Genomic DNA, 226,382 nt, shown 5'->3' with positions numbered 1-226,382 from the left:
CCAGAAGCCCAAGTATGTGCTCGATGCGGACATTGCGCACTGTTTTGACCAGATTGATCAATCAGCTCTCCTTGCCAAACTCCACACCTTTCCACTCCTGCGGCGCGTCATCAAAACATGGCTCAAAGCCGGAGTCATGGAAAATGGAGCCTGGTTCCCAACAGAGAAAGGAACCCCACAAGGAGGCGTGTGTTCCCCGCTGCTGGCAAACATTGCCCTCCACGGGTTAGAAGAAGCACTCACAGCCGCATTTCCCTCGACCCATCACGGAGAACGCTGGAAACCGACTGTGGTTCGCTACGCTGACGACTTTGTGGTACTCCATCCTGAGAAAACAGCGATAGAGCAGATACAACAGCTTGCTCAAAACTGGCTCACAGGGATGGGATTGACCTTGAAGGCGAGCAAAACACATATCACGCATACGTTGTCTCCCGATGAAGGTCAAGTGGGTTTCGACTTCCTTGGCTTTCATATTCAACAATTTCCTGTAAGCAAAATGCATGCAGGAAAAACGCATGATGGAAAGCTCCTCGGCTTCAAGACCATCATTACCCCCAGCGCCACCACCGTAAAACGACATCAACAGGCCATCAAAGAGCGGATCAAACGGGATCAAGCCCTGCCACAAGCAGTGCTGATTACCCATCTCAATCTCCTCATTAGAGGATGGGCAAGATATTACGCTCCGGTCTGTGCCAAACGCTGTTACGGGCAGATGGATACCTATCTGTTCCAACAACTGTGGCATTGGAGTAAACGGCGTCATCCCAACAAATCAGGGAAGTGGAGGGCCAAGGCATACTGGCATCCCGAGAAGGGAAGATGGCAATTTGCGACGGAACAGGGAGCATTGACACTGCACCGCATGACGCCGATCAAACGACATGTAAAGGTCCAAGCCAAGAAAAGTCCATTCGATGGCGATTGGATCTATTGGACGAAACGGCAAGGCACGCATCCCGAAACGCCCCCAAAGATGGCTTACCTTCTGAAGAGGCAGCAAGGGAAGTGCGCCTGGTGCAACCTCTACTTGAAAGACGGAGATCAGTTGGAAATTGATCATCGCCTCCCTCGCGTTCATGGAGGGACAGATGGGTATGCGAATCTCCAACTCATGCATCGCCACTGTCACGATCAGAAAACAGCCACCGACGGTTTTTCGACGAAAGGTACTTTTGACAAAAGCCAAATCATTGAGGAGCCGGATGACGCTAACGGGTCACGTCCGGTTCTGAAGCCGAGCGGCGGGGGCAACCCCGTCGCTTAGGTTAACCGCCTGCTTCATCATGTAGAGGTGATTGCGGTCAGCGGGAAGTCTTTCAGGATAAAAGATTGTACCGTGAAAAGCGAAAAGCGAAAAGCGAAAGCAGCAGCAGCAAAACCCTGAGTAGAAGGGGTGGGTCAATCTGAAAACGCTACAAATGGGTCAAATGTTCGGCGCTATTGGCAATAGCCCCGACTTGGAAGGGAGAAGCGGCATTGTTGATCCCGGTGAAGGCGAGCAGGTCACAACCTTTCGCGAGTGAGTGTGCTTGCACACTCACTGGAGCGAAGAGGCTGTCCGGTACGAGAATCAGATCTAGGCGTCGGTAATGGTGCTTTTTCCCGAGTTCGCCCAGGTATTTGCAGATCCGTGCTGACAGGCGGCCCTTATAGAGCTGAAAACAGTTCCCTGAATCCTGGCGAGATTCGTCCTCATATAGGCATGATTTGCCCCTGGTAAGGATAGAAGAAGCTGATTATACTATGTCCATGTTTCCCTTGAAGGAGTTACAACAAGGGGCAGGGCTACATGTCGTCCTGATGTACTAGCAAACAGAAGACGACAACGTGATCTACCGCTACAATAAAATGGTGTTGACACCTTTGCAAGGGGTTCTGTGGTCATCACTCTTTATCGGCGTTGCCCCTGACCAGATGTCCAATAGCTGAAATAAGGAGCACCTGTATTGCAGAGTGTTTCCGAATTACATAAGGAGTCTTATACGATGCCGAAAAATATTGCTGGTATTGCCATTCCTGATAGTTCCCTGGCCAACGAAGCCGCAGAACTCCTGCGCGAACATGGAACCCCACTGCTTTGGAACCATTCACATCGCGTCTACCTCTTCGGAGCCCTGCAGGGGCACCAGGCAGGGTTGCGCTATGATCCTGAATTGCTCTACATTAGCGCGCTCTTCCATGATCTCGGGCTGACAGAGAAGTACCGCAGCCAGGACAAACGCTTCGAGGTAGATGGGGCCAATGCCGCCCGTGATTTTCTTACCAGTCATGGCATTCCTCACGCCTCAATTCAACTGGTATGGGATGCGATTGCATTCCATACAACGATTGGCATTGCGCAATATAAAGAACCTGTTGTGGCTCTGGTTAATGCTGGCGTTGGCCTCGATGTCATAGGAGAAGGCTATGAGGATCTTGCCGAAGAGGTTCGTGGGCAGGTCGTAGCAGCTTTCCCACGCGATGGCTTTAAACACAAGATCCTGCATGCCTTCCTTGAGGGCTTCGCACATAAACCAGAGACGACCTTTGGCAACATCAAGTCGGATGTGTGCGAACGCTTCCTTCCAGGCTACAAGCGACCAAACTTCTGTGACTACGTCCTCCAGTCACCATGGAATGAATAGGGCCAGAGAGAGAAGACTTCTGAAGCAGAACGCGTGGCTTCTGCCTCTATCTTGTAGAGGCAGAAGCTCAGGTTGCCTCGAATCCAATGGATGTCAACTGACTCATAAATCGAAGATAAAAAACATCCAAGGTTAAAAGGGAGAGGCGAATGAAAGCTATCAGCAGTCATGAAGAGATCGCCCTCTCGGCGCTCACCGCCTGGCAGGCACTCTCAGAATAGAAGGAAAGGACTACGATACACTATGGCAAATGTTCTTGTTACGGGAGGAACCGGCGAACTGGGTCGTCTGGTCGTCGCTCAATTATTGGCCCATCAACATACGCCTCGGGTTTTGAGTCGTCAGACGCATCTCGATCTTCCGGAGGGGGCCGAGTCCGTCTATGGCGAGCTCACATCGGGAACCGGGCTACGCGAGGCAGTTGAAGGCGTAGATGCCATCATTCACTGTGCCAGTTCGCCTCAAGGAGCGCTGGCGACTGATATTGGTGGAACGCGTATGCTCGTTCATGCCGCCCGCGAGGCCGGATCGCCTCATTTCATCTATGTCTCCATCGTCGGTATTGATCGTGCACAATCTGGTTACTACCAGGCGAAGTATGAAGCTGAACGCATTGTGATGCAATCGCAGCTTCCCTGGTCTATCGTGCGTGCAACCCAGTTTCATAGCTTCGCTCTGCACCTCATCCAGTCGCTTGGCATTGAGAAGCTGAACGTGATCCCTGTTCCGCCCAATGTGCGTTTGCAGACCATCGCAACTGGCGAAGTTGCAGAGCGCCTGCTTGCTCTGGCCGAAGGAGGCGAGACGGGGCAGGTCGAGGATATGGGAGGCCCACAGGTTCTCACCCTCGAAGAGATGATCCAGACCTATCTCCACGTGCAAGGCAGGGAGGTACGCATGCGCGCTGTAGACCTGCCCAATTCCCTGTTTGCAACTTTTAGCTCCAGCGAGCGTCAGCATTCTGCCCCCGCTGTGGGTAAACAGACCTGGGAGGAGTTCATGCGTTACTGGTGTCATGAGAGGGATGGCTACCCTGTCCCGAAGACACAAAATCCAGTGCTGCTAGAGAAGACGGTGCAGGCCCACGATCCAGTACAGGTAAGTGTAATCGAGGTGTCGATGGAGCCCGGCGCATACACTACCCCACCTCATCGTCATCCAGGGCCTATCTTTGGCTACGTTGTAGAAGGCAGTGTCCTCTTTGAGATGCGTGGGCACACGCCCACGGTCTATCGGCAGGGGGATACCTTCTATGAGCCGGATGGATGCATTCATCTGCTCGCCAACAATCCCAGCCCGTCTGACAAGGCTGTACTTGTCGCGGTTCTACTCGGTGAGCCCGGTCAGCCTATCCTGACGCCCGTACAGCTGCAGGCAGGTACCAATGACCCTGTAGACGGTCGTCACGGCTCCTGCTCCTGAATTTACACTGGCATCGTGCGTTACCACCTCCCCGAGGCAGGCGACGCACGAACGCAGGTACTGCCAACTTGTTCGCAGTGCGCCCTTTAACGAATGAACGTGTTGCCTGAAAAGGCCCATTTGGATACCAATGCGAGGGGGAAGCGGCATGCGTCGGAAGATGGCATCTTCCGGGGTGTGAAGCCCGCTGATAATGTACCTACCTCTTTGAGCCGAACAAAGAGAAGGGCTACCCCTGTGATCTATGCTGACGAGAGGAACCTGTGTTTGAAGCGTCGTAAAGTTGAACAAGTGAAATGGCTGATACACTTGGCCCAAAAGGGAAGGTGCCTTTGCCTCGTTGCTTACGAATCAACGAGGGGTATCTCATGCGTGTACCCGGCGTACAGCAGGCAGCTACGGATCGCTGGAACATGTTCACACGGAACTGGGGAACTCTGATACCGCTTTTTGTCGCCACAATGGGGGCGACGGCGACGAAGTTCATTCGCGTGTGTCTGCCCAAACTTCAAGCACCATTGTCGCACGGTTTCATAGCTCACGACCACTCCTCGTTGTGCCAGAAGCTCTTCCACATCGCGAAAACTGAGCGAGAAGCGAAAATACAGCTAGACAGCATGGCTGATGATTGCAGGCGGAAAGCGGTAGCCTTTATAGTTGGGGGAGTGGTGTGTGTTTTCATACAGCTCTTCTAACATATTGTTCAGCTTTGGGTACAGCCACAGGACATGGTGGAGAATTCTAGAAGCCTATGCTAATCCCCTCTGGGCTGGATTTTTGTCATTGAACGGTCCAGACAGGCCATCGCTTCCCGAGGCGAGGCTTTATCCGAGTGCTTTTGCTGGCACCTTCACTGACTTTCTCACAACATGACACTGCACCCGCAACTGGCTTCGGTGGCTCTCAAGAGGAAACCGGCGACAATGGGTAAGAGAGCACCTCACGCGCCGTCCATCGTCGGTTGGTTCTGTTGGCTGCCATGGCTGGCGTCTGTTGCCGATAGCGTTGCGCTAACAGTTGGCCACCTCGCTGTCGTGGCTGCTCGAGCGCCACCCGCAGGGATTGATGAGGACGCACAAAATGGTAGTACGCTCGCCACCATTCCAGATGGGCCAGCAACTGTGGGGCCTGTTGGGAAGTGGCCCAGGTACAGCGAGCGAGCGCGGCTATTCCATGTCGGACGGTCAGATTCACCCGTTCAATGAAAGCCGTATTCAGTCGTCCTGAGAAACCCAGTCCCTGCAAGGTGCTTGTGAGAGCGGCCTGTGTCCCAAGGCGCATCACAGGCGTGACTTGTGCCAGCTTGCGTCGTCGGTAGCTTTTCTTCACTTGACCATACAGCAACTTCGCTGCCACTTGCCATCGGAGGACTTTCCGGCCTCGGCGATTCACCTGGAGCCAGTGCCAAAATGGGCTGTGAGAGCATAGAAGTACAAGTTCAAGCCATCACTGGTGAACAGCGGAATGCACCCAGGCGCCAAGAACTGCCGCAGGGAATGGATGACCGTATGGGCCATGTGCTGCGTGCGGGGACCCAGATGGAGTACGGGAAGGATCTTGGTGAGAGGATCGATGGCCAGCCAGAGCCAGAGCACCTGTGTGGAGCAGCGCAGCCGGGTGCGCAGTTCGTCCAACTGGAGGTGCGGGAGGTGGAGATGGAAGAAGAAGTGCTCATGCAAGGTCTGTGCGTGCCCACCTGCACGAGTGAGCCACGTCGTGATGGTGGCCTGGCGATAGCCGAAGACCCGTTCGGCGGCCGAAGCGTCCAGCCCTTCGGCCAGCGCAGAGAGCACCATGCCGATCTGGGGCGAGGGGGTTTTCAGACGATACAAGGGAGTGTGGCGTCTGGCAGTGAATGTGGTGTGGCAGGCCTGACAACGAAACGTCTGGATCCGCTCAGCCTGGCCATGTCTGCCATCACCGACCAAGGCGTGGACGTGAGCGTCTGTGATCCCGGCGTACGGGCACTGCGGGTTGGGACAAGCGAAGCCCTCAGTATTGACCCGCTTGGGGGCTCCCCGGCGGCTTTTCACTTCGCTCCAGGGTCGCACAGGCGTAGGCAGTGGCTCTCCCCTCGGCGAGGCGGAGGCAAGACGACAGGAGGAACAATCGTGTGGGGAACGGGGCTTGAGGAGACGATGGAGCTTGGGACATAGCTTGCCAACTGCTCTCGACTGGGCAGGACCATGATGGGTCCAGCAGAGAGACCAAAGCCCGAACAGGCAGAGCGTGAGGAAGGACACGAGCAGGAACAAAAACACATAAGTGGTCATCAGGATCCTCTCTGCTTGAAATGAGGTGAATGGGAAGAGTACTCAGGAAGGATAACCAGGGTCACGGAGGATTGTCAATCCAGTAGGAGAGACGGCTGATTTATCCACCATCGTAAGAGGCTGTACCCACGGGATGCGCAACGAGATTCTAGCAAGCTAGCAGCAGAAAGAGAAAGAGATCTCTCATGAGAAGGAACAAAATCTTCTCTCAGAAGGAGGTCTCTCTACCTATGATACCCAACGCTTGCATTCAAGTTCACACATCTCCTGTAGATCGTCCCTCGGTACCAGTCTGGTTCGCTGAAGTGGTCATCATTGTTCAGCACCTCGCAGCGAGTGGTCTGCTTGATGGGTTTGCTCATGAGGTGCGTTTGGTGCGCGGACGTTTTGGCAGCTATGAACCCATCGATTTTCTTGCCTTGCTGATAGGTTATGCAATCAGCGGCGAGCGGACGTTAGCAGACTTCTTTGAGCGCATAGAGCCTTTCGAGACGGAGTTCATGGCATTGTTTGGGCGCAGATGTCTTCCTCATCGTTCTAGCTTGAGTCGCTTCTTAGCCGATGTAGATCGTCCTTGCTTGGAGGCCTTCCGCGCACTCTTCCAGCACCATGCTTTCACTGATGGCTGGACCTTGGAGAGTATCGGCGGATTGTGGGATCGCCAGGGCCACCGCTGCATTGTTTTTGATGTAGATGCCACGCGTCAGGCCGCACGGCAACGAGCGTTACCTTGTGGTCCTGAGCTTCCCGCTACGCGACGCCGACTTGATGCGGTCTGTGCGCCAGGCTACACGGGGCGAAAACGAGGGGAGGTGGTCCGCACACGCACCGTCGCGCTTCAGATGCATACTCGTCAATGGATCGGCATCTATGCAGGACGAGGAAATGGTGACTATCAAGGAGAGCTCGCTTTGGCGCTTCGAGCCATCACAACCTACTTAGGGCTCTTTGCCTTCACTCCAGAGGTCGCTCTCGTTCGCCTCGATGGGCAATATGGTGATACGGTAGCTATTGCTCAACTGATTGGAGCAGGCGTGCATCTGGTGACACGAGCGAGAGGATATCGAGTCCTGGAGCATCCTCAGGTCCAACATGTGCTGGCTCACTCACCAACCGCGCGTGTGAGCAGAGTCAACAGTGATGAGATGGTCGAGTTGTTTGACGGAGGCTGGCTCCAATTGGATGGAGAAGTGCCTCAGACCCGCGTCATTGTGGCTCGACACCATGCTCCCGAACCGGGCAAGAGAATTTCAGTAGGCAAGCGCATTGGTGAGTGGGTGTATGAGGTTTTCATCACGACCCTGCCCGTCGATGGATACCTCGTCGAAGATGTACTCGATCTCCATCATGGGCGGGGAGCCTTTGAGGCCGTGCTTGCGGATGAAGATGTCGAAGAGGATCCAGACCGCTGGTGTTCGTACACGCAGTGCGGACAGGAGCTCTGGCAGATTGCGTGTCAATGGGTGTGGAACCTCCGGCTCTCACTCGGGCAGGCTCTGCAAAAAGCTGAGCTACGCGAGATCGAGTGGGCGTCCCCGGCAAAGACACCTCCGGTGCTTCTCACCATTGAAGAACCAGTTGAGGAATATAGGCCGTGGGAGTGGGCCACAGCATTCGAACGAGCCACTGGGCGCTTCGGGGCGGATGCCTTTATATTACAAGAGGATGGCAAGCTTCGCTGTCCAGCGGGAGCAAGCTTGTGGCTGAGCGAAGTGCGTCAAGAAAATGCATTCACGCAGCGCGCCGTCTACCTCGCATATCAGACCGACTGTCAGTGCCGTTCTCTGCGAGAACGCTGTCTGGCGAAAGGTGCCAAAGGCAATCGTGCTCGACGGGTCAGCGCTGTTCGTCGTCTCTTGCCCCCACGTGCCTCAGTTGCGTATGAACAAAAGCCCATCCTTCTCGGCCCAATACGATGGGTAGATGTCGCAGGTCGAGCGCTTCGCCGTAATTGGACGACCCATTGGCATCGTCAACACGTTGAGATCATCCCGCTTGTCGACTGCTCGAAGAAGGTTTCTCCACCACCACGTCCCGCTCGTGCTGTTCGTTCTCATTACCGCTGGAGTTGATCCGACCGGCTCGGCCGTAATGCCTGGTGGGGACCTCCACAACTGCGTGTGACCGTCGCAGGCGTCCCCGCCTTTCTCGCCATCAAGTAATACAGGAGGAATGAGCTTACAAACAGGGAATTTGAGCAAGATGCCATCTTCCCTCTGAGTTGATCATGAGGGGCAAGAGTCCCTGTCTGCTTCCAACAACCTCTTCTATTATTTCGTTGCTTGCTTGTTGTCAGCTCGTTGCGTATCCCGTGGGATACTTGACACTATCGGTGGAATGACGGTTGGTTGCTAGTGACTTTCATCTCTGTTATACTTGAGCCCCCTGAAGATGTTGGGGATGTTGGGGATAACAATGAGACAAGAAAGAGACTATGCCTAAACCATCCTTGCGTGTCCTTGCCTGGTCACAGGCAAACCAGATCTACGAGTATCGTATTGAAAACACTCCACAAGGTTCCATTTCTCCTGAGGATGAGCCATCATGGCAACAATGGCTGCTGACACAATCATCTTTCACCTTTCAAGGGAAACAGGGGCATCTCAATGTGATGAAAGAAGCTCGCATACGTGGGGCTGGCTATTGGTATGCCTATGCCTATACCCCGCAACGGCGTATTAAGCGTTATCTTGGAAAGACAGAGTCTATCACACTCGCACGGTTGGAGAGTATCGCGCATGAACTCACGCCAGAGCACAATACTCTCCTGACTCAAAGGATGTTACTTCTCCCTAAACTCCTTCCCCCACGACTCTCCAATAACGAGATTATTCGCGACCGTTTGCTCACGCGTCTGAACCAGAGCCTGACGCGCCCCCTTACTGTCATTGTGGCCCCAGCTGGCTTTGGCAAGACTATCCTTTTGAGTTCCTGGGTAGCTCATTGCCCGCATGCCATTGCTTGGGTCTCACTTGAAGAGTCAGATGACGAACCTGTGCGCTTCTGGCATTATGTAATTGCGGCGTTGCAACATGCTAGTGGGAGCCAGATCGGAGCGATGGCGCTAGCACTCTTGCAGTCGCCGCAGGCACCAGCATTTCCGATCGTATTGACCTCCTTCATCAATGACCTTACTGGCCTGGCAAAAGATTTGATCCTTGTCCTCGATGACTACCATGTGCTGACTGATGGGATCATTCACGATGGCGTTCGCTTTCTGCTCACACACCTCCCTCCCCAGCTCCATCTGGTAATCGCGAGTCGCACAAACCCACCTTTCCCCCTCTCACGTCTTCGAGTACGCGGGCAGCTTGTAGAGCTTGGTGAGCAAGATCTTCGTTTCGTGAGAGCAGAGATGGAAGCGTTTCTCCTTCAGAAAATGCGGCTACACCTGGACGCAGATGTTATTACGACATTAGAGCAGCGCACTGAGGGCTGGATCGCAGGTCTGCAATTAGCGACACTCGCCTTGCAGACCTGCGAGGATGCTTCATCCTTCCTTCAGCAATTGAGCGGTAGCCAGCGCCTAATCCTGGACTATATTCAGGAGGAAATCCTTGCGCATCAACCGCTTCAACTCCAGCGCTTCCTGCTCTCGACCTCCATCCTCAGCAATTTGCATCCTGACCTCTGCCAGGCAGTCAGTGAGGAAGCAGAGAGCCAACGGCTCTTGACGGAAATGGAGCGGCGTCATCTTTTCCTTGTTCCCCTAGAAGGCAAGCAACACTGGTATCGCCTGCATAGCCTCTTTCGAGATGCCTTGCTTGCTCATCTCCAAGCGACTGCTCCAGCACAGCTTCCGCTTTTGCATCAGAGAGCCTCACACTGGTATGAGCAGCATGGATATAGTGTTAAGGCCATTCACCATGCTTTTGCGGCGGCTGATTATGAATATGCCGTCCAACTGATAGAACATGTGGCGACACACATGTGGACGGGCAGTGAGGCCAATCAAGTACAGGATTGGATGAGTCAACTTCCAATGCCTGTGCTGCGCAGGCATGCGCATCTGGCTCTGACGACCGCACTCCATTCTCTGCACCAGACTCAGATTGCTTCGCAAGCCCGGCGAACTAGTGTACAGGCCCAGGTAGAGCAGACTATAGCGCAAATAGAGGAGATCATTGAGCAACAGGATACGACGGCACTACCAGAGGACGAGAGACGAGTTCTGCATAACCGTATTGGTTTACTTCGCGCCTGGATCGAAACGCGTGGCACTTTGTTTCAAGGGAATGAAAAGGAACAGCGGCGGCTTGCACACATCATGCAAGAGCTTGCCCAGGATGAAGAGGTCATTTGGAAGATGCTTCCGGCTTTCAATTTTTATGACAGTGGTTGGGCATATGGCGATTTCGTCTCCCAGCTTCCCACGCTCTGGGAATTGAAGCAGCAGGCAGAGCGCGAACAGCAGCCATATGAAGTCATCTGGATCATGGTCTGGTTGGCCACTATCTATCTTGATACAGGGCAACTCCATTATTCGTATCAAATCACACAAGAATCGCTCGCTCGTAGCGAGCGACTTGGGGTTATGAGAGCGATGTTTGCCTCGCTTCGCCATCGGCTGGCAACCATTTATGTCAAGTGGAACCGCCTGGAAGAGGCAGAGAGCTATCTGAAGGTGGTTATTCGTTACAGCCAGACATGGCAACATGTCAGCTTGTTCCTCCAGGGAAACTATCTTGCCATCTCGATCTTCCTGGCCCAGGGGAGGCATGAAGAGGCCATACAGGCTTTGCAAGAGATAAATTTGTTGAGAAAACAGTCCTTTCACAGCGCGGTCCACGCGCTTGGAGACCTGGGGCAGATTCAGATCTGGTTGGCTCAGGGGAATTCGCGAGCCGCAGAGAAGTGGGCCGAGCAGATAGTCGTGAACTCACAACGAATACAACATCTCGATGAGATAACATACATGAAATATTTGTGGTCGCGGCGAGTGTATCTGGCACTGGGACGCCATACAGAGGTGCTCGATTTTTGCGCTCAGTTTCTTCCCGTGCTGGAGCATGAGCAGAGAGGAGATGGGGTGCTTGATGTACTGGCGCTTCAGGTGGTGGCCTATGAATGTGCTGGTTATCTGCATGAAGCCTGTGAGGTTGCGGAACGGCTGCTTCGTTTGAGCGAGCCAGAAGGCTATATCCGTGTCTACCTGGATGCGGGAGAACCGATGCGACGTGTCCTCCAAAGCCTCCTCGACACGCACACATCCTTTGAAGCGACCCTTCTTCCCTACCTCAGGACACTGCTTACTGCCTTTGAACAGCAAGGGGCCAGCAGCAAATCTGTCGCGTCCACGCCCTTGCCAACCCTTCAGATTACACCTCCAGCACTGCGCGAACCGCTTACGGCACGTGAAAACGAGGTGCTTCACCTGCTTGCTCAAGGAGCGAGTAATCGGGAGATTGCGCAGGAGCTTGTGGTATCGCCAGCGACTGCCAAAAAGCATGTGTACAATATCCTTGGTAAGTTGGGTGTCCAGAGCCGGGTCCAGGCTCTGGTCCGTGCTCAGGAATATGCCTTGCTTTAGTCCACCTCTTCATTCCCCATCTTCGTCCCCAACATACCTCTTCGAGTCGCCCTCTACCACTGCACAAAGGTATCATTTTGGTCACTGCTTACCTATGGGCGCAACGGGTATGCTTCACCTGTCAGAACGATATCTGATGAGGAAAAATGTCAGGGCTAGAGAGCATAAGTGCCTAGGCCTCTACCCCAACGCCCTGAGAAGGAAAGAGAATGACTATCTCAGAAATACAAACCAACCAGGATGTGCCAGCGTTTCAGATGTTGAGCGAAGACTTGCGAAGACAGGCAAAGGCGATTGGCCTTGGTCAACTCGTTATTAATGGCATATGGCGATCGGTTCAGGATGACAAAACACGCGCGGATATCAATCCCGCCACAGGTGAGGTGATTCCCAATGTAGCTGAGGGCAGTGTTGCTGATCTTGACGATGTAGTGAAGGCCATGCGGCCTTCGAGCAAGGCTCCTGTGGACGCATGAGCGTTTCAATTCCTTTAGTGGCTTATGGGACGCGAACTTGCCCCCGAAGGCATTGAAGCGTATCTGCAAGACAAGACCATCTATGTCGATCTGATGTTAGCTCAGATCCCTCCTTAAAAGCCTCTTCTTAGACCATATGATTTCTGGAGTATAGAAGCAGGGAAAGTGTGAAGATTCATGCCAGAACATACCAATAGCTGCGTGTGGTTGATTACAGGTTGCTCCACGGGCTTCGACCGCGCCTTCGCTGAAGCAGTTCTCCAGCATGGGGACTCTTTGCTGGGAAGCGCCCGGTCCGCGGAAGCGCTGCAAGGACTAGAAGAGCAATTCCCAACGCAAGTCCGTATCATCTCACTTGATGTTACGAAGACTGACGATGCCTATCGAGCCGTTCAAATGGCTCTCTCCACCTTTGGGCAGATCGATGTACCGGTGAATGATACTGGCTATGGGATGTTGGGAGCTATTGAGGAAACATCGGACAGCGAGATGCGCCGCATGTTCGAGACCAGTTTTTTTGGCTCCCTGACGATGATCCAGGCGGCTCTAGCCCATATATGCAAACAAGGACACGGACATATCAGTAATATGTCTTCTATCACGAGCTTCGTAGGGAATGCTGGTTTGAGTGCCTATTGCGGGTCAATGTTCGCTTTGGAAGGTCTCTTAGAGGCGCTGGTTGCCGAGGTCGCGCCTCTGGGTATCCAGGCGACCATTGTGGAACCCGGCAACTTCCGCACAGACTGGGCCGGCGGATCCATGACCCACATCGAGCAAAAAATCGGTGCCTACTCAGCTATTTGTGATGGAACAGCTGCGTTCCTGACGGGAATGCATGAGCAACATCCTAGTGACCCTGCTTGCGCGGCTCAGTCCCTGTTCAAGATAGTTGAAATTCGCAGCCTCCTCTGCACCTGATGCTTGGCAGCGATTGCTTTGAGTGGATGCAAGGCAAGATAGCCAGCGTGGTACGCGACATGGCTGCCTGGGAAGAGCTACCCGCTTCACCGATTTCCTCTTCGTTCAAGCCTAGTCTCAAATCAATGGATACGTCAGGCGTTACGTACGTTCAATGGTGAAGTCGTCTGGCGTTTCTGACACTGGTTTCCATTTGTCTCTCATGAAAAGGATATTGTATTATGGCTACCATCCAAACTCCCTCTTCATCGACTTTGCCAGCTCGCCTGGACAAGCGCATTCTCTTGCTTGCCCTGGGTATGTTCGCGCTGGGAACCGATGCTTTTGTGGTCGCGGGCGTTTTGCCAGCGATTTCACATGATCTCACTATTAGCGAAGGAGCGGCAGGACAACTGGTGACTATCTTCTCGTTGACCTATGGCCTGGGTGCTCCAGTCTTCGCTGCGATCTCTGGGCGCTGGTCACGCAATAAGGTGCTGCTGGTGGCGCTGGGTGCCTTCTGTCTGGTCAACGTTGGTTCGGCACTGGCTCCCAACTATCTTCTTTTACTGCTGACACGGCTGCTTGCCGGCTGTACTGCTGCCACGTTCGCCCCTCTTGCCTATACTACGGGCACATCTCTTGCTCCTCCCCAGAAGCAGGGGAAGGCACTTTCCCTGGTAGCGTTAGGGTTGACTGTAGCGACGGTTTTTGGTTCTCCGCTAGGAACGTGGATAGGAGAGCACATGGGATGGCGTCTCTCCTTTGGGCTGGTCGCCTTGCTGGCTGGCATCGCTTTTCTGGCGCTGCTGCTCTGTGGCTTGCCCCAGGTGAAACGTGGGTTGGCACTCTCACTGAAGGACCGCCTGGTACCAATCAAAGAGCCCCATCTTCTGCTGGCGCTACTCCCGGCTCTCTTGTGGAACCTGGGTGTCTATGTCACTTATACCTATCTCGCGCCACTGCTTCACAGCATGCTCTCGCTCACTGATATCAGTGTGCTCCTACTCGCCTTTGGCGTCGGCGTGATAATCGGCAATGTGAGTGGTGGAACGATCTCCGACCGCCTGGGTGAGAAACGCCCCTTGCTCATCGGTCTGTTTCTGCTGACTCTGACCTTTGCGCTCCTACCACTGGCATGCACAAGTATTCTGGGCGCGAGCATCGCGCTCTTCCTCTGGGGTCTAATAAGCTCGGCCATTTTTACCCCACAACAACATCGTCTGCTGGCTCTGGCCCCCCAGCATGCCAATGTGATCCTGGCCCTCAACAACTCAACCCTGTACCTGGGGATCGCATTCGGCTCGGCAGTTGGAGGCATAGCTCTACAGATTGTTTCTGTGCAGATTCTTCCCTGGATTGGGGCGACGATCATAGCTCTTGCGTTGCTTGTGCTTTTCCTAAGTTTTCGTGTAGGTACAGAAAATCCGGCTAGCTCAGAGGAGTGAGGCGCAGCAATGAAAATAAATAATGTGTGATAGAGAAATATTGTTCTATCTAAGCATAGGAAGTATTCTCATTTTCAATACAATAATGGGTGATGTGCTAGAAACGTTTTTACGATGCGGCCAGCTTGTTCACGAAATTCGATCAGATACCCATGCTGCGCTCCTTCGATCCATTTGTGGGCGTTGGCTTCTCAACCAACGCCCCAGTTTGAATACGCTTCTCTTTGAGGCGGCTCTTCTTCCTTCCTCACGGGGTGAGAAATGTCTAAGTGTTGAAGAAAGTTCTGCACTGAGCAGAAGCGCCGATGTGGTTCGGGGGACTATACGCGCTTGATGGCCCTTTGGGTTGCTGACGAGACAGAGGGACAGGTTCGATAGTCAATGAACAATTCACATGCCAACCCGTGAGAGCGAGAAAGAGGAGATACTGAAACAGATTTGACATAAGCACTCAATTGTGTTAAAATGTGTTTATGCAGAACACATATGATATTCAAGCGTTTGGAAAACTTATTGGGAAGTCTACCAAAACGCTGCAAAAATGGGATCGTGAAGGCAAGCTCGTCGCCCATCGTTCTCCACAATCAAATAGGCGCTATTATACTCACGACCAGTATCTTGAGTATCGTGGGCTAAAAGCACCGGAGCAGGGACTTACCATTGCCTACTCACGCGTCTCTGGAATTGCTCAAAAGCCTGATTTAGTCAACCAAACAAAAGCGTTAGAAGCCTATTGTCATCAGCATTCGCTCAAGGTCGATGAATGGATGTCGGATATTGGCAGTGGGCTAAACTACAAACGCAAACAATTCAATCGGCTTATGGAGATGGTTGAACTTGGTCAGGTACGGCGTATCATTCTTGCTCATCGAGATCGGTTGGTTCGTTTTGGATATGAATACTTTGAAGCCTTTTGTGAGCGACATCATACCCAACTTCTCGTCATCAATGGCGAAAATCTTTCTCCTGAACAAGAATTGGTACGTGACCTCATTGCTATCGTGACAGTCTTCTCTGCCAGATTACATGGACTGCGTTCCTACAAGAAAGCGATTAAGGATGCTGCTTTGCAAAAAGATCAGAATTAACGTTTCTGAGCAAGACGCGGCAACCCTTGAATTTATGCAAGGCAAGTGCAGGGGACTATACAACTGGTGGGTGCTCAAGCTCAGGAATGGTGAGAAATGGGATCTCTACGATGCTAAGAAAAACCTACAAGAGAGCAAACAACATGATCCCGAGCTTGTTCAGGTGTATGGAAAGCTTTTACAAGAGGTCTACTATCGCCTCGATGGAGCCATGAAAGCTTTCTTTCGCAGAGTCAAAGCCGGAGAAGCACCGGGATTCCCACGGGTACGCCCACGGCATTACTTTTTTACGCTTTGCTATCCCGCTATGTACCTCAAAATTGAAGGCGACAAGCTCATTTTGCCCACCGGAGGCAAGGGCAAAAACAAGCAATACTCCAACATCGTTGCGCGCTTGACTGAGATACCGCCTGAACAGTTTAAAGAAGTGGCGATCAGTCGAGATGGTAAGGGAAACTACTTCGCGTCATTTGTGAGAGAGCGCCAAGAGAAACAGTATGAGATAGATGGAATCGTTGCCTTTGATCTTGGCATCAAAACACTGGCAACTGGCGTAAATGAGCAAGGCAGAGTCTACACGGTTGGCGGCTTTAAAGGATCACGCTGGTACAACAAACAACTCGACAAGATTCGATCCAAGCGTGATAAGTGTAAGAAAAAATCACGTCGGTATATCCATCTCAGTAAGGTTTACAAGCGCGTTTCCCAGAAGAAACGCAACAAACAACAGGATAGCTTGCATAAAGCATCCCATCTTATCAGCCACAATTTGGTTGAAAGAACTATTGTGGTTGGTGACCTTTCACAGAGGCAAATGGTTACTAAACAGCATGTAGAGCGCAATAAACATCTGAATCGAGCGGTCTATAACGAGTGGGGCTTGTACGCCTTTCTCGAAATGCTGAAGTACAAATGTGTCCTCTATGGGAAAGAGTTGCATTTCTTAGATGAGCGCAACACGTCCAAGCAGTGTAGTGGCTGTGGCAATCTACAAGCCATGCCATTGTGGAAGAGAACGTATTGTTGCGTCGAATGTGGACTCGTCATGGATCGAGATGAGAACAGTGCACACAATATCCTGACGAGGTTCTTTGCGCGGCGAGCGCCACACACCGAAAGGTGCGGTGTGCTGCATACGCCCCAAAGCGGCGTAGATGTCACGATGGCATCCTGTGAGGGGCAAGTGCAGCAATTGAATTTGTTTGAGAGTGCGTAAGCACTTTTGAGGAGATTTAGAAAGGCAGGTTCATGTATTGTGAGTGAGGTCAAAGAAAACGCCGCTCCTCATCCAGGGGCTGAGCCTGCACAAGCGACAGCGCAGCCCCCTGGTGTGATCGCAAAAGTGATCGCGGATCAGCTTGAGGAGACAGAAATTGGTCCGCGCAGGCTCATTCTTCGTCTTGTGAAATATCTCGGGATTGATATGCGCTCACCTTCCTCAAACAGACATTGGGGGTGGAAGAGCAAGGAGGACTGATGTTGCTCGATGGGTCACGGCGGACCCCTGGAGATGTCTGGTTGTTTGTGGTGCGTCAGCGTTTACCCTCGCGGGACACCTATTATCTCTTTCCCCACTCTCGGTCTTGGTATGTTCAGGAAGGTACCTAGAAAGCGGATACAAAGACGAATACTGCAATAAGTTCACCTCAACCAGCCCCAGTGGTGCCAACGGTCTTTCGTTGGGCCGACCGATATGCTGCCCTCACCGAGATGGGCACCAAGAGTGGAGTTGTACGAATGGTAAAAATGATGGTTGTTGGACGCCTAGTACTAGTATCCCCTGCAAAATGGATAAACAGGCTTGAGGAGCCGATGTAAGCGCAACAATTGATAGGGGAATGGTTGTGCTTATCTCTGGTTGTGCTTTAAGCGACCATGGATTGAGCGGTATGGCGCAGATTACTGGCGATGACGCCCAGGCCCAACCACCGCTCCATCCCTTCTTCCCCGTGGTAGGCACTTTTGCGCCATCCATAATCGCGTCTCAGGCTAGCAATTCTGCCCTCGATGCCCGCACGCCAGCGATACCCCCGCTTCCAAGCCTGATTCTTACCCACATCTACAAATGGAGGTGAAGAGCGAGATGCGCGCCCTCAAGAAGCGTTTGCAAGGAGAGCCAGCCTTTCCAGATGGTTCGCCATCCAGGAGGACCATCACGACGACGCGCCAGATAACCACCGAGCCGTGCCACTTCCGTCCAGAAGGTGCCCAGTGTCATGGTGGCAGGCGAGTGACCAGAGCGCTGGGCCAACACCGCAAGCATTAGAGGCTCAATCACCTCAGAAGCTGGGCGTTGTGGCGCTTCACGAGCGTAGGCACGCACCTGCAACAAGCGCACGGCAAGTGGAGACAACACCCCCAACAAGCGCATCAGAGCGTCAACCGTTTGCAATTGTCGTTCCTCGATGCGATACCCGCTTTTGAGGCATTGGTGATACTCCTCGACCAGCCAGCGTTGCCGATACCAGTCCACACGCTCCCGTGCTTGTTCGAGCGTCATGGTGGGAACCGAGGTCAACAAGATCCATTCCAACGGTTTTTCACCTTCCGGAGCCAGTTCTTCCCAGACGCGGATGACCCAGACGGTCAAGGGTTCGTTGCTCGCTTGCGGCTCATGGCGTGGGGGCAAGAGGGTCATGTGTCCGAAGGCAAGCTGAACCTGGGTCGAACGCGCTTTGTGTCCATGCCGAGCTGGCACCTCCAGCGGACGGCTCTGCTGACTTGGAAAGGCGCGGGCGCGATCCAGAGAATACGTGATCTCTTCCTCGTCCGCTTCCGTGCGCCGATTCTGAGCCGCTCGCACCAGAAAGTGCGTCTGGTTCGCTTGGCATGCGAGGAAAAACGGGAACATATCCGCGCCTCGATCCCCAACATGGACCCAAGTGCTTCCTGGCTTAGGCTTCCCAATGGCACCTACCTGGCGCATCCAGACATCGGTTTCACGCTCTTTGCGTTTGAGCCGTTGATGGCGTTGTTCCCCTTTGGGTGCTGCAATGCGCACAAAGGGTTCTTGAGCCATACAGCCAAGCACTTCCTTGGTAGGGGGACGCACAGCAAGCACTGTTTGCACGCGCGAAACCACGCCCACGTTCATTGCCAATTTGCCCCGTCCCACTGATCTTGTGGCGATGCGACAGATCGATATCGGTGGTATCTTGTACCAGCAACATCACTGCAGAGGATGCAGCTTGTTCCCTCGTCTGTTGAACATGCGGCTGCATCAAGGCAGCAAAGGTCACGTCTGGCTCGTTGAGCAAACGATACAAGGCTTTTGCCCCTTTCCAGTCGTGCATTTGAGCCGGCAGCGAACCCAGAGGGTTCTCCGCCAGGTTGCTGGCTGCCTGGATGGTGCGTCTCGTTCGGCGGCTATCGTGCAATTGGACGTTCCCAAAGGTGTGCTCGGCCCAACTCTTGGCGTCTCATACTTCTTGCGTCTTCATCCTTGATTCTATCACTTCCTAAATGTGGGTAAGAATCAGGCTTCCAAGCGGGGGTATGCTCCAGCACCTGGCGTTCCTCAGACACTTTGCCGGCTGCCGGGATCGCCACCAGCTTGACCCCTGCTGCCTGCAGCGTGCTCGACGTCTGGGCCGAATGCACTCCCCGATCGCCTGCCACCAGATGAGGGGGATGGCCCAAGACCTGCTGGTGATGCGCTACCGCCTCGATCGCCTGCCCATGCTCATGAGGATGCTCCAAGATCTCATAGCCGGTCACAATCCCTCCCTCCACTTCATCCAGCATCACCTGTCGACCGAACTCGACCAGTGCTCCTCCTTTGTGGCGAGGGATGGCTCGCGTGTGCGGCTCAAAGAGGCTGAGCACCTTCTGCTCTGAGGGGACCTTCTTGCCTTCGAGCACCCGGCTACGCGTTTGCGCAATGACGCGCTCCACCAGGGGGAGGAAGTGCTGGGCTTGCTGCACAAGCCGCTTGGCCTCAGACTCGCTCTGCTGGCTGAGCGCCTTGACCACGCGGGTGGTCTGTCGCGCCATCTGTTCCGTCGTCTCGATCAATTTTTGGTACAGCTGCTTTTGCTCGGCCTCTTTGGCTTCGCCCTTGCGCCTCAACTGTCGATGGAGCCGTTGTGCTGCCTGCTTGGCCGAGCGCAGTCGTGAGCGGCAGATCTCTTTGAGCGAGCCCACCTCATCCGTGATCACCCCTTTGGCCCGCTTCACGATGCGAGAGAGGACCCGCACGCTGTCCACCAGCAGTCCGCTGTCCGTCGGATGATGAATCTCGGTCTGCACACAGGTGGCATCCAGTCGCAGTTTGCGCCCTCTGGTCGCTTTGGCTTGCACAGCCAACTCCACCACGCGATCGTTCAAGGTATGCAGCGTTTGGGGCCGCAAGGTCTGCAACCAGCGAAGCAGGGTCGTTTCATCGGGCACCTGCTGAAAATAGACGCGGCAGAACCAGCGCAGGACCAGGCTGTCTGCAACCCGCTCTTCGGTTTCTCGGTAGCTCCACTGATAGAGATGTTTACAGATGAGCATGCGCAGGATCACTTCCACTGGCGTCGAGTGCCGCCCATGCACCAGCGTCCAGCGATGCCGCTTTCCCAGATCGGCACGCACCTGCTGGTACAATGCATCATCCTCCAGCAGCCGATCCAGTTCCTTAAGCACGGGGTCGGTCTGTGCGGCCACTTTGGGCACTCGCGCAAACACGTCTTCTGGCTGATAGCGGTCCACAAGCATACGCTCTTCCTCCTCTTTTCTGCTCCTTTCTCTCTTTCTCCCACGAAAGCGCCCCCCTCCTCCGCTTCACATGCTGTTTGAGGAGGCCCATTTTGCAGGGGATACTAGTACTAGTTTGCACTGCGAAATGCAATCCGCTCCACAGGCCGCTCTAGTGGCCTCCCATCCCTGAGATTGAGACGATTTGCGGGAGAAGCAGCGTATTTGAGAGGCAAGCTGATCCTGTAAACTCGCTTCCCAGGCCGCTTGCATTTCGCAGTGCAAACTAGTACTAGTATCCGGTGCAAAACCACAATTATCTTGAAAAGCTGCTTAGTAGCAACCTATCGGTTTTTGAAGTGATAGGTTGCTTTTGTGTCTCATTGAGAGATCAGCTCTCCTTGAAGCCGCCTGCTTCTTCGCAGCTTTGGTGGCTTGCGCTTGGGCGATATGGCGCAGGTTACTGGCAATGATTCCGAAGCCAATCCACCATTGCATCCCTTCCTGCCCGTGATAGGCACATTTACGCAATCCATAATCGCATCGCAAGCTGGCAATTCTGCCCTCGATGCCTGCACGCCATCGATAGGCCCGCTTCCATCGTCGCGTCCGTTCTACCGCTTGCCGCAGAGGTGAAACCTTCCCTACTGCTGGGATTGCCACCACCTCGACTCCTGCCGTGAGAGCTTGTATCTCGGTGTTCGCGGAATGAACCCCACGATCTCCAGTGAGCATCCTTGGGGGATGATCAAAGAGGCGATGATGATGATCCAACGCCTGGAGCCCTTGTCCATGCTCATGCGGTGACTCCAGGATCTGGAACCGGGTCACGATTCCTCCCTCCACCTCGTCGAGCACGACCTATCGGCCAAACTCGACAGGTGCAGCGCCTTTGTGGCGCGGAATGAGACGCGTGTGAGGTTCGAACAGGCTGAGCACTTTGTCGCTAGCCGCCACCTGCTTGCCTTCCAAGACCCTGGTGCGTGCCTGGATGATGACACGTTCGACCAGAGGGAGAAGAGGCTGAACCTCAGCCAGCAGGTGCTCTGCCTGCTTCTCAGCCTGGTGGATCAAGTGCGTTCTCACCTGCTTGGCTTGCCGCACCATCTGCTCCGTTGTGGTGATCAACTGCTGATAGAGGGTTCTCAGTTGGTCAGCTTGCCGTTCCTGCTGCTGTTCCCCCCTCTGCTCTTCGCACGAGTCGATGGAGCTTTTGGGCCACCTGACGCGCACTTCGTACTCGCGAGCGGCAGGCCTCTGCCGTTTTCGCGGGTGTGCCTTTCACCAGGGGTTTAGCTCGCGCGACGAAGCCAGCAAGTCTGGTCTGGAAGTGCTCCCCTTCTGGTCATATTCGCCATGCAAAAGGGGTCGATTTTGAATATTTGCCCTATACGTTCATGAATTGCCTGGACAGATGAAGATGGTGAGGAGGCACAAGCTTGCAGGCATATCTGGCTTCTGCTATACTCACCCATGTTGGGGACTTGGGGAGAAGCATATTGGGTATCTGTTGTGTACAAGGAGTCTATGCCAAAACCACCTGCGCATGCACTGATCTGGTCTGCCGAGAACCACTTCTATCTGCTCCATACCCCTGGTCATCCACCCCAGGCGATCATGTCGGAAAACGAGGATATGTGGCACACCTGGTTGACCACGCATTCCTCCTTTGCCTTCCAGGGACAACATGGTCATCTCAACGTGCTCAAAGAGGCTCGATCACGTGGGACTGGCTACTGGTACGCCTATCACAAGCGCGCAGGCCAGACCCGCAAGCGTTATCTCGGACACAGTGCAATAGTCACACTCGCGCACTTGGAAGCGGTCGCGCAGACCTTCCAGGAACGCACTTTGGCCCATCCGTAGACGTCTCCCTCCCCAGTCTACCAGCAAGGCAGTGAACTTGGGGAGATGATACTTGTGACCAAATTCTCTCTCCCCAGTCCACCTACTCTGCTCGTGTCCCGGGAACGCTTGCTCTCCATGTTGGATGCCGCCTTCTCTCGTCCTCTCACCTTGCTCTCTGCCTCGGCGGGTTGTGGCAAGACCACCCTGCTCTCAACATGGGCGCACAGACACCGAGAGGCTGTGGCCTGGCTCTCACTGGAGGTGCTGGACAATGACCCGAGGCGCTTCTGGCTCTCGCTGATCAGGGCCCTACGTTGCGCTCGACCAGAAATGGGAGCGCATGCGCTCGCCCTGCTGCAAGCGCCCGTGCCTGAGCCGCTTAAGCAGAGCCTGACGGCTCTGCTCAACGAATTGGTGGACAGTAACGCAGCAGCCTTGCCCCTCCTGTTGATCCTGGATGACTATCATGTGATCGAGGAGCCAACCGTTCACGCCTCCCTGACCTTCTGGTTGGAACATCTGCTGCCCCATGTCCACTTGGTGCTGGCGAGCCGTGTGGACCCAGATCTTCCCCTTGCACGTTTCCGAGTGCGTGGGCAAATGACCGAGCTTCGAGACGCGGAGCTGCGCTTTACCCGGGAAGAGGCTCAGGATTTTCTCACTGCGTGCATGGGCCTCTCCCTTGAAGAACGTGATGTTGACCTTCTGGAAGCGCGTACAGAGGGCTGGATTGCCAGCTTGCAACTGGCTGCTCTCTTCCTCCAGAAACAGGCTGATCCTTCGGCTTCGGTGCACAGACTCAGAGGTAACCAGCGCTTCCTCCTTGACTATTTGCGCGAAGAGATCCTCGCCAGCCAGCCGCCCGACATACAGAACTTTTTGTTACACACAAGCTGGCTCAGCCCTTTAAGCGCCTCCCTGTGCAATGCCATTTTGGGTAGAGACGACAGTGCTCGCCTGCTTGAACAAGTGGAACGGGCCAATCTCTTTCTCCACCCCCTTGATGAGCACAGGCAGTGGTATCGCTATCATACCTTGTGGGCACAGGCTATGCAGCATGAAGCACAGTTCCGCCTGGGTGCAGCCACGCTCCGTTCCCTTAGGAGCAAAGCTAGTGAGTGGTATGAGCGACAGCGGATGTTCCCAGAAGCCATTGAAGCGGCATTGGCGTGCGAGGATTTTTCCCGAACTGTTGTGCTTATTGGGCAATTTCTGGACCCCAACAGCTTTCGCAATGAATATTATCTGGTACGCTCCTGGTTGAGACGCTTGCCAGAGGAGATGCTGCAAGCCCAACCAGATCTCTGTTTTCAGTATGCGCTTACGCTGATGTTTACCTCAGATCGACGTTCGTCAATCTTGTGGACACGTATCGAGTCATTGGTGCAGTGGGCAGAGCAGGGCTTTGAGGCACAAGGGCAACGGGAAAAGCTGGGCGAAACTCTGCAATTGCACGCTGACCTTGCGTTCTTTCAAGAAGATCTCACGCGTCTGTTCGCACTGACCCACCAGGCTCAATCACTTCTGATAGAGCACAGTGTGATGTATCCCGATAACCTTTTGATGAGGGGATTTGAGGCCTTTCTTGAGGGTGAGGTGCATGTGGCGTGGCGGTACTTCCTTGAAGGGTCTAGGAGATCAAAAAACCTCAACAATCATTCTTCTGCATTCGCTGCATTCCTCTGGTTGGGTGAGGTCTGCCTGGAACAAGGCGAGTTGCGCAGGGCCTTACACTACTACCATCAGGCCCTTACCTACATTGATGAAGATCAGGAGATGGCTCGGCAGCAATTGCTGCTGGAAACAGGAAGCAGTGAACCGTTCTTCTTTTCCTGGGCATCTCGTTGTCTTGCGCAACTTTTCTATGAGCGTAATGAGCTCTCCGACGCTCAGCGCCATCTCTCTGAGGTGCTGACGCTGCCAGCAAAGCCGGAGAACGGGATTCACGTTTTGGCAGCAGCCACTCTGGCCCAGGCTCGCCTGCTGCATGCGTGTGGAAAAACGCAACAGGCTCTGGATCAGCTCTTGTACGAGGAGATGCATGTGCACTTCCCGTGGTCGGTAAGAGCAATTCGCATCTGCCTAGCGCAATTGCAATTGGCACAGGGCGATCTGTTGGCAGCCGAACAATGGGTGCAAGAAAAGGATCAGACTGATCCGTCCCAATCTCCCGAACAAGAGGAAGTGCTCCCACTCTTGTTCCAGCAGGAGGAAGCGCTGCTCCGTGCTCGTGTGTGTATTGCACAAAAGAGGGGGGGGCCGCATTGGAAGCATTGGCCTTCTGGAAAGAGAAAGCGCAGGCTCAGGGTCGCAAGCGGAGCATTCTGGAAATTCAGATTCTGGAGGCCCTGGCCCGTGTGGTCTCTCAAGAATTTGTCCAGGCCAGATCCGCTCTGCGAGAGGCATTACTACTCGCGCATACGGAAGGCTATCAGCGCCTCTTTCTGGATGAAGGGCCGGCGATGGAGCGTCTGCTGAAAATGCTGTTGCCAGAGCTACACGAGACCTCGCTAAACTCCTATGTGCGAACGCTTTTGTATGCATTTGCGCAAGAAGCAGGAAGGCAGCCTGTGAAGGAGACACCAGATGCAGAGGGGAGGCCGGTTCTCATAGAACCGCTGAGTGCACAGGAGAGACGGGTTTTGCGTCTGCTCGTCGCCGGACAGTCCAATCCAGAGATTGCCCGTGAATTGATCATCTCGGTCAATACCGTGAGAACCCACGTGCAAAGCGTCTATCGTAAACTGGGCGTCCACCGTCGCATCGAGGCCAGCGAGGTGGCGCGATGCTTGTCGTTGCTCTAACCACCGCCCCTATTCCTCATCTACTTACAATCATCCATCTGGACGATGTCAGCTCATCCACTGCCGCCGTATACTTCCAACAGCTTCAGCAAAAGGAGGAAGACGCTGCCTATACAATGTCGCATCTGGATCAAAGAGCACCTGGACCCTTCCTGGCAAGAGTGGTTTGAGGATCTTCTGATTTACCACGACGCATCTGGCAGAACGATGCTGTACGGATCACTGATCGATCAAGCGGCACTCTATCGGGTTCTACTCAAAATTCGAAGCCTTGGTCTTGTCCTGGTCGCCCTTGAAACAGATGAGCCTCCATCGGTGCAGGAGGAGCAGTGATACTGCGCCTATTGTCCGTTCTGCCTACATTCCGTCAGCGCAGGGAAGGAGCAAACCGCAACCGATGGTCGGGAGGAGAAGAATGTCATCTCTACGACAAAAAGAGCGAACTACTAGACGAGATAAAGAGTACGAAAGTAATCGCAGCATTTGCTCACTGCGAGAGCGAAATGTTTATTGTTGGACTTTTCTCATGGTACGTTTTTGTGACGCTATCATATTTTTCACTACTTGTCTCTTGCGCGCCCAACGCATTACTTTTGTGAGCGCTAGCAAGAAGTATCCAATTTCAGAAGAAAGGACACTCAGAAAATGAACGATCTCTTTTGCTTTACGGCTGGTGATGGGTGCCGAATTGCCTATCGCTTCGATGGACCAGAAGATAAACCCGTCCTAGTTCTCTCAAACTCGATTGGGACTACCTTGCACATGTGGGATGGGCAAATTGAGCAATTGCCGAAACATTTCCGTATCCTGCGTTATGACACGCGGGGTCATGGTGCTTCAGACGCCCCGGCGGGGGCGTATTCGGTGGATCGGATGGGACGGGATGTGATCGAGTTGCTCGACGCGTTGAAGATCAGTCGCGTGCATTTCTTAGGGCTCTCGTTTGGAGGCGCTATCGGACAATGGTTGGGTATACATGCCCCCGAGAGAATCGATCGACTGATTCTCTCCAATACTTCCTCCTACCTGGGGCCGGCAGAGTCCTGGGATAGCATGATCGCCTCTGTGCTGCAAACCGAGGACATGTCAGACATCGCGAACATGTTTCTCCACAATTGGTTTCCTGCACAGATGCTGGAGGAGGAAAACGCCGTCGTCTCATCGTTTCGAGCCATGTTGCTTGCTATGCGCCCACAAGGCTTTGCTGGATGCTTCGCGGCGATCCGGGACTTGGATATGCGCCGAACGGTGGCGCTTATCAACAGCCCAACCCTAGTGATTGCTGGTCAGTACGACACGGTCACGCATCCTAGCCACGGAGAATTGATCGCCGCGATAGTGCCTGGCTCAAAACTGGTGATGTTACCCGCTGTTCACTTGTCGAATATTCAGTATCCAGCCGACTTCCTGAGCATAGTGCTCGCATTCTTGCTCTCGAAGTGAAGCAAGAACTGAAATGATTCATATTCATAGAGTATGACAAAATATACTTTTTACACGTAAGAAGAAGAAAGGTATCCATTCAACCATGTCAAACATTCCTGAATCCCATCTCGATATCCTACAATCTCCGGCTCTCGCCTCTATGGCGAGGCTTGGATCAAAGGGAGAGCCACAGGTGAGCGCTGTCTGGCTCCTGTGGGATGGAACCCATCTGCTTTTCGCTTTTAACAAGAAGCGGCAGAAGTATCGCAATCTCCTGCGTGATCCACGTGTCGCTCTTGCTGTCACCGATCTTGCCAACCCCTACCGCGCGCTTGAGATTCGAGGTACGGTGGTACGCATGGACGAAGACTCCAATTTCCGTTTTATTAATGCGGCCTCACGGAAGTACCTCCACCGAGATGCTACCCCGAAGAGCGAGGGACAGCGGAGGAGCGAGTGGTGATTGTCGTCAAGCCAGAACGTGTAATCATTTTTCCACCAGAAGACAAAAGATAATCAAACGATGTGCTTTCCTGCACATGTTCGTGAAGACCCTGGCCCTCTCTCAGAAAACAGAGTCAGAGAAAGGGTGATACGCATATTCTCTCATCATGAGAACTTCTTGTTTAGACTACAAGTAAGCTCAGGTAATCCTCTCTTGGTCGTATCCCGCTTTGGAAGAACGTCCAAAGAGAAAGGCGAGATCAGACGATGTTCAAACTACCATGGACTCAGGTATCCAAGCGTTGAGTGCCGTCGTACCCGGATGTAATACCCCTCGATGTACTCGAAGATGACTTGTCGGATTTTGTCAGAATTCAGAGCAAAGCTTGTCCTATCTATCATTTGCAAGGTATGCTGAGAATAACGACCCATCGAAGAAGGAGTGATTCATGAATTGCCCATATGGTGCCTCAGCTACCACGAGAGAGCAACCCCAGAAGACTACGCTCGGCTATCGAAGGTTCCGTTGCTCAGCTTGCAAGCACCGCTTCAACGAACGCACAGGAACGCCGTTCAATTTCCTGGAATCTCCTACAGATAGTGTTCTTCTGGTCGTCCTGTGGCGGCTCCGATACAAGTTGAGCTTGCGAGATCTCGCGGAAATGTTTCTGGAACGCGGCTGGGAGTTCACCCACGAGGCAGTTCGTGAGTGGGAAACGCGCTTTGCCCCACTCATGGCAGAACAGTTGCGGGCTAAACGACGCGGGCAAGCTGGGAGATCATGGTATGTCGATGAAACCTATCTCAAGGTCCATGGGAAGTGGTGCTACCTCTATCGATCTCTTGATGAGGATGGCAATCTCGTTGATTCGCGCCTCAGCAAGAAACGAGATATGGAGGCTGCCCAGCGATTTTTCAAGCAGGCTCTCACCATTGTTGGCCATGCTCCAGAGCGCGTAACAACAGACGGGAATACTTCCTACCCACGAGCAGTACGTGAGATCCTTGGGAGCAGTGTGCAGCATCGTCCCAATACATATCTCAATAATCTGCTGGAGCAAGATCATCGGGGAGTGAAACAGTGCTACTATCCAATGCGTGGCTTTGGTAATTTCAAATCAGCAGCTTGTTTTTGCTGTGCTTTTGACGAATTGCGTAACTATTTTCGCCTACGTCACGCCACGGGAAAAACAATGTCACTGGCAGAACAACGACAATTGTTCCGTGAAAGACTTGCTGCCTTGCAACTTCTAATGCGGATGGCTTTATAAACCCAATGGATGATGAATTGAGGAGCTTTCACCTCTTTCTATGACTTTTGTGCTCTCAGTTCTGACAGAACCTTGGAGTGGCTGATGGTGTGCCCGATGGGAGAAAGGCCTCCTGTTCCATGATCAAGATACAATCCTTCTTCTTAGAAATTGGCGCGAGGGGATGCCATAACTGTCCAGATGTAACGTGCCGGAAGGTGGGTTTGCGCTGGTTTTGGAGCACAAGAAACGCGCGAGCAAGCCTCAACCTGCCCGCGCGTTTCTTCTTGTGTATGGAAAGCATTCTCTCCTGGCTAGCTGGCGGTCACGCTAAATGGGCGGGCCCACGCGAGTCCGCCATGCGTGCAGTTCGCATCCTGGCACCAGAAAACTTCTACCGTTCCTTGAAAAGTGACGTCATAGGGAGAAAGACTCTCCGAGAAATATCCATACCCATTGGCATATTCATTGATATACTTGGACATGACTTCATCTTTCATTTCGCCATTGACATACCAGCGAGTTTGGACATAGCCAGTGTTGCCTTGTGCCCATTTGTAGGACAGATAGATCGTCTGGCCGCTCTGGAACTTCGATTGCAGCGTGATTGGTCGTTGCTGACTATCAATCTCATTTGCCAGTTGCGCGGTAGGAATCACCTGCTGCGCGGCCTCGGAGAAGGTCGCCCCCGAAGGTGATTCGCTTTCGGTATAGGGTGGATATGGGGTAGGAGTGAGTTGTACTGCGTATGCTGTTGCTGTGGCATTGCCTGCTGTTGCTGTGGCATCGTCTGCTGTCGCCGTGGCGTCCTTATTCATAGTTGCCGTTTTGTTGTTCTGGACAGCAATATAGATTCCGCTAAAGCCACATGTGAGAACGAGCAGCACGGCGAGTATGATAATTGCCGCGATGGCGCTTCCCGATTGTTTCCGCGGCTGCGCCACGACTGGTGCCATCATTGGCTGTCCATATGGAACCTGCGGAGGCGGAGCGTACGGCGGCTGGCCGTATGCGTTTGATGATGGGGGTGGTGTGCCTGCATTTCCATAGGGATTATAGGCTGCACCGCTATGATACGGGTTGCTCACGGGTGTGGGCGGTGGTGGCGTTAACGAGGCATTCGGAGCAGAAGCCTGTACGGTCGGTGGAAGCGCGTTGTGCTGCGGCGACGAGCCTGTGGCAAGCACCGTCGGGGGGACACTATTTGTTGCATGCGCAGCACCACAGCGCACACAGTGGGACTGACCCGGAGGATTAGCGGCCTGGCAATGAGGGCAGATGTTCGTGGATTCTTGTGACACTTTTGATCCCCTCTAAATTGAAAAAACATAAATACAATGCTACATCGAACAATCAAACGAGCAGATAAGAGTCTATCCCTTGCGGGCATCCGCGAAAAATGAACTACTTCATAATTTGAAAAGTGGTCAGTCATCGACTACTGTCAAAACTGGTTCTTCACTAAGAGACGAGAAGAGGGGTCAGTGAGCCTCGAAAGAGGGGTCACGTATGAAAATGTCCCAAAATGTTACATGCTCTCTTGATGTCTATGGACCCACGGATTGCGCAACGAGACGGTGGAAGGTAGGTCAGCCAAGGCCAGACAGACATCATTTTCTTTCAGAAGGCTTCTGGTAATCATGGCTGAGGTGTTTTCTCTCGTCTTCTTGATGGGTTTGTCTCGGACTGTTCGCAAGTTGAGTAAGCTTGCTGGCCGTCTCTGCTTCGGGAAGCGACGTATAGAGAAACAGTTTGAGATTCGGGTCGTCTGCTACAAGCAAGGACATGGGTTGCACGACCAGTAAGCCGACGTCCGGGTGAATCAGTTCCTTACGCTTGAGATGTTCCTCACCCACATCATGTCGCAACCACCAGGTACGAAACTCCTTGCTGGTTTGCATCAATCGATCTCTGCGCTCAATAAACCAACCCTCATCTGCGTGCTGACCACCACTCGCGCGAAAAAGGCCGAGGATGCGTCGGGCCGTTTCTTCCCATTGAACGTAGATCTTTCGTTGCTCTGGATCAGTGAAAATAAGCCAGACCAGATTGCGTTCCCAGGCTGGCAAAGAGTCATAATCCGCAAAAAACCGCGAGGCAGTCCGGTTCCAGCCAATAATATCGAGCCGCTCGTTCGTCACAAACGCGGGGTTTGGAAGAAGCGCATCCAGGACGTTTTGGAGTTCTGTACTAATGTTCGGAAGAGGGGTATGTATAGGCAGGGGAAGCTGCTCACGTGCCAACAGAAAAAGATAGTTTCGCTCATCAGGCGTAAGTTGGAGCGTGCGGGCAAGACTCTCCAATACCTGAGCCGAAACCTGAATATCCTGGCCTTGTTCCAGTTTGACATACCAGGTCAGCCCAATCCCAGCAAGGTGAGCCAATTCCTCCCGTCGCAACCCTGGTGTCCGCCGCCTCCTTCCTTCATCTGGGAGGTGAAACTGCGCTGGCAAAAGGCGCTCGCGCCGTGTTCGCAGAAAGTGTGCTAGCTCCACTCTGCGTTGTTCCTCATTCATCTGCTCATCTTCTTTCAAAGGTAGTAGTTTTTATACTAGCCTATCTTCGGTTATTGTTCAACTCTTCTCGATCCAGCATACTGGTGACACGGATGCGACCAGACCCAACAATGAGCATAGCTCGCCGTCGTTGACAAGTAACAAGCGTGTAAATATGAGCAGAGAAAGATGGATATTCTCTATGACAACTCCCCGACTTCAACATGTTTCCCTTCTTGTTCCTCCTGAAACCCAGGAGGCCGTGCGCGCATTTTACGGGCGCCTGATCGGCCTAGTACAGGTGGGCAGAAATATCTTTGTGATAGAATGAGGAGAACAAGCGAGAAAGAACGAGAGACGAAACCAAAAGGAGGAGTTGCATGGAAGATGATCTCTTGAGGATATATAAAAAGGCCTTTACCATGAATGAGGGGATGCCTGGGGACGAGGCACGTAGCATTTTGGTTCTTGAAGCAGATGAACAGGATTGGCACATCTTTTTCCCCTTTCTCCACGCGAGTCCCTATGCGATTGAGTTTCTCGTTGGTGGAGAACAAAGGCCACTCCCGGAGCGTATTGAAGACTTTTTTGCGCTCATCCAAGAGTACGAGAACTCCCCACTCTTCCACATTGTGGACTCCCCAGTCATCCTGATTGACAAGGAGCACCTGGCCGTTGGTTGCTATTGCTCCACAGGCAGGGATAGGGCAATAGAGTTTGACATCTCAGTCAAAGGTTTTCAGGACGAGACAACGCTCAGAGAGCAGGTCGCCCGGTTCCTCGATTTCATCCGTACCATCGGGCGAGTCCTGAACAAAGTGATGATCCTTGCGCCAGAGTCATCCCCCTTTTTTCACTTGTTTCGCTTTGATCCTGGCACAGAGGAAGAACACTGGTTTCTGGAGCATATCGAAGCATTTAATCCCGACTGAGGAAGAGCACTCATCTCTGGGACATATCGAAGTAATGGAAGGAAGAGAACAACGAGAAAGGCAGGAATGCGCATGCCAAAGCAAGCGATCCCTGTGGTGTTGACGCAAGAAGAACGAGCGGCATTGGTGCGTCTCACCAAGCGGCATAGCAGTGCGCAGCAAGTGGTGTTGCGAGCACGGGTAGTGCTGGAAGCATCGGAAGGCAAAAGCAATGCGACTATTGCACATGAGTTGTCCACCAGTGTGGAAACGGTGCGCTTGTGGCGAGGTCGTTGGGTCGCTCAGCAAGCCATCAAGATCACCGATCGAACTGTTGAGGAGCGCTTAGCTGATGCTCCCCGTCCAGGCGTTCCTGCGCGCATCAGCGCTGCGCAACGCTGTCAGATGGAGGCGCTCGCCTGCGAAGCGCCAGGCCAGTCAGGGCGCCCGATCAGTCAGTGGACTGGGCGAGAAATTGCGGACGAACTGGTTCGGCGAGGGATTGTGGAGCAGATCTCGCGACGGCATGCAGCTCGCCTCCTCAAAAAGGGGGCTTTCAACCGCACCGGTTCCGCTATTGGCTGACGGAAGTCGCCGATCCGCAACGCGAGGAGAAGATTTGTGAGGGATGTCACCTCTATCTGACGGCGCAAGAACGGGCAAAGCAGGGAGAGCGGACCATCAGCATGGATGAGTTGACAGGAGTGCAAGCGTTGGAGCGGTTGCACCCCGATTTACCAATGACCGCTGGGCATGTGCTTCGGCGTGAATTCGAGTATCTCCGGCATGGAACGCTTTCCTGGTTTTTCAATTTCGATGTGGTGACCGGACAAGTAATTGAACCCTCGTGGGGACCTACTCGCAATGAGGAAGACTGCCTTGCCCACCTTCAACGCCTCATTACAAGTGATCCTGCGGCAACCAAATGGCATATCCTGGTCGATAACCTCAATACGCATCAGTCCGAGTCGTTGGTGCGTTGGATTGCCGAACGGGAAGGCATCGAGCAGGAAACCTTAGGCACCAAAGGCAAGAGTGGCATCCTCCTGTCCATGGCCACCCGCGCGGCCTTCCTGCACAATCCCACACACACGATAGTTTTCTCTTACACTCCTAAGCATGCTTCCTGGATGAATCAGGTGGAAATCTGGCTCAGCATCCTGGTGCGCAAATTGCTCAAGCGAGGAAATTTCCGTACGCTGGATGATCTCAAACAACAGATTCTGGCTTTCGTTGCTTACTACAATCGGACTATGGCTCATCCATTCAAGTGGATATATCAAGGTCTTACTGTTGATGTTTGATCTCAAAGATATTTCTGCCCACCTGTACTAGAGGAAAAACAGCCGCCACCATCCCTGGCGCAGTTCAAACTCGTCTGGTTTGCTGTTGGCGAAGGTGAAATGGAGTTACATTTCCTTCCCGCCACAGACCGTCCCGCTGAAAATGACCAGCACATCTGCCTGATGGTCGATGATGTAGACGCGTATCGGCACCGACTGAGTGTAGCGGGTGTACCTATCATTGAGGCCGAGCCGATCCCCTTGCGCCCGCGTTTCTTCTGCCGCGATCCATTTGGCAACCTGGTCGAATTTACGACCCTTCTAAGCGAATATCACCCCGCCCAATAGAGCAAAGAGGAGAGAAATGCCCCTTCAATCTGACATTGTGTATGGAACAGGGAGTGGTCGAGATCTGCGGCTCGATCTGTTTCTTCCCGATCCACAAAGGAGCTTGCGTACAGCCGTACTCCAATTCCACGGTGGTGGATGGCGCATGGGAAATCGCCAGATGGTACATGAACATGCGGAAAAACTGAGCAGCCTCGGCTTCACATGTTGTGCAGTCGAGTACCGGCTCGTTCAGGAAGCGCCCTGGCCGGCCCAATTGCATGATGTGAAAGCTGCTATTCGCTGGACGCGTGCTCATGCTGAAGCATTGGGTATTGATGCTCATCGCATCGTTCTCCAGGGATACAGCGCTGGTGCTCACCTATTGAGCTCGTGAGAGAGAGCTAAAGTTTGGAAGCAACCCGCCGAGAGAAAAAGGTATGGGAGCACCAAAGAAAGCCGATTGGCGAGAAGAACGGCGCAAACGCGCCTGGGAACTGAAACAAAGAGGATGGAAACAAAAAGACATCGCAGTGGCGCTGGGGGTGACAGAAGGAGCAATCAGCCAATGGATGAAAAGCGGACGAGAGAAAGGAGAAGAGGGTCTCAAAGCCCATCCAGCCAAAGGAGCCACACCCCGTCTGACAGCAGAGCAACAAGCGCGCCTCCCAGAGGTGCTGGCGAAAGGAGCAGTAGCCTATGGATTTCCGGGAGACGTGTGGACGAGCCGGAGGCTGGCAGTGGCCATCAAGCGAGAGTTCGGGGTCAGCTACCATCCCGATCACTGTGGGTACCTGGTCCGTAAGATGGGTCTGAGCTTGCAGAAGCCAGTGGTGCGAGCCAGCCAGCGCAATGAGCAAGCCATTGCCCACTGGAAAAACCAGCAGTGGCCTCAGCTCAAAAAAAAGCCGAACAAGAAAAGCGCACAATAGTCTTTGTCGATGAAGCGGGCTTTTACCTGTTACCGATGGTGGTACGGACGTATGCCCCGCGCGGCCAACCCCCGGTACTACGAGTCCCACTGACCCGCGATCACATCTCTGCCATTGGAGGCATCACCCCCAACGGGCGGATCTTCATGCAAACGCAAGAGCGAGCGTACAAAGCAGTGGATGTGGTCCGGTTTTTGCAGGTGCTCCTGCGCAAGATTCCTGGTCGCTTGCTCGTCATTTGGGATGGCTCACCCATTCATCGAGCGAACGTGATCAAGCAGTTTCTTGCCAGTCCGATGGGGAAACGAGTGCATTTGGAACGCTTACCCGGCTATGCGCCGGAGCTCAATCCACAAGAAGGGGTATGGAACTTACTCAAACGTCGTGAACTCAAAAACCTCTGTTGCCGGGACCTTGCTCACCTGCGCCAGGAACTAGTCCACGCCAAAGAGCGCCTGCGCCATCGGCGGACCATCCTGCAGCATTGTTTCTCCCATGCTCTTGCTGAGGTTTAGTTGCCAGTCACGAAATCAATAATTAGGGGATCCATTATATTGTCCAGAAAGAGTTGCAGCGGGATACCGTAGCAACTCCATTCCTGCTCAAGACCCAGGTCCAGGTGTGACCTTTTTTCCCAGATCGCGTGCTTGAGGGCCTGCTGAATGGACTCAATGCAGGGGCCTTCGTAAAGCAGCGCCATGCCTAAGATGCTACGTGAATACGCATCGATGAGCAGCGTGAGCCAGAGTCGCGTAGGCTTTTGTAGTATCGCTTCATCAACGATGAAGACATTCAGGAGCCAGTGATCGGCAAAAACATACTGGAGGGGAAATTGCGCGTGATGCACGAAGGTGTCAAAGACCAGGTGAAATTGTTCCCACATCCCCTTTCCAAGCCGCCCGGTGATGATGGCCTCACCCCGATCGGGTTGTGCCTCAACATACTTCGCGTAGGCGTAAAACCAGGCGGGAGAGGGCATCTGAGTGGGGGTTAACAGAGCCGCTTTTCTCCTGATTGTCCAGAATGGCCTGCATGGGAATTTTGAGATCCAGCAGTTCGGTCACCAGATCTTCGGGGATGGTGGCTCCACACCGCTCTGGATCGACCCAATACCCCTGGGTACGCTTGTCGAGAATATCTTGCGCCAGCTTGTAGACACGTGTCTTCGTGACCCTCATGTTGCCGTAGTAGAGAAGCAAACGCAGATCGATAAAATGAAATTGTGCCGCACTCATGCGAGGAAGACGAAAAGTAGCCCGGCGAAAGGAAGCAGCAATTTGGGCTTCGTCCCCGTGAAAGGCCTCATACAAACGCTCATATTTGTAGTAGGTCGTCAGCCCTGCCTGAAGCTTGATATTCTGGCTTGTTTTCTTGACCTGCATCTGGATGGTCGTTTTGTTGACCGAGATCAGCGCGCGACGGATCGCCTGTTGATGTGAGCTGGCTTCGCCACGCGTTTTCGCTCGTCTTTCGTCCGACGCAACGAGCCTTCTGGTCATTTCGACGACGCTGGTCACAAGACGTGCTTTGATCACATAACTCATCGGTAAATCATCGGTAATGGTGCCAGAGATCCTCCCGTGACGCTCTTCTATTTGCTGGTGTAATGCTTCCAACGTCGGCGCAAAGAGGGGAGCTGATGGGTTCGTTCTGGGAACCGCAAGCAGATCGAGTAAGCTCAAGGTGGCCTTGGTTCCCCTGCGAGGGGTTGGACGTGCAGGAGGAGTGCATTGCCAGAATCGAGGGCAGTGACCTGGTAACTCCACTGTTGCCAGAAATGTAGTGACCCGGCTGTACAGTGTTTGGGGAAGGGTGTGAACGCGCACGGCTCATGGACGCTTCTCCTTGGCCCATTTCCAACATTCGCCCTCTCTATGGGGCAACACAGCTATATAGCTGTGTTGCCCCATAGAGAGGAAGATGGTTTGTCTCCTCTCAGCAAATGTGTCACTCCTAAGCCTCATCTAAGAGGAGACCCTCCACCTCTTCTCTTTCTATTTTTCTTCCATACTTCTTAGACAAGGCATCTAATAAGCGATCGACTGCTTGCTTACCTAAAGTTCTCCCAGCTTTTGCCATCCTTACCGTGGCCATACTTAGACCTGACGCTTCTGCTAATTTTCTGTCACTCAATTCTAATGCATCCATATGTCCTTTTAAATCCATTTTACATGTTCCTCCTATCTTAGGTATGGGGATGACCGGCATCAAGCCGGTGTCCATCTAGAAGATTGGGGGGCTAAAATGACGTTTACCACCCCTATTCAGTGCAAAAATGGTTCTCCTTTGTGACCTTGACGCCTCCTGAAAAAGTATCCAGCTATATATAACCATGTTGCCCCTGAAAGGGCAAATGTTGGAAATGGGCCTCCTTCTCATGCAGTCTGACGCACCGCGCGCATATTCTCGAATTTCTTGGCGAGTCGTTCCGCTTTCGCCAGCAGCTCCGGCAAAGCGAGCAGCGGAAAGATCAGGAGGTGCCAGTCCAAACAGATTGAACTGGAAGTGCTGGTCTGTATCTCGCCTTTCCAGACGAGATACAGACCAGCAAAGATGTCAGGTGCGGAAGCTCCCGACACCTCTTTGAAAGAGGCCAGCCAGGTCTCGAAGGTGTGCGTATCCCACTGACTCCTCCAAACTTCATTGGAATAGATGATTATGACCAAGCCATCGGCAGATCTTGCATGATACCGATCAGATTATCATCGGCGGCTTTGAGTACCGCCAGGCGACGGCCTGGCACGTCCACAATGCCGGTGCTTGGGTCACCGTTGGCAACCTCGGCAGTCCCTAGTTCGGCCAGCGAGCCATCAGCAACTTCTACCATCGCCCTAGCACCTGTGGCAACCAGCACGCGATGGGCTTCCTCGATATCCGTCACCTTCCAAAAAACGAGCGGGTGATTAACCCATGGCAACCGCGAGAGTCCGATCTCGACGCCATCATCGAAGAAGGCCGCAAAGTCAGGGAACTGATATCCTGGAGCCTTTTCCAGCATATTCGTCCAGGCCGAGATGGATGCCTCCATGTCCCTCGCCGGGAAGATCACGGCGCGACGTTTAGCAGACTTTCTCAGCCATGCATCTGAGCATGAAACCATCCGACAGCAGCGCATTCGTGATCTTGAGGCCAAAGCCATTCTGGAGGTGATTGCGGGCAGCGTCAGACAAGATCTGCGCGAAACAGCGAACGCCCCTGAGCCAACTGCGCTCGCGCCATTGGCCCCAACCAAACCTGTCGATTTTGCAACGCTCACTGCTTTTGAGGAGTTTCAGTAATGGAGATGCAGCCCACCCCCCATATTCTCCCAGGATCGCCAGAGGCGACCGCCGCCCTGCAACGCTTCAAGGCATATGCCATGTCTCATACCCTGTTGGCTGTAGGTTGACAGGCAGATCTCGCGTGCGATTCACGAACCTGCGGGCTTTTCCTTTGTCCTGCTCTATGGCCCCAGCGGAGTTGGCAAGACGACGCTCATTCGTCAGTTGGAACATCGCGCGGGGGTGGTGAGAGAGCCTACGTTTCCTGGATTTATCGGGGGACCACGACATCCCCACCCGTTTGCCCCTGTCCCGCTCTTGCTGTTGGAAACCCGGCCACCAGATGGTGCAACCTTCAATCGCGCCGAATATTACCAGATCGCCCTCAAGCAGTTGGGAGAATATCCCTATGATCCCTCCTGGGAGCAGAAAAAAGGGCGAGGAAAAGACGGCAAATTCAATGACTCGGCAGAACTGCGCCAGATCTACGAGGCGGCTCTCCAGCGTCGAGGAGTGCGAACGATTATCTTGGATGAAGCGCAGCATCTTCTCAAGCTGGCGAGTGGCGTCAAGATGATCGACCAGCTTGATTGGCTCAAAAGTATGACCAATACCACGGGTGCCCTCCATATTTTAACGGGTACCTACGAATTATTGCCCTTGCGCAATCTCAATGGGCAAGCCGCCAGACGAGGGCTAGAAATCCACTTCCCGCGCTATCAATTTCAGCATGAACCCGACCAACAAACGTTCCAGCGCACGCTGTTGACCTTGCTGCAACAGATCCCTCTCAAGGTCGAGATCAAGCCGCTGGTCGATCAGTGGTCGTATTTCTACGAGCGAAGTATCGGTTGTATTGGCATCTTGAAAGACTGGCTCGTGCGCGCGCTGGCTGCAAGTCTTGCTACTGGACAGAGTGAACTGCTCCTGGAGCGCATCCAGGAATGCTCGCTTCCGATTGCCCAATGCGAGAGTATGGCACTAGAGGCGGCGGCAGGGGAGCAAGAACTGCATTACACGGCAAGCCGCCAACAGCATTTGTGGGCACTGCTAGGGATGAAGCTAGATCAGGATGTGATCCGTGAGCCTGTTCAACCCATCCCAGTAGAAGCCGTGCAACCACAGCCCGTCGAACCGACTCCTCATCAGCAGAAGTCTCGTGTTGGCGAGCAACAGCCTGTCCGTCTTGAGGTGGGAGAACTCCAAGAAAAAAGGAGCACGGAGAATTGTCCTTTTTCTGGGACCATTGTGGACCTTCAGTCAGCCCAGATCCGTGCGACAGGAGTGGAGAAACTCCAGTGTCCGGCGTGCGGAGCAGCCAGAAAGGCGACAATTCGGGGCGATAGCGTCATCTATCCCCCTCACCCGCCGCTACGCATATCACGAGCGAACAAAGGTCCTCTGTGGATCAGGCAAGGGACAACCTGGACCAAGAGGTAGCGAGGAGTGTACACTCCTCGCTCCTTTGGGATGCAAGAACGAACCAGTGCCCAACCACCCCATTAGGGCACAAACCGTTTCCAATGGCCCTCGGAGACCACTTCAACAGCACCATCGATCACTTTGATGGCGGTCTGATCATCAATCGCATACGCTGGCACACCCAACCCAGCGGCCCATCTTTCTGCGTCGGCCATGGTATTTTCCGGCAGATCCTCGTGATCCAGGTGCGGAAACATCGAAAAGCCGACCACCCCTAGCGTTTCATCGCCACCGGTTGGCGGCTTCCACCCGACGAAGTCCTCCCCGATCTTAGGGGCCATCACCATGCTCCCGGCGCTCAGCCCCACCCAGACCGTCTCGGGAAGCTGGGGCAAGAGGTCCGCCAGCCCGGACTGCCGCATCCAGTGGCACAGATACAGCGCATCACCGCCGTTCACCAGCAGGGCATCTGCCTCTCGGACCCAGGGGATCCAGCGCTCTTCCCCGATGCTGGGCAGCGCGGTGAGCTCCAGCACTCCCAAGGACTTCCAACCCAGCTCGCACATGGGTGTGGAGGACTGACCGGTGATGAAACGCCATGCCCCACCAGGACTGCCCATGGGGTGCCCGTACCCCGCAGTGGGGATGCAGAGGGCGCTGGACTCGGCAATGGGTTTGCCCAGCAGATCAACCAGAGCGTGACGAATGCTGTCGTTTTTGATGCCAGCAGAGGTGAGAAGCAATTTCATAATGGTTTCCTTTCCAATCCATGAAGAGCGCGACGCGTCTTTTCCGCTCATGCTCTTTGAGACTGAAGCAGAACGACCCCAGAACGTCACGACTCCGTTTCTCCTAGGTTGAGTCGTCTGCTCGCGCGCTCGCAGTCTTGCGCGACATCCGGTCTTCCGCTCCCCAATTGCATGCAAGACATTCTCCCATCAAACCTGCGCAAAAACTTCTCCGATCTTGCTCTTTTGGTCATGCAGCATGACCGCCGCGCATTCCAAAACACGGTCTTAGAGTAATTTAGAGGGGAAAAAACGTAGCTACCCCAAATAGTCAAACAGGTATTGCACTGAGGCAGCTATCCTCGCACACATTGGATCCTCCTTCTCATGAGCCGCTACGGTTGTCGCTCGTTTCCTGATATATTTGCTATTGCTGGTCGCCCCTTTGCTCCAGACATTGCTGGATCACTCCTGTTTCCACCGGGCGTATGAGGTCAAGGCGTCTGCACATCGTGTGTGTCGTGCTCAGGAGTTCATCAGTGGAAAGATCGAGGATGGGCATGAGCGTCTTCCTTTCTTTTTTCATTTAGGAGTATGGCTGGCAGAGGATGTGCGCAAACACCTGCTCAAGCTGCTGTACGGGATTGGTCGGCAAGATGCTGCTGCGCCAGGCCACAAAACCATCAGGCCGCACCAGCACCACGCCCTCAACTGAGACTCCCATTTTTGTTTGCCAGCTATTCTCTCCATCCAGCAGCCCACCATCCGAGCCGATACGGTAGGCTACTAGTTCGATCCCAAGTGACGCTGCCACCTCTGGTGCTGCCGCATCCCAGGCTGTACCACCAGGACCGGCGAGCAGAACGAAACGACCATCAAGCAGGTCCAGCGTGGAGAGGCGTTGCCCCTCTCGTTCGACCCATAGATGTGGCACCCGTGTCCCAGGCAGTCCGTTCAACTCCAGAGGCTTGAGCAACTCGATCCCATCCCGCGCTGGCGTGGCCGCATCTTCTGAAAGGATCGCCTCTGAGCGATAGCGATAGCCGACGATGGGATGCATGATGGAAAGCTGTTCCTGAAGATCAGGGAGGGCACTTCCCCTGGCTTCACTGATTTCTTTCCCAAACAAGATCGCTCCCGATCCCACCATCGACTGCTGAGCCGCCAACAAGCCGACGGGGCGCCGCTCCGTCTGATAGGTCGCCAATAGCTCTAGTGTCGCCTGCCCCTTGAGGACCGCAGCCAGTTTCCAGCCCAGGTTTTGCGCGCTTTGAATAGCTGTATTGACGCCCAGTCCCAGGTAGGGCGGCATGGTATGGGCCGCATCTCCCACCAGGAAGATCCGCCCTTGCTGGAACCGATCAGCCACCCGTTGAATGGGCTTCCAGTCGGCAATATCGACGACCGAGACGTCCAGATCTGCTTTCCCCAATGCCAGGCGAATCATCTCCTGACAGCGCTCGGCGGGATACTCCTGCGCCGCTTCCCCTCGGGCAGGGGAATAGCTGATCATAAATAAGCCACGCTGCTGATCGGTGATCATAAACATGCCGCGCACGTCCTTGTTCACGATCTGGAATACGTCATTTTCATAGCCTGCGACCAAAGCGCCCCAGTCTGCACGAAAGTACGCAAAGATCTGGCTCTCTGGAAGCTCGCCGAGTCCTTGTGTGGGGATGGCGAGAGTCTCGCGAATTCGACTATGCGCACCATCAGCCGCAATCAGGTAATCTGCCCGCACCCCGCTTTCTTTTCCGGTAGTGCGATCCTTGATAGCAGCCGTCACGCCTGTCTCATCTTGCGTGAAGGAGACAAGTTCGGTGCCATATCGGACATCCACGCTGCGTCTCCGCGCTTCAGCTAGCAGGAGTGGTTCGAGCTTACTCTGGGGATAATACCATGCGAGGGGCTCCTGGGTGATGTCTTCCAGATGCTCAACCATCGCGATGGGATTGAGGATTTCCTCTTGTTCGCTGGTGGCCAGACTGTGTTTGCGGAACATCCGCGAGAGCTTGGCTCCTCCAGCAAGGACCTCCGCTTCCAGTCCCAACCCTCGCAGCACTTCGATGGTGCGGAAATTGAGGGAACGCGCGCGCGGATACCATGAGGTGTCGATCCGTCGCTCGATCAACAACGAGGAAATACCCTGCTGGTGCAACAAGAGGGACAGGGACAGACCCGCACCACCTGCTCCCACAATCAAAACGGGCACGTGTTCTTGAGTCATCACCAAATTCCTTTCTTTTTCACTTATTTACGTGTTTCAATGGTCTTTCTCTGAGAGAACGCTTTCGCCTGGTCATTTCTCGATGTGCAGATAGATTGCTCGTTGACAAGAAGAGCAGCCATCCTCATGCATACAGCATGCGAAGCAGGTCGCTGTCGCATACAACAGGCTCGCGCCCTCGCTTACCGCATCGCTGTTGATCGAGATCATCACTTGCTGGTTAGAGCAGAGCCAGCCAGAGGCCCCCAAAGAAATAGCGCAGCGCTCTTCATTGCTCGCCCTCTTCACTGCTGAAGGAAGTAAGTACCTGGGCCTAACAACTGAGATCACGTTTTTGTTGTCTCCTCTCCTCATTGCGAAAGTCTCTCTGCCTCAAGGGACTGGTTCCCGCTCTTATTGTTCAGCTAAATGCATGCAATCTCGTTGTGCATCTCGTGGGTCGCTCGTCTCCAAGAGCGGAGCCATGCTCATTCACACCAGGGGCATGAATCAACGTGTTGGAGCATCCCAGACCAGCACCTTATGAGCATCAGCAGAAGCGATCGTTGCTCCATCAGGCGACCATCCGACATACACAATAGGTTCTTGATACGAAACGGATTCTTGATGCCCGCGAAAGGTGAACACGACATTCCCCGTCTGCGCATGCCAGACCTGAACGGTTGCATCTAACGTTCCCCCGCTGGCCACATACTGCCCATCCGGCGACCAGGCCACCGCATTTGCTCCGCCAAGATGCCTTGTGTAGGAGAACACTTCTCGCTGCGCAACCACGTCCCAGATGATGACCGGGTACATCGTCACGGGATCTTCTTGAAAGGTCAACGGAAGCGCGAGATACCGGCTATCAGGGGACCAGGCGAGTGAGGCGATATGCACCCCCTCCCCGTCGAGCGTTTGGTAATGGGGCTCAACGGTCTGAGTCCATACCAGCCTGCCAGTCTGCACCTCGTACAGGCGTACAGTCGTGACATTCGGAAATTCCTGGACGACGATCCACTGCCCATTGGGCGACCAAGCAACCCGCCTTGGTATCCCATCGCCTTCCGGCACCTGGTAGAGGGCGAGCTGACGATTGTGGGCCACATCCCAGATCACCAGGCCTCTGAGCGTGTTCTGATCTTGCCCGACCAGGCGGGAACTATCGGGAGACCAACTGATCATTGGTGACTGGAAGGCGGCGGGAATAGAAGCGCCTGTCTGCAGATCCCAGATGAAGGAGGTTAAGTCATACGACGCGCTGGAGCACGCTACCACAAGCCAGCGGCCATTGGGCGCAAAAGCCGCACCGTCGTAACTAAATTCAGGCCCGGCGGTTCCGAGGTGGCGCGTGGTTGGAGCAATCTCCCAGATATCCAGGGGAGTGTTTTGGGCAGGGTCAGCTTGATACTGCGCTATGACAAAGGTATTCTGAGGGGTCCAGGCAAAGGCAGCATACGAGTAAAGGGAGTCATCGTTTATCGTACCAGGAAGGGTGTAGGCAATACGGCTGGTACGTCCACGCTGTAATTGGCCAACCAGCCACGTCTCGACCCCCCCGCTGATCGCTACCAGTCCCGCCATGCCAGCCAGATGGGAAAGCAGGCTGCGACGGGAGATGCGGGGCTGGATCACCACGATCTCGCTCCATTCGTCAGGGTGCCTGGCGAAGAGTCCCAGGCCAGCCACGACCAGACTCACGCCCATTACCAGGAATGGGAAGAACTGGAAACGTCCCTGACTGGCGACCGCGACTGTCACGAGGACGACCAGACTCAGGCCAATACAGAACCAGGACCAGATCCTCGCCCAGAAAATGGGTCTGCCTCCCCTGCTGACAATATTCATTCCCAGCAGCAAAACAGTGGTCAGCAGCACCAACCAGAGCGTCAGGAACAGAACTGGAGGGAAACCAGGAAAATGGAGAGCGTCATAGCTCCACGGCCCCAGGGTGACCACCCAACCGGAAGAGCCATTGAGCGAACTCACCCAGGTCAACGAGAATCCCTGCAGAACTCCGCACACACCCAGTGGTGTCCACCAGAAGCGGACAAGCCTGCTTGATGCTCGGACGTTTGCGAAGAAAGCATGTCGGGGTTGGGGGTGATCCTGAAGATTGGGGGACTGCGAAAGTTGGTGTGTGGGCTGGTGGGACATTGATACGATACCTCCATTCACTTTTCATGCGAACAGTCTATTTCCCCGTTTGGCCCAACTTGTGAGGGCGAAACGTACAACGCCGGTACATCCCAGACCAGGAGCTTCCCGGAACGATCTCTCGAAGCAAGTAACTTGCCGTCAGGCGACCAGACCAGGTCGAGGTCGGCAGGCAACTGCCGGGCAAGTCCGGCCAGGTGGACGGCGACCTGCTCAACCTCGTTGGCGGTGAACGGCTTGGAGTCCCCCGCTCCAGGATCAGATCGCGACCCTCGATCCGCCAGCCGACCAGCTCGAACTCCATCGTAGCTGAGCGGACCTGCGGCGTCAGCGGTCGCCGCGTGCAAATCGTCGGGCGGAAGGAGGCTTCACGAACGCGGAGTGCAGGTCGTCCCCCTCGCAGTCTGTTCTCCTTGAGCGCGGAGAACAGGCCGTCCGGCAACCTCGCGCGCACTTGGACACGCGGGTAAGCGACCGGTAAGTGGATGGCCCAGTACGTCCGGCGCATCTTCGCGCCTCCTGGCTCACTATCAAATGCCGTGAATGGCAGCCCATTCACCTCGCCCGCCAGCACCCCGAATGGACTCATCATATAGGCTTCCTTCTTGCCGAACAAGTCCTGCTAGCGCAGCCCCAGTTGACTGTTCTTGTCCCCGTAGAGCCAACCATGTTCCGCAGCAAACTCCTTGCGGTCGGCAACACAGCGCAATTGCCACCGCGGGCCAATCATGATTGAGCCTATCAGTGCTACTACTAGCACGCCGCCAAAGAGCAGCCATCCATACAACGGAGAGGTCAACTGGCCGAGCGCGACCGCTCCGATGGTCAGCGCTAACGCCAGTTGGGGAACGAACCCGTACTGCACCTGCCCACTGATGATGGAATAGTTACCTGTTCTATGCTACGATAGCAGCATCACAGTGCGGCTGTGATTCACTATGATTTTGTGTGGCTGTTCTTGCGAGGAGAGAAAGAGGACACCGTTTATGCTCATCTCACCATTCGGAGATATGCTCAAGGCGTTTCGCAAGCGCAAACGTCTCAGTCAAAGGGCGTTGGCTGAGCTGTTAGGCGTGCATCACAATACCATCTGGTCCTGGGAACAGGGCAACTACCCCCCTGAGAGGAAAAGTATCGTCCTGGAACTGGGGCGTTTGCTTGGACTGAGCGAAGCAGAAGCACGACAGCTTCTCGAAGCCAGTCTAACCGCGCTTTCGCCTCACTGGTCTGTGCCCTATCAACGCAATGTGTTCTTTACCGGACGAGGTGTCTTGCTTGACCAGTTGCATCAGCTCCTGCATACGGACCAGGCGGTGGCTCTCACCCAATCCTATGCATTATATGGGCTTGGTGGGATTGGTAAAACCCAGATTGCCCTGGAGTATGCGTATCGTTACGCCCTGGAGTATAGCGCGATCTTCTGGATTGAGGGGGAAACGGTTGAGAGCATTCTGGCGAGTCTGGGTCGCATTGCCGGACACCTCCAGCTCCCGGAGCGTGGAGACAGCGATCGGCAACGGATGGTGGCGGCAGTGCAGCACTGGCTAACCACGAATGGTACGTGGCTGTTGATCTGGGATAACGTTGAGGACCCGGAGCTACTCCAACACTTTCTCCCTCCGGCCCGTCAGGGAGCCACTCTCATCACCACATGCCGCTCCTCCCTGGGAACCCTGGCTCATAGCCTTGAGTTGTCACCCATGACGCTCGATGAGGGGGCAGCGTTTGTTTTGCGGCGTGCTCATCTCAACAAAGAAATGAGGTCTGACGAGAGCAAACCACACCCTTCTGAGTGGGGGACTGCCCAGGAACTTGTCAAGGTGATGGGAGGATTACCCCTGGCCCTCGACCAGGCTGGTGCCTATATCGAAGAAGCGGGATGCGGTCTGAGCGACTACTTGCAACGGTATCAGCAACAACGGGCCCCGCTGCTGGGACGGCGAGGAACCTTGGGGCGCGATCATCCTCACCCCGTCACCACCACCTTTCGTTTAGCCTACGAGCAGGTGAGGCAACAACATTCCCTCGCGGCTGATCTGCTGTGTTTGTGCGCTTTTCTTGCACCGGAAGGTATTCCTGAGGAAATCTTTCTTGATGGAACCGCCGCTTCCGAAGGAACTGCTGATCCCTTTGTCACAGATCTCTACCAATTCGATCAGGCAATCGTTGCGTTGCGGAACTTCTCGCTGGTGCAACGGCAGTCCGAGACGCAAACGCTCTCGCTGCACCGCCTGGTCCAGGTGATCCTGCAGGATCAGATGAGCGAACGGGACCACACGCAGTGGCAGCAGCGCGTGGTCCACCTGCTCAATGCGGCCTTTCCGCCAATCACGAGTGACAGCGGGACAGAAATATGGCAACCATGTGAGCGACTGCTTCCCCATGTGATGACCTGCGCCGCAGCTCTTCCGGCTTGCCTCCAGAACCAGGAATTCGCTCATCTGCTCCTGAAAGCGGCGGACTATTTGGATCAAAGGTCCCAGTACGAACGAGCGAAATCGCTGTATCAACAAGCGCTTCAGATCCAGATCCAGCTGTTCGGTTTGGAACATCCCAACGTTGCCTCTTTGCAGAGCAAACTTGCCTATCTCTATCGACTCTTGGGCGACTATGAACAGGCAGAACCGCTTTTCCAGTCTGCTGAGCGCGTGCTGGAACAGGCGTTGGGGCCGGAGCATCCTGAAGTCGCGTACCCCCTCGAAGGGCTCGCGATGGTCTATTATGAGCAGGGCCAATACAAGCTGGCTGAGTCACTGCAGCAACGAGCGCTGCAGATCCGGGAGCAGGCAAGGGGTTTAGAGCATCCTGAGGTCGCGTTATCGCTCATCCGCCTGGGAAATGTCTACTTTGAGCAAGGCAAGTACGATCTGGCCGAGGGAGTGTATCAACGATCGCTGCAGATCCGCGAACGGGTATGGGGACAGGAGCATTTTCGGTTGGCGGGTCCACTCAGCAATCTGGGCGACCTCTATCGGAAGCAGGGCCAGTATGAACTGGCGGAATCGCTTTTCCAGCGTGCAGCGCGCATCGAGGAACAGGCCTTAGGCCCGGACCATCTGGATGTGGCTTTTACGCTTGTGAGCCTGGCTGACCTCTACCGCGAGTGGGGCAGATGCAAGGAAGCTGATCAATTGTATCGGAGAGCCTTTGCTATTTTTGAGCAGGCGCTTGGCTCTGAGCACCATATCATAGCGTATCCCCTTCAGGGTCTGGCTCTTCTCTTCCGAGAACAGGGCCATTATGAACAAGCCGAGGCACTGTTCCAGCGCGCATTGCAGATCCGCGAACGGCGTCTGGGCCAGGATCATCCGGAGACAGCCCAGACGCTCCACGACCTGGCTGTGCTCTACCAGCTTCAGGGGACAATGAGCAAGGCATATCCTCGGGTCAAACGTGCCCTCCAGATCTGTTTGCGGTCTTTGGGAGACTCACACCCCAAAACGATTGCCTCACGCGAACTTGCTGCTCAGTTAGAAGAAGCACGAGGCATTATGCAGGATTGAGGGTCTTTTCCTCACGATAGAGAAGAATTTCCCAGGGCCACGAACTGGGTAATAGCTCTGGGTGCGCTTCTTGAACATCCCATCCTTGAAGCTGCGCGCGGATCTTGTGCTGATCTCGACGCAGAAAGAGGACATCGGTATCTTCATGCTCTCGTGTTTGAACTCCAAGAAAGAGGTCGAGTGCCCATCCGCCAGCAATCCACCAGGGAACTGTGAGTGGGGAAAAGAACGTGGCAACTTTCTCTGGTTGCCACGGTTGCCATGACCCAAATTGGTTGGTTGTGTTGCAAGAAATAGAAAGAAGACAAGATGCGTATGGAGCGGCTCTGCTTGTTCCGTTTAAGCAACTACTCCGAATAGCTTAGCAACCAATGCAACCTGGCTTCTCATATCTCCTTTGCCCACCCCTTGCAACTGCCCTTTTCTCATGATGTTCATCATCTCGAATCCTTGAAGTGTTCGCCATGCCGTCTCGAAAGAAAAAAAGCCCATCCCTGGCTTTGTCAACCGTTTGATGAAGCGGTGATCTTGTTCAACGAGATTATTGAGGTATGTGACTTGCCTGAGTTCACAGCTTTCAGAAAGGCTTCCCGCCGCTTTCAGTTCATTGAACGCTTTGGGAGAGGCAGCGTTTTTGTCTACGTTGATCACTCGTGGTTCGCTGCTATGAGAGGCGTCGAGCGTTTTCAGAAAGAAGCATTTGGCTGCTTGCGCATCTCTGGTTGAGCTGAAAAAGAAATCGAGCGTGTGTCCTTGCGAGTCAACTGCACGGTAGAGATACAGCCATTGCTTTTTCACTTTGATGTACGTCTCATCAACCCGCCAGGAGTCAGACGTCATCTTCAACTGAGGACGGCACCGCTGTTCAAGTGCAGGCGCAGAGTGCTGAACCCAACGATAGATCGTGGTATGATCGACACGCAATCCTCGCTCCGCCATCATTTCTTCCAGGTCACGATAGCTCAAAGCAGAGCGGAGATACCACCTCACGCATAAGAGAAGAATGTCGGGCTGGAAATGGCGCCATTTCAAAGGATTCTGTTCGGTCATCACGTCTCTCTTTCGCTCGTTTTCCTGTCCTGTACCAGATCAGCTTTCTTCTTTGCAACACTACCCTCTGGACTACTTCAACCACCACAGACGCCGAGCGCAAAGAGATCATCCGCCAAGTCGTTGAACGGGTCATTGTGGATGTACAGGGCAGTAATGAGCGCGTGAGGGTACGCATTGAGTGGGTTGGCGGAGGCCACATTGAGGGCGTTGTGCTTCGACCGATTGGCAGGCTGAGCGAGCTGAGTACGTATCCGCAGATTTGCCAACAGATCCAGGTGTTAACGGAAGCAGGCTGGACCGCCGCCGCTATTGCCCAGGCGTTGAACGACGCTGGCTATTGCTCTGCCCGTTCCACCACTGGCTTTCGCGCAGAAACCATCACGCAGTTGCAGCGCCAGTTAGGGGTGAAAGCGCCACGCCCGCGCGTTCGGTCCCATGGTGGGTTCCTGCCTGATGAATGGTAGCCAACCGAACTGGCTCACCGACTTCACATCCCACGTGGGACGTTCTCTCACTGGATCCGTCATGGCCTGGTGCAGGCTTGTCAGCTCGATGAACCCTTGCATCGCTGGGTCGTATGGGCTGACGAGGCAGAGCAGGAACGCCTTTGGCAGTACCACCAGCGCACAATTGGGGATGATCTTCGCCACCGCTGGAGCGGTGCGCCACTTGTCGAACGGCTCTAATGGGGATATCATACCAGCACATTACGAAAGGAAAGAACCATGGCAGCCAGTCAGAGACAGAAAACAACATTGGAGGGTCGTGTGACTGGGTTATCAAACGAACCTTTGCCTGGATCACCCCATGTCGTCGGCTCAGTAAGGATTATGAAACTCTGCCAGAGAGCAGCGAGGCTATGATCTTCATTGCGATGACTCGCTTGATGATCCGACGCTTGAGCAAAAGGTAACCTTTTCAAACCAGCTCTAAGCTCGACTTTGTACATTTTTTGCAAGGGCTACCGAGGTCAGCTTCCGACAGTGAACGTATCAGCAGGCCTCTCGAGACGCCTGAGTATGATACGAAATACAGGGTGCTTCTCCGCTCGCCGACTTTTTCAACATCAGGCTGGTGCAGGTGACGTTGAAAAAGGGCAGCTGGTCCAGCGTTTTTCCTTGCTGCTGGCTTCCCAGGGCTCTTCAGAAGCTCTTTTCGATGGAGGAGAGACTCAGAGCACTTGTTAGCCAAAGAAAAAATTGTACAAAGTCGAGCTAAGAACTTTGATCAAGAATGAATTGACGAGGCCGATACGACGCCCTTAGTCGAAGTGCTTCGACTAAGGGCCTTGACAGAACATGAACACATGTGTAGGATAGACCTGTATGCTACGAGAGGAGGCGTGAGACGTGCCCAAATCGAAGACAATCTATGACGTCGCCACCCTGGCTGGGGTCAGCATCTCTACCGTATCGCTCGCGCTTAACGCTCCAGCGCGTGTCAGCGCGGAGACGAGACGCAAGGTGTTGGAGGCCGTAGATGCGCTCGGCTTTGTCCCCAAGCCAGAAGCGGTTGCCAAGGCACGCCGAGGGGTGGGACGAGTCGGAGTCATAGCACCCTATACCTCGTACCCGTCCGTGGCCCGACGCCTGAACGGGATCCTCCACGTTGCCAGTCAGCATCTGCTGGAAATCGTCTTGTTCGACCAGGAGTCAGCTGCACAACGTTCCTCCCCATTGCTCTCCAGCTTGCCTATCACCGGACGACTGGATGGACTCATCGTCGTGAGCTTGCCGTTGGACGAGGCGGCAGCCAAACGCCTCACCGACCTGCGGCTTCCCACGGTGCTGATCGATGTCCACCATCCCGGATTCGACTCCGTCTTCACGTCCGACTCCACTGGCGGTCGGCTCGCGGCTTCGCATCTGGTGGCTCGCGGCCATCGCCACTTTGGCTTCCTTGGTGAGGCACAGCAATCGCTCCTATATGTCTCACCAGCACAACGGCGGCTCGCAGGCTACCGTGCAGCACTGGCGGAAGCTGGCTATCCTCTCACAGACACCGATGTACGTTTCATGGCACATGGAGTCGAGCCAGCCTTTGAGGCAGCAAAGGACCTGTTGTCGATGGAGCATCGCCCAACCGCCGTTTTCGCGAGCTCCGACACGCTTGCAGCGGGGGCGCTGAGAGCCGCACACGACCTGGAACTCGCCGTTCCAGGTGACGTGGCTATTGTTGGCTTCGACGATGGAGAACTGGCTGAAGCCCTGGGTCTTACGACCGTGCACCAGCCTCTGGAAGAATCCGGTCGGGCTGCCATGGAGCGGCTGCTCCAACAACTTGATAGGCCCGGCACGGTTCGCGAGGTGGCCCTGGGACTGGAGTTGGTCCTACGTGGGACGAGCTAACGGACATGCAAGCGTCGTTCGGGCTGGCCCCAAACGGTTGCCCAACTCACGACAGAGATTGATAGACATGTGACTGCTTACTACTCCTTGCACTGCAACCAGATCGCCGTGTCAGGAGGAAGCATATGACCATCCAGCCGTCCACTTGCAAGGAGTACTTTGTCGTAGGCAGGCAGAGGAGTGGGATCAGTGGCAAAGTTGACCAGACACATGACATCCTTCCCACGCTTGAAGGCCATCACGCGCGAAGGCGCCTCTACCCAGCGCAGGTGGCCGTCCAGGAAGGCTGAATACGTACGACGAAGTCTCAACGCTTCTCGGTAGAGCGTCAACATCGAGCCGAGGTTGTGCGTCTGAGACTCCACGCTGAGGGTGCTCCACTGCGGCGGTTGTGGCAGCCAGGGCTTCCTCGTGCTGAAGCCCAACGCAGGCAGAGTGTCGGACCACGGGAGCGGAACACGGCATCCATCTCGGCCACGAATTTGGTGGCCTGAGCGTTCCCAGATGGGATCTTGCAAGATATCGGTTGGCAGGTCGTCAACCTCTGGCAGACCGAGCTCCTCTCCCTGATACAGGTAGGCTGCACCAGGCAGAGCCAGCATCAGCAGAGCCGCCGCTCGTGCCCGCCTGGAGCCCAGCTCGATATCTACCAGCCCTGCATCAAGGCCCACCCGTAGCTGAGTCCAGTCGCCGGACAGTCCGTAGCGCGTGACGGGGCGAGTGACATCATGACTGGAAAGTACCCAGGTTGCCGGCGCGCCAACCTGGGCCAGCATGGCGAGGTGGGTATCGATGGTTGTACGGAGTTTGTCGGCATCCCAGGGGCACTTGAGAAAGTCGAAATTGAATGCGCTGTGTAACTCATCCATACGAAGGTACTGAGCTAATCCGCCAGTCCTGATGCGCCAGGCTTCAGCCACGAACATGCGTGCTCCCTGAGGCGTTGCAGCATACGAATCAGCCATCCATCGCCACTGACGAAATATCTCGTGAATGTCCTCGCGGTCCCAGTGTGGATGCTGGGCAACCGCTTCACCTCTCATTTCCGCTGCTTCGACCAATCCAGGAGGGAACTGTGCACTCCTCACATTGATATCTGGGAGAAGCGGATGCTTTGCCAGCCCATGCGCTACATCAATGCGGAATCCATCGATGCCACGATCAAACCAGAACCGCAGAATCGCCTCGAACTCCGCCCGTACCTCCGGATTCGTCCAGTTGAGATCAGGCTGCTGGGGAGCAAATAAGTGGAGGTACCACTCTCCTGGTCGCCCATTGTCCTCGTGGAGGCGGGTCCAGGCGGGACCGCCGAATACCGAGAGCCAGTTGTTAGGAGGTTCTTCTCCTGCTGGTCCGCGACCGGGGCGGAACCAGTATCGCGCACGCTGAGGTGAGCCAGGCTCTGCGGCCAGTGCATTCAGAAACCATCTGTGCTGGTCAGACGTGTGGTTGGGAACGATGTCGAGAATGATGCGCAACCCATGTTTGTGGGTCTCTTCGATCAGACGTTCAGCTTCGGAGAGCGTGCCAAACTCAGGTGCGATTTCACGGAAGTCTGCTACATCATACCCTCCATCAGCCATCGGTGAGCGGTACCAGGGCGTGATCCAGATCGCATCGACCCCAAGGTCTGCCAGATACGGCAGGCGCGACCGAATGCCAGCGATATCTCCCAGCCCGTCGCCGTTGCCATCGGCGAAGCTACGAATATAAATCTGGTAGATTACAGCATGACGCCACCAGGGGGCAACGTCTGTTTTAGAGGGCATAATAGGCATCAGAATACTCCAAACTTTCCAGATACAACAGCAGACGTTGGGAGCTATCAGCGTGTTTCATGAGAGCCTTCCGCCGCATTGCTCCACGCCGCACGAGATGTTGTCTCTTTTGATCACTATGGACGATGTCTGCTCAGCAGTTAAAGGTCTCGTTTCACCCAATGGTCGAAGGTCGTCACCGGAGCAAAGCGGTTGTTACTGACGACCACATCCAACACCGCTGGTTTTCGCCGCGAAAGCGCCTCGTCGAGTGCCTGACGGAAACCTTCAATGGTATCAACCCTGGCTCCAAAGCAGCCAAAGTCTCTGGTGATCTGGCTATAGTCGGTATCGATAAAATCGCAGACCTCTCCAACCACGTCGCCATCGAACTGATACTTGAAAGCGATAGCCTCGTAGGCGAGCGAGGCATTGTTCAGAACGATACAGATGGCGGGAAGTTTGAGTCGGACGGCAGTTTCCAGGTCGCCGATGTGATATCCGAAGCCTCCGTCGCCGATCAGCGCAATGGCACGCCGCTCCGGGGTTGTGGTAAGCGCTAGTTGAGCGCCAAGTACGGAGGGAAATGCCCATCCCAGGGTGCCAGCAGCACGCAGGAAGGTACGGCCAGTTGCTCGCACTGGATAGAGAGCTCCCCCCATGCTCCCATGAAGCCCGTATCGACAACCACGATATCATCTGGGTGAGCCAGTTCGCTGAGGGTCTGGATGAGCGCTTCTTGACGAACATAGCCTGACGAGGGCCTTCGAGCCTGCGCAATGAAATCAGCATGCCACTGCGCCACCTTCTCTCGGACGGACGTACTCCATATGACGTGCTGTTGCAGAGGCTTCGTGTCGTGTAGACGATGGATCAATGCTGACGCTGCTTCGTGTGCGTCAGCAATCACTGCGACATCGACCGATCTGCTGATACTCATACGTTCAGCATGCATATCAATCTGGATAACGGTGGTATCCTGCCCTGGGATGCTATAGGTGTCGGTTGCCAGGGCATCAAGGTCGGTGCCAAAAGCAATCACCAGATCTGCTTCGGCGGCAATCTGATTGCAGACTCGGCGGGAGTAGCGTCCGACGACTCCCATCGCGAGCGGGTGATCCTCTCGTATCGATCCCTTGCCGCCCATCGTGGTCATAACGGGAATGCTCGTCAACTCGGCCAGCATCTTCAGTTCTTCGGTACCCTGTGCGATTAAGAGCCCATTTCCGCTCAGGATGAGTGGGCGTTGTGCTTCGCCGAGCCGAGCCACAATCGCCTCAACAGCTGTCCTGGATGGTGCAGACGAGAGTGCAGGTGAACGAAGTCGATAGCTTTGGGCAAGTTCCACTTCCTCAGTGAAGAGGTCGGTCGGGATATCGAGGTGAACAGGTCCTGGACATCCTGCTGTTGCGATGTAAAGAGCCATTGAGACCAGCTCAGCAGCTCGATCCGCTCTGGTGACGTGGGCCTGCCATTTCGTCACAGGTTCGAACATCGGTACCTGGTGAAGCTCCTGATACTCTAAGCGGTTCTCTCCTTTCGTTGAGACGGCACTGGTAAGCGCAAGAACAGGACTGCGCGCCCACCATGCATCGGCGAGAGCACCTGCAACATTTGCCGCCCCCGGTCCCCACTGACCATAAACGACTGCCGGGCGTCCAGTAACACGAGCATAGGCATCGGCCATGACAACGGCCCCAGCTTCACTCCGAGCTAGATGCATGCTGATGCCAACATCACGCAAGGCTCGCCACAGCCAGAGATCTCCCCCAGTGACCAGAAACATGTGTTCGATGCCGTTGTCTTTGAGCGCCTGAGCAACTGCATACGCTGCACGAGCGCGATGCGATCCTGCTAGTCGGGAAACACGTCCTCTGTGATCTGTCACAATGTCCTCCTAGTGGGCTTGCGCACCGATGAACGCCTGGGATGACTCTGGATCGAGTGCGAGCACCGATCTTCCACCATCGACAGGCACCGTCGCGCCGTTGATAAAGCTTGCATCATCTGAGAGCAAATACACGATGGCGGCTGCGATCTCCTGGGAGCAGGCGACCCGGCCAAGCGGATGGAACAGGCGCATCTGCTGTTCGATCCGTGCGACGGCCTCAGGCTCCTTCTGACGAAGAAACTCCTTGTAGCGCTCGGTCTCTACTGAGCCTGGCGCAATGGCATTGACGCGGATGCCATGTAGACCGTACTCGACAGCAAGCGCACGCGTCAGTCCTTCGATAGCGGCCTTGGCAGTCACGTATGGGGTGCAGCCGGGAACGGCTTGCCGCGCCTGGTGCGAGGAGAGGTTCACAATGGCCCCGTGTGTTCCTCCTGCAAGGAAGCGACGAATCGCAGTCCGGCACCCGACAATGACAGGGGAAAGATTTATCGAGATCAGGTCCAGGATCGTGTGCGCGGAGGCGGAGTGGAGCGAAGTGTCCCGGAACACAGCGGCATTGTTGACCCAACCAGTGAAGGAGCCTGCAGCCTGCGCGAGATCCGCAGCGCGCTCCACAACGTTCTCGTCGGAGGCATCACCAACCACGGCGATCACTCGCGGACCAGCCGGATGCTTGTCCACCCAGGTCAGCGCGTCAGGATCACGTTCAATGGCGACCACACTGTTGGCTTCGCCGAGGAGCCGCTCGGCGACCGCCCGGCCGATGCCACGGCCTCCTCCCGTTACCACATAGGAACGGCTCATGCCTGTCCCCAGTTGATTCATGCTCGTTTGTTGATTCTCCATACGTTGCCCTTTCTGCAGAGGAGGGAGAACCGACGGTCACCCTCCAAGAGTCACAATGGTGAAGAAGACCACGCACAGCAGGAAGTTGCGCCAGCCTTTCCTCTTCTGAGAGCATACACAAACGTTCGTAGGATGTCAAGTGCTTTTGTCAAAGCACTTCGATTCATTTGTAGCCATATCCATTGATGAATGTTGTGAAAAAGAAAAAAGCGGATCACCAGGAGAGACCGACCTCACCATCATTCTCGCACGACGAGGGCTTGGATTGATGGCCTATCGGTGTATTTTTAACGAAAAAGTACGACGTACCAGATAACTGAGGCTGATTTTGCTCTTATTGTATTATTCTACACTAAAAAATATGATGTTCTTCCTCTGAGCAAGTCCGTTTCAAGAGCACGGTCTCAAACCACGCTCTGGTCTATGATCGGATGTGTCAGAACTGAGAAGACAGTAGGCGACATGGCGTGCTGATTCCAGCGTTGCTCTGTTTTAGGCTGCCAGAACCATGGCTTTCAAGGCATCCAATTGATGGCAGAACAGATGACGTTGGTTGGCAAGAGAAACCTGCTGTTTCATGGTTGTCCGAAACCGGAAGAATTGGCGTATCTCGTCAAATGCCCTGCAGAAGCGTGATGCCGACGCGAAGCTTCCAAAGCCACGCATGGGAGAGTACCGCTGTTTGATGCTACGATGATCTTGTTCCAGGCGGTTATTCAGGTAGGGGTTACAGCGATGGAGAACCTCACAGCCAAGCGTCTCACGGATCGCTCGTGGATAGGAGTCATGCCCGTCGGTTGTCACGCGCTCTGGCACATGACCAACTGTCTCAAGCGCCTGCTTGAAAAATCGTTTGGCGGCATGCATATCCCGTTTCTCGCTCAGCATGGAGTCAACGAGATTGCCATCTCGATCGATGGCGCGAGAGAGGTAACACCACTTCCCGTGGACTTTGACGTAGGTTTCGTCGATGTACCACGATGTTCCCGCTTGCCCGCGCCTCCTCACACGGAGCCGATCCGCCAACACTGGTGCAAAACGAGCTTCCCAATCGCGAACCGCCTCATGGGTACACACCAAACCACGTTCGAGAAATAGCTCAGCGACATCACGAAAACTGAGCGAGAAACGGAAATACAACCACACCGCATGGCTGATAATTTCCGGCGGAAAGCGGTAACCGTTGTAATCGGGAGCAAGGCTGTTTGTTTTCATACAGCTATTCTCGCATCGTGTTCAGTTCTATTGCCAAGTTGACAATACCTCGTGAGTTGCTTGTGCAACCCGAGGTAGAGGGGGATCAAACCTTCAATATCCGAAGATGTTGCCTGCCGGATGAGAATCTTCTCCATGTGCTTTTTCCTCTGCGAATTGTATGCTCTCGACCCGTAGGTATATCAGAAAGGACGCTCGCGCTTCTAGCTATTACCACGTGCGTTTTCAAATTTTCACCCATTTCCCAGGAGGTCCTGAGATTTTATCCATTCAAATGGCTCCTGGTAAATGACTTACCAAGTGAGCAGGTCTGGCATTCAAACGTGAGAAATTGCCCCCAATGTTGAGCACGGGTATCCACGTTTCCTGGAAAACCGCTTCTTATCTGGCTTCATTCACTGCCATTTTGTAAATTGGTGAGAAAAAGAAAGGCCATGCGCATGACTATGGCTTGAGATCCAGCACCGCGCGGCCTGTCTGCAAATCGACCGGCACCGAGATCTGATCATGCACGAGCAGCCACTTGTCTCCGATCTTGCGCCAGCAAGCGGTCCAACGCACCCAGACACCGATCTTCTGCCCAGTGGGCAGGGTTGCGCTCGCCCGGTTGAAGCTGTGGGTGAAGGCCATATCCTCGCCCACCGTAATGGACAGGTCGGCAATTTCATAGCCAATCGGACCCGGCAACGACGAGAACGCCTCTTCCCAACGTTTCCTCATTGCATCTGCTCCCACGTATTGTAGCGGGGGCACGACGTCGAACGTCACGATCTCCGGCGCGTACATGGACATTATCCCATCGATGTCCTTCGCGCGAAACGCCTTGGCATACCCCTCTATCAACCTTTTGATTTCAATTTCATCGTTTTTCTTGTTCTCTTCGCTTGTCATAGTTTCCTCCTTACTCTCGCCTGTTTATGAACCGCACGTTCTTGTGGTGATTGGCCCTCCAATCCCGTGGGGGGACAGGGGTGAACCCACAAGACGTTGAACGTTTATCTGAGAACGATAAACAGGCGTCTCCGACATCGGCTCAATTCTCACGCCCAGAACGACCTGGGTTTGGTGATCATCCTGAGATACATCGTATTATAGGCGGATTGCATCAGGAGAGCCAACGCGAACCTCTCTTTCTCCCCTTCAATTTACAAGATATCGATGAAACAAGCCAGATGAGAAGCGGTTTTCCAGGAAACGTGGATACCCGTGCTCAACATTGGGGGCAATTTCTCACGTTTGAGGGCCAGACCTGCTCACTTGGTGGCTCATCCCACGAGATACGCAACGAGCTACAAGCAAGCTAGCAGCATAACACAAAAAGAGGTCTCTACTTGAGAGAGAAGCTGTTGTTTCGTCTCAAGATGGGAGGTCTCTGTTGTCCATGATAGCGAACCCGTGTATTGAAATCCAGACCTCTGAAGAGCCTCGGCCAGCAGTACCACCCTGGTTTGGGGAAGTGACTATCATTGTGCAGTATCTCGTCACCAAGAGACTGCTCGACGCTTTTGCCCAGAAGGTGCGTCTGATCCGCGGTCGCTTTGGTCGTTATGAGCCCATCGATTTTCTGGCACTCTTGTTAGGCTATGCCATCAGTGGGGAACGCACTTTAGAAGCTTTTTTTGGGCGGCTAGCTCCCTTTGGATCAGCATTCATGGCCCTCTTTGGACGCCGGTATTGTCCGCATCGGGCCAGCTTGAGTCGCTTTCTAGCCGCTGTGGACCGTCCTTGTCTCGAAGCCTTCCGCCCCCTTTTCCAGCAGAGTTTCACCGATGGGTGGACCGGAGATTCCATCGGGGGGATCTTCGACCGACAAGGTCATCGTTTTATCGTCTTTGATGTGGATGCTACTCGTCAGGCAGCCCGGCAGCGTGCCCTGCCAACGGCTCCAGAACTGCCTTCTCCCCGTCGTCGCCTTGATGGAGTATGTGCCCCTGGCTACATGGGACGCAAACGCGGCGAGGTTGTTCGGACGCGTACGACAGCGTTGCAAATGCACACGCGCCAATGGGTCGGGACGTACTCTGGCAAGGGCAATGGGAACTATCGGGGCGAACTGGCAAGCGCTCTTCAGGCGGTCATGACCTACCTGGAACAGTTCACTCTCCCTCCTGAGATAGCCTTGATCCGCTTGGATGGGCAATATGGCGATGCCGCAGTCATCGCTCAAATCATGCGCACAGGTGCCCATCTGGTCACCCGAGGCAAAGGCTATCAGCTTTTGGAGCGCCCACAGATCCTGCAAGTGCTCGTTCATCCGCCAACCGCCAGCGTCACCAGGAAAAACACTGGCGAGGTTGTCGAGATGTTTGAGGGAGGCTGGCTCGCCTTAGGAGAAGGGATGCCTTCCGTTCGAATCATTGTAACTCGATATCTGGCTCCTTCTTCAGATTGCACCGTGAAAGTTGGCAAACGCGTGGGAGAATGGATCTATGAGCTCTTCATCACCACGCTTGCTGTCGAGAGCTTCCTGGTCCAGGATGTGGTGGAGTTCTATCACGGACGGGGTGCTTTTGAAACGATCTTCGCCGAGGAAGATCTGGAAGATGATCCGGATCGGTGGTGTTCGTATACCAAGTGCGGACAGGAACTCTGGCAGATCGCGTGCCAATGGATGTGGAATATCCGGCTGTCGCTCGGGCATACCATGCAAGGAAAGGAACTGCGCGAGATGGAGTGGTCTCCGGCCAAGGAATGTCCCCCACAGGTTTCTTCGACCGATCAGCTCCCAGACGCCTACGGTCCCTGGCAATGGGCCAGAGACAGTGGTCGGAGCCAGATCCCAGTCAGTGCTTTCACACTGCACGATGAGGTCTCGCTCCGCTGCCCGACTGGGGCGACCCTTTGGTTGAGTGAAGTGCGTCAAGAACATGCGTACACCCAACGGGCAGTGTATGTGGCTCAGTTGGATGATTGTCGGCTCTGTCCCCTGCGCGAGCAGTGTTTGGCGCGAGGAGTGAAAGGAAACCGGGCGCGTCGTGTCAGTGCTGTGCGTCACCTGCTCCCAGCACCTTCCTTGGTGGAACCTCAGACAGGCATCCTGGCTGCAACCCGTTGGGTTGATGTTGCAGGTCGCGCACTTCGACGAACCTGGACGGCTCACTGGCGCGGTCAATACGTTGAAATCCTCCCACTTGTTGAGACCCCACAGCACATTCCTCCACCACCTCGCTCACCTCGTGCGGTCCGCTCGCATGATCGGTGGAGTTGGTCAGATCGGCTCGCGCGCAATGCCTGGTTCGGTCCACCGCACGTGCGCATTACCGTGGCTGGGGTTCCTGCTTTCCTGACCACATGCCACTGAGGAGGAACAAGCTTCAGCAGAACAACTGACCGCGCTCTCCTTTCCCTCTGAATACCTCAGCAGGGCGAAGAAGCTCTGTGCCTTTTTCCGTTCTTCACCACGCGTTCTTTTCTCTCTCTCTTGCTTGATTGCTTACATCTCGTTGCGTATCACGTGGGCTCATGGCCACCTTTGGTGATAGATGAGCTTATCCAGGAGACAAAATGACAAAGGCCAGCTCAAGCAGTCTCTCCTAAAAACTCATTCGTATCTCGATTCACCAAAGGTGGCCAAGAGGCACTTGGTAAGTCATTTACCAGCTCCGTGAGCGATATTGTGGCAGCAGATCTGCCTTCCTAAGCAACGGAGACATCTAGACGAGGCATGCCACTATCCAAGACTGGGTTTTCATCTGATACGCATTCAAGCCAGGCCAGCATTGCTCTTGCGCAACAGTCACACTCAAAAATGGCCTGTGAACCATAATGTGCCGGCACGCTTGTGAAGCATATCATAGACCGGGATTGCCAATATATGGATAAATCTTCACCCTGGATCATAACCTCCTTTGCGCTGAAATTGAAACACGATAGAGCATTGGATATACTTGGCTAAGAAGGTGGACTGAAAGCTCTGGCAAATCGTTGAGGCTTTCGGTTTTTCTCACATCATGAAAGGATACGATACTCTATGGCTGATACAGATACCAAGAACTCTTCCTCGCTTCCCGCACTGGATGATATGCTGCATACTCTCTTACTGAGAGAAGAGGACAAGAACAAGCGAACACGCCAAGATGAAGACGTGAAAGAATTACGTCACCTCCTTTTCCCAGTGACGCGTCACACCATCTATCTGAAGCATTCTTCTCTCGGGCCTCTTTCCAGCCCGGTAGCGCGCATACTGCACGACTATGCAAACGACACAAGTCATTTTGGGGACATTTATGATACACGCTGGAAGGAGCATATACATACGGCCCATAGTCGCCTCGCCAACCTGATCAGTGCCAGGCCTGACCAGGTTGCATTTACCGCTAGCACCGCCGATGGGCTTATGTTGATTGCTCACTGCCTGGACTGGCAAGCAGGCGATACGATAATTATCGCGGAGGACGAGTTTCCCAGCAATGTCCACCCGTGGTTGAATCTGCAAGAATTGGGTGTACAGGTCCACACCGTACCTGCTCGCAACCACCGCATTGTCGCCGAAGATATTTTTGCCAGTATTACTTCACGCACACGCCTCGTCAGCCTGAGCCTTGTAGAGTTCTCAACAGGATTCCGCAACGATATTGCTCCTATCGCTGCCTATTGCCATGAGCGCGGCATTCTGTGCGGTATTGATGCGATACAAGCTCTGGGGGCATTGGAGGTGAATGTGCAGGCACTGGACGTTGATTATGTCGCTGCGGCAGCGCACAAGTGGCTGCTCAGTCCACGTACCACCGGTATCCTCTACGTATCCGACAATCTCTTCCCGCAGTTGCATATGAGACGCAAGGGCTGGTACAGCATGGAGGAGCCATTTGACTACTTTAATTATCAACAGCCATTGAAAGCAGGGGCAGCATGTTTAGAGTATAGTTGGCCCAACGCTTTCTCTATCGTAGGGTTGGATGTTGCATTGGAGGTCTTCGAGAGCCTTGATGGTGGAATGCAAGCAGTTGAGGCACGGGTCCTGGGCATTACCAGACACCTTCTGGCAGGGCTGAAGCAGCTCGGCTATCCGATCATCTCGCCACAGAGCGAGGGGGAGCGTTCAGGGATCGTGTGCTTTCTGCCACATCCTGAGTACCGGAATATGACAAACCAGCAGATAGCGAGTGGGTTAGCAGCACAGCAAATTTATGTCGTGGCACGTGCCGGTGCTGTGCGCATTTCACCACATTTCTACAACACCATCGAAGAGATTGATGTGGTGCTCAATACTCTTGAGAATTTGAAGAAATAAGCTCCATTGAGAACAAAGATACCTCGTGACAGATTTTTACAGGGTATTGTCAACTTGGCGAGATATTCTACGAACAAGCAGCACGGAATGATAAAATAGGTTCTGTCAGAACTGAGCGCACAGAAACGCATCAGATTCAATGAAGACATTGATACTATTCGCCACCTGCTAGGAAGCTGCCTGTATCAATGCCTTCAAGGAGGTAAGTCGCTGGAGGAAAGCTCGTCGCTGTTTGGGGAGGAAAATCGGTTCTCCCATGGTACGATGCGAACGGAGATAATTTCGTAGTTCGTCAAAGGCACAACAAAAACGTGCTGTAGCTTCAAACGTTTTAAAGCCACGCATGAGATAGTATCGCTGCTTAATGCCACGGTGGTCTTGCTCCAGACGATTGTTGAGGTATGTATTCGTCCGATGCACCACCTCACTTCCCATGATTTCGCGTATCGCACGGGGATAGGAACGATGTCCGCCTGTTGTAACAGACTCTGGCGCATAACCAACGACAGCCATGGCTTGCTTGAAGAACTGTTGTGCAGCATCCATATCTCGTTTTTCACTCAGCCGAGAATCGACGAGATTGCCATCTTGATCAATGGCTCGATAGAGATAGCACCATTTTCCCTGAACCTTGATATATGTCTCGTCAACATGCCAGGACGTTCCTGCTTGCCCGTGCCGCCGGGTTCGCAACTGATCAGCCATCAGAGGAGCAAATCGTGTTTCCCAGTCTCGAACTGCTTCGTGCGTAAAGGGAAAGCCGCGTTCTAAAAACATTTCAGCCACATCACGCAGACTCAGTTTGTAACGTAAGCGCCAGAAAACGACGAGGAGAACGATATCCGTAGGGAATTCGAGGTAGTTGAAAGGGGTGCCAGTTCGTTCATTGAATATGCGTCTGCATTGAGTGCAGAAAAATGTTATGACCCCAATATCGCCGATGTGGCTGGCGCCCGCCTCTCGTTGGAGGGGCTTGTTCAACGGTTCACGCGTCTCTCGCATCTGTTCGCTGATCATGGCTATGATGGGGAGCCCTTTGAGCACTGGCTCCGTGACCATCTTGGATGGGAGATCGAAATCGTTCCCCAGCAGGAGCGTGAGCCGCAGGCCGATTGGGAGCTCGTTAATGGGCAACCTGTCCAGATTCGCAAACCCAAGGGAGGCTTTCAAGTCCAGCGCAAGCGTTGGATTGTCGAAAGGACCTTCGGCTGGCTTATCCGCTTTCGACGACTCGCTCGCGATTATGAGGGCTTGCCCTCCAGCAGCGAGGCCCTTCATCCAGGTGGCTTCCATCCGTCTGTTCTTGACGCGTTTAGCTCCTTCCAAGTACTAGTTTGTCATCTTAAGTCACACTCTTAGAGTCGGTACTTCTACTCACTCTACATACCCAATTACAGGCAGTTATTGCAGAATGAGACAGCGAAAAAGGTTCGAGTTCCGTTTCCATTTCACTATTCGGTACTTGAAAGTGTCGTCTTAGCTGCTATTAAAGTGTTCTGCATGCTTACTGCTCCTAACGCCCTATGTCCTGCCCTTGGTAGCAGCAACCTTCACTCCACCCCTACAGCGCTACCCATTGAAGTACGGAGAAATCGGTCGGAGGAGGATGGCAAACTGCTATTCTGGCTATCTTTCGCTACCTGTCCTTCCAGCGTTTTGATGCGCTTTTGCTGGGAGACAGTCACTCCATCCAGATCCTTGACCTGGTTATGAAGAGCATTAATGGCATGGATGGACTCCCGCACACACTCACGAAGCTTTTGATTGGCTGCTCGCAACGCCTGGCTCTCTTGTCCCATTCGCTCCAGTTCTTTATCCTTGTCATGAAATTACTCTGGCAGATCGACTATCATCTCTGCAATGTATGGCCCTTCTGAACAGTTACCAAAATCAGAGAGATTTTGGCCTACCCTCAAACTGATATGAATTTCTCCTCTATCAAACAAATTCTGTCCCGGTTTCGCTTCGACTGTGTTATTAAGAGTGAACATCGATGTTACACGCATTCAGTAAAAACGATGCCCAGCAGATTACAACAATAAACACTTAAAACATATGATGAAGCAGGGAGATTGTATGGAAATGACACACGCAGTTTCGGCCTTCCACGCCAAAACAACGGAGCGGGGAAATGAGCCAGTTGAGGCTGAAGCTGCTTGCATTGAAGCAGCTAAAAGCAATCCAGCTGCGTTTGAACCACTTTATCATCGCTATCGGGAGCGGATCTATCATTATCTCCGCACACGCATCAATAATGATGAAGATGCTGCTGATCTCACACAGCAAGTATTCCTCATGGCGCTGGATGCACTTCCACGATATAAGCAACGTGGCATTCCTTTTATTGCCTGGCTCTTCCGTATTGCCCATCATGCAGCGATAAATGCGGCCCGGCGATATAAAAGCAGTGTTTCCTGGGATGCTCTGCCTGAAACGTTGCACCCGATCAGCTCACAGAGTCCTGAAGAGTTGGCGCTCAAGCAAGAAACATTGACCCATCTCAAATCGCTCGTCGCCTCATTATCACCCGATAAACGTGAGTTGCTCGCTCTGCGCTTCGCTGCCGGTCTGAGCGCGCCACAGATTGCCGCTATTGTTGGCAAGAAACCAGAAACAGTCAAAAAACAGATTACGCGTCTCATCACTTTTTTGAAGGAGCAGAATCACCATGAGTAACCATTCACCACAATTGGATGAGATCACAGTACAACGCTATGAACAGGCTCTGGAGGATCTGTATACCCAGTCTGAGATCCCATCAACACTGACCTGGAACGATGTACAGGCTCGTCGTATACAGAACACACTTCAGGGCAAACGCAACACCGGTCAAGCAACCTGGCCCCGCAGTTCCTCATCCAGAGGGAAACGCATTGCCGTCGTTATCGCAGCGGCGCTCTTGCTAACGATCATTAGCGGAACCGCCTATGCCTCCGGTATACTCGACCGGGTCATTTCGTCTATGATACAGCCTGGATATGTGCAATCCGGCAACCCGCTGAAACCAGAGATGTATACCACCTTGAATCTCACCAGCCAGGATGGCGAGCTGACAGGCAAACTAGAAACCGCCTATGCTGACCCGAACGAGCTGATCCTGGGTCTTTCAGCCAACCATTCCAAGGTCCCATCAGCCGGGAAAGGAGGAGAGTGGGATCTGTATGCGGGAAAAGTCACCACATCTGATGGATTCCTCTTACCACCAATGAGTGATGCCACCACTAATGGCGGGGGTGAGGACGGAATGATCCTGGAAATAGGAAAGACGCGCACACCTGTCGATCCTAATACCGCATCAATAGTAGCAACCTTTGATACTTCCCAGATTCAGGGCAATCCTACCTCACTGCACATTCATGCCGAGTTTATCTACTATTGTATTGGCATGAATGGTGCTCAATGCGCGCCAGAGGCACGTGCTCATGATATCACACATCCTTACAAACTCACCTATGATGTGACGGTTCCGTTCCATGCGGGCAAAATCGTGAATGTAAACAAAACTGTCATAAGCGATGGCAAAGCAGTAACGCTCGAACGCGTGATCATCGCGCCGTCAGGGACGCGCCTCTTCATTCATGGACTCAGCTTCTTCAAGATGCCATCACGCAATGACAAATCTGGCTCCGATGAAACACAATTAAGCACCGGAGACCAGACCTATCACAAACTCATCCTGGTAGGCGTGGGACAGGATATAACAAATCCGCAGGACCCACATCATCTCGACACAGCCATCTATGTGCCAAAGACAAGTGTCGGCAATGATCACAACTGGACGCTACACATTCTCAATCCCAAGGGTGGCGCTGGCTGGACCTTTACTTTTACTGTCTAGTGAGAAACATTTTGAAAGGTGATTGATCTCCTTTTCTCTCTTGGGAGGATGGAGAACTGTTCTCTGAAAGAAAGATGAGATGCCCATCCTTCTTTCAGAGAACAGCAAAGAGCAGTAGAAAAAGATGAACATGGTATCCACGATTCATGCAAACGTGTTACACACAACAATGCTCTATGAGCGTTATGGTCCAGCGTTCTTTGGATTTTTATGCCGTCACCTTGTCTCTCGAGAAGATGCAGAGGATGTGCAGGGAGAGGTCTTTAAAGCGATTTTGGAACACCCATCCTTTGCGTCGTGGTCGGAGGAGGCGCAACGCCGCTGGATGTGGCGAGTTGTCAGGAACAAGGTGGTCGATGTCTATCGTACATCATTGCGAGTGGAGTATGTTTCTCTGGAGGAGGTTTGTGACCATCTCACTGACGATGAGCGAGAGACGCCTGAACAGATGATCTTGCAGCATGAAACTGCAATCCACCTTGGGGAGGCGATGCGCAGGTTACCACTGTGGCAGCAACGGCTGCTGAAGTGGCGCTTTGCTGATGAGATGCGGTGTGGGGAGATCGCAGATCAGCTTGGCAAAAGTGAAATGGCCGTGAGGGCTCAGCTCTCACGAACATTGAAACGGCTACGGCGAATCTATGAGGAGGAGAAGGCGCAACGATCGTGCGAGGGAGAATGCCCTTCCGATTGAGGTGATGAGTGATTACGTCCCGCTTTGGAGGGAAGTTGAAAGAGAAAGCCTAGTACTAGTTTGCACTGCGAAATGCAAGCGGCCTGGGAAGCGAGTTTACAGGATCAGCTTGCCTCTCAAATACGCTGCTTCTCCCGCAAATCGTCTCAATCTCAGGGATGGGAGGCCACTAGAGCGGCCTGTGGAGCGGATTGCATTTCGCAGTGCAAACTAGTACTACAGTGCCACTTACTGTTTTAACCAGATGAAGAAAGGGAAAGACCTTCCTCTTGCAGCACTTGGAGGATCAGTGCCCATTTCCCCTCTCTGCACCATCGGTAATAGCGCTCGGCCACGCTGGACCAGGGACCAAAGCGTTTTGGGATCTCACGCCAAGATGAGCCAGTGTCCATGACCCAGAGGATGGCTTCGATGATCAGGCGAGGATCGGCCACCTGCCGCCTCGTCTGGTAGACGTACTTTGGTAACCGCGCGCAAATCTTTTCCCACTGCCCATCGGAAAGTTGGAACGTGCCCACCAATCGGATGGGCGAGCGCTCCGGTGGGTCTTCCGCAGGCGCCTAACGGCCTCGACGTTCCCAATGACAGCGTTAGGCGCCTGCTTGATGCTGACGGCGAAAGCGCGACCACCAGAATCCCCGCTCTTGCTGTTCCTCTGGTCCTCCCAGCAGTTGGATCAGCCGCCGGACTTCCGCCACACTCAGTGGGAGATCGCTTTTTTTTCCTGCGCATTGGCCTGGGTTCTCACCACGGCCAGGATCGCATGAGCCAGGAGTGCTAGCGTCACGAAACGATACCAGGCCCGAAAGCCGCGGACCTCATACTGATCGAGCCCAACTTCGCCTTTCGCTTCTTCGAAGCCCTCCTCGATTTTCCATCGGCTCCCCGCCACTCGCACCAGATCCGCCAGTTGCGTGCTCGCTGGCCCGGCAGCACGATAATAGGCGCGCTGACTGGGATCAGCCAGATTGCGCTGGATCAGCACCCATCGCGCTCGCTCACATTCCCTATCGGCCTGGTGTGGCAATTGGAGCCACGCCCACTCATACAGGCGCTGCCCTTTGCTCCCATTCCCCGCTGAGATCACCCTCCAGGCAGACGTTGGCAGAAGTGCCGCAACGTAGCCAAGAGGTTGGTGCCGTCCAGCCATCCAGATCAGATGTGTCTCAGGCACCGCTACCACATAGTTCTTGCCTTGCTCATCGGGTTGTGTTGCAAGAAATAGGGAGCGAACATGGTGAGTGTGAGCGTGTCTCTCAAATGTTTTTAGGCGACCACTCCGAACAACCGGGCGACGAGTGCAACCTGCCCTCCTACATTACCTTTTGCTACTCCTTGCAATTGCCCTTTCCTAATCATGTTCATCATCTCGAAGCCCCAGAGTGTTCGCCAAGCTGTCTCGAACGAGAAAAAGCCCATTCCTGGTTTCGTCAACACTGATGTCCCAGAAGGTTGATGATAGTAAGACTCGAACCACTTCAGCAAGCACATGCAGCCGATCTCTACACAGCGGGTGACGCGCTACTCTCTGACGATATATGCCAGATAATCCAGGCCGCTCACCAGAAGCTATGGCAAACTGGATCGATACAGCGCTCCAGGCGCGTGAGAAGGGCATAGCATTGTCCTTCGCTGTTTGTTACGCCTTCAGCATTTTTTCATTCCGAGGATTAAAAGTGAGACGGGTCCCAAGAGAGCTACCAGTTGTGATTATGGCACATTTTTTGAGACTCCCTCATTGGAAAGACTCACCCTCACGAAGATGATGGATTCCTGTGCAGGACAAGCTGAGCAGGGAGTGGCAAAAACCAGTCGATTCTGAGACACTCCCCTCCCAATTCATTGGGTGCCAGCCTTGTCGAGTTTTGGAGGACGGATGCCAAACACTGCAATCATCGTGGCAGCGACGATCACTGCCGCCGAGGCGACAAATACTATCGAGACGCCATGTACAGCATCTTGAGCGATAAGCGATCCGAAAAGTGCCACGCCGATGGCTCCTCCTGCCTGACGCACGGTATTGAGCACTCCTGACGCGATCCCTGAGCGCGACCGAGGAACAGCCGAAAGCAGCGCGGTGGTCATGGCCGGGACAGCGAGTCCGATGCCCAGTGGAATAACGAGCAGACCTGGCAGCATGGCGACATATGGTGTTGTCGGATCGAGCTTATGCAGAAGCCAGTACCCTGCGGAAGCAACGAGCAGGCCCATGACCATCAGTGGCCGCATACCAAACTTCCCACCCAGCCAGCTGGAAGCAAGATTGGATGCGAGCAGCACCAAGGGGAAGGGCAGGAAAGCTATGCCAAAATCGATCGGCGAAAAGTGGCGAACCTGCTGGAGATAGAGACTGAGGATGAAGATGACCCCGTAGAGGGTGAGATTGATGGCTAGGCCAACGAGTGTTGTTGCACTGAATGTTGGGTTGCGAAAGAAGTTGAGCGGCAACATAGGCGTCCGAACGCGCGCCTCGACCAAGACAAAGGCTACTACACAGATCAGCGCGATCCCAAAACCGAGCAGAACGAGAGGCGAGGACCATCCGACTACACTCGTTTCAATCATCGTCGCTGTCAGACTCGAGAGTCCTGCAATGGCGAGGAGCTGTCCACCCAGATCGAATCGGTCACTCTGATGGGCAGGAGACTCCTCGACGTAGCGCCATGTGAGCCAGATGCCAATGGCCCCGAGTGGCAGATTAACGAAGAAGATGCTCCTCCAACTCAGCGCATGTACCAGGAATCCGCCGAGCACTGGTCCTGTTGCCAGCGCGACGCTGCCAGCTGCAGTCCACAGGCCAACCGCTCGAGCCCGTGTCGCTATGTCGTCACGACAAGCATGGTTAAGCAGTGCTAAAGAGCAGGGGACCAAAAATGCCGCCCCGATGCCCTGGATGCAGCGCGCGACAATGAGTACGGTAGGAATGGGTGCAAGTCCACAGGCCAGTGACGCCGCGACGAAGAGGCCAAATCCGCTCACGAACGCTTTACGAGCGCCGATGCGGTCTGCGAGAGTTCCAGCGAAGAGCAGTAGAGATGCGAACAGGAGTGTGTACGCATCTACCACCCATTGCAAACCCGTGACCCCGGTCCTGAGGTCGGTGCCGATCTGTGCTAACGCGACATTGACAATCGACACATCGAGTTGCACGAGCACGAAACCCAGACTGGTCGCAAGGATGGTGATGAGAAGCGCTTTGCGCGAAAAGGGTCTGGGATCAGGCTCCTGGCCGCTTTGCGAGGGAGCGGTCTGCAGCTCATCAAGGTGAGTGGTGGTCATAAAGAATTCCTTTCTTCTCGTTCTGTTCTGCCAAAACAGCATGGGCGGTACAAGACACAGAGAGAGGATGCATTGATACATCAGAAATATGTGATATAATCATTGTAACAGGAAGATCTGATGTATGCAAGAGGAGATCTAGAGATGGAAGAACACACCTTGATTGTTGGACTAGCACAAGCACTGGCCGACCCATTGCGATTGAGCATCCTCCAGCACCTCATGGAGGGTCCGGCGACGGTGTCGGAATTGATGTCGCTCACGGAAGCAACGCAGTCCAAAGTCTCGAACCACTTGGCCCTGCTGCGTGAGCGGAAGTTGGTGCGTGCGACCCGCGACCGGCGGCAGATTGTCTATACCTTGCATGATGCGTCTGTTGGGCAATTGATAGAATCTTTGTCCCTGGTGGCCGGAGTGGTCCCCGCCAGGCAGGGGAAATCGCCACAAATGATCGCCGCTCGCACCTGCTATGATCATCTCGCCGGCCGCTATGGGGTTGCGCTCTTCGACGCCTTACTCTACCAGCAAGCCATTACCGCTCCGTCTGAGCAACGTGGCAACGTCGAATTGGGTTTGCGAGGGGAAGAGGTCTTTGGAAAGCTGGGATTGGACTTGGGAGCGGTGCGAAGCCTTCGCCGTCGTTTTGCCTTCGCCTGTCCCGATTGGACTGAGCGCCGTCCTCACCTGGGAGGGGCACTGGGCGGAGCTCTTTGGAGGCAACTGGTCGAACGAGGTTGGATTGTGAAGCAGCAAGGCACGCGTGCCACCATTGTGACTGAAGAAGGCAAGCAGCAGCTCCAAAAGCACTTCGGTATCCAGGTGAGCGAGAAACATTGAGAAGCTGCGATCTCGCGTGGCCCAGTCTTGTTCTTCGGAGTCCTGACGGTGCTTTCTCCCTCGTGCACACCAGACCAATCCTCCAGGCATTGTCAACTTATTCATAAAAACGAGAGATACTGATGAGTTAGAGGGGGAAAACATGGAAGGTCAACGGGACGTGGGGCAGTTTGTGTGATTATGCGACCTGTTTGATCCCAGTCACCTCATTCCATCGCTGGAATCGTCCCTGCAAAATAGCACGATATTCTCCGGCACGCAAGCGGTGACGTCGCGGCTGGAAATGCCCTGAGATGGGACAAAGGCCGAAAGAAAGCGTTGCGCCTGTGCGGGCTGATGTGAACCTTCGCATCTTCTTTTCGCGCAGTCGAGTCGGTGGTTTTGTCAGAATTCAGAGCAAAGCTTGTCCTATCTATCATTTGCAAGGCATGCTGAGAATAACGACCCATCGAAGAAGGAGTGATTCATGAATTGCCCATATGGTGCCTCAGCTACCACGAGAGAGCAACCCCAGAAGACTACGCTCGGCTATCGAAGATTCCGTTGCTCAGCTTGCAAGCACCGCTTCAACGAACGCACAGGAACGCCGTTCAATTTCCTGGAATCTCCTACAGATAGTGTTCTTCTGGTCGTCCTGTGGCGGCTCCGATACAAGTTGAGCTTGCGAGATCTCGCGGAAATGTTTCTGGAACGCGGCTGGGAGTTCACCCACGAGGCAGTTCGTGAGTGGGAAACGCGCTTTGCCCCACTCATGGCAGAACAGTTGCGGGCTAAACGACGCGGGCAAGCTGGGAGATCATGGTATGTCGATGAAACCTATCTCAAGGTCCATGGGAAGTGGTGCTACCTCTATCGATCTCTTGATGAGGATGGCAATCTCGTTGATTCGCGCCTCAGCAAGAAACGAGATATGGAGGCTGCCCAGCGATTTTTCAAGCAGGCTCTCACCATTGTTGGCCATGCTCCAGAGCGCGTAACAACAGACGGGCATACTTCCTACCCACGAGCAGTACGTGAGATCCTTGGGAGCAGTGTGCAGCATCGTCCCAATACATATCTCAATAATCTGCTGGAGCAAGATCATCGGGGAGTGAAACAGCGCTACTATCCAATGCGTGGCTTTGGTAATTTCAAATCAGCAGCTCGTTTTTGCTGTGCTTTTGACGAATTGCGTAACTATTTTCGCCTACGTCACGCCACGGGAAAAACAATGTCACTGGCAGAACAACGACAATTGTTCCGTGAAAGGCCTGCTGCCTTGCAACTTCTAATGCGGATGGCTTTATAAACCCAATGGATGATGAATTGAGGAGCTTTCACCTCTTTCTATGACTTTTGTGCTCTCAGTTCTGACAGAACCAAGGAAATACCCCGCATGGGCAAAGCGCTGCCAAAGCAGCTGGCGACAATGTCGAATGCTAAAGCTCGCATTCGACTGATAAGTCCTATAGCCGTATCTCTACTTGGAGGAGGGTGTTTCCCCCTTTTTCCTGGGCCTGAGGAGCCTGGATCTGCAAGGAGGTGGTGAAACGGTCTCTTAAGCGATCTTGTGAATGGGCGTTGCTGTGTATTTGTTTGCATACACACGATTACTACAAAACACGTTACGACGGCGAAATGCTTCTGGGGCCTGTTGGCGTAGGCGCTCGCGTACTTTTGGCTTTGTTGCGGCGGCAGGGGAGGTATAGAAAGACTGGTCCTCCGACAAAATGTAGTCGGCATTTTGCACCCAGGCAGGAACCTCCAACCTCGCCTGCTTACACAGGTACTCCACGCTGGCGGCGCAGAATGCCGCCCATTGACGGAGCTGCATCTGTTGCTCCGGGCTTTGGCTTGCCTCATGTTCTGGCTCGCTCAGTCCGATTTTGATAGGCTCTGCCACCAGGGCACAGCGTTGTTCTGGTGTGGGATAGTTCCCGTACCAGTCATGACTAAAGTTGCCAATGGCTTGCCATGGGTCTTCACCATTGTGAATTTGGCGGAATGCTTCCGCTATTGTCTGGGGTACATCTAGGGCAAACATGTTCTCACAAACCTCCTCATCCCTATTATACCTACTCGCAGCAGAGAAAAAAAGAGGAGAGCAATACCTGTGCTGCTCTCCTCTCACTCCTCCTCCTCAAAAAACATATCGAGTGTATAGCTCACAAAACACTCATTTTGCATTTTGCGGCTCATATATTTGTCCATGAGGGCCTGTGCCTGCTCTCGCGTGGAAATACCGGTGCGTTTGATGAGGGTTTGCACATCGCCATAGTCCTTGTCTCGATAGCTGTAAATTTTCGTCATCAGGATAAATTCATCCGCGGGGAGATAAATTTCTAGCGCATCATAGGATTTCCAGTGCCGCAGTTCCTTGTCGTCGGGCTTGAGCGCACCAATAACACCGAATGCATGGTCGTTAAACCAGTCTCGTTTCAGTTTGTGGCGGCTGGCAACGGCATTGATTGCCGTTTGAATCTGGCGTGACGTTTCATCTCTCTCAGGTTTGGATGAATCCATGAAGTTCAAGGGAAATATATCAATATCATGGGTAATGAGGCGGGACTGAGCCACCAACAGCATATACACTCCTCCCACAAACATCACCCGTACAGGTTGTAACTTGCGTCTGCTGAACTCTCTACCAAGATCCTGTAATAAGAGTTCAATCTCTTCTGCCTGCAAGTCTCGTTCTTTTGGCATTCACTTATATCTCATTTCTTTGATGATTGACATTTCTACCGTTGGAATATTCTTTTATGACACATCAAAATAATAGAAAAGTCAAGTTGTCACCGACGTAAAAAAACCTACTTTTCGGTAGCCTTTATGAAGCCATAAAGTTCTTTTAAGAGCTTATCCGAAAACTGAAAGACGTTCACAATGATGGAAACAAATGAGAGCACAGGCCAAACGCAGGAAGGCATCATAGGTGTGGTCCAACTTTTCCCAGCGAATGATGATTCGACGCCAGCGGTTGAGCCAGGAGAAAAGGCGCTCGACCACCCAACGTCTGGGAACTTTGGTCGTTTCCAAAGCATTGGCAGATTCCTGGGTCTCTCCTTGTTGCGAAAGCGCTTGCCAATACCAAACATGATTATGGCGATTGAGACGCACATGTGGCTCATAGCCTTCCTCATAGAGCAGACTGTAGATCACATCGTAATCATAGCCAGCATCCAGACACAGATGCTGGGGATGCTCAACAGTAGGTTCATGGCGTGCAATGGCATGATGCTCCAAGGTTGTAGCGACCAGCTTCATATCATGGCGGTTGGCCCCGTCAATCACCAACGCCAAGGGAAGCCCTCTACGATCACAGAGGATGCTCCGTGCGGGTTCCCTGCTTGCCGCGATCGGTGGGAGCGGGTCCGACTGCGGCTTGGGCGAAAGGGGCTTTGCACATCGAGCTATCGAGGCTCTGCCAGTCCCAACCAATGCCTTGCAACTCATCGTAGAGGTGCAGACCTGCCTCCCAAAGGCGAGCAAACACCCCTTGGGCTTCCCATTGGCGGAATCGGTCATAGACAGTGGAACTAGTACTACTTTGGTAGTTTCAGTGATAGAATGGAGACATGAACAAGAATCGAGTGCCCAAAGCCTCACCCGAACCCCTACCAGAACTGGCAGCATTCCTGGAACCATTTGCCCCGCTGTTCCGCCGACATACCAGCCGAGACAGTATGGAGCGCTACCTGACTGGACTGCTCACCGACTTGCCTCACAAAACGTGTGACACCATCGCAGACGTGGTCGCAGGAACCACCGTTGAGCGCTTGCAACACCTGTTAACTGACGCGGCCTGGGACCCGTTGGAGTTGGACGAAGCACGCGTGAAGCGCTTACTGGCCTTGCATCCTGTAGCGGATGGCATCCTCGTTCTCGACGATACTGGCCTGCCGAAGAAAGGGAGCGCCTCGGTCGGCGTCTTTCCGCAATACTCAGGGACCCTCGGCAAGATTGGCAACTGCCAGGTCGTGGTCAGTGCTGAGTTTCTCGCTGATGATCCGGCAAGCAGCACACCTTTCCACTGGCCCGTGAGCGCCCAACTCTTTCTGCCGCAAGCCTGGATGCAGGATGCCGAGCGCCGTAAGCAGGCACAGGTCCCGAAGTCGATCAGCCAGCAGACCAAGCCGGAAATTGCGCTGGGACTGCTAGATCGCGCCAGGCAGTGGGGTGTCCCGATCGCAATGGTGGTGGTCGACGCAGGCTATGGAGACAATCCCAACTTTCTGCGCGGCCTCGACGAGCGCCAGATCCCCTACATCTGCGCGGTTGAGAGCACGTTCGGCTGCCGGTTGCCCGCCGAAGTGCAAGCTGTCGCGCTCCAGTTGCCCACCTATCAAGGACGTGGACAGCCCCGCAAACCACGTCCAGCCCCGCTGCACACGGTCAAAGACCTGATCGAAGCGTTGCCCGCCTCTGCCTGGCGAACCATCTCCTGGCGCGAAGGAACAAAGGGCACGATGCAGGTGCAGGCAGTCGCCATCCGCGTGCATTGGGTGACCGGTTCGCCTCGGCACTCCACCAGTCACAGTCGGGTACAAACCGGACCAGAGGGCTGGCTGCTGGCTGAGCGCCCTCTGCCTGAAGCAGACACCAACAAGCAGGAAACATCGAGTGCTGAAAAGGCTGGCAAGAAGCCAGAGCAAACGCGCGTATCGCTTCAGCACCCTGCCCCTCGAAACCTCCTTGGAACGATTGGTTCTGCTGGCCCACGCTCGCTGGGTCATCGAGCAGTTTTATGAGGATGCCAAACAGGAATGCGGCTTCGATCACTTCCAGGGACGCAGTTGGAACGGCCTGCATCGGCATCTGGCTCTCGTCATGCTGACCTACAGTTTCCTCATGCTCTTTCGTCTCACCCTTTCTTCGCCTCCCGATGAGGCGTTTTCCCCCCTGCGGCATGCGAAGCTCGCTACCTGGCGTGCATCGCCAGATGCTGCTCTGGCTGTTCCAGGATCTCGTCTGGTGGCTCATTCACACCCAGCAGATCGAGTTCTTCCGCCCCAGAAGAAACTAACAAAGTAGTACTAGAACACCGGTCAAGAAATGCCGTGCTTGGAAAACCAATGAGGTGCAAGCGAGGGACAGTGCCTTTATTGGGGGAGTTGAAGCGGGAATCCGAAGGAGGTGACAATCTCCGGACCAAGGAAAGCCGTCACCTCAGCAATCTGCTTGGGAAGCCGCGAAACATCAAGAGTGATGACCTGAATCCCGAACGCCCGATAGGATTTTGTCGCTTCGTCAGCTCGGTACAAAGCAACTGCTGGCTGTCCATTGGCACGCGTCGGATATAAACGCCACCGCTTCTGCACACCAGATGGGAAGACAGCGGCAAGGAACATGGTACGAATTGCATCTCGTCCCTGATACCACGAAGGGACTGGTGGCATAGAAAACGTCGCGTCTTCTTTCAGAAGCGCCACGAGTCCATCCACATCGTCAGTCTCCCACGCTTGCAGATAGCGCGCGAGCAACGAGTTCATTGTGGCATCCGTGCGACCAGACTGCACCACCTCAGAGGGCTCACGTTGATAGTTTTTCTCAAGCGTCACCCTGGCGCGGTGCAGAGCGCTTTTCACCGCTCCTACCGAGATCTCAAGGAGGTGCGCAATCTCGCTCGCACGCCAGTCCAGCACATCTGAGAGAAGCAAGATGGCTCGTTGGCGAGGGGGCAGCAACTGAAGAGCCGTGAGGAAGGCCAATGAAACGCTCTCGTACCTGGTATAGCGCGCTTCCGGGTTCTCCGTCGCAGCCAGCCAACTGTCAGGGAAAGGCTCAAGCCAAAGGGTCTCGGCACTCCTGGGAGCAATCGGAATCAATGGGTCCGACACAGAAGAGGCTGCGGTCGGCAGCGTGCGCGGCGAGCGTTTCTTGAGCGTGTCGAGGCTCGTATTGGTCGCAATCGTGTACAGCCAGGTACGCAACGATCCCGGACCCCGATCCGTAAATGTGTCAAAATGGCGCCAGGCCCGCAGCATGGTTTCTTGCACCGCATCCTCGGCATCGTGCAACGATCCCAGGAGGCGATAACAGTGCAGAAGTAACTCCCTGCGATAGGGTTCTATCAAGAGGCCACTCTCAGATTGGCCATAGGCAGCAACAGCTGTGATCAGAGCCTCGTGAACGTGATCAGTCTTCCTGTGTTTCTCTGTCACACTACTTCCCCTGGTCGCCATGTTTTTGGGGAGAGTTCTGTTTGCTGGAACTCTCGCACTTGTCCGGGCTATTGGATGTGTTTCCCGTCTTTTTCGACCTGCTCTACTCGAGTACGCAACCCTCTTCGGAGCGTCCCCAGTCGGATAGATACTTATGAAACTGTCGTGAAGAGCAAAACGGTGCGGTCTGATGGGAGGTATTTTCTGCTCAGCACGCGCGTCCCTGGACTTGCTCATCAATGCAACCAGGCCGGAGGTCGCGATACTCTTGCGCCAAACACGCTCATTTTACCACACGGTGCAGGTTCTTTGCCACTCGTCCGAGCGTTCCAAAATCGTGTGTATCACTTGTCATAGCAAGCTGAAAATACCTCCTCTCAGACCGCACCGTTTTGCTCTTCACGACAGTTTCATGAGTATCTATTGGCAAACAGGCACGATCCTACCAGAAGAGGGAGAAGGTATTCATGGCTCAGATCAATCAAATCGCAGAGGGGCTCTATCGGATCTCATCTTTCTCCCCAACTGTCGGCATCAGCTTCAATCAGTTTTTTCTTGATGACGAGCATCCGACACTCATTCATACCAGGACGTATCCTCTGTATGAAGGGGTGCGTCAGACCGTGTCCGATATCTTTGAATTCAAACGATAGAAAGGTGAAAGGTCATGCACATTCTTGAGAAACCAGTTCCCTCACGGCGCTGGTGGTCATTACTCATCATTCTTGCCGGCACCTTTATGGGGACGCTGGACATGTTTGTGGTGAATGTCGGCATCCCCTCAATTCAGCGGAGTTTGCACAGTACCTTCGCGCAGGTTGAGCTGGTCATTGCCGGTTATACTCTCTGCTATGCGGTGCTGCTCATCACAGGAGGGCGACTGGGCGACCTGTACGGACGCAAACGACTCTTTCAATTGGGCATACTCAGTTTTACGCTGACTTCTCTGCTCTGTGGTTTCGCCCCCAACGCCACTATGCTGATTGTCTTTCGGCTTGTGCAAGGGTGTTCTGCTGCGTTGATGATACCCCAGGTTATCGCGCTTATTCAGGTCACGTTTGCCGGTACACAACGTGCCATCGCGCTAGGTTGTTACGGTGCAACTCTCGGCCTGGCGTCAATCACCGGGCAAATCGTCGGAGGCCTACTCATTGGCAGTAATATTTTCGATTTAGGCTGGCGTAGCATCTTTTTCATCAACGTTCCTGTTGGTGTTCTGACTTTGCTGGCATCTATTCCTCTGGTTCGCGAGTTCCCCCGGCGAAGTAGCCGTCACCTGGATCTGATAGGGGTGGGAATCTTGACGGTAGGACTCTTTTTGCTGGCCTATCCGCTGATCGAAGGGCATGATCTTGGTTGGCCTCTGTGGACCTTCCTCTCTCTGCTCTTCTCAGTGCCAGTGTTAGCACTCTTTGTGTTCTATGAGCACGGTCTGACCCGGCAGGGAGGCTCGCCACTCGTCCCACTTGCTCTGTTCCGACAGCGCAACTTTGTTTTAGGCATGCTCACGGCCCTGGTCTTTTATAGTGCCAATGGCGCTCTGTTCTTTACACTCGCCCTCTATCTGCAATTTGGGCTTGGCTTCTCACCCCTGGTTGCCGGGCTGACTTACCTGCCCATGGGCCTGGGTTTCTTCTTCACCTCACTGCTGGTCCCACGTGTTGTGTCCCTCATAGGAGGCAAGTGGGTGCTGCGTAGCGGGGCGATGGTGATGGGCATAGGAGAACTTTGGATCATCACGGCAGTGTTGCAAGCTGGAATGCGAATACCGCAGAACCAGTTGCTCCTGCCTCTGCTGGTCTTCGGTTTGGGTGGAGGTATGATCGGTGCTCCTCTGATGAATGTCGTGTTGAGTGATATCCCATCTCAGGATGCTGGTGCAGCTTCAGGTTTATTGACGACCGCAGTCCAGCTTTCTAACGCCATAGGAGTCGCGGTGATAGGAATCATCTTCTTTGGCGTGTTGGGACCCACCACCTTCGGACAGATTGCTCGTCTGTCCGCTCTGCCCTATGGACGAGCCTTTGTCGCATCCGTATCGGCTCTTGTAGCGCTGGCAATCGCGACGTTGCTATCTGTCTCGCTGCTGCGATCTCCCCAAAAAGGGCAGGGTGATACAGCCCGAGAGAAGGTGAGTATTACCTCCCTTCAGGAAGTGGCACCACGATAATTTGTAGAATACTACCAAGGAGGACTGTATGGTCAAATTTCTTGTGCTCTGGAATACTCCGGAAGATCCCGTGGCCTTTGAGTGCCACTATCGCGACGTGCAGATCCCATTGATCAAACAATTACCTGACCTGCGACGCTATACGATTGGTCATCACGCCACGCCGATTCGTGGAGGCGAACCCTATTACTGGATAGCCGAGTTAGAGTGGGACAGCATGGACGCTCTCCAGAAGGCATTCCAATCACCTGAAGGCCAGGCCACCGCGCAAGATGCCACCAATTTAGCCAGAGCTAGCAGCACCGGATTCCGGGGCATGGTGTACGAGGTGGAAGAAGTCTAGGAGTGCGTCTGACGACACAGGCGACCTCTTTTGCATCTTCCTTACCTTGTTAGCAAAACGGGCGAGAACACGTCTTCTCGTCCGCTTTTTGATAACAAGAGCATTCCAGCGAGCTTTCGGAAAGCGAGTAGCATATGCGTCCTTCAGCCTGACATCCTCCAGTTGAACTATCATTCCTTGAACAAACCATCATCGCACGCATCAAACGGGCGAAGCTGTTTATTTTTCTCCGGCATCACCGCCATGAACTCTTTGATGACGCTTTTCAAGAAGAACTGGCGACGCTCTATGCGCCGAGCCTCCGTGGGCAGCCTCCCATTCCCCCAGCGCAATTAGCCCTGGCAACCATTGTTCAAGCATACACGGGTGTCTCGGATGACGAGGTCATTGAGGCAACACTCATGGATCGACGCTGGCAGTTAGTACTCGATTGTCTGGACATGGATCAAACACCGTTCAGCAAAGGAACGCTGGTGGCCTTCCGCAAACGGCTCATTGAGGCACAGATGGATCGACGATTGATCGAGCGAACTCTTGAGCTTGCAAGCCAAAGTCAGGCTTTTGGCGACCGCCCATTACGCGCTGCTCTGGATAGTAGTCCGTTATGGGGAGCAGGGCGTGTCGAGGATACGTACAATCTGGTGGGACACGCGCTCAAAAAAGTTATACGCGTCGTGGCCGACCAACAGGAGAGGGAGTTGGCGGAAGTGGCGTCCGAAGCGGAGGCCGAGTTAATTTGTGGGAGCAGCCTGAAAGCGGCGTTGAATCGCGATTGGGACCAACAAATTGAGAAAGATGAGGCACTCACCTTGGTCCTGAACGTGTTGCGATCAGTGGAGACCTGGGTGCAGACCTTGCAACAGGAAGATGCGCTCGTGGCTCAGCCGTCTCTCTCGATTGCTCAACAGGTGAAAGCACAAGATGTGCAAGTGGATGAGAAGGGAAAAGAGTGTCTGATCAAAGGGGTAGCCAAAGACCGACGCATCAGCGTTGAAGACTCCGAGATGCGTCATGGACGCAAAAGTCGCAGTGTTCTAGTAGATGGGTACAAACGCCATGTGCTGCATGACCTGGACACGAATCTCATCCGTGCGGTGGGCATCACGCCAGCCAATCTTCCGGAAGCCAGCGTGACGGAAGCCATCAGCGAAGATCTGGAGCGGCAAGAGATCTGTTTAAAGGAACTGCACATCGACCGGGCCTATTTAAGCAGCCACTTGGTCCGGGAGCGCAGCGACGATCTGGAGGTGTACTGCAAAGCCTGGCCGGTGCGGGAGAGTAAACACTTTGCTAAGCAGACCTTTACCTTGGATTGGGAACGGCAGATGATTCGGTGTCCCAATGCACAGGAGATGCCCTTTGTACCCGGTGGCGTGGTTCACTTTCCCAAAGAAACCTGTGTGCAGTGCCCCTTAAAAGAGCAATGCACTACCAGCGCCAAAGGTCGGAGTGTGAGCATTCATCCTGATGAAGCTTTGCTTATCGAGTTGCGAGAACGTCAACAAACGCCCCAAGGGCGCGCCCGGCTGCGTGAGCGGGTGGCAGTGGAGCATACCCTCGCGCATGTTGGTCGGTGGCAAGGCCGACGCGCCCGCTATCGCGGCCTGCGCAAGAACCTTTTCGATCTGCGCCGTTGCGCTGTCGTCCACAACTTACACATCCTGGCACGTTCCCAGCAACTCTCGGCGAAGCTTCAGTAGACTGCGTGATTTCTCGACCGGTGTTCTAGGACGAGGTTCTTGCTCGTTTTTCACCCCACTTTTTGGTTAGAACTCAATATTATGGCGTACATTGTGTCCCTTTTTTCGTCCATCGGTGTTTATATAGCGTCTACGAAGATCGATCTTCATTCCAGGTGGATGATAAAAACACATGTAGATGGAAAACGAATTTATGAAAAAATTTCTAGCGCCTCCAGCGGTCTCCGATGATACTGACCTGGAGGTTGTGTGGATAGAGGCGGCTCAGGCGAATCCTTCGGCCTTTGAGCCCCTCTATCTGCGGTATCGGGAACGCATGTATTACTACTTACGTACACGAGTGCAAAGTGCAGAAGATGCGGCTGATCTGACCCATCAGGTCTTTCTCCAAGCGCTCCAGGCCTTGCCCAGGTATCGGTATCGCGGCGTTCCTTTCTCCGTCTGGCTGTTTCGTATTGCCCATCATACTGCGGTGAATGTTTCCAGTCGCCGTTTTTCCACGGTTCCCTGGGATGCTTTTGCGGAAGCCGTCGTATGCAAACCCGAGCAGGATCCAGAATCCTATGTCCTGCGTCAAGAAACCTTCACGCATGTAAGAAACCTGCTCCAGACCTTACCTGCCCACAAGCGTGAGTTGTTGGCCCTGCGCTTTGCCGCGGATCTGACCGTCCCTGAAATTGCCGCTATTATTGGCAAGCGTCCAGATACCATCAAAAAGCAACTTGCGCGCCTGTTACAATCCCTCAAGGAGGCTTGTCATGAAACCGAGTAATGCACAGTATGCAGACCTTTTTGATAATCATGCCGATGAGCAGCTCATTGAGCAAGCAACACGTTTGCAAGATCTCTATACCGCAGAGGAACTGCCCTCTTCGCTGAGTTGGGGGCGCTTCTCCCTGCAAGCGAGGCACCTCTCAGCCTCTTCTCGGGTGGAACATCGATCCCTTTCTCATTGGTTTCGGCCAGCATTTCCCCTCCGGCGTATGGGTTTGGGCGTGATGGGTCTTGTTCTGGTGCTCCTGTTAAGTGCTTTTACGCTGTATTCTACCCATGCCCTCGACGCTCTCATGAGCGGCCTCTTTACTGGAAGCTCGCTCCTCCACGCAGAAACTCTTAGAGGACAACCAGTTTACCAAGGTCAATCAAACGCAAACGATTGGCGGCTATCGTGTCACGGTAGAGAAAGTCTATGCCGATGCCAATCGGGTCCTTATTGGCGTCATTGCCACCTTGCCTGGGGCACATACTGCGCAAGAGTGGCAAGAACCTGCGCTGATGATGAACGATCACAATGAGCTGACGATCAAAAATGGGGGAAAACTTGCCGCCATCGGTGACGCAAGTGCCTATGATACCAGTGATCCTCATCATGGCAAAGAAGGTCATGTCTTCTCGTTTGATGCAGCAACGATCCAGGGGGCTCCCAAGAGTTTACCATTGGTGCTACGCCTGGGAGTCGATTGCCCATCGAGTGAGTGTCTCCATACCGTGACCTTCTCCTTTACCGTTCCTTTTCATGCGGGTCGTGTGCTTACTCCCCATCAGACGGTACGTGTTCAGGGGATCGCCCTCACGCTTGAGAAGGTCGTGGTGACGCCATCAGAAACCCGCCTCTATATTCGTGGACTGACGCCTCCCACTCCCCCCTCTGCGCCAGGGGCACTTCCAGCACAGTATACCGATTGGTCCTATGCTCTCAAACTGACTGTGGGTGGTCAAACCTACTCTGGCTATCGGTACCCTGGAAGTCCGAACATCTTTTTTTCAAGCCTCTATCCAGGAGCTGATCCCACATTACAAGATGGAGGCGGAGGGGAGGTGCCCATTTTCTTGAATCAGGACCCGAACATCGTAGGCATTTCGCTCTTCCAGCCGCTCTTTGAGAAGCATGGAAGCTGGACGCTGACAGTGACGAAAGAGGTGCAACATTTTCACCTCGAGAAAGATGCACATGGAACATCGAGTTATATAACGGATGGCTCGAAGCCCTCACCAGATCCATCTCTTGCTCCCTGGATGTTCACGTTTACACTGCCTTAGTCGTTCTGATCGCGAGCAGAGGAGCCTCTCTTGGTTTCATCAGAGAGGCAAAAAGGAGAGCAAGCCAATCTTCAGAAAGGAGGAGGCTTGCTTTCCTCCCTTCGTATGGAGGCATCTCTCTGCTGTGAGCAAACACCTACTACGAAGAATACAAGATGGTGTGCTCCACTGCATAGAAGGAGATTTTCGGAGAGGAGCAACGCTCATAAGGAGATCACCGAACGCTTCCTCTGGGAAACGCGAGGCAACCGACTCCTCAGAAGAGTGATAGGGATTGCACTTGCAACGAGCCTTCCAGGGATATCAGGTACGATGTCACAAGGACGAGCCGCAAGGAGCAGATTCGTGTGGTAGGCCTGGGTGATGGGAGTGAACGTGTAGACGCTGATACCAACAATAGTTCTGTGGATGTTCCTTGCCAAGGAGGTTATCTATTTGGTGGAGATGCCACCAGTCACAGGATGCATACGTGTGGTCGATTGCGGGTATCAGGTTGCGCCATAACCTCTGTTGCTCAGTGAAAATAGCTTGGCCTCGATGCAAGGAAAACCTAACAGCATCTTTTATTAGTGACTACACAAGCGCATGCATAATTGCAGAGTCAGTTTATTTCAAGAAAGGAAACGTGGCAACCCATGATGACGTTTTGTTAATACGTCATCCCCTCAAACCAAGAGCCGTCGTATCATGTTCGTGAAGAGCAAGAATGCGGTTGAATTCCGCGAGCGCCCCCTCATAGTTTCAGCCTGTAATACTGCCTGACCTTTGTTTATGGCTGAAACCAGTTGTGTGATGACTCCATGTTTGCTAAATGAATGCGCGCCCTCCTTACTCAAGGGAAGACGCGCATGCTGCATTGAGAACCAATGCGGATTCCTACCCGATAAGGAAGTAGGTGATATAGGTACTATAGCATATTTGATAATTCAAGCAAAGTCACCAATAGTCATCGTAGTAGATGTTGTTACTCTTGGGGTAGTAAGACTTATAACATTCACACCAAAAGCAGAGGTAATGGACCTAATGCCTCCCGTGCGGTTGCCCAAGCGTAGCCTATGGCGTCAAGGCTATACAAGCGCGCCCCTACCACCCTCTTCACCCCTGCGCGACCTTGACGCCATAGGCTTTCTGGAAAGCAACCCGCACCGGAAGTTGGGGACGCGGTTCGGGCAGCGGCAGACGTTGGAGAAGTCAATAGGTTACTATTCATGGTCAGCAGGAGAACGTTCGGGGACCGTTTAGGCGGCTCCGTTGGAGCAAGGGATCACGTCTTCTTCGGCAGTTGAATGATCTTTCTCGTCAGGGTACCCGGTTTCAGGGAACGGTAGTGACCTTCCCGATGCTTCCTATGCACCTCTGGATCATAGAGCATGGGAGCCGGGAGTTCCTGACCTGATGGGATATTACTCACTGGTTCCTGATCCGTTTTAAGCAGCGCGTAGATCATGGAAGTCATCTGACCAGCAATCCGCCCAAGAACTCTCTTCTTGCCGCGGTAGTCCTTCATTCTCTCATCATAGGTGCAGAGCCGAGGAAGCAGTCGCTGGTAGATTCTGGCCCATTCGCACTCAAAGGTAATGGATCGGGCAGCCATGAGATAGAGCATCTGCTTCATGGGACGAACCCTCTTCTCGTGAGCTTGGTTCGATCAAAAGAGATGCCCGTTTGATCTCGCCTGGGTGCCCAGCCGAAATAGCACTTTAGCTCACTCGCTTTCTCAAAGTTGGCAATATTCCCAATAGTAGCGATGATGGTTGCCGCTTGCACCACTCCGATAGGCGGCATGGAGAGCAAGATCTGTCCTTCTCGGCAATTCCTCACAATATCGATAATCTCCGTATCCAGACGTTCTATATGTTCTTGGACCAGCCGCAATTCTTTGATTAACAGTTCTTGCTCGATCTTCAGACCTCGCAATCGATTCACATTGGTGATGCCAATGCTCTGCTGGGCGAGCTGCTGGAGACGCAGGAGATTAGCTTCGGAAGGAAAATGCCTTGCACGAACTGCTCTGAGAGCAGACAGGCTGACGATGGCGATCTCCTGTGGTGTGGGGAATGTTTCCCGCGCATGCCAGGGCTACTTCGCGATTTGGGTCGTGAAAAATCTGGGTAAATTCAGGAAAAATCTCGTCGCAGATGGCCGTTAATTTGTTTCTCAATTGCGTAGATTGATGTGAGAGTTCATAGCGATGTTGTATGAAGCCTCGCAGGTGCATTGCCGCTGGCGTTGGGGGAAGAGTCCGTCGGACCAACTGCATTTTGTCTTCTCGCCTTCGCGCCCAGTTCGAGTTGCGTGTAGAGCCGATTCGCCAGGCTGAGGGCATCCCGTTTATCGGTTTTGAGCATGCCTTTGGGGCGTTCTTGCCATGAATCCGATACACTGTAATATCCAGATCCAGCAAATACTGCTCAAGATTTTTGTGATAGTGGCCAGTGTGCTCAAGGAGGACCGTTGCCTGTTCAATGGAGGTGTACTCCTGGATGCGATCGACAAAGGCCCGGAAGCCTTCGCGTGACTGCTCAAACGTGAAGGTTGGACATCCCTCAAAGCGCTGGTGGCGTTTGAGCAGCGTTCGGGAGAGAAAACCAGCCACATGTCGTGATTTGCCGATATCGACTCCGATGTAGATCGTTTCATGAGGAAACATCGGCATGAGTGTCAGGTCAGGAGATGCTTTCTTTGCGCGAGCCATGAATGAAGTCCTCCACAAGGGAACTCGCACTGCATTACAGAACCGAGCCAGTTTCGGGGAGAGAGGCCAGGAACTGTGGATGTGTTTTACCCAAATACACACAAAAGGTCTGGGAATCCGTCCTCATAGACTTATGAAGGATCAGAACACATCCCCCATTTACTACCAAAGAGTCGATCTCCATAAGTGGGAAAGGGTTCTCCAGTTCCCACTTCTCGAAGGAGCTACCTTCGAGTACCTCTCTTAGAACATACTACTACTTCCTCACTAGGTATCAAGATTGTTGTGTGTAAGTGCGACGAGTTGACAGATTTTTGGGTGAAGAGTGAACACTCGGCGCGAAGAGTGAACATCTCAACCATTGAGCAATTGAAAGGCCGCTCCAGAGGCGGATGGTTGCGCACTGTTTTTGTAAATTCGTAATAAATGCCTAGAAATGTGAGCAGGTTTAGCCCTCAAAGGGAAGCTTTAGCCCTGAAACACAAGCACCTAGCGCCTGCATATCTAGGAAACCGCTCCCCATTCAGGGCATCAGCACAAAATAGTGTCAATAACCCGGCTTTCAAGGGAATTTTGCGCCCACTCTCCTGGGCCTTCCTCTTCCTCTAAAATCAATCGCTTCATTGCACTCTTTCCAACCAAATCTTGACCGGTTGAGCCAAGATTTGGTGTTTTTTGGAAATGACTGCAACGTGTTGAGGGAATGGACTTCAGTTTGAGCTGTCTCTCTCTTCTGAAAAATGCATATCGGCAAGACTCGCCTGTTCCAATAGACCTCTCTCTTCACTCTCGGAACGAATGGAATTATTGTAGCGTTCATACGCTCATTCCTTATGCTGTGGTGGTTGCCAGTTCGACTGAGATAACCAAGTCTCCAGTGTCATTAATGAGGGATGCATCCGACGAAGTTCGGAAATGTTGGCTTGATGGACATGGGTGTTGAACCACTCAAACATTGGTTCACCTCCCGATGGCAATTCCTCAAAACGGGTAGGGATCCCGGTGTAGCGCTCAATCGTTGCTGCGGCCTGAACGAAGGTGATCTCGTCTCCAGCAAGTTCGAGTTCTTTGCCCAGGTAGAGGTCTGGATGTTCAAAGGCCAGGGCTGCAAACGCGCCGATATCCTCAACAGTAATCATCTGGATCACAGCATCCGCATGCACGCCAAAACGGATGAGCATTGATCCCTCAGACTGGGCCACAACGGGAGAGGTCAGGTTGCTCATAAAAAAGGTGGGACGGAGAATGGTTGCAGGTAGACCCAATGCACGAATATGCTGTTCAATCTGCCACTTACTTTCGAAGTGCCCAATCCCACTGTTGCGTTCAGCTGCACCGACTGAAGAGTAGACAAAGTGCGAGATCCCTGCTGCGAGCGCCGCATCAGCGATCGCTTTTCCCCAGCGCACTTCTGCCTCAAGGCCCCCCTCGCTGAAAGAGGTCTGAACACTAAAAACGCCATAAACGCTCTCCAGTGCGTTGCGCAATGAAATAAGCTGGTCAAGATCTCCTTGTACCAATTCAACTCCTTGAGACTGAAGGTCTCGTGCGCCGGGAGTATCAGTATGACGCACGAGCGCTCTCACGTTCCAACCACGAGTAAGTAACTGGCGTACAGTAGCGCCTCCCTGCCGTCCAGTCGCCCCCAAAACCAATATCGTTTTTCCATTATGAGACATTGTTTTCTCCTTGCATGACATGTTTGGGTGAGAAACCCCCACTTCTTTTCATTTGGAGCCAAGAGACTCCACCAGAGAAGGCTCCGTCCGTTGCTGGATGAAGCAACCGAGGGCTTGTGACCAGAGTATAGGCGAGAGCATGTGGTATCGTCACTGGACAAAAGAAGAGATACTCCCTGAACAAAAGAACAGGAAGGGATCCACACGGGAAATCTCAACGAGGAAGGCCCAGGAGAGTGGGCGCAAAATTCCCTTGAAAGCCGGGTTATTGACGCTATTTTGTGCTGATGCCCTGAATGGGGAGCGGTTTCCTAGATATGCAGGCGCTAGGTGCTTGTGTGTAGGATATCATAATGCTTGTCTTTGCCTCAGCTCACCTCGTGTGAAAAATCCCACAATTGCTGTCTTTGCTTCCCATACTAGGTGTCAGTGAGCCTCGAAAGAGGAGCCACGTATGAAAATTTCCCAAAATGTTACATGCTCTCTTGGTGTCTATGGACAGGCATAAAAGAGGAGGCCTTCGCTGAGGAATTGTTGACCCAGGACCAGGTCTCACGCTCCTGGTGTTGTGGCGCGCCGCATCCGCAGATAGAGCGATCTCCAGCCCAGATCCAGGCGCGTTGCTGGCAAACGAAACACGCACGATGTGGAGGCGGGTAGGTGGCGCCCTCGGGGAGGAAGATGTGTGCTGAAGATTGTGCATTGCTAGGAGTGGCTGAGGTTGTGGCCGATGGGAGAAAGGACTCCTGTTCCATGGTCATGATACTATCCTTCTTCTTAGAAATTGGCGCGAGGGGACGCCTTTTCTCGTCTGCCATAACTGTGTAGATGAAGCGTGCCGGGAGGTGGCTGAGAGAGAGTCTCCCGGCTTTTGTTTCAGGTGTCAGCAGGCTACTGTCCGTTGTGAGCGTTGAGGGTATCCTGCAGGGGTGTACCTTCTCGATAGCGAGAGCAAGAGAACCAAAGAAAATGTAGCGCAAGAATGAGTGAAATTCATGCTCCAGGGTGAACGCGAGGAGGAGGGCAAGTGCCGCCAAAAGAAGAAAGAAGGAGGATACGGCAAGGGACCAAATTAGAAAGAAGCGTCGCCAGCCGGGTGTGATGCGGAAGGTTTGCTGCTGCTGGTCAGGAGGTGCAGTATACCTGGCGAGGCCCTACTTTCTACGATAGCCGCTGTGATGGAGCGATACTGGCTTCTGTATGCAAGTATATCTATTTGCTTTGATCTGGGCAAGGCGCGGGGCAAGAGGGATAGCTCGGTCGTTCTGGTAGGGGTGGTTGTCTGGTGTTATGATATGAGGGACATCTCAACCGCGAAAGGATTACATTATGCAGCCGCTTACGAAGCGCTTTGCCGACTTATTTGAGAACTGGAGATTTTCGCGCCCCTTCTGGCTTCTTTCAATAGGCTCCTTTATCAATCGGGTGGGTCGCTTTGTTATACCCTTTTTCGCGTTGTATCTTACATCGGCGAGGCATCTTACGGTTAGTGAAGCCACGCTGGTCATCTCGCTCATAGGTCTGGGGTCACTCTTCTCTGGAGTATGTGGCGGTATGCTCGCGGACATCTTCGGACGCCGGGTCACTATTTTGATAAGCCTGTTCATGGGGGCGGCGATCCTGCTTATATTGGGCTTTGTCTCGCACATCGCGCTCATTGTTGGGTTCGCAGTGCTCTACGCGTTCTTCAATGACCTTGCCTCGCCAGCGATATCCGCGACTATCGCGGATACGACACCGCCTCAGAAGATTGCTCAAGCCTATAGTTTGCGTTACTGGATCAACAATATCGCCTCGGCGATTGGCCCGGTTCTAGCTGGATTGCTGGCTCCAATATCGTATTTGCTCCTCTTCCTGGGAGACGCGTTGACGACCCTCTGTTTCGGTCTTCTGATCTGGTTGGGGCTATCAGAAACACATCGACCGCGAAAGACCGTGAACGAGGTGCATATGGAGCGCCCGAAGCATTTACGGGTGACCCTGGCTGATCCCTGGCTGTGGAGTTATGCATTACTGGGCTTCCTTTTTGAATGCGTGTATATGCAATGTCTGACCGCGATACCGCTGGATATGCAGGCTCATGGATTGGGGCCATTAGCGTATGGTTCCATCAATGGAATGAGTGCTATAGAAGTTGTTCTGGTAAGTCTGCCTGTGACCGCGTTCTGCCAGCGCTTCTTTCCCAACACTTCACTGAGTATCGCGGCGTTGCTGCTGGGGATTGGTATGGGTCTCTTTAGTGTCCTACATACCTATACGGGCTTTCTGCTGGGTGTTGCTATCTGGACCCTGGGCGAGATACCTTATTTCCCCACCTCAATCGCGGTTATCGCGAATATCTCGCCAGCGCAGCTACGTGGTACCTATCAAGGGGTCTTCCAGACGATACGCTCGCTCTCTGTTGTCGCCGCGCCTGCGTTTGGTGGCCTGATAATACAGCACTGGGGAGCATCCATCCTCTGGCGAAGCTGCTTCGTCATAGGTCTGCTGGTCGCGGTAGGCTATTTCGCGCTGGGCCGTATCTATCGTAACCATAGAGGGCGAGTCGGGCTGACTACCAGCGAGAGTGAACCAGTGTTGCCCGCAGAAGTGCTCAAGAAAGGCTAGCGGAAATTTCGATGAGATGGGGGCGTAGGATTGGATGGCGGCAGCGAATTCGGAGTTTTGCCAATCGCGGAGTGGGACGGTGAAGAGGAGAGGGAGAGAGGCGCAGGCTAAAGCCCTGCGCCTACATATGATGGTTTGTATGCTTTGCCGTGAGGGAAAGGGGCGGGAGCGCTATTTTGTTTCCGCTGTGAGCAGAGGTTCTATGCGCCATGCTGGGGGCCCGCGTAGCGTGTGACCTGCTCGCGCAGAAAATGTAGTTCATGGCGCATGGGGTGGCAGAGGCCACGTTCGACGAGGGTATGAAGGAGTGGGAGGGCTTGTAGAGCCTGTTTGGCGTGTTGCGCGAGCTCCTGGTTTTGGTTCGCTTGGGGATCGTTGATGCCCCAGGTTTCCAGGTTATCTAGCGTGTTCTGGCAGTGTTCCAGATCTTCGCGCAAACGATCCAGCCCTTTAACGAACATACCGACATCTTCGAGCAGGCTATTAAGAGGGATCTGCCCATTGGTAATGGGCGGCTGAGTTGTCTGATGATGTGAGCCTGACGCGTGGGATCTGGGCGTGAGCCTATATTCTTCGGGTTGCAGGTGGGTGCTTCCAGGACCTTGAGTATGGACGCTGGCATGCTTTTTCTTCTCTTCTATAAGACCTGTGTTGCTTCCGTTGGTGGGAGATCACAAATAGGCTGGCAGGACTGGCGGAAACGGTAACTGGTACCGGTAATGATCTCTATGTAGCGCGGATGCGTAGGATTGGCCTCTAGTTTGTGGCGAATTTGATGGATGTAGACTCGACCTCTGTGCCATAGCCCTGCCCCAGATGGAGGGGGCCAGCCCTAATGCAGGCCCCCTCCCCGTCGCCCTTAGCGCCCCCTGGGGGGCTCTGGGTGGCGATCGAAACGCGTTGGTTCGAGAAGCGTCGTTTCAATGGCTGTCTTCTCCAGATGGTGGAGACAGGACTTACAGGAGATGTGTTGCGGTTTGCCATGCAGGGAGAGACGCCAGCCACGCGAGGAGATGCCCCCTTGTGAATCTGCATCCGGTTTCCCATTGCGGCAAAGCGTGCGGCCATGCCTGGCAACATGGGTGGTGAACTGTGTGGGCGACCACGTCTTGTGTGTGGTGTCCCAGTGATGTTTGATGAGAAGGTGCATATTTTTGAATGCCTGTGTTTTGATGTGTCGCTCTGAACGAGAAACGTGTATATTTCTCACTAGTAGTCAGTCCAGTTTGATTTTTGGGGAGGGGTACAAATCATGCATCTGAGCACGAGCATCAGCACAGGTAAAGCGCCAATGGATCTGGCAGCGTTGTGCATTGCGTTCGCTGGCCAGGGCCTCAATGTGTTGCCACAGATGCTCAAAGCTTTTGACCCGTTTGGACAAACAGCCCCGCTCAAAGATGCTGATCTCGATCTCGGCCATATTGAGCCAACTCCCATGCTTGGGGGTATAATGCACTTCCAGCCGTTTCCAGATACGCTGGGCTTCCTCGGGAGGGAACGCCTCGTAGAGGCTGCCCACCGTATGAGTGTTGAGGTTGTCCATGACCAAGCGAATGACGCGAGCATCAGGATAGACCTCATCCACCAGCCAGCGGATCGTCAGCGCGAAATCCAGCCTAGTGCGCTGGTGGGTCATCTCGACACAACGGCGACCAGCCAGGGGCTCGACGAACACAAACAGATTGGCGGTCCCCAACCGCTCATATTCGTAATCAGAACGTTGGGGAGATCCCGGTTTCACGGGCAGGGGCTCACGAACCTCTCCATGGAGCACCAGCGGCTTCTCGTCAAAGCAGACCAAAGGTGCATCTGGATCATAGGGCTGGGCGTACAAATCCAGCACATCTTCCATGGCTGCCACAAAGGGAGCATCGACGTTTGGAATGCACCAGTGCTCGTGCTGCCACGGCTTCAACGTGTTTTTTTGAGTAACTGGCGCACGGTTTCCGGCGAGATCCCTCGAACATATCCCAATTCGACGGCTTGGCCTGCCAGCATGCGAACCGTCCAGTGGTCATGCCCATCAGGAACCTTGCTACACGCAATGGCAATAAGATGGGCAGCTTGCTCATCCGTCAGTGCCTGGCGTCGGCGCTCTTGCCGTTTGTCGGTGAGCACTGCTTCGACGCCTCCCGCACGAAAGCGCTGGCGAATGTTGCGGATTGTCTGCTCCGAGATGTCGAGAGCCTGGGCGATTTCGGCATCCGTCCAGCCTGCATCGCTTTTCAACAGCACTCTCGCCCGTGTGAGGGTTCGCGCATTGGCTTTGCCACGTCGCACAAACACCTGCATGTGGTCTCGTTCATCTTCGCTGAGGTGCATCGGAGCGGGTCGTCCCATGAGATCTTCTCCTGTTTTTCCTCAGCATACCATAAATTTCAAACTAGACTGACTACTAGTATACCATACGGATTTCAAGAGCAAAGGGGGGAGAAAGGACGTTTCAGAGGGGCTTTAGGAAGGAGTAGCTGATCTTCGATGTTCAGTAACAGCCATCGACTTCCTTCTCGAATGTGCTCCCGTGTTTTCCTGGAGATCTCGCTCTTCCTGTCAATCAGGACGAGGCTTCACCGCTTTTGGCAGTATCATACAGGTATCTGCCCACCAGGCAACATGCGAGCATTGAAAAAATGGGGCATCCAGAGGTGCTGCTCTGATACGAAAGGACGAACCCATGACAGCCGATCCAGAAACGAGTGCTCTGGCCCAGCTTCATGATGAGATGCTCTTCGGCTGGGATCCGACACCAGGTATTGTCTCTGTCTGGGCGACACGGGCAGGGAAAGCGCTTGTCTGGCAACGGCAAGGGGGAGAAATCAGCTGTAGCAAAGCAACGTTTCGCCCCTGGCTCTTTGCAAGCACGTTGGAGGATCTCCCTCCGCTGCACGCGCAACCTCTGGCGACGCTTCCTTGGGAAATGGATCAATCTCCAGTTAGTTATCGCTTGTTGGAAGGTTCCGTTGGCTCGTATCGGTATCTGCTTTCAGCTCGCGATGGGCATCTGTTAGAGCGGATGCTTCTTGCGGGAGCCTCACGACGCCTGGGCCGCCAGGTGACCTCACTTGGTTCCTTGTGGGAAGACTATTACCGTGTTGGCCCCGTGGAACAATATCTGATGCAAACGGGGCGTGTCTTCTTTCGAGGTCTGGCCTATGATGATCTGCATCGTCTGCAATTTGATGTAGAAACCACCTCGCTTGATCCTTCGCGTGGTCGCATCTTTTTGGTTGCTCTTCGAGACAATCGTGGGCAAGATTGTATTTTAGAAGCGCCTACCCCTAAAGACGAACCTGCCCTCATCACCGAGCTGTGCGCAGTGATTCGTCGTCTGGACCCCGATGTCATCGAGAACCATAATCTGTTTGGCTTTGACCTCCCGTTTCTTGAGGCTCGCGCAAAGGCGCTCCATGTGCCGTTGTTGCTCGGGCGATCTGGGGCGCCGTTGCAGCTGGAATCGTTTGAGGAAGCGGGAGCTCATCGCAGGAAACGCAAGCGCTTCAGTGTCGCGGGACGAGAATTGATCGATACCTTAGATGCAGTTCGTCGATATGATTTTGTTGCACGCTCGCTGCCATCCTATCGCCTGAAGGAGGTCGCTCGCCATTTCGGCATGGCTGCTCCAGAACGTGTCTATATCGAAGGGAGCAAGATCTATGAGACCTATCAGCGTGACCCAGATCTGGTACGCACATATGCATTCGACGATGTGTGTGAGGTAGACGCGATTTCGCGTCGCTTGATGGGAGCTGCCTTTGCCCTCGCCGGGATGGCCCCTCGTCGCTATGAGCGAGTAGCTTCAGCCGGTCCAGCCATGGGGATCCTTGAGCCGATGATGGTCCGGGCATATGTGCGAGCTGGTGCGGCATTGCCACCCTATACAACTGGCCAGGAAGAACGCTATGGGCAACATCAAGGGGGAGCCTCGTATCTTCTGGCAGAGGGGGTCGTTGAGCATGTCGTCAAGGCGGACGTCGCCTCTCTCTATCCCTCGCTGATTCGGGCTTTTCGGATTGCGCCGAAGTGCGATCGCCTGGGCGTTTTTTGCATTTCATGGATCGGTTGACGGAGTTGCGTCTCTTCCATAAACGCGCCGCTCGGGAAGCGCCTGCTGGTTCTATGGAAGGCAATCAACATGATGGCACACAGGCGGCCATGAAGACGGTGATTAACGCGGCGTATGGCTATCTGGGAGCGACGTCGATGGCGCTCTTTGCGGATCTGGAGGCGGCAAACGAGGTGACCAGGCGAGGCAGGGCACTGCTCGATAGTCTTCTTGCGTCCCTACGAGAGCGAGGAATGGTGCCAATTGAAGCGGATACCGATGGGGTCTACTTTGCGGTTCCCAGTGAATGGGGTGAAGAGCAAGAACGAGCACTCGTCAGCCAGGTGGGCGCGACGTTGCCCGACGGAGTGAAGCTGGAATACGAAGCGCGCTATGGCGCGATGCTCTCTCACGCGATCAAGAATTATGCGCTCTTGACGTATTCGGGAGAGGTGATCGTGCGAGGAGCGGCCATGCGGTCGAGTCGATCGGAGCCCTATGGGGAGCGGTTTTTGCGCCAGGCATTGCGCTGTGTGATGCAGGGTGACCTGGTTGGCGTGGCGCAAGGGTATCAGGACACGCTCCGAGCGCTGCGGACACGCTCACTTCCGGCCTCCGATGTCGCCACGCGTTTTCGGCTCTCGAAAGATGCGCAGACGTATCTTGCTGGTCGTGCAAGGCAGAAAGAAGCGCAATACGAAGCGTTACTGCTCGCGGGGAGAAGGCAGTGGAAGAGTGGTGAGCATGTTCGCTTTTACCGTGCCTCCACTGGTACTCCTGTGTGGTTGCCCGACGACATTGACGACATTTCTCCTCTGGAAGACGCTGAAGAAGACAGCGGGGAAACAATGCGAGTGGCCCCTCCCTCTTCTGCACTTGGGCGTTCCCCAGATCTACCAGCCTATGATAGTGACTATTATCAACAGGTGCTCCTGAATTCCTATGCGGAGCGCCTGCGCGTTGCCCTTGAGCCAGAGGACTTCCTCCAACTCTTTCGTCTGGATGCGCAAACAAGTTTTTTTGATCGCCCCGTGGAGCAGATGCACGTACGCTGGATCCGGTACGCGTCAGAGGTGTCTGGCGTGGAGGAACAAGGGTGATGAGACCAGAAGACCGCTTTGCGTGCTAGGTCCTCAGACATACATGCGGGCGGTAGCTGAACGAAGCGCTTCCTGAATCTGGTGTTGGGTGGCCTCGTCATGGTAGTGTTGTCTGGGCCAGAAAAAGCCCTTGAGACCGTCTTTCCTGGGACAACTATGCATCAGTAAGGCTGAAGAAGGCATTGCGAAGCCAGATGAACCAGAGATGGGTCGGAAAGCAGCGGCAGATGGTGTGTGGTTGGATGAGGGGAGGATCTCCTGCGCGCCGGCGAAGGCGGAAATACATTCGGCAAGATGGATGACCTGGTCGCGATCCGTAGGGGGATAGGACTGCGTAGAGTGTTGATCCTCGGAAGGGATGAGAATGAAGAGAGAGTAGTGGCCGTGGGCTTGTGAGTGATAGGGTCTGTCAAGTATTTTGTGGACTTTCAGCTAATTGGTAGGAAAACGATCAGCGAATTCGATGGCAAAGCGGTTGAGGGCGGCTTTCCAATCACGCAGCGGCATGGTCCATTTCTTGGAGACGGTTTGGACAGCCAGGTACATGATCTTGAACACGGACTCATCCGAAGGGAAAATACGGCGATTGCGCGTCATTTTGCGCAGGGTCATATTGAGTGATTCAATGGCATTGGTCGTGTAGATGATCTTGCGAATGTCTTCGGGAAAGGCAAAGAGCGGGATCACGTTGGTCCAGTGTGCTCTCCAAGAGGCACTGATGGTAGGATACTGCTGATCCCATTTCTCAGCGAAGAGTTCCAGGTTGAACTCAGCTTCCATTTGGGTACTCGCCGTGTAGATCGCCCGCAGGTCAGCGGCTACCTCTCGGCTGTGCTTGTAGGCAACAAAACGCAAGGAATTGCGCACCAAATGGACCATGCACAGTTGCACCTGGGTACGAGGAAAGACCGTTTCGATGGCCTCTGGCAGACCGGTGAGGCCATCAACACAGGCAATGAAGATATCTTTGAGCCCTCGATTGTGCAGTTCTGTAAACACGGAGAGCCAGAATTTGGCGCCCTCTGTCTGTGAGATCCACATCCCCAAAAGGTCTTTCTGTCCTTGCATCGTGATGCCGAGCACCAGATACAAGGCTTTGTTGATCACCCGTTGGCTCTCACGGACCTTGACGACCAGACAATCGACGTAGACGATGGGATAGAGAGCATCAAGAGGACGGGTTTGCCATTGATGCACCTCATCGATGACGGCATCGGTCACATTGGCGATCAAGGTGGGTGAGACCTCCACTCCATACATCTCCTGCAATTGGGCCTGAATATCACGGGTGGTTTGTCCGTGAGCATAGAGGGTGAGGATCTTCTGCTCGAGACCTTCCAAACGGCTCTGATGCTTTCTCACGAGCTGGGGTTCAAAGCTGCCTTCTCGGTCACGAGGAACACTGATCTCAACAGGTCCTTGCTCGCTTTGGAGCAGTTTCCGGCTTTTCCCGTTGCGAGCATTGCTGCTTCCTTCGGCTTTGGGAGCGTATTTGGCATAGCCCAGATGCTGCTCAAGTTCCGTCTCCAAGCAGCGCTCAATGACGGCTTTGGTCAGTTGCTTGAGGAGACCACCTTCGGCGAGAATATCCTTGGGGTCAGCGTAATCCTTGAGAAGTTCGTCAAGTATCTCTTTGCGTATGGTCATGGGATGATTCCTTTCTGCTGCTACTGCTCTCTCTATTCAGTATGACCTCTACACAAAATACTTTACAGTACCGAGTGACGCCCAGCTCGCCATTGAGACCCTCCCACTCTTTCAGAGGAAGTAAGGATGTGTCGCCTAAGATGAGCTGAGCAGCCTGCAAGGGGGTCATGCTGTGTGTTCCTCCTTTGTTCTTTTTTTCTCTCTCTAGTGTACCCCTCAGGCGCTGTGTCATCAGCTCGACGTCTTCCCCGATATCAGGCAGGCCTGGTCATTGCTCTGTCTCATGCCGCCAAACGCCCTCTTTTGCCTTGTTGTGCCCCTCCTCTGTCGGCGAATGCCTTGCGCTGCCCGTCTCGCTTCTCTCGAAGATTACGCTCTTCTGTGAAGGAGGAGGAGATCTCCACCGGTAAAGGATGGTGTCCACGGACACAACAGGGTGTGTTTTCTGGAAAAGCCTACGATCTGGAGGAGAGACCGTTGTGTACAATCCAGGCTAGTGCGAGCGAGGGGGATGGCGTTGTGATGATGCCTCAAGGAGAAAGCGGAGTTGCGTGAGTTCGCGATCCATGTGAAACCGCGGCGACTCAGCCGAGTTCTTGGGCCAGCCCGATGAGAAGTCCTTCAGGTCCGCGGATGTAGCAGAGCCGATACACGTCTTGGTACTGGACCACTTCGCTGCTGACAAGCTCTGCGCCGTGCTTGCGGAGCCGGACAAGCGTATCGTCGATGTCGTCCACGGCAAACATAACGCGTAGGTAGCCGAGAGCGTTAACTGGAGCGTTCCGGTGATCGGCGACCACAGGAGGCGTGATAAATCGCGAGAGCTCGAGCCGGCTGTGGCCGTCTGGCGTGCGCATCATGGCGATCTCAACGCGCTGGTCGCCCAGTCCAGTGACGCGCCCTGCCCACTCGCCTTCTACCATGGCTCGCCCTTCGAGCTCGAGGCCGAGCTCAGCGAAAAAAGAGATAGCGGCATCGAGGGATTCCACCACGATGCCGACGTTGTCCATTCGTTTAAGTGCCATAGGTCCATTCTATAAGATGTCGTCCGTCCTGTCAACGAACTCAGATCAGGAGGCCAGGGCTGTTGCAAAGTCGGGAATAAATGGAAAAAGAAGGAATAAAACAGAGCCTTTCGTGCATTAGGAATGGTTGAGAGGTCCAATTCCACACCACGAAAGGCTCGTTCATGAAGATGATAACACGTTCCCATCAGTTTTCTCTTCCCAATCAGGCACTCCTCTTTGATCTAGAGGCCTTGTATGAACAGTTACAGCATGTCAGAGATCATCGAGATCGGCGTGGCGTGCGCTACCCCTTGGCAGACATTCTGCTCATCGGAGTCCTAGCGAAACTGGCCGGACAAACCAGTAGCCGAGCGATGGCTCGACTTCACTCAGTTGCGCCAGCACGAATTGCGTTCGCTGTTTGGTTGGCGACATCAACGCATGCCACACTTCAGTACCTGGAGTCGTCTCTTGGCGTCAGCAACCGATCCAGATGAGCTTGAGCAAGTGATCGGTCGCTTCTTTGCTCGTCAGACCCCTCGTCGGTTGGCTCCAGGCCAAAGGCATCTGTGTTTGGACGGCAAAACCTTACGAGGGACGATTCCTCTTGGGAGCACGCAAGGCGTCCATCTGCTTGCAGCCTACCTTCCCAAAGAAGGCGTCGTCCTGGCTCAGGTTCAGGTGAGTACCTCAGGCAGTGAGGTGAGCGCCGCTCCCGAGCTCTTGGCAACCATCGATTTGCGTGGAACATTGGTCAGTGGCGATGCCATCTTTGCTTCTCGCCCTCTAAGTCACATGATCCTGCAAGCCAAAGGAGACTATCTCTGGATGATCAAGGAAAATCAAAAGCAGATGTATCAAGATCTGCAAACGCTCTTTGAGCCGCCATCGGTGCGGCCTGGCTGGTCAGCTCCTCCCACTGACTTTCGTTCGGCGTCCTCCGTGAACAAAGGGCATGGACGGCGAGAAAAACGACACATCACGGTCAGTAGCCTGTTGTCTCACTATGCTGAGTGGCCTGGTCTCTCTCAGGTCTTCAAATTGGAGCGGCAACGCATCAATGCCAAGGGGCAGATCGAGCAAGAGATTGCCTATGGGATCACGAGTTTGCCCACCTCCTATGCCACTCCCAAACGTCTTCTGGAGTTGGTTCGAGAACATTGGGGTATTGAAATAGTCTAATCGCAAATGACAAAAACGTATGGTCTCACTTTTGGATGAGGTTGGGATCACATAACGGATCTCAACCTCATCGCCGGTGACGATAACGCGGTCAATTAACAGTTCGATGAGTTGGCGTTTTTGTTCAAACGTGGCCTCGTTGAGCCCTTGTTGGACGCGCTGGCAGAATGCTTCAATCGATTGGACCATCCCTGCAAGTTGATCGTGATGCCCCACATTCGCTTCCAGTTGCCGTTTTTGTTCAGCAATCACGGACAAACGCTGTTCCAATTCAAGCCTGCGCCTCTTGTATTCTTCAAGTTGAAGCACATTGGCCAGGTACGCATCGGTTAACCGTTCCATCTGCTGTTCCAAGCTGACTCGTGCCTTGCGGAGATTCTCCCGGCGAGCTTGCAGTTCTTGAGGAAGCCACAGCCCACCTTGAGCCCGATAGAGCGCAGTGGCAATGGCACCGGGATGCGTCAGCATCTCGCAGACATCTTGCCAGACCAGTTCATCGAGTTGGTCAGCAGGAACCGAGCGTGCTGAACATTTTTCATCCCGGTGCGAGATGGTTCCATGGCTTTTGCCTACACAGACGTAGTAGGCATAGCCTCCGCGGCTACGCGCGACCAATACAGCCAAGCCGACACATCCCACAACTGACCATGGCACGCAGGAGGTAGGGGTAGGCGGTGTTGTTGCGGCGGGCAAATTGCTGATTGTGAGCAAGTTTTTGCTGCACCAGATCAAATTGCTCCTGGGTGATGACTGCTGGAACCTGAGTGACAGCAGTCCATTCCTCCTGGCTCGTCTGGACATGGCCTCCCCGGCCTCGGCCAATGGGAACCAGGGCTGAATGTCGTCCCCGGGCTTCCGTAGGGCGGCTGCGCCCGATGTAGACCGTTCCAGTATAGACAGGATTGGTGAGAATGCCTCGGACGGTTGCCTGGTTCCATCGTGTTCTTCCTGCAGGACTGGCAACGCCCAGGCTCGTTAGACGTTGGGTCTCGGCCTTTAAGCTCTTCCCCTCTTGCAGATAGTTAGAGAACAGTTCTGCCACGATTGCCGCCTCTGTTGCTTCGAGGCGAACCCCCGCCGGATCACGGGGGTGGGCAGGATCAACCCGATAGCCATAGGGCGCACGGGTCCAGGGAAGCAGTCCACCTGCCAGATACTTCTGCCGTCGGCCTCGTCTCATCCGTTCTGCAATCAAATTCCGTTCATACTCGGACACAGCTCCACGAATTTGGAGCAGGAGTTGATCATGGGGATCATGGCTCATCGGTCGATCCACAAATTCCACCTGGCAGCCCCCACGTTCAAATTCTTCAATGAGGAGCATTTGATGAACGTAATTGCGAGCGAGGCGATCAGGAGCCGTCAAGACGACTCGATCAAACATGGCACGTCCTACTTGCTCCCGCAATCGATCAAGGCCGGGACGACGAAGCTTCGCACCACTGTAGCCATCGTCGCGAAAGATATGCTCTTCTTGCCATGGCCATCCTTGGGTCTTATGATATTCCTGCAAACGGTCGAGTTGTTGTTCGATCGTCTGCGTCTGTGTTTGTCGTGGCGTCGAAACGCGAACGTAGACAGCAACATTCATTGGACTGCTCCTGTTTTTCTGGCTCCTGGGAAGGGGAAGGGATTGGCTGGACACTCCATTGGAGAAGGCATTGGTATGCTCGATCCCATCGCCACTGAGCATCAGGAGTCTCAATAGTTGAACGTTGAATACTCCACTGTCGTTTTTTCATTGCTTTCTGCCTTCAGACAACCGAGTAAAGAAGTTGCCTCTGAAGGATATTGTCTCTCGTATGAGAAGCCTCTTCGCGCTGGCTTCTTGGGCAGATGTCTCGTTCGACAAAGGCAAAATTTGTCGTTTGTGATTATACCATTGAGAATGGTTTGCACTATCGGCGAGACCGGACCTTGCAAGAAGATCATTCGCAGCTACGAATGGGTCATGCTCCTCATGTGCTTGCCTTGCTGAACAATACCGCCATTGGGTTGATGGCTCGTCGAGGCAAAACGAATCTTCCACATGCCCAACGGACCTTTAGCTATCAATTCGACAAAGCTTTATCAAAGGTCGCTGCTTGAGCGGGCTTGTCGACTTTGCAACAGCCCTGGGATGTCACCAAGGGCATCCCCCTGGCCGTCAACATCGCCGCCGCACTCTACAGCGATACAGGGAATATTAACAAGGTCACCGAAGAGGTTGAGGGGCACAAGGAGATTATAGACAAGATGGTCGATCGCTATCTCCAGCATACCCGCATTGACGAGCGCGAGCGCAGCAAACTCTACGCCCTGGCGCTGCTCCGTCGTACCAATGAGCCCATGATTCTGGCGCAAGCCATCGGCTTGACGCCAGAGGAGGCCAAAACGCACTACAAAGAAACGCTTCGCCGACTCCATCGCCGCTACAGCTTCATCTTTACCGAGAAAGGTGAACCCTCGCTCCATCAGGAGGTGCGGGATTTCTTGCGTCTCTACCTCCTAGAGCGTCGCAAGGAGCCCCAGATACAGGATATCACTGACTCACTCAAAAAGATCATAGAGTCTGTCCTGCGAGAACGCGAGCAGCGGCGTGAGTATCATACCCTCAAAGAGCGCCTGCAAGATGAGGACTGGACCGCGCTCTACCTTGACCTCTGCCTGCAGTGCTTCTGGTTTGACCCTGCTGATGGACTCCATCACTTGCTTCCCTTTAAGATCATGGCGACGCTGTTTAATCGCAGGGTCCTTCGTGAAGCAAATCAGATAGGAAGATTCTTCGAATCCTCTCTTCCCACAAGTGCGAAAAATAGGTGGCAATGGGCAAGCAGAAACCTTTTTTATCAATATTCAGGTGGACTCAATGAACTCTATTGGTACTATTCTCAGACACCTGAGAAACTTCCCGCGCTCTTGAACTATCCTCAAGAGCTTATGGCTGCCCTCTGTTGTGTCCTTGGAGAAGCAAATCGCTGGTATAATACAGCTAAAGCAATTGAATGGTATGAGCGAGCTCTCGCGTTCCTTCCGCAGGAAGCTGATGTGAAAGAAGCAGTCTCAGAGACATATTATGAGCTTGGAAGTAAACGTTTTTCAGACAAAAGATTTGGTGAGTGTATTGGCTTTTTAAGTCGTACAATAGATTTGACATCAAATCATAAAGTTGCTTTACATATGAGAGGCATCGCCTATTGTATGCAACAGCAATTTGAAAAGGCCATTTATGATTTCAATGCCGCCATCGGTCTTGATCCTAACAATGCTGCTGCCTACGATAATCGGGGCTATGCTTCCTATTGGCTGCAACAATTTACAAAGGCGATTGATGACTATAACACTGCCATTTGCCTTAGACCTGACTACGCTATCTCTTATCACAACCGTGCATATGCGTACTTGCATATGCGAGACACGGAAAAAGCTCAGCAAAATTTTGAGACAGCAGTTGAGAAAGATCCCAAATTTATAGACCCCAAATGGATGCTCGTCTGTCTTTCTTTCACCGTTCAGCGTCCTGCCTTGGAAGTTGCAGAATACCTGGAGCAGATTATTGCGACCAATCCCAAAGAAAATGCAGCTCAAGTGTGTTTGGGGGTTGCGCTTGGACTACGTGGAAAGCTCAAAAACGGGTTAAATCAGTTAGAGAAGATAATTCAAACAGATCGAACAAGAGATGATGTCTTTTTCTGGAAAGGGATGCTGTGTGCCTACTACTATCCAGGGAAGTCACATCTGGCGATGGAGGCGATAGAGCAAGCGTTGACCAATCTCTTCCCACCTATATTATTGAAGCCGCTCTATTGGATACGGGAAGATAATCCGACGTTTTTTGCGCAATATGCGAGGCCACTGTTGGAGCGATACGGGATATGAAAGGGAGGCTAGTAAAGGTGAAGGGTTAGCACTCCGAGTGTATTGAAGTGCTTGAGTGCAGAGGCTTGACCTGAACCTGGATGATGAAGAGGACCTGGGTGGGTACGGGCGCAGGCGGCATCGTGCCCGCGTTTTGGGGTGGACCATTGTCCTATAGCCGTGAATAGCCATGGTCTTGCGAGTGGTAGACGCCCGTCTCGCCATTGGGGCCTTGCTGTAGATTTTGTTTTTGCATTGGAGTTGTGTTGACTTTGCACCGGAGTGTGTGGTGCTGTTTTGGAGGAAGCAAGTGAAAGGTGATATTTCTTGTGTACCCCAGAAGAATGCCACAAACTCATCAATAACTAGGAATATATGCCCCGCTCTGTTCCTCCTGCTCCCTTGCCACTCCAAAACAGCACCACGCCCACTCCAGTGAAAAGTCAACTTCTACATCTGGGCCAGAAATTGTGCTGGATTGCGGAGTATGTCGAAGGCTACCCCGCAGCGGTTCAACCAGAACGGCAAGAGACATCATGGGGATGGCAGATCACTGGAGGTATGCGCAGAGAGGTCTATCAGGTGGCATCCGTCGTGTATGGTTCAGCGCTGGATCAAAAGACCTGGTCGTTCCCTAAAGGATGCCAGCACACAGGCGTAGGGGGATTGCTGCATGCGGCGCTCCTGCAATTCTACCGCGAGCATTTGCCGCATCAACTGATCTCCGTCGCCGCCGCAGCGAAAGAGATCGGCATAGGACGGCAGACGTTACATGAGTGGATGAGTACTGAAGGGATCCTTTGGATCTATGAGGCGGAGCGGGATGTCATTTGGCTGGATCGCCGCGAGGTGAGGCGCCTGTGGCGGAAAAAGCACGGTCTGCAAAATGCAGAGCCTGACATAGAAGGGCCTTGTTGTCCTCCACGAGAGCCGAACACGTCTCAGACAGGCTCGACCCCATCAAGGGCTGGGGCAACGCATTCCGGTGCCATCGGTTCCGTCTGCTTCTCTTCTGAAGCCCCCAAGCCGGGTGATCGCCATTCCCATGTTGGGTAGGTTACACCATGACTACCGGAGGGCCGCCTAAATAGTCAAAAGCCAGAGAAAAGAGAAGATGCACGAATGTGTTTCTGTGCAGTCTGACCCTTTGCTTCATTGAGCAAAGAGAACACGTCCTCTTGCCTCATCGCAGAGGTCTGGCGTGCTGACGATGGGGTGTATCCACTTGAGATAAACCCTTTCCGTGCTTTTTCTGCCTCTCGTTTCTTGGCATGAGTCAGAGATTTTGGAACGGATATGCTAAATAGCCAGCACACTGTACTTTTGTTTTGGCGTTAGCATTTTTGCAGAGCTATGGAGCGACTTTAGCCGCCCCATCACAACAATGTCACACACGAGACGCGCTTGCCTGGTGCACTATTTCACGCATTTGATCCAGATGAGATGCATCGTGGTATAAACCCAGGATAAAGCGGCCAATGGCATTGAGTTCGCCAGCTTGCGGGAAGAATGAATATGTCATTATAGTATCCAGGTGAGGCTCGTCAGGCCACGCGTCGAGCATAGCTTTACGCATACGACGGCTCTCCTCAAGACGCTGGCGCACCTGAGCGATACTTGTCACGCTCTCCCAGGGAGTCTCGTAACGCGAACGACCCTCAACCTGCAGACCACGGGCCAGCACGAGAGCCAGGGCGGCGGCCTCTTCGGATGAAGCGGTGGCGTGAACCACCACGTGGCCCAGAGTCCACGCCAGGGCGGCCTCTTCAGAATTCCCAAAGGTATCGTTCGCCTGGGGATCTAGCGGCACGAATGTCACGTCCGCATCAACTGTATCAGTAATGATCTCTTGCATTACATTGATCGTTTCATCGGTAAGCTGATAAAGATCGGTCTTTGTCAGACCAGCGGCTATGTCTGCCAGGGTCTGAGAGCCGCTTGTCACTGCACTAAAATCGAGCATAGGGGTCTCCATCAATGAATTTTTGTTAGAAAGTAAAAGGATCTCAGGTTTTTTCAGCGCCTGTTTCCCTTAAGCAAGGCTTGGTAAATAAGGTGACGAGTGGCTCTTACACACTCTCGATGAAGGATGAGTTTATCTGTTTGGCTTCTCCCATTTTTCAAGCTCAGATTCAGGGCATGTGCCATTCTATTACAGAGTTTATCACCGAGAATGTGTAAGAACCACTCTTCGCACTTACTACCATCTCGATGGCAGCAGTATACTACGACAATGGAACTGTTAAAAGAGCCATTCATAGCTATAATAAGGGGGCCATTTACGAGCAAGCGAGGTCTTCAAAACGTTTCAATAACGTGAGTTCTGGATAAGCCAACCCAATTAAGCAGCCAGAAGCAAGCGTTGATCGAGATGAAGGCTGGGCTTTTTGGCTTGATGGCTGTACGCAAGAAGCCCAGCAATCAAATGAACAACGAAGTTGGTCGGACTACGATGGCGAGAGTGCTCAATCTGCGAGATATTTTTGAGCTGATCAATGATCGACTCAATAATCGCGCGTTTACGCACCAAGAGCTTATCAGAAAGGTGCATCAGACGGTTTTTCATGTTTTTCCGCAAGCGAGTAATGAGCTGCAACCCCTGCTCAAAGAGCAACTCGCTCAAGGGAGCAGAAATGTAGCCGCGATCCCCAATCAGCTTGCCACGCAGACGCTGTACCATCTGAGGCACCGGAGCGCGATCATCGACATTGCCTGCTGTCAAGCAGCATGGGTCTTCCGCGAAGTTGATGATTCAGAGAGAACACTGTTTGCTTGTTGACAAGTAAACAGTCTTTGAGTATGCTTGAGAAGCAACTTCAGCAAAAACAGAGATGTTTGCAAAAACGGCCAAAAATCCTCTCATTGCTCCTCATTCCCATTTCATCAACTTCGCGGAAGACCCAGCAGCATGCGAGCAACTCGCCTTGATCGTTGACCGCCAGATGGAGCTTGAACCCAAAGAACCAGCCCATCGACGATTTTCCCCGCTTGGCATCGGCAGCAAAGACGCGATGCTGGTGGATGCGTTTGGGATCACAGACTTCCAATGAGGTCGAGTCAATGAAGCTGATGCCCGTACAAGCTCCATAGCGGCTCTGTAAGTAGGCAAGCAGAGGCACGAGCATCGTAGGAATGAGCGCGACAAAGCGTGTATAACTCACCAGATGCGGAAATTCGCTGGGTAGGTACATCTGCACGTGCTGGGTGTAATACGCTTTGAACGTTCGATAGTGCGACTGATGAAAATGGATCAGAATGGTCATGATCTCGCTTGGCCACAACTGCCCTGGACGTTGGCGCTGTTTGCCTGCTGCGATCTGAGTGGCTTTGAGATTGGGTGCAAAGTTCAGCATGAAATCATCGACATCGCAAAACAATTCGAGTACACTCATTTCTAGATCCCTCCGATGCTGGATAGAAGCTTTTTGTTGATGCTCCTATTCTAACTCATCGGAGGTGGATCTCCTTATCCAGAACTCACGTAATTTAGGAATACAGGATTGCGAACACCTCGTTAAATTCAAACAGGCTCTACAGGCAACGCAAATGATAAGCAAGAATGAGCGAAGTTATTCCTTTACCACCTATAGTTCAGAAATGGCCGCAGACTTGGCTGCACATGGCGTTCTTCCAAATAAAACCTTTTCAACGACCCCTGCACAGGTCTCACCTGAACTTGAGAAACATTATTGGAGAGGCGTTATTGATGGGGATGGGTACATCTCAAAGGATAGAAAGCAGTTAGTGCTTGTGGGGGATTATGAAGTCATTGTGGGCTTTCAATCCTTCGTGCTTGCTCGTTGCCCAAAGGTGAAAGCCTCCATCTTTCGTAATCTGAACATCTATACCTTCAAGGTAACAGGAACAGCAGCACTGAAGATGTTTGAGATACTGTGTGGCGAGGCAACGGTGTACTTGGATCGGAAACATGAACGAGCAAAGCCTAACATTCCCTAAGCCCTAGGATAGTTTCTCAATCTTGCAGGTGGGAACGTGGTTCTTGTTCCCGTTCATCATCTCATATGGTTCTCGTGAGATGGCAATGGAAAGAGAGTGCGCATTGGTCAAACATGCTAGTGCTTTTACTCACGGGAGCGATTTACCGTGAAACCCGTAAACACTATTCCGTAGCACGGTGTTCTCAACAAGATCACTGAACAGGTGCGCTTTGCGCGGCGGGGTTCTGTCAGAACTGAGAACACATAGATGTACAAGAGATCCAAAAGAGCTTCTTCAAAGACTGTGGTAAAGCTATGAAACAAGCATTATAAGTTCATGCAAGGCCACAAGCCGTTCACAGAAAATCTGGCGCCGTTGAGCCAGTGAGATGGCGCTCTTTGTCGTTGCGTGAAGGCGGAAATACTGGCGTAACTCATCAAATGCTCGACAGAAGCGAGCAGCGGATACAACGTTTCCAAAGCCATGCATCAAATAATAGCGTTGTTTGATCCCGCGATGATCTTGTTCAATCTGGTTGTTGAGGTAGACGCTTGTCCGGTGCAATACTTCATTTCCCATCGTTTCGCGTATGGTACGAGGGGAGGAACGATGCCCATCAGTTGTGACCTGTTGCGGGGTGTGCCCAACAACTGCGATGGCTTGCTTGAAGAACTGTTGTGCGGCATCCATATCGCGCTTTTCACTCAACCGCGAATCCACGAGATTGCCGTCTTCATCAACAGCTCGATAAAGATAGCACCATTTTCCATTCACCTTGATGTAGGTCTCATCCACGTACCAGGATCTTCCTGCTCGTCCACGTCGCTTTGTCCGCAACTGGTCGGTCATCAAGGGAGCAAAACGTCTTTCCCACTCTCGAACGGTCTCATGCGTGAAAACAAAGCCGCGTTCCAAAAACATCTCAGCCACATCACGAAGACGCAACGTATACCGTAGTCGCCAGAAAACAACAAGGAAAACGACATCAGTAGGTACTTCAAGATAGTTAAATGGAGTCCCAGTCCGTTCATTGAAGGTCCGTCGGCATCCTGGGCAGAAGAAGGTTGCATCGCCCAATTCTGTCTTCTTCGCTCGTTTTTTGGCTGAAGACACTGCACAATGGGGACAGCTCATCAGTTCATGCTCTCCTCGTTCAACCCTCTTTTCCGAGGATGCGTATAACAGAAAGATAATCGCATCGCCAAGATGGTGTTTGAGTTCTGAAAGAACCTTATTGGCGATATGGGGGATAAGGCGGAACTTGTGGCCCCTGTGGTGGATACATTCCAGGCCTGTTCATAACTAGTTGCTGGCGCAGCATCTTCACCTCTTTCTGAACGGGCCATTCGCTAAAGACAAACATCAAAAAGATCACAACGTTTACGATGGGGATTAGCATCAACAGACTACGTGCGCCACTGTAGCCTGCTCTTGAAAAGATAACCCACCAGAGGGCGATGCTAATAACCAGGACAACCACCCCGGTAAGCAGTTGAATTCCACTAGGATGCATGTTCTATTCCTTCTATTACTACTAGTACACTGAGGCCAAAGTCTTTCTCTGATTAGACAGTTAAGGCTTTCCCTTGATAGGTCCACCGGAAAGGTTTAGCCGTTTGATTGTAATACTCAATGAAAGCCAGTACTTTGGCCTCTAACTCTTCAACAGAGACAAAAGAGCCACGTTTGAGTCATTTGCGTACCAAGATACTCAGCCAGATGCACGATCTGATTGAGCCAAGAACTGTGCTTTGGGGTATAATGGAACACCACCTTGTGGCTCTTCTGATGTAAAAAGGCAGCTCTCGTGGCTTTTGAAGCCAGGATACCGCTTTCGCCTTTGATCCCCAAATCATCGATAAATTCCGAGAGACCTGCCACCCAACGGACCAGAGATTCCTATTGATGGGTGTTCAAATTGTCACACGATGTGCCAATGTTTGGCCTGCGGGTCGGTTGCCACCACCGCTTGCATATGGGCCAAGAAATCCTGTTCCGTGCGGGTTGGGCCACAAAAAGGGGCCAGGATCTTTCCAGTCACGACATCGCGGCTGAGAAGAAAAGAGCGTGTTCCATGACGAATATACTCAAATTCTCGTCGTTCCACTTTCCCCGGCGCGAGAGGTAATCCTGCATGCTTGCGTTCTAACGCTTGGACGCTAGTGAGTTCATCCGTGCTGACGGTTCGTTCTCCTTGTTCTGTCAACAAGGGGGCTTCCTGGTAGACACGACAGATCTCTTTGACCGTTTCTGCCTGATGGTCGTCGACGGAAGGCGTCAACCAATAGCGAATCAGATGCGGTTTGAGATCCCCTTTTTGAGCAGACGTGCGGCATGTCGGGGCGATATCTGCTCGACAATCCCGCGCCGCATGATGTCATTGGCAATTTCAGGTCCTGTCCAATGGCTGATCGGTCGTTCCCTTGGTTGCTCACAGGCCAGCGCCACGATCTGGCAACGCTGCTCAGCGGTAATCTGTAATGGTTTCCCTGGACGGGATACATCCTCCAGGCGTTCACTGACCGTGAGTTCAGAGAGGGGCACCGCTTGAAAATTGATCCAGCGCCCGCGCCAACTGCGAACCGTATCGACACTGACTCCCATCTCTCTGGCAATCTCGGCATTTCTTTCCCTTCTGCTGCTCCCAGGATCATACGTCCCCGTTTCGCCAGTTGTTGAGGGGTACTGTGCCGCCGCACCAGTGCCTCCAATTCTTTTCGTTCTTCTGATTTTCCTCCTATTTTATCACAGAATTATTTTAGCCTCAGTGTACTAGAGCAAGCAAGAAGGCGGACGAGACGGCTGAGCTATGCTGCTTGCTGGGATTATATAGACGATCTATATGGTATTATCAACTTGCTGAGTAGCTACAATTTCTGGTAGACTCATCGTTATGAAAACACAGGGTATTGTCAACTTGGAGAGACTCCTTCATAGAAAACTGAACAGTGTGATACAATGGCACCATGAAAAAGAATGTCTCCGCGTCTCCCTACAAAGGCTTCTGCTTCCCGCCGGAAATTATCGGTTATGCTGTCTGGTTGTACTTTCGCTTCCCCCTCAGTTTTCGTGATGTGGAAGAACTGATGGCCGAACGAGGATGTGGAACGGCATGGCAAGCTGATCCGCAAAGGCCAGTAAGTCCTGGCTGCACTGATTTCCGCGAACGCCGATCCGCAGCACATCCAGGCGGGAGAGATCCTCGATATCACGCGGCGCGAGAATCACCACCTGGCCTTTGGCAAGGGAATCCACGCATGTTTGGGAGCGCCACTGGCTCGTTTAGAGGGATACATTGCGTTCAGTACCTTGCTGCACCGTTTGCCCAATCTGCGTCTTGCTGGTGGTCCTGCCCACCTGGTCTGGAAACGTAACCTGATACTGCGTGGTCTCACAAGTTTGCCTGTCACCTTTTAAAGGAAGAAGCATCAGCAGACCGTTGGTGCTCGCGGCGGAGGCGGCGATCATGCGAGCTCACCTGGACAGATCCTTTCCCTCTGAGAGTGTTCCCCTGGAGCAAGCTCACATGGAACTGGACGATACCCATAATGCGTAAACCATCCCAAGGCATCTTGAGCCGTAATGGTCAGAAGAGCTTGCCCAACTGACTCCTGCAAAGCTTCTGAGGTCCGTGCTCCCATGCGGCGTAAAAACGCTTTGAGTTTAGAGAACGCCTCTTCAATGGGTGACAAGTCGGGAGAGTAGGAGGGCAGAAACAAGAGCTGACATCCCCGTGCCTCGATCGCCTGCCGTACCCTTGCTCCCGTATGGGGGTTGTGTTGCAAAAATAGGAGGAAAAGAATCTGCCCTCTCACATTCCCTTTTGCCACGCCTTGCAGTTGCCCTTTTCTCAGCATGTTCATCACCTCGTATCCTTGTAAGGTTCGCCAGGCCGTCTCGAAGGAGAAAAAGCCCATTCCAGGTTTGGTCAACCGTTTGATGCGCGCGATGGTCCTGTTCGATGAGATTATTGAGGTATTTCACCTGCCTCAATTCCACATGTTCAGACAGGACTTTAGCGGCTTTCAGGTTGGCAACAGCCTTGGGATAAGCTGCGTTCTTATCAACATTGATTACTCGAGGAACTGATGTGACGAGGTTCGTCGCAGTCGTGGGCTGGGCCTTCTGTTCCTCGACTGGATGAACGTGAGGAGTTCCATCAATGGTGGAACGCAACGCTTTGAGGAAGAAACGGGTGGCCGCCTCTGTATCACGCGTTGGACTCAAGAGAAACTCGAGGGTGTTCCCCTCAGAGTCAACGGCCCGGTAGAGGTAAAACCAGACGTTCTTGATCTTGATGTACGTTTCATCAACGTTCCAGGAGTCATTGCAGGCTTTCAGGTGGGGACGGCAGCGTTTCTCCAACTCAGGAGCATAAGACTGAACCCAACGATAGATCGTCGTATGATCGACGTGCAGACCCCGTTCGAGCATGATCTCCTCCAGGTCGCGGTAGCTCAACGCAGAGCGTAGATACCAGCGCACACAGAGAAGAATGATGTCGGTCTGGAAATGACGCCATTTGAACAGATTCTGCTCGATCATGAAGCAAACTCCTCTGCTCCGCTTCAAATAAAGAAGAGTTTATCATCACACCTTCATTCTTGCAACACAACCCTTTACGACGCCAATGGCGTTAAGGAGGATGTCTATATGGAAGATGCAATATTAGATTTTTTCTATGCTAGGATGTTACTATAGCCAGCCCTTTTGCTCGGCCATGCGTGCGGCTTCGATGCGGTTGTGTACACCCAACTTCTGGATGGCGACCGAGAGATAGTTACGTACAGTACCTTCGGAGAGAAAAAGTTTAGCTGCGATCTGGGCGATGCTCGCACCCTCGGTAGCGGCGGCAAGCACGGCGCGCTCTCGCTCTGTAAGCGGATTGCTTCCCTCGCTGAGAGCGGAGAGGGCCAGGGTTGGATCAACGATGCGCTCACCAGCCATGGCGCGACGAACGGCTGTAGCGAGTTGAGCAGAAGGGGCATCTTTGAGCAAGAAACCTACGACGCCGCTCTGCATGGCCTGGCGTAGATAGCCAGGACGCCCAAAGGTTGTGAGAATGAGTATGCGACAGGAGGGCAATTGCGCATGTAGAGAGGCGGCAGCGGTAAGTCCATCACATCCAGGCATCTCAATATCAAGTAGAGCGACATCAGGTTTACTCTCAAGTGCTTTAGGAAGCACTTCATCGCCGGACCCCACTTCCGCTACAATCTCGATATCACCTTCTAGCGTGAGCAAGGCCGCGAGCGCACCCCGTACCATGGCCTGGTCTTCTGCTAACAGTACGCGAATCATAGCCGGAATTCTCCTCGTTATTCTTATAGCCATATCAAGATGTAGGTACAGAAACTGTGAGATGGAAGCCGCCTTTGAGGCCTGCTCCAGCTTCGCATGTTCCACCCAGGGCTGCCACGCGCTCAGTGATGCCATGCAGCCCATTTCCCTTTGTCATGCTACTTGCCGCAGGGCCGTCGTTCGTAAGTACAAGGCGGAGTTCATGAGGATGCTGAGAAATGCTTAGGGTGCAGTGTTGAGCCCGGCTATGTTTGATAATGTTGGTGACTCCCTCACGTATCACCCAGCCCAGGACGGCTTCAATGGTGGCTGGAAGCGTGTGAATAATTTTTTCGTCACCCTCGTAGTTGTAGACAATGCCTGCTGCGGCTAAGATCTCTTGCGCCCCCTGGATCTCGCTGGCAAGGGTAGGCTGGCGATAATTGGTGACGGCCTGGCGAACCTCTTGCAGCGTCGCACGCGCAACCTGTTCAATATCCCTGACTTCAGTGGCGGCTCGCTCTGGCTTCATTGTTAGCAGGCGCCCCGCCAGCTCGCTTTTAAGCGCGATGAGCGAGAGGCTATGGCCTAGCAAGTCATGTAGATCACGAGCTATGCGCAGCCGTTCATTTATCACGGCCAGGCGTGCGATCTCTTCTCGTGCCTGGCGTAGCTCCCGGCGAATCGTCAAGGACCAGACAATGGCCCTCACGACATAGCCGACCACGATGGTAAACACGATTGACCTGCCAATGCCTGTCCAGGAGAAATGTACCAGCCAGCCGGTGCCTGCATTTAACAGGACAAGCAGGATCAGGATCAGCGTGGTTTGCCGTGTCTGAAAGCGTCCTCCAACATAGGAGGCTGTGAAGATGAAGAAGTCGAGCCAGTCGCTGGGATCGCCATGTGAGACAAGCGGAAGCGCGAAGCTTAAGGCGGCCATGCTTACCAGAGGTAGCCAGCTCCAAACATGACGACCAGGCGTTAGGGCTACCTCTTCCGTGAGGCGTTGTGCGTTCACCAGTGTCTCTCTGAGATAGAGCGTGAAGAAGAGAGCCACACCGAGGAAACTGATAAGCAGGATCGGTAGCGGTGGATGAGCCAGGTAGAGGCCTATGATGCCTGGGCTGAAGAAAGGCAGCCAGATAACCCAGATTAGCCATAGAAGGTAAGGAGAAGGGCCAAGGCCCTTCTCGACGCTTGTATTTTTGTCTGTCTCTGTGTGTGGAACTTCCTGTGTGTTTATCAAACTTCTGGCGCCTCCTTGCCCGATGATTGTTTAGCTCTATTTTACATTATCCGCATGGTTTTCTTCTCCGTGAAAAAGAGTAGCTTGATGGCTGCGGCAATGGTCCATACATTCTGGATCATCAAGATGATGATGACTGCGAGTAGGAAGGCGGTATTGAAGAGTCCCAGAGCACCCAGAACCTGGAAGAGGATGCCCAGGCCGATGGCCAGATAGCTAAAGGCGCGTGGGAGCAGGCGGGTGTTCCACAGTGCCAGGCCTTGCATCAGGAAAAGCGAGGGCGCGAGCAGGAAGACGTGAATAAAGGTATTGGTCAGATCAAAGCAGGTTTGCGCGGCTTGCAAATGACCATTGTCCCCAGCCATAACGGCCCCAATCTCAAAGGTTACCTCCGCGAGCGAGAGGGCCATAATGACGCCCGCCGTCAGGAGAGTCATACGCCCAAAGAAGCGTTGCGACGCACCAGCCAGGTGAATAATGGCCAGGCTAAAGATGATGCTGAACAGCGAACCAATGGCTTGCAGCCAGGCATCAAAGAGAATGGTGCTGTGGTATTGAATGCCAAAGGATTGTACCTGAGCAATTGTGGCGTTGGCGGCAGGCAGGGGCATAAAGGTCCATGGAGCGGCGAAGTAGGTCGTCAGGGCGATGGTTCCCAGAATGCCGCAGAGTGCAACCAGAATGTAGGTTGAGCGATGTGTAGTCATGATAAGTGCCTCCTTGCTGTATAAGCATATAGATGCTTGTTATGAGAATGCTGAATTGCTAGAGTGTTATGAGAATGCTGAAGGCTCTATGCTTCAGACTCTCTCGACAGTCCTAAGTGTAGCTGGAGGCGTTCTTTTCCGGTAGTGAAGGGTGTCATCAGTGCCTTATGACATTTGTCATAAGCGCCAGGTAGCAAATGCTCGGTAGTGACTCTATTGAGAAGTGGTATGTAAGGGAGTCGTCAAGAACATGGTGAAGGACCAGGGATGATCAGTGAGACCCAACGCCATGGCAGGAGTGCGATGCTGATATCGTTGTGGGATATTGTCAACTTAGCGAGATAATGGAAGAGCCTTTCTGAAAAGAATGATGAGAGGAAAGGAGAAGGTGGAAGGTTGAGAAGAGTGGTTTCTCTTAAGCTGCTGTTTTCCCGCTGGTTACCTCATTCCAAACCTGGAAGCGATCCTGCATGAGGGCACGAGAGACCGAGGCGTTCAGACTGTGGCGTTTGGGCCGAAAATGATCGGAGATCGGACCAAACGCAGAGAGGAAGCGTTGCGCATGGCCAGGGGATTTGAAGCGTCGCATGGTGCGCTCTCGTTGCCTGGTTGGTTGGTGCGAACGTTCCGCACAATTGTTCAAGCCCTTATGCTGGCGGTGCTCGACACTGTGCATGATGTCCCTCTTGGCGGCGGCGTAGCTAGCGAGTTTGTCGGTAATGATAACCCGCGGCACGTAGTGCAAGCCTTTGAGCAATTTACGAAAGAACTTTTTGGCGGCATGCTTGTTGCGCCGGCTTTGGACGAGGATATCAAGCACATTGCCATCCTGATCAACCGCCCGCCACAGGTAGTGGGTTTTCTCGTTGATTTTGAGGAAGACCTCATCTAAGTGCCACTTGTCTCCTCGCTTTCCATGACGGCGTTTTCAGTTCATTGGCATAGGTTTGCCCAAACTTCTGGCACCACTGGCGCACTGTTTTGAGCCTTCCCCGATTTGATAGAGTCCCCAAAGCTGAGATATACTCTAGCAAATCGGGAAAGGGATGAGCATGGCAAAGGTCCAAAAAGTTTACACGCGAGAATTCAAAGAGCAGGCGGTGCAGCTGGCCCAGACCAGCGGCAAGCCGATTGCACAGGTAGCCAGAGAGCTGGGCATCTCAGACACGTCCATTCACCAATGGCGCAAGGAACTGGCTCAGCATGGCAAAGAAGCCTTTCCAGGCAGCGGACACCAAACGTCATTAGAGGAGGAAAATCGCCGCCTCAAACGCGAACTCGAAAGAGTCCAGCAGGAGCGCGATATCTTAAAAAAAGTTGTGGGCATCTTTTCACGGGAAGTGAGATGGCGCTGCTCGCCAGAGAGGGGCATGAAAATGGGATAGAATAAGGGTGGAGAAGCGTGTGAGATCAGATTTGGTAATGGTGCCCTCAGCCCGAACGGGAAGTTGATCGATGGTGCGCGTCCAGCAGAGATGAATGTTGCCACTGCCACGAGCAGGGAGCGCGAGTAGGAAACTTGTCAGTTTTTTGCGCACCTCATGCTGATCCCAGAACATACAAGCACTTCTGCTATCCCAAAGGAGTTTGCCATGCAAGTGATCTACCAGCGCTGCTGTGGACTAGATGTCCATAAAAAAACGGTCGTCGCGACGGTCTTGATTACCTCCCCTGATGGAACAATAGAGAAGAAGACGCGAACGTTCTCCACTATGACAACCGGTTTACTGGCCCTGTGTGATTGGGTAGACTCCTATGGAGTCAGCCATCTGGCGATGGAATCCACGGGCATTTATTGGAGACCGGTTTATCACCTGTTGGAAGAGGGGCACACGATCCTTCTGGTCAACGCGCAGCATATGAAGGCCGTGCCTGGACACAAGACGGATGTCAAGGATAGCGAGTGGCTGGCTGACTTGCTGCGACACGGATTACTCAAGGCTTCTTTTATCCCTCCTCAACCCATCCGGCAGTTACGTGAACTGACACGCTACCGCAAGACGCTCATCCAGGAACGAGCGCAGGAGGTGAATCGGCTTCAGAAGGTGTTGGAGACTGCCAATATTAAGCTGGCAGCAGTCGCGACTGATGTGATGGGCAAAAGTGGGAGGGACATGCTCGATGCTCTGATTGCAGGGACGACTGATGCTGAAGTCCTTGCCGAGTTGGCGAGAGGGAGAGTGCGCAATAAGCTACCCCAGTTGCAACAGGCGCTGGATGGGCGTGTAGAGAGGCACCATCGCCTCTTGCTGCGGCTCATCTTGGAGCACATTGACTTTTTGGAGCACACCCTGGCGCAGTTGCAACTGGAGCTGGAGGAACAGTTGCGTCCCTTTGAGGACGCCATGCAGTTGCTTATGAGTATCCCTGGTATCCAGGCGCTTGCAGCAGCAGCTATTCTGGCAGAAATTGGGATTGACATGTCGCGCTTTCCTTCAGCCAAGCACTTAGCGTCCTGGGCTGGTCTGTGCCCAGGCAATCGACAGCGTGGAGGAAAACGTCTGAGTGGCTCCACGACACAAGGCAACCCCTATCTGCGGGCCATCCTGGCTGAGGTGGTTTGGGCGATCTCCCACACGAAAAACAACTATCTCTCGGCTCAGTATCATCGTCTCGCTCGTCGCTTAGGCAAGAAGAAAGCCGTGGTCGCGGTGAGCCACAGCGTGTTGGTTATCATCTATCATGTCTTGCAGTCTAAGATGCCTTACACCGATCTGGGAGCTGATTATTTCGAGAAACTCGATGCGTCACGGATTGAGCGACAACATGTTCGTCGCTTGGAGCAATTAGGCTATACCGTCACCCTGACGCCAAAGGAGGTGGCGTAGTCTCTGGAGGATTTTCGTAGGAATCCAAGTGAAATATCAGTTTCTCGAGCAACACAAGCAGGAATTTCCCATTGTCGTCATGTGCCGAGTGCTTGGTGTCTCGGAAAGTAGCTTTTACGCTTGGCGAAAGCGTCCCACCTGTCAACGCAAACGGGAAGATGCCCAACTCACAGAAGAGATTCGACAGGAATTTCACGCTCATTGTGGTAGATACGGCAGCCCACGCCTGCATGCCGAGTTGCGTGATCAGGGACGCAGCATCTCCCGTAAACGGGTGGCCAGACTGATGCATGAGGCAGGATTGTGTGCCAAACGCAAACGGCGTCGTGTGCTTACCACACGCCGGGACACCACTCATCCTGTGGCTCCTAATACCTTAAACCGGGATTTTACGGCACCAGAACCCAATAAAAAATGGGTAAGCGACATCACGTCTATCCCTACCGCACAAGGATGGCTCTACCTTGCGGTCATCTTGGATCTCTATTCACGAATCGTGGTGGGATGGTCGATGTCGGCGAGCTGTGATGAAGATCTGGTGGAGCATGCACTCGATATGGCTCTCACTCGCCGCCGCCCCAAGAGTGGACTCCTGCATCATAGTGATCGAGGGAGCCAATATACTTCGCGAGCGTATCGTCTCATTTTAGAACAATCTGGGATTATGGTAAGTATATGTCACGAAAAGGCAATTGCTGGGATAATGCAGCAATGGAGAGTTTTTTCGGTTCATTGAAAGAGGAATGTGTAGGCAGCACCATCTATACATCTCATGAGAAAGCGCGTCTGGCGATCTTCACGTATCTGGAGGTGTATTACAATCGCATTCGCCGCCATTCGACGCTTGGATACGTGAGTCCACTTGTCTATGAACAGAGGGCTCTGCAACAGGCAAAGAAAAACGTTTGACGTAGAACGTTTATTTCTCTATACTAAGAATAGTAACGTTACATTACGTTACGTAACGTTACGTAGAAACGGCAGACATTCTCCTCGGCTCCAACCTGGAGAGACTCTACGAAAACGGGGCAAGCTCAAACCCTTGCGGCCAAGAGGATGGACAGCGACGGCAGGAGAGAAAAGGAGGGCAGTATCATGATTGCAGAGAGTGCATTGCCATCGTTACAGGCTCGCATTGCTGTCTCCTGGCTCTCTTTCCTACTCGATAGCGTGCTTGCTCTTGTGGGAACACTGTGCATGACTGGTCTCATCTCTGTGTTTCAATTGTACCCACGTATCCCGAACATTTCGATTCTCTATCTGCTCATTGTACTAGTATTAGCCAGCACCCGCAGCCTGTATGCAGCCATTCTTGCTTCTGTGGTCGCCTTTCTTTCCTTTGACTACTTCCTCATCCCTCCCCTCTATGTGTTTACCATTGATCGACCGGAGGAATGGATTGCGCTCTGCATCTTTCTCATCGATGCGCTCCTGATCGGACAGTTGACATTTTTGTTGCGTCAGCGGGCGCAGGACGCGCATCGACGCGAACAAGAAACCCATATCCTCTATGATCTGGTTCGTACCACAGTGGAAGAGCGGTCCCCTGAGCAGCTCCTTCAGACCATTGTACATATGGTGGTGAGGGTCTTTGGCTCCTGGGGCATTCGCTCTGGGATCTTGTTCTTGCCCGATGCTCAGGGGCAACTCATCGTTCAAGCAAGCGCACCCCTCCCACCAGAGCACATTACACTCACGCCAGAGGAATATGCTGTGGTGCAGCAGGTGGTCCAGACAGGTCAATACCACACCTTGCACGAACATATGCCTTCACGAACGAAAGACCTGGACACGGAACAACAGGGGAGGCATTTCCAACGGCGCGAATCTGCGAAGAGCGTTGAAAAGAGCAATGAAACGCGCCTGCACTGTTTCCCCTTGAAGACAGGCGGGAAGATGCTGGGAGTTCTGTGCCTGCGCCTTGCTGGAGGACTCCTCGAGCACATCGTTGATTCGTCCCTCCAAGAGCAGAGTGAACGGATCGATGCTCGCCTGGCCTTTTTCTGGACGTTTCTTGATCAAGTCACCTCTGTGATTGAGCGCGCACGTTTACGTCGTGAGACACTGCATATGGAAGTACTGCGCCGAACGGATGCCTTGCGTACGGCTCTGCTTTCATCCGTTTCACACGATTTACGAACCCCCTTGGTCACCATCAAAACCGTCGCGGGGAATCTCTTGCAACACGATGTCCACTGGGATGAGAACGCCAGGGAGACGTTTGCCCAGACGATTGAACGAGAAGCCGATCGCTTAAATCGCTTTGTGGGCAATTTATTAGATATCTCGCGCATTGAAGGAGGGGCACTGAACCTGCAGAAGGAGCAGTATCTTCTGGAGAGTGTGGTCTATGAAGTGTTGGAACAGCTCGATCCCGTGCTCAAGGGCCGAACTGTGCAGGTTGCTCTCCCTGCTGATCTCTCTCCTCTCACCTTTGACTACCTCCACGTGACCCAGGTGCTGACGAATCTGCTCGAGAATGCAGTGCGCTATAGCCCGCCAGGATCTCCGCTCGATCTACAGGTGCAGGTGACGAACCAAGAGGTTGTGATCTGTCTGGGTGACCGGGGGCCAGGCGTTCCCGAAGAGGAACGGGAGCGGATCTTTGAGAAATTCTATCGTGTCCTGGTTCCAGGGAAGATGATTCCCGGGTCGGGAATAGGGCTGTCTGTCTGTCGGGGGCTTATTGAGGCGCACGGTGGGCGGATCTGGGAAGAGAATCGGGAAGGGGGCGGAGCATGTTTCTTTTTCACATTGCCACGTACCACAACGGAGGAGCCATGCTATGACTGAGAGAGGTGCACGTATCCTGCTTGTGGATGATGACCGAGAAATTATTCGCGCTATTCAGAGGAGTCTCGTGGCGCTGGGTTATGTGGTGTTCACTGCAGGGAGCGGGCAGGAGGCGTTGCACATGGTCAACAATGACCGACCTGACCTGATCATCCTGGACCTGGGGTTGCCTGATATGAACGGATTGGAGGTATGCAAGAAGATTCGCGAGTCTTCCGCGCTTCCGATTCTCGTGCTCTCGGTGCGTGAAATGGAGCGCGACAAGGTACAAGCATTTGATCTGGGAGCAGATGATTACGTCACGAAACCCTTTGGGTTACAGGAACTCCTTGCCCGTATACGTGTCGCATTGCGTCATGCCGCGCGTCCCGCTGCGGGCGCCGCAGCAGTCGCGACGATCGGTCCGTTAGCCGTCGATTTTACGCGCCGACAGGTGCGCGTGCACGGACAAGAAGTGGTGCTGACGCCCACCGAGTATGACCTGCTCAAGGTGTTCGTGCAGCATCCCGGCAAGGTCCTGACTCGCCATATGCTCTTAACGCAGGTCTGGGGCACGCACGCGAATATGGAGCCCCACGCCCATTCGCTCCATGTGTACATCGGGCATTTGCGACGCAAGATCGAGCCAGATCCCAGGCGGCTCCGTTTTCTGTTCACGATCCCTGGCGTTGGCTATCGTTTTGCCGAGGAATAGCTCCCGTGCTCGTCGCTTGGCAAGAAGCCACTGGTCAAGCTGCGATCCTTGAGCGAAAGTCAGATATAGCTAGCCATGCTATTGACAACTCTTCCTGGTGAGCTTTCCTATGTCTGCTCGTCTTGCAGGCGCGGGAAGAGCCTAAGCGCATTCTTCGACGCAATCTGCGTGCGCTCCTGCACACTCCATCCTGAGTAGGTGGCGAGTCCATTCACCGCAGGGCGGACCCCGATATCGTGATCCGGGGGATAATCGGTGCCGAATAGGATGTGTGATGTTGGTATCAGCCGTTGTATGGCACTCAGAACCGTGCTATTTGCTGAAAGAGCCGTGTCGTAATACAGCCTCCGAAGCTGGCTCAATGTGCTCTCCAGGCTGGTGTGCAGGAGTTGCTCACTGGTTTCAGGAGCGAGTGATACAGCCTGCTCCGCTTGGACATTCTGCAAGTGTGCCATGAATACCGAGCGATCGAAAAGTCGTTCAGCAAAGAAAGGGGCAATACCACCAGTATGTGAAAGGATGATACGACATGCGGATAGCGCGAGAACGTCCCAGAGAAGATGAGATTTGCGACGGCTCTTGTGGTATCAAAGGGAAATTCGAGGACAGCGCTTGGTATCGATGGAATGGGAGAACCGGGGTTGTTGCCAGTGGGAAGTGTGCTTCCAGTCCAGACGGTCGGATGCACGTGAACAACAGCCGCTCGTCGATCCAGTTCCGCAAAAATGGCCTCGAAGCGTGGATCTCCAAAATAGATGCCCATGTAGTTCGAGAGCAGCTCGATTCATCAGCATGGAGTATATCCAGCGCAGAACGGATTTTCGAGAGCGTTGCCTCGATATCGGGTAGCGGGAGGGTGGCAAAGAATCCCAAGCGTTTGGCTAGTGTGCGACACACTGTGCTGCGAACCCGTTGAGTGACCGGACCATGTCACGATGCTTTGTCGCATCGCCAAAGCACCATCCCGGCAAGAGGACGGAGAGCAATGCGGCATCGATGCCTGTTCGATCCATGATGGCCAGCGAGTCTTCCGGCGTCCATTGCGCCACCCGCCGCCGAAGATCGAGACCACCTACTCCAACGACACCGGCCCTGGCTCATTCCTCAATAGACGATAAGGTGAAGAGGTGGTGGTGCACATTGATGGAATGGGAGCGCATTGCTTTTCTTCCTCCTTTGCGAAGAAGCCTATCCCTGACAAACCAGCTATTGCTGGACCATACGAATAGCGCTTTTCAGCAGGAGAACAGTGTTCCCTTGCTGAAAAGCAGCGTGCCCCTCTTGAGAGAGAACAGGGATACCAACATCATTCTGTCCCTTTGGAGATGAGCACCGTATCACGCCTGCGATTCGTTCACGATCTCGACTCGCCCTTGCCCTCCATCCACGATCACCCAGTCTCCGGTTTTCAGTCTGGTGGTGGCGTTGCCACATCCCACCACAGCGGGAATCCCAAGTTCTCTTGCGACAATGGCGGCATGGGACAATGGCGCTCCGATATCAGTGATAATGGCCGCTGCCCTGGGGAAGAGTGGCGTCCATCCTATATTGGTCGTGGCTGCCACCAGAATTTCCCCTGTTGCAGCTGTTCTCCGTCTTCGGGGCTGCTCAGCAGACGTACGCGCCCTTCTCGTCTGCCGGCAGATCCAGCAGCGCCTTGAAGCGTTTCGGCGTCAGAGACGCGAACTTCCGGCTCCGTGGCATCGTAAAAATCCATCCGTCTCTTAGGATCATTGGCCCAGGTGAAGGGATCGAATCGTCCCCGGATGATGGAGGGCAAAGGTGGGAGCGCCTGATAGCGTTCGTAATTGGCTTTTCTTGCGGGCATCCATTTCACGGCTGATGCGCTGCCTGCAAGAAGCGCTTCAATTTCATCAATATAGAGGAAAAAGATATCTCTCTCCAGTCCCGTCAATTCGCCTGCTTTTCGAGCAAAAACACGAAGCGGGCTGCTTCCCGCAGTTGAGCACCTGCAGATGCTTTGGCTAAGCGTTTCTTCAACCAGGTTGCCTTCTGTGGGAAACGTTGCTGAAAGCGCTTGAGCGCCTCTTCATAGCGGATTTGCTGCGCTTGCAAAAGTGCTTCCACATCCACATCCGCCTTGCTCGCCTCATTGAGTTGTTTTTCCAGCCAGCTCTCATCTTCTACGGGATTGGGGTGTGATAATTCATATTCATGAGGACCTCGATGACCATAGTGTTGCAGGTAGTCCTCCTGGCTCATTGTTCCTTTGCGGACCTTGGCGATGCCGACGACTAGCCCCAGGCTTGCCAATCCGGAAGCTCCTCCGAGATGAGAAAGCAGCGTCCTCGCATCATCGGGTCCCATCAATTGAACCAGCTTGTCCTCGAAGGTGGTCATCATCCCCAGTTGAAGCGCTCCGGCTCCCGCACTCCACCAGGCCTTGAACACAGCAGGTTCGACAGTTTCCTTCCAGAAGGAGAGCAGCTCTTGCTTCGTCTTGATGTTGTCAAGACGTGTTTTCATCATTTGACACCACTGTGGTGTCGCTTGGAGAAACTGAGGCAATTGTCGAGAGGCGATGAGTGTTTTTGTGGTGACATGCAGCATCCTGGGGATCATCTCAATGTGTGTGGTGTTCCAGCGAAACCATATACGATGGCTCACGGCAGGGCTCTCAGCACTGGAAGAGGATCTGCCGCTAAGGTTGCAGGGAAAGGGCTTCTTCGCAAACACGAAGCCGTATGATGCTCGCCAAGGGGCAATCAGTCCCTATGGCAGAAAAAGCGTTGTCAGAAACCTGTGAAAAAGCCCGGTGAGATCGCCTCTCTTTCAGGATTGCAGGAACGCGTGCATCTTGGCTCGAATCTCGTCATCATGGGAGCTAAACCACATCAGATGACTCTCAGCCTCAGAGACAAAGAGTTGCGTCTGGGGAATATGGGTGTGCGCATAGGTGGCATGCGATGCATCAACTAGACCATCATATTTGCTTGTGATGATGAAGACTGGAGCCGTAATACGGCCCAGATCTCCGCAGTGGTGATGGATATCGTGGAGAAAGCCTGATCCTGAGCGCGAAGCCAGCAAAAACGTCAGAGCAGCGTGCTGCTGGACAGGGCTCATCGTGGCCAGGACCTGGTCGGGAGACAGCCTTGAAAGCCCTGGGAGCATACTCTTGAGCGCCACCTGTGGAGCAACGCGTGCCAACCCTCGAAAGGCCGCCCAAACCCACCGTTCCGTGAGAGGGTTGAAGCCGACATAAGTCATGAAGCGGATCATTCCACTGGCATAGCGGCCACTCGTCGCCGCATTTTGCAAGATCACTTTACTCACGCGTGTCGGCGCACGGCCTGCCAGTTGTAAAGCGGTCGGGCCAGCAGCTGAGATTCCAACGACGATCACCTGCTTGATGTGGAGCAGATCCAGGAGGAGAATGAGCGCGTCGGCAAAGGCTTCCGCCGTTCTACCCGTGGAAGAGGGAGTCTTGCCATATCCTGGTCGTGATGGAATGAGCAATTGGTAGCCATGGTCCACGAAGAACTGTTGGTGGCCCAGTGGCGAGTCGCAGTTGGTGTGTCCACCATTGAGCACGAGTACGGTTGGGCCGTCATGACCCATGAGACGATATTCAATCGGCCCCTTCGCTGTTTGAGCAAGCGTTTTCATCGGCGTTCCTCTTTCCAATGACCCAGATGCGCTTGAATGAATAGGTTGCTCACCATCAACATGATGAGAAAAAACGCGGTGTCAGTGTTCCTGTGATTCCAGGTGCCTCTCCTTCTTCTCCTTTCCCCTGCCCCAGACGCCATGGTGCCGATAGGTCTGGATCATCCAGACCACAAAGCTGAGTTCGATGATGCCGACGCCCGCCCGAAGCAGGCCATACCAGACAGGATAGAGTGAGGAAAGCACGCCTGTAAGTTGTGCGATTTCGACGGGAATCTGGATCAGAGAACCGGTAAAGGCAACGAGCATGAGCCAGAACAACCAGCGCCAGTGCTGCACAATGCCATACATGAGCACCCCAATCATGACGATCAGTGCTGTCAGAAACAGGATAGCTGGCAGGGGGTAGCGCTCGGTTGCCGCTGACGGAGGCCACAACGTTGTGGTGTAGATAGACGGCTGGACGGCAAAGATGATGAGCAAGCTTAGGAGAAGGGTGCCAAAGAAGATGATCAACGCCTTTTCTAATGGCCGCATCGAGTTATTGTGCTGTGTCGTCATGTGCGCTCTCTTTTCCTCTCTAGAGGATCGGCTGAAGAATGGGAAGCATGTTTGGATTGTTTCCACAAAGCGAGCCGAGGCTTCCTTCGCTTACTCTTTCTGCTCCTCACCTGTCAGGGGCTTCTGCATGAGTCCGTCGAGAATGAGCGTGGTGAGCACCTCGGGTAACTCCTCCCACCGTTGCGCAATCTCCTGATCCCCTAATAACTGCAACATGAGCAGACCAAGGAAGGTTGAAGCGATGGCTCGTACAGTGAGCGGCATATCAAGAGGGCGCACTTCGCCCTGCTCCTGCTGGCTTTGTGCGTGCAGAAAGCGCTCACCGACGGCAATGGTGGGTGCCAGAACGTGTTGGTAATAGAGCTCACGCAATTCACTGTTGACCAGCATTTCTGGAAGGACGGCTCGAAAGACCTCGGCATTGGGCCAGAGCAAGGACATCCGCTGACGGACGTATGCGAGAAAGAACGACCGGAGATCTTGCTCGCTCCCCTGCGCAAACTGCTGTTCTCGCTCGGTTGTTTCGTTGAGACGATTGAGGATCGCGAGTAACACAGCCGTTTTGCTCGCAAAGTAGGTATAGATGGTTCCATCGGCTATCCCAGCCACGCGTGCAATGTCCTTAATGGTCGCTCGGTGAAATCCCTTCTCCGCGAAAACCGTGGTCGCGGCATCTAAAATTTGCATACGACGGGCTGCAATGAGCATCTCTTGAATCGGATCTCTCTTCTCTACCATACATTCCACCCCATTTCTGCTGAATGAATATATAAATATTTGAATGAATAACTATTCAAACAAAGAGTACCCTATAAACAAGGGGATTGTCAAGGGAAACGCTCGAGTGCTTGCCACCGTTTTCAATGATGCTGGGAAGAAGCGCATATCGAGTCAAAATAGGCACACAGAGCGATGGTCGCGGATCGTGTTTTTCCCTCTCTTGGCAATCGACCTTCACGGATTGCTCCGTGCGCTCCTGTCCGCTGGCTTGCAGCCCTCCTGAGGAAATGCAGGTCCTTCTCAACCAAAGGACGGTTTCTTGATATGAAACTGAGAGAGAGGGGCCTCTTTTTGAGCGTTTATTGAGCATTTTCAGCGTACACTACAGAAGGGAACGTTCCGAATGAAGGCGACCAGTGAGCGGGTTTCAGCCTTCTAGACATATTCCTTCTTTGCCACTTGATGCTGTATCTGGAAAGGAGCGCGTGTAGTATGAAGGCTATCGAACGTATTCCTCAGCTTGAGCTGCCACCCCGTATGCGCTGGCAGAAGATCGTACTGGATACCGTATTCGCGATTGGAGGCGTATTGATCATCACGGGGATCATGGCCCTTCTCCAACTCTATCCGGCGATTCCCAATATCTCGATGCTCTACCTGTTGCTCATCTTACCGTTGGCGACATTCCGTGGTTTCTATCCTGCCATTCTCGCGGCCATTTTGGCCTTTCTTGCCTTTAATTTTTTCCTGGTGCCCCCCTTGTATACCTTTGTGATGCCAGTGAGTGAGTGGCTGGCACTCGGCATTTTCTTGCTGACAGCATTAGTGACCAGCCAACTTGCCACAATCAGCCGTCAACGCGCCCAACAGGCCTGGCAACGCGAGCGGGAGACGCGCGTGCTCTACGAGATGATGCATGCTGTCAACAGTAAAATCACATTCGATGAGCAGCTTGATGTGATTGCGCTCTCTACTGTCAGAATTTTTTCCCCTTGGGGCGTGCGAGAGTGTGCACTCTTGCTCCCGAATAACGAGAAGCAACTTGTGGTACGTGCTGATGCGCCCATTCAAATTGAGGCATTTACTTTCTCACCGGAACAGCAACATATTGCGGTGCAAGTCATGGCTGAGGGGAAAAAACGCACAGTGCCAAGTGCTCTTGTTTCGTCTGGCGAACCTGCACTCTTGCATCTGCTTCCGCTTCAGGCGGGAGAACAGCGCCTGGGAGTGCTCGCGCTCCGTGTCAAGCAGGAGCAGGGGCGGTTTGCCCGCCTGGAGCACATGCTTGATGAACGGGAGCGTTCGGACAATCAAAGTTCCTTTTTCTGGACGTTTCTGGATCAGGTGATCTCAACGCTTGAGCGGGAACGGCTCCGTGCGGCAACGGCTGGGTTATGACAGCCGTTGAGAAGACATTCATCGAGGAGCTAGCATGTGTGTATCACCACGCCCATGTTCATCAAGGCGAGGTGGAGATGTGTTCAACCACTCCAGGAGAAAGTTGTCTCATTGCACCGTTGCTCTTGTATGAGCGACTCTTCGTTGTCACCATCCATACAGAAGGGCGGTATTTTTGATTTTCACCCATTGGTGCGCGGCCTTGGCATGATCTCTGAGAGGCGTTCTTCGTTCAATTCCACTATTGAACTGGACGAAGAACAGTTCATTGAGCGATAGATGTCAGTCGTGTGGAAACGATCCAGGATTTTTGAAAGAAGTGCCCGCCGAGCGGTGATGAACATGCTGCTGAAGGGAAGGCCCAGCTACATCGAACGATAGTTACCATCTTTGATGGGATCTCCTTCTCTGTCAGGATATGCGTGGATTTCTTACACTGTTCTCAGGCAGTGCAAGAGGTTTCCTCCACGGGGCTCAAAGACCCTTACCATCGTTTGAGCAGATGAGTCACCTGTCCTGCTGGTGTGTGTTGTACCGAATACGATCTGGATTGATATCGCCCTCCAGCCCATCTTTTGTGGATGGCAACACCGTATCATAGGGACACAGGAGGTGCCAAATGCCTGGCAAGGTCTCTCGCCCATGGGGCCAATACACGTATTGGCGATGTGGTACCTGTTCCTGCTGTGCGAGACGTTCTGCTCGTCCAAAGGCTTCTTTGGCACCTTGATCCTGAAGGTACGGATCAACGATTTCAAGTAAGCGAGGGGCGGTTCTCTCTCGTTGTGGTGTGCAGAGGTAGAGAAACAGGAGCGGGCGCTGCCCCTGCGCGCTTCTCACGGCGGCCTCACTCACCGCCTCGTTTTGCTCCTCCCCTTCAAGGAGCACAGCAACAATTGCTTGGGGTTGTGGCTCCGGAAGGCGGGAGAGTGCGACTGGGATAGGCAGCATGCCTCGCTGCTGAATACGCCTGATATTCACATACGCCACCACCATCCCAACGACGGTCGCGCCACCACCAAACGCTGTTGCCAGCGGTTTGGTGACCAGATTGATGCACCAGGCTGAGGCGACCAGGAGCGTCGTCACGAGACCCAGAAAGAAGTTGATACGAAACCATATCCCGATCTTCTGAGGATGAGATGGAATCTCATGCGTGTGTGCTCCTTCAAGCGAAGAGGGCGATGGTGGCAATGCCATTGGTGAAGGAGTTTCGACACGCGGAGCGTGCCCATTCAGCGATGCTTGCCCCTGTCTGCTGCTTTGGGGACCTTCCGGAACTCCTGCAGTGTGCCGGCGGGTGATGTGCATTATGTGCCGCCAATCTCGCCGACGCACAATATCTAGCCCAATGCAGGTAAGCGTGAACGCGCCAAGCAAGCCAAAGGCATACATATCCCCCAACACGACGATATTGCCCGACACCAATAGAAGTACAGCAATAGGAATACCAGCTGCCAACGCGATTGCCACATGAGGTGTCCCCCGAAGTCGATTACGCCGCAACACAACTGTGGGGAGAAATCCCATGCGGGCCAGGGCGAGAAAGACATGGTAGGCCCCAATGATGGCAGTATTACTTGCAAAGATCAGCAACGCGCTCGCACTTAAGGCGAATTCAGTCTGCAGAAGTGGCCTCCCCCCATTTGCCTCCCAGGAGCGAGATAAGCTGCGTTGACAGAACTGGGTCCTGGGCGGCTGCTGGTTGTAACATCGTGGAGAGCATGGTTCAGAGCCGCAACGAGGCTCACCTTTGCGCTCTCTTGAATCCCAATCCAGTTTAACAGACCCAGGAGGACAAGGATCGCAATCGTGATGGCCAAGATGGTAGCCTGGATGGGCCCCACTCCTGGGATCATGAGCATAGTCCCTAACGAGGGCAGCACAACGCTGAGATATTGAATACCCGAGAGGGAACTAATGGCTGCCGTGAGAAAATAGTCGACAAGAATACACATGCCGCCCAGAGCTCCCAGCCAGGGATTGATGGCCTGGGCAGCGACGGTGACCACGCCTCCTCCTTGAGGGAAACGATGGGTTACTTCTGTATATTTGAAGGTGAGCAAAATAAATACAAGCAATGTCAGCGACACAAAAAAGCCTGCTAAGCCCTGGACGGTTCCGTAGAGAATTCCCGGAACATAATAAATGGATGTGCCAATATCGGCAAAGACGACGGCCCAGCAAAGGATGGGACCAAGCAAATGTTGCTTGTGCCCCGTCGTTATTTCATGCGTCGGTGCAGACGTTGGAGTCGTTGTCATTTCGTGTGTCACGGGTAACATGCTCCTTCTGTTTCAAAGCATCCCGCTCCGGTCACGCGTCCGCATCCTCAGTGCAGATGCCATGCATACGCAAAAGAAGTGGTGTACGTATGTGCAGAGCTATGGAGGGTACTATCTGCTGCTTGCCAAGAACAATCAGCCCCAGTTGTATGAAGATCTCAGGGACTTCTTCGAGGAGAAAGATGCGCGATGGCATGAATGGCAGTATGCCACAACCACGCAAAAGGGACATGGGCGTCTGGACAGGAGAGAGCTCTGGAGCAGCACCCAAATGAATGCTTGGTTCGAGCAGCAATGGACAGGAATCGCCCAAGTCTTCCGCTTGCGGAGGCACAGCACCACGCTCAAGGAAGGAAAAACCCGAGAGGAAGTGGTCTACGGTCTGACGAACTTGCCGCCAAGTAAGGCCAATGCGGCTCGTCTGCTTCAGCTCCAACAAGCCCATTGGCACATCGAAAATTGCCTGCATTATCGGTGTGATGTCACGATGGGCGAAGACGCGTGTCAAGTGCGTCTAGCCGATGCTCCAGCAGCCTTGGCAGCTCTCAATGGAGGGGTGCTTGCCTTGATGGATTGGTTACAGGTCAACAATGCGGCTTCTGCCATGCGTCATTTTTGTGCCCAACCTCACGAGGCCTTGCAACTCCTGTGTGGCAGGTTATCGCGGTAGGACAGGTAAACCGAAAAGCCCTGCCGTAGAGCAGAAAGCCCTGCCGTAGAGCAGGCGGCGAGCAGTCTCACGGCTTTTTCGCAGCGGCCCAATTATAACGACCCGCGCAATCGAGTCGGAGATGTCTTGAAGACGCTCTTTGAGCTTCAAGCCATCGGCATCCAGTGGTGGTTTCCCATCATTGGTGAGAGCGCTCCTGACTGCCAGGCAGTAGCCGCGCACTGCCTCGGCCTCCTCATCCGTGCGCCCCTCCAGGACCCGTTCAATCGGACGGACTCCGCGTACCTGTTTTTGAGTTCTTTTTTCGCATGCAGGTCTGCGGCAGCAATCGGTTTGGCGGCCTCACGCAGGTAATGAAAATGACAGAGTTGATGGGGAATACCCAGCAATACGCTCGCCACCGCATTGCGGATGGAACGTTGCCCATCGGTGATCACACCTGCAATAGGGATGTTGAGCTGCTGGCACACACTCGCTGCTTCCACAAGCAGCGGAACCAGATCTTTCTCTGTGGCTCTCAACAGACTCCGCGCCACCAACACCTCTCCTGAACAGCAGTCGCGCAGCACCCACAACACCTCGTGTCCGACATCTGGCTGCAACCCGTCGAGCGCCAGGATGACCTGCTTCAGGTCTTTAAGCCGCCCGCGCAACCGCTTGTGGTTGGCCAGGTGCAACGTCAGTAGTTCTTCAGAACGATAAAGCTGATCGGTCACTGTGCGCTGGGCTAGCACGAGACCTCGTTGGAGCAATTCCTCATGAATCTGTGGGATACTGCGCTGCTGCTGATAGCGGAGCGTCCCCACCAGGGCAATCATATCCAGGCCGAACTCTCCGTGCGGCAATGCCCATCCGCCTTCTTCCTCTGGTCGCGTTGGCTGGTGGAAACGCGCACATGTGGCGTTCCGGCATCGATACGCTTTGAGGATAAGACGCGTGACCCCTTGTAAAGTTGTCACCGTTCGGTGACTGTGATGGCCCATACGCATTCGATTACCACATTCCCAACAGGTGATCTGAAAGGGTGCCAGCACCACCTGTCGAGAAGCTTGCGGACGTGCTTACTTTCTTGCCATGGAGAATCTCCTACTGGCTTCTGTTCTCGCAGCCCAAGGCTCGCACACTAGAGTGCGTCATTCCCTGAGCGTCTCCACCAGGGCTGAGGACATTGTGGGTTCGAGCCTTTACCCCACGCTCTTCTCCCCAGAACCGCTTCCTGCGGGTCGGGCAATGAGACCTACAGAGCCATTATGGGCGTTCCCTCTAAGCTGCCGGAGGCCGGGGAGCACGGTGCGACAGCTGCTGGGGAATGTTGGTGACCACGATGCCTGGACGAGCCAACAAGGCCATTTTCAAGCGCCACGCCGTGTGGTTATGCAAGGGATATTCCCACCAGTGGGCCACCACAAACTCGGGCAGCAGGACCGTGAGTGTCTGGTCAGGATGCAGATCCTGCATGGTGTCTATGTAGGCCAGCAGTGGGCCAATGAGTGAGCGGTAGGGCGACTCGATGATGACCAGCTTCATCTCATCCTCTGGAGTCCCAGGGTGGTGGATCTTCTTCCACTTTGCCCGCACAACTTCGACATCGTGAGGATCTATCGCGACATGGGCGGCTACTACATGAGGAGAGATGGAACGCCCATAGGCCAGGCTTTGAACCGAGGCACGGTCAAGTTCGGCGATGGGAACGATGAAGCGGTGACGGATGGCGCGAGTCGGTCGCGGGAGATGCGAAGCCACCCAGGAAATATTGGTCACCACGATATCCGGATGGAAGAAGAGCGCCCACTTCAACCAGAAGGTTCTGGGATGTGCCAGGTACTGTCTGAGGGCTGAACGCTCAGCCATTTCAGGCAAGATAACCGTTAGGGTGTCATCAGCGTGGCTCTGCCGCTCGGCTGCCAGGAAGTCGAGCAGACAGCGGACCAGGGAACGCTGTCCTGGTTCGATCATCTCCAACGGCATCTGCTCCTCCTTTGGCAGTTCTGCCTGCCACCTCTCCCAGGCCGTTCGCAGGGCAGTAGCCTGAGCCGGGTTCCGGTTTACATGGACGGCGACTACCTGCGAGGAGATCGAGCGGGCATAGGCCAGACTCTGAGAGGCCGCTTGGTTCAACTCGGCCAGGGGAACGACCAGACGATGGTGCACCTCTTTGGAAGTGAGAGGAACGATTGTCGTGCGTTCGCGCTCCACTTGCAGGTAGTGGCGCCTGATAGCCAGGAACACCACGACCAGCAATGGAATCAGGAGCACGACGATCCAGGCCCCCTCAGCAAATTTGGTCGAGGCGATGACCAGCGCCACGACGAGCGTTGCGTTCGCGCCAAGACCGTTAATGAGCATGCTGCGCAGCCACCCGCGGTGGGTGGCGCGCAGTTTCCACCAGTGCCGGACCATCCCGGCCTGCGAGAGGGTAAACGAGAAGAACACGCCGACCGCATATAGGTTGATCAGTGCGGTGGTCACGCCCTGGAAGAGGATAAGGAGCAGGATGGAAAGACAGGCCAGGAAGATGATGCCCGTAGAGAAGGCCAGGCGATCACCCCGGAAAGCAAACTGGTGTGGCAGGAAATGATCGCGTGCGAGCAACTGAGAGAGGCGTGGAAAATCGGAGTAGCTCGTGTTGGCGGCCAGCGTCAGAATGAAGAGGGTCGCGATCTGGAACACGGGATACATAAAGAAGAGGGGGCCGGTGAAGACGAGCTGGGCAATCTGGCCAATGACGGTTGGATTGCCAGCCGGATTGGCCAGGGTGCCATAGCCCAGAGCCAAAATGGTGATGCCCACAAAGAGCGTACTGATGATGATGGCCATCCAGGTGAGCGTGATAGCAGCGTTGCGCGCCTCCGGTTTTTTGAAGGCCGGGATGCCATTGGAAATCGCCTCGGTCCCGGTGATGGCTGCACAGCCAGAAGAGAAGGAACGCAGGATGAGGAAGAGGCTGAGCGGCTCGGCAGCGGCGACAGGTGGAAAGTTGCCGAAGAGGGGGTGGTGAGCAAACAGGAACACCTTGAGCAAGCCAACGACAATGAGCAGCACGGCGCTGCCGACGAAAAGATAGGTGGGCAGGGCGAAGATCGTCGCTGATTCGCGGACACCTCGCAGGTTGACCACCGTAATCAGGACAACCAGTGCCACATCGATTGGCACCACAAAGGGCGCCAGAGAAGGGGAGAGGGTCGCCAGCGCTTGCACGCCAGCGGCCACACTGACGGAGACGGTGAGCACATAGTCAACCATGAGAGAAGCGGCGGCGGTGAGTCCTGGGAGCACGCCGAGGTTCTCATGGGCCACGATGTAGGAGCCACCGCCATTGGGATAGGCGGGAATCGTCTGGCGGTAGGAGAGCGTCACGATCGCCAGCAGCGCGACGATGGCCAGGCCGATAAAGAGCGTCAGCCAGAGATTCTGGGAACCAGACGCCACCAGCGTAATGAGAATGGCTTCGGTCGCGTACGCAACCGAAGAGATCACATCGGAGGAGAGCACAGCCAGTGCCTTGAACTTGGTGAGTCGCTCGTGTTCCAGGCGCACGGTGGAAAGGGGCGTGCCGATCAGGGAGCGCTTGAGCGTCGTTGTCACGCGCTCCCATCTCGTCTGCGGAGCATCCGCCTCCTTTGTCGCCTCCAGTACGCCTGACACCACTTGCCGCAACTTCGGGTGCGCGGGAAGCACGCGGCGCAAGCGCACGTCTCCTAGTTTGCTGCCCCTGATTTCTTCAAATCGGACGAGTAGCGAGGGATCCTCCTCGTCGGGAACCCTCTGTTGCGTGTCGAGGAAGGCACGCCTTGCGTCACCTAATCGATCCGGTTCCTGCTCCACAGGTCCATTATCTTTATCAGTCATGGCTTTGCATCCTTTCATCTTCAGCCACGTCTTCTGCCTGTCCAATTGCTTCTTCCTCTTGAGTCTCATCATGCCCTGGCTCCTGGGATCGCGAAGCCAAGGGAGAGGTGGTAGGCTCTCCAGAGGGTGAGCCTGATCGCCGGCGCGGCCCGGAGGCGAACGAGAAGAGCCGCTTGAACAGGGAATTGAGCTGGGGACGGCGCTTCGCCGGGAGCTGAACAAGATAGCTGGTGCAGTGCCCCAGGTGAAGACAGCCGACGATGTCATCTGTGCTCAACAGGATACCCTGCCCCTCGCGGACAAGGAGCACTATCCCGCTGCAGGAAAACTGCTTGATGAGTACGTCGAGGCTCTGCCCTACCTCTGCTGTCAAGACCTGGAAGCCCTCGGTGGACACTCCAGCACGCGCAGCTTTCCAGCGCACCGCTTCCAGAAAATTGTTTGCTTCCATGACGTCTTCCAGGCGTGGTCCCTGTCGGCTGCGCTTTCCTTTGACACGCAGGAGGGCCAGCGCCACGAGTGTCGCGTGACATGCTTCCGCCAGCGAGATGGCAGCGCCCAGTGCCTCCATCTCAACCCCGTGGGTGAAAGGAAGCAGCAAACGGGTGGGTGGGGGTGTTCTTGCATCGATTGGGGCTTCATCCTTTCTCTCTCCATTGTGGGAGGCATCGACGAAACGTACTCCACGCCGACATGGAGCCCGCGAGAGCAGCCAAAGTCTGCTTGAACGTCCAAAGGCCAACGTCTTCCTCACCGCTATACTACCAGAGAGGAAGTCAAGATGCGCTCAAGAAAAGGAGCGAGGAAATCAAGATACGCTCAAGAAAAGGAGCGAGGAAGTCAGATTTGTCTCAAAGAAAGATCAAGAAAGCGACAAATGGTGCTTTAACGCTGCTCCAGCAGGAGAGAAAACACTTTCTATCGATGATATGTGCTCATGCAAACTGCGGCTGTGTTGCAAAAAGAAAGCTGATCTGTCAGAATGGTGGGAAAAAGAACACAAGAGCGTCTACCATGGCAGAACAGCAGCCCTTCAAATGGCGTCACTTTGAGGCGGAGATTATTTTGCTTTGCGTCCGCTGGTATTTACGATACGCGTTAAGCTATCGGGATCTGGAGGAGATGATGCGGGAGCGGGGTCTCCAGGTGGACCACACCACGATCTATCGGTGGGTGCAGCGCTACGCTCCCGAACTGGAGAAGCGCTGTCGGCCTCATCTCAAATCCAGCAATGATTCCTGGCGGGTAGATGAGACGTATGTGAAGGTCAAAGGTATTTGGATGTACCTGTACCGCGCGGTGGATTCTCAGGGAAAGACGCTGGAGTTCCATCTGAGTGTTACCCGCGATGCACCAGCCGCCAAGAGCTTTTTCACGAAAGCGCTCGGAGCCTCCTATACGGGAACTCCCCGCGTCATCACCGTTGACAAAAACGCGGCCTCTCCCAAAGCCTTCAACGAATTGAAAGCAGCGGGGACCCTTGCAGGTCCTTGTGAACTGCGGCAGAGCAAGTATCTCAACAACCTGATTGAACAAGATCACCGGTTCATCAAACGGCTGGTGAAACCGGGATTGGGCTTCTTGTCTTTTGAAACGGCATGGCATACCTTACAGGGATACGAGAGTATGCATATGATTCGCAAGGGACAGATGCATGGGGTGGAAAAAGGGAACATTCCTGGACAGATTTCCTTCATTGCCAGCCTGTTTGGACTGGTTGCCTAAGCGCAACAAGAAATAAGACTTCACGCCCATTGTCTTCCCTCGTAAATCTTTGCAACACAGCCACTTATCGAATACCTGCAAGACATTTTTCATTTTGAGGAGGAGATTTCTGCGGTTCCTTGGTAGTCGCTGACAAGCAGGACGGGCAATTCATGGGCATGCCTCCTGAAATTATTTGTGAGATGATCAGTCTCTCACACCTTGGAGGAACGCTGCTTGGAGTCTTATTCTCAGTTCTGACACATCCTTTGGGATAAGTTTACCTTACTCTGCCACATTCGGAAATACCCTCTTGTTGTGTAATATCAATGCTTTACAGAGGAGATGTTATTCCTCGCTTGCCCCGCGCAACATACGCTCCATTGAGGCAATGGCCTGCTCAATTGTTTCTTGTTCGGCGGGCGTGAGTTGCGCGAGCAGATTCCCCAGTTGGACACTTCGTCGGAGCTGTCCCTCACGCAAGACCTGCATGCCCTTTGGTGTGGCCATCAGATGAATAGTGCGTCGATCACGCGTGTCTGTCTGGCGTTCAACCAATCCCTCCGATACCAGAGCTGCAACGATCCTACTGATGGTTGGCACCGCGACCTGTTCCGCTTCGGCTAGATCGCTGATGGTACAGGGTCCGCCAAAACCGACGACCGAGAGCGCTGAGAGGCGCGCTGGACTTAACCCTGTCAGCGGATCTTCCTGACGGACGCGCCGGAGCAGGTGAATCGCCACAGAATGAAGGCGGTTAGCGATGTCAATCGCGTTGTTCTCAGGGGGATTTGACTGTTGATCCATCATGTGCTATTCTACCATAAGAGATTAGTTAGCATTGCTAAGTGTTTTTACAAAAAGGATACGTAATGTCTCTCTCTCAAGATCTTTTCACAGTTATCAGAACGGGCGATAGCGTGCAGCTCACCACCCTTCTCGCGGAACAGCCCGCGCTGGTAAATGTCCGGTCGCCGCAAGGAATATCTGCTGTGCTCTGGGCACATTATACAGGCCAAACGGACCTGCTGCCAACGCTGTTAGCCGCCAATCCGCAGCTTGATATTCATGATATGGCAGCAATGGGTGACCTTAGTCGCTTGCGCGCCCTGTTGGCCGATAATCCTTCGCTGGCGCGAGCGTATTCACGTGATGGTTTTACGGCTTTGCACTATGTGGCCTTTTTTAATGGTAGCACCGATCTGGCATCTTCTTTGCTGGAGGCTGGAGCAGAGGTTGATGCCGTTGCTCGCAATGAACAGCAAGTCACGCCGCTCCACAGCGCTGCCGCACATCGCCACAATGCCGTCATTCAATTGCTCCTCGCTCATGGAGCCAATGTCAACGCCCGGCAGGAGAATGGTGAGACCCCACTTATGGAGGCCGCCCAAAATGGCGACACCGCGCTGGTGGGTGATTTGCTGGCGCGCGGAGCTGATCCTATGCTAGCTACAGACGATGGGAGAACTGCGGCAAATTTCGCGGCAACCGCTGGCCATGCTGATCTAGCAGCAACACTGCGTGGCAAGATGGCGTAATATCTGAGAGTTTATAAAAGTTGCGTTCTAAGTATGTTTGCCCCTATACTTATTAAAGCCGCCCGAGGTGGACGGCTTGAGGTTGTTGTGACGGACCAGCTACTCGCCAAAGTTCCCTGGTCCGCTTACAATGTTCCACTTCCCATAGCGTGGGCCAGAAGGTTGTGAGAATTACTACCACAACATACTACATTTTTCAACACTTTAGAATAGCATACTTTGAGTGCTAACGATAGGTTTTTGATAATCAATAACTTGTCATTAGGTACTCAATGGCTATTCGAGGATGGCTCGTTGAGAGACATCTGCAGGGAGTCACTGTATTCGAGCCACTGTTATGCAGGGAGAATGCAACGCAAGGAGTAAAAAGAGCGCGATGCTGTCATTTCTCTCGATTGACAGTGATCAAATATCTGATCAGTAAAATGCTTCCATGCCTTCTGTCAAAAAGGATACGCAGCCTGTTGAAAAAGTCTAGATAATCTCATCATTTTACCCTTGGAGCACACAATTCGAGCATAAATGGTAGTGATATCGTAGGATATGCTCATCCATTGGAGGCTTTTTCAACAGGCTGGATACACTTTCAAATACAATAAATGCATCTATGGCAAAAAGAGGGGAAGGGAAAACATGTTGCATTAATTTGTCAGATTGTCATTGCCGTCTGCCAGAGTAGGGCATGGAAGCAGTCCAGAATGGAAAAATGCATGCTTTGCCGGTCTATCAACGCTGCCATTCAGCTATGGTCTACAGCAGGTTTATTCGACAAACCATTTGTCAGGATCAATTGCCAGATACACCTGCCGCGTTGCCATGAAAAGACAGCTGCAAGAACCTATTTTACGGTCATAAAAACTGCTCGGAGTTGAAATCATTGAGAGAATCCTGCCGGCAACTAGTATGTGGCAATCGTCCTTTCGACAAAGAATTGTGGCAACGCTCAGGGATAAATCGCTGCTATTCATGCCCAAAAACGGCAAATTATGCGCCGATGTGGGACAAATGAACTTGGCAATGTACAATTAAACAGGATTTACAACAAAAAAAGCAGAAAAGTTTGTTGAAAAGAGGTGAAAAAATGTTGTTTGCAGTGATTGGCAGCAGCGCAGGAAAGGCTCGCGACGAGATCATGGCCATCTATCCTCGCCACAAGGCATTCCTGGATCAGTTTCTTACCCGCGGCGAGGTGGTGGGAGTAGGTCCTTTCACCGACCCGGGAGGCGGAAATATGGCGCTCTTCCGCAGCCGGGCCGCGGCCGAGGCCTTCGCCAAGTCGGATCCGTTCTTCTTGGAAGGCGTCGTGGGGGAGTATCAGATCAAGGAGTGGGGCGATAACATGCTTTCCTAAGTACCAAACCTCATCAACACCTTATACGCATATGTGATTCCTCTCTCTTCGATGAAAACAAGCAGAAGAAGAGCTTTCTCAAGCTCAACGAGCGGGAGAGTTTGACTTTTTTCGTCCAAAGAAAGCGAATCACCTATGTACATAGGGGTGGATCTCCCGCACTTTCGATGAAAAACACCGATTGATTGCTTAGTTTTAATGAAAATTTCATAGCCATCGAAGGAAGTCGATTCTACACTGGTTCTGCTCAGATGATGTGGAACTGATGGAAGGAGACGCACGATGGCAGACCAGACACTACTTCCCGACCCGACAAACTTACATTTGCTCCAGATAGAAGCCGAAGTGGTAATTTGGGCCAAGAGTGATCAGGTTTCAGCACGAAGCATGATCAATCGGCACGAAGGGTGAGCAACTCATCAATTGGCTAAGGGAGAAACCGCTTCAGCAGCGGATCGTTCTCTATCGTTTCTGTAAATTCAGTTTTCGTTTTGCTGCCTTTGCGCGTCTCTGCATACAAAGAGTTGAGCCAGATCCGGCGAGGCTGCCCGTTTTGGGTCCAGTTGCGGGCTGAAAGATCCAGTTTTCTGTCTACAATTCAAGCAATTGCTGCCAGTGAATTTACAAAAATGAAAATGACGAAAGGGCTTTTGAGGTCATTTTATCGAATAGAGATAGATGAGCTACTCACCCTTCACACCAAAATCCCACCCTTCGCGCTAAAAAGGGGTCTTGGTCACTTTCGGTGGAAAATCCCATCAATAAGTCTGCGTTCCATGCCAGAGAGCTTCCTTACTTGTTCCCCCGAATCAGAGGTGCTACAGTACGTCCATCCATCGACTCTTTGTTCATTCAGCACAGGAGTGCTTCATATGGCCTGGACAGATCTTCTCCCACCTCTTCCCCATCTAAAGATAGACTCAATCCAGCAGGAAGAACAGCAGATTCTCATCATGCTTGTTTCGACCCGCGAAAGTGATCAGTGTCCCACCTGTCAGACCGGCTCGCAAGCGGGACACGGTTGGTACACTCGCCGTATCCGCAGTCTTCCTTGTTCGGGCCGGACAGTGATTTTCTTCATCCGAGCTCGACGTTTTCGTTGCCTCAATCCCACCTGTCCTCGCAAGACGTTTCGAGAGGACCTCTCCGCGCTTGTCAACCGCTATCAGCGCCGCACGCAAGCGGTGACCCATCTCCTGTGCAGCTTGGGAGCCGTCGCTGGTGGTCAGGCTGGTGCATGTCTTGCTGCCCAGATGCACCTTCCCATGAGTCGCTCCACCTTGCTTCGCTGCCTCATTCGCCAGGCCACCAGCCCTGAAGGTGCTCCTCGAGTCGTGGGCGTTGACGATTTTGCCTGGGCCAAAAGACGTCGCTATGGCACGATTCTGGTGGATCTGGAAACGCATCGGCTGTTAGCGCTCTTAGCCGACTGCGAAGAGGAAACGGTGGCCACCTGGTTTCGCCACCATCCCAGTGTGCAGATCGTCACGTGCGACCGCAGTCCCAGCTTTGCTGATGCGATCCGGCGCGGAGCTCCTCATGCGCTGCACATTGCGGATCGCTTCCATTTGCATATGAATGCGATGACGTGTCTGGAAACGCTCCTGACGAGGGAGCAGGCAGCAATCCGCCGAGTTGTGGCAAGTCTGCGTGCTGATCATCGGGAAACCCATCCTGCACCACTCCCAAAGCCCTTGGCACCTGAACGACAACGAAGTGAGCGACGGGCTCGTCGGTACGCCCGATATGAGCAGGTGATTCAGCTCAAAGCGCAAGGCTGGTCACAGCGGGCGATTGCGCAGGAAACCGGATTGCATCGGCAGATAGTGGCGATCTATCTCAAAGCTGGGCAGTTTCCTGAACGGGCGTCTCATCCTCCTCGCGGACGCGTGATCGAGCCGTATCTGGACTATTTGCAGCAGAGGTGGGAGCAAGGGGAACACAATGGTCGCATCTTGTTCGAAGAAATCCGGGCGCAAGGCTACCCCGCGGGACTCACAGAGGTGTATGTTGCTCTTCAACCCTGGCGCACACATGGACCAACAGCCAGCCTGGCTCGTGCGAAATGAGCTTGCCCCGTTTTCGTAGAGTCTCTCCAAGTTGGAGCCGAGGAGAATGTCTGCCGTTTCTACGTAACGTTACGTAACGTAATGTAACGTTACTATTCTTAGTATAGAGAAATAAACGTTCTACGTCAAACGTTTTTCTTTGCCTGTTGCAGAGCCCTCTGTTCATAGACAAGTGGACTCACGTATCCAAGCGTCGAATGGCGGCGAATGCGATTGTAATACACCTCCAGGTAGGTGAAGAGCGCCAGACGCGCTTTCTCATGAGATGTATAGATGGTGCTGCCTACACATTCCTCTTTCAATGAACCGAAAAAACTCTCCATCGCTGCATTATCCCAGCAATTGCCTTTCCGTGACATACTTACCATGATCCCAGATTGTTCTAAAATGAGACGATACGCTCGCGAAGTATATTGGCTCCCTCGATCACTATGATGCAGGAGTCCACTCTTGGGGCGGCGGCGAGTGAGAGCCATATCGAGTGCATGCTCCACCAGATCTTCATCACAGCTCGCCGACATCGACCATCCCACCACGATTCGTGAATAGAGATCCAAGATGACCGCAAGGTAGAGCCATCCTTGTGCGGTAGGGATAGACGTGATGTCGCTTACCCATTTTTTATTGGGTTCTGGTGCCGTAAAATCCCGGTTTAAGGTATTAGGAGCCACAGGATGAGTGGTGTCCCGGCGTGTGGTAAGCACACGACGCCGTTTGCGTTTGGCACACAATCCTGCCTCATGCATCAGTCTGGCCACCCGTTTACGGGAGATGCTGCGTCCCTGATCGCGCAACTCGGCATGCAGGCGTGGGCTGCCGTATCTACCACAATGAGCGTAAAATTCCTGTCGAATCTCTTCTGTGAGTTGGGCATCTTCCCGTTTGCGTTGACAGGTGGGACGCTTTCGCCAAGCGTAAAAGCTACTTTCCGAGACATCAAGCACTCGGCACATGACGACAATGGGAAATTCCTGCTTGTGTTGTTCGATAAACTGATATTTCACTTGGATTCCTACGAAAATCCTCCAGAGACTACGCCACCTCCTTTGGCGTCAGGGTGACGGTATAGCCTAATTGCTCCAAGCGACGAACATGTTGTCGCTCAATCCGTGACGCATCGAGTTTCTCGAAATAATCAGCTCCCAGATCGGTGTAAGGCATCTTAGACTGCAAGACATGATAGATGATAACCAACACGCTGTGGCTCACCGCGACCACGGCTTTCTTCTTGCCTAAGCGACGAGCGAGACGATGATACTGAGCCGAGAGATAGTTGTTTTTCGTGTGGGAGATCGCCCAAACCACCTCAGCCAGGATGGCCCGCAGATAGGGGTTGCCTTGTGTCGTGGAGCCACTCAGACGTTTTCCTCCACGCTGTCGATTGCCTGGGCACAGACCAGCCCAGGACGCTAAGTGCTTGGCTGAAGGAAAGCGCGACATGTCAATCCCAATTTCTGCCAGAATAGCTGCTGCTGCAAGCGCCTGGATACCAGGGATACTCATAAGCAACTGCATGGCGTCCTCAAAGGGACGCAACTGTTCCTCCAGCTCCAGTTGCAACTGCGCCAGGGTGTGCTCCAAAAAGTCAATGTGCTCCAAGATGAGCCGCAGCAAGAGGCGATGGTGCCTCTCTACACGCCCATCCAGCGCCTGTTGCAACTGGGGTAGCTTATTGCGCACTCTCCCTCTCGCCAACTCGGCAAGGACTTCAGCATCAGTCGTCCCTGCAATCAGAGCATCGAGCATGTCCCTCCCACTTTTGCCCATCACATCAGTCGCGACTGCTGCCAGCTTAATATTGGCAGTCTCCAACACCTTCTGAAGCCGATTCACCTCCTGCGCTCGTTCCTGGATGAGCGTCTTGCGGTAGCGTGTCAGTTCACGTAACTGCCGGATGGGTTGAGGAGGGATAAAAGAAGCCTTGAGTAATCCGTGTCGCAGCAAGTCAGCCAGCCACTCGCTATCCTTGACATCCGTCTTGTGTCCAGGCACGGCCTTCATATGCTGCGCGTTGACCAGAAGGATCGTGTGCCCCTCTTCCAACAGGTGATAAACCGGTCTCCAATAAATGCCCGTGGATTCCATCGCCAGATGGCTGACTCCATAGGAGTCTACCCAATCACACAGGGCCAGTAAACCGGTTGTCATAGTGGAGAACGTTCGCGTCTTCTTCTCTATTGTTCCATCAGGGGAGGTAATCAAGACCGTCGCGACGACCGTTTTTTTATGGACATCTAGTCCACAGCAGCGCTGGTAGATCACTTGCATGGCAAACTCCTTTGGGATAGCAGAAGTGCTTGTATGTTCTGGGATCAGCATGAGGTGCGCAAAAAACTGACAAGTTTCCTACTCGCGCTCCCTGCTCGTGGCAGTGACAACATTCATCTCTGCTGGACGCGCACCATCGATCAACTTCCCGTTCGGGCTGAGGGCACCATTACCAAATCTGATCTCACACGCTTCTCCACCCTTATTCTATCCCATTTTCATGCCCCTCTCTGGCGAGCAGCGCCATCTCACTTCCCGTGAAAAGATGCCCACAACTTTTTTTAAGATGTCGCGCTCCTGCTGGACTCTTTCGAGTTCGCGTTTGAGGCGGCGATTTTCCTCCTCTAATGACGTTTGGTGTCCGCTGCCTGGAAAGGCTTCTTTGCCATGCTGAGCCAGTTCCTTGCGCCATTGGTGAATGGACGTGTCTGAGATGCCCAGCTCTCTGGCTACCTGTGCAATCGGCTTGCCGCTGGTCTGGGCCAGCTGCACCGCCTGCTCTTTGAATTCTCGCGTGTAAACTTTTTGGACCTTTGCCATGCTCATCCCTTTCCCGATTTGCTAGAGTATATCTCAGCTTTGGGGACTCTATCAAATCGGGGAAGGCTCAAAAGAAGTGCAACAATATCCATCGTATTCTCGCCATCCAAACACTCTGGCTTCTGTTCAAAGAGAAACCAACAGCTGAGGAGCAACGCTTTGTGCAGGGGGTTCTGGAGCAGATCCAGGTCATTGCTCGTGCGTATGCGTTGGTACGCCGGTTTCGCCAGATCCTCACTGAGCGTGACGAGACTGCTTTGCCCTCATGGGCATATGAAGCTGAGACCAGCCAGATTCCTGAACTCATGCGGTTTGTCCAGCGGCTGCGTCTGGATTGGGAAGCCGTCGAAAATGCGTTGCTGTTTACCAGCAGTCAAGGGCAAGTTGAGGGGCAGGTGAATCGGCTCAAAGTCTTCAAAAGGCAAAAGCTACGGGCGTGCAAGTCCTGCCCTCTTACAGGCTCGGTTAGTGAAAGCAAGCGAGCTTTACTGCCATTGACCCAGAGTTTTTGGCCAACAGTGAGCACTTTCGTTATCAGCGCTGGCAAATTCATACGCGCTTTCCGCTCACACGATGAGAAAGCACTGGCTTCATGTACCTGGGTCTGTTCGAATCTTGAGTGAATAGCTCACTCTTCGTCCTGAACAGATCTTGCGCATTGTGTGGAGCAACTATGGTCACAAGTCGCGAACGTGGATGGATCGGTTTCACTTGGGATCTGTTGAGCTTTTCCACCGAAAGTGACCAAGACCCCTAAAAAGTGCTCACTCTTCGTGCCATTTACCACGAAGGCACCATGATCACGATGGTAGTTCAGACGATTGCGCCTGAGGCTACGTGCCCTTTGTGCTGTATTGTCAACTTAAGCATTTTTGTTGATGAGCTTTCACTACTTCGATGCCACATCAGCCAGAATGCTCTAGCAACTAAGGCAAGAAAAAGGGCGCAATCCCCACTTTGAGGTCTGTTTCTCTTCTATAAGCTCTACAATTTCCATGAAGTTGACAATAGCTTCCAAAGAGATCCTCTCAGCAATAATTCACAAGCCCTGCCACAGGAAAACCTGCAAAACATTTTTGATGATGGATATGATATACTACTGCTGAAGCATTTGCGCGGCACTATAGCACGCAAGATTCCACAAAAAGACAGTCTACCAAGGGAGATCTTTGATGCACCCGACCTTCCATATCTCTTTCTTGGGTGACTTTCTGCTGATGGCTGACGATACCCCTGTGACTACGAGCACTATTCCCCACCTACAATCTTTGCTTGTGTATCTTGCTTTGCATAGAAATACACCTCAAAGCCGCTCGCACCTGGCTTTCCTGCTATGGCCCGATTCAACAGAGGGGCAAGCGTATACCAATCTGCGTAAGCTCCTCTATCATTTGCGGCAAACATTCCCGGATGTCGATCTGCTCCTCTCTATAGGCAAACAGAACATACAGTGGCGACCTCTGCAGGCCGATGTCTCCTGGACCCTTGATGTCCTGGAGATTGAGCAGGCTCTGGCCCAGGCTGAACAAGCGCGGCGTACCCAGAATATGTCAGCGCTGCGAGAGGCTTTAGAGGTAGTGTTACGCGTGTACCGTGGGGATCTGTTGCCCAATTGTTATGATGAATGGATTTTACCTGAACGAGATCGTTTACGCCAGATGTTTCTTCAGGCTGCAGAACGCTTGAGTGCGCTTCTGGAAGAGGACCGTGACTATGACGCCGCGATCACAGTAGCGCAACAGCTTCTTCGCCAGGATGTCCTGCGTGAAGCGACGTATCGCCAACTCATGCGTTTGTTGGCTTTGCGTGGCGATCGAGCTACAGCACTGCGCATCTACCATACCTGTGTCACACTCCTGGAACGCGAACTAGGAGTGGAGCCGAGTCAGGCCACACGGGCGGTTTACGAAGCGCTCTTACAATCGGATAGTGCTCCTGATTCGCCGGCGAACTCACTCACAACACGCGGAACAGCAGTACCGTTGCTCGGTCGAAAAGCGGAATGGCGGCAAATCCAGGAGGCATGGCGTAAGGTTACCGCGGGACACCAACGCTTTGTGATACTCACAGGTGAGGCTGGCATTGGCAAGACACGGCTGGCCGAGGAAATGGAAGCGTGGGTGAGTCGTCAGGGCATGGCAACGGCGAGCGCGCGTTGCTACGCCTTGCCCGGGTCACTGGCTTATGCTCCTGTCACCAGTTGGCTACGCGCGGCTGCGCTCCAAACAGGTTTTACCACTCTCGATTCGATCTCACTCACGGAAATAGCACGGCTGGTACCAGAAGTGCTTACCGCACATGCACGCCTATCCGTTCCTGCTGCGATGACTGAAGGATGGCAACGCCAGCGCTTCTTCGCAGCACTGGCACGTGCTGTATTCTCCGCTCGTCAACCATTTCTCCTCCTGCTTGATGATCTACAATGGTGCGACAACGAGACACTGGAATGGTTACATTTTCTCTTGCATTTTGACACAGGAACACGCTTCCTGCTCATCGGAACTGTACGGGCGGAGGAGATGGTTCCTGGGCATCCCCTGGCTACCTTCCTGAGCACATTGCAGCGTGACGACTTGATAACGGAGATTCCACTCGGACCACTTACAGAGGCAGACGCAACAATCCTGGCTGAGCATATGCTAGGAAGTCAGCTCGATTCAGCAATGAGCAATACTATATATCACGAGACAGAGGGCAACCCACTGTTTCTGGTCGAGATGGTACGAGCATGCACATTGACACAGCAGAAGACAGAGCAACATCTTCCAGGTCGCCCGCTGCCACTGCTCTCGCAATCAGCCTCAACACTTCCGCCAGTCATGCAAAGCGTGCTTGCGACGCGGCTCGCGCAACTCTCTCCGCTGGCTCAGGAAGTGGCAAACGTGGCCGCTGTCATCGGGCGCGAGTTCGCGTTTTCCGTCCTCGTACAAGCGAGCAAACACAGTGAAGACGCAGTGGTGCGGGGACTGGATGAATTGTGGCAGCGACGCATCGTGCGCGAGCAAGGCACGGGAACGGCTGAGGCCTATGACTTTAGTCATGACAAGCTGCGAGAACAGGTCTATACATCGCTCAGTTCTGCATCCCGCTGTTTGCTCCACCGTTCTGTCGCGGAGGCATTCAAAACCCTGTATATAGCCGATCAGGAGACTGTTAGTGGACAAATCGCCACTCACTACGAGCACGCGAACCTTCCCAAACAGGCCATTGCAGCATATCAACAGGCCGGGAAAGCGGCGCTCCGCATCTACGCACACGTGGAGGCAAAACGCGCATTTGCGCGGGCGGCCCGGCTTCTTGAAACGCCAGGGAATATCCCATGGGAGACGGCAGCCCAGGTCTACAGCTTGCTTGGAGACGTTTCTATGGAAGTTGGCTCCTGTGAGGAGGCGAGACAGGCGTATCAGCATGCTATGAACAGTATCCCACCAGACGCACATCTCTGGCGAGCACGTCTGTACTGGAAAAGAGCCACCACCTGGATGTCTATTTCCACCGAGCGTCACGATCCCTCCTATCTGCATGGGCGCAAGGAGTTTGAAGAAGCGGAACGCATCTTAACACAGATGACAGACACAGCAAACCTGGACTGGCGCGATGAATGGATAGCGCTACAATTTGCTCGATTATGGCAAGGGAAAGGCTCTGTGGACGATATGGCCATAGCCATTGAAAAAGCCCGGCCCATTGTTGAACAGTATGGGACACAGGAACAACGCAAGCTGCTCACACAGGCAGTAGGAGTACACAATGCTTTGCGAGATCGCTATGTGATTCCTGCTGAAAGGGTAGCTACCTGGCGCGCGACCATAGCCACCATGGGACCAACAGACAACGAGGCTCAGCGAGCCACGGACCTTGCCATACTTGCCATCGGCCTCGTGTGCGCGGCTCAGTTCGATGAGGCTGAGGAATTGCTATGGCAGGCATTACGTTTGGGAGAACGTACAGGAAATGCCTGGGCGCAAACCAATTGCCTGACGTTTTTGCCCTTTGTCTTCAGGCAGCGCGGCCAGGTGGAGCAGTTGCGCCGCGTGCTCACTCAAGCCCGGTCTATAGGCATCGCGCCACATAATCGCATTCTCTTAGGACACGCTGCCTGGGTCGCCTGGCGCGAAGGCAATTTGGCTCTAGCTGAGACCTATGGCCGCGAATCATTGCAAGGAGAGCGTTCCCTGCAGATCAGGCCAAACCCGTTCCTCTGGACAGGCAGGTGGCCGCTGATAGGCGTGGCTCTGGCTCAAGAACAAACCTCCGCAGCTATCAACAACGTGCGCCTGCTCTTCGATCCCACACAGCAGCCCCCTCGTGAACCATTGGACACGCTCCTCGAAGCGGTATTGCACGCATGGGATGCAGGAGAAGAAGCGATGGCTCACACTCTCCTCCTGCAGGCGCGTCCTCTTGCTGAGCAGATGGGCTATTTCTAAAGAAGTCTTGCGGCGACAAAAGCAAAGGCCTGCTTTTGTCGCCGCAAGACTTCTTTCGTTATCAAGCTGAGAGAGTTCTGCTGAAGAAATCGGCGATCATCTGGATAAGCGCGCTGGGGCTGGGCTGCCCAACTTGCCCGGCACTAGGCATATCCAGGCCATGGCCATCGTGTTGGATCATCACCAGCGTCACAGAGACACCAGCCGCACGTAGCCGCTTTGCCAGATCCTGAGAGTGATGAGGCGCGATAAACCAATCGTCGGCTCCGTGCATAATCAGGAAAGGCGGATCACCGTGCGCAACGTGGCTGACCGGGCTGGAGGCTAAAAACTGCGCTTTCGTGCCATTCCCTTTGAGGAGAGAGACCCACCACGGCGAACCGCTGAAATCTGACAGATCGGCGGGTCCCCACATATCGACAACTGCCTGCACACTGCTCGATTGATTCAGGTATTGACCTGCATCAAGGCCCATCTCAGGACCAACTGTTCCCAGCATGGCACTAATATACCCACCCTGGCTGGGGCCATAAACGCCGATGCGTCGCGGATCGAGGCCCAGATCACTCGCATGGGCACGCAAGAAGCGCACGGCACACTTAGCTTCCCTGACCTGCTCTCCCGCGTTAGCGACCGGGACAAGGCTATAATCAATTGAGCCAACGATGAAGCCGCGATTGAGCAGATCCGCGCGCAGCTGATCAAAGTACATCCCATCCGAAGTCCCATCTCGCAGGAGGCGCGAACCGACAAGCGTTTCGCCGCCGTGAATGTAGAAGACCATTGGCGCGGGACGAGGCGCTTGAACTGAGGGTTCGGAAATGTCCATGGCAAGCGGACTACCATTCACACGACTATTGCAGTACATCCGAGTCGCGGTCTGACCGGCAGGCACACTGACTGACGTGGATGTGGAGAGCCACGCTGTATCGATGGCGCTTACGCCCCCACCCCAGGTCAGGAAGCCAAGCACGAACAACGCGGGAAGCACGAGAGAAGTCGTGCGCCACGCCCCCGGCGTCTTCATCCGCAGAGGTCGAATAACCAGACGCAGGATCATGAATACAGCCAGCAACCCAACGACGGGCAGGAAGAAATACTGCAAGCTTGAAAACACGCCGGGAACCAGGAAGAAGACGACAATAGCGACGGATTTCAGCACTCCCCATATCAGCAAGCCAAGGAGAAGCAGGCGAGGCAGCCAGGTAAAACTGAGACGCCATGCTCTGGATGCCGCGTTCCAGGTGCGTCCACTAAGACAGAGGAAAAAGACGGCTGAGATTCCTTCCACAAAGGGGATGTATACTGACATCGTGATAAGAAACTAAACTGAGTAGCCGCATTGCAGTGAACAACTACGAATAATGTCGCGTTTGTGACGTAATCGCTCTTTTGCTCGAAGCAGCTCTTGATACAAGTGATCGAGGTCCCGACAACAGAGATTGCCCATCTCGACGCGCTTGAGATACTGCCAGATGCCCTCATCTGGGTTGAGGTCGGGAGCGTAGCCTGGAAGTTGCTCCAAATGCAGTCGTTTGCCCATCTTCGTTTTGAGAAAGGTCTTGATCTCATGGTTGCGATGGATGGGAGAGCCATCCCAGATGATCAGGACCTTGCCGCTGATCTTACGCAACAGCACTTTCAGAAATCCGACCACTGCCTCCGCATCATAGGAGGTCTGGCGCACTTGCATGAAAAGCCGCCCATCCAGGGTAATCCCACTGATCGCGGAGAGGTGATCCCGTGTCAGTTTCACGCGCAGAAGAGGCGTTTGCCTGCGCGGAGCCCAAGTACGAACCGCCATTGGCAGCAGATAGAACCCAGCCTCATCTACCCAGAGGATGGTGTATTTCTCGTTTTCGGCTTTTTTTTAATCGCTGGCCAACGATCTTCATACCACTGCTTGATAGCTTCTTCATTCCGTTGCGTCGCCCGTTCGATTGGCTGTTGAGGACTCCAACCAGCTTCTCGTAACAGTCGTCCGGCGTGATCGGGATGGTAACGGACACCAAAGCTGCGATAGATCACTTCCGCGATCCGCTTCCCTGTCCAGACATCTCCCCGAAATCCATAGGCTTCTGCCCCCTCCACCAACAAGCCAGGAATCTGCGCTTGTTGCTCAATTGACAGTTTTGGCTTCACGCCTTTAGGAGGATGTGCTTTGAGTGCTTCTATGCCGCCTTCTCTTGCTTGTTTCATCCATTGGCTCACGGCTCCCTTACTTACCCCTAGTGCTTTGGCTATATCCTTTTGTTGCCATCCTTGTTGCTTCAGTTTCCATGCTTGTTTGCGTCGTTCTTCTCGCCAATCGGCTTTCTTTGGTGCTCCCATGCTGCCGATTCTATCACAGTTTACTTGCTTCCGTCGACGTCAGTAGATCCGGCACACCCAGCGTTTCTGGACGCCATATGGCGAAGCCATCAGGCAGCCCAAAGATGTGCGCGAGCAGCCAGATCAGCAGCCCAACTGCTTCAACTATCCCCGCAACGAACAGGAAACGACGCGCTGGGGCTGCTACGACAGCAATGGAGACAACAGCCTGAAAGAGAGTAAAACCAATCAGGAGAACCGCGAGCAGCGCGGACGGCGGTAGCTGGTTCAGTACAGCGACACTATGCATGATGGCTGCGCTCATAGTGAGCAATACCGCCCAATAGAGGAGTGCTCCACGTTTGAGACGATGTGCAGTTAGCAGGCTTATCTGAGTTTGGGCTTTATTTTCGTCTACGGTTTCCGTTTCTACTGTATCCGTACTCATAGTTGTTCATTCCTTTTCTATAGATATACACGTTTAGATATATATATCTTTTTTTCGCTAGGATGACTGGCAAAATGTTACTGGTTTGGTTCCGATTGGGAATCCAACTCCAACAACAGAGCGACAAGCAGAGGCACCAGTGCAGCCCATCCGCGAAAGTACCGCACTTCTCCACTGATGAGCAACTGGACCTTGCCCCGCAACTCGGACACACCTGGCTCGATCTCCTCTTCCCATACGCGCACGGTAAACAAATGGGAACGAGATCGTGTGTTCGATATATCCATGCTCTTATCCTCTCTTGTAGCACTCCCGCAGAACGCTTGCTTGTTTTGCAGGGATCATGCTGTTATTGATCTTGAAGAGAGTATAAAGGATGCAGCGTTCCTCAAACGTTCCTTCTCTCATACTCCAGAGCCGCGTGTGATCAATGTGGACAAACATGCAGCCTATCCCAAAGCCTTCGTTGAGTTAAAAACGGAAGGAAACATTCCCGAAAACTGTGAACTGCGACAAGTGAAGTATCTCAACAATCTGATCGAACAAGATCATCGCTTTCTCAAACGGTTGACGAAACCGGGGATGAGCTTCTTCTCCTTCAAGACCGCATGGCAAACCCTCCAAGGATTCGAGTCCATGAACATGATCAGAAAAGGACAACTCCAAGGCGTGGCCAAAGGAGATGTGAGAAGCCAGGTTGCCTTGGTTGCCCAGTTGTTTGGAGTGATTGCCTAAACTGAACAAGCGAAGGCATTCTCTGCTCATGGTGTTTTCTTTCTATTTCTTGCAACACAACCTTGTATACAACAAGAATCAAGTGAGGTGTATTGTTAATGATCTATTTGTAGGCTGTCTATACAAATGTCGCCAGCAGAATAATGTTGATATTTACACCTTCGCTAGCCTTTCCTCTGTCGTGACCGGTACTCTTTGTAGTATCTTTTTTGCTCTTTCTCCTTTTCCGATTCGGGAGGTAATGTGTGGGCAAAGACGATGACGACCAGGACCTGGCTAACAAGAACCATGGTGAGGAAGATGACTCCTACCCACCATGCCATATACCAAAGCGCTGCAATCATGCCAGCTAGGGTCAATAAAACACCCAGCACAAGTATCCCTACCGAATAGCGGAGCGTTATATCTTTTCTTTTCCTGTGTAGAGCTTCTCCCTCTTGAGGAAAATATGCCTCAATGGGAAATCCGCTATCCTGGAAAGCATGGAGCGCCTGTTCATCGAGGCCAGCGCTCTTCATATCTTGAACCAGCTTCAGCAAGAAGAGTCCAGCCACGTTTAAAGGGAGGGCGCAGGCAAAAGTGGTGATAGAAACCAGGATAGTAGGGTGTGTGGGTCCAACTGTAATCAGGGCCGGGATGATAAGTAGAATAAAAGCAATCAAACCACCAAAGATCCAACTGCCAAATTCAAATAACCAGGGAGTGATTTCTTCTATCAGCTTGCCGACGGCCTGCATGCTCTGTCTGGATTGTTCTTCCAGATCAAGCTGCGGAGTTGTAGGCTTTGAAGTCGTCGAATCGCTTTGTGACATGTTGGAATTCCTTATCCATTCATAGTTCCACATGGCTTGAGCGCTTGAGAGAGCTTTCTCTTTGCCCTCTCAAGCGCGTTTTTGCGGCAGGAGGAGATGTGCGCGCTGCTACTAACAATCATCTCAGGCGGCAGCGTACACATCTCCTATTGCACACCATGCGGAGACGACTGCGTCGCGGGTGCGTTCTTCAGAAAGAAGCTGGTTAGGAGAAGCAGCACGCTGAGTGTTAACACTACCAGGAAGCCGTTCTGGAGGGCTCCGGAGAGCGCCGGTATGGCAGAGGTGTTTGCAAGGCTTGTGCCAGTTTCTCCCGTGAGAGCCCCATTGACAACGATTCCCATCAGGGCCGCTCCCAGCGTCATACCCAGTTGAGCGAGGTAACGAATAACGCTGGTTCCTGTGCCTAGCTGTGTTTGCGGGACAGCGTTTTGTGCCACCACCATCTGGATGGTAAAGAAGGAACCTGCGCCGAGTCCGACCAGGACCAGGGCAAATCCGATCAACACAAGACTACTCTGCTGTGTTGTGCGTGTGAGGAGGAAAAGTCCTATCGTCATGATGGTCGCCCCCACAATGGCTGTCAGTTGGTAACGTTTGCGTAGAGAAATGCTTATTCCGGCGAGCGCTGCTCCAAGGGTCAGGCTGATCGAGAGCGCGGTAATCAGGGCGCCTGCATTGGTTGGTGGAAGTGCCAGTACATCTTGCAACAACAACGAGAGCGGGATAAAAACTCCTATCAGGATCATGCCCTGAACAAACGTCTGGAATGCGTCAATGGCAAAGATCGGCTTACGAAACAATTCGAGAGGAAGAACGGGTTCGGCGGCCTTGCGCTCGACTACCAGCAAGACTGTGTAGAGCACTATTGAGGCCACCAACAGTGTGAGCACCGGGAGCGAGGTCCAGGTGTGCTGTTCGCTGCCAAAGTTCAGGCCGAGCAACAGGCTACAGGTTGCAGTCATAAGTAGCGCCGCTCCCAACCAGTCAAGACGTGCCAGCACAATACGTTCGCTCTTCTGCCTGGCTGACTGTGCAGGCAGGAAGATCACGAGTATGAGTAGTGCGAGCAGGCCAATGGGCAGGTTGAGGTAAAACAGCCAGCGCCAGCGTGTGGCATCGGTGACAAAACCGGAGAGGAGTGGGCCATGATCCGTGATCCAGCCACCCAGCGTTGGGCCACATAATTGAGAAATGCCAAAGACGATGCCGATCAATCCTTGCTTGCTAGCACGCTGCTCGGGAGGAAAGAGGTCTCCAATGACAGCAGTGACGAGCCCGATGCCAATCCCGGTGCCAAGCCCCTGAATAGCTCTAAAGAGGATCAGTTGGTTCATTGTCTGGGAGGCGCCAGCCAGTCCTGAACCTAGCAGAAAGATGGCTATCCCGCCGAACAAGAATAGTTTGCGCCCCAACTGATCCGAGAGTTTGCCTGCCAGAGGCACCACCGCCGTCGTAGCCAGCAAATACGCGGTCACGACCCAGGTATAGTGATCGAAGCCATGTAAGCTGCTGGCAATGCGTGGCAGGGCAGGCGTCACAATCAGATTATCTAGCGCTTCCAGGAACGCGGTCAGCAATAAGGCAATCATGATGCTTATAAGTATGGGGCGAGGCATACGATGAGTCGTATATTCTGGTGCTAATGAAGATGGAATGGTAGCTGTATCCAATGCATTTTTCCTTTATTACAAACGGTGCATACGCAACAACATGACCTGTTGCCAGTACGTATTTTTAAAGATAGGACGGATTGTAATATGAAGTGCGACAGCAAGGGATGAAAAAAAGGCTCATGGACGATTCGTGTACAATGAGTTCACCATAAACCATTGCGACAAAGGATCAATCCATGAGGTATGCCCATCTTAACACATTTGAACGAGGCAAAAAAGACGCCCTCTTTCAACAAGGTCTCTCAACTCGAAACATTGCCGCATTGCTTGGTCGACACCACTCGACCATTGCACGAGAACGACAACGAAACGGCGAAACGTATCAAGCCGATCGCGCCCAGCAAGCCTACCAAGAGCGTCGAGCGTACTCTCGTCCCAAAGGCAAGCAGTGCTGTGAGCTCCTGACTCAGATCGAGCAAGGCCTGCTGCGTACTTGGTCTGCAGAGCAAATGGCAGCGACCCTGGGATGCATCTGTTTCAAGACCATCTACCGCTAGCTCTACCAAGGCCAGCTTCTCGATGGGCGTTTGCAGGTTCTGCGCCACAAAGGCAAGCGGCAGCGCCCCAAGAGAAGCGAGGTCGTTTCAACGTTGGCACCTCGATTCGTCAGCGTCCCAAAGAGGTTCGCAAGCGGCTTGAAGCAGGCCACTGGGAACTGATACGGTGGTTTCGGGCCGTGGCACCTCCAAAGGATGTGTGGCGACGTTCATTGAACGCAAAACCCGCTATTCTGTAGCCGTCTCGATGGCCGACCGGTGTGCGCTCTCCATGCAAGCGGCCTTTGGAACTCTGTGTTTCTCGTTGCCGAAGAAGGCGATGAAAAGCGCCACCACCGACCGAGGCAAAGAGTTTGCATGCTATCGTCAGCTGGAGGAGGACCATGGGATCACGGTGTACTTCGCTGATCCCTATTCCTCCTGGCAACGCGGAAGCAATGAGAATGCCAATGGGCTGCTGCGCGAGTTTTTTTCCGAAAGGGACCAATTTTACCACGATTTCACAAGAGCATCTTTCATGGGCAATCGATCTCATCAATCAACGACCACGAAAATGTCTCAACTGGAAATCTGCTCACGAAGCGTTTCAAGCCGAATGCGGTCAGGTGTCGCACTTCAATTGACAAACCATCATAGTATAAAAGTCAATCGGTGCTACTGACGTACGTGCCTCGCTTCCGGGCAGATATTCGCACCCAGCGGAGACGCGTACGTCAGTAGCGCTAACCTACGCTTTGGCGAAGAACTGGCGCAGTTCTTGCGCGACCAGCTCTGGCTTGCTGCCACGATTGGTCTGGGTGGGATTATTTGAGCCACCATGCTCAAGGCCAGGGAACTCTACGCGTTTGGCGACGTGTGGCAAGGTCTTTTCCAGGGCGTCGAGGGAAGGCTTCAAGAAAGGCAGACCCTTGCTTCCACCTAGCAGGAGCACCTCTGCGTTCACCGCCCGGAAGCTCTCCAGTTTCCCGCTCATCTCAGCGAGCAGTAGCCCATCGTAGTGAAGCGTCGGCGCGAGCTTCCTCATGGTAATATCTTCGGGCTTCGCTTTCTTGTCCTCGCTTTTTATCGTCGCGTTTGTCAGTGACTCAAGCAGCCAGTTGGGCATGGCGTTCATGACTGGTCCCCCCAGTTCCAGCCCTTTCATGCAGGTGACGAGCGCGGCGGCTACTTTACCCTTGGCTATTTCCTGGTCAAAGCGTGTCAACCAGGCTGTGTGGGTTGTACCATCTGTCAATATGGCTGGCTCATAGAGGGCTATTTTCTCAATGCTGGCCAGGCTGAGTGCTGCCTGGAGACTGATAAGGCCTCCTGCGCTGACGCCATATAGCAGGTGCGCCCCTGTTTTGTTGACTAGCGCCGTCAGGTCTTCAATCTCTTCCTGAATGCTGTAATCCTCGCTGAATGGACCACTCAGACCACGACCACGGCGGTCGGGCAGGTAGATGGTGAAGCTATCAGCAAGCGCCTCGGCGAGTTGGGTAAAGTCTAAACCTGATACGTTGGCACCGTGCAGCATGATCAGACCAGGACCATGACCGATCTGGCGATAACCAATGGTAGTGCCGTCTTTTGAGATGACAGAGCTGATGGTGGAGGCTGCCTGTGTACTGCTGGTGCTGATGTTAGTAGTTGTATTCACTGATGATGCCCTTTCTTTTGTCGCTCAATCTTTGAATATGATGGTGAAAATCTTCTAGAAAAATGTTGTGTCGTCCATAAAAGAGAAGCCGCTTGCGATCTGTTACCAGATCCCTACTCACTCTTCTGGTGACCATGAAGGAGTGTTAGCTTCGAGTGAGAGCAGCGTCAGACCCAGATCACACATTCTGAGCAGGATGCCGTAGAGTGCTGCCTGGTCAGGGATGGGGCCTGCTAGCCGGGTTATGCCATTACTCTCGTGCGTGATCGAGAGAGGCTCAAACCACTCCTGCCAGAAGGGGTCCAGGTGTCCTTTGACCCGAATGACGTATCTCATCTGCTTACGCTCCATTCACATAACGTGTTTACTATGAAAGAAGCATACCGTATTGCAACGTGGACGAGAGGAGCCAAAAGGACACTATTGAGTACCATCTGCGCATGCTCTCGGAAGGGGACAAAAGGACACCCGGTGATGTGGGAGATGCGCTACTGACGTACCCGCCTCGCGATTGTTGCCCGATAAAGGTAAGGGGCGCATGTCCGTTCAGGAAACGAGGAGATGCCTACCAGTGTAGGTGCGTACGTCAGTAGCGCATCTAAAGCAGCGATAACTCCCGCGCCCGTGCCACGACGTGAGTTCTATTATCTGCGGCCAGCTTGAGGAAGAGGCTGCTGACATGCTTCTTGACGGTGGTGAGAGAAACCACCAGGCGTTCGGCAATTACCTGATTGCTTGCTCCTTCGGCAAGTAAATAGAGCACCTCTTGCTCACGCGGCGTGAGGGACTCAAGCAGAGGAGAAGCGGGGCAAGCTGGTGCTGTAAAGGACAGGGGAGTACCTGGCTGTACTACGGTCTCGCCAGGCGTCCTGGCAAAGGCGGTTAAGATGTCATGGGCGTAGGTCGCCAGGACTGGAGACGCAAGCTCCTGCTCTGTAGCGAGCCAGGCCTGGAGCGCCTGGTACATTGGCTCCCCAGCGTCAAGAAAGACGCGGGTATATCCCTCTGTTTCTGCCAGGGTGAGCAGGCGCGAGAGTACGCGCTTCGCCTCTCGTTTGGCACCAGACCCCTGAAGCGCAGCCACTTGCAACGCCAGAATAGAGATGATACTCCCTACCCGCGAAACTTTCTCGGCGCTGCTCAAAAGTGCGGCGAGCAGTTGTAGTACCTGTGGATAGTTTTGCTGCGCCAGGGAGATGCGTGCCAGTGTCAGGTAGGTGCTTTCGCGGCTGTAGACGCTATAGGTAAGAGCTTCCTGGCGATAGGGAGTGTGCTCGGCCCAGCCTACCGCCTGAGCCAGATTGCCCTGGACTAGCCAGAGGTGAGCTTTCAGACCCTCGATCCAGGGACGGAAAAGCGGGATGCCAGTGGCTTGATTGGCCTGCTCCATCTCGCTCAACGCTTGCTCCGCGCCTGTCAGATCGCCCTGAACAATGCAGACACGTACCAGCACCTCATAGGCCCCCATGAGAATATCCATGTACTGTAAAGAGAGCGTCCTGTCAATGGCCTGCCGCGCCGCTCTATGCGCGACATCAAGTCGATTCCACGCATAGGCTAGCTGGGCCTGAAATAAAGTAGGATAGGCTGCCAGGGGGAGAGGTATCTTTAGACTATTGATGAGTTGTTGCAAGTCCTGACAGCAATCTTGTGCCTCTCGCAATTGCCCCAGCGCGATCTGCGCGGCGATCAGCCCCCAGAGGATAGGGACTTCCTGAGAGCGATCCTGTGCCATCCGGGCTCGCTGCCGAATCTTTTGAATGGCAGTTACCATGGGCGGAAAATTTCCCGCCATGCGCCAGGACATAGCGAATGGTGCCAACCCATGCTGCTGCCAGAGGGCGTCATCATCGAGTTCCGGATGCTGCATCTCTTCGGCAACCTTGCTCAACTGCTCCATATTGCCAGCGGAGAGCGCCTTCTTTGCCAGTTTCCATGTGTCCAGAATCAGTAACCGCTTGCGCAAGCGGTCCTGCTCGCTGGCAGGGAGCGAGGCGTGATTAGCGCTCTGTAAGAGCCATTCCACGCCCTCTTGAAGTTGCTGAAGATAGGCCTTCTCCTCTTGCTCTTGCTGAGAGAAAGGGAAGAGCAGATTAAAGATTACCAGATATGACGTGGCAAGGCGCGGATGCTCGCGCAAAACCTCGGTGGGAAGCTGTTTGATCCAGGCTAGTAGTGTTTTCAGCTCTCCCTGGAGTGATAGCCGCTCGACACAGTCTTCCAACAACTCCGCCACAAATACATAGTTACGTGTGGCCAGGGCATGGGGGATAGCCTCATGTGCCCAGCCCTGACGCTGGTACCAGAGAGCCGCCTCCCGGTGCAGACGCAAAAATTGCTCAGGCTGGCTGGCCTGTAGACGTGCCAGTAACACCTCACGAAAGAGCGTGTGAAAGCGATACCAACATCGCTCCTCATCAAGGGGCAGCAGAAAGAGGTTCTCTCGCTCCAGCCCTTCTAGCGCTTGCTGACTGGCTGCTTTTCCAGTTAGAGCCTGGCAGATCTCGGCGTTGATCCTGGTCGGCACCGAGCTGTACAGCAGGAAGCGCTGCTGATCCTCCGGCAAAAGCTCAAGGATCTCTCCCTGTACATAATCCAGAATAAAGCGATGGCTACCAGTAAAGGCCTGGATAAAGGCCGACGCGTCAGTATGTCTACGCAGAGAGAGGGCCGCCAGCTGGAGTCCGGTAATCCATCCCTCGGTGCGCGTCTCCAGAAGAGCAATCTCTCCCTCTGTGAGCGTCAGGCCCATCACCTGACGTAGAAACTGTCTGGTCTCTTCAGCGTGCAAACGTAGATCTGTCTCGCGGATCTCTAGCATTTGCCCACGCGCCCGCAGACGAGTCAGCGGAAGCGCGGGATCGACGCGACTAGCCAGTAGCAGATGCAGATTAGGCGGACGATGCTCAAGTACAAACTGGAGCGAGGCGTGAAGCGCCTGCTCGCGAATCACATGATAGTCATCCAGAATCAGGGCGATATCCTGCTCCAGAGCGGCCAGTTCGTTGATAAGTGAAGTGATAGCCCCCGTCAGGAGGGCGGATTGAGAGGAATGCAGAAGCGCTTCCGCAGGCGTGCCTACAGGGGCGCCCGCCTTCCTGAGGGCGGCAATCACATAGGCCCAGAAGCGCATTGGATCGTTATCCTGTTCCTCAAGCGCGAGCCATGCTACCTGCCCCTTATACTGGTTCTGGCTCGCCCAGGCTGAGAGCAGCGTCGTCTTCCCGAAGCCAGCGGAGGCTGAGAGAAGGGTCAAAGGGACCTGGCAGCTCTGCTCGAGGAGCGTAAGTAAGCGCGAACGTTGAAGTAACCCTGAACGAACAGGTGGAACCGTAAACTTTGTCACCAGCAAGTCAGGCTCAAGCATCAAAAAGTTTTCCCCGTTCTCAAGCTTTTCATTAATTAATACTGATGAGCATAACATGTAAAGTGTCTGTGAAGCAAGATAGGAAGAAGCGTCGCGGCAATTCTCTCTATCCAAAAGCGAGCTTATAAAGTATGTAGTTAAGTGATTAAGACGTTTTTTAGGTTTATGACTATATAATTATATTTGGTATTTAAATGAACAGATGGTTATACTGGAAGCACGAATATAACTTTGGTTCCCTTTGTATGCGCTTGAATGGAGGGAAACTCATGGCTACAACGCCTGATTGCTTAATGTCTGGAGATCAACCCGCTTCGTCCTGGCTTAGCCAGTCGCCTCTGAATGGTGCTCCTTTGTCCCCTACTACAATGTTCCTGTTGCTCTTGAGCCTATTTGGTTCGCTCCTGTTTACGATTACCTATCTGATCGAGGGAATAACGCGCCCTGGCTATGATGCATTGCGTGAACCCGTTAGTGCGCTCAGCCTGGGTCTTGGAGGATGGGTACAGCAAGCTAATTTTATCATCTTCGGTTTGATTGGCCTCTGTACTGTCTCAGCCACGCGAAGTGTCCTCAGAGGAGGCTTGGGGTAACGTGGTATCCTATTTTTCGCGCTATTAGCGGTTTGAGCTTTAGGTATTGTCAACTTATTGATCAGAGCCCCACGTTTCGCAGCCTCAAGAAGAGATTTTGTAGATTTTTTCATAGGGAGGGCCGAGCAAAGTCAGGACAAGGCGGTGCAAGGGCTTCAAGCGTAAGACGAGCGGCTGCGTGCCGAAGGTAGAATGGATATGTAGAAGCTCAATACCTTCAAAACATTGAAAAATCCAACGCATGGTAGGACGAGTTGTCGGTCTGTTGAGCTGATCAGGGAGCGTTTGTTCTGTTTCCGCTAAGCGCGTGCGCAGCCGATACTCGGCCAGCCGGTAGACGAGCAAGCAGAGAACCATGAGCAACCCGAGTGCGACAATGCGCTCCGGCTTTTTGACGAACACGGAGGAAGCCAAAAACAAGGGATCTTTCAAGAAGCGAAAGCCGCGTTCCACACTCCCTTGTGCTTTGTAGAGCGTCATGATCTCCTGTTCGGAAAAAACAGCCGAGTCTAAGGCATTGGTTGCGACAATGAAGCATGCCTTGCGCCGGATTGCTTGCTCAGCGTGCTGCTGGTTCACGGTCACGGTTGCCTTGGTGTGCCACTGCAGCAGAGGAGCAACGCCTTTGCGCGGACGGCCTTTGCCACTGTGATGTTCGGAACTCACCAGTTCATGTTGGACGTCCAACCAGGGCGGGAGCCCTTTCAATTCTCGTTGGAGCGCTGCTTCTGCATCGGCTTGGCAGGCAAAACGCTGGTTGGAGAGATGCCAGAGCTTTTGCTGCCAGTTGTGCTTGATCTTCTCTCCTTGGCGTTGGAATGTTGCCTGCGCTCGTGTCTCTCCCTGCTCAGTGCGCACAACGATCCAGCGCTCTTCTCCTTGAGGGAGCAATACGGTACGAGTGAACCAGTGGGTCTGTCCATCTGCTGAGACCTGCCACTCCGCCTGATCCAGCGCTCTTTCCAGCATGGCTTTGGCTTCTTTGCTGGTTTCGGGAACTCGACTGACCCAGAGGATCTTGGCTTCGTTGAAGCTGCGCATATTCGCTTCACTGTAGATCCCGCTGTCAGCCACAAAGAAGCTTGGGTCGCTCTCGGGAGCGTGCAACTGTTCGTGCAGCGCTTCCACCGCCGAGGCCAGTGTCGCTTTGTCGCTACTGTTGCCATCGAGGGGGCGCAGAAACAGAGGCACATCTCCCTCCTGGGTCGTCGCCAGTGCGAGCATCCATTGCTTCAAATCTTCTCGATGATCTCGCGAGTAGCCGTACGTGATAGCAATCATACTTGCCTCTCCCTCCCCCTTCTCTTTTTCGTCCCTCTCGTATGCTCCACTCACGGCAAACGACGTCGTATCCACATGAACATGACGAGCGCTCACGCCAAAGACCTGGCGTGCCTGTTTGGCAATGCCAGCGAACAATTGCGTCGGATCGTGTGCATACAGCCAATCGAGGGTACGACCGAGGCAATCGTCATTCAGATCGGTAGCTTCTACTCCTGGCCCTAGCAGATGCTCCACCGGCTTGTTCGCAAAAAACTGCGGAACGAGGTACAAACGACGGTTACTGAAGCCTAACCCATTCAAAATCATCGCGACTGTGGCTGTTCCCACGCTGACATGCTGTTTGGTTTGACCCGCCCGCCGATCCAGATAGGTTGCCAATCCTATCTCCTCACATACCCCTGCCACCACCCCCAAGTGATCGAGCCGCTCGTTCACATAACGTTCCTCACGCTGCATCCTTTGTTTTACTCCTTTGGGGCCCTTTTCCCCTTCTCTTGGGAAGCAGTGTGTTCATCTTCAATCAGAGCAGTTCTCTCCATGGCAGAACTGAGCCGAATGTGGAAGGAGTCACACCTGCCATACATGGACTGATCCAATTCTATCTCCTGACACTATGCAGCTCTTGTCTGGAGACCAGGCGAGTGATCTTACCCACCACCCATCAGGCTTGTCATGTCCATGGTAAGTATAGATATGCTTGCCAGTCAGAGGTTCCCAGATCTGAACAGTTCTATCATCGCTTCCCGATGCCAGGTAGGCCCCATCAGGAGACCAGGACACAGCCCATACGGTACTGGTATGACCTTCATAACAACACAGAGGCATTGCGGTTGCCACGTCCCAGATCCGCACCGTTTTGTCGTCACTTGCCGAAGCCAGCGCGTGGCCATCAGGAGACCAAGCAACCGTATGAATAGCATTTGTGTGTCCTTCATAGGTAGCAATGACCTTCCCACTCAAGGCTTCCCAGATATGCACCAAATCGTCGATGCACCCTCCAGAGGCAAGATATTTGCCATCGGGGGACCACACTGCTGTCCAAACGGCATCTGCATGATCGGTATAGACGCAACGCGTGCGGCCAGAAAGCGCCTCCCATACGCGGACGGTCCAGTCATAGCTTGCCGAAGCAATATACTTCCCATCAGGTGACCAGCAAACGCTGGCTACTTCGCCTTTGTGGCCTTGGTATTCAAAGAGCGCCTGGCCGGTCTGGGCATCAAGCACCTTGACGGTCCCATCATCGTGCCCAGAGGCAAGATACGCATTATCGGGCGACCATGCAAGCGTTTGAATATTGCTCCACTGATCTTCATACATCCAGTGTCTCTTCCCGGTAAATGCATCCCAAACCTGAACCGACAGATCATCGCCTCCTGAAGCAATCAGTCTTCCTTCTGAGGCCCACGTCACCGCCCATACGGCATTGGTATGACCTTGATAGAGGCACAGCAGTTCTCCTCTGCTCATGGTAGTTGTATCCTCCTGAAGCATCGTTCTGGGCTCTATTATGCCCTTGGAAAGCATTTTTCCACAAGGTCCCATCAAAAGTGTAACAGTGCCAAAACAAATGCCCATTTTCAATGGGCATCAGTGGTTCGTAAAAATTGCCATTTCCGTCAAGACTTACTGCGAAATGTGAGAGAGCAAAACGTTTTTCTGAAAAAGGGCCCATGAAGAGAAAAAGAAGTGCAAGGTAAGAGGCATTGCGTTCGCTACGCAGCTTGCTGCATGCTGGTGATGTCGTTCCATGCCTGAAATTGCTCCCGCATGAGCGCACGAGATGCTGACGCATGAAGCTGATGTCGTCGTGGTCAAAAGTGGTCTGAGATGGGTCCAAAGGCAGAGAGAAAGCGTTGAGCATGACCAGGGGATGTGAAGCGGCGCATGCTGCGTTCTCGTTGTCGTGTCGGTTGATGGCAATTCTCAGAGCCTGTTTGTAAAGGGGCAACCAGTCAGGTGAGATACACTTGATAGATGAAAACAAACCAAATCTATCCCACAGATCTGACGGATGCCCAATGGTATTGTATCAAAGAGTTGATCCCACCGGCGAAGCCGGGAGGACGACCCAGAACCTTGCAAATGCGAGCCGTGATCAACGCGATCCTCTACGTGATCGTGACAGGATGTCAATGGCGTATGCTCCCCAAAGAGTATCCCGCCTGGCAAAGTGTGTATGTGTACTTTCGTGCGTTTCGCCGCGATGGGACGTGGCAGCGCATTCACGAGACGTTGCGTACGCAGGTTCGCCGACGCCTTGGTCGTCACAAACATCCAACGGCAGGATCTCTCGATAGCCAAAGTGTGAAAACGATCCAGGGACCTGGTATCCGTGGCTATGACGCAGGAAAACACGTCAAGGGTCGCAAGCGCCATATCCTGGTCGATACTTGGGCCTGCTGATGGCCGTTGTGGTCACCGCAGCCTCGGTTTCTGATGCGGCGGGAGCCAAGCTGCTGCTCAATCGCCTGGGTGGGGCGTGCAAAAAGCTCCGCCGCATCTGGGTCGATGGTGGCTATCGCGGCCAGTTGCTCGAATGGGTGATCCTGCATTTTCACTTTCTTCTCCAGCCCGTGCTGCGCTGCGACGATCAGAAAGGGTTCGTTGTCCTGCCCAGGCGCTGGGTCGTCGAGAACACCCAATCACAATGCCCCTGAAACACTTTGGTTGACAGAACCCACGCCACGTCCTATGCTTGGTATCAGTGGGCTGCTGCAGTTGCTTACCTGGGTTGAGCAGAGACGGGTGGCCCAAGCCTCACAGCATGAGGAAGGTGGTGTTCCATGTCCAGTCTCTTACCCAACACAGCTCCCCCCGCCCAATTCCAGGCAAGTAATCAACCTGTGGGCGGATCTGCCTCAGACCAGTCGTCAGCGACTCCTCTGGCTGTTGAGCCACCTCCTCGAACGCCAACTGGAGCCAAGCCTCGTACCAAGCAAGGGGGACGACGATGAGCTCGACGACAGTGCTGAATAAATCCGGCCTTACCGCGCTCGAGGACCTGCGCACAGAGAAACTCCATGCTTGGCACCGTGAGCGTTTAGCGGTTGTCTATGTGCGTCAATCTACCGTTCAACAAGTCCTTGACCATCAGGAGTCCACACGACTCCAATATGGGTTGGTTGGTTGGGCTCAGACACTGGGGTGGGGCGTTGACCGCGTCCTGGTGATCGATGATGACTTGGGCAAGTCGGGAGCCAGTGCGCAAGGGCGAACCGGGTTCCAACGGCTGGTCTCGGAAGTGAGCCTGGACCACGTTGGAATTATCTTCGGGGTCGAGATGTCGCGTCTGGCGCGCTCCGTACCCTGACTGGCATCAACTCTTAGAGCTCTGCGCGCTCTTTCATACCTTGATTGCTGACCTGGATGGAATTTATGACCCGACGCAGTACAATGATCGCCTGCTCCTTGGGTTGAAAGGAACGATGTCAGAAGCTGAACTCCATGTTTTGAAGCAACGTATGCATCAGGGACGTTTGAGCAAAGCTCAGCGCGGAGAACTGCAGTTTGCGCTGCCAGTTGGCTATGTCTGGAGCCCTACAGGAGAGATCCAGTTCGATCCCGATGAACAAGTGCAACAGGTCGTACGGTTCCTCTTCCGGAAATTTGAAGAGCTAGGCACACTCGGCGGACTCGTCCGCTACCTGGCTCATCACCAGATCCAGTTGGGTATTCGCGTTCGAGAGGGACCAGGCAAAGGGGAACTCGTCTGGCGCCGCCCCAATCGGGCCACGATCCAGATGATGCTCAGACATCCTCTCTATGCTGGTTCCTACGTTTATGGACGCCGACAGGAAGATCCACGTCGCAAACAGCCAGAGCGACCACGCACAGGCCGTGTGGTGATGACCACCGACGAGTGGCTAGTTCTGCTGCCCAACCGCTGTCCGGCCTACATTTCTCCTGAGCAATACGAGCACAACCAAGCGCGACTGCAGGCAAACCGCGCCCGTGCTGATGCCATGGGAGTTGCACGGGGTGGGCCAGCTCTCTTAGCTGGTTTGGTCGTGTGTGCCCGCTGTGGCTGTCGCTTGAATGTCCATTACGATAATGGTGGGGACCATCTTCACACCTATGAATGTATCGAGCGCTGGACGCACTACGGGGAACCAAAATGTCAACATCTCGCGGGACCATGCCTCGATACCTTCGTGAGCCAGCAGGTTCTTGCCGCCTTGGAGCCAGCCGCCTTAGAGTTATCGCTCACAGTCACCGAACGAGTGGAGCAGGAGCGCGCTGAGTTGGATCGGCTTTGGCAGCAACGGCGAGAACGGGCGGCCTACGAAGCCGAGCGGGCAGCTCGTCAGTATCATGCGGTCGAACCTGAGCACCGGCTCGTCGCCCGAACCCTGGAACATGCATGGGAAGAGAAACTGGCAGATCAGCAACAGCTGGAGGAGGAATATCATCGATTTGTCCAACAGAAGCCTCGTGTGCTTTCGGATTCCGAACGGGAGGCCATTCGTCGCCTGGCGACCGATATTCCCGCGATCTGGGCGGCTCCAACGACCATGGATGCCGATCGCAAAGAGATCCTGCGGCAGGTCATCGAGCGAGTCATTGTCGATGTGCAGGGCACCAGCGAGCAGGTGAAAGTACGGATCGAGTGGATCGGTGGTAGTCACACCGAAGGCGTTGTGATTCGACCCATTGGCAAGCTAAGCGAGCTGAGTACGTATCCGCAGATCTGTCACCAGGTCCAGGTGTTCACCGAGGCGGGCTGGGCGGCGGTGGCAATTGCTCAGGCGTTGAATGATGCAGGCTTTCGCCCTCCTCGTTCCACCACCGGCTTTCGCACAGAGATGATCTCGCAACTGCAACGCCAATTAGGCGTGAAAGCGCCACGCCCGCGGGTTCGACACCATGAGTGGTTCCTGCCCGACGAATGGTGGCCCGCTGAACTGGCTCGCCACCTCCACATTCCACGGGGGACGCTCTTGCACTGGATTCGTCAGGGAGTGATCCGAGCACGCCAACTTGATGAGCCCTTGCATCGCTGGGTCGTGTGGGCTGATGAAGCGGAACAGGAACGGCTTCGAGCGTACCATCAGCGTGCGATTGGAGATGATTTCCGCCACCGCTGGACAGATGCACCACTTGCTGAACACCCTTGACGAGGATATCATACCAGCAAATGAAGAAAGGATTGCACAATGGCAAGCTCTCAGAAACAGAAAACAGCTTTTGGGGGTAGTATGACTGGGTCGTGGAACGAACCTTTGCCTGGATCACCCAATGTCGTCGCTTGGGAAAGGATTATGAAACGTTGACAGAAAGCAGCGAAGCCATGATCTACATTGCTATGACTCGCTTGATGATCCGGCGCTTGGCGAAAAGGTGACCTTTACAAACAGGTTCTCAGCTGGATGGTTGAGGCCTTTGTGCTGCCGGTGCTCGCGACTTTCCATGATCTCCTTCTTGGCTGCAGCGTCACTGGCCAGTTTGTCTGTGATGATCACACGTGGCACATATTGAAGACCTTTGAGCAGTTTGCGAAAGAACTTCTTGGCAGCTTTTTTATTTCTCTTGCTTTGAACCAGGATATCAAGCACGGTGCCATCTTGATCGACCGCTCGCCAAAGATAGCTTCGCTTCCCATTGATGGTCAGAAATATCTCATCAAGATGCCACGTGTCTCCAGTGTGGCGACGTCGAGGTTTGAGCTCATTGGCGTAGGTCTGGCCAAATGTGAGGCACCACTGCCTGATGGTTTCATCCGTCAGAATGACACCGCGTTCAGCCAAGATCTCCTCAACAGCACGAAAACTGAGAGAAAAGCGCAAATACAACCAGACGCAATGTCCGATGATTTCAGATGGGAAACGATACCCTTTGTACAGAGAAGGCCTTGTGTTATTCATTTCACCAGTATGTCAAAGAGTGTAGCTTCTTTGCAAGTTGACAATACCTGCAGGGCTGCAACTCTGGTGGGTAAGGTGGCAGAAACACCAGATGGATGCCGTCAGGAATCACCAGCGTCTGACTGCTATGCCACCCGGCACCATCCCTGACCCTGGATGATGCGCCGATCAGCACTGAGATGAACTAAATTGAGAATCGAGTTGCCAGAAAGAGAAAAAAAGAGGATGATCTTTTCATTACAAATTGCACGAGAAAGGATCATTCTCCTATGTCACCTCATGATACAGCTCTGGGAGAAGCCAACCAAACATCTGCGAGGAAGTACTCAGCCATTATCTCTCAAACGAGCGACGTGTTGCTGCAAGCCTGTGGATTGGGCCCCGAGGCTTGTGTAGATCGATTGCATACCACTCTCATCCGTGGACGGGGGCGCCCGCAGCAGGTGAGCTGGATCCACTTGTGGAGCAGTTTGTTGCTTTGCGCACTCCAAGGGATGCACTCGTTTGCAGACTGGCGTCGTTTGGTGGGACTGCAGCGGATCGGTCCATTTGCTCCGGTCTGGCTCACACGCAATGGCATGGTCAAACGGCTTCTACAAGCAGGCTTGGATCCCTTGCAAGATCTGTGGGAGATGATCAATATGCGACTGGCCCACATCGGCTCCTGGGCAGTAGCAGCAGATGTAGCTGCATTTGCCAGTGGAATTTTCGCTTCTTCAGTATCTCTCCCTTTTATAACTCAGCAATAATTTGCGTTCCGACAAATACGTTGACAATACCTCATCGTCGAATCGTCAACGGGATCTTACGGTTTCGCGGATGTCTTGGCCAATCTGCGCAAGTGCTTGATCGACACGTCATTAGTATGACCCAAGTCAGGTGAGATGCAAAAGAGAGAAGCCGTGATGCGCAGCAAAGCCACCGGATTCAGGCAGGGCATTCAACGCCGAGTGTGTCTGCAAGGATCTGGTCTGTGATGGCGGCAGCTGTGCCGAAACAGCTGCCGCCATCATCGTCTTAGTTGACGCACGTGGCGTGCTCGTCAAATGCTCGGGTATCCCTCATGAGAGGAAGGGTCACCGTAAAGGCCGAGCCTTTCCCAACGGCGCTGTCCACCGTGATGGTTCCTCCCTGATGTTTGACGATCTCGGCCACAATATAGAGCCCCATGCCCAGGCCCGGAATCGCCTTCCGCTTCGGATCAGCCACCCGATAGAAGCGGTCGAAAATCTTGCCGCGCTGCTCTCGTGGGATTCCCAGACCATAATCACGGACGCGGACCATGACCACATCTTCGGAGGTATTGTCAACTTGACGAAGAAATGGAAGAGTTTTTTGAGGGAAAGGGAGAAAGACGGGAAAGAAGCGGAGGTGTAAATCCCAGAATTCAGTGAGGTAATTTCTGTATAATTATCTGAGGTAGGGCCAAGGAACAGATTGCACCTCTTTCAACTCACGAGTCGGACACTGGAGGGGTCTCTTCTTTCACATAGCGATACAGCGTGGCGCGGGAGATTCCCAATGCTGCGCAAATTTCCGAGATGGAATGGCTTTGATCAGCAAACATCCGCCGAGCCAGTGCCACTTTGCTGTTCGTTTTGAGCTTCCTGGGTCGCCCGCCTACGCGCCCTCTGGCTCTCGCCGCCGCTAACCCTGCATTCGTGCGCTCGCGTATAAGGTCGCGCTCAAATTCCGCCAGGGCTCCCATGAGATGGAAGATGAGCTTACCACCTGGAGTAGTGGTGTCGATCTGCTCCGTCAAACTGATGAACTCGATACCACGTTCCTGGAGGACCTTGAGCAGTTCGATCAGATGGGTCAGAGAGCGCCCAGCCCGATCCAGTTTCCACACGACCAGTGCATCTCCTGGTCGCAGATATGCCAGCGCTTCATCAAGCCCTTTGCGCTCTGCTTTGGAGCCAGTCATTTTATCCAGAAACCATTTGTCGCATCCCACTTTTTTCAACGCATCTATCTGGAGCGCCTCATGTTGCTCTTGTTTGGAGACACGCACATAGCCAATTTTCATAATCTCTTCCTTTTGTCTCACGTTTCCCGTCAACTGTCCGACCTGATGAGACTTTGATTATGAGATGAGTTATGAGAATTGTCAAGGAAGATTCCACGCACGTGAAAGTGATACGCAGCCGCTTGAAAGCACAAATGAAACTGTCTCAAGAAACGGACGTTTTCTGACACAGACCTCGATATTACTCGCTCCCTCATTTGGTGTGGAAAAGGCGTGACCACCAGGAAGCTGGCCTGTGCTCTTGATCCGGTTGCCCATCTGTTCCTAGTCGCGATCCCTGCCATACCGCAGTTATCTCTTGCAGTTTGCGCCGCACCCCTTCCGGCCGCAGCCAGCCATAACCCGCATATTGGAGTTGGTGGATGAGATCTTGGAAGTCCTCTTCATTCCAGATAGGTTTCCCACGACGAGTGAGAGTTTGCCGGAGTGCCTGCTCAGTCGGCTCACGATCAAGCGAAAGCGCTCCAGCATATGGGGTGTGACAGGCGAGAAACATCTCTACTATTGGCCGTGCTCCCTCATCCCAATCGCTAGAATCATGCGCTTCAAGTTCCCAATCCAGTTCCCACACGCGCACGGTCTTATCCTCGCTACCAGAGGCAAGCCAGCGGCCATCGGCACTTAAGCTCACACCGAGAACAGAAGCGGTATGGCCCTCAAAGGTGCGTAGACACTGGCCTGTGCTCGTCTCCCATAAGCGCACGGTCTTATCCTCGCTACCAGAGGCGAGCCAGCGGCCATCAGTACTCAGATTTATGCTGGAGACAGGAGCAGTATGGCCCTCAAAGGTGCGTAGACACTGGCCTGTGCTCGTCTCCCATAAGCGCACGGTCTTATCCACACTACCAGCGAGCCAGCGTCCATCAGCACTCAGATTTATGTTGGAGACAGAAGCGGTATGGCCCTCAAAGATGTGCAGACACTGGCCTGTGCTCGTCTCCCATAAGCGCACCGTTTTATCCTTGCTACCAGAGGCGAGCCAGCGGCCATCGGCACTTAAGCTCACACCGAGAACAGAAGCGGTATGCCCTTGAAGGATGCGCAGGCAGTGGCCTGTGCTCGTCTCCCATAAGCGCACGGTCTTATCCTCGCTACCAGAGGCGAGCCAGCGGCCATCGGTACTCAGACACACAGAATGTATCTCGGAAGTATGGCCCTCAAAGGTGCGTAGACACTGGCCCGTGCTCGTCTCCCATAAGCGCACTGTTCTATCCCCCGGGCGTACTATATTTGTATCTCTCCACACCAGGGTATTTCCCTGTCGTACTGCGTAATCCACCAAACGCGCTATTATATCCCAACTGCCAGAGGCGAGCCAGCGGCCATCGGCACTCAGACACACAGAACGTATCTCGGAAGTATGGCCCTCAAAGGTGCGTAGACACTGGCCCGTGCTCGTCTCCCATAAGCGCACCGTTTTATCCTTGCTACCAGAGGCGAGCCAGCGTCCATCGGCACTTAAGCTGATGGAACGGAGTGGCTCTGGTAGAGTCATAATTCTGGCGAGCCAACTAGCACGGAGATGGATTTGCGAGCAAACAGAGGAAAGTTTTCTCCATACTTCCATACTTTCAGGATGACGTTCCCATCCCGGCAATGCTCGCAGTTGACACGCCAGATGTAATGCTCGGGAGAACTGATTCGCGCTCCATGCCTGCTTAACCTGTTCGAGCAGATGAAATGCCTGCTGCTCAATCTGTATCACATCTTTCTGAGCGTGCACACGTGATGGAGAGAATGCGGCGCGAAAAGCAGAATCTGGACGCTTCCACAGATGCACCGTCCCATCCAGACTACCAGAGGCAAGCCAGCGGCCATCGGCACTTAAGCTCACGCTGGAGACAGAAGCGGTATGGCCCTCAAAGGTGCGTAGACACTGGCCTGTGCTCGTCTCCCATAAGCGCACGGTCTTATCCAGACTACCAGAGGCGAGCCAGCGGCCATCGGCACTTAAGCTCACATCAGGGACGGAATCGGTATGGCCCTCAAAGGTGCGTAGACACTGGCCTGTGCTCCTCTCCCATAAGCGCACTGTTCTATCCTTCCCGCCAGCAGAGACGAGCCAACGCCCATCGGCACTTAAGCTCACGCTGCAGACAGGAGCGGTATGGCCCTCAAAGATGTGCAGACACTGGCCTGTGCTCGTCTCCCATAAGCGCACCGTTTTATCCTTGCTACCAGAGGCGAGCCAGCGGCCATCGGCACTTAAGCTCACACCGAGAACAGAAGCGGTATGCCCTTGAAAGATGCGCAGGCAGTGGCCTGTGCTCGTCTCCCATAAGCGCACGGTCTTATCCTCGCTACCAGAGGCGAGCCAGCGGCCATCGGTACTCAGACACACAGAATGTGTCTCGGAAGTATGGCCCTCAAAGGTGCGTAGACACTGGCCCGTGCTCGTTTCCCACAGCCTCACCGCCTTACTACTCAGCCGTACTGTGTTATTCCCCTCCATCACCATCTCCCAACTACCAGAGGCAAGCCAGCGGCTATCAGCACTCAGGCTCACTGATTCTACCTCATTGGTATGGTCTTGAAAAGTGTGTAGGCACTGGCCCGTGCTCGTCTCCCACACCAGCAAAGCGCCTTTAAAACAGCCAGCGGCGAGCCAACACCCATCAGCACTCAGGCTCACTGATGTGACAATAGAAGAAGTCTGCAAGATACGTAGAGCGGGCTGTCGGGTTGCGTTTTCTGAGTGGATCAGCGTGAGAAGGCGCTGGATTTCTCTCTCTGTAGGAGCCTGACTTGCAGCCTCCTGCAGCAAGGGGCGCGCGCGTTCCATCCATCCTTGCTCCAGATACACCTGGGCCAGCAAAGAAGAAACCTGCCACAATGGCTGGAGCGCACGCAACGCATCCAGACGATATACCAGGGCATCATCGGGTAGCTCACCCTGCCGCCAGAGCACGAGACCCTGGTTGTATGTCGCCTCCAAATGTTGGGGATCAGCCTGCAATGCTTGCTCCCAAGCCCATTTCGCCTTCTTGACCTTCCCCAGATCATACAGCGACAGCGCGCGGTTGTTGAGACTATCTGCGAGCATCTTCGCTGGTTGAGGCATCGGTCGGTAGTAAGCTTGCCCTATCAGGCGCTCGTAGATGGCTTGCAATGCGGAAGCCACCTCCCACATGGTAGCTGGACGATCCTGTGGCTGGAACTGGAAGCAACGCCCCAGCAGTGTGACCATCTCAGGAGGCATGAGCGGGATCACTGCGTCCTGTGGTTGGTGGCTAGCGAGAGCTTCACGGGCCGCAACTCCCGCCATCCATATCACTTTCCCCACAAACATTTCGAGCACGGAAACACCCCAACTCCACATATCCGTTTTGCGGCTCAAGGGCTGGTGGGTTGCCTGCTCAGGAGAACAATACGCGGGGGTCATCCCTCCTGAACTGACCAGGATACTCTGCCCCTCTCCCTGGATACTTCCCTCACCAGCGAGGAAGCGTGCCTTTGCTAGGCCAAAATCGGTGACTTTGACAAGGCCCTCTCCCGTCATCATTACATTGGCTGGCTTGATATCCTGGTGGACCAGTCCTTGTTCATGAGCGTAGTGCAACCCCCAGGCAAATTGAATCGCCACGTCCAGGATGCGTTCTAACGCCTGTTGCTGTCCCCCTTCATAGAGCTTGCGGCTGCGAATCCACTGGGAGAGGCTACCTCCTTCCGCATATTCCGCGAAAATGCGTGGGATGCCTCCCAAGGTGCGAACATAATAGCAATTCACGATATGAGGATGCAGTCCCAGGGTGATCCACGTTTCTGCCTCCCGGATAAAGTCCTCTTTTCCACCCTCTCTGGCAAAGAGGGCCAATTTAGGGCTTTTGACCGCCAGATCCACTCCCCAGACGCAATGGTGCACCTTGTAGACTTTGCCCATACCGCCTTCACCCAAAACAGCAGTGACCTCGTAAAGATCCTGGATGCGATCTCCTATATGCCATTCCTGCGGTACATCATTATCTTGCATATTGTGCTCCTTACGTGACATTCTGTCAGATCATTGTCGCGGGAAACGAAGGTTTTTGAGACACCTCATCATTGAGTTCTGGTTCAACCTGGCCCAATAATGAGATTCTGGCGAGCTGTCTCGACCACTTCTTTCGTGATCACCTGGAGTTTGTTCGCCGTCAACACATGCTCTACCTGGAGCATGAGGCGATCAATCAAACGCAGGTTCCCACGGGTTATCCGCACAATCGTGGCAACCGCCTCTTTATCGGTAAAATCATCGGAATGCGGCCTGACCCGATGGCCCCAGCGCTTGCCCAAGAAATCGTGCATTTCCTCCTCGGATAACGGCTCCATCTCATGGGCGAAACCAACTCGTGAATAAAGTTGTGGCGCGCGCATGAGGCGTTTTTCCAGGCCAGGCATGCCCAGGAGCACCAAGCCAAACTCTCCCCGATCTGCTAGATCACGAATGACCTCAAGCCCAGCATCCCGGAGCCGGTTGGCCTCATCGACAATTAACAACTCGATCAGATGGGAGAAGCGGCGTGTCACCAGAAAATCTTCGGTGCCTTGATGGCGCTGATTCGCAGCCTCCACCAAATACGAAAAGGCGGCGAACAAGGTCAGCACCTCCTTTTCGATGCGTGAAACCGAGGCTGACACAGGAGGCGTATAGAACACCGTTCGACACTCCTGGAGGGAACTGATCATGGGAGTTGAGGCGAAAGTAAATGGTCTGTAGGGATACATCCCGTCCATCGCACTCCGTCCGGTAAAGGTGATCAGGGATTCTGGTAAATAGGGTTTAAACAGGTTCCACTGTGCGTACTGTTTGGCTGACTCTGTTTTGCCCGTGCCTGGCGGACCATAGCCCAATCCGACGACACGAGCCTGCCGACAAGCATCGCACATCTCTCCAAAGCGACGGGAATTTTTCGTCGCGACAAAGTGTTGAGGAGTCCCCCCATCCTGCTCAGTCATTGATGTACCTCTTGAGTTTTGTCCGCGCTTCGACTGGCGCGGGCTCTGTCACGACCGTTTTGGGTGGAGGCGGTGGAGCATGATGCATCTCCACATAGCGATTGACCATGGCTTCTCGCGTGTTCAGCTCTGCTCGAACCTGCTTGCGGCGGGCCGTGCGGGCCTGCTCAATCTCTTTCAATGTCACTTTTCGATCGCTCAGTTCAGCACAAATTGCCCGGCAGAGAAACCGATCCCGATAGAACACATGGATCTCTCCCATATCAGCAGGGTCATACCTGATCAGAACCTCCTCTTTGACAAAGGCTGCCAGGGTGATATCCATATAACGATGATTCTGAAAATGAATCCCGTCTTGCTGGACGCGGCGTGTCTTGGCTACGGTGAGCAGGAGCAGGTCCAGTTGTTCCAGGGATGTAGGCATGCGAGGGACATACCCGCCAGCTTCCCATCGATCCTTGGGGATGAACCCTGTTTCGCTATGGACTCGGTGATGAAAGTCCTCCAGTAGCCACTTGCGGAAGCGTTGCTCAAAGGCTGGTAAGGTGAACACCGCTTTAGCTTCGGGATAGCCTTTTGGAGAATAGCCAGGCACGTCTTGCAAAAAAAGTTGATCGACGCTGCGGAAGAAACGCTCCACCTTGCCCCGTCCACGTGGAACGCCAATTTTGGAAAACACTAATTCCATGCCGATATCTCCCGCCACCTGCTCCAGATGCTTGCTCGTGAAGTCAGAGCCATGGTCGGTGTAGAAAACGGTGGGGATGCCACACGCAGACCAACGGGGATCGTCTTTGCTCCAGATGGCCTGGCGGAGAGTGAGAGCCGTGGTCAGAGCGGTCGCAGCCTGGAAACTGAGTCGATATCCCACAATCAAACGACTGTAATCATCTTCAATCGCCGTGAGATACGGCTTGGCCGGTTTGCCTTCTTCATCGAGAAGCATCACATCCAACGGAGTATGATCAGCCTGCCACATGGCATTAGCGTGGGTGGCCTCTCGCCGGTAGAGTAAATCAAACGCTTCTCGGTAAGCGGCAGCTCCCTGGTGAGCAAGGGTCGTCAGTGCGGGATCGAGGTTTTTGATGATCTGGCGGACACGCTCGTAGCTTGGTGGCTTCCATCCTTGGTCTTTGGCAATCTCAACCACTTGGCGATGAATTGCAGCCGCTGAACGGGGAGGTGTTTGCAAGGCCAGTCCTTCAACCAAGGTGATCGCTTGTTCTGGCAGGCTACGAGATTTGCCTTTATCTGAGCGAGCAGCAGGAGCCAGTCCAGCTAACCCTTTCTCTCGATACGATTTGATCCACCGCTGCACCGTACTCAAAGACATCTGATGGTCACGGGCAATCTGCGTCTGCGAGACTCCTTCTTCCAAGGCAGGACGCAATACGGCAAAGCGTTCCAGGGCCTGCCTTCGTTGTGCCTCCGAGAGGGTGGTGAGCGGTATCGATGGTTCTCCCATGATGAGTACGACATCCTTGCATCGAAAAGGCTAACAGCACCATTCCTCTAGTATACCCTCTACCTCAGATAATTGTACAGAAATTACCCTACAGAATTTTGGGATTTACACCTATATCCTTCAAAAGGAAGGTGTTCGATGAACTGCAAACAAGGCAGTAATGCCTGTGAACGCATGGTATCAAGTGCATCTGCAGCCTCAAGATACTCCCCACGGGCCAGCTTCGTATAGGTATACCAAGTCCACCCAGAGGTATTGTCAACTTGAGAATGTAGCGGAACACTATGTTAAAATAGCCTCATGAAAACAACAACCACTGCTCCCAATTACAGAGGCTACCGCTTCCCGCCCGAGATTATCAGTCACGCAGTCTGGCTGTATTTTCGCTTCTCCTTGAGTTTCCGTGATATTGAAGAGCTTATGGCGGAGCGCGGCATTGTTTTGACGTATGAAACTATCCATCAGTGGACGTTGAAATTCGGGCAAACGTATGCGAATGAGCTCAGACGCCGTCATGGTAAGATGGGCGATACGTGGCATCTGGATGAAGTCTACCTGAAGATCAACGGAAAGACCCAGTACTTATGGCGAGCTGTTGATCAGGACGGTAACGTCCTCGATATTCTCGTGCAGAGCCGACGCAACACACAGGCAGCGAAGAAATTTTTTCGAAAACTGCTCAAAGGGCTTCAATACGTGCCACGAGTGATTATTACAGACAAACTGGCCAGCTACGCCGCTGCAAAGAGAGAGGTCATGGCAAGTGTCGAGCATCGACAACACAAGGGCTTAAACAACCGAGCGGAACGCTCGCATCAGCCGACCAGACAACGAGAACGAACGATGCGGCGGTTCAAATCAAGCAGTCCAGGCCCAACAGTTTCTCTCCGCATTCGGGCCGATTTTGGATCACTTTCGGCCCAAACGGCATCGTCTCACTGCAGAGAATTACCGTGCTCTCATGCAGGATCGTTTCCTGGTTTGGAACGAGGTGGCCAGAGGAAAGACGGCTGCCTAACAGCGATCCATTCCTTTCAATCCTCCGCTTCTCTCCTCTCCCTTTTCTCTTCTCTTCAAAAAAGCTCTTCTGTTTTCTCGCCAAGTTGACAATACCTGCTATTACCAGTTCATGAGGAACGGTTTCTAGCACCTCAAGCAACATAGCGATGCTGTCCTTCCCGTCACTCACGGAGACGACAACCCGTGTTGGCTGAGGCTGGCCAGCAAGGTATTCATCCAGGATAGAGAGGCTCATTGTTCCACCTCGCAAAAAAGCCCTTACAGCAGGTGCTATAAGGGCTGGTAAAACTAGACAAACATCATTTTGAGTTGCAATGGGTGTATTGTAATGGGGTATTGATCGGAACGAGAATAACCAGTCACGAGTAGCCGCGTGATTGCAGACAAAGCGTGATGGTTAAAGACTCTCTTCCTTCTCTACGACAAGCCAGCAATAGTCGCTCGGCTGTTTGAAACCTAATATGGAGTAAGGGATTTCTGGCTGCTCGTGTTCTAGAAGATAGCGCAGGCTCTCAGGGCGCTTGGCATAGAAGCGTTTTACACAACGCAATGCACTCTCCATGGATCGGAAACGTACCATTGGCTCTTGAAGTGGGGGAAATGATCGGTACTGAAAGCCATGACTGGCAAACCAATGATACTCCTGTGGCTGTGGCCAGATCATCACGATTTTGCCACCCGCTTTCGTCACACGCCACAATTCGGCCAATCCAGACTCCCCTCCCTGGGTTTCCTTTGGCTGGAACGATGAGCAAGATAGTGCCAGATCGACGCTGTCATTTTCCAGCGGCAAGTGATCAAAACCTCCCTGACGAAGGACCACACGCTCAGATTCTCCTTCGCTGAACAGCCTATGTTCCAGAATACGTAATAACTCTGGAACAGGATCTACCGCATAGACCAGTCTTGCTCCATGGCGTAAACACTCGAAGGTAGCACGTCCACTCCCTGCCGCAGCATCAAGGACGATGTGATGATGTATATCAGGCTCCAACTGCTCGAAGATGCTTGGATGCAATACCTCACCTTCTGTTAACTCGTGGTACCATTGAGGGGTTTTCCAGTAGGTCAAATCCCAGAAGAGCATGTTGAGCACATATTCACGGGCTTGACGGATCTGATCGCCTGATATTGGGAGGAGCAATATTGTTCGAAAGTAGGCTTGTTGCTCAACTGGAAGATAGTATTCGATACGCTTGATTATGATATCTGGTACGCCGTGGAGACTTTGAGCAAGGCGCGACACTTCTAGTTCCGTTCCTTTATTTGCCAGCAAGCGGTTGTAAGGTGGGGTCATCAAAGACCATAATATCTTCGATATGGAAAGGATTCTCGAAGAGTGAATGGAAAGGATTCTCGAAGAGTGAATCCATTTTCGGCTCTTCACTCGCATCCTCTAAAAAAGGCCATGTATCCATTTCGGCTCCTTTTTCTCTGTTTCTCTTAGAGAGTGCCTTAAGCTGGATTTCATGGAAGGGATTTGTGCGAGCAAGACATGCATTATGCAACAAAGAAACACTCCTTCTACTTACGGCACTCACAAGCATCTCATCTCAAGACACACTCTTATGGTAACACAAGTGTCAGTGTTTTTAGGGGTAAGATAGGGTCAATTCATCTCTTTGCAGGTCTCAAAACGCTGCTGTAGAGATCCCGGCAGTGACGATGACTGATAGGCTCAGCACGTTGCAGGAGAGGAAAAAGCGTCCTCTGCTCTGAGCCGCCGATCCAAATCTCCCTGCTGAAAAATCCATCGGACCCCTCAGCCGATGAGGAGGAACGTTAAGCGGAGTCTGTCCTCTCGTGGAGCGTGTTTCCTTTCTCCTGGTAAACCGCTTTGGTACAGGGAAGGGAAAAGAAGAATGTGGAGCCAACACCTTCCTCCGACTCAAAGCTGATCTGCCCCCCATGTCGCTCAATGAGTTCTCGGCAGAGATAGAGACCCAGCCCTGTACCACGGATACCAGCGACACGCACATTCTCGCCACGAACAAAGCGCCCAAAGAGGTGCGCTTGCTGGACACGCGGAATCCCCATCCCCTGATCGCGGATGCGAAAACGGGCTTCGTGCGTTTCCGCGTGTTCCTTAAGCGTTATCTCAATTGGGCCACCCTCTGGACTGTACTTGATGGCATTGGAAAGCAGATTGGACAGGACCTGTTCGATCCGGCAGCTATCAATCATAACCCACAATTGGGCAAGGGAGGTGTGGAATGTGAGCTGATGTCGGTCGGTCGTCGCCTGGATCTGCTCGATCACCTGCCGAGTGAGGGCCACCAGATCGGTCGAGCGCCGTTCCAACTGGAATTGCCCCGCCTGCACCCGAGTGACATCTAACAGTTCCTCTGTGAGGCTGGCTAAGTGCCACGAGGCTTGCTTCATCTCCTGCACCATTTCCCTCTGCCAGTCGTCTAGCTCATGTTCTTTTCCACGGGCCGCGCGTATGAGCAGGCGATCGGCATAGCCCGCGACGATGGTCAAGGGAGTGCGTAGTTCATGCGTTGCCAGACTGATGAATTGGTCTTTGAGCCTCTCCGCTTCTTTGAGGGCGCTCACATCCTGATAGACCACCAAAACCACCCGCTCTGCTGAAGGAAGCGCCGGTGTCATCTCCTGGGGAAGACGAGGAAGCAGGGAGAGACTTGTAAAGGGGATCGCATCCACCATGACCGGAAGACGGGTGCCATCAGGTCGGCGGATCACCAACTGGCGGTAGAGCACGGGTTCACCAGAGGCCATGGCACGACTGCCTGTCAAGTCGTCCAGTGGGAGCGGTTGCCCAGTTGGGGTGAAAAGCAAAATACCGTGCTGGTGCAGAAACTCCTCCTGTGGTTGGCCTCGTGGCCATTCTGCGCCCCAGAGAACCGCCGCCGCATCATTGGCCATCAGTAAGCGCAATTGAGGCCCTTGCACCAGGAAGGGTTGTGTTGCAAAGATGACGCTAATGTGATACGTTTGGGCTTATTTTCTGAAGAGAGGCCCTGTCATGGAAAATGCCAAACTGTTCAAATGGCGTCATGCGCGAAGCGGAGCTCATTTTGCTCTGTGTTCGTTGGTATCTTCGGTATGCTTTAAGCTACCGAGATCTCGAGGAGATGATGCGGGAGCGGGGCCTATCCATCGACCATACGACCATCTATCGCTGGGTTCAGCACTCTGCTCCAGAATTGGAAAAACGCTGTCGGCTTCACCTGAAAGCCTGGAATGATTCGTGGAAAGTCGATGAGACGTACATCAAAGTCAAGAAAGTCTGGATGTACCTCTATCGCGCAGTGGATTCTGAAGGAAATACGCTCGAGTTTCTCCTGAGCCCAACGCGGGATGCCGAGGCTGCCAAAGGCTTCTTCCTCAAAGCCTTGCAACGCACAACGTGTTCTCCCCCTCAAGACCGTTTGCCCCTGGAGCTCATGAAAGATCCCTCGGCAGAGGATGCGGTTCAACCCACCGCTTCTGCTCGTTTTGAGGTCCGCAGAATGATCCCAAGAGTGATCAATGTCGATAAGAACGCAGCCTATCCCAAAGCGATTGCTGGGCTTAAAGCAGCCGGAGTGCTGCCTGAACACGTGGAACTGCGGCAAGTGAAATACCTCAACAATCTGATCGAGCAAGACCACCGGTTCATCAAACGCTTGACCAAGCCAGGAATGGGCTGTTTCTCCTTCGAAACAGCCTGGCGAACCGTACAAGGCTTCGAGGTGATGAATATGCTGAGGAAGGGGCAGGTACAAGGGGTGGCAAAAGGAGATGTCGGAGGGCAGGTCGCGTTGGTTGCCACACTGTTTGGAGTGGCCGTGTAAGAACGATTGTGATGAACAATCACGTCCAGTTTCTTCCTTTGCGATTTCTTGCAACACAACCAGCCCGTCTAGCACGCAACGCAAGGAGAGACACCTCTGGGCAGGTCCTGATCAAACTGTTCGGGGTTCCCAATGACTTCGCGTGCTTTCTCGGGCTCACCGTGGGCTAGAGCGTACGGGACCATCTCACCCGCGTTCGCGCGGAGAACCTTGGGGTTTCTCTCTTTCTGCATGACGTATGAACAGGACTCGACAGACGCCTCCCGTATGGAAACACATCTTCGGTCTGGCAAACCGCCACCAGACGAAGAAGCGGTGCGCAACAAGCGCGTGCCCATCGCGACGAGGAGAAAGGTTGTGCTACAATAAGGGAGAGAATGAGAGAGAAAGGTGAGACTCATGTCACAATCCTCATCCCGCGAGGCCATCCTCTTTTGCCGCTATATTTTGAGTTCGCTCGATCGTCTGGTACAATGCCTCGATGGGCTTGACGAAACCCAGCTCAACTGGCATCCTCCTGCTCCGCATGCGAACAGCCTGTATATCTTAGTCGTTCACACGCTTGGCAATGCGGAAGAAAATCTCCTCTGGACGCTGTTTGACCAGCCGAGTCAGCGCAATCGCGAGCAGGAATTTGTCATGGAAGGCCCGTCCACAGATGCCTTGATGACCCGATGGAACGGCTTACGTGAGCAATTGCAACAGGCGCTCCTGAGCCTTTCCTCCCTTGACTTAGAGCGGGAACATCTTCATCCTCGGCGTGGCTCGATCACTGGGCTTGATCTGTTGATTGTGGTTGCAAGACACGCAGCTGAGCATTTGGGACAAGCAGAATTAACTCGTGATCTTGTGCTTGCTGCAACTCCTCGGTAAGCTTCTTGCAGCTCGTTCGTCGCCAACATTCGGAGCATGTCCTTCCCCATGTCGTAGGGAATGGATAACGACTTCTCCAATCTCGTTGCGCATCGCGTGGGAAATTGCTCCCGCATGAGCGCACGAGATGCTGACGCATGAAGCCGATGTCGTCGTGGTCGAAAGTGGTCTGAGATGGGTCCAAAGGCAGAGAGAAAGCGTTGCGCATGACCAGGGGATGTGAAGCGGCGCATGCTGCGTTCTCGTTGTCGTGTCGGTTGATGGGAATTCTCAGCTCGATGGTTGAGGCCTTTGTGCTGCCGGTGCTCGCGACTTTCCATGATCTCCTTCTTGCCTGGCAGCGGCATAGCTGGTCAGTTTGTCGGTAATGATCCCGCGTGGCACATATTCAAGTCCTTTGAGCAGTTTGCGGAAGAAGCGTGTGGCTGCTTGTTTGTTGCGTCGACTCTGGACCAGGATATCAAGCACGTTGCCATCCTGATCGACAGCCCGCCAGAGGTAGTACTGTTGCCCATTGATTTTGAGAAAGACTTCATCCACATGCCACTTGTCCCCTGGCCGAGCACGCTGGCGCTTGAGCTCATTGGCGTATTACTGTCCAAATTTCAGACACCATTGGCGGATGGTTTCGTAGGTGAGCATAACACCACGCGCAGCTAGAAGCTCTTCAATATCGCGCAAACTCAAGGAGAAACGAAAATACAGCCAGACAGCATGACCGATGATTTCCGGTGGAAAGCGGAATCCTTTGTAGGGAGCCCCTGAAACATTCTTTTTCATGGAGTCATTGTATCATACTGTTCAGTTTTCTATGAGGTGGGCTCTCCAAGTTGACAATACCCCATTCCGATATGGAGCACACGGGCTGGTTCGAGTGCTCAGAGCCGATGCTCAACCAGCTGCACGAAAATGTCATCTGGAGCATGCGCGGCAACTTCCTTGATGTCCCAACCGACTGCCCACAGCGCGATGAGCGTCTTGGCTGGACCGGCGATCTCCAGGTCTTCTCGCCTACCGCCACGTTCCTCTACAACTGTGCTGGCTTCCCGCTGGCCGACCTGGCCGCCGACCAGCGGGAAGTTGGCGTTGTGCCCTTCGTTGTGCCAGATATCCTCCACTGTGCGGGTGGCTCAGCGGGCGGTGCGGCGGTCTGGAGCCACGCGGCGGTAATCGTCCCCTGGGTGCTCTGCCAGCGCTTCGGCGACACGGGCATCCTTGCTCAACAGTTCGAGAGTATGCGCTCCTGGGTCGACGTGATGGCCGAGCGTGCAGGCCCAGGTCAGTTGTTCTCAAATAGGTCCCACTCTCCTTTGCCATCAAGAGGTGCGAAATCACCTCAGGTTCATCCTCCTTTCTCTGAACGCCGCTCATCCAGCCAGATGAGCGGCATGCGTTGCTGGGTCAGGTGCTCAAGCGCGCAAAAATTAAGTAAAATGATGGACATCCAGATCCAACACATGCCCGATCCAGGACCCTTTCCAGGTGGCAATGCGTGGGTGTTTTCCCCTACCGGGTCTCGCTGAGGGCTCGCTCGATTCGGTTTCTCTTTCGTCCCCGCCCTGTACCATTGGTCGAAGAGGTATCGTGAGGTGGCTGGATTGGTTTTTCAAAGGGTGTTGGCGAGTTCAGGAACTGTTGTAGATCCTGCTCACTTTTTGCCTGTGCTCGCGCTACTCGGTGTTCTCCGGTCCGTGCTCCCAATGTGCCATCACGACTTCTCAGTGCTCGCACAATCAGTCATATGAGAGGTCGAACTGCCTCTATGACTGCTGCACCTGCATCATCTCCGGTGGTTGCTGCTCGTTGTCCTGAGCGAGAGGAGTTGAAAGCGCACGATAACCACGCTTGAGCATTACGCCTATGCCCCCAAGCAGAATCAAGGTGAAGAACGACAGCGAAATGCAGAGCAGTTGCCCATTGTCTCCAAAGATGCCGCTTGTAGGCATCATGTGGAGAACAAAGTCCTGCAATTCATGAGCGTTCTCGCTGAAAAGCAGTTGTTGCCAGCTTGCTATGTTCCAGATAACGGTGGCGAGTAGGGAGACAATGAGTGGAACAGTAAGCACTGCAGCATAATGGAGGGAGCGGCGCAGAAACGGCTTTGGCAACTCATCGGTTCCGGTGGCAAGCAGCAAAGCGCCAAAGCCCAGGAAAGGAAGCAGGCTTGCCCCGAGGGCATAGAGAAGAATCTGAAATTGAGGGAGGGAATTGTCGTACCATGTTGGGTTAATGGTATCAGTAAAGAGACGACTCAGAAAGAAGCTCAGCGTCGGAAGCAGCACCACGACCCCCACCATCGTAAGCAGACCTTTCTGGCATGCTTTTATGGCCTGCCATCCTTTGATGAGACCAATGAACAACCCACTCCCAGCGATTTCAAGTACCATGAGAGTAGAAGGCAGGGAAGACAATGTGCTCTCCTGAAAGAAGGTGATATGGTCTGGAATCAAGAAAGAAATTGGCGCGGAAAAGAGGAATGGTAATGCCAGCAGAGGTAGACACAAACTCGCAAGCGCGAAAAGAAGAAGTGGTAAGCGTCTCGTAGATGGCGCGCGCTTCACAATGCGAGCAACAAAGAAGAGAAGTGCGACCAATAGGAGAAAGAATTCAATTTGCAGTGAGTAAGCCGCGATATGGTTACTGATAGAGCCTGGGTTATCCCATCCAGGGTTGATCTGGAGTTGAATAGCCTGCGAAACATTCAAGCCATTCGGGTCATTTCCGACGGGACCCCCTGTCGGGGGGACACTTCAGTGGTTATTATATTCATGTATGGCACTGAGAGCGATTGCCAGACGAACAGAGCGACGGTGAGGACGGTCAAGAGGGCCACAAAGGCGGTGGCGGTAAGCTTGACATCACGTGGAGAGAAAGCACTGCGCTGGCTGCGATAGTGCGGATCGAGCCGCGCGTCGAGGGCTCCGAGCAGCAGATCGAAGATGGTCAAAGGGGTGATGATGTGCTGCTCGAGAACGGCGAGCATCTCCTCTTCATAGCGTTCGCGCCAAGCGCGCGGATAGAGTCGCAGGAGGGTTCGGTTCAATTTCATGTGCGTTTCCTTACATCGATGATCGTGAGAGCGTGCATCAATACGCTCATCATGGAAGCTGGCGGAGCGATGAACCTGCCTCAAAATGTCCTCTCCGGCAGGAGTGAGAGCGTAGGGACGCAGGGAGTACTCTGGTGCGAGCGGCTTTATCCAGCCCTGGTGTTCCAGAGAAGCCAGGACGCGGTAAAGCGTACCGGGTTCCGGGAGCGTTCTGGTTGTCTGTTCAAGTTCCGCGAGCAGGTCTAAGGTATGCCTGGGTGCATCCTCAAGGCAAGCAAGTATGCGTGAAGCAAGTTGGGCGTAGCCGATGGGCAACTGTGCCTGTTGAGACCTCATCTGGATACCTTCTCTTTCTTCAGTGAGCGCTACGTGGTCGAGAGGCGCTGTGAACCAACGGTGACGATGCGACTCATCGTCGCGATCTGCTCGCGCAGGGCGGTCACTCCGGCGGCGGTAATGCGATAGGGCCGCCGCCGCTCTTCAGCTGGAAGCGGCTCAATCCACCCTCGCCGTTCCAGGCGTGCCAGCGCGCCATAGAGCGTGCCGGGTTCGAGCCTGGTTCCACTGAACTCCGCGATATCCTCCATCATGGCATACCCATGCTTAGGACCGCTCGCCAGGCTGGAGAGGATCAGCAATGAGGGGTCGGAGTAGCGCCTCAGGTCGAAGACATCTTTCTCTTTGGGCATCGTCAAGAACCTCATGAAGTTATGTAGTATGACTTTATATCGTGCTGCTTACTAATTGTGGTTGAATAATACCATGCCAACGTGCAGAACGCAAGGGGAAAAGGACCAACATCTCTTCTTTGAGAGGGGGTCAGAAGGCAGAAGAAAGATCTTTCATAAGCGCACCTTGGTTGTGATAAGAGCTTGTTCGGGAAGAGATGAGTACTCTCTCCCAGACGGGTCAGCATGCTCACTCTCATTGCGCATCACGTGGGAAATAGCGGGAGTCGAAAAACTCAATGTCGAAGTCTGGGGGAGCAGGGGGAGGACTGGCATGGATGGCGAGGATCTCTTCTGGAGCCATGACGACCTGGAGGGAGAAGCGGTGGGCAGCGGGTGGACCGAAGCCAAGGAACTGTTTGCCGTGTCCGGTCGGGCTGAGCCACTCGAGGCTGGGAAGACATGGGAAATGGCAGACCAGCTGCAGCATGACAAAGATGTGGTGTCCAGATTCCATCTCGGCGAGTGTGGCGGTGAGAGAAACCAGACGCTCGATGTCGAAGGCAGGTGCTCCTGGCGATGGTGGGTTGGAAGCCCTCAGGGGATGCACTCGGGAATGTTACATGTCGAAGAGCAAATTGAATTGCGTCCGGAGCATGAGGCGCAGTGAAAAGGAACAGATGGAAACGGAAAGGATACTATGACAAGACAACAGCAGGTACCCTCCCAAGGGCCCGATACGCCCTGGTTAATCGACCAGGTCCTTCACGCCAACGAAACCCACCCGTGTGCCGTGATAGGAGAGCCAGGCAGCGGCAAATCGTTCCTTCTCGTCGCATGGGCCCTCGCGTGTGCGACGGGTACTTCCTGGCTTAGGTATGCCGTTGTGCAGCGCAATGTCAATGTTGTGCGTCCCGATGAGGGGATGCAGGATTTTATGCATCGCGCGCTGGCGTGGGCCCAACTACAGCCAGAGACCCCTCCACCCACGAACAGCGCGCTGGCGTCTATGAAGTCAAGGACCGCGAGCTTTTTGTCATCCAGGAGCGTGGAGAGAGAACCGGTATCATCGTTGGAGCTTGGAGAGAAATGAAAAAGCGCATAGGATAGAAATAGAGTATACTTGAGGCACTAAAGTAAGAAGCACCAGGGCGAGCATCTCTCGTCAAATCGGCTCGCCCTGGTGTGATCGGAGAAGAGCAAGGCTCTTGCTTTCATGATACCAGATGAGGATGGAAGAATGACATTTAACACACAGCAGTTATTGACCTGGCCGCGTGTCCATGAGTGGGCAGAACAACAGGAACCCGGCGCGATCGTCGGCGAGAGCTGCACCAACAGCACTTGCCCACTCGCCAACTATCTACGAGATCAGACCGGCATCCATTGGAGTGTAGGCTCAAGTATCCGGCCAGCAGACGGTATGGTACAAGATCGCTTGAACAAGCCAAAGTGGGTACAGAGGATGATTGATCGAACTGACGAGGCCACCGGTAACAAGAGCGGTCACGTCACACGAGAGCAGTTGCTTGCAGTGCTAGAGCAGGTGAAGAACGAAGCGGAGCCATATACACCCTCATCCTCTGATGAGGGCCTCTTCTTGACGCTCCTCACAGGTCAGGTGTGCCAAAAAATTCAGAGCGAGTACTCAGCTGGTCGAATCGCCGACCTGGAGACCTACAATTGCCTGTCTGAGATGGCGAGGAAGGCTGATATGCAGGCGAGGAAGCTTCTTCAACTTTTAGAAGGCTGTCAACAAAGAGAGGAGAAATAGAGCATGCCAAAACGTGTACCGCATGTGGGTGTTGAGGTTCGCAAGAGCGTAGCGAGCGCGCCCGCCGAGAGCGGTGCAACACTGGAGGAGGAAGCATACCGGTTGCGTCTGGAGGAGCGTCGCATTGAGGGGTTGCGAAGCGAGCTTGACCTGCGGCAGCAGTCAATGGTCTATGCGCAGTCGATTGCGTGTCAGGTGCTTCAATGGCTGCATCCTGATCTTGACGAGGAGATGGTGCTGGCCATGGCGCAGCAGATCCCACTCAAGGGGGAGGAGCAGGAGCAAAGACGTCTGCGGCGAGTGATGGAGGTTAGTGCTCGGTCACGTGATGGCGCAGCGGAGCTTCCAGCCGAGAATATTGTGTCGTTGTTTCGGGAGAGAGGAGCAGGAGGAGCGTGATTGGTCCTGGGGGATAGACCGGGTGGACAGTAGGAGGATATACTGCTGCTATTACCCGCGAGCCAAGAGTTTTATCCATGGTTGGAGCGTGAAAGAGCGAGTCCTGATGACCCGCTCTTTTTTTCTAGGATCGTAAACTTGCCTTAGAAAGTTGTTTTTCCAGAGCAGCCAAGTAGGCGAGAGGATCTTTGCGAAAGCGAAGCTGTTTGCAGCGAGCTTCTTGACGAGAGGAAACTTCGGAGCGCAGTTGTCGCCAGCGGGCCAGATCAGAGGGAACAAGCTCCTCCTCGCTGAAAAGATGCAAGCGGGTGGCAAGTGCTGCTGTCAAGCGAACGGCTCCCCGCACTACCAGAGCCGGAATGGCTCCTTTGCGTCCAGTCGCTCGGCGCTCCCCTCGACGAACGGCCCCAAAGGCTTGTTCCAGGTCATTGTTGGTTTTGGGAACATCGGCCACCTGGTAGCAGCAAAAGAGATGAGGCCCATAGCTCTGAGTGACCTTCAAGAAGTGCGAGAGGGCCTCTCGACTTGCCTGATGCTGCTCCGCGTCCTCTCGCATGCGCATCAGTTCCCTCTCAAAGCGCTCTTGGACCTCTTGTGCTGCTTGCTGCTCGTGATTGCTGAGCACCTGGGCCACGGCCCAGACATGGGCAAAGAGCGGATGAACAACGGCAAACAGCGCCTCCGTGGCCTGTAATCCCTTGTCGAGCAGGTGCTTCAATCGTCCAAGCTCTCGTGGAAGCCCCCTTTTTGAGCCACGCGATCCAACGACTCGCTGATGGCTTGCAATCGTTGCTGCAAACGCAAGCCCGATGCCGAGAGCGGAGGCATTCCATCATCAGTCAGGCTGGCACGAACCCCCAGGCAGTAATCATGAATCACCTGAGCCTCCTCATCGGTTCTCCCCTCGACGGCTCGCTCGATGGGCCGCACCCCACGAACCTGCTTTTTTAGCTCCTTCTTGGCATGGCGATCTGCCTCGTAAATGGGCTTGGCGGCTTCACGCAGATAGTGAAAATGGCAGAGTTGATGAGGTATCTCGGGAAAGGCCGAAGCGACGGCACGACGAATGGAAAGCTGCCCATCAGAAACCACAGCCAGGAGAGGAACAGCCAGCAGGTCTTTGACCTCGGTGAGCAAACCCGCCAGATCCTCTTGACTTGAGCTGAGAAGCGCTCGGGCCAGCACGATCTCTCCGGAGAGGACCTCGCGGATGACCCAGAGCACCTCATGACCCACATCCGGCTGTAACCCATCGATGGCGAGAATCACACGTCCTTGGGAAGCGAAGCGGGCTTGCAGCCGGTGTCGGCTAGAGAGATGCAGGCTCACCAATTCCTCATACCGGTGCATCAGATGCTCGACGGTCCGCTCACAGACTGGCACTCCTTGCTCCTGCAACAGGCGTTGGATATGGGGAGCTGAACGATGATCGCGGTAGCGCAGATGCCCCACATACGCAATCAGATCCAGACCGCATTCCCCATGAGGAAGTGCCCACCGACCTTCTTCTTCGGCTCGATACGGCTGTTTGTACGCCTGACAGGTTGCATTGGGGCAGCGGCGAACGACGATGCGTAGCTGAACGAACCCCTGCATCGTGAGCACCTTGCGTGTTCCATGATAGGCGACCGGCATCCAGTGGCCGCATGAGCGACAGTGCTGCTCCTGTGGCTCCAAACGAATGTGCTGCTCTGCTTGGGGACGAGGCACTCTTCTTCCTCTCATCTGCGCTTTCTCCTCATTCACCTCTTTCTCTCTAGTTTACTCCTTCCTCCAAGCTCAATTTACGATCCTAGTTTTTTTGCGGGTTGCGCAGCAGGCGGGAATGCGAGAGCGCGTCTGTTGTGGGAAAGGGACGTGTGTGGAAGGGTAGCAGTAGCAGCAGAGTGCGTAGGGGAGTGGAAGACAAGGGAGGAGAGGGATGCCTGTGGTAACGACCGATAGTTGTATGGTTACTGCCTGTGGTGTGGGCTTGGCGGAGGGTGTCTGTCATGGCCTTCTGCTCGGATGGAGGTTCTTGCTGAAGCGGGAGGAGCAGGTCGCGAAGGTCGGCCATTATTTCCAGCATTAAGAGGCTAGCGCAACTGGCGTGATATGCTGTCTTTGCATGGCCTTGGCCAACGAGAAGCAGAGGGGAAGATAGTGTGCGCGAGCAATATCCACACTTCTGGAACAGGTCTCCCTGCTCAACGAGCTGGTTGTTTCCTTGAATGGGTTCTGTCAGAACTGAGTGCATAAAAGCCGACAGAAAGAGGTGGCAGTCTTTCAACACATCATCCATTGAGCTAAGAAGTTATCAGTAGCAGGAGTCGCAGGACTACAAGTTTTTCGCAAAACAACCGTCGTTGCTCCGGAAGAGACAGGGTTTCTCTCATGAGAGAACGTGGGCGAAAATAGTTGCGTAATTCATCAAAAGCACGACAAAAACGTGCCGCTGAGGCGAAATTCCCAAATCCACGCATTGGATAGTAGCGTTGTTTTATACCCCGATGGTCTTGCTCCAAACGATTGTTGAGGTATTTATTGGTTCGATGTTGTACACTACTCCCAAGTACCTCACGTACGGCTCGTGGATAAGAAGCATGACCGTCAGTTGTCACCTGTTCTGGAGTGTGGCCAACCACAACGAGAGCCTGTTTGAAAAACTGCTGGGCGGCTTCCATATCGCGTTTCTCGCTCAAGCGAGAATCAACCAGGTTGCCCTCAGCATCAATGGCGCGATAGAAGTAGCACCACTTTCCATGGACTTTGATAGACGTCTCATCCTCATACCAGGATCTTCCCGCCTGTCCCCATCGTTTTCTCCGCAGATGGTCTGCCACCAGAGGCGCAAACCGTGCTTCCCAGTCCCGAACAGTTTCATGGGTAAGCACGATACCCCGCTCCAGAAACATTTCAGCGAGATCCCGCAGGCTCAACTTGTAGCGAAGCCGCGACAGGACAACCAGCAGAACCACATCAGTGGGATAGTCTAGGAAATTGAACGGCGTTCCGGTACGCTCGTTGAAGCGGCGTTTGCAAGCTGAGCAACGAAACGTTCGATAGCCAAGGGTGGTCTTCTGGGTTTGTTCGTTGGTGATGGTCGAGGCGCAATGTGGGCAAGGCATGAAGCACTCCAGATTAGAGAAGGTGTGCCCTCAGCATACCTGTAAACGACCTCCAAGACAAGCCCTTCTCTGATTTCTGACAGAACCCTATCTGGGAGCGACGTCGATGGCGCTCTTTGCGGATCTGGAGGCGGCAAACGAGGTGACCAGGCGAGGCCGGGCACTGCTCGATAGTCTTCTTGCGTCCCTACGAGAGCGAGGAATGGTGCCAATTGAAGCGGATACCGATGGGGTCTACTTTGCGGTTCCCAGTGAATGGGGTGAAGAGCAAGAACGAGCACTCGTCAGCCAGGTGGGCGCGACGTTGCCCGACGGAGTGAAGCTGGAATACGAAGCGCGCTATGCCGCGATGCTCTCTTATGCGATCAAGAATTATGCGCTCTTGACGTATTCGGGAGAGGTGATCGTGCGAGGGGCGGCCATGCGGTCGAGCCGATCGGAGCCCTATGGGGAGCGGTTTTTGCGCCAGGCATTGCGCTGTGTGATGCAGGGTGACCTGGTTGGAGTGGAGCAACACTATCAGGAAACGCTCCGGGCGCTGCGGACACGCTCACTTCCGGCCTCCGATGTCGCCACCCGTCTTCGGCTCTCGAAAGACGCGCAGACGTATCTCGCCGGTCGTGCGAGGCAGAAAGAAGCGCAATACGAAGCGTTACTGCTCGCGGGGAGAAGGCAGTGGAAGAGCGGCGAGCATGTTCGCTTTTACCGTGCCTCCAATGGTGCTCCGGTGTGGCTGCCCGATGATGTTGATGATATTTCCCCTTTGGAAGACGCTGAAGAAGACAACGGGGAAATGGTGCGAGTGCTCCCTTCCTCTTCTGCGCTTGGGCGTTCTACAGATCTACCAGCCTATGATAGTGACTATTATCAACAGGTATTACTGAATTCCTATGCGGAGCGCCTGCGCGTTGCCCTTGAGCCAGAGGATTTTCGCCAGCTCTTTCGTCTGGATGCGCAAACAAGTTTTTTTGATCGCCCCGTCGAGCAGATGCAGGTACGCTGGATCCGGTACGCGTCAGAGGTGTCTGGCGTGGAGGAACAAGGGTGATGAGACCAGAAGACCGCTTTGCGTGCTGGGTCATCAAACGTACATGTGAGCGGTGGCTGAACGAAGTGCTTCCTGAACCTGGTGTTGGGTGGCCTCGTCATGGTAGAGCTGTCTGGGCCAGAAAAAGCCCTTGAGACCGTCTTGTCCTGGGACAACTATGCATCAGTAAGGCTGAAGAAGGCATTGCGAAGTCAGATGAACCAGAGATGGGTCGGAAAGCAGAAGCAGATGGTGTGTGGTCAGGGGAAGCGTTCCTGCGCGCCGGCGAAGGCGGCAATACATTCGGCAGTATGCATGGCCTTGTCGCGGTCCGTAGGGGGATAGGACTGAGTATCGTGTTTATCCTGGGAAGGGATGAGGATCAAGAGAGAGTAGTAGTCGTGGGCTTGCGAGTGGTAGACTCCCAGCTCGCCATTGAGGCCCTCCCATTCTTTCAGGGCTACCAGCGAGGGATCGCCGAGGATGGCTTGCGTACGCTCTACAGTTGACATGGTACTCCTCCTTTTTCCTCCTCTTTTTTTATATTGTGCCCCAGGCGCTTTATTGACCGGCAGGCGCTGTGACCAGGGTGTCTTTTGCCGCGGGCCAAAGTGACCTTTTGGGGTGGGTGGGGCGTGTTTGTCTGGAGGGGAATGGACCGGTAGCGCCACCGCCCCGCGTGCAAGCGGCTCCCCAGCCCCAGGTGTGTTATTCCAGGTACAGGGGGGAAAAGCGCCAGAGGAATCGCTCATTCATGGCAAGCACGTGCCTCATCTGGGAAGGTTCGCCAATGATGAGCAGGGGCATCATGGCGCCTGTTTGGAAGGTGGAGAGAAGGAGATCGAACTGTTCTCCACTGTTCGTAAGGTGGTGGATATCAGCGATCACCACCAGTTCGGTCTCGCGTTTGAGGAGACGCTTCAAGCGTCTTTCTTTGTTATAGGCGGCTTCTCTCTTATTCCAATCTGGGTCGCCCAAGGCCTGAAGGAGAACTTTTAAGAGCCATGCGGTACCCGTGGGTGTAGGAAAGACTATAAATTCGCCTCTTTTGACACATAAAATCGCCAGTTAATTGAGATTAATTAGAATGATTGTTCTATTCATTTCTGACGCATATCCTTGCCCAAAATCGAAATTGACCCATAAACCTGCCTGAAAAAGTTGCACACAGAAAACCCCGAAGTTTTTTCTACGAATTCCTGTTTCATACCGCAATAGGGCGGGGAATTGCGTCAATATGGCGAGAAAATGCGTCACCACCTTGTTTTTAGACCAAGAATGGGATATACTCGAAGCCTAGGTGTCTAGCATCTTATGTGGTTGGAGCCACATGAGAAGAAGCAGCGCATGAGGACCTTTGCCTTTGAGCAGTGGTATGATCGGCTTCAGTTCAATGATTGACACCTTCAACATTTGACAATTCGCAAAGCTCAGGTACACTTTCTTCATGCATACTAAACGCATCGACTGCTCAGCCATTTTGCGCTGTGGCATCATCAACGAGTACATCTCCATGGATGCTCAAGCCGCGTAGGCGAATACGCCGGGCTTACGCGGCAGGAACAGGCGCTCCGTGATCTGTTTGCTTCCACTGAGCAAACGACAGATTTCGCCGGGCGTTCATCTTCGCTCTGGTTCTTCCTGCTTTGCTTCTTCCCCGAACGTGTTCGCAAGGTGTGAGCACGTCTTTTTCTCCTGTTTGAAGATGGTGCTCGTACCTCGCCACGAGGGAAGGGTATTGTTTTTCAGTAAGGAGTTTTTATGGCTATTGATGCAGCATTCACGCGCTTTCCATCTCTCACCACAAACCGATTACATCTTCGGCAAATCCAACCAGAAGACGCGGAGGCGGTCTTTGCGACGTTTTCTGATGAGGAAGCCATGCAGTTCTCTGGACATGAGCCTCATCGGTCCTTAGATGAGACCCGTCGCTCGATTGAACAAACCCAGACCCGCTACGCTCGGCGCGAAGCGATCCGCTGGGGCATCACGCTCAAAGGTGAGGACAGAGTGATTGGTTCGTGCAGTTTCCATCACTTAGATGCTGGTTTTCATCGTGCTGAAACGGGCTATGAACTCAATCGCGCTTTCTGGAGACAGGGCCTGATGGCCGAAGCCATGTCTGCCATTCTGACCTATGGGTTTACTGAACTGGGCCTGCATCGTGTTGAAGCTATCATCGATATGGCAAATGAACCATCCAAAAAACTGTTGCTGAAACTGGGTTTTACCTATGAAGGAAACCTGCGCCAGCGCTACGCTTTCCGCGACCGTTTCGAGGACGAACACTACTTTGGCCTGCTTCAGGATGAATGGCTCGGATCAGTCTGAACTTTTCTCTCTGCAAAAAGTGAGAGGCTTTTCCGACACATTAATTCGCCAAAATTTCTGATTGACGCATATCTCGGCTCAGACACAGCTTTGGGGATAAGCTGATCATTTAAACGGTTTGCTGGAAGATGCGCGCCTTTCTTTCGGGAAGACGGGCAAACCAGATGCCCTGCTTTGATGATGGCTCTTCCTGATAAAGGCTTGATGAGAACCCGACCTGGATGGTATCCTTTTGTGGAAGAGCCTAGTAGTCTACAGATAGGAACCGTGCAAGCATGTTCTATTGACGCTGTTGGGATCTGATCTCTCTTCAAGGAAGCTTCTGGTTTTCTCCTTTTCTCTTCTCCATTCCCCATGAGTGGACACATGCTGCGCTGTGCGTGCTTCCTCGTGCTCCTCCTCATATCTTTGCACCTTTTGTATCCTTCAACGTTTTTGTAAAGAAAAAAGATGCTCAGATATTCTCTTCTCAGGAGGAGTTTCTATGTCACTTCAGCTTACCCTGCGCTCCGCCCACGATCTTTCAACACGCGAGCGACAAATCATCATTGATGTCTGCACCCAGGCGTATGGAGAGGATTTCACAACTGTGCTCGCCCAGTTCCCTGACGCTCTGCATCTCCTCGCGTACTGGGAAAACAAGCCGGCGAGCCATGCTTGCTGGGTGACGCGTTGGCTTCAGCCAGATGGGCTACCACTTTTACAAACCGCCTATGTCGAGGCCGTAGCAACTGTTCCCGCCTTTCAGGGCAGAGGGATCGGAAGTACTGTGATGCAACGAGTGGCGACGGAAATCCAAGACTATGCGTTAGGAGGGCTGTGTGCCGCCCACGAACATATCGGTTTCTATCAACGTCTCGGTTGGGAGAGGTGGCGTGGGCCAAAGGCGATTCGTACAGTCGAGACGGTATTGTCAACTTGGAGAGACTCCTTCATAGAAAACTGAACAGTGTGATACAATGGCGCCATGAAAAAGAATGTCTCCGCGTCTCCCTACAAAGGCTTCCGCTTCCCGCCGGAAATTATCGGTTATGCTGTCTGGTTGTACTTTCGCTTCCCCCTCAGTTGCGCGTGACGTGGAAGAACTGATGGCCGAGCGTGGCATCGTGCTTACCTATGAAACCATTCGCCAGTGGTGCCTCACATTTGGCCAAACGTATGCCAATGAGTTGAAACGTCGACGCACAAGACCGGGAGACAAGTGGCATCTGGATGAAGTATTTTTGACCATCAATGGAAAGCGAAGCTACCTGTGGAGAGCCGTCGACCAGCACGGCACTGTTCTCGATATCCTCGCACAAAGTCGACGTGACAAACAGGCAGCGAAGAAGTTCTTTCGCAAGTTGCTCAAGGGGCTTGAATACGCGCCGCGAGTGATCATCACCGACAAGCTCGCTAGCTATGGGGCTGCTAAGAAAGAGATTCTACCAAGCGTTGAGCACCGCAAACACAAAGGGTTGAACAACCGAGCGGAAAACTCCCATCAACCGACGCGGCAACGAGAACGAAGCATGCGTCGGTTCACATCTCCTGGACATGCGCAGCGCTTCCTCTCAGCCTTTGGACCGATCTCGGATCACTTCCGTCCCCAACGACATCGTCTCTGTGCTTCAGGCTATCGTGCTCTCATGAAGGAGCGATTTGGGACCTGGAATGATATCACTGCTGGAAACAGGGTTGCATGATGAGGCATCTTTTCCCAGTTCTCACCTGCCATTGTTCTCCTAACAAGCGTTCCCTCAGAATTATGCTCTCCCTCATACAATAACTTGACAATACCCTCTCCATCGGCACTTGCCCTTTCTCGCTCCCGCGATACCCTCCGATAGATAGGGAGAAAAGTCCCTCCTCTCTTGTCAGAGCAAGAGTAAGCAGGTAATATCCGCTTATGGATTCAAATTGGCCGTGACTGGATCTTATGTAGAGAGGGTGATATCCATGCGTAAACGACAGCATACGCGAGAGTTTATTATTTTCTTCCTGGCGGTGTTCATCTGTGTTCTGCTACTTGTCGGGTGTGATATGCCGAGCGCGCGGGCGAAGCAACAGTCTCCAGAACAGAGCAACATGTCCACGCTAGCATCGACGGCGGAAATCGCGCCACCACCGAGTATTACCCCGCGAGACGGTTGGAAGATAGCGTACCAGACCTCAAATGACGCGACGAATCTGCGCAAAGGCAAGAGCCAGAAGCTTGCTCCAATCGACGTTCCCCCCGGTACGGGCTTTCATGTCCTTACACTCTGTACGGGCAATGGCTCAATTGAGGCTACATTAGATGGTAGTGGAGAGGCTGCGACGGCTACTGTACACTCATCGATGACTTGTACGTCTTCTGCTTCCCCTACGCCCAGCGGCGTAACCGTCATGGCAAGCGGGATTACGCAAGCCACGCTCTCGGTAACTATTACAGGGCCGATAAAGTGGGAAGTGGTGGTCGAAGAGCCAGAATAGCGCCAGGCTCAACCATCAACAAACCGGCGTCTCGCTCTTGCCCTTCCTTCAAGAGGCGTGCCAGGCTCCCTCTGCGGCAGATGCTTGCCCTTTTTCGCTCTCACATGCCCGTCTGCTCGCAACCCGCAAAAAAAAAGAGCGGGCCGTCAGGACTCGCTCTTTCGCGCTCATACCATGGATGAAACTCTTTACTCGCGGGGTAATAGCAAGAGGAGTATATAACAACGCTTCTGACAGGGTCTAGCTCCCCAGGACCTATCACGCTCCTCCTGCTCCTCTCTCCCGAAACAACAGCACAACATTTCCGGATGGAAGCTCCTCTGCTCCATCACGTGACCGAGCACCAGATTCAATCGCTCGCTGCAAACGCCTTCGCTCCTACAATATGAGCTCCCTTGTTCCATTCTCGTCAGAAGCATCCTTTTCCTCCCTCTCACGCACCACCAGGACAACAACGCTGAGACAGACGTCATCGCACCTGAGACGGACGACAACGCACGGTGAGAACCGACAGCACTTTCTGCGCAGCAAGAACGCAACAGATCGAGCAGTTTCATTTTTTCAGTTCCCCGTATTTCTGACGCTCAATGCTCAAATCGAGCCGGAAATTTGAGCAGAGCAACCGACCAGATACGGGGCAAATCCGTGAACGAACATCGGTCAGTTCATCCTCTGAACTTGATTTTGCTTCCTGTTGAGGAACTTTTTCAAAAGGCTGAGGCTGATCATGAGATAAGTCACATCACCAGCACAATGAAGTGACGAAGCGTTTCTCCTCCCCAATAGACTGATCCATCATCTGGACGAGAGAAGACTTGACACGCGACAAAAATTGGCCTATAATTTTAACAGATTTTCAGATTTTGTTAAAGTGATAAATATGGGTATTGATGAGAACGAGCGCAAACAAACGATCTTAGACGCAGCCAGCGAACTGCTCCTTTGGCAGGGATATGACAAAACCACTATGAGCGACGTGGCCGATGCCGTGGGCTTAAATCGTGCCCTGATCTATCCCCATTTCAACTCCAAAGATGCATTAGTCGAAGCTCTCATCGTCCGCGAGTTGGAGAGGTACATGGACGAGTGGAACACCTCTCTTGATGCTGATCCTTTGGGGGGGACCGTTGCCAGCATCTATCGCAGTATGGTGCATGTTGTCAAGGGCAACAGCTTGAGGGCGGCGATTCACACCCGAGACGAGCGGACATTCGGGAAATATCTCCGCAAGCCGGGCAATCTCTTCACCCGTTGGCCGCCCACCAGCTTCACCCTTGATTTTCTTCTGGCCATGCAAGAGGTGGGTGTGGTCCGCCAGGATGTCAATATTAAAGCTCTGGCTGTTATCTTGGATGCCCTGACGCCTGCCATTCTGGAGAGGCTTTCTTCTCGTGTGGCAAAATCGCGTGGGGCATCCAGAGATTCGAGCGAGCCAACGTATGACGAGTTGCTTGAAACGATTGCCGAGATGCTTGAACGCATGGTAACGCCTCCTGAGGAAGCCAATCTGGAAGCAGGGAAAGCCGCCCTGCGCCAGGGGCTGGAGCAAACGCGAGTGCGTTTCAGAGCAATCATCAAACAGCAGCAGACTCAATGGAAAGAAGAAGAAGAACGATGAGCGAACAAGCGCCGAGCACTCCAGGAGATGTTGACAGCACTTCTGAACAGGCGAACCTTTTTGTCTTGGCTCTGGATGACGCCTCTGCTTCTCTGGAGCGTGTAGGAGGGAAAGGAGCTTCGTTGGCACGGCTGGCGGCAGCCGGTCTGCCAGTGCCTCCTGGCTTTCATGTGACCACGATTGCCTACCACTCCTTTGTCGCCAGACATGGGCTGCAAGAGCCCATTCTGACAGCCGTCTCGACGATCTCGCCTGATCAGCCCGCGACATTGGAAGCGGCTGCTCAGACAATTGCCACGCTCTTTGCTCAGCACCCCATGCCCGAGGAGGTGGCGCAGGCGATCAGAGATGCCTACTTCCGGCTGGGTGGAGGTGCCCTGCCGGTTGCGGTACGTTCCTCGGCCACCGCTGAAGATTTACCAGAGATGTCGTTTGCCGGCCAGCAGGAGACCTATCTCAACCTGCACGGTGAGCAGATGGTCCTCGACGCGATCAAACGCTGCTGGGCCTCGCTTTGGACCGCGCAGGCGATTGGCTACCGTGCCCGTCACCAGATCGCGCCCGCTGATGTCAGCTTGGCTGTCGTGGTACAGGAACTGGTTCCCGCCGAGGCCGCCGGGATTCTCTTCACCGCCAATCCACTGACTGGGGCACACGATCAGGTGATGATCAACGCCGCCTGGGGATTGGGAGAAGCTCTCGTTGGTGGGCAGGTCACGCCCGATATGCTTCTCATTGACAGAGCTACCCGGACGATCATTCAACAGGAGGTCAGTGAGAAGGAGATGATGACGGTACGCACGCCTGTCGGCACGCGTGAGGAGCCAGTCCCTGCGCAGATGCGCACCCGGACGGTACTCAGCTCGGCTCAGGCGGCTGAACTAGTTCACCTTGGTCTGCGGATCGAGCAACTCTATGGCCAGCCCATGGATATCGAATGGGTCTTCCACGATGGTCGCTTCTCCGTCGTCCAGGCGCGCCCGATTACGGCTCTGCCCGACGCCCCGCAGTCAAGAGCAATGGAGTGGCAGCTTCCCAACCCGAAAGGAAAGTATATCCGTGCTGGCGCCATTGAACTGCTGCCTGATCCGCTTTCGCCGCTCTTCGCGACGCTCGGACTCCCAATCTGGTCCAGAGCCACCGTGGCGCTCGGCAAAGCGCGAGGCATCCCCTACCCGGATGATCCCCTCACGATAATCAACGGCTATGGCTACTTTGATGCGACCTATCCCCCGGCATTGGCGGCAAAAGTGGTCCTGGCCGCGCCACGGTTGCTGGTGATGCTGTTCCGTTCTCTGCGGAGCGCGCGGGCACGCTGGCAACAGGCCCATGCCACCTACAAAGAGGTTGTCAAGCGCTGGCAAGCAGTCGAGGTGGCTCCCGCGCGGGCACATGACCTGCTCTCCGGTACCCACGAGATCGTTGAGGAAGCGGCTCGCTATTACATCACAATCGAGAACGGTGTGGTACCCGGAGCATACCTCAGCGAAGCCCTGTTCACCCAGATCTATACCAGGCTCATCAAGCGCCGCGATGATCCACCAGCGCTGACCTTCTTGCTCGGATTTGAGAGTGAGCCGATACGGGCCGAGCAATCACTCTATGATCTGGCACAATGGGTACGCGAGCAGCCAGCCCTAGCCGCCAGGTTCGCAGAGTTGTCGAGGAGCGAGTTGGCGACCATTGCTACCGGTGGAGAAAAGGAGATCGGTGGCGATGAACACACGTGGAAGGAGTTTCGACACCGTTTTGCGGCCCATCTCTCCCGCTTCGGCGATCTCATGTATGATCTTGACTTCGCCAAAGCGCTGCCTGCAGAGGACCCGGCCCCGTTAGGGGAAGCACTGAAAGGCTTCTTGAGCGGCCAGGCTCCCAATCCTTATGCACGCCAGCACGCCGCAGAGGCCGCACGCGAACAGGCAGCACAACGACTCCTCACACGACTGCATGGCGTGCGCCGGTGGCTGTTCCGGCGCACTCTGCATTGGGCACAAAGCATGACTCCGTTGCGCGAGGATGCGCTGGCCGATACGGGCCTGGGCTGGCTGGTGGTGCGTCGCCTGTTGCACGAGATTGGGCGTCGCCTGGTGGCAAGCCGGGTGATCGCTAACGAGGACGACGTGTTCTGGCTGAGACTTCCCGAATTGCAAGAGGCCGTCATCACTCTGGATGCCGGAAGCACACCGGCAGACGCTCACGCCCTGGTGGCTGAGCGACGTACCCTCTGGCAAAAGGAACGCGCTGTCACTCCGCCCCATTCCCTGCCGATCAAAGGCGGAACTCGTGCCCGGGAAACTGCTGTCACCAAAAAAGGTCCGGGACGTCTCGACCAGACGGAAAGGGCTGTGATCAAGGGCGTAGCCGGCAGTCCCGGATCGGTCACCGGCTCGGCGCGAGTGATTCACGGTCCCGACGAGTTTGACCAGATGCGCCAGGGCGATGTGCTGGTGGCAAGGGTCACGACGCCCGCGTGGACGCCGCTGTTCGCCCTTGCCTCGGCCATTGTGACTGACGTAGGTGGTCCACTCAGCCATAGTTCGATTGTGGCCCGCGAATACCACATTCCTGCCGTCCTTGGCACGGGTATCGCCACCCAACGGCTCCAGAGTGGCCAGACCATCACCGTGGATGGCAATGCAGGAGAGGTAAGGCTCTCCGCCCGTTGAGAGACATTGCTCTCCCATTAGGCTGGAATGGCATGACAGGCTCTATCCATGAGGAACAGGAGGAAAGAAGACGAGATGATACTGTGCCAAACGAACAATCGATGCTGCAGGAAGCGCAACGCCACGCGATTTCCAAACACAATACACTACACGAGAATCGTTTGCTCATTCGAGCAGAACGAGAGCAACAGAAAAGGAAAAAGCTGATGGAACAGGCAACTCAGCCAGAAGTCATTCCAGTTTGGCCTGAAGGTGCTCCCGGAACGCACACCAGTGGGCAGTATGGACAGGAAACGGTAGCCCCACACCTCAACAATCTCCGGTTCGTGCGTAATGTCGTGCAACCGACCCTGACCGCGTATCTTCCCGATCCCTCTCGCGCCACGGGAACCGCCGTCATTGTGTGCCCCGGTGGCAGCTTCCTCGTCCTCACCATTGATCCTCAGGGGATCAACATTGCGCGGTGGCTCAATGCACGCGGGGCGACAGCATTTGTGCTCAACTATCGGCTCTTGCCGACGCCAGCCCGTGACGAAGATTACCTCCAGCAATCGATACATCCCGATCCCGAGATCATGTCGCGGATCAAGACATTTGCCCCACAGGGAGTGATGGATGGGAAACAGGCGCTGAGAGTGGTGCGGGAGCGTGCTTCTCAGTGGCGGATCAACCCGGAGCGCATTGGCATCATGGGGTTCTCGGCGGGCGGGATTATCACCATCGGCGTTGCTACCCAGTACGAAGCGGAGAGCCGCCCGAATTTTGCCGCACCGATCGGCGGTTCTCTCTGGCAAGAACTCGTCGTGCCCGCCGATGCGCCTCCGTTGTTCCTCGTTGTGACCGATGACGATGAGGATCAAGAGGTACCAGATGGCAATATCGCGCTGTACCATGCATGGAGAGCGGCAGGCCGTTCAGCCGAACTGCATATCTACTCCAAAGGTGGTCACGGCTTCGCTGTCGCACCACAGGGTCTGCCATGTGATTCCTGGATTGAACGGTTTGGCGACTGGCTCGCCGTCCAGGGCCTTTTGGAGTGACACACCTTTGTCTCTCCGTTTGTCACCCGGAAAGAGAGGCATCATGGACGTTCAGCCACGCTCGTTTTTGGCAGAGTAGCCTGACAGGCGAACACTGCGCGAAGAGCACCTGCTCGATGCCGCTGCCGCGAGGCTTTTGCTTTGGGGCTATCGCAAAAGGAAGTGTCTGGAAGATCTTGCTGTTTTAGTGGGATATGCCTTTTTTGTCAAGACTTTAGATCGGCTCAATAGGAAAGACGGGAATGATGAAAAAGAGGGTATTGTCAACTTGCGGAAAAGCTGGCATACTGAATTTCATGAATACATCAACACCTGCTCCATCTGCTCTCCTTTACAAAGGTTTTCGCTTTCCACCTGAAATTATCAGCCACGGTGTCTGGCTCTATTTTCGCTTTTCGCTCAGTTTTCGTGATGTGGAAGAGATTCTGGCGCAACGTGGGATCGTCGTCACCTACGAGACCGTGCGACAATGGTACCTCAAATTTGGGCAAATGTATGCCAACGAGTTGCGTCGTCGTCCTCGTTGTGGCGACAAGTGACACATGGATGAAATGGCTCTCACCATTCGTGGCAAGAAGCACTACCTCTGGCGAGCAGTGGATCAGGATGGCAATGCGCTCGATATACTTGTGCAAAGCCGACGCAACAAAAAAGGGGCGAAACGCTTCTTCCGTAAACTGCTGAAAGGACTCCAATACGTCCCTCGTGTCATCATCACTGATAAGCTCAGAAGCTATGGTGCGGCGAAACGCGAGATCATGCCAGGCGTCGAGCATCGCCAGCACAAAGGCTTGAACAATCGAGCTGAGAACTCGCACCAACCGACCAGACAACTGAACGTACTATGCGTCGCTTCCGCGTCGGCTGGCCACGCCCAACGTTTCCTCTCAGCTTTTGGCCCCATCTCCGACCATTTTCGACCGCAACACATCGTCTCAAAGCCGCAGAGTATCGCGTATTGATACAAGCGCGACGTACAACCTGGAACGAATTGACCCACGCAAAACAAGCTGCATAACCACGATCGCCTTCCCTCCATCTCCTTGCCTCCTTCCTCGTCTCCCATTTTTACAATTTCTATTTGTCACAAGCAATTAAGTTGACAGTACCAGCCAAACAGTCAAAGGAGTGATCGCGATTGATGGCAAAACGCTGCGCCGCTCGCACGATCAAGCAGCAGGCAAAAAAGCACTGCACCTGGTATTGTCAAGTTATTGTATGAGGGAGAGCATAATTCTGAGGGAACGCTTGTTAGGAGAACAATGGCAGGTGAGAACTGGGAAAAGATGCCTCATCATGCAACCCTGTTTCCAGCAGTGATATCATTCCAGGTCCCAAATCGCTCCTTCATGAGAGCACGATAGCCTGAAGCACAGAGACGATGTCGTTGGGGACGGAAGTGATCCGAGATCGGTCCAAAGGCTGAGAGGAAGCGCTGCGCATGTCCAGGAGATGTGAACCGACGCATGCTTCGTTCTCGTTGCCGCGTCGGTTGATGGGAGTTTTCCGCTCGGTTGTTCAACCCTTTGTGTTTGCGGTGCTCAACGCTTGGTAGAATCTCTTTCTTAGCAGCCCCATAGCTAGCGAGCTTGTCGGTGATGATCACTCGCGGCGCGTATTCAAGCCCCTTGAGCAACTTGCGAAAGAACTTCTTCGCTGCCTGTTTGTCACGTCGACTTTGTGCGAGGATATCGAGAACAGTGCCGTGCTGGTCGACGGCTCTCCACAGGTAGCTTCGCTTTCCATTGATGGTCAAAAATACTTCATCCAGATGCCACTTGTCTCCCGGTCTTGTGCGTCGACGTTTCAACTCATTGGCATACGTTTGGCCAAATGTGAGGCACCACTGGCGAATGGTTTCATAGGTAAGCACGATGCCACGCTCGGCCATCAGTTCTTCCACGTCACGCGCAACTGAGGGGGAAGCGAAAGTACAACCAGACAGCATAACCGATAATTTCCGGCGGGAAGCGGAAGCCTTTGTAGGGAGACGCGGAGACATTCTTTTTCATGGCGCCATTGTATCACACTGTTCAGTTTTCTATGAAGGAGTCTCTCCAAGTTGACAATACCTCATACACAACTTTGGTGAAACGGTGTTTGCTTGCTTTTTCTCCAGTTGAGAGGGGGAGGGGAAATTCGCCATAGCTCGCCTGACTCCATACCTTTTCGTGGAACTTGGCCATTTGAGAGGCGCTCTGCCCACTTGCTCAGGTGGAGTGCCCCTCAAAGGACAAGGGATGCTTACTTAGGGGTGAGAGTCAGAACTGGGTGCATCATGCGTGTATCCGTCTTTGACTCCTTCCAGGAAGTTCTTGAGAGCTTCATCAGGGTGCTCTGCATAAAGAGAGATATTGCGAATCCATGTGCCGTACCGTTGACCCAGCTTCGTCCAGTAGCTAGCGGGCAAGTCCAGAGGAATAAGCCCTTCTTTTAAAAAAGCAGACAGTTCTTCCTTGACGAAAGGGAACCCTGGTCCCTTTGGCAGATCCCACTTGGATGGTTCGTCGAATGGTCGGGCACTTTCATCAACGGCATATCCACCTGCCACCACATATCCTTCATACTCTTTTCCCCGCAATCTATAGACATGGTATCGTGAAGGCAGCGAACCACCTAATAACTGGCAAACGCTGTCAACCTGTTCTGGAAGAGCGAGATCCATCGTCAACCCCATGAAGTCTGCGGGAAGTTGCAGATAGGCAACCGACCAAAAGAGCACATCAATGCGGGGTAGAGGGCATGTGTCCCCAGAACTCGGAGACATAGAGGGGTTAGCCAGAAAGAGTAATTGATTGAATGTGGGAGTGTAGCTCCACAGTTCAAAGTATCGCTGCGGGTAGTCGATGAGAGCAGCCATGGTTTCTCCTCCTGTGATGCTGGTGGTGCGCACGTCACAACAGCAGAGAGCCTGGGAACAGTCCTCTGCAGCAGCCGGTTGTCCCCTATGATAGCGGAGGTGCTGGTCAAAAACACCGTCCCTTTGGGCGATGCTTTTTCCTTCATTTTCAGGTATTCTTTTTAGAAAGCGTAAAGCATGCGCTGGCGGAGCAAGGGGAAGCTGGCGCGACCATATCCCTAGCGCTTGATCAGCTTGAGCTTGTTCACGAAGCCTTCCACCTGTCCATTTAAACGAACTGTCAACTACACCTGATACCATGAATGGTGAACATTGCTTTACCATTACCCATCCCTTCCATCCCCTCTGCGGCCATAGCTTTCCCCTGCTCTCGCAAAGCCGAGCCTGGGGAGAGGAGCGCGTCTTCTTTGCTGATCCGCAGACCCATCAGATCCGCTCGTTGCCCCTGGCCTGGACGAGTCTTGCTCCTCCTGATCCCTTTCTGGTTATTGCAGCTGGGAAAACAGTGCTTCGTTTTGAAGACATAGGCCCTCTCAACCAGATGCTCGACATTCTCCCGGCACACCAGAAGGAGGATCAGTAAGATGAGGCAGCAGGTTACCGCTCATCACCTTCATCGTCTGGCATGTCTGTATGTGCGGCAAAGTACGCTCCAACAAGTCTTTGAGAATACGGAAAGTACTGCTCGCCAGTATGCGCTCCGTGAACGTGCGCTGGCACTTGGGTGGAGCGAGGAGCGCATCGTGGTGATCGACCAAGATCTGGGCTATTCGGGTGCCTCAACAGTTGACCGTCTGGGTTTCCAGCGCCTGGTGGCCGAAGTCGGCCTCGGACAAGTTGGGCTCGTCTTAGGACTGGAGGTCTCTCGGCTCGCGCGTAACTCCAGCGATTGGCATCATCTGTTGGAAATTTGCGCGCTCACCCACACCTTGATCCTGGATGAAGAGGGGTATTGTCAACTCAAACAAAATTGTAGAGCTTATGTACGAGAAACAGGCCTCAAAGTGGGGATTGCACCCATGTTCTGACAGTGTTTTCTGGAACATCTTGGCGAAAATAGCATCGATGTGGGGAAAGCTCATCAGCAAAAATATTTAAGTTGACAATACCATCAGAAAGAGGACAGATTTTCCAGAGGTTATCTCAATTCTGACGGAACCCCCACATCTTAGGCAGATCGAGGTCATTCGAAGCGCCTTCTGGCCTACCCCAAGGGAGATTGAGCAAGCCAGGCGGATTATCAGAACATTTCAGGAAACATGGCCTGCTAATCGAGCAACCATACAGATCGATTGGACATTTATCGATGCTCCTGTCGTACGCCAGGCTCAGCAGCTATTACATATGGCAGGAGAAGTACCTCTCTAGCTGGAGCACCATTAAAAGTCCCCTTGACAGCTTGGTAATTGTAATGTTATATACTTCAATAATTGCAATATATGGAATCTAATTTCACATAGTGGAATTTCTTCGCACAAGGTGGTATGCATGACAAGCGAGCGCGAAACAAACGTGGGTGTCCTTGACAAAATCATGGCCATCCTGCATGCGTTCACACACGGCGACACCACATTATCCTTGCAAGAGATTGCCTCTCGAACCGATCTTCCCTTGCCAACGGTCTATCGCCTGGCACAGGCCTTGAGTGAGCACGGCATGTTGGAGAAAGAAAGCCGCTCTTTTCGCCTTGGGATTACCTTGATGCATTTAGGGGCTCTGGTAACTGAGGGCATTGACATGCGGCGGCAACTCTTGCCCCTTTTGAAATGGCTCAATGCACATACAGAAGAGAATGCTGAACTGCATATACGGCGTGGAGAGATGCGTGTCGCTATCGAGGTCGTGAGTAGCTCGAAGCTGTTACGCCCTATCGTTGATATCGGTGCTCCTATGCCACTTCACCTGGGCGCGGGGGGGAAGATCCTGCTGGCCTGGTTACCAGCAGCGGAGCAGGAAGCACTCGTCAGGGCAAGCTCTGCACATTTCAGTCCTGGTCAGCCGTTTGATTTTCAGACATTGCGCGCACAGTTAGAGCAGGTGCGCGCGACTGGTTGGGTAGCAAGTGAGAGTGAGCGCACGCTGGGCGCTGCATCCATCGCTGCACCTATCTTTGATGCCGCCAGCGCAGTGCGAGGAGCCATCTGCCTGGTTGCTCCTGCGGTACGCTTGCCAGAGGAGCAGCGGCAAAAATTCACCCCGCTTGTGCGTGAGGCTGCGGCGCGTGCATCCCGCATCTTAGGTTACAAAGAGATGGACTATAAGGGCACGCACCCCTCCCCGGATGAGATGTTTTCCGAGTAGTAGACGAAGGAGACTTGCATAGCATGAGCGATCATCAAACAATACCATTTCCTGGTGAGGAAAAGACCGGGGGGCAGAACATTCGTCCACTTCATGGTATTCGTGTGCTGGAGCTCGGTTCCCTGGTTGCAGCACCCATGGCGGCGCGTATTCTGGCAGATTTTGGGGCCGAGGTCATCAAGGTGGAACAACCAGGGCGGGGTGACGAACTGCGTACCTGGGGGACGATGATACCCACGCAGATGGGGCAGATCTCCGCCTGGTGGCTCTCGCAGGCGCGCAATAAGCGGCTGATTACGCTCAATCTGCGCGAGAAGGCTGGACAAGACCTGGTACTCAAGCTGGTAGAACAGTGCGATCTTGTGATCGAGAACTTCCGCCCTGGTCGTCTGGAGGGCTGGAATCTGGGGTATGAGCGTCTGCGTGAGGTGAATCCGCGTGTCATCCTGGTGCGCATTTCGGGCTTCGGGCAGACCGGACCCTATAGCGAACGTGCTGGCTATGGCAACATCAGCGAAGCGATGGGAGGCATCCGCTACGTTACAGGCTTTCCCGATAGGCCACCAGTCCGTATGGGGGTCAGTCTTGGCGATGAACTCGCAGCAATGCAAGCGGCGATGGGGGCGTTGCTTGCACTCCAGGCACGCGAACGTACTGGCCTGGGGCAGGTGGTGGATGTAGCGATTACAGAAGCTGTTTTTGCACTGACAGAAAGCATGCTGGCAGAGTATATGCATGCTAATGTAGTGCGAGAACGCTCCGGGAATGATCTGCTTCATGCGGCACCGTCAAATACCTACCAGACGAGCGATGATGGCTGGTTAGCTATTGGTGGCAATGGAGACAATGTCTTTCGCCGCCTCGCCAGGGCTATTGGACAGGCGCACCTTGCTGAAGATAAGCGCTTTCAGGATAACCAGGGGCGCATACACCATCGCCAAGAACTTGATGAGATAATCAGTGCATGGACGAGGACGCAAACGCTCGTAGAGGCACAGGCGATCCTGGATGAGGCGGGTGTCCCTGCCGGACCGGTTATGAGCATTGCCGATATTGCAGCCAACTCTCACTACCAGGCGCGCGGCATGATTTCACAAGTTTCTGACATGCGTATGCCAGGCCATATAGCCTTCATGCCAGGAATTGTGCCGCACCTCAGCGAGACGCCTGGTGCTATTAGCCATAGTGGAGGAGAACTGGGGGTGGATAATGCCTGTATCTACAGGGATCTTTTAGGGCTCGATGAGACGGAATTGAATCGCTTTATCGGGGAAGGAGTGATCTAATTTATGGCGCACAATAGTTCATTTCAGCCGGAACATCTCCCACTGGCACACTGGCCACAGCAAGTAACAGTGGTTGATGTCACACCACGCGATGGCTTGCAGGATGCCGAACGCTTCGTCTCAACTGAGGAGAAGCTGCACTTTATCTCCGCTCTTATCGCTGCAGGCGTTCGCCATATTGAGGTGACTTCCTTTGTTCATCCAAAATGGATTCCTCAGTTGGCCGACGCCGATGATGTGACCATGCGCCTGCCACGACATGCCGATGTCGTCTACAGTGCGCTCATTCCCAACATGCGAGGCTACCAACGGGCGCATGCAGCCGGCATTGCGGAGGTCGCCCTGGTCGTCTCGGCCAGCGAAGCGCACAACCGGGCAAATCTCAACTGCTCAATCAGCGACTCGCTGGCTCAACTTGCCGAGGTCGCGGCTCAGGCCCGTGCGGATGGCGTGGTGGTGCGAGGCGCGGTCTCGACTGCGTTTGGTTGTCCCTTTGAGGGTACTATTGCATCTGAGCCGGTGCTCTCTGTCGTCAACGCTTATGCTGCTATGGGTGTGTCACAGATTGCGCTGGCCGATACCATTGGTGTCGGGAATCCGCGCCAGGTCTACGAGTTGTTCACCCTGGTACGAAAGGAGGTATCGCCACAGATCGCGCTCTCTGCGCACTTTCATGATCGTGGAGGGTATGGTCTGGTCAATGTTTTCGCTGCCCTTCAGGCGGGAATTACCAGCTTTGAAGCGGCTATTGGCGGACTTGGAGGCTGCCCCTATGCCCCTGGTGCTCCGGGTAATCTCTCAACCGAGACGTTAGTAGAGTTTCTGCAAACGATGGGCCTCTCTACAGATATCTCGTCCGCCGGGCTGGCCCAGGCGCGCAACCAGCTTATGTCGGCCATCGCGCAGGGAGAATCCGTTTCTATGGCCCATTCACTACGCAAGAGCTAGCTTGTTATCTGCCATTCTATCTGGTCATGCACAAACGTGCTCGTTAGAAAGATCTGACGAACATATTCTCCAAGAAGGAGGCCCTATCCATGGCGATTCAAAGTAAACAGGTGACAGTTGCAGCCCGCGTTGACCGTTTACCTCTCTTCTCATTGCATCGTAAACTGGTCATTGTGCTGGGGTTGGGGGCATTTTTCGACTTATTTGATGTCTTCCTAAGCGGCTTATTAGGTACTGTACTTACCAAAACCTATCACCTCAACTCGTTTGAGACAGCTCTTGTCGTTGGTTCAGGTTTTATCGGTATGTTTGTGGGCGCGATTGTGCTTGGTATCATCTCGGATGCCATCGGTCGTCGCACCATGTACATGATTGACCTGCTTATCTATTCGGTTTTCTCGCTTGCGGCAGCCTTTGCTCCCGGTTTTCTCTGGATTATCATTTTCCGCGCATTGGCGGGGCTTGGGCTTGGGGCAACTCTTCCATTGACAGATGTCTATATGGGTGAGATGATTCCCAATTTCGCCCGTGGTCGCTATACCGCGTGGTGCTACACACTCGGTTTCCTGGGCATACCTGCCGCCGGTTTCGCGGGTACGTTCCTCGCTTCAACAAATTTCATTCTGCCTGGGTGGCGCTGGCTTCTCATCCTGGGCGCTCTGGGTGCGATCATCGTCTGGTTTGTCCGTCGTGGCCTACCAGAGTCCCCGCGCTGGTTCGAGACTCGTAACCGCCAGCAAGAAGCGGATGCGTTGATGAGTTCGATTGAGAAGGAAGCGATGAGCGAGCACAAGCTCACTGAACTGCCACAGCCACAGGACGTTGTGGTGGAAGCGCGTACATCGGCGCCCCTGAGCGAGATGTTTAGTCACACCTACGCCAAGCGTACAACGATGCTCTGGATTTTCCAGATTCTTCAGACCGTCGGCTACTATGGCTTTGGTTCACTGGCCCCCATCGTGCTCACTGCAAAGGGTTTCAATATCTTCTCCACGCTTGGCTATACCGCGATCATTTACCTGGGCTATCCGTTGGGATCGCTCATCTCGATTCCTGTAGTCGAGCGTTTTGAGCGCAAATGGCTCATCGTGGGATCAGCGATAGCTATGGCTTTGCTGGGTCTCTGCTTTGGTTTCGCGAACTCTGTGCCGATCATCATCGCCTCTGGCTTCTTGCTGACGGTCATGAGTAACTTCTTTTCCAATGCCTTCCATATCTATCAGGCTGAGATCTTCCCGACACGTATGCGTGGTAGTGCAGTGAGTATTGCCTACAGCCTGAGCCGCCTCACTAGCGCTCTTTTGCCCTTTGTGGCTATTCCCATGCTTCATGCATCTGGCCCAGTGGCGGTATTTACTGCAGCAGCAATTATTCTGGCGGTTCTGTGTCTCGATGTGGCGGTTCTTGGCCCCAGAAGCACGGGGCAGTCATTAGAGGTTATTGCTCAGTAGCACGCCTTAACAAGTTTTTAGAAATAAAACATGTAGCCTCCAAATTTTATAGGGCTCTTCGGAATTTGTTGTGGAGTGAGGTTCGGTCTCTGAGGCATACACAGGCAGAACGAATCGGAATTTATTGTGGAAGAGCTAAACCCTGTCCACAATAAATTCCGATTCATGCTACTCTCCCGAAGCCTCCGCTACGAATTTCGTGACATCCCCCTTTAGCGCTTGTGATACTCGATGTGCCCGTTTTCGGCAGATGGCAGAGTAAAAGGTTGTGTTGCAAAGATGACGCCAATGTGATAAGTTTGGGCTTATTTTCTGAAGAGAGGCCCTGTCATGGAAAATGCCAAACTGTTCAAATGGCGTCATCTTGAAGCGGCGATCATTTTGCTCTGTGTTCGTTGGTATCTTCGGTATGCTTTAAGCTACCGAGACCTGAAAGAGATGATGCGGGAGCGGGGCCTATCCATCGACCATACCACTATTTTTCGCTGGGTCCAGCACTATGCTCCAGAATTGGAAAAACGCTGTCGGCCTCACCTGAAAGCCTGGAATGATTCGTGGAAAGTCGATGAGACATACATCAAGATCAAGAAAGTCTGGATGTACCTCTATCGCGCAATGGATTCTGAAGGAAACACGATCGAGTTTCTCTTGAGTCCAACGCGGGATGCCGAGGCGGCCAAACGCTTCTTTCTCAAAGCGCTGCATGCCACTACGGATTCAACGCCTCAAGCTCAACAGGTAGCCTCGCCCACGGCTCCAACGGTTCCCACTCCCACAAGACGAACTCCCCGTGTGATCAATGTCGACAAAAACGCGGCCTATCCCAAGGCCATTGCCAACTTGAAAGCCACTGAAGTATTGCCTCAGCACGTGGAATTGCGACAGCTGAAATACCTCAACAATCTCATTGAACAAGATCATCGGTGTATCAAACGTCTGACGAAGCCAGGGATGGGCTTTTTTACCTTTGAGACCGCATGGCGAACCGTACAAGGATTCGAGGTGATGAACATGATCAGGAAGGGGCAACTGCAAGGTGTGGCAAAAGGAGATGTGAAAGAGCAAGTTATATTGATCGCCAAGCTCTTTGGAGTAGCAGGATAAACTCAACAATCAGAACCCCTTTCTACTTATTTTGTCTTCCTTCAATTTCTTGCAACACAACCCGCGGGCGTGTGAGGCTCGGCGGTGACGCGCTCAAGGTTGCGCTGGGCGAGGGCGCGGCGCTCCTCAAGGATAAGGGCCGCGCCCTCGCCCAGCGCAGGTAGCGCAGGAAGAAGAGGCCAACGTCGATGGTGTCGCTCTCCAGATTGTAGTCGCGCATGGCGAGGTGGAGTTGCTGGTCGAGGACGCGTTGCCGCTCGCGGGTAGCCGAGGGCAGGCTAATACAAATGGTTTGCCATGGCTATGTGCTCCTCTTGCTAAAGGTTGTGCACGTCCACTTGAGCGCGCTAAAGGCCAGGACGGTCGCTATAATGAAGAGCAGCAGGGCGTTCGCCGGGTGCAGCGCCGTGAGTGCCGGATTTTTATAAGCCTGGAAATACGAGACCAGGCTGACCTGAAAGATCACATCGGCGATCAGTAGCGCATGCAGGCCCACGACCTTCCAGGGGAAGCGGGCAGGCAGCAGGAAAACAAGCATCAAGATGGAGAAGCGGGCCAGCAGCCAGCCGATATTGCCATGGACCTCTAACCAAGTCGCGCCCGCGAAGAGGCCCATGCCCGCTAGATAGGTTTGAGCGACTATGCTGAGCGCGAAGAGCCAGGCGACGACAATATAGAGGACCTGGAAGACCCTGCTTATGATAGCGAAGACGCGCCTGACAGGGTGCGCGCCTGCTTGTGGCGCGCGGTTGTCGATAGTCTGGTTTTCAATCATTGAACGATGACCTCCAGTTGCATTCCTTTATGAACGGTGCAGTATAAGTGGAAGGTGCCAGCGGTAGTGAAGGGGCCGATGGCGGTGGTGCTATTGCCGCTGGTCTGGATTTTATCAACCTGGGGCACGCCCGCTTCGATGGCGGGTTTGGCCGTCTCGCCGTCCCAGGTGCCGTTAGCGATAATGTGAGGCGTATAGGTGTCGGCGACCAGATTGATACTCTCGCCTTTTTTGATGGTGATGGATGACTGGGTAAAGCTGGTATCGCTCATATGGACGCTGTTGGGCGCGTCGCTGCTCGCGCCGCTGCTACAGGCGACCATACTCAGAAGCATGATACTACAGAGGGACAGCATGCTTATAAATGCACGAAACATCTTACAACTCCTTTAAATGTTGATTCTTGTGCTCGCGGTATATCCACGTTATTATGATCTACGGGTGGATGCGCGGGCATCACCCTCTCCGGGTGATTGTGGAGGGTGATTGAGGGAAGAGTGAGATGTATCAGGCGAGCAAGCTAGAGTAATTTAGAGTAAGCCCAGGCGTTGGGCGGCGTCATAGGCATCCTTGCGGCTGGTGACGTTGAGTTTGTAATAGATGCTCCTGACCTGCGTTTTCACAGTATTTATAGAGACGACGAGTTCCACCGCGATTTCGGGGCGCGAGCGACCGGCGGCGAGCAAGCGCAAGACACGCAATTCCTGCGGACTGAGCAGGTTGGGAGCAGCAGGCGAGGTTGTGGGAGCGGGAAAGCCCTGGATGAGCGTGCGCGTATAGGTCAATAGCGACTTATCCTGCATATCGCGCAGAGTCGCGCGCAGCAGGGTACGCATGGGATCGCCCAGGTCAAGGAAGAGGCGTTGATAGCCCTCTGGTCTCGCCTTCTCAAGTGCCGAGAGCAGCAGGCGGCGGGCCTGGGAGAGATCGCGCTCCTGCTCCACTCCCGTGGCGTGAGCCAGCGCCGCCAGTGTGAGCATGCGCAGTTCGCTATGGAGGCGTCCCTGCTCCCGCGCCTGGGGTAGCCATGTGCCGAGCATGGCAAGGGCTTCGGAGGCACGCTCTTGCGCGATCAGCAGGCGAACCAGCAACAGCGCTTCCTTCTCGCGCAGGAGATAGGTAAAGGAGGTCGCTTCGTAAGAGCAATTGGCGGCCCAGCGCAGCGCCGTGGCCTGGTCGCCACACGCGAGGGCCAGGCTGACCTGCTCAAGCTGTAATTCGCGACGCAGGTGATTGCGATGAGTACGGGCCAGGATGTCCGCCGCTTCCTGCTCGTATGCCTCCTGCCCGCTCACACGCGCCAGCAGCAGCAGGGCGCGCGCGCAGCCCTTCGTTGCCATGTTGCTCAGTTAGGCTCAGTGCCTCGCGTGCCTCCTGCTCGGCGCGTTGCAGCAGTTTCCACTCGTAAGAGAGCCGCGCCAATCCAAGCATCGCGCCGCCCTTATCATCAACCGGATACGTTACCTGTGCGCTTGCTCGCTCCAACTCCGTGAGCACCTGCTGATAGTACATGCTCGCCTGGTGGAGCTGGCCACGCTCGCGGCAAGTATCAGCCTGCGCCGCGAGCGTGGCCAGCAGGGGCGCGGTGGCATTGCAGGCGGCGAGTAGCGCGCGGGCCTCACTGAACATGCTCTGCGCCTCATCAACTTGCCCGGTCCACAGCGCTTCCATGCCCACGTTGAGCAGGCTCATGCCGCGCCATTGCGCCTCATGCTCCGGCAGGTGCAGCAGGGACTCGCGGGCGTAGCGAAACGACTCGGCGTAGCGCTCCTGCCACAGCGCGACCAGGGCGCGGAAGGATTGAATTTGCGCCAGGCGTGGCACGTTGCCTTCGTCCCGCCAGTAGCGCTCGGCGAGGCTCAGGGGAAGCTCGACACGCGTTTGCGTGAGCGGCGCGTGTCGATCATTGGTGAAGAGGAGGGAAGCGGCGTACAGGAAGCCTAGGCCAGGCACGACGTTCAGGACCTCTAAGGGGATGGCCTTGAGCCAGCGCCAGAGCGTCTGACGCTCGAAGTAGTTGCCCAATGGCTCAACGAGCCGCGCGATCAGGATCGCCATACGCTTGAAGTCGTGGGCCTGCATAGCTGCCTCAATCGCTTCTGGTAGCATGTGCTCGCGTTCATACCATGCGCTCGCACGCTGCAAGCACGCGGATACCTCGGCTTCACCAAGGCGTTGGCGGGCCTCGTGGCGCATGGCTTCGGCGAAGAGGGCGTGATAGCGGTACCAGACCTGTGTGCCTGCCAGCGATTGCAGGAAGAGGTTGCCGCGCTCCAACTGGTCGAGCAGCGAGGCGCTATCGTTCCCGCCAGTCACGGCGTCACACAGCGAGGCCGTCAGGCGGTCAAGCGGGCTGGTCTGAAGCAGGAAGGTCTGAAGCGGCTGCGGCTGCTCGCGTAGTATCTCCTCCATTAAATATTCCAATATATGACGGTTGCTGCCTGAGAAGGTCGCAAGGACCTGCGTGGCTTCGGATGTGCCCTCATGCCCGCGCAAAGCCAGAGTAGCCAGTTGTACGCCTACCGACCAGCCTTCCGTCCGCTGCGCGATATGCTGTACAAACTCATGCGCCAGGGGGCGCGAGAGCGAGCGTCCAAGGAAGAGGCGCGTCTCTTCGAGCGTGAAGCGCAGGTCGGGCACGCGCAACTCATAGAGGTTGTCGCTGGCGTGCAGGCGGGCCAGGGGCAAGGGGGGAGCGCCGCGTGTCAGCAGCACGAAACGCAGACCGGACTCAGGCAGGTCAAGGATACGTGTCAGGTCCGCGTGCACTTGCGGCTCGGTGATGAGGTGATAGTCTTCCAGCACCATCACGCCCGCCTGTAGCTGCTGGCTCAGGTCGTTGAGCAGCGTGGAGACCATCATGCCCGGCAGGCGTTCAGGTTGGGGAAGGTGTGGCGCTTGCAGGAGCGCCAGCGCGGCCTGTCCGATGCCGGGATAAATTTGCTGGCAGGCCATGATGAAGTAGCGCCAGAAGCGCACGGGGTCGTTATCCCCAGCATCCAGGGCTACCCAGGCCACGGCGGGCCGTGCCTGGTAGCCCTGGATGCTGGCGGCCCACGCGCTCAACAGCGTCGTCTTGCCATAACCGGCGGGCGCGGAGACGAGGGTAAGTTTGTGCTCGGTGGCGGCGTCCAGGCGCGTCAAGAGCGCTTCGCGTTGCACCATAGACACGCGCGGGCGGGGCAGGCGTAGCTTTGGTAGCAAGACAGGGGCTAGTGGAAACGCGTCACCGCTCACAATGGCTCTCCTTCGTCAAACGTAGCGTTTTCCCCACAGTTTACAACGTTTGCCGTGCGAGGGCAATGCCTGCTTGCCAGGAGGCAGGCTGCGCCTACCCTTTACTCTTCATCTCGTGGAAAAGGCCTGAATGTCGTCGCTGGGCGCGATCTGTAGCTCCGAGAGGTTCTGTCAGAACTCAAACTCCATCTGGGCATGAGGGTGACACTTCTGGTATGCTGGTGCTATTATTTTGACGGAATGAGGAACGTTGACCGATGAACTGCCCCAAATGCGCCACAGCTGAGACCAGGGAAAGATCAAAGAAAACCAAATGTGGCTATGCCACGTTCTTCTGCCCTCACTGTCAATCTACGTTCAATGAGCGAACTGGCACTCCCTTTCACCATCTCGAATTCCCCACTGATATCGTCCTGCTGGCTGTCTTGTGGCGACTACGCTACAAATTGAGCCTGCGTGACGTTGCTGAGATGTTTTTAGCGCGTGGATTTTCGTTCACCCACGAAGCCATCCGAGACTGGGAAGCGCGGTTTGCATCTTTGATAACAGATCAGTGACGCGTCAAGCGGCAAGGGAAGGCCGGAAAATCCTGGTACGTGGATGAGACGTACGTCAAAGTGCATGGGAAGTGGTGCTATTTGTATCGAGCGATCGACCACGAGGGCCATCTCGTTGATTCCATGTTGAGCGAGAAGCGAAATATGGAATCAGCTCAGGCGTTTTTCAAACAGGCGGTTACTGTGGTCGGCTCTGTTCCCGATCAGGTCACGACGGATGGCCATGCTTCCTATCCCAGTGCCATACGCGAGACGATGGGATGTGAGGTCGTACATCGGACAAATACATACCTCAATAATCGGCTAGAGCAAGACCATCGTGGGATTAAACAACGATACTATCCCATGCGTGGTTTCGGAAGCTTCACATCAGCAGCGCGATTCTGTTGTGCCTTCGACGAATTGCGCAACTATCTCCGTCCTCGCCGCACCATGGGCGAAGTGGTTTCACTCCTGGAACAACGGCAGGCTTTTCTCCAACGTCTAGCTGCTCTCCAGAGAATGATACAAGCAACCTCATAAGTCAACGAGCGAGAGGCGAGCATTCTATTCGTCTGAGAAGCTTTTCTGTGATCTCAGTTCTGACAGAACCCCTTCAAGCCATCTCCACGAGTGATCAACGTCGATAAAAACGCGGCCTATCCCAAAGCCATTGCCGACTTGAAAGCCGCTGGCGTCTTGCCTAAACACGTGGAATTGCGACAGGTGAAATACCTCAACAATCTTATCGAACAGGACCATCGGTGTATCAAACGGTTGACCAAACCGGGAATGGGCTTTTTCTCGTTCGAGACCGCGTGGCGAACCGTACAAGGGTACGAAATGATGAACATGCTGAGGAAAGGGCAAGTACAAGGAGTGCGAAAAGGAGATGTGAGAGGCCAGGCCTCTCTGGTCGCTACATTGTTTAGAGTGGCTGTTTAAGAAAGATGGTGAGGAACAATCACGCCCAGTTTCTCTTTGCAATTTCTTGCAACACAACCCGGCCAAGGCCGCACTGGCACAGTTCGCCCGGTATCTCGCCCAGGAACTAGGCCCGCGAGGCATCACGGTCAACGTCGTCGAGCCCGGCCCGGTGGAGGACACGCGCATGGTGGGTGTCCTCGATGAGGAGTACAAGCAGCGGCAGGTGGCCGCTACCCCTGGGGCGCCTGGCTCACCCGGGCGACGTTGCCCAGGAAGAATAGTCATTATGATCGAGGCTCTCTAACTGGGCAAGAGCCAACTTTTGCACAAATTCCCAAACAGAGCTTGCATCTGTTCTAGACACTCAGAACTAGTTTTCCGCGCAGATGACCTTCTGAGAGGCGCTCGTAGGCTTGACGAGCTTGTTCCAGAGGATACACTTTCTCGATCAGTGGTTTTAGATGCCCTTCATCGGTGAGGTGAGCAAGCTGTGTAAGATCATTGGTGTCGGCTTCAACGATGAACCAGATTCCTTTCTTTTGGTACTGCTCGGCATATTTACTCACCAGATTGGAGGTACCAGCAATTCCTACATATGTACCCTCTGGTTTGAGCAGTTTGATGCTTGCTTCAATCACCGAGGCTCCGACTACATCGAAGATAAAGTCGATATCACTCACCACTTCAGCAACGTTGGTGGTGGTGTAATCGATCACTTCATCGGCACCAAGAGAGAGCAGGGTCTCGCGGTGCTGTCCAGAAGCCACGGCAATTACGTATGCGCCTTTGAGATGAGCAATCTGAACGGCATAGTTGCCCACACCCCCAGCGGCACCTTGGATGAGGATACGTTGTCCCGCTTGCAGGTTCCCCTTCTTGAAGAGTGCCTGCCAGGCGGTGAGCGCCGAGAGGGAGAGAGCCGCACACTCTTCATGACTGACTGATCGGGGTCGTAGGGCAATCTGATTGGGAGTGACAATGGCATATTCAGCCCAGGCGCCATCACGATCAGGGCGGGGAAGCCCATAGACTTCATCGCCTCCTTGAAACGCTGTCACTCCCCCACCAACTGCTTCAACAATCCCCGAGACCTCGTGGCCAGGGATAATAGGGCGTGGTCGTGGCTGGGCGCTCTCCCCATGGATATACCATGTTTCCGGCCATGTGAGTTCATCCGGTGTTAAAGCCGCAGCTTTCACCCGCAAGAGCACTTCCCCAGCAGCAGGTACCGGTTTCGCAACCTCTACCACTTCCAAAAGCTCGGGACCACCAATCTTTTCAGAAACAATGCCAATGGCTTTCATTTCTCTCTCCTTTCCCCCTCTTGGATTTTTGTGAACGTGAAGAACCCTCACATCCGCTCGCAAACACCTCGACCGTATCATGTGTACTCTTCCCACCCTCAGAAGAGGTCCCGATCGTGATCGCGAGCTTGGGGAGGCCATTCATAGAAAGAACCTCCACGGCGTTTGGTTTGTCCGGTCTGACATCGACGTATGCTTTGCACGAAGACGTACTATGTTGAAAGAATAACAGTTCCAAGCGAACGAAGTTGTTCAGCAGCTTGGTGGCATCCATTCTATACACGATTCTATCGCAGTGGTTGACATCCAAATCCTCAACGATGGTTTTGGTTTCGCCCGGTCCGAGCGAGAATACTTCGTTGACGAGAACAACTTTACAAGCTACCTGCGGTCTGTTCAGATGCATGCTTGCGGCAGAAACTGCCTGCGCTGTTATGTTCCAGGCCAGCAAAACGAGCAAAGCACCGCCACACATACAGAGCTATATCCGATGCATCTCTTCCACCTTTTCTGGCAGATACCTCCGTGCAAACAGCAATCGATCCATGTAAAAACGTCATACTTTCCCTCGCATTATGAATCATCGACGCAAACTGAACAGGAGAATGATTGGTGATGAAATGGCTCATCCCACGGGATGCGCAACGAGGTAGGGTAGGCCGCTGGCAAGGTATTGTGGTCCAATCCTTTACCCTCGGCCTCCCTCAGAACCGGACTTGATACGTTAGCATCATCCGGCTCGCCAGTGATTTATGTCCTGATCTTCTGTCCTGTGGGCTTCCCGGTATGGATAGCCCTGTGACAGTTCTGGGATGCATAGCGTTCACTATCATGGCGGCGCTGCTGACTACGCAGATGACATGCCTTTCACGTCAGGCCTTCTTCCTGATGGGAAGGATCACCGTAAAGGTGGAGCCTTTCCCGATGGTGCTGTCCACCGTAATGGTTCCCTCATGATATTTGACGACCTCGCCTACAATGTAGAGTCCCATGCCTAAACCGGCGATCCAGGCAGATCGCTGCCCCAGATGCCACGTTGCGACTCATTCTCTTCAGGCTTTATATGTGCTTTTTCCTGACAAGGTGCCCGGTACGTATTCACAAACCGCTGGTCGTTCTACCATCACGCCTGACATCCCGGCCTTCTAAGGGGTAGCCTGCTTGCTCCCACTCGGCCAGCCCACCTGCGAAATGCAACACATGAGCATAGCCCTGGTATTCAAGCAACTTGCCGAAGGCAGCACTGGCAACGCAGGTTCGGTCGGAACAGTAGACAACAATCTCGTCTTCTTTGTGAAGCTCGGTCAGCGCATCCTGGATGGTGGCGAAGTAGAGGGAGCCAGGAATGTGCTTTGTCTGGTACTGCCACTCACTCAGAGCCATCACCAAGCGAAAGGATTCATGGTGGTCCACTTTCTGTTTCAACTCTTGATGGTCAATGCTTCTCAATGATTTCTCCTCCATTCCGTTTTACTTCGCTGCCTGTACCTCAGCCTCGACGAGAAAATCTGGACGAATAAATCCTGACACAATCAACGACATGGCCACTGGACCATCACCGACCTGAGCAACCTTGGTTGCTACTCCTGTATTATGTATTTTATTCATAATAAATCTCCTTCAGCTTTTGCCGCAATGACCTCGAGTTCAACGAGAATTTCCGGGTAAATCAGTTCGGTAACCACAGAAAACATGCCTGCTGGACAAACCTCACCCAGGTAACGGCCTCGAACTTGAATATAGGCCGATTTATCCTCCGCGTGAATCAGATACTGGTTGACCTTCACGATATCAGCTACCCCCATGCCAGCAGATTCCAGGATGGCCAGAATATTCTTCCAGGCCTGGTCGGCCTGCTCCTCAATCGTCTCTGGCACGGTCCCATCAGGCTTGATGCCAGGCGTTCCAGATGTATGCAGCCAGCGAACCTTGCCTGAAACCTCTACCCCCATCACTGTAGCGACCAATCTGTGCTGCCACCCCTATATTGTGGATTGTGTTCATTCTTCGTCTCCTTGGTTATCTCCATCTCAATGTGAGAATGCATGCGAGAAAAGGTGAGAAAAGATGTTTTTTTGAAGAATACCTTTCCTCAAACAATATCAGCATACGAGTCGTCCCGAGTGAAAAACTAATGATCTCCCTGGCTACTATCAGCTGCCACGCTGATCTGACGACCTTCTTGAAAGATCCGGCTCCAGGTCTCAAAGTTCTGCGCGATTTGCGTTGTAGCTTCGTCCAGGGAGAGACGCTTTGCCTCAAAGTCAACGACGGCGTTCCACCAACTGGTGCGGCCAACGGCAAAGCCGATAGATCCCGGCACGCTGGCGGCCGCCTGGAGCCAATGCGTCACACGCTCCTGGCTTGCTCCGCGCCCCAACACCATGAGGCCAACGTTCTGCCCGCCATTGCGGTGCGCCACTTCGACTATCCGCTCACAGTCGGTGCGTTGATCCAACCCTTCAATTTTCCAGACATCCGGTTCCACGCCCGCCTGCCGCAATTCCTCTATGGCCTGGACCATGAAACGGGGCCGAAGCTGCGTGTCATAAGTACCTTTTTAAAGCCCTCGTAGATAATTTGTTTACTCTCAGCTACTCTCAACGCTTGCTCGACGCTGAGCGGCTCTTTCCAGCCAAACAAACCGCTGATATATGAATTGCGATGGTCAAACGGCAAAATGGAGAGCTGCTTTGTATATCCTGTGAGCATATGTGTGGGCTCCTTTCGTTCAGAGCGAAACGATACATCGGGAAAGAGCGACGCAGTACGGCATAGACGTCGCTGCCGTCGCTCTTTGCTGTCGTAGCCAAAATCAGGCTGTCACCGCCTCACGTTCCAGGTCGTCAGTAGGCAAGAGTTGGCTGATGATATCGATAGTGCGAACAATTTGTTCTGCTTCTTTCACCAGGAAAGATTGCTCGGCTGCCGAAGGTTCCTGCGACGATCGCGCCGACGTTTCACTCTCGGCCAGAGCATGCAGTGCCGCATCTAAGCCAGCGCACGAGATGGTTTCTGGTTGGGCAGTCGCAAGCGTCTGGGAGAGGCGTTGTAATGTTGTGTCTACCTCTTTCACAAAAAACCTCAGTTGATCTTGCATGGCAGAGGGCAGAACAACGTCATTCAATTGATAGCCTTCAAGGGCCAGAATATTCAATGAGATCGAGTTGAGCGCTTCCAGCAGCCCCTGCGCCCGAACTGTATTGAAATGAAGCGCTGAGGGCTCATGTGTGATGCGCTCTAGCGAGGCTTCTACGTTCGAATAAGCAAGCCTCGCTTCTCGATGGCGAGAAGCAACGCGCTCGATATGAGAAGTATCAGGCTGAATATACGCCTCCATGACAGCAAGAAAGTGCTTTCGCAGTGTCTCCACACGCGCCACTATATTGGGAGAGAGCTGCATATGCTCCCAAGTCGGCCAGATCAAAAACATGCCGAACGCCAACGCTCCGCCTATCAGCGTATTGATAGTACGGTCGAAGACATTTGTCAGTGGATGCGGAGTCACCAGGGCAAATAAGCATACTGCCGCAATCGTTATCCAGGCGGAATAGAGTGCATAATTGACAAAAAATGAAGCAAGGGTGATATAGGCTGCAATAGCGACAATGAGGACAAGCATCTCTGGTGTCGGTTTCAATGTCACGAGCAACACCGTTGCGAGGATCACCCCACCCAAGGTTCCCACCAGACGAGACACACTCCGCGTGAGCGTTGTATTAAAGTCTGGCTTGAGAATAGCAAAGGCCGTGAACGATATCCAGTACCCCCCCCCCGATAGGCCATCCTGGAAGATGATAGAGAGCGGTTGTGAGCGCCAGCGTCACCCCCAGGCGAATCGCATGGCGAAACGCGGTTGAACGAAACGTGAAATTTGCTCTGAGGATGGCTTGCACATTATAGAATTCGGCCCATGCTGAATGGTGGTGGAGGGTATATTCCGCAAGAACTACAGGATCAGGGTAGCGCCATGTCTGTGTTAAACACTCGATTCTATACAAGAGACGGATCACACGCTGAACATAGGCAAGGATGTTTTGAAAGAGTGCTTGCGGCTCAGACGAAGTGGCCTGCCATTGTTGCGCCTGGGAGAAAATCATTTCGATGTTCTCGTTTGACCGTAATTGCCCTGCTTCCTCTTCCCGGCGCAAAGCGCTGGGTCCGAGGATAAGGTGCTGGGAGACGCTCTGTAACTTCCTTGAAAGCTCCTGCAAAAGTTGTTCCAGGGCGGCGATGCCTTCCTTTGACTCGGAGGGTGTTTCTCGTAACTCCTGTCTCAGTCGATGCAAGACAATGAGCAACAGGCGCATCCGTTCGGCCTCGCCATAGAGTGCGAAAAGTGCTCTTCCTCGTGAGCGGTGGTCATCACGATCGAGCAGGATCGCCTGGGACTGGACCAACGCTGCACGTACCATCTTGTTATGCATCTCCAGATTGTCATCGGTCGCTCCGGCCATCTCTGCCAGGCGCTTAAAGAACAGGGACAACATCTTTCGCTCAGCACCAGTACGACGCCAGGGTGAGAGGAGCATTTCGAGCAGAAATGCAAGTAAAGCTCCTGTGAAGACAAGTGCCGCCTGGAAGAACGCGTGCAGAGGATCACGCGCAAAGGACTGAAGGAACAGGATGGCGACCAACGATTGCATGCCAATCATGGCGACAGATAGACTGACTACCACTAAGAGGCCTGCTACAAACGCCACGGCACCCACGATCACGATCGGCAAGATCGGGAGCGTGCCGATGACGGAACCGATAAAAGCTCCAACCCCCATACTCACACAGCTCAAAAATAAGACGCGGAGCCGTGCATGATTAGGGTTCGTCATATTCATGACCGTCCAGAGCGCGGTTCCGCCAGCAACCGTTGCACCCTCCACCATATGACCTGTAGCTAATCCCATAGCCAATGGAAGCGCGATCCCTGCAGTTCCACGGAGCGCCTTCAAAACCATTGCTTGCGGCATATTCATACGCAAGGCAGCACGCCAGGATAACGTGAAAGCTTCAAACCAGGATCGGCGGGATGCTTGTAGAGATGACGTATTCCGACGCTTATGAGAACGATATTCTTGCATAAAAAATTGCTCCAAGTACCAATTGATGACAAAGAAAGACAAAGGCCATGATTCAATGAGTATATAAGGTCACATCTGCGCGGATTTTGAAGCAAACGCGAGAAAATCCGCGCGAAACACATGCCTGCTCATGGTTTTCAGATGTCTCATAAGAGTGATCCTGTCTGAAAACCACCAGCTAATATCACAGAGAGAACGATGCTCAGGTGCTCATGCTTCTTTGAAGTGCCCAGAAGCAATCATCCAGAAACGCAAATGACTTACCTTTGCCAGAGTATTCGTAGCTCCGCGTTAAACTCGGCGGCATGTTCTGCGGGCATATAGAGCCGAGCATGGGGCACATCCACCCGGAGCTTTGTGCCGGGGATAGTGTTTGCCAACCAGCGTGACCACGTCACGGGAAACAGATTATCGCTCGCTCCCCATATAATCAGCGTAAGAACAGTCAGATTGCGCAGTTTTGCCGGTCGTGTTGCAAAAAATGTAAAGCTCAGCACATTGGGTAGAGCCACATTACCTGCACCATTTTCTCAGCCCAATTTTTTTGCAACTCGACCATTCATGCTCGCTTCCCTCTGGACATCTCCTTTATCTGCTTCTTTAAGAAACTTTCTTTTCCTGACACGAGAAGCATACTCCAATGATGGGCTTATCAAAAGAGCCATTTTCAGGTAGACGAAAGGGGCCATTGAAGAAAGATTTCAATCCATGTTAAGACTTTCAGGAACGCAGATACCGTATGCCGAAAAGAGCACTACCTGGCCAAAGGCCGGAAATCACCCTCGACCAGAACGCATCCATCCCACTGTACAAACAGCTTTATGAGCGGCTGCGCTCGAAGATTCTGCCGGGACAATGAGAGGCTGGTACGCGTCTGCCTTCGACACGTGTTCTCGCCAGCGAACTGGAGGTATCATGCAACACCGCTGCCCTTGCCTATGAGATATTGCTGCTGGAAGGATATATCAAGAGCAGGGTGGGAGACGGGCATTGTCAACTTAAAAATTTCTGTTGTTGAGCTTTCACCATTTCCTCCTCACTTTGCGGGTCATTTTGGAGAAAATGACCCCTGAAAATAGGGAGGCTTCACCACTTTTCCCATATTTTCTCTGCTAGAATCTCTACAACTCTCCTTAAGTTGACAATACCTATGCCTCAGCTTCCACTAAAGAACAAACCCAGAAGACCACGCTTGGCTATCGAGCGTTTTATTGCTCGGCTTGCAAACGCCGCTTCAACGAGTGCGCAGGGACGCCATTCAACTTCCTGGAATATCCCACTGATGTGATTCTGCTGGTTGTCTTGTGGCGGCTTCGGTACAAGTTGAGCCTGCGGGATCTCTCTGAAATGTTTCTCGAGCGGGGCATCGTGTTTACCCATGAAACCGTTCGGGACTGGGAAGCTCGGTTTGAGCCCTTGGTGGCAGACCAGCTGCGAGCCAAACGACGGGGACAAGCGGGAAGGTCTTGGTATGTGGATGAGACTTATATGAAAGTTCACAGAACGTGGTGCTATCTCTATCGCGCCATTGACGTCGACGGCAACCTGGTTGATTCCATGCTGAGCGAGAAGCGGAACATGGAGGCGGCACAGCAGTTTTTCAAGCAGGCAGTTGCGGTTGTTAGTCATGCCCCAGAGCGCGTGACAACAGATGGGCATACTTCCTACCCACGAGCAATACGTAGGATCCTTGGCAGCGACGTACTGCATCGGACCAATAAATATCTCAACAATCGGTTGGAGCAAGACCATCGAGGAGTGAGACAACGGTACTATCCGATGCGTGGCTTTGGGAATTTCGCATCAGCGGCGCGTTTTTGCCGCGCTTTTGATGAATTGCGTAACTACTTTCGCCCACGTCACACTACGGGAGAAACACTGCCTCTTCGGGAGCAACGACGGTTGTTCACAGAACAACTTGCTTCCCTGCAACTCCTGATGCGAATGGCTTCCATCTCTTTCCGTGGGCTTTTATGTGCTCAGTTCTGACAGAACCGTTCAAGTCGCATTTTTCCTAGTGCCAGCGCTAGTGTTTTTACCCCCGCGCGCAGTTCTTCTGGGGGAGCGCTCGCAAAACCAAAAAGAAGACCGTCACGTTGAAAGGGGCGCTGACTGGGTTGTGAAAGAGGCAGAAGGTGCAGGCCATGCGCTGAAGCTTGCTGGACGACTCTCTGGGCGCTCATCCCTTCAGGGAGCCAAGCGACCAAGTGCATGCTTCTGGTACGATGATATCTAACATCTCGCCGAATTCCTGTGTAAGTGCCTCTATGAGAGCATTCCGACGTTCTCTGTACAGCCCACGCATTTTCCGCAAGTGTCGCGCAAAATGACCCTCAGCAATAAAGTCGGCCAGGGCCAATTGCTCGAGGAGCGGGAGGTGCCTATCGATAATGCGGCACGTTGCGATCAAGCCCTTGAGCAGCTCGGTGGGGATGACCAGATAACCCAGGCGCAATGAGGGAATGAGCACTTTGCTAAAGGTTCCAATATAGATCACGCGCCTGCCGTTATCCAGCCCTTGCAGCGCCCCCAGCGTCGTCCACTAAAGCGATACTCACTATCATAATCATCCTCGATGATCCAGGCTTGGGTCTCTCTCGCCCATTCCAACAGCGCGAGCCGTCGGCTGAGACTCATGGTGACTCCTGTCGGGAACTGATGCGAAGGGGTAACGATGGCCAGCTGTGCCTTTGGGCAAAGCTGTCGTCCGCTTTCAACATCGATCCCCTCCCGATCCACTGGCACGGGGACCAGTTTTGCCCCGGCGACCAGCAGTGCTCCATGTGCTCCTTCATACCCAGGATCTTCGACCCAGGCCAGATCACCAGGATCAAGCAAGACGCGCGCGACCAGGTCGAGTGCTCCCTGTGCTCCAGCGGTGAGGATGATCTGTTCGGGCGAGCAGTGGACGCCGCGTGTAATACCGATGTGCGCGGCGATAGCCTCGCGCAGCGGGGCGTAGCCTTGCGCGTCCTGGTAGCATGAGACGGCTTGCAGTGAGTGGCGTGCATGTTTTGCTACCAATCTGGCCCAGACCTCGTACGGAAAGGCTGCCACATCTGGCTGGCCGGAGCGGAACACGCTTGTGCTTCGGTTGGCCCGGTCGGTAAAGAATTCTTCTGAAGAAGACTCCTTGATGAGCAATTGGCCGCGCCGGGCAAGCACTGCTTGAGGCGTTTCTGAGCTATCCGTTGTGTGCTGATCTCCGAGGTTGTGTTGCAAGAATTATGAAGAAGTCAAAATAATCATGGAGTTTTCTCCTGGTTCAGTTTAGGCGATCACTCCAAAGAGTTTGGTAACAAAAGCGACCTGGCCTCTCACATCTCCTTTTTCTACTCCTTGCAATTGCCCTTTCCTGACCGTGTTCATGATTTCAAATCCGTGAAGGGTTCGTTGTGCTGTCTCGACCGAAGAAAAGCCCATCCCAGGCTTGGTTAACCGTTTGATGAATCGATGGTCTTGCTCAATACGATTGTTGAGGTATTTGACTTGCCGTAATTCGCAGCCAGCAGGGACATATCCTTCCGCTTTCAAATCAGCAAACGCTTTGGGATATGCAGCGTTTTTGTCCACATTGATGACGCGCGGCTCGCTGGTATGAGAGGCGACAAGTATTTTCAACAAGAACTGCTTGGCAGCTTGCGTATCTCTGCTCGGGCTGAAATAAAAATCGAGCGTGTTCCCCAGTGCATCAACTGCTCGATAGAGGTACATCCATTGTTTTTTGACCTTGATATACGTTTCGTCAACACGCCAGGAATTGGTAGTAGCTTTGAGGTGGGGCCGACAGCGCTTCTCCAGTTCTGGGGCGTATCGTTGAACCCAACGATAGATCGTCGTATGATCGACTGGCAACCCTCGTTCCAGCATGATCTCTTCGAGATCGCGATAACTGAGTGCGTATCGTAAGTACCAACGCACGCACAACAAAATGATCTCTGCCTGGAAATGACGCCATTTGAATGGGTGCTGC

General features: G+C 53.7%; 214 protein-coding genes and 37 pseudogenes (2 of these 251 only partly in view). 116 read left to right on the top strand and 135 right to left on the bottom strand.

The annotated features are described in order from the left end of the window. The 3 genes from ltrA to JMJ16_RS51095 all read left to right on the top strand — a co-directional run. A protein-coding gene (gene ltrA / locus JMJ16_RS51105) for a group II intron reverse transcriptase/maturase (RefSeq protein WP_201394192.1) crosses the window boundary here: on the top strand, positions 1-1,270 show its 3' portion. Its footprint begins 509 nt before the window's first position; only the last 1,270 of its 1,779 coding nucleotides appear in the window; the start codon falls outside the window, past its left edge; it ends in the stop codon at positions 1,268-1,270. 721 nt (positions 1,271-1,991) lie between these two features. Further along, the gene (locus JMJ16_RS51100) at positions 1,992-2,630 is read left to right on the top strand and encodes an HD domain-containing protein (RefSeq protein ID WP_201394190.1); all 639 of its coding nucleotides are present in this window, start codon (positions 1,992-1,994) and stop codon (positions 2,628-2,630) included. A 243-nt stretch (positions 2,631-2,873) separates the two neighbouring features. Continuing rightward, on the top strand, positions 2,874-4,052 hold the full coding sequence (locus JMJ16_RS51095) for an NAD(P)H-binding protein (RefSeq protein ID WP_201394189.1): 1,179 nt from the start codon (positions 2,874-2,876) through the stop codon (positions 4,050-4,052). A 455-nt stretch (positions 4,053-4,507) separates the two neighbouring features. Here the strand turns inward: JMJ16_RS51095 and JMJ16_RS51090 are convergent. Both JMJ16_RS51090 and JMJ16_RS51085 read right to left on the bottom strand, forming a co-directional pair. Next, positions 4,508-4,750: pseudogene (locus JMJ16_RS51090) on the bottom strand (IS6 family transposase); the annotation flags it as partial. A 205-nt stretch (positions 4,751-4,955) separates the two neighbouring features. Beyond that, on the bottom strand, positions 4,956-5,396 hold the full coding sequence (locus tag JMJ16_RS51085) for an integrase core domain-containing protein (RefSeq protein WP_201394187.1): 441 nt from the start codon (positions 5,394-5,396) through the stop codon (positions 4,956-4,958). A gap of 65 nt (positions 5,397-5,461) precedes the next feature. Here JMJ16_RS51085 and JMJ16_RS51080 point away from each other — a divergent pair, with 65 nt between their 5' ends. The 9 genes from JMJ16_RS51080 (at position 5,462) to JMJ16_RS51035 (ending at position 17,241) form a co-directional block, all read left to right on the top strand. Further along, positions 5,462-6,208: a hypothetical protein gene (locus JMJ16_RS51080; protein WP_201394185.1), complete on the top strand. Its 747-nt coding sequence runs from the start codon at positions 5,462-5,464 to the stop codon at positions 6,206-6,208. A gap of 347 nt (positions 6,209-6,555) precedes the next feature. After that, positions 6,556-8,397: a hypothetical protein gene (locus tag JMJ16_RS51075; protein WP_236602129.1), complete on the top strand. Its 1,842-nt coding sequence runs from the start codon at positions 6,556-6,558 to the stop codon at positions 8,395-8,397. Positions 8,398-8,759: 362 nt separating this feature from the next. Beyond that, positions 8,760-11,855 (top strand): LuxR C-terminal-related transcriptional regulator, encoded by a 3,096-nt coding sequence (locus tag JMJ16_RS51065; RefSeq protein WP_201394182.1) that lies wholly within the window; start codon positions 8,760-8,762, stop codon positions 11,853-11,855. A gap of 209 nt (positions 11,856-12,064) precedes the next feature. Beyond that, a complete protein-coding gene (locus JMJ16_RS51060; RefSeq protein ID WP_201394175.1) occupies positions 12,065-12,331 on the top strand; it encodes a hypothetical protein in 267 nt (88 codons plus the stop codon). 177 nt (positions 12,332-12,508) lie between these two features. Further along, a complete protein-coding gene (locus JMJ16_RS51055) occupies positions 12,509-13,249 on the top strand; it encodes an SDR family NAD(P)-dependent oxidoreductase (protein ID WP_201394172.1) in 741 nt (246 codons plus the stop codon). Positions 13,250-13,470: 221 nt separating this feature from the next. Continuing rightward, entirely contained in the window at positions 13,471-14,676 is a 1,206-nt protein-coding gene (locus JMJ16_RS51050; protein WP_201394170.1) for an MFS transporter, read from the top strand. Between the two features lie 473 nt (positions 14,677-15,149). Next, positions 15,150-15,764 carry an IS607 family transposase gene (locus JMJ16_RS51045; protein ID WP_201394168.1) on the top strand — a complete coding sequence of 205 codons (615 nt, stop codon included), beginning with the start codon at positions 15,150-15,152 and terminating at the stop codon, positions 15,762-15,764. Continuing rightward, positions 15,736-16,980 carry an RNA-guided endonuclease TnpB family protein gene (locus tag JMJ16_RS51040; protein WP_201378385.1) on the top strand — a complete coding sequence of 415 codons (1,245 nt, stop codon included), beginning with the start codon at positions 15,736-15,738 and terminating at the stop codon, positions 16,978-16,980. The genes JMJ16_RS51045 and JMJ16_RS51040 overlap by 29 nt, the downstream gene beginning before the upstream one ends. 39 nt (positions 16,981-17,019) lie before the next feature. Beyond that, positions 17,020-17,241 carry a hypothetical protein gene (locus JMJ16_RS51035; RefSeq protein WP_201394433.1) on the top strand — a complete coding sequence of 74 codons (222 nt, stop codon included), beginning with the start codon at positions 17,020-17,022 and terminating at the stop codon, positions 17,239-17,241. A gap of 388 nt (positions 17,242-17,629) precedes the next feature. Here JMJ16_RS51035 and JMJ16_RS51025 read toward each other — a convergent pair. The 5 genes and pseudogenes from JMJ16_RS51025 to JMJ16_RS51010 form a co-directional block, all read right to left on the bottom strand. Further along, a pseudogene (locus JMJ16_RS51025) lies at positions 17,630-17,809 on the bottom strand (ISNCY family transposase); the annotation flags it as partial. 14 nt (positions 17,810-17,823) lie between these two features. After that, positions 17,824-18,783 carry an IS4 family transposase gene (locus JMJ16_RS51020; protein ID WP_236602128.1) on the bottom strand — a complete coding sequence of 320 codons (960 nt, stop codon included), beginning with the start codon at positions 18,781-18,783 and terminating at the stop codon, positions 17,824-17,826. After that, complete coding sequence (locus JMJ16_RS55620; protein ID WP_236601395.1) at positions 18,704-19,141, bottom strand: transposase DNA-binding-containing protein; 438 nt, start codon at positions 19,139-19,141, stop codon at positions 18,704-18,706. The genes JMJ16_RS51020 and JMJ16_RS55620 overlap by 80 nt, the downstream gene beginning before the upstream one ends. Before the next feature lie 103 nt (positions 19,142-19,244). Continuing rightward, positions 19,245-20,462: pseudogene (locus JMJ16_RS51015) on the bottom strand (ISNCY family transposase); the annotation flags it as partial. Positions 20,463-20,879: 417 nt separating this feature from the next. Further along, a pseudogene (locus JMJ16_RS51010) lies at positions 20,880-21,759 on the bottom strand (ISNCY family transposase); the annotation flags it as partial. Between the two features lie 209 nt (positions 21,760-21,968). Here JMJ16_RS51010 and JMJ16_RS55615 point away from each other — a divergent pair. From JMJ16_RS55615 to JMJ16_RS50980, 8 genes and pseudogenes are all read left to right on the top strand, one after another. Further along, complete coding sequence (locus JMJ16_RS55615; RefSeq protein WP_236602127.1) at positions 21,969-22,307, top strand: hypothetical protein; 339 nt, start codon at positions 21,969-21,971, stop codon at positions 22,305-22,307. A gap of 45 nt (positions 22,308-22,352) precedes the next feature. After that, positions 22,353-24,482: pseudogene (locus JMJ16_RS51005) on the top strand (AAA family ATPase); the annotation flags it as partial. A 41-nt stretch (positions 24,483-24,523) separates the two neighbouring features. Further along, positions 24,524-24,715: pseudogene (locus JMJ16_RS56355) on the top strand (hypothetical protein); the annotation flags it as partial. Between the two features lie 36 nt (positions 24,716-24,751). Then, a complete protein-coding gene (locus JMJ16_RS51000; RefSeq protein ID WP_201394165.1) occupies positions 24,752-25,093 on the top strand; it encodes a response regulator transcription factor in 342 nt (113 codons plus the stop codon). Between the two features lie 45 nt (positions 25,094-25,138). Continuing rightward, positions 25,139-25,426 carry a hypothetical protein gene (locus JMJ16_RS50995; RefSeq protein ID WP_307813468.1) on the top strand — a complete coding sequence of 96 codons (288 nt, stop codon included), beginning with the start codon at positions 25,139-25,141 and terminating at the stop codon, positions 25,424-25,426. A gap of 312 nt (positions 25,427-25,738) precedes the next feature. Continuing rightward, positions 25,739-26,536, top strand: coding sequence for a 3-oxoadipate enol-lactonase (gene pcaD / locus JMJ16_RS50990; protein WP_201394164.1), 798 nt, complete (start codon positions 25,739-25,741; stop codon positions 26,534-26,536). A gap of 85 nt (positions 26,537-26,621) precedes the next feature. Continuing rightward, a complete protein-coding gene (locus JMJ16_RS50985) occupies positions 26,622-26,981 on the top strand; it encodes a PPOX class F420-dependent oxidoreductase (RefSeq protein WP_201394163.1) in 360 nt (119 codons plus the stop codon). 430 nt (positions 26,982-27,411) lie between these two features. Continuing rightward, entirely contained in the window at positions 27,412-28,233 is an 822-nt protein-coding gene (locus tag JMJ16_RS50980; protein WP_201394162.1) for an IS6 family transposase, read from the top strand. A 293-nt stretch (positions 28,234-28,526) separates the two neighbouring features. On the opposite strand, the gene JMJ16_RS50975 is transcribed toward JMJ16_RS50980, so the two are convergent. Both JMJ16_RS50975 and JMJ16_RS50970 read right to left on the bottom strand, forming a co-directional pair. Further along, a complete protein-coding gene (locus JMJ16_RS50975) occupies positions 28,527-29,513 on the bottom strand; it encodes a hypothetical protein (protein WP_201394161.1) in 987 nt (328 codons plus the stop codon). A 309-nt stretch (positions 29,514-29,822) separates the two neighbouring features. After that, positions 29,823-30,728: a helix-turn-helix transcriptional regulator gene (locus JMJ16_RS50970; RefSeq protein ID WP_201394160.1), complete on the bottom strand. Its 906-nt coding sequence runs from the start codon at positions 30,726-30,728 to the stop codon at positions 29,823-29,825. 359 nt (positions 30,729-31,087) lie between these two features. On the opposite strand from JMJ16_RS50970, the gene JMJ16_RS50965 reads away from it, so the two are divergent. From JMJ16_RS50965 to JMJ16_RS55595, 7 genes are all read left to right on the top strand, one after another. Continuing rightward, complete coding sequence (locus tag JMJ16_RS50965; RefSeq protein ID WP_201377726.1) at positions 31,088-31,639, top strand: hypothetical protein; 552 nt, start codon at positions 31,088-31,090, stop codon at positions 31,637-31,639. A 72-nt stretch (positions 31,640-31,711) separates the two neighbouring features. Next, on the top strand, positions 31,712-32,203 hold the full coding sequence (locus tag JMJ16_RS55610) for a helix-turn-helix domain-containing protein (protein WP_236601103.1): 492 nt from the start codon (positions 31,712-31,714) through the stop codon (positions 32,201-32,203). A 101-nt stretch (positions 32,204-32,304) separates the two neighbouring features. Next, positions 32,305-32,922, top strand: coding sequence for a transposase (locus JMJ16_RS55605; protein WP_236601104.1), 618 nt, complete (start codon positions 32,305-32,307; stop codon positions 32,920-32,922). Between the two features lie 54 nt (positions 32,923-32,976). Continuing rightward, positions 32,977-33,249, top strand: a complete 273-nt coding sequence (locus JMJ16_RS50955) for a VOC family protein (protein WP_255553342.1) — start codon at positions 32,977-32,979, stop codon at positions 33,247-33,249. Between the two features lie 16 nt (positions 33,250-33,265). After that, a complete protein-coding gene (locus JMJ16_RS50950; protein ID WP_201394157.1) occupies positions 33,266-33,625 on the top strand; it encodes an alpha/beta hydrolase in 360 nt (119 codons plus the stop codon). Between the two features lie 43 nt (positions 33,626-33,668). Beyond that, entirely contained in the window at positions 33,669-34,160 is a 492-nt protein-coding gene (locus JMJ16_RS55600; protein WP_236601427.1) for a winged helix-turn-helix domain-containing protein, read from the top strand. Then, positions 34,115-34,675 (top strand): IS630 family transposase, encoded by a 561-nt coding sequence (locus JMJ16_RS55595; protein ID WP_236601428.1) that lies wholly within the window; start codon positions 34,115-34,117, stop codon positions 34,673-34,675. Before JMJ16_RS55600 ends, JMJ16_RS55595 begins: the two co-directional genes overlap by 46 nt. Here the strand turns inward: JMJ16_RS55595 and JMJ16_RS50940 are convergent. The 5 genes from JMJ16_RS50940 to JMJ16_RS50920 all read right to left on the bottom strand — a co-directional run bounded on the left by JMJ16_RS50940 (position 34,672) and on the right by JMJ16_RS50920 (position 37,188). Beyond that, positions 34,672-35,043 (bottom strand): hypothetical protein, encoded by a 372-nt coding sequence (locus JMJ16_RS50940; RefSeq protein WP_201394155.1) that lies wholly within the window; start codon positions 35,041-35,043, stop codon positions 34,672-34,674. The genes JMJ16_RS55595 and JMJ16_RS50940 overlap by 4 nt on opposite strands. A 52-nt stretch (positions 35,044-35,095) precedes the next feature. Then, positions 35,096-35,986, bottom strand: coding sequence for a hypothetical protein (locus JMJ16_RS50935; RefSeq protein ID WP_201394153.1), 891 nt, complete (start codon positions 35,984-35,986; stop codon positions 35,096-35,098). 127 nt (positions 35,987-36,113) lie between these two features. Then, a complete protein-coding gene (locus JMJ16_RS50930) occupies positions 36,114-36,326 on the bottom strand; it encodes a hypothetical protein (RefSeq protein ID WP_201394152.1) in 213 nt (70 codons plus the stop codon). Between the two features lie 209 nt (positions 36,327-36,535). Beyond that, positions 36,536-36,826 (bottom strand): hypothetical protein, encoded by a 291-nt coding sequence (locus tag JMJ16_RS50925; protein ID WP_201394150.1) that lies wholly within the window; start codon positions 36,824-36,826, stop codon positions 36,536-36,538. After that, a complete protein-coding gene (locus tag JMJ16_RS50920; RefSeq protein ID WP_201394148.1) occupies positions 36,817-37,188 on the bottom strand; it encodes a hypothetical protein in 372 nt (123 codons plus the stop codon). The genes JMJ16_RS50925 and JMJ16_RS50920 overlap by 10 nt, the downstream gene beginning before the upstream one ends. On the opposite strand from JMJ16_RS50920, the gene JMJ16_RS50915 reads away from it, so the two are divergent. Continuing rightward, on the top strand, positions 37,187-37,438 hold the full coding sequence (locus tag JMJ16_RS50915) for a hypothetical protein (protein WP_201394146.1): 252 nt from the start codon (positions 37,187-37,189) through the stop codon (positions 37,436-37,438). The two genes, JMJ16_RS50920 and JMJ16_RS50915, sit on opposite strands and share 2 nt — an antisense overlap. A 117-nt stretch (positions 37,439-37,555) precedes the next feature. After that, complete coding sequence (locus tag JMJ16_RS50910; RefSeq protein ID WP_201394421.1) at positions 37,556-38,860, top strand: ATP-binding protein; 1,305 nt, start codon at positions 37,556-37,558, stop codon at positions 38,858-38,860. Positions 38,861-38,922: 62 nt separating this feature from the next. Here JMJ16_RS50910 and JMJ16_RS50905 read toward each other — a convergent pair whose 3' ends face one another. From JMJ16_RS50905 to JMJ16_RS50885, 6 genes are all read right to left on the bottom strand, one after another. Then, positions 38,923-39,591 carry a Type 1 glutamine amidotransferase-like domain-containing protein gene (locus JMJ16_RS50905; protein ID WP_201394419.1) on the bottom strand — a complete coding sequence of 223 codons (669 nt, stop codon included), beginning with the start codon at positions 39,589-39,591 and terminating at the stop codon, positions 38,923-38,925. A 406-nt stretch (positions 39,592-39,997) separates the two neighbouring features. Then, positions 39,998-40,132: a hypothetical protein gene (locus JMJ16_RS56350; RefSeq protein WP_255553334.1), complete on the bottom strand. Its 135-nt coding sequence runs from the start codon at positions 40,130-40,132 to the stop codon at positions 39,998-40,000. 24 nt (positions 40,133-40,156) lie between these two features. Then, on the bottom strand, positions 40,157-41,797 hold the full coding sequence (locus JMJ16_RS50900; protein ID WP_201394143.1) for an FAD-dependent monooxygenase: 1,641 nt from the start codon (positions 41,795-41,797) through the stop codon (positions 40,157-40,159). A gap of 489 nt (positions 41,798-42,286) precedes the next feature. Next, a complete protein-coding gene (locus tag JMJ16_RS50895) occupies positions 42,287-43,933 on the bottom strand; it encodes a WD40 repeat domain-containing protein (RefSeq protein ID WP_201394141.1) in 1,647 nt (548 codons plus the stop codon). Between the two features lie 37 nt (positions 43,934-43,970). Next, positions 43,971-44,525, bottom strand: a complete 555-nt coding sequence (locus tag JMJ16_RS50890) for a hypothetical protein (protein ID WP_201394133.1) — start codon at positions 44,523-44,525, stop codon at positions 43,971-43,973. 30 nt (positions 44,526-44,555) lie between these two features. Continuing rightward, complete coding sequence (locus tag JMJ16_RS50885; protein WP_201394130.1) at positions 44,556-44,798, bottom strand: hypothetical protein; 243 nt, start codon at positions 44,796-44,798, stop codon at positions 44,556-44,558. A gap of 121 nt (positions 44,799-44,919) precedes the next feature. Here JMJ16_RS50885 and fxsT point away from each other — a divergent pair, with 121 nt between their 5' ends. Then, positions 44,920-47,436, top strand: coding sequence for an FxSxx-COOH system tetratricopeptide repeat protein (gene fxsT / locus JMJ16_RS50880; protein ID WP_201394128.1), 2,517 nt, complete (start codon positions 44,920-44,922; stop codon positions 47,434-47,436). On the opposite strand, the gene JMJ16_RS55590 is transcribed toward fxsT, so the two are convergent. Next, the gene (locus JMJ16_RS55590; RefSeq protein ID WP_236602151.1) at positions 47,423-47,635 is read right to left on the bottom strand and encodes a nucleotidyltransferase domain-containing protein; all 213 of its coding nucleotides are present in this window, start codon (positions 47,633-47,635) and stop codon (positions 47,423-47,425) included. The two genes, fxsT and JMJ16_RS55590, sit on opposite strands and share 14 nt — an antisense overlap. Positions 47,636-47,775: 140 nt before the next feature. Beyond that, positions 47,776-48,486 carry an IS6 family transposase gene (locus JMJ16_RS50870; protein ID WP_201394126.1) on the bottom strand — a complete coding sequence of 237 codons (711 nt, stop codon included), beginning with the start codon at positions 48,484-48,486 and terminating at the stop codon, positions 47,776-47,778. Between the two features lie 137 nt (positions 48,487-48,623). Between JMJ16_RS50870 and JMJ16_RS50865 the strand changes: the two genes are divergently transcribed. Continuing rightward, a complete protein-coding gene (locus tag JMJ16_RS50865) occupies positions 48,624-48,953 on the top strand; it encodes a hypothetical protein (protein WP_201394124.1) in 330 nt (109 codons plus the stop codon). Here the strand turns inward: JMJ16_RS50865 and JMJ16_RS50860 are convergent. Further along, a complete protein-coding gene (locus tag JMJ16_RS50860; protein ID WP_201394431.1) occupies positions 48,888-49,187 on the bottom strand; it encodes a hypothetical protein in 300 nt (99 codons plus the stop codon). The genes JMJ16_RS50865 and JMJ16_RS50860 overlap by 66 nt on opposite strands. A 74-nt stretch (positions 49,188-49,261) precedes the next feature. Between JMJ16_RS50860 and JMJ16_RS50855 the strand changes: the two are divergent. Together JMJ16_RS50855 and JMJ16_RS50850 are read left to right on the top strand one after the other, a co-directional pair. After that, positions 49,262-49,402: pseudogene (locus JMJ16_RS50855) on the top strand (transposase); the annotation flags it as partial. A 436-nt stretch (positions 49,403-49,838) separates the two neighbouring features. Continuing rightward, positions 49,839-50,837: a LacI family DNA-binding transcriptional regulator gene (locus tag JMJ16_RS50850; protein WP_201394122.1), complete on the top strand. Its 999-nt coding sequence runs from the start codon at positions 49,839-49,841 to the stop codon at positions 50,835-50,837. A gap of 80 nt (positions 50,838-50,917) precedes the next feature. Here JMJ16_RS50850 and JMJ16_RS50845 read toward each other — a convergent pair whose 3' ends face one another. From JMJ16_RS50845 to JMJ16_RS50820, 6 genes are all read right to left on the bottom strand, one after another. Next, the gene (locus tag JMJ16_RS50845) at positions 50,918-52,606 is read right to left on the bottom strand and encodes a glycoside hydrolase family 13 protein (protein WP_374229193.1); all 1,689 of its coding nucleotides are present in this window, start codon (positions 52,604-52,606) and stop codon (positions 50,918-50,920) included. A gap of 149 nt (positions 52,607-52,755) precedes the next feature. Next, positions 52,756-53,235, bottom strand: a complete 480-nt coding sequence (locus tag JMJ16_RS50840; RefSeq protein WP_201394118.1) for a thiamine pyrophosphate-dependent enzyme — start codon at positions 53,233-53,235, stop codon at positions 52,756-52,758. Continuing rightward, positions 53,154-54,482 carry a thiamine pyrophosphate-binding protein gene (locus tag JMJ16_RS50835; RefSeq protein ID WP_201394116.1) on the bottom strand — a complete coding sequence of 443 codons (1,329 nt, stop codon included), beginning with the start codon at positions 54,480-54,482 and terminating at the stop codon, positions 53,154-53,156. The genes JMJ16_RS50840 and JMJ16_RS50835 overlap by 82 nt, the downstream gene beginning before the upstream one ends. 9 nt (positions 54,483-54,491) lie before the next feature. Then, on the bottom strand, positions 54,492-55,334 hold the full coding sequence (locus JMJ16_RS50830) for an SDR family NAD(P)-dependent oxidoreductase (RefSeq protein ID WP_201394114.1): 843 nt from the start codon (positions 55,332-55,334) through the stop codon (positions 54,492-54,494). 492 nt (positions 55,335-55,826) lie between these two features. Next, the gene (locus JMJ16_RS50825) at positions 55,827-56,549 is read right to left on the bottom strand and encodes an IS6 family transposase (RefSeq protein WP_236602125.1); all 723 of its coding nucleotides are present in this window, start codon (positions 56,547-56,549) and stop codon (positions 55,827-55,829) included. 444 nt (positions 56,550-56,993) lie between these two features. Continuing rightward, on the bottom strand, positions 56,994-57,440 hold the full coding sequence (locus tag JMJ16_RS50820; RefSeq protein ID WP_201394112.1) for a nuclear transport factor 2 family protein: 447 nt from the start codon (positions 57,438-57,440) through the stop codon (positions 56,994-56,996). Positions 57,441-57,520: 80 nt separating this feature from the next. Between JMJ16_RS50820 and JMJ16_RS50815 the strand changes: the two genes are divergently transcribed. The 3 genes from JMJ16_RS50815 to JMJ16_RS50800 all read left to right on the top strand — a co-directional run bounded on the left by JMJ16_RS50815 (position 57,521) and on the right by JMJ16_RS50800 (position 61,782). Continuing rightward, positions 57,521-57,853: a hypothetical protein gene (locus JMJ16_RS50815; RefSeq protein ID WP_201394110.1), complete on the top strand. Its 333-nt coding sequence runs from the start codon at positions 57,521-57,523 to the stop codon at positions 57,851-57,853. 77 nt (positions 57,854-57,930) lie between these two features. Further along, complete coding sequence (locus JMJ16_RS50810; protein WP_236602124.1) at positions 57,931-59,850, top strand: transposase; 1,920 nt, start codon at positions 57,931-57,933, stop codon at positions 59,848-59,850. A 669-nt stretch (positions 59,851-60,519) separates the two neighbouring features. Continuing rightward, complete coding sequence (locus tag JMJ16_RS50800) at positions 60,520-61,782, top strand: aminotransferase class V-fold PLP-dependent enzyme (RefSeq protein ID WP_201394106.1); 1,263 nt, start codon at positions 60,520-60,522, stop codon at positions 61,780-61,782. 168 nt (positions 61,783-61,950) lie between these two features. On the opposite strand, the gene JMJ16_RS50795 is transcribed toward JMJ16_RS50800, so the two are convergent. Beyond that, entirely contained in the window at positions 61,951-62,784 is an 834-nt protein-coding gene (locus JMJ16_RS50795) for an IS6 family transposase (RefSeq protein ID WP_374229192.1), read from the bottom strand. On the opposite strand from JMJ16_RS50795, the gene JMJ16_RS57750 reads away from it, so the two are divergent. Beyond that, complete coding sequence (locus JMJ16_RS57750) at positions 62,725-63,141, top strand: transposase (RefSeq protein ID WP_374229191.1); 417 nt, start codon at positions 62,725-62,727, stop codon at positions 63,139-63,141. The genes JMJ16_RS50795 and JMJ16_RS57750 overlap by 60 nt on opposite strands. A 191-nt stretch (positions 63,142-63,332) precedes the next feature. On the opposite strand, the gene JMJ16_RS50785 is transcribed toward JMJ16_RS57750, so the two are convergent. Then, positions 63,333-63,581, bottom strand: coding sequence for a DUF6444 domain-containing protein (locus JMJ16_RS50785; protein WP_201394103.1), 249 nt, complete (start codon positions 63,579-63,581; stop codon positions 63,333-63,335). Positions 63,582-63,858: 277 nt separating this feature from the next. Between JMJ16_RS50785 and JMJ16_RS50780 the strand changes: the two genes are divergently transcribed. The 3 genes from JMJ16_RS50780 to JMJ16_RS50770 all read left to right on the top strand — a co-directional run bounded on the left by JMJ16_RS50780 (position 63,859) and on the right by JMJ16_RS50770 (position 66,314). Further along, complete coding sequence (locus tag JMJ16_RS50780; RefSeq protein WP_236602123.1) at positions 63,859-64,458, top strand: RNA polymerase sigma factor; 600 nt, start codon at positions 63,859-63,861, stop codon at positions 64,456-64,458. Next, entirely contained in the window at positions 64,451-65,620 is a 1,170-nt protein-coding gene (locus JMJ16_RS50775) for a hypothetical protein (RefSeq protein ID WP_201394101.1), read from the top strand. Before JMJ16_RS50780 ends, JMJ16_RS50775 begins: the two co-directional genes overlap by 8 nt. Positions 65,621-65,744: 124 nt before the next feature. Next, on the top strand, positions 65,745-66,314 hold the full coding sequence (locus JMJ16_RS50770) for an RNA polymerase sigma factor (RefSeq protein WP_201394100.1): 570 nt from the start codon (positions 65,745-65,747) through the stop codon (positions 66,312-66,314). 236 nt (positions 66,315-66,550) lie between these two features. On the opposite strand, the gene JMJ16_RS50765 is transcribed toward JMJ16_RS50770, so the two are convergent. From JMJ16_RS50765 to JMJ16_RS50755, 4 genes and pseudogenes are all read right to left on the bottom strand, one after another. Continuing rightward, positions 66,551-66,832: a transposase gene (locus JMJ16_RS50765; protein WP_236602150.1), complete on the bottom strand. Its 282-nt coding sequence runs from the start codon at positions 66,830-66,832 to the stop codon at positions 66,551-66,553. 215 nt (positions 66,833-67,047) lie between these two features. Continuing rightward, positions 67,048-67,224: pseudogene (locus tag JMJ16_RS57745) on the bottom strand (IS701 family transposase); the annotation flags it as partial. Positions 67,225-67,580: 356 nt separating this feature from the next. Beyond that, positions 67,581-67,748, bottom strand: a pseudogene (locus tag JMJ16_RS55585) (IS6 family transposase); the annotation flags it as partial. Positions 67,749-68,153: 405 nt separating this feature from the next. Then, positions 68,154-69,593 (bottom strand): MFS transporter, encoded by a 1,440-nt coding sequence (locus JMJ16_RS50755; RefSeq protein WP_201394097.1) that lies wholly within the window; start codon positions 69,591-69,593, stop codon positions 68,154-68,156. A gap of 144 nt (positions 69,594-69,737) precedes the next feature. Between JMJ16_RS50755 and JMJ16_RS50750 the strand changes: the two genes are divergently transcribed. Continuing rightward, entirely contained in the window at positions 69,738-70,430 is a 693-nt protein-coding gene (locus tag JMJ16_RS50750; protein WP_201394096.1) for a helix-turn-helix transcriptional regulator, read from the top strand. A 178-nt stretch (positions 70,431-70,608) separates the two neighbouring features. On the opposite strand, the pseudogene JMJ16_RS55580 reads toward JMJ16_RS50750, so the two are convergent. Beyond that, positions 70,609-70,806 (bottom strand): annotated as a pseudogene (locus tag JMJ16_RS55580) (IS6 family transposase); the annotation flags it as partial. 90 nt (positions 70,807-70,896) lie between these two features. On the opposite strand from JMJ16_RS55580, the gene JMJ16_RS50745 reads away from it, so the two are divergent. Then, the gene (locus JMJ16_RS50745; RefSeq protein WP_201394095.1) at positions 70,897-71,718 is read left to right on the top strand and encodes an IS6 family transposase; all 822 of its coding nucleotides are present in this window, start codon (positions 70,897-70,899) and stop codon (positions 71,716-71,718) included. A gap of 249 nt (positions 71,719-71,967) precedes the next feature. Here the strand turns inward: JMJ16_RS50745 and JMJ16_RS50740 are convergent, their stop codons facing one another. From JMJ16_RS50740 to JMJ16_RS50725, 4 genes are all read right to left on the bottom strand, one after another. Next, the gene (locus JMJ16_RS50740) at positions 71,968-72,453 is read right to left on the bottom strand and encodes a hypothetical protein (RefSeq protein WP_236602122.1); all 486 of its coding nucleotides are present in this window, start codon (positions 72,451-72,453) and stop codon (positions 71,968-71,970) included. A gap of 83 nt (positions 72,454-72,536) precedes the next feature. Then, positions 72,537-73,115 (bottom strand): hypothetical protein, encoded by a 579-nt coding sequence (locus JMJ16_RS50735; RefSeq protein ID WP_201394093.1) that lies wholly within the window; start codon positions 73,113-73,115, stop codon positions 72,537-72,539. A 153-nt stretch (positions 73,116-73,268) separates the two neighbouring features. Further along, entirely contained in the window at positions 73,269-73,703 is a 435-nt protein-coding gene (locus JMJ16_RS50730) for a transposase (protein ID WP_236602149.1), read from the bottom strand. 25 nt (positions 73,704-73,728) lie between these two features. Next, positions 73,729-73,905 carry a hypothetical protein gene (locus JMJ16_RS50725; protein WP_201394089.1) on the bottom strand — a complete coding sequence of 59 codons (177 nt, stop codon included), beginning with the start codon at positions 73,903-73,905 and terminating at the stop codon, positions 73,729-73,731. Between the two features lie 82 nt (positions 73,906-73,987). Between JMJ16_RS50725 and JMJ16_RS50720 the strand changes: the two genes are divergently transcribed. Then, positions 73,988-75,160 carry an IS701 family transposase gene (locus tag JMJ16_RS50720; RefSeq protein ID WP_201394087.1) on the top strand — a complete coding sequence of 391 codons (1,173 nt, stop codon included), beginning with the start codon at positions 73,988-73,990 and terminating at the stop codon, positions 75,158-75,160. Further along, on the top strand, positions 75,045-75,443 hold the full coding sequence (locus JMJ16_RS50715; protein ID WP_236602148.1) for a transposase: 399 nt from the start codon (positions 75,045-75,047) through the stop codon (positions 75,441-75,443). The genes JMJ16_RS50720 and JMJ16_RS50715 overlap by 116 nt, the downstream gene beginning before the upstream one ends. A 68-nt stretch (positions 75,444-75,511) precedes the next feature. Here the strand turns inward: JMJ16_RS50715 and JMJ16_RS50710 are convergent, their stop codons facing one another. Then, positions 75,512-76,573: a sigma-70 family RNA polymerase sigma factor gene (locus JMJ16_RS50710; RefSeq protein WP_236602121.1), complete on the bottom strand. Its 1,062-nt coding sequence runs from the start codon at positions 76,571-76,573 to the stop codon at positions 75,512-75,514. 467 nt (positions 76,574-77,040) lie between these two features. Here JMJ16_RS50710 and JMJ16_RS50705 point away from each other — a divergent pair, with 467 nt between their 5' ends. The 5 genes from JMJ16_RS50705 (at position 77,041) to JMJ16_RS50685 (ending at position 81,558) form a co-directional block, all read left to right on the top strand. Next, positions 77,041-77,226 carry a hypothetical protein gene (locus JMJ16_RS50705; RefSeq protein WP_201394080.1) on the top strand — a complete coding sequence of 62 codons (186 nt, stop codon included), beginning with the start codon at positions 77,041-77,043 and terminating at the stop codon, positions 77,224-77,226. 14 nt (positions 77,227-77,240) lie between these two features. Next, entirely contained in the window at positions 77,241-78,743 is a 1,503-nt protein-coding gene (locus JMJ16_RS50700; RefSeq protein WP_201394079.1) for an MFS transporter, read from the top strand. 28 nt (positions 78,744-78,771) lie between these two features. Beyond that, complete coding sequence (locus JMJ16_RS50695) at positions 78,772-79,086, top strand: EthD family reductase (protein ID WP_201394078.1); 315 nt, start codon at positions 78,772-78,774, stop codon at positions 79,084-79,086. Positions 79,087-79,274: 188 nt separating this feature from the next. Next, a complete protein-coding gene (locus JMJ16_RS50690; protein ID WP_236602147.1) occupies positions 79,275-80,786 on the top strand; it encodes an IS1182 family transposase in 1,512 nt (503 codons plus the stop codon). A gap of 193 nt (positions 80,787-80,979) precedes the next feature. Continuing rightward, a complete protein-coding gene (locus JMJ16_RS50685) occupies positions 80,980-81,558 on the top strand; it encodes an RNA polymerase sigma factor (RefSeq protein WP_201394077.1) in 579 nt (192 codons plus the stop codon). 341 nt (positions 81,559-81,899) lie between these two features. Here the strand turns inward: JMJ16_RS50685 and JMJ16_RS50680 are convergent, their stop codons facing one another. Further along, complete coding sequence (locus tag JMJ16_RS50680) at positions 81,900-82,040, bottom strand: hypothetical protein (RefSeq protein WP_201394076.1); 141 nt, start codon at positions 82,038-82,040, stop codon at positions 81,900-81,902. Between the two features lie 21 nt (positions 82,041-82,061). Here JMJ16_RS50680 and JMJ16_RS50675 point away from each other — a divergent pair, with 21 nt between their 5' ends. Together JMJ16_RS50675 and JMJ16_RS50670 are read left to right on the top strand one after the other, a co-directional pair. Further along, positions 82,062-82,826: a hypothetical protein gene (locus JMJ16_RS50675; RefSeq protein ID WP_201394075.1), complete on the top strand. Its 765-nt coding sequence runs from the start codon at positions 82,062-82,064 to the stop codon at positions 82,824-82,826. Positions 82,827-83,840: 1,014 nt separating this feature from the next. Continuing rightward, positions 83,841-84,068, top strand: coding sequence for a hypothetical protein (locus tag JMJ16_RS50670; protein ID WP_201394074.1), 228 nt, complete (start codon positions 83,841-83,843; stop codon positions 84,066-84,068). Between the two features lie 22 nt (positions 84,069-84,090). On the opposite strand, the gene JMJ16_RS50665 is transcribed toward JMJ16_RS50670, so the two are convergent. From JMJ16_RS50665 to JMJ16_RS50645, 5 genes are all read right to left on the bottom strand, one after another. Next, positions 84,091-84,441 (bottom strand): hypothetical protein, encoded by a 351-nt coding sequence (locus JMJ16_RS50665; protein WP_201394073.1) that lies wholly within the window; start codon positions 84,439-84,441, stop codon positions 84,091-84,093. After that, positions 84,438-84,752, bottom strand: a complete 315-nt coding sequence (locus JMJ16_RS50660; RefSeq protein WP_201394071.1) for a transposase — start codon at positions 84,750-84,752, stop codon at positions 84,438-84,440. Before JMJ16_RS50660 ends, JMJ16_RS50665 begins: the two co-directional genes overlap by 4 nt. A gap of 49 nt (positions 84,753-84,801) precedes the next feature. Beyond that, complete coding sequence (locus JMJ16_RS50655) at positions 84,802-85,521, bottom strand: transposase (protein WP_201394069.1); 720 nt, start codon at positions 85,519-85,521, stop codon at positions 84,802-84,804. Positions 85,522-86,345: 824 nt separating this feature from the next. After that, the gene (locus JMJ16_RS50650) at positions 86,346-87,200 is read right to left on the bottom strand and encodes an NmrA/HSCARG family protein (protein WP_201394067.1); all 855 of its coding nucleotides are present in this window, start codon (positions 87,198-87,200) and stop codon (positions 86,346-86,348) included. A 473-nt stretch (positions 87,201-87,673) separates the two neighbouring features. Beyond that, entirely contained in the window at positions 87,674-87,961 is a 288-nt protein-coding gene (locus JMJ16_RS50645) for a hypothetical protein (RefSeq protein ID WP_201394065.1), read from the bottom strand. Positions 87,962-88,529: 568 nt separating this feature from the next. Between JMJ16_RS50645 and JMJ16_RS50640 the strand changes: the two genes are divergently transcribed. Next, positions 88,530-89,807, top strand: a complete 1,278-nt coding sequence (locus JMJ16_RS50640) for an MFS transporter (protein ID WP_201394063.1) — start codon at positions 88,530-88,532, stop codon at positions 89,805-89,807. A 200-nt stretch (positions 89,808-90,007) separates the two neighbouring features. Here the strand turns inward: JMJ16_RS50640 and JMJ16_RS50635 are convergent, their stop codons facing one another. The 3 genes from JMJ16_RS50635 to JMJ16_RS50625 all read right to left on the bottom strand — a co-directional run bounded on the left by JMJ16_RS50635 (position 90,008) and on the right by JMJ16_RS50625 (position 92,147). Continuing rightward, on the bottom strand, positions 90,008-90,268 hold the full coding sequence (locus JMJ16_RS50635; protein WP_201394061.1) for a hypothetical protein: 261 nt from the start codon (positions 90,266-90,268) through the stop codon (positions 90,008-90,010). Between the two features lie 398 nt (positions 90,269-90,666). Beyond that, complete coding sequence (locus JMJ16_RS50630) at positions 90,667-90,957, bottom strand: hypothetical protein (protein ID WP_236602120.1); 291 nt, start codon at positions 90,955-90,957, stop codon at positions 90,667-90,669. A 66-nt stretch (positions 90,958-91,023) separates the two neighbouring features. Next, positions 91,024-92,147 (bottom strand): IS630 family transposase gene (locus JMJ16_RS50625; protein ID WP_201394059.1). Its coding sequence is split into 2 segments (ribosomal slippage): positions 91,024-91,733 and positions 91,733-92,147, totalling 1,125 coding nucleotides; the frame shifts between segments, so codons are not numbered across the junction. A 334-nt stretch (positions 92,148-92,481) separates the two neighbouring features. Between JMJ16_RS50625 and JMJ16_RS55575 the strand changes: the two genes are divergently transcribed. Together JMJ16_RS55575 and JMJ16_RS55570 are read left to right on the top strand one after the other, a co-directional pair. Then, positions 92,482-93,870, top strand: coding sequence for a 3'-5' exonuclease (locus JMJ16_RS55575; protein ID WP_236602119.1), 1,389 nt, complete (start codon positions 92,482-92,484; stop codon positions 93,868-93,870). Then, positions 93,858-94,949 carry a DNA polymerase domain-containing protein gene (locus JMJ16_RS55570; RefSeq protein ID WP_236602118.1) on the top strand — a complete coding sequence of 364 codons (1,092 nt, stop codon included), beginning with the start codon at positions 93,858-93,860 and terminating at the stop codon, positions 94,947-94,949. The genes JMJ16_RS55575 and JMJ16_RS55570 overlap by 13 nt, the downstream gene beginning before the upstream one ends. Before the next feature lie 432 nt (positions 94,950-95,381). On the opposite strand, the gene JMJ16_RS50615 is transcribed toward JMJ16_RS55570, so the two are convergent. Both JMJ16_RS50615 and JMJ16_RS50610 read right to left on the bottom strand, forming a co-directional pair. Beyond that, positions 95,382-96,596, bottom strand: a complete 1,215-nt coding sequence (locus JMJ16_RS50615) for an IS256 family transposase (protein WP_201381603.1) — start codon at positions 96,594-96,596, stop codon at positions 95,382-95,384. 584 nt (positions 96,597-97,180) lie between these two features. After that, a complete protein-coding gene (locus JMJ16_RS50610) occupies positions 97,181-97,621 on the bottom strand; it encodes a VOC family protein (protein WP_236602117.1) in 441 nt (146 codons plus the stop codon). A gap of 170 nt (positions 97,622-97,791) precedes the next feature. On the opposite strand from JMJ16_RS50610, the gene JMJ16_RS50605 reads away from it, so the two are divergent. Beyond that, positions 97,792-98,100: a transposase family protein gene (locus JMJ16_RS50605; protein ID WP_201389704.1), complete on the top strand. Its 309-nt coding sequence runs from the start codon at positions 97,792-97,794 to the stop codon at positions 98,098-98,100. After that, positions 98,045-98,785 carry an ISAs1 family transposase gene (locus JMJ16_RS57740; protein ID WP_374229190.1) on the top strand — a complete coding sequence of 247 codons (741 nt, stop codon included), beginning with the start codon at positions 98,045-98,047 and terminating at the stop codon, positions 98,783-98,785. Before JMJ16_RS50605 ends, JMJ16_RS57740 begins: the two co-directional genes overlap by 56 nt. Positions 98,786-99,313: 528 nt before the next feature. On the opposite strand, the pseudogene JMJ16_RS57735 reads toward JMJ16_RS57740, so the two are convergent. Next, positions 99,314-99,424 (bottom strand): annotated as a pseudogene (locus tag JMJ16_RS57735) (hypothetical protein); the annotation flags it as partial. Continuing rightward, a complete protein-coding gene (locus JMJ16_RS55560; RefSeq protein ID WP_236601430.1) occupies positions 99,387-100,376 on the bottom strand; it encodes a recombinase family protein in 990 nt (329 codons plus the stop codon). The gene JMJ16_RS55560 and the pseudogene JMJ16_RS57735, both read right to left, overlap by 38 nt. Positions 100,377-100,621: 245 nt before the next feature. Between JMJ16_RS55560 and JMJ16_RS50590 the strand changes: the two genes are divergently transcribed. Next, positions 100,622-100,873: a hypothetical protein gene (locus JMJ16_RS50590; RefSeq protein WP_201394055.1), complete on the top strand. Its 252-nt coding sequence runs from the start codon at positions 100,622-100,624 to the stop codon at positions 100,871-100,873. Here the strand turns inward: JMJ16_RS50590 and JMJ16_RS50585 are convergent. Beyond that, positions 100,856-101,239, bottom strand: a complete 384-nt coding sequence (locus JMJ16_RS50585) for a hypothetical protein (protein WP_201394053.1) — start codon at positions 101,237-101,239, stop codon at positions 100,856-100,858. The two genes, JMJ16_RS50590 and JMJ16_RS50585, sit on opposite strands and share 18 nt — an antisense overlap. An 18-nt stretch (positions 101,240-101,257) precedes the next feature. On the opposite strand from JMJ16_RS50585, the gene JMJ16_RS50580 reads away from it, so the two are divergent. Then, complete coding sequence (locus tag JMJ16_RS50580) at positions 101,258-102,643, top strand: tetratricopeptide repeat protein (protein WP_201394051.1); 1,386 nt, start codon at positions 101,258-101,260, stop codon at positions 102,641-102,643. 354 nt (positions 102,644-102,997) lie between these two features. Then, entirely contained in the window at positions 102,998-103,678 is a 681-nt protein-coding gene (locus JMJ16_RS50575) for a hypothetical protein (RefSeq protein ID WP_201394042.1), read from the top strand. A gap of 331 nt (positions 103,679-104,009) precedes the next feature. Here the strand turns inward: JMJ16_RS50575 and JMJ16_RS50570 are convergent, their stop codons facing one another. The 3 genes and pseudogenes from JMJ16_RS50570 to JMJ16_RS57730 form a co-directional block, all read right to left on the bottom strand. Beyond that, positions 104,010-104,585, bottom strand: coding sequence for a DinB family protein (locus JMJ16_RS50570; protein ID WP_007913552.1), 576 nt, complete (start codon positions 104,583-104,585; stop codon positions 104,010-104,012). 378 nt (positions 104,586-104,963) lie between these two features. Next, positions 104,964-105,341 (bottom strand): annotated as a pseudogene (locus JMJ16_RS50565) (transposase); the annotation flags it as partial. 116 nt (positions 105,342-105,457) lie between these two features. Beyond that, a pseudogene (locus tag JMJ16_RS57730) lies at positions 105,458-105,771 on the bottom strand (transposase); the annotation flags it as partial. A gap of 307 nt (positions 105,772-106,078) precedes the next feature. Here JMJ16_RS57730 and JMJ16_RS50555 point away from each other — a divergent pair. Continuing rightward, complete coding sequence (locus JMJ16_RS50555; RefSeq protein WP_201394031.1) at positions 106,079-106,579, top strand: hypothetical protein; 501 nt, start codon at positions 106,079-106,081, stop codon at positions 106,577-106,579. Between the two features lie 294 nt (positions 106,580-106,873). Here the strand turns inward: JMJ16_RS50555 and JMJ16_RS50550 are convergent, their stop codons facing one another. The 4 genes from JMJ16_RS50550 to JMJ16_RS55550 form a co-directional block, all read right to left on the bottom strand. Beyond that, entirely contained in the window at positions 106,874-107,695 is an 822-nt protein-coding gene (locus tag JMJ16_RS50550; protein WP_201394029.1) for an IS6 family transposase, read from the bottom strand. A 97-nt stretch (positions 107,696-107,792) separates the two neighbouring features. Further along, entirely contained in the window at positions 107,793-108,074 is a 282-nt protein-coding gene (locus tag JMJ16_RS50545) for a hypothetical protein (RefSeq protein WP_201394028.1), read from the bottom strand. 408 nt (positions 108,075-108,482) lie between these two features. Beyond that, on the bottom strand, positions 108,483-108,767 hold the full coding sequence (locus tag JMJ16_RS55555; protein ID WP_236602115.1) for a transposase: 285 nt from the start codon (positions 108,765-108,767) through the stop codon (positions 108,483-108,485). 86 nt (positions 108,768-108,853) lie between these two features. Further along, positions 108,854-109,165, bottom strand: coding sequence for a helix-turn-helix domain-containing protein (locus JMJ16_RS55550; RefSeq protein ID WP_236602114.1), 312 nt, complete (start codon positions 109,163-109,165; stop codon positions 108,854-108,856). Between the two features lie 362 nt (positions 109,166-109,527). Between JMJ16_RS55550 and JMJ16_RS50535 the strand changes: the two are divergent. Next, a pseudogene (locus JMJ16_RS50535) lies at positions 109,528-109,662 on the top strand (IS6 family transposase); the annotation flags it as partial. Here JMJ16_RS50535 and JMJ16_RS55545 read toward each other — a convergent pair. Beyond that, a complete protein-coding gene (locus JMJ16_RS55545; RefSeq protein ID WP_236602156.1) occupies positions 109,622-109,816 on the bottom strand; it encodes a hypothetical protein in 195 nt (64 codons plus the stop codon). The pseudogene JMJ16_RS50535 and the gene JMJ16_RS55545 overlap by 41 nt on opposite strands. A 6-nt stretch (positions 109,817-109,822) precedes the next feature. Between JMJ16_RS55545 and JMJ16_RS55540 the strand changes: the two genes are divergently transcribed. Continuing rightward, the gene (locus JMJ16_RS55540) at positions 109,823-109,978 is read left to right on the top strand and encodes a cytochrome P450 (protein WP_236602113.1); all 156 of its coding nucleotides are present in this window, start codon (positions 109,823-109,825) and stop codon (positions 109,976-109,978) included. A 47-nt stretch (positions 109,979-110,025) separates the two neighbouring features. On the opposite strand, the pseudogene JMJ16_RS57725 reads toward JMJ16_RS55540, so the two are convergent. The 6 genes and pseudogenes from JMJ16_RS57725 to JMJ16_RS50500 form a co-directional block, all read right to left on the bottom strand. Further along, positions 110,026-110,316 (bottom strand): annotated as a pseudogene (locus tag JMJ16_RS57725) (transposase); the annotation flags it as partial. Positions 110,317-110,352: 36 nt separating this feature from the next. Next, positions 110,353-111,106, bottom strand: a pseudogene (locus JMJ16_RS50520) (IS6 family transposase); the annotation flags it as partial. Between the two features lie 150 nt (positions 111,107-111,256). Further along, entirely contained in the window at positions 111,257-111,862 is a 606-nt protein-coding gene (locus tag JMJ16_RS50515; protein WP_201394026.1) for a response regulator transcription factor, read from the bottom strand. Between the two features lie 34 nt (positions 111,863-111,896). Continuing rightward, a complete protein-coding gene (locus JMJ16_RS50510) occupies positions 111,897-113,090 on the bottom strand; it encodes a sensor histidine kinase (RefSeq protein ID WP_201394024.1) in 1,194 nt (397 codons plus the stop codon). Between the two features lie 41 nt (positions 113,091-113,131). Continuing rightward, a complete protein-coding gene (locus JMJ16_RS50505; RefSeq protein WP_201394022.1) occupies positions 113,132-113,797 on the bottom strand; it encodes a hypothetical protein in 666 nt (221 codons plus the stop codon). A gap of 415 nt (positions 113,798-114,212) precedes the next feature. Beyond that, a pseudogene (locus JMJ16_RS50500) lies at positions 114,213-114,780 on the bottom strand (IS6 family transposase); the annotation flags it as partial. A 69-nt stretch (positions 114,781-114,849) separates the two neighbouring features. Here JMJ16_RS50500 and JMJ16_RS50495 point away from each other — a divergent pair. The 6 genes from JMJ16_RS50495 to JMJ16_RS50470 all read left to right on the top strand — a co-directional run bounded on the left by JMJ16_RS50495 (position 114,850) and on the right by JMJ16_RS50470 (position 120,112). After that, positions 114,850-115,182, top strand: a complete 333-nt coding sequence (locus JMJ16_RS50495) for a transposase (protein ID WP_201393965.1) — start codon at positions 114,850-114,852, stop codon at positions 115,180-115,182. A 207-nt stretch (positions 115,183-115,389) separates the two neighbouring features. Continuing rightward, positions 115,390-116,625: an IS110 family transposase gene (locus tag JMJ16_RS50490; RefSeq protein WP_201393967.1), complete on the top strand. Its 1,236-nt coding sequence runs from the start codon at positions 115,390-115,392 to the stop codon at positions 116,623-116,625. A 28-nt stretch (positions 116,626-116,653) separates the two neighbouring features. Further along, the gene (locus JMJ16_RS50485) at positions 116,654-117,361 is read left to right on the top strand and encodes an IS3 family transposase (RefSeq protein ID WP_201394020.1); all 708 of its coding nucleotides are present in this window, start codon (positions 116,654-116,656) and stop codon (positions 117,359-117,361) included. Beyond that, on the top strand, positions 117,301-117,534 hold the full coding sequence (locus tag JMJ16_RS57720) for an IS3 family transposase (RefSeq protein ID WP_374229189.1): 234 nt from the start codon (positions 117,301-117,303) through the stop codon (positions 117,532-117,534). The genes JMJ16_RS50485 and JMJ16_RS57720 overlap by 61 nt, the downstream gene beginning before the upstream one ends. 186 nt (positions 117,535-117,720) lie before the next feature. After that, positions 117,721-119,418 carry an ATP-binding protein gene (locus tag JMJ16_RS50475; protein WP_201394016.1) on the top strand — a complete coding sequence of 566 codons (1,698 nt, stop codon included), beginning with the start codon at positions 117,721-117,723 and terminating at the stop codon, positions 119,416-119,418. Further along, complete coding sequence (locus tag JMJ16_RS50470) at positions 119,411-120,112, top strand: response regulator transcription factor (RefSeq protein WP_201394014.1); 702 nt, start codon at positions 119,411-119,413, stop codon at positions 120,110-120,112. The genes JMJ16_RS50475 and JMJ16_RS50470 overlap by 8 nt, the downstream gene beginning before the upstream one ends. A 107-nt stretch (positions 120,113-120,219) precedes the next feature. Here the strand turns inward: JMJ16_RS50470 and JMJ16_RS50465 are convergent, their stop codons facing one another. After that, positions 120,220-120,558 carry an amidohydrolase family protein gene (locus JMJ16_RS50465; protein WP_374229188.1) on the bottom strand — a complete coding sequence of 113 codons (339 nt, stop codon included), beginning with the start codon at positions 120,556-120,558 and terminating at the stop codon, positions 120,220-120,222. A 489-nt stretch (positions 120,559-121,047) separates the two neighbouring features. On the opposite strand from JMJ16_RS50465, the gene JMJ16_RS50460 reads away from it, so the two are divergent. Continuing rightward, on the top strand, positions 121,048-121,230 hold the full coding sequence (locus tag JMJ16_RS50460) for a hypothetical protein (RefSeq protein ID WP_201394012.1): 183 nt from the start codon (positions 121,048-121,050) through the stop codon (positions 121,228-121,230). A 219-nt stretch (positions 121,231-121,449) separates the two neighbouring features. Here JMJ16_RS50460 and JMJ16_RS50455 read toward each other — a convergent pair whose 3' ends face one another. The 6 genes from JMJ16_RS50455 to JMJ16_RS50430 all read right to left on the bottom strand — a co-directional run bounded on the left by JMJ16_RS50455 (position 121,450) and on the right by JMJ16_RS50430 (position 125,041). Beyond that, positions 121,450-121,677: a PEP-utilizing enzyme gene (locus JMJ16_RS50455; RefSeq protein ID WP_201394010.1), complete on the bottom strand. Its 228-nt coding sequence runs from the start codon at positions 121,675-121,677 to the stop codon at positions 121,450-121,452. Continuing rightward, on the bottom strand, positions 121,656-122,027 hold the full coding sequence (locus JMJ16_RS50450) for a hypothetical protein (RefSeq protein WP_201394008.1): 372 nt from the start codon (positions 122,025-122,027) through the stop codon (positions 121,656-121,658). The genes JMJ16_RS50455 and JMJ16_RS50450 overlap by 22 nt, the downstream gene beginning before the upstream one ends. Further along, a complete protein-coding gene (locus JMJ16_RS50445; protein WP_201394006.1) occupies positions 122,024-122,740 on the bottom strand; it encodes a hypothetical protein in 717 nt (238 codons plus the stop codon). The genes JMJ16_RS50450 and JMJ16_RS50445 overlap by 4 nt, the downstream gene beginning before the upstream one ends. Before the next feature lie 165 nt (positions 122,741-122,905). After that, positions 122,906-123,742: an alpha/beta fold hydrolase gene (locus tag JMJ16_RS50440; protein ID WP_201394004.1), complete on the bottom strand. Its 837-nt coding sequence runs from the start codon at positions 123,740-123,742 to the stop codon at positions 122,906-122,908. Positions 123,743-123,823: 81 nt separating this feature from the next. Next, positions 123,824-124,303 carry a hypothetical protein gene (locus tag JMJ16_RS50435; protein WP_201394002.1) on the bottom strand — a complete coding sequence of 160 codons (480 nt, stop codon included), beginning with the start codon at positions 124,301-124,303 and terminating at the stop codon, positions 123,824-123,826. Positions 124,304-124,393: 90 nt separating this feature from the next. Next, positions 124,394-125,041: a TetR/AcrR family transcriptional regulator gene (locus JMJ16_RS50430; RefSeq protein ID WP_201394000.1), complete on the bottom strand. Its 648-nt coding sequence runs from the start codon at positions 125,039-125,041 to the stop codon at positions 124,394-124,396. A 474-nt stretch (positions 125,042-125,515) separates the two neighbouring features. Here JMJ16_RS50430 and JMJ16_RS50425 point away from each other — a divergent pair, with 474 nt between their 5' ends. After that, complete coding sequence (locus JMJ16_RS50425; RefSeq protein ID WP_201393998.1) at positions 125,516-126,421, top strand: DUF4118 domain-containing protein; 906 nt, start codon at positions 125,516-125,518, stop codon at positions 126,419-126,421. A gap of 507 nt (positions 126,422-126,928) precedes the next feature. Here the strand turns inward: JMJ16_RS50425 and JMJ16_RS50420 are convergent. After that, a complete protein-coding gene (locus JMJ16_RS50420; RefSeq protein WP_201393996.1) occupies positions 126,929-128,017 on the bottom strand; it encodes an APC family permease in 1,089 nt (362 codons plus the stop codon). 11 nt (positions 128,018-128,028) lie between these two features. After that, positions 128,029-128,697, bottom strand: coding sequence for an amino acid permease (locus JMJ16_RS50415; RefSeq protein WP_201393994.1), 669 nt, complete (start codon positions 128,695-128,697; stop codon positions 128,029-128,031). Between JMJ16_RS50415 and JMJ16_RS50410 the strand changes: the two genes are divergently transcribed. Continuing rightward, a complete protein-coding gene (locus tag JMJ16_RS50410) occupies positions 128,612-129,376 on the top strand; it encodes an ISAs1 family transposase (protein WP_307813461.1) in 765 nt (254 codons plus the stop codon). The genes JMJ16_RS50415 and JMJ16_RS50410 overlap by 86 nt on opposite strands. Before the next feature lie 102 nt (positions 129,377-129,478). Here the strand turns inward: JMJ16_RS50410 and JMJ16_RS50405 are convergent. From JMJ16_RS50405 to JMJ16_RS50395, 3 genes and pseudogenes are all read right to left on the bottom strand, one after another. Next, positions 129,479-130,359: pseudogene (locus JMJ16_RS50405) on the bottom strand (ISNCY family transposase); the annotation flags it as partial. A gap of 280 nt (positions 130,360-130,639) precedes the next feature. Further along, positions 130,640-133,225, bottom strand: coding sequence for an APC family permease (locus JMJ16_RS50400; RefSeq protein ID WP_201393990.1), 2,586 nt, complete (start codon positions 133,223-133,225; stop codon positions 130,640-130,642). Beyond that, complete coding sequence (locus JMJ16_RS50395) at positions 133,218-133,796, bottom strand: hypothetical protein (RefSeq protein WP_201393988.1); 579 nt, start codon at positions 133,794-133,796, stop codon at positions 133,218-133,220. The genes JMJ16_RS50400 and JMJ16_RS50395 overlap by 8 nt, the downstream gene beginning before the upstream one ends. 443 nt (positions 133,797-134,239) lie before the next feature. On the opposite strand from JMJ16_RS50395, the gene JMJ16_RS50390 reads away from it, so the two are divergent. Further along, positions 134,240-134,950, top strand: a complete 711-nt coding sequence (locus JMJ16_RS50390; RefSeq protein WP_201393986.1) for an IS6 family transposase — start codon at positions 134,240-134,242, stop codon at positions 134,948-134,950. Positions 134,951-135,277: 327 nt separating this feature from the next. On the opposite strand, the gene JMJ16_RS50385 is transcribed toward JMJ16_RS50390, so the two are convergent. Beyond that, complete coding sequence (locus JMJ16_RS50385; protein ID WP_201393984.1) at positions 135,278-135,739, bottom strand: MarR family winged helix-turn-helix transcriptional regulator; 462 nt, start codon at positions 135,737-135,739, stop codon at positions 135,278-135,280. A gap of 62 nt (positions 135,740-135,801) precedes the next feature. Here JMJ16_RS50385 and JMJ16_RS50380 point away from each other — a divergent pair, with 62 nt between their 5' ends. The 4 genes from JMJ16_RS50380 to JMJ16_RS50370 all read left to right on the top strand — a co-directional run bounded on the left by JMJ16_RS50380 (position 135,802) and on the right by JMJ16_RS50370 (position 139,887). Further along, entirely contained in the window at positions 135,802-136,467 is a 666-nt protein-coding gene (locus JMJ16_RS50380; RefSeq protein ID WP_201393975.1) for an ankyrin repeat domain-containing protein, read from the top strand. Positions 136,468-137,548: 1,081 nt separating this feature from the next. Further along, complete coding sequence (locus tag JMJ16_RS50375) at positions 137,549-137,818, top strand: YciI family protein (RefSeq protein WP_201393973.1); 270 nt, start codon at positions 137,549-137,551, stop codon at positions 137,816-137,818. Between the two features lie 282 nt (positions 137,819-138,100). Beyond that, complete coding sequence (locus JMJ16_RS56345) at positions 138,101-138,229, top strand: hypothetical protein (RefSeq protein ID WP_255553332.1); 129 nt, start codon at positions 138,101-138,103, stop codon at positions 138,227-138,229. 461 nt (positions 138,230-138,690) lie between these two features. After that, a complete protein-coding gene (locus JMJ16_RS50370; RefSeq protein WP_201393971.1) occupies positions 138,691-139,887 on the top strand; it encodes an ISL3 family transposase in 1,197 nt (398 codons plus the stop codon). Between the two features lie 125 nt (positions 139,888-140,012). Here the strand turns inward: JMJ16_RS50370 and JMJ16_RS50365 are convergent, their stop codons facing one another. The 3 genes from JMJ16_RS50365 to JMJ16_RS50355 all read right to left on the bottom strand — a co-directional run bounded on the left by JMJ16_RS50365 (position 140,013) and on the right by JMJ16_RS50355 (position 142,695). Then, positions 140,013-140,891, bottom strand: coding sequence for an IS3 family transposase (locus tag JMJ16_RS50365; RefSeq protein WP_201393969.1), 879 nt, complete (start codon positions 140,889-140,891; stop codon positions 140,013-140,015). Between the two features lie 28 nt (positions 140,892-140,919). After that, entirely contained in the window at positions 140,920-142,155 is a 1,236-nt protein-coding gene (locus JMJ16_RS50360) for an IS110 family transposase (RefSeq protein WP_201393967.1), read from the bottom strand. Positions 142,156-142,362: 207 nt separating this feature from the next. Next, the gene (locus tag JMJ16_RS50355) at positions 142,363-142,695 is read right to left on the bottom strand and encodes a transposase (protein ID WP_201393965.1); all 333 of its coding nucleotides are present in this window, start codon (positions 142,693-142,695) and stop codon (positions 142,363-142,365) included. Between JMJ16_RS50355 and JMJ16_RS50350 the strand changes: the two genes are divergently transcribed. After that, positions 142,689-143,318, top strand: a complete 630-nt coding sequence (locus JMJ16_RS50350) for a transposase (RefSeq protein WP_201393963.1) — start codon at positions 142,689-142,691, stop codon at positions 143,316-143,318. The two genes, JMJ16_RS50355 and JMJ16_RS50350, sit on opposite strands and share 7 nt — an antisense overlap. A gap of 549 nt (positions 143,319-143,867) precedes the next feature. Next, positions 143,868-147,125: an AAA family ATPase gene (locus JMJ16_RS50345; protein WP_201393961.1), complete on the top strand. Its 3,258-nt coding sequence runs from the start codon at positions 143,868-143,870 to the stop codon at positions 147,123-147,125. A 61-nt stretch (positions 147,126-147,186) separates the two neighbouring features. Here the strand turns inward: JMJ16_RS50345 and JMJ16_RS50340 are convergent, their stop codons facing one another. The 5 genes from JMJ16_RS50340 to JMJ16_RS50325 all read right to left on the bottom strand — a co-directional run bounded on the left by JMJ16_RS50340 (position 147,187) and on the right by JMJ16_RS50325 (position 150,170). After that, positions 147,187-148,416 carry an alpha/beta hydrolase gene (locus JMJ16_RS50340; RefSeq protein ID WP_201393959.1) on the bottom strand — a complete coding sequence of 410 codons (1,230 nt, stop codon included), beginning with the start codon at positions 148,414-148,416 and terminating at the stop codon, positions 147,187-147,189. A gap of 33 nt (positions 148,417-148,449) precedes the next feature. Then, positions 148,450-148,929, bottom strand: coding sequence for a transposase (locus tag JMJ16_RS55535; RefSeq protein ID WP_236601122.1), 480 nt, complete (start codon positions 148,927-148,929; stop codon positions 148,450-148,452). A 26-nt stretch (positions 148,930-148,955) separates the two neighbouring features. Continuing rightward, complete coding sequence (locus tag JMJ16_RS55530; RefSeq protein ID WP_236601123.1) at positions 148,956-149,456, bottom strand: IS630 family transposase; 501 nt, start codon at positions 149,454-149,456, stop codon at positions 148,956-148,958. A gap of 13 nt (positions 149,457-149,469) precedes the next feature. Next, a complete protein-coding gene (locus JMJ16_RS50330; protein ID WP_201393957.1) occupies positions 149,470-149,883 on the bottom strand; it encodes a hypothetical protein in 414 nt (137 codons plus the stop codon). A gap of 77 nt (positions 149,884-149,960) precedes the next feature. After that, positions 149,961-150,170: a hypothetical protein gene (locus JMJ16_RS50325; protein ID WP_201393955.1), complete on the bottom strand. Its 210-nt coding sequence runs from the start codon at positions 150,168-150,170 to the stop codon at positions 149,961-149,963. Between the two features lie 85 nt (positions 150,171-150,255). Between JMJ16_RS50325 and JMJ16_RS50320 the strand changes: the two are divergent. Then, positions 150,256-150,618: pseudogene (locus tag JMJ16_RS50320) on the top strand (DDE-type integrase/transposase/recombinase); the annotation flags it as partial. A gap of 164 nt (positions 150,619-150,782) precedes the next feature. Here the strand turns inward: JMJ16_RS50320 and JMJ16_RS50315 are convergent. Then, on the bottom strand, positions 150,783-151,463 hold the full coding sequence (locus JMJ16_RS50315) for a hypothetical protein (protein ID WP_201393953.1): 681 nt from the start codon (positions 151,461-151,463) through the stop codon (positions 150,783-150,785). A gap of 113 nt (positions 151,464-151,576) precedes the next feature. Then, entirely contained in the window at positions 151,577-153,103 is a 1,527-nt protein-coding gene (locus JMJ16_RS50310; RefSeq protein WP_201393951.1) for an MFS transporter, read from the bottom strand. Between the two features lie 179 nt (positions 153,104-153,282). Here JMJ16_RS50310 and JMJ16_RS50305 point away from each other — a divergent pair. After that, positions 153,283-154,226: pseudogene (locus tag JMJ16_RS50305) on the top strand (IS30 family transposase). A 104-nt stretch (positions 154,227-154,330) separates the two neighbouring features. Here the strand turns inward: JMJ16_RS50305 and JMJ16_RS50300 are convergent. The 3 genes from JMJ16_RS50300 to JMJ16_RS50290 form a co-directional block, all read right to left on the bottom strand. Beyond that, positions 154,331-155,242: an alpha/beta hydrolase gene (locus JMJ16_RS50300; RefSeq protein ID WP_201393950.1), complete on the bottom strand. Its 912-nt coding sequence runs from the start codon at positions 155,240-155,242 to the stop codon at positions 154,331-154,333. A 117-nt stretch (positions 155,243-155,359) separates the two neighbouring features. Then, positions 155,360-155,578: a hypothetical protein gene (locus tag JMJ16_RS50295; RefSeq protein ID WP_201393948.1), complete on the bottom strand. Its 219-nt coding sequence runs from the start codon at positions 155,576-155,578 to the stop codon at positions 155,360-155,362. A 262-nt stretch (positions 155,579-155,840) separates the two neighbouring features. Further along, complete coding sequence (locus JMJ16_RS50290; RefSeq protein WP_201393946.1) at positions 155,841-158,609, bottom strand: LuxR C-terminal-related transcriptional regulator; 2,769 nt, start codon at positions 158,607-158,609, stop codon at positions 155,841-155,843. Between the two features lie 269 nt (positions 158,610-158,878). On the opposite strand from JMJ16_RS50290, the gene JMJ16_RS50285 reads away from it, so the two are divergent. Next, positions 158,879-159,202 (top strand): DUF998 domain-containing protein, encoded by a 324-nt coding sequence (locus JMJ16_RS50285; RefSeq protein ID WP_201393944.1) that lies wholly within the window; start codon positions 158,879-158,881, stop codon positions 159,200-159,202. A gap of 84 nt (positions 159,203-159,286) precedes the next feature. On the opposite strand, the gene JMJ16_RS50280 is transcribed toward JMJ16_RS50285, so the two are convergent. The 3 genes and pseudogenes from JMJ16_RS50280 to JMJ16_RS57715 all read right to left on the bottom strand — a co-directional run. After that, positions 159,287-160,942, bottom strand: coding sequence for an IS1634 family transposase (locus JMJ16_RS50280; protein WP_201393942.1), 1,656 nt, complete (start codon positions 160,940-160,942; stop codon positions 159,287-159,289). Between the two features lie 111 nt (positions 160,943-161,053). Beyond that, positions 161,054-161,956 (bottom strand): WD40 repeat domain-containing protein, encoded by a 903-nt coding sequence (locus tag JMJ16_RS50275; protein ID WP_201393941.1) that lies wholly within the window; start codon positions 161,954-161,956, stop codon positions 161,054-161,056. Positions 161,957-162,201: 245 nt separating this feature from the next. Further along, positions 162,202-162,429: pseudogene (locus JMJ16_RS57715) on the bottom strand (IS6 family transposase); the annotation flags it as partial. 34 nt (positions 162,430-162,463) lie between these two features. Here JMJ16_RS57715 and JMJ16_RS50270 point away from each other — a divergent pair. From JMJ16_RS50270 to JMJ16_RS50250, 5 genes and pseudogenes are all read left to right on the top strand, one after another. Then, a pseudogene (locus JMJ16_RS50270) lies at positions 162,464-163,128 on the top strand (IS5 family transposase); the annotation flags it as partial. Between the two features lie 28 nt (positions 163,129-163,156). Next, positions 163,157-163,465: a hypothetical protein gene (locus JMJ16_RS50265; protein WP_201393940.1), complete on the top strand. Its 309-nt coding sequence runs from the start codon at positions 163,157-163,159 to the stop codon at positions 163,463-163,465. Then, positions 163,440-163,799 carry a recombinase family protein gene (locus JMJ16_RS50260; protein ID WP_201378908.1) on the top strand — a complete coding sequence of 120 codons (360 nt, stop codon included), beginning with the start codon at positions 163,440-163,442 and terminating at the stop codon, positions 163,797-163,799. The genes JMJ16_RS50265 and JMJ16_RS50260 overlap by 26 nt, the downstream gene beginning before the upstream one ends. Beyond that, positions 163,747-165,603 (top strand): recombinase family protein, encoded by a 1,857-nt coding sequence (locus JMJ16_RS50255; RefSeq protein WP_201393939.1) that lies wholly within the window; start codon positions 163,747-163,749, stop codon positions 165,601-165,603. Before JMJ16_RS50260 ends, JMJ16_RS50255 begins: the two co-directional genes overlap by 53 nt. A gap of 86 nt (positions 165,604-165,689) precedes the next feature. Next, positions 165,690-165,830 (top strand): annotated as a pseudogene (locus JMJ16_RS50250) (transposase); the annotation flags it as partial. 13 nt (positions 165,831-165,843) lie between these two features. Here JMJ16_RS50250 and JMJ16_RS50245 read toward each other — a convergent pair. Then, positions 165,844-166,350, bottom strand: a pseudogene (locus JMJ16_RS50245) (IS6 family transposase); the annotation flags it as partial. Positions 166,351-166,619: 269 nt separating this feature from the next. Here JMJ16_RS50245 and JMJ16_RS50240 point away from each other — a divergent pair. Continuing rightward, positions 166,620-167,099 (top strand): hypothetical protein, encoded by a 480-nt coding sequence (locus tag JMJ16_RS50240; protein WP_201393938.1) that lies wholly within the window; start codon positions 166,620-166,622, stop codon positions 167,097-167,099. Between the two features lie 268 nt (positions 167,100-167,367). On the opposite strand, the pseudogene JMJ16_RS50235 reads toward JMJ16_RS50240, so the two are convergent. The 5 genes and pseudogenes from JMJ16_RS50235 to JMJ16_RS50215 all read right to left on the bottom strand — a co-directional run. Beyond that, a pseudogene (locus JMJ16_RS50235) lies at positions 167,368-167,655 on the bottom strand (ATP-binding protein); the annotation flags it as partial. A 148-nt stretch (positions 167,656-167,803) separates the two neighbouring features. Continuing rightward, positions 167,804-168,379: a recombinase family protein gene (locus JMJ16_RS50230; protein WP_201393935.1), complete on the bottom strand. Its 576-nt coding sequence runs from the start codon at positions 168,377-168,379 to the stop codon at positions 167,804-167,806. A 193-nt stretch (positions 168,380-168,572) separates the two neighbouring features. Beyond that, positions 168,573-172,349, bottom strand: a complete 3,777-nt coding sequence (locus JMJ16_RS50225; RefSeq protein ID WP_236602110.1) for a serine/threonine-protein kinase — start codon at positions 172,347-172,349, stop codon at positions 168,573-168,575. A gap of 83 nt (positions 172,350-172,432) precedes the next feature. Then, positions 172,433-173,314: an AAA family ATPase gene (locus JMJ16_RS50220; protein WP_201393925.1), complete on the bottom strand. Its 882-nt coding sequence runs from the start codon at positions 173,312-173,314 to the stop codon at positions 172,433-172,435. Then, positions 173,307-174,779, bottom strand: coding sequence for a Mu transposase C-terminal domain-containing protein (locus tag JMJ16_RS50215; RefSeq protein WP_201393924.1), 1,473 nt, complete (start codon positions 174,777-174,779; stop codon positions 173,307-173,309). Before JMJ16_RS50215 ends, JMJ16_RS50220 begins: the two co-directional genes overlap by 8 nt. Positions 174,780-175,079: 300 nt before the next feature. On the opposite strand from JMJ16_RS50215, the pseudogene JMJ16_RS50210 reads away from it, so the two are divergent. Next, positions 175,080-175,797 (top strand): annotated as a pseudogene (locus JMJ16_RS50210) (IS6 family transposase). 399 nt (positions 175,798-176,196) lie between these two features. Here JMJ16_RS50210 and JMJ16_RS50205 read toward each other — a convergent pair. The 3 genes from JMJ16_RS50205 to JMJ16_RS50195 form a co-directional block, all read right to left on the bottom strand. Continuing rightward, the gene (locus JMJ16_RS50205) at positions 176,197-177,096 is read right to left on the bottom strand and encodes a class I SAM-dependent methyltransferase (RefSeq protein ID WP_236602145.1); all 900 of its coding nucleotides are present in this window, start codon (positions 177,094-177,096) and stop codon (positions 176,197-176,199) included. Continuing rightward, on the bottom strand, positions 177,062-177,310 hold the full coding sequence (locus JMJ16_RS50200; protein ID WP_201393920.1) for a hypothetical protein: 249 nt from the start codon (positions 177,308-177,310) through the stop codon (positions 177,062-177,064). The genes JMJ16_RS50205 and JMJ16_RS50200 overlap by 35 nt, the downstream gene beginning before the upstream one ends. Before the next feature lie 271 nt (positions 177,311-177,581). Beyond that, the gene (locus tag JMJ16_RS50195) at positions 177,582-178,697 is read right to left on the bottom strand and encodes a cell wall metabolism sensor histidine kinase WalK (RefSeq protein WP_201393918.1); all 1,116 of its coding nucleotides are present in this window, start codon (positions 178,695-178,697) and stop codon (positions 177,582-177,584) included. 88 nt (positions 178,698-178,785) lie between these two features. Here JMJ16_RS50195 and JMJ16_RS50190 point away from each other — a divergent pair. Further along, positions 178,786-179,596, top strand: a pseudogene (locus JMJ16_RS50190) (IS6 family transposase). Positions 179,597-179,995: 399 nt separating this feature from the next. Then, a complete protein-coding gene (locus JMJ16_RS50185) occupies positions 179,996-180,469 on the top strand; it encodes a DinB family protein (RefSeq protein WP_201393916.1) in 474 nt (157 codons plus the stop codon). 101 nt (positions 180,470-180,570) lie between these two features. Here the strand turns inward: JMJ16_RS50185 and JMJ16_RS50180 are convergent. Beyond that, positions 180,571-181,249: pseudogene (locus JMJ16_RS50180) on the bottom strand (IS6 family transposase); the annotation flags it as partial. Positions 181,250-181,311: 62 nt separating this feature from the next. Between JMJ16_RS50180 and JMJ16_RS57710 the strand changes: the two are divergent. Then, a pseudogene (locus JMJ16_RS57710) lies at positions 181,312-181,749 on the top strand (alpha-L-rhamnosidase); the annotation flags it as partial. A gap of 480 nt (positions 181,750-182,229) precedes the next feature. On the opposite strand, the gene JMJ16_RS50170 reads toward JMJ16_RS57710, so the two are convergent. From JMJ16_RS50170 to JMJ16_RS50160, 3 genes are all read right to left on the bottom strand, one after another. Beyond that, positions 182,230-182,880 carry a hypothetical protein gene (locus JMJ16_RS50170; protein WP_201393906.1) on the bottom strand — a complete coding sequence of 217 codons (651 nt, stop codon included), beginning with the start codon at positions 182,878-182,880 and terminating at the stop codon, positions 182,230-182,232. Positions 182,881-183,170: 290 nt separating this feature from the next. Continuing rightward, a complete protein-coding gene (locus tag JMJ16_RS50165; RefSeq protein WP_201393905.1) occupies positions 183,171-183,854 on the bottom strand; it encodes a PadR family transcriptional regulator in 684 nt (227 codons plus the stop codon). A 29-nt stretch (positions 183,855-183,883) separates the two neighbouring features. Further along, positions 183,884-184,207, bottom strand: coding sequence for a PadR family transcriptional regulator (locus JMJ16_RS50160; RefSeq protein ID WP_201393904.1), 324 nt, complete (start codon positions 184,205-184,207; stop codon positions 183,884-183,886). 313 nt (positions 184,208-184,520) lie between these two features. Between JMJ16_RS50160 and JMJ16_RS50155 the strand changes: the two genes are divergently transcribed. The 4 genes from JMJ16_RS50155 (at position 184,521) to JMJ16_RS50140 (ending at position 186,359) form a co-directional block, all read left to right on the top strand. Next, positions 184,521-184,856 carry a hypothetical protein gene (locus JMJ16_RS50155; protein ID WP_201393903.1) on the top strand — a complete coding sequence of 112 codons (336 nt, stop codon included), beginning with the start codon at positions 184,521-184,523 and terminating at the stop codon, positions 184,854-184,856. A gap of 30 nt (positions 184,857-184,886) precedes the next feature. Next, positions 184,887-185,279 (top strand): AAA family ATPase, encoded by a 393-nt coding sequence (locus JMJ16_RS57705; protein ID WP_201393902.1) that lies wholly within the window; start codon positions 184,887-184,889, stop codon positions 185,277-185,279. Between the two features lie 147 nt (positions 185,280-185,426). Continuing rightward, a complete protein-coding gene (locus tag JMJ16_RS50145) occupies positions 185,427-185,960 on the top strand; it encodes a hypothetical protein (protein WP_201393901.1) in 534 nt (177 codons plus the stop codon). Between the two features lie 3 nt (positions 185,961-185,963). Then, entirely contained in the window at positions 185,964-186,359 is a 396-nt protein-coding gene (locus JMJ16_RS50140; protein ID WP_201393900.1) for a hypothetical protein, read from the top strand. Between the two features lie 124 nt (positions 186,360-186,483). Here JMJ16_RS50140 and JMJ16_RS50135 read toward each other — a convergent pair. Beyond that, positions 186,484-187,994, bottom strand: a protein-coding gene (locus tag JMJ16_RS50135; RefSeq protein WP_201386145.1) for an ISNCY family transposase whose coding sequence is annotated in 2 segments (ribosomal slippage) — positions 186,484-187,094 and positions 187,094-187,994 — 1,512 coding nt in all. Because the reading frame shifts where the segments join, the coding sequence is not laid out codon by codon here. A 286-nt stretch (positions 187,995-188,280) separates the two neighbouring features. On the opposite strand from JMJ16_RS50135, the gene JMJ16_RS50130 reads away from it, so the two are divergent. After that, complete coding sequence (locus JMJ16_RS50130; RefSeq protein WP_201393898.1) at positions 188,281-188,430, top strand: hypothetical protein; 150 nt, start codon at positions 188,281-188,283, stop codon at positions 188,428-188,430. A gap of 214 nt (positions 188,431-188,644) precedes the next feature. Here JMJ16_RS50130 and JMJ16_RS50125 read toward each other — a convergent pair whose 3' ends face one another. Further along, a complete protein-coding gene (locus JMJ16_RS50125; RefSeq protein WP_201393896.1) occupies positions 188,645-189,466 on the bottom strand; it encodes an IS6 family transposase in 822 nt (273 codons plus the stop codon). Between the two features lie 106 nt (positions 189,467-189,572). On the opposite strand from JMJ16_RS50125, the gene JMJ16_RS50120 reads away from it, so the two are divergent. Continuing rightward, positions 189,573-190,514: a hypothetical protein gene (locus JMJ16_RS50120; RefSeq protein WP_236602108.1), complete on the top strand. Its 942-nt coding sequence runs from the start codon at positions 189,573-189,575 to the stop codon at positions 190,512-190,514. Between the two features lie 239 nt (positions 190,515-190,753). On the opposite strand, the gene JMJ16_RS50115 is transcribed toward JMJ16_RS50120, so the two are convergent. After that, a complete protein-coding gene (locus JMJ16_RS50115) occupies positions 190,754-191,005 on the bottom strand; it encodes a hypothetical protein (RefSeq protein WP_201393895.1) in 252 nt (83 codons plus the stop codon). Between the two features lie 196 nt (positions 191,006-191,201). Continuing rightward, positions 191,202-191,417 carry a hypothetical protein gene (locus JMJ16_RS50110; protein WP_201393893.1) on the bottom strand — a complete coding sequence of 72 codons (216 nt, stop codon included), beginning with the start codon at positions 191,415-191,417 and terminating at the stop codon, positions 191,202-191,204. Positions 191,418-192,254: 837 nt separating this feature from the next. Here JMJ16_RS50110 and JMJ16_RS50105 point away from each other — a divergent pair. The 8 genes and pseudogenes from JMJ16_RS50105 to JMJ16_RS50070 all read left to right on the top strand — a co-directional run bounded on the left by JMJ16_RS50105 (position 192,255) and on the right by JMJ16_RS50070 (position 201,620). Further along, positions 192,255-192,824: a GNAT family N-acetyltransferase gene (locus tag JMJ16_RS50105; RefSeq protein ID WP_201393891.1), complete on the top strand. Its 570-nt coding sequence runs from the start codon at positions 192,255-192,257 to the stop codon at positions 192,822-192,824. A gap of 484 nt (positions 192,825-193,308) precedes the next feature. Then, the gene (locus JMJ16_RS50100; RefSeq protein ID WP_201393889.1) at positions 193,309-193,770 is read left to right on the top strand and encodes a GNAT family N-acetyltransferase; all 462 of its coding nucleotides are present in this window, start codon (positions 193,309-193,311) and stop codon (positions 193,768-193,770) included. Between the two features lie 21 nt (positions 193,771-193,791). Beyond that, positions 193,792-194,509 (top strand): annotated as a pseudogene (locus JMJ16_RS50095) (IS6 family transposase). Between the two features lie 253 nt (positions 194,510-194,762). Then, positions 194,763-195,278, top strand: coding sequence for a hypothetical protein (locus JMJ16_RS50090; protein WP_201393880.1), 516 nt, complete (start codon positions 194,763-194,765; stop codon positions 195,276-195,278). Positions 195,279-196,158: 880 nt separating this feature from the next. After that, the gene (locus JMJ16_RS50085; RefSeq protein ID WP_201393878.1) at positions 196,159-196,896 is read left to right on the top strand and encodes a TetR/AcrR family transcriptional regulator; all 738 of its coding nucleotides are present in this window, start codon (positions 196,159-196,161) and stop codon (positions 196,894-196,896) included. After that, on the top strand, positions 196,893-199,562 hold the full coding sequence (locus JMJ16_RS50080; RefSeq protein WP_201393876.1) for a PEP/pyruvate-binding domain-containing protein: 2,670 nt from the start codon (positions 196,893-196,895) through the stop codon (positions 199,560-199,562). Before JMJ16_RS50085 ends, JMJ16_RS50080 begins: the two co-directional genes overlap by 4 nt. A 206-nt stretch (positions 199,563-199,768) precedes the next feature. Then, positions 199,769-200,602 carry an alpha/beta hydrolase gene (locus JMJ16_RS50075; RefSeq protein ID WP_201393874.1) on the top strand — a complete coding sequence of 278 codons (834 nt, stop codon included), beginning with the start codon at positions 199,769-199,771 and terminating at the stop codon, positions 200,600-200,602. Positions 200,603-200,898: 296 nt separating this feature from the next. Then, positions 200,899-201,620: pseudogene (locus JMJ16_RS50070) on the top strand (IS6 family transposase). A 276-nt stretch (positions 201,621-201,896) separates the two neighbouring features. Here the strand turns inward: JMJ16_RS50070 and JMJ16_RS50065 are convergent. Further along, positions 201,897-202,614: pseudogene (locus tag JMJ16_RS50065) on the bottom strand (IS6 family transposase). Positions 202,615-202,850: 236 nt separating this feature from the next. Then, on the bottom strand, positions 202,851-203,762 hold the full coding sequence (locus JMJ16_RS50060; protein ID WP_201393872.1) for a hypothetical protein: 912 nt from the start codon (positions 203,760-203,762) through the stop codon (positions 202,851-202,853). Between JMJ16_RS50060 and JMJ16_RS50055 the strand changes: the two genes are divergently transcribed. The 7 genes and pseudogenes from JMJ16_RS50055 (at position 203,761) to JMJ16_RS50025 (ending at position 210,552) form a co-directional block, all read left to right on the top strand. Then, positions 203,761-204,045, top strand: a complete 285-nt coding sequence (locus JMJ16_RS50055; protein ID WP_201393870.1) for a DUF5372 family protein — start codon at positions 203,761-203,763, stop codon at positions 204,043-204,045. The genes JMJ16_RS50060 and JMJ16_RS50055 overlap by 2 nt on opposite strands. Before the next feature lies 1 nt (position 204,046). Further along, positions 204,047-204,412: pseudogene (locus tag JMJ16_RS50050) on the top strand (recombinase family protein); the annotation flags it as partial. Positions 204,413-204,950: 538 nt separating this feature from the next. Next, a complete protein-coding gene (locus JMJ16_RS50045; RefSeq protein ID WP_201393866.1) occupies positions 204,951-205,763 on the top strand; it encodes an IclR family transcriptional regulator in 813 nt (270 codons plus the stop codon). Positions 205,764-205,786: 23 nt separating this feature from the next. Then, positions 205,787-207,049: a CaiB/BaiF CoA-transferase family protein gene (locus tag JMJ16_RS50040; protein ID WP_201393864.1), complete on the top strand. Its 1,263-nt coding sequence runs from the start codon at positions 205,787-205,789 to the stop codon at positions 207,047-207,049. Positions 207,050-207,052: 3 nt separating this feature from the next. Further along, positions 207,053-207,997: a hydroxymethylglutaryl-CoA lyase gene (locus tag JMJ16_RS50035; RefSeq protein ID WP_201393862.1), complete on the top strand. Its 945-nt coding sequence runs from the start codon at positions 207,053-207,055 to the stop codon at positions 207,995-207,997. Between the two features lie 89 nt (positions 207,998-208,086). Then, positions 208,087-209,448 carry an MFS transporter gene (locus JMJ16_RS50030; protein ID WP_201393860.1) on the top strand — a complete coding sequence of 454 codons (1,362 nt, stop codon included), beginning with the start codon at positions 208,087-208,089 and terminating at the stop codon, positions 209,446-209,448. A gap of 330 nt (positions 209,449-209,778) precedes the next feature. After that, on the top strand, positions 209,779-210,552 hold the full coding sequence (locus tag JMJ16_RS50025) for an IS6 family transposase (protein WP_201393858.1): 774 nt from the start codon (positions 209,779-209,781) through the stop codon (positions 210,550-210,552). Between the two features lie 22 nt (positions 210,553-210,574). On the opposite strand, the gene JMJ16_RS50020 is transcribed toward JMJ16_RS50025, so the two are convergent. The 5 genes from JMJ16_RS50020 to JMJ16_RS55510 form a co-directional block, all read right to left on the bottom strand. Beyond that, positions 210,575-210,772 carry a hypothetical protein gene (locus tag JMJ16_RS50020; protein ID WP_201393856.1) on the bottom strand — a complete coding sequence of 66 codons (198 nt, stop codon included), beginning with the start codon at positions 210,770-210,772 and terminating at the stop codon, positions 210,575-210,577. A gap of 81 nt (positions 210,773-210,853) precedes the next feature. Continuing rightward, on the bottom strand, positions 210,854-211,327 hold the full coding sequence (locus JMJ16_RS50015) for a DUF6220 domain-containing protein (RefSeq protein WP_201393855.1): 474 nt from the start codon (positions 211,325-211,327) through the stop codon (positions 210,854-210,856). Next, positions 211,324-211,704 (bottom strand): plastocyanin/azurin family copper-binding protein, encoded by a 381-nt coding sequence (locus JMJ16_RS50010; protein ID WP_201393853.1) that lies wholly within the window; start codon positions 211,702-211,704, stop codon positions 211,324-211,326. Before JMJ16_RS50010 ends, JMJ16_RS50015 begins: the two co-directional genes overlap by 4 nt. 153 nt (positions 211,705-211,857) lie before the next feature. After that, positions 211,858-212,622 (bottom strand): response regulator transcription factor, encoded by a 765-nt coding sequence (locus JMJ16_RS56340; RefSeq protein ID WP_255553339.1) that lies wholly within the window; start codon positions 212,620-212,622, stop codon positions 211,858-211,860. After that, entirely contained in the window at positions 212,534-214,564 is a 2,031-nt protein-coding gene (locus JMJ16_RS55510; protein ID WP_236602107.1) for a hypothetical protein, read from the bottom strand. The genes JMJ16_RS56340 and JMJ16_RS55510 overlap by 89 nt, the downstream gene beginning before the upstream one ends. Positions 214,565-214,821: 257 nt before the next feature. Between JMJ16_RS55510 and JMJ16_RS50000 the strand changes: the two are divergent. The 3 genes and pseudogenes from JMJ16_RS50000 to JMJ16_RS49990 all read left to right on the top strand — a co-directional run bounded on the left by JMJ16_RS50000 (position 214,822) and on the right by JMJ16_RS49990 (position 216,331). Continuing rightward, positions 214,822-215,643: pseudogene (locus JMJ16_RS50000) on the top strand (IS6 family transposase). Positions 215,644-215,724: 81 nt separating this feature from the next. Further along, positions 215,725-216,045, top strand: a pseudogene (locus JMJ16_RS49995) (DDE-type integrase/transposase/recombinase); the annotation flags it as partial. A gap of 46 nt (positions 216,046-216,091) precedes the next feature. After that, the gene (locus JMJ16_RS49990; RefSeq protein WP_236602106.1) at positions 216,092-216,331 is read left to right on the top strand and encodes an SDR family oxidoreductase; all 240 of its coding nucleotides are present in this window, start codon (positions 216,092-216,094) and stop codon (positions 216,329-216,331) included. A gap of 52 nt (positions 216,332-216,383) precedes the next feature. Here the strand turns inward: JMJ16_RS49990 and JMJ16_RS49985 are convergent, their stop codons facing one another. The 10 genes and pseudogenes from JMJ16_RS49985 to JMJ16_RS49940 all read right to left on the bottom strand — a co-directional run bounded on the left by JMJ16_RS49985 (position 216,384) and on the right by JMJ16_RS49940 (position 222,921). Beyond that, positions 216,384-217,331 (bottom strand): NADP-dependent oxidoreductase, encoded by a 948-nt coding sequence (locus JMJ16_RS49985; RefSeq protein ID WP_201393850.1) that lies wholly within the window; start codon positions 217,329-217,331, stop codon positions 216,384-216,386. A gap of 872 nt (positions 217,332-218,203) precedes the next feature. Further along, positions 218,204-218,356, bottom strand: a pseudogene (locus JMJ16_RS49980) (ATP-binding protein); the annotation flags it as partial. A 73-nt stretch (positions 218,357-218,429) separates the two neighbouring features. Then, entirely contained in the window at positions 218,430-218,780 is a 351-nt protein-coding gene (locus JMJ16_RS49975; RefSeq protein WP_201393848.1) for a rhodanese-like domain-containing protein, read from the bottom strand. A 21-nt stretch (positions 218,781-218,801) separates the two neighbouring features. After that, complete coding sequence (locus JMJ16_RS49970; protein ID WP_201393847.1) at positions 218,802-218,939, bottom strand: hypothetical protein; 138 nt, start codon at positions 218,937-218,939, stop codon at positions 218,802-218,804. Continuing rightward, positions 218,936-219,298, bottom strand: a complete 363-nt coding sequence (locus JMJ16_RS49965) for a RidA family protein (RefSeq protein WP_236602105.1) — start codon at positions 219,296-219,298, stop codon at positions 218,936-218,938. Before JMJ16_RS49965 ends, JMJ16_RS49970 begins: the two co-directional genes overlap by 4 nt. A gap of 164 nt (positions 219,299-219,462) precedes the next feature. After that, complete coding sequence (locus JMJ16_RS49960; RefSeq protein WP_201393846.1) at positions 219,463-219,855, bottom strand: 2-deoxy-5-keto-D-gluconate 6-phosphate aldolase domain-containing protein; 393 nt, start codon at positions 219,853-219,855, stop codon at positions 219,463-219,465. Further along, positions 219,840-220,043 (bottom strand): hypothetical protein, encoded by a 204-nt coding sequence (locus tag JMJ16_RS49955; protein WP_201393845.1) that lies wholly within the window; start codon positions 220,041-220,043, stop codon positions 219,840-219,842. The genes JMJ16_RS49960 and JMJ16_RS49955 overlap by 16 nt, the downstream gene beginning before the upstream one ends. 103 nt (positions 220,044-220,146) lie before the next feature. After that, entirely contained in the window at positions 220,147-221,070 is a 924-nt protein-coding gene (locus tag JMJ16_RS49950; RefSeq protein WP_236602143.1) for an FUSC family protein, read from the bottom strand. Beyond that, on the bottom strand, positions 221,051-222,409 hold the full coding sequence (locus tag JMJ16_RS49945; RefSeq protein WP_201393844.1) for an FUSC family membrane protein: 1,359 nt from the start codon (positions 222,407-222,409) through the stop codon (positions 221,051-221,053). The genes JMJ16_RS49950 and JMJ16_RS49945 overlap by 20 nt, the downstream gene beginning before the upstream one ends. Before the next feature lie 260 nt (positions 222,410-222,669). Beyond that, positions 222,670-222,921 carry an alpha/beta fold hydrolase gene (locus JMJ16_RS49940; RefSeq protein ID WP_201393843.1) on the bottom strand — a complete coding sequence of 84 codons (252 nt, stop codon included), beginning with the start codon at positions 222,919-222,921 and terminating at the stop codon, positions 222,670-222,672. Between the two features lie 643 nt (positions 222,922-223,564). Here JMJ16_RS49940 and JMJ16_RS49930 point away from each other — a divergent pair. Continuing rightward, positions 223,565-224,398 (top strand): annotated as a pseudogene (locus tag JMJ16_RS49930) (IS6 family transposase); the annotation flags it as partial. Positions 224,399-224,588: 190 nt separating this feature from the next. Here JMJ16_RS49930 and JMJ16_RS55500 read toward each other — a convergent pair. The 3 genes in view from JMJ16_RS55500 to JMJ16_RS49920 are tightly spaced (at most 48 nt apart) and all read right to left on the bottom strand, a layout consistent with a single transcriptional unit that may run on beyond the window. Beyond that, positions 224,589-224,906 (bottom strand): hypothetical protein, encoded by a 318-nt coding sequence (locus JMJ16_RS55500; protein ID WP_236602104.1) that lies wholly within the window; start codon positions 224,904-224,906, stop codon positions 224,589-224,591. Further along, positions 224,903-225,631 carry a PLP-dependent aminotransferase family protein gene (locus JMJ16_RS55495; RefSeq protein ID WP_236602103.1) on the bottom strand — a complete coding sequence of 243 codons (729 nt, stop codon included), beginning with the start codon at positions 225,629-225,631 and terminating at the stop codon, positions 224,903-224,905. The genes JMJ16_RS55500 and JMJ16_RS55495 overlap by 4 nt, the downstream gene beginning before the upstream one ends. Before the next feature lie 48 nt (positions 225,632-225,679). Continuing rightward, positions 225,680-226,382, bottom strand: the 3' portion of a protein-coding gene (locus JMJ16_RS49920) for an IS6 family transposase (protein WP_201393842.1). It continues 8 nt past the right edge of the window; 703 of the gene's 711 nt are visible here — the last part of the coding sequence; its start codon lies beyond the right edge, outside the window; the stop codon is at positions 225,680-225,682.

The sequence above is a fragment of the Ktedonobacter sp. SOSP1-52 genome, assembly GCF_016587395.1.
This window is presented reverse-complemented; position numbering and strand designations above follow the sequence as displayed.

Bases quoted from the DNA above. Each gene is read 5' to 3' on its own strand.
- JMJ16_RS51100 (WP_201394190.1), top strand. From the start codon at position 1,992: ATGCCGAAAAATATTGCTGGTATTGCCATTCCTGATAGTTCCCTGGCC.
- JMJ16_RS51095 (WP_201394189.1), top strand. From the start codon at position 2,874: ATGGCAAATGTTCTTGTTACGGGAGGAACCGGCGAACTGGGTCGTCTG.
- JMJ16_RS51080 (WP_201394185.1), top strand. From the start codon at position 5,462: ATGGGCTGTGAGAGCATAGAAGTACAAGTTCAAGCCATCACTGGTGAA.
- JMJ16_RS51075 (WP_236602129.1), top strand. From the start codon at position 6,556: ATGATACCCAACGCTTGCATTCAAGTTCACACATCTCCTGTAGATCGT.
- JMJ16_RS51065 (WP_201394182.1), top strand. From the start codon at position 8,760: ATGCCTAAACCATCCTTGCGTGTCCTTGCCTGGTCACAGGCAAACCAG.
- JMJ16_RS51060 (WP_201394175.1), top strand. From the start codon at position 12,065: ATGACTATCTCAGAAATACAAACCAACCAGGATGTGCCAGCGTTTCAG.
- JMJ16_RS51055 (WP_201394172.1), top strand. From the start codon at position 12,509: ATGCCAGAACATACCAATAGCTGCGTGTGGTTGATTACAGGTTGCTCC.
- JMJ16_RS51050 (WP_201394170.1), top strand. From the start codon at position 13,471: ATGGCTACCATCCAAACTCCCTCTTCATCGACTTTGCCAGCTCGCCTG.
- JMJ16_RS51045 (WP_201394168.1), top strand. From the start codon at position 15,150: ATGCAGAACACATATGATATTCAAGCGTTTGGAAAACTTATTGGGAAG.
- JMJ16_RS51040 (WP_201378385.1), top strand. From the start codon at position 15,736: ATGCTGCTTTGCAAAAAGATCAGAATTAACGTTTCTGAGCAAGACGCG.
- JMJ16_RS51020 (WP_236602128.1), bottom strand. From the start codon at position 18,783: ATGGCTCAAGAACCCTTTGTGCGCATTGCAGCACCCAAAGGGGAACAA.
- JMJ16_RS55615 (WP_236602127.1), top strand. From the start codon at position 21,969: ATGCCAAAACCACCTGCGCATGCACTGATCTGGTCTGCCGAGAACCAC.
- JMJ16_RS51000 (WP_201394165.1), top strand. From the start codon at position 24,752: ATGGAGCGTCTGCTGAAAATGCTGTTGCCAGAGCTACACGAGACCTCG.
- JMJ16_RS50995 (WP_307813468.1), top strand. From the start codon at position 25,139: ATGTCAGCTCATCCACTGCCGCCGTATACTTCCAACAGCTTCAGCAAA.
- pcaD (WP_201394164.1), top strand. From the start codon at position 25,739: ATGAACGATCTCTTTTGCTTTACGGCTGGTGATGGGTGCCGAATTGCC.
- JMJ16_RS50985 (WP_201394163.1), top strand. From the start codon at position 26,622: ATGTCAAACATTCCTGAATCCCATCTCGATATCCTACAATCTCCGGCT.
- JMJ16_RS50980 (WP_201394162.1), top strand. From the start codon at position 27,412: ATGAATTGCCCATATGGTGCCTCAGCTACCACGAGAGAGCAACCCCAG.
- JMJ16_RS50970 (WP_201394160.1), bottom strand. From the start codon at position 30,728: ATGAATGAGGAACAACGCAGAGTGGAGCTAGCACACTTTCTGCGAACA.
- JMJ16_RS50965 (WP_201377726.1), top strand. From the start codon at position 31,088: ATGGAAGATGATCTCTTGAGGATATATAAAAAGGCCTTTACCATGAAT.
- JMJ16_RS55610 (WP_236601103.1), top strand. From the start codon at position 31,712: ATGCCAAAGCAAGCGATCCCTGTGGTGTTGACGCAAGAAGAACGAGCG.
- JMJ16_RS55605 (WP_236601104.1), top strand. From the start codon at position 32,305: ATGGATGAGTTGACAGGAGTGCAAGCGTTGGAGCGGTTGCACCCCGAT.
- JMJ16_RS50950 (WP_201394157.1), top strand. From the start codon at position 33,266: ATGCCCCTTCAATCTGACATTGTGTATGGAACAGGGAGTGGTCGAGAT.
- JMJ16_RS55600 (WP_236601427.1), top strand. From the start codon at position 33,669: ATGGGAGCACCAAAGAAAGCCGATTGGCGAGAAGAACGGCGCAAACGC.
- JMJ16_RS50940 (WP_201394155.1), bottom strand. From the start codon at position 35,043: ATGTGGGAACAATTTCACCTGGTCTTTGACACCTTCGTGCATCACGCG.
- JMJ16_RS50930 (WP_201394152.1), bottom strand. From the start codon at position 36,326: ATGGATTTAAAAGGACATATGGATGCATTAGAATTGAGTGACAGAAAA.
- JMJ16_RS50915 (WP_201394146.1), top strand. From the start codon at position 37,187: ATGTCCCTCGCCGGGAAGATCACGGCGCGACGTTTAGCAGACTTTCTC.
- JMJ16_RS50920 (WP_201394148.1), bottom strand. From the start codon at position 37,188: ATGGAGGCATCCATCTCGGCCTGGACGAATATGCTGGAAAAGGCTCCA.
- JMJ16_RS50905 (WP_201394419.1), bottom strand. From the start codon at position 39,591: ATGAAATTGCTTCTCACCTCTGCTGGCATCAAAAACGACAGCATTCGT.
- JMJ16_RS56350 (WP_255553334.1), bottom strand. From the start codon at position 40,132: ATGCCCATCCTCGATCTTTCCACTGATGAACTCCTGAGCACGACACAC.
- JMJ16_RS50900 (WP_201394143.1), bottom strand. From the start codon at position 41,797: ATGACTCAAGAACACGTGCCCGTTTTGATTGTGGGAGCAGGTGGTGCG.
- JMJ16_RS50895 (WP_201394141.1), bottom strand. From the start codon at position 43,933: ATGTCCCACCAGCCCACACACCAACTTTCGCAGTCCCCCAATCTTCAG.
- JMJ16_RS50890 (WP_201394133.1), bottom strand. From the start codon at position 44,525: ATGATGAGTCCATTCGGGGTGCTGGCGGGCGAGGTGAATGGGCTGCCA.
- fxsT (WP_201394128.1), top strand. From the start codon at position 44,920: ATGCTCATCTCACCATTCGGAGATATGCTCAAGGCGTTTCGCAAGCGC.
- JMJ16_RS50870 (WP_201394126.1), bottom strand. From the start codon at position 48,486: ATGACCGAACAGAATCCTTTGAAATGGCGCCATTTCCAGCCCGACATT.
- JMJ16_RS50860 (WP_201394431.1), bottom strand. From the start codon at position 49,187: ATGATATCCCCATTAGAGCCGTTCGACAAGTGGCGCACCGCTCCAGCG.
- JMJ16_RS50845 (WP_374229193.1), bottom strand. From the start codon at position 52,606: ATGCCCTCTAAAACAGACGTTGCCCCCTGGTGGCGTCATGCTGTAATC.
- JMJ16_RS50830 (WP_201394114.1), bottom strand. From the start codon at position 55,334: ATGGAGAATCAACAAACGAGCATGAATCAACTGGGGACAGGCATGAGC.
- JMJ16_RS50825 (WP_236602125.1), bottom strand. From the start codon at position 56,549: ATGAAAACAAACAGCCTTGCTCCCGATTACAACGGTTACCGCTTTCCG.
- JMJ16_RS50820 (WP_201394112.1), bottom strand. From the start codon at position 57,440: ATGACAAGCGAAGAGAACAAGAAAAACGATGAAATTGAAATCAAAAGG.
- JMJ16_RS50810 (WP_236602124.1), top strand. From the start codon at position 57,931: ATGATAGCGAACCCGTGTATTGAAATCCAGACCTCTGAAGAGCCTCGG.
- JMJ16_RS50800 (WP_201394106.1), top strand. From the start codon at position 60,520: ATGGCTGATACAGATACCAAGAACTCTTCCTCGCTTCCCGCACTGGAT.
- JMJ16_RS50795 (WP_374229192.1), bottom strand. From the start codon at position 62,784: ATGCGAGAGACGCGTGAACCGTTGAACAAGCCCCTCCAACGAGAGGCG.
- JMJ16_RS50785 (WP_201394103.1), bottom strand. From the start codon at position 63,581: ATGGGACAAGAGAGCCAGGCGTTGCGAGCAGCCAATCAAAAGCTTCGT.
- JMJ16_RS50780 (WP_236602123.1), top strand. From the start codon at position 63,859: ATGGAAATGACACACGCAGTTTCGGCCTTCCACGCCAAAACAACGGAG.
- JMJ16_RS50775 (WP_201394101.1), top strand. From the start codon at position 64,451: ATGAGTAACCATTCACCACAATTGGATGAGATCACAGTACAACGCTAT.
- JMJ16_RS50770 (WP_201394100.1), top strand. From the start codon at position 65,745: ATGAACATGGTATCCACGATTCATGCAAACGTGTTACACACAACAATG.
- JMJ16_RS50755 (WP_201394097.1), bottom strand. From the start codon at position 69,593: ATGACCACCACTCACCTTGATGAGCTGCAGACCGCTCCCTCGCAAAGC.
- JMJ16_RS50750 (WP_201394096.1), top strand. From the start codon at position 69,738: ATGGAAGAACACACCTTGATTGTTGGACTAGCACAAGCACTGGCCGAC.
- JMJ16_RS50745 (WP_201394095.1), top strand. From the start codon at position 70,897: ATGAATTGCCCATATGGTGCCTCAGCTACCACGAGAGAGCAACCCCAG.
- JMJ16_RS50740 (WP_236602122.1), bottom strand. From the start codon at position 72,453: ATGTTTGCCCTAGATGTACCCCAGACAATAGCGGAAGCATTCCGCCAA.
- JMJ16_RS50735 (WP_201394093.1), bottom strand. From the start codon at position 73,115: ATGCCAAAAGAACGAGACTTGCAGGCAGAAGAGATTGAACTCTTATTA.
- JMJ16_RS50720 (WP_201394087.1), top strand. From the start codon at position 73,988: ATGAACAAGAATCGAGTGCCCAAAGCCTCACCCGAACCCCTACCAGAA.
- JMJ16_RS50705 (WP_201394080.1), top strand. From the start codon at position 77,041: ATGGCTCAGATCAATCAAATCGCAGAGGGGCTCTATCGGATCTCATCT.
- JMJ16_RS50700 (WP_201394079.1), top strand. From the start codon at position 77,241: ATGCACATTCTTGAGAAACCAGTTCCCTCACGGCGCTGGTGGTCATTA.
- JMJ16_RS50695 (WP_201394078.1), top strand. From the start codon at position 78,772: ATGGTCAAATTTCTTGTGCTCTGGAATACTCCGGAAGATCCCGTGGCC.
- JMJ16_RS50685 (WP_201394077.1), top strand. From the start codon at position 80,980: ATGAAAAAATTTCTAGCGCCTCCAGCGGTCTCCGATGATACTGACCTG.
- JMJ16_RS50675 (WP_201394075.1), top strand. From the start codon at position 82,062: ATGATGAACGATCACAATGAGCTGACGATCAAAAATGGGGGAAAACTT.
- JMJ16_RS50670 (WP_201394074.1), top strand. From the start codon at position 83,841: ATGGACCTAATGCCTCCCGTGCGGTTGCCCAAGCGTAGCCTATGGCGT.
- JMJ16_RS50665 (WP_201394073.1), bottom strand. From the start codon at position 84,441: ATGAAGCAGATGCTCTATCTCATGGCTGCCCGATCCATTACCTTTGAG.
- JMJ16_RS50655 (WP_201394069.1), bottom strand. From the start codon at position 85,521: ATGGCTCGCGCAAAGAAAGCATCTCCTGACCTGACACTCATGCCGATG.
- JMJ16_RS50650 (WP_201394067.1), bottom strand. From the start codon at position 87,200: ATGTCTCATAATGGAAAAACGATATTGGTTTTGGGGGCGACTGGACGG.
- JMJ16_RS50645 (WP_201394065.1), bottom strand. From the start codon at position 87,961: ATGACCATGGAACAGGAGTCCTTTCTCCCATCGGCCACAACCTCAGCC.
- JMJ16_RS50640 (WP_201394063.1), top strand. From the start codon at position 88,530: ATGCAGCCGCTTACGAAGCGCTTTGCCGACTTATTTGAGAACTGGAGA.
- JMJ16_RS50635 (WP_201394061.1), bottom strand. From the start codon at position 90,268: ATGTTCGTTAAAGGGCTGGATCGTTTGCGCGAAGATCTGGAACACTGC.
- JMJ16_RS50630 (WP_236602120.1), bottom strand. From the start codon at position 90,957: ATGCACCTTCTCATCAAACATCACTGGGACACCACACACAAGACGTGG.
- JMJ16_RS55575 (WP_236602119.1), top strand. From the start codon at position 92,482: ATGACAGCCGATCCAGAAACGAGTGCTCTGGCCCAGCTTCATGATGAG.
- JMJ16_RS55570 (WP_236602118.1), top strand. From the start codon at position 93,858: ATGGATCGGTTGACGGAGTTGCGTCTCTTCCATAAACGCGCCGCTCGG.
- JMJ16_RS50615 (WP_201381603.1), bottom strand. From the start codon at position 96,596: ATGACCATACGCAAAGAGATACTTGACGAACTTCTCAAGGATTACGCT.
- JMJ16_RS50610 (WP_236602117.1), bottom strand. From the start codon at position 97,621: ATGGCACTTAAACGAATGGACAACGTCGGCATCGTGGTGGAATCCCTC.
- JMJ16_RS50605 (WP_201389704.1), top strand. From the start codon at position 97,792: ATGATAACACGTTCCCATCAGTTTTCTCTTCCCAATCAGGCACTCCTC.
- JMJ16_RS57740 (WP_374229190.1), top strand. From the start codon at position 98,045: ATGCCACACTTCAGTACCTGGAGTCGTCTCTTGGCGTCAGCAACCGAT.
- JMJ16_RS55560 (WP_236601430.1), bottom strand. From the start codon at position 100,376: ATGAATGTTGCTGTCTACGTTCGCGTTTCGACGCCACGACAAACACAG.
- JMJ16_RS50590 (WP_201394055.1), top strand. From the start codon at position 100,622: ATGTCTCGTTCGACAAAGGCAAAATTTGTCGTTTGTGATTATACCATT.
- JMJ16_RS50585 (WP_201394053.1), bottom strand. From the start codon at position 101,239: ATGGAGCGAGGGTTCACCTTTCTCGGTAAAGATGAAGCTGTAGCGGCG.
- JMJ16_RS50575 (WP_201394042.1), top strand. From the start codon at position 102,998: ATGCCCCGCTCTGTTCCTCCTGCTCCCTTGCCACTCCAAAACAGCACC.
- JMJ16_RS50570 (WP_007913552.1), bottom strand. From the start codon at position 104,585: ATGCTCGATTTTAGTGCAGTGACAAGCGGCTCTCAGACCCTGGCAGAC.
- JMJ16_RS50550 (WP_201394029.1), bottom strand. From the start codon at position 107,695: ATGAGCTGTCCCCATTGTGCAGTGTCTTCAGCCAAAAAACGAGCGAAG.
- JMJ16_RS50545 (WP_201394028.1), bottom strand. From the start codon at position 108,074: ATGCATCCTAGTGGAATTCAACTGCTTACCGGGGTGGTTGTCCTGGTT.
- JMJ16_RS55550 (WP_236602114.1), bottom strand. From the start codon at position 109,165: ATGGGAGTCAGTGTCGATACGGTTCGCAGTTGGCGCGGGCGCTGGATC.
- JMJ16_RS50515 (WP_201394026.1), bottom strand. From the start codon at position 111,862: ATGATTCGCGTACTGTTAGCAGAAGACCAGGCCATGGTACGGGGTGCG.
- JMJ16_RS50505 (WP_201394022.1), bottom strand. From the start codon at position 113,797: ATGACTACACATCGCTCAACCTACATTCTGGTTGCACTCTGCGGCATT.
- JMJ16_RS50495 (WP_201393965.1), top strand. From the start codon at position 114,850: ATGGCAAAGGTCCAAAAAGTTTACACGCGAGAATTCAAAGAGCAGGCG.
- JMJ16_RS50490 (WP_201393967.1), top strand. From the start codon at position 115,390: ATGCAAGTGATCTACCAGCGCTGCTGTGGACTAGATGTCCATAAAAAA.
- JMJ16_RS57720 (WP_374229189.1), top strand. From the start codon at position 117,301: ATGTCACGAAAAGGCAATTGCTGGGATAATGCAGCAATGGAGAGTTTT.
- JMJ16_RS50475 (WP_201394016.1), top strand. From the start codon at position 117,721: ATGATTGCAGAGAGTGCATTGCCATCGTTACAGGCTCGCATTGCTGTC.
- JMJ16_RS50470 (WP_201394014.1), top strand. From the start codon at position 119,411: ATGACTGAGAGAGGTGCACGTATCCTGCTTGTGGATGATGACCGAGAA.
- JMJ16_RS50460 (WP_201394012.1), top strand. From the start codon at position 121,048: ATGCTTTGTCGCATCGCCAAAGCACCATCCCGGCAAGAGGACGGAGAG.
- JMJ16_RS50440 (WP_201394004.1), bottom strand. From the start codon at position 123,742: ATGAAAACGCTTGCTCAAACAGCGAAGGGGCCGATTGAATATCGTCTC.
- JMJ16_RS50435 (WP_201394002.1), bottom strand. From the start codon at position 124,303: ATGACGACACAGCACAATAACTCGATGCGGCCATTAGAAAAGGCGTTG.
- JMJ16_RS50430 (WP_201394000.1), bottom strand. From the start codon at position 125,041: ATGGTAGAGAAGAGAGATCCGATTCAAGAGATGCTCATTGCAGCCCGT.
- JMJ16_RS50425 (WP_201393998.1), top strand. From the start codon at position 125,516: ATGAAGGCTATCGAACGTATTCCTCAGCTTGAGCTGCCACCCCGTATG.
- JMJ16_RS50410 (WP_307813461.1), top strand. From the start codon at position 128,612: ATGGGACCAAGCAAATGTTGCTTGTGCCCCGTCGTTATTTCATGCGTC.
- JMJ16_RS50400 (WP_201393990.1), bottom strand. From the start codon at position 133,225: ATGACTGATAAAGATAATGGACCTGTGGAGCAGGAACCGGATCGATTA.
- JMJ16_RS50395 (WP_201393988.1), bottom strand. From the start codon at position 133,796: ATGGAGGCACTGGGCGCTGCCATCTCGCTGGCGGAAGCATGTCACGCG.
- JMJ16_RS50390 (WP_201393986.1), top strand. From the start codon at position 134,240: ATGGCAGAACAGCAGCCCTTCAAATGGCGTCACTTTGAGGCGGAGATT.
- JMJ16_RS50385 (WP_201393984.1), bottom strand. From the start codon at position 135,739: ATGATGGATCAACAGTCAAATCCCCCTGAGAACAACGCGATTGACATC.
- JMJ16_RS50380 (WP_201393975.1), top strand. From the start codon at position 135,802: ATGTCTCTCTCTCAAGATCTTTTCACAGTTATCAGAACGGGCGATAGC.
- JMJ16_RS50375 (WP_201393973.1), top strand. From the start codon at position 137,549: ATGTTGTTTGCAGTGATTGGCAGCAGCGCAGGAAAGGCTCGCGACGAG.
- JMJ16_RS56345 (WP_255553332.1), top strand. From the start codon at position 138,101: ATGGCAGACCAGACACTACTTCCCGACCCGACAAACTTACATTTGCTC.
- JMJ16_RS50370 (WP_201393971.1), top strand. From the start codon at position 138,691: ATGGCCTGGACAGATCTTCTCCCACCTCTTCCCCATCTAAAGATAGAC.
- JMJ16_RS50360 (WP_201393967.1), bottom strand. From the start codon at position 142,155: ATGCAAGTGATCTACCAGCGCTGCTGTGGACTAGATGTCCATAAAAAA.
- JMJ16_RS50355 (WP_201393965.1), bottom strand. From the start codon at position 142,695: ATGGCAAAGGTCCAAAAAGTTTACACGCGAGAATTCAAAGAGCAGGCG.
- JMJ16_RS50345 (WP_201393961.1), top strand. From the start codon at position 143,868: ATGCACCCGACCTTCCATATCTCTTTCTTGGGTGACTTTCTGCTGATG.
- JMJ16_RS55535 (WP_236601122.1), bottom strand. From the start codon at position 148,929: ATGGCGGTTCGTACTTGGGCTCCGCGCAGGCAAACGCCTCTTCTGCGC.
- JMJ16_RS55530 (WP_236601123.1), bottom strand. From the start codon at position 149,456: ATGGGAGCACCAAAGAAAGCCGATTGGCGAGAAGAACGACGCAAACAA.
- JMJ16_RS50330 (WP_201393957.1), bottom strand. From the start codon at position 149,883: ATGAGTACGGATACAGTAGAAACGGAAACCGTAGACGAAAATAAAGCC.
- JMJ16_RS50325 (WP_201393955.1), bottom strand. From the start codon at position 150,170: ATGGATATATCGAACACACGATCTCGTTCCCATTTGTTTACCGTGCGC.
- JMJ16_RS50315 (WP_201393953.1), bottom strand. From the start codon at position 151,463: ATGTGGAACTATGAATGGATAAGGAATTCCAACATGTCACAAAGCGAT.
- JMJ16_RS50295 (WP_201393948.1), bottom strand. From the start codon at position 155,578: ATGAGATACGTCATTCGGGTCAAAGGACACCTGGACCCCTTCTGGCAG.
- JMJ16_RS50290 (WP_201393946.1), bottom strand. From the start codon at position 158,609: ATGCTTGAGCCTGACTTGCTGGTGACAAAGTTTACGGTTCCACCTGTT.
- JMJ16_RS50285 (WP_201393944.1), top strand. From the start codon at position 158,879: ATGGCTACAACGCCTGATTGCTTAATGTCTGGAGATCAACCCGCTTCG.
- JMJ16_RS50280 (WP_201393942.1), bottom strand. From the start codon at position 160,942: ATGCAGCGTGAGGAACGTTATGTGAACGAGCGGCTCGATCACTTGGGG.
- JMJ16_RS50275 (WP_201393941.1), bottom strand. From the start codon at position 161,956: ATGAGCAGAGGAGAACTGCTGTGCCTCTATCAAGGTCATACCAATGCC.
- JMJ16_RS50260 (WP_201378908.1), top strand. From the start codon at position 163,440: ATGAGCTCGACGACAGTGCTGAATAAATCCGGCCTTACCGCGCTCGAG.
- JMJ16_RS50240 (WP_201393938.1), top strand. From the start codon at position 166,620: ATGTCACCTCATGATACAGCTCTGGGAGAAGCCAACCAAACATCTGCG.
- JMJ16_RS50230 (WP_201393935.1), bottom strand. From the start codon at position 168,379: ATGAAAATTGGCTATGTGCGTGTCTCCAAACAAGAGCAACATGAGGCG.
- JMJ16_RS50225 (WP_236602110.1), bottom strand. From the start codon at position 172,349: ATGCAAGATAATGATGTACCGCAGGAATGGCATATAGGAGATCGCATC.
- JMJ16_RS50220 (WP_201393925.1), bottom strand. From the start codon at position 173,314: ATGACTGAGCAGGATGGGGGGACTCCTCAACACTTTGTCGCGACGAAA.
- JMJ16_RS50215 (WP_201393924.1), bottom strand. From the start codon at position 174,779: ATGGGAGAACCATCGATACCGCTCACCACCCTCTCGGAGGCACAACGA.
- JMJ16_RS50205 (WP_236602145.1), bottom strand. From the start codon at position 177,096: ATGACCCCACCTTACAACCGCTTGCTGGCAAATAAAGGAACGGAACTA.
- JMJ16_RS50185 (WP_201393916.1), top strand. From the start codon at position 179,996: ATGTCACAATCCTCATCCCGCGAGGCCATCCTCTTTTGCCGCTATATT.
- JMJ16_RS50165 (WP_201393905.1), bottom strand. From the start codon at position 183,854: ATGAGGTCTCAACAGGCACAGTTGCCCATCGGCTACGCCCAACTTGCT.
- JMJ16_RS50160 (WP_201393904.1), bottom strand. From the start codon at position 184,207: ATGCCCAAAGAGAAAGATGTCTTCGACCTGAGGCGCTACTCCGACCCC.
- JMJ16_RS50155 (WP_201393903.1), top strand. From the start codon at position 184,521: ATGGATGGCGAGGATCTCTTCTGGAGCCATGACGACCTGGAGGGAGAA.
- JMJ16_RS57705 (WP_201393902.1), top strand. From the start codon at position 184,887: ATGACAAGACAACAGCAGGTACCCTCCCAAGGGCCCGATACGCCCTGG.
- JMJ16_RS50145 (WP_201393901.1), top strand. From the start codon at position 185,427: ATGACATTTAACACACAGCAGTTATTGACCTGGCCGCGTGTCCATGAG.
- JMJ16_RS50140 (WP_201393900.1), top strand. From the start codon at position 185,964: ATGCCAAAACGTGTACCGCATGTGGGTGTTGAGGTTCGCAAGAGCGTA.
- JMJ16_RS50130 (WP_201393898.1), top strand. From the start codon at position 188,281: ATGCCTGTGGTAACGACCGATAGTTGTATGGTTACTGCCTGTGGTGTG.
- JMJ16_RS50125 (WP_201393896.1), bottom strand. From the start codon at position 189,466: ATGCCTTGCCCACATTGCGCCTCGACCATCACCAACGAACAAACCCAG.
- JMJ16_RS50120 (WP_236602108.1), top strand. From the start codon at position 189,573: ATGGCGCTCTTTGCGGATCTGGAGGCGGCAAACGAGGTGACCAGGCGA.
- JMJ16_RS50115 (WP_201393895.1), bottom strand. From the start codon at position 191,005: ATGTCAACTGTAGAGCGTACGCAAGCCATCCTCGGCGATCCCTCGCTG.
- JMJ16_RS50105 (WP_201393891.1), top strand. From the start codon at position 192,255: ATGGCTATTGATGCAGCATTCACGCGCTTTCCATCTCTCACCACAAAC.
- JMJ16_RS50100 (WP_201393889.1), top strand. From the start codon at position 193,309: ATGTCACTTCAGCTTACCCTGCGCTCCGCCCACGATCTTTCAACACGC.
- JMJ16_RS50090 (WP_201393880.1), top strand. From the start codon at position 194,763: ATGCGTAAACGACAGCATACGCGAGAGTTTATTATTTTCTTCCTGGCG.
- JMJ16_RS50085 (WP_201393878.1), top strand. From the start codon at position 196,159: ATGGGTATTGATGAGAACGAGCGCAAACAAACGATCTTAGACGCAGCC.
- JMJ16_RS50080 (WP_201393876.1), top strand. From the start codon at position 196,893: ATGAGCGAACAAGCGCCGAGCACTCCAGGAGATGTTGACAGCACTTCT.
- JMJ16_RS50075 (WP_201393874.1), top strand. From the start codon at position 199,769: ATGGAACAGGCAACTCAGCCAGAAGTCATTCCAGTTTGGCCTGAAGGT.
- JMJ16_RS50055 (WP_201393870.1), top strand. From the start codon at position 203,761: ATGAATGGTGAACATTGCTTTACCATTACCCATCCCTTCCATCCCCTC.
- JMJ16_RS50060 (WP_201393872.1), bottom strand. From the start codon at position 203,762: ATGGTATCAGGTGTAGTTGACAGTTCGTTTAAATGGACAGGTGGAAGG.
- JMJ16_RS50045 (WP_201393866.1), top strand. From the start codon at position 204,951: ATGACAAGCGAGCGCGAAACAAACGTGGGTGTCCTTGACAAAATCATG.
- JMJ16_RS50040 (WP_201393864.1), top strand. From the start codon at position 205,787: ATGAGCGATCATCAAACAATACCATTTCCTGGTGAGGAAAAGACCGGG.
- JMJ16_RS50035 (WP_201393862.1), top strand. From the start codon at position 207,053: ATGGCGCACAATAGTTCATTTCAGCCGGAACATCTCCCACTGGCACAC.
- JMJ16_RS50030 (WP_201393860.1), top strand. From the start codon at position 208,087: ATGGCGATTCAAAGTAAACAGGTGACAGTTGCAGCCCGCGTTGACCGT.
- JMJ16_RS50025 (WP_201393858.1), top strand. From the start codon at position 209,779: ATGGAAAATGCCAAACTGTTCAAATGGCGTCATCTTGAAGCGGCGATC.
- JMJ16_RS50020 (WP_201393856.1), bottom strand. From the start codon at position 210,772: ATGCGCGACTACAATCTGGAGAGCGACACCATCGACGTTGGCCTCTTC.
- JMJ16_RS50015 (WP_201393855.1), bottom strand. From the start codon at position 211,327: ATGATTGAAAACCAGACTATCGACAACCGCGCGCCACAAGCAGGCGCG.
- JMJ16_RS50010 (WP_201393853.1), bottom strand. From the start codon at position 211,704: ATGTTTCGTGCATTTATAAGCATGCTGTCCCTCTGTAGTATCATGCTT.
- JMJ16_RS49985 (WP_201393850.1), bottom strand. From the start codon at position 217,331: ATGAAAGCCATTGGCATTGTTTCTGAAAAGATTGGTGGTCCCGAGCTT.
- JMJ16_RS49970 (WP_201393847.1), bottom strand. From the start codon at position 218,939: ATGAATAAAATACATAATACAGGAGTAGCAACCAAGGTTGCTCAGGTC.
- JMJ16_RS49960 (WP_201393846.1), bottom strand. From the start codon at position 219,855: ATGGTCCAGGCCATAGAGGAATTGCGGCAGGCGGGCGTGGAACCGGAT.
- JMJ16_RS49955 (WP_201393845.1), bottom strand. From the start codon at position 220,043: ATGCTCACAGGATATACAAAGCAGCTCTCCATTTTGCCGTTTGACCAT.
- JMJ16_RS49945 (WP_201393844.1), bottom strand. From the start codon at position 222,409: ATGCAAGAATATCGTTCTCATAAGCGTCGGAATACGTCATCTCTACAA.